215 protein-coding genes, 2 pseudogenes, 5 riboswitches and 2 other annotated features (1 of these 224 only partly in view) are annotated in these 204,719 nt (G+C 36.3%); of the genes and pseudogenes, 46 read left to right on the plus strand and 171 right to left on the minus strand.

Annotated features, from left to right (window positions below):
* The 5 genes from ACFSUL_RS06635 to ACFSUL_RS06655 all read right to left on the minus strand — a co-directional run.
* A protein-coding gene (locus ACFSUL_RS06635) for an alanyl-tRNA editing protein (protein WP_377933819.1) crosses the window boundary here: on the minus strand, positions 1-32 show its 5' end (the start). Its footprint begins 1,153 nt before the window's first position; 32 of the gene's 1,185 nt are visible here — the first part of the coding sequence; it begins with the start codon at positions 30-32; its stop codon lies beyond the left edge, outside the window.
* A gap of 616 nt (positions 33-648) precedes the next feature.
* A complete protein-coding gene (locus tag ACFSUL_RS06640; protein WP_377933821.1) occupies positions 649-1,185 on the minus strand; it encodes a small multi-drug export protein in 537 nt (178 codons plus the stop codon).
* A 193-nt stretch (positions 1,186-1,378) separates the two neighbouring features.
* On the minus strand, positions 1,379-3,469 hold the full coding sequence (locus tag ACFSUL_RS06645) for a peptidoglycan D,D-transpeptidase FtsI family protein (protein WP_377934203.1): 2,091 nt from the start codon (positions 3,467-3,469) through the stop codon (positions 1,379-1,381).
* A 420-nt stretch (positions 3,470-3,889) separates the two neighbouring features.
* On the minus strand, positions 3,890-4,090 hold the full coding sequence (locus ACFSUL_RS06650; protein ID WP_071411719.1) for a cold-shock protein: 201 nt from the start codon (positions 4,088-4,090) through the stop codon (positions 3,890-3,892).
* A 411-nt stretch (positions 4,091-4,501) separates the two neighbouring features.
* Entirely contained in the window at positions 4,502-4,717 is a 216-nt protein-coding gene (locus ACFSUL_RS06655) for a helix-turn-helix domain-containing protein (protein WP_071411718.1), read from the minus strand.
* Positions 4,718-4,982: 265 nt separating this feature from the next.
* Here ACFSUL_RS06655 and ACFSUL_RS06660 point away from each other — a divergent pair, with 265 nt between their 5' ends.
* Complete coding sequence (locus ACFSUL_RS06660; protein ID WP_377933824.1) at positions 4,983-5,156, plus strand: hypothetical protein; 174 nt, start codon at positions 4,983-4,985, stop codon at positions 5,154-5,156.
* A gap of 222 nt (positions 5,157-5,378) precedes the next feature.
* Here ACFSUL_RS06660 and ACFSUL_RS06665 read toward each other — a convergent pair whose 3' ends face one another.
* The 3 genes from ACFSUL_RS06665 to ACFSUL_RS06675 all read right to left on the minus strand — a co-directional run bounded on the left by ACFSUL_RS06665 (position 5,379) and on the right by ACFSUL_RS06675 (position 7,485).
* A complete protein-coding gene (locus ACFSUL_RS06665; RefSeq protein ID WP_377933826.1) occupies positions 5,379-6,023 on the minus strand; it encodes a hypothetical protein in 645 nt (214 codons plus the stop codon).
* A gap of 170 nt (positions 6,024-6,193) precedes the next feature.
* The gene (locus tag ACFSUL_RS06670; protein ID WP_377933828.1) at positions 6,194-6,532 is read right to left on the minus strand and encodes a hypothetical protein; all 339 of its coding nucleotides are present in this window, start codon (positions 6,530-6,532) and stop codon (positions 6,194-6,196) included.
* A 173-nt stretch (positions 6,533-6,705) separates the two neighbouring features.
* Positions 6,706-7,485 carry a nucleotidyltransferase domain-containing protein gene (locus tag ACFSUL_RS06675; protein ID WP_377933830.1) on the minus strand — a complete coding sequence of 260 codons (780 nt, stop codon included), beginning with the start codon at positions 7,483-7,485 and terminating at the stop codon, positions 6,706-6,708.
* A gap of 294 nt (positions 7,486-7,779) precedes the next feature.
* Between ACFSUL_RS06675 and ACFSUL_RS06680 the strand changes: the two genes are divergently transcribed.
* Complete coding sequence (locus tag ACFSUL_RS06680) at positions 7,780-8,880, plus strand: AI-2E family transporter (RefSeq protein ID WP_377933832.1); 1,101 nt, start codon at positions 7,780-7,782, stop codon at positions 8,878-8,880.
* A gap of 102 nt (positions 8,881-8,982) precedes the next feature.
* Complete coding sequence (locus ACFSUL_RS06685; RefSeq protein ID WP_377933834.1) at positions 8,983-9,852, plus strand: manganese catalase family protein; 870 nt, start codon at positions 8,983-8,985, stop codon at positions 9,850-9,852.
* A 39-nt stretch (positions 9,853-9,891) separates the two neighbouring features.
* Here the strand turns inward: ACFSUL_RS06685 and ACFSUL_RS06690 are convergent, their stop codons facing one another.
* From ACFSUL_RS06690 to ACFSUL_RS06745, 12 genes are all read right to left on the minus strand, one after another.
* The gene (locus ACFSUL_RS06690; RefSeq protein ID WP_377933836.1) at positions 9,892-10,335 is read right to left on the minus strand and encodes an SRPBCC family protein; all 444 of its coding nucleotides are present in this window, start codon (positions 10,333-10,335) and stop codon (positions 9,892-9,894) included.
* A 244-nt stretch (positions 10,336-10,579) separates the two neighbouring features.
* Positions 10,580-12,430, minus strand: a complete 1,851-nt coding sequence (locus ACFSUL_RS06695) for an LTA synthase family protein (RefSeq protein ID WP_377933838.1) — start codon at positions 12,428-12,430, stop codon at positions 10,580-10,582.
* Between the two features lie 4 nt (positions 12,431-12,434).
* Positions 12,435-14,036 carry an aminotransferase class V-fold PLP-dependent enzyme gene (locus ACFSUL_RS06700; protein WP_377933840.1) on the minus strand — a complete coding sequence of 534 codons (1,602 nt, stop codon included), beginning with the start codon at positions 14,034-14,036 and terminating at the stop codon, positions 12,435-12,437.
* 44 nt (positions 14,037-14,080) lie between these two features.
* Positions 14,081-14,632 (minus strand): glycerol-3-phosphate acyltransferase, encoded by a 552-nt coding sequence (locus tag ACFSUL_RS06705; RefSeq protein WP_377933842.1) that lies wholly within the window; start codon positions 14,630-14,632, stop codon positions 14,081-14,083.
* A gap of 375 nt (positions 14,633-15,007) precedes the next feature.
* Complete coding sequence (locus ACFSUL_RS06710) at positions 15,008-15,844, minus strand: alpha/beta fold hydrolase (RefSeq protein WP_377933844.1); 837 nt, start codon at positions 15,842-15,844, stop codon at positions 15,008-15,010.
* A 142-nt stretch (positions 15,845-15,986) separates the two neighbouring features.
* Entirely contained in the window at positions 15,987-17,624 is a 1,638-nt protein-coding gene (locus tag ACFSUL_RS06715) for a BCCT family transporter (protein WP_377933846.1), read from the minus strand.
* 285 nt (positions 17,625-17,909) lie between these two features.
* On the minus strand, positions 17,910-18,188 hold the full coding sequence (locus ACFSUL_RS06720) for a hypothetical protein (protein WP_377933848.1): 279 nt from the start codon (positions 18,186-18,188) through the stop codon (positions 17,910-17,912).
* A 110-nt stretch (positions 18,189-18,298) separates the two neighbouring features.
* A complete protein-coding gene (locus tag ACFSUL_RS06725; RefSeq protein WP_377933850.1) occupies positions 18,299-18,589 on the minus strand; it encodes a DUF5316 domain-containing protein in 291 nt (96 codons plus the stop codon).
* 156 nt (positions 18,590-18,745) lie between these two features.
* Complete coding sequence (locus ACFSUL_RS06730; RefSeq protein ID WP_377933852.1) at positions 18,746-19,009, minus strand: hypothetical protein; 264 nt, start codon at positions 19,007-19,009, stop codon at positions 18,746-18,748.
* 448 nt (positions 19,010-19,457) lie between these two features.
* A complete protein-coding gene (locus tag ACFSUL_RS06735) occupies positions 19,458-19,694 on the minus strand; it encodes a hypothetical protein (protein ID WP_377933854.1) in 237 nt (78 codons plus the stop codon).
* A gap of 142 nt (positions 19,695-19,836) precedes the next feature.
* Entirely contained in the window at positions 19,837-20,475 is a 639-nt protein-coding gene (locus ACFSUL_RS06740) for a FusB/FusC family EF-G-binding protein (RefSeq protein WP_377933856.1), read from the minus strand.
* Positions 20,476-20,677: 202 nt separating this feature from the next.
* Positions 20,678-20,941 (minus strand): CD3324 family protein, encoded by a 264-nt coding sequence (locus ACFSUL_RS06745; RefSeq protein WP_377933858.1) that lies wholly within the window; start codon positions 20,939-20,941, stop codon positions 20,678-20,680.
* Between the two features lie 865 nt (positions 20,942-21,806).
* Between ACFSUL_RS06745 and ACFSUL_RS06750 the strand changes: the two genes are divergently transcribed.
* The gene (locus tag ACFSUL_RS06750) at positions 21,807-22,052 is read left to right on the plus strand and encodes a hypothetical protein (protein ID WP_377933860.1); all 246 of its coding nucleotides are present in this window, start codon (positions 21,807-21,809) and stop codon (positions 22,050-22,052) included.
* 481 nt (positions 22,053-22,533) lie between these two features.
* Here ACFSUL_RS06750 and ACFSUL_RS06755 read toward each other — a convergent pair whose 3' ends face one another.
* Positions 22,534-22,869 carry a hypothetical protein gene (locus ACFSUL_RS06755; RefSeq protein WP_377933862.1) on the minus strand — a complete coding sequence of 112 codons (336 nt, stop codon included), beginning with the start codon at positions 22,867-22,869 and terminating at the stop codon, positions 22,534-22,536.
* Between the two features lie 140 nt (positions 22,870-23,009).
* Positions 23,010-23,115: riboswitch (SAM riboswitch) on the minus strand.
* 140 nt (positions 23,116-23,255) lie between these two features.
* On the opposite strand from ACFSUL_RS06755, the gene ACFSUL_RS06760 reads away from it, so the two are divergent.
* Positions 23,256-24,107 (plus strand): metallophosphoesterase, encoded by an 852-nt coding sequence (locus tag ACFSUL_RS06760; protein WP_377934205.1) that lies wholly within the window; start codon positions 23,256-23,258, stop codon positions 24,105-24,107.
* A gap of 61 nt (positions 24,108-24,168) precedes the next feature.
* On the opposite strand, the gene cspD (ACFSUL_RS06765) is transcribed toward ACFSUL_RS06760, so the two are convergent.
* The 3 genes from cspD (ACFSUL_RS06765) to ACFSUL_RS06775 form a co-directional block, all read right to left on the minus strand.
* A complete protein-coding gene (gene cspD / locus ACFSUL_RS06765) occupies positions 24,169-24,366 on the minus strand; it encodes a cold-shock protein CspD (RefSeq protein ID WP_071411700.1) in 198 nt (65 codons plus the stop codon).
* Positions 24,367-24,577: 211 nt separating this feature from the next.
* Positions 24,578-25,114: a GNAT family N-acetyltransferase gene (locus ACFSUL_RS06770; RefSeq protein WP_377933865.1), complete on the minus strand. Its 537-nt coding sequence runs from the start codon at positions 25,112-25,114 to the stop codon at positions 24,578-24,580.
* Positions 25,111-26,421 (minus strand): histidine--tRNA ligase, encoded by a 1,311-nt coding sequence (locus ACFSUL_RS06775; protein WP_377933867.1) that lies wholly within the window; start codon positions 26,419-26,421, stop codon positions 25,111-25,113. The genes ACFSUL_RS06770 and ACFSUL_RS06775 overlap by 4 nt, the downstream gene beginning before the upstream one ends.
* Positions 26,422-26,820: 399 nt before the next feature.
* On the opposite strand from ACFSUL_RS06775, the gene ACFSUL_RS06780 reads away from it, so the two are divergent.
* Positions 26,821-27,075 (plus strand): DUF2164 domain-containing protein, encoded by a 255-nt coding sequence (locus tag ACFSUL_RS06780; RefSeq protein ID WP_377933868.1) that lies wholly within the window; start codon positions 26,821-26,823, stop codon positions 27,073-27,075.
* Positions 27,076-27,149: 74 nt separating this feature from the next.
* On the opposite strand, the gene ACFSUL_RS06785 is transcribed toward ACFSUL_RS06780, so the two are convergent.
* Together ACFSUL_RS06785 and ACFSUL_RS06790 are read right to left on the minus strand one after the other, a co-directional pair.
* A complete protein-coding gene (locus ACFSUL_RS06785; RefSeq protein ID WP_377933870.1) occupies positions 27,150-27,593 on the minus strand; it encodes a hypothetical protein in 444 nt (147 codons plus the stop codon).
* Between the two features lie 206 nt (positions 27,594-27,799).
* Positions 27,800-27,937 carry a YjcZ family sporulation protein gene (locus ACFSUL_RS06790; RefSeq protein WP_377933872.1) on the minus strand — a complete coding sequence of 46 codons (138 nt, stop codon included), beginning with the start codon at positions 27,935-27,937 and terminating at the stop codon, positions 27,800-27,802.
* A 208-nt stretch (positions 27,938-28,145) separates the two neighbouring features.
* On the opposite strand from ACFSUL_RS06790, the gene ACFSUL_RS06795 reads away from it, so the two are divergent.
* Positions 28,146-28,412 (plus strand): hypothetical protein, encoded by a 267-nt coding sequence (locus ACFSUL_RS06795; RefSeq protein WP_377933874.1) that lies wholly within the window; start codon positions 28,146-28,148, stop codon positions 28,410-28,412.
* Between the two features lie 234 nt (positions 28,413-28,646).
* On the opposite strand, the gene ACFSUL_RS06800 is transcribed toward ACFSUL_RS06795, so the two are convergent.
* The 3 genes from ACFSUL_RS06800 to ACFSUL_RS06810 form a co-directional block, all read right to left on the minus strand.
* Positions 28,647-29,444 carry a class II aldolase/adducin family protein gene (locus ACFSUL_RS06800; protein WP_377933876.1) on the minus strand — a complete coding sequence of 266 codons (798 nt, stop codon included), beginning with the start codon at positions 29,442-29,444 and terminating at the stop codon, positions 28,647-28,649.
* 462 nt (positions 29,445-29,906) lie between these two features.
* Positions 29,907-30,542: an FMN-dependent NADH-azoreductase gene (locus ACFSUL_RS06805; RefSeq protein ID WP_377933878.1), complete on the minus strand. Its 636-nt coding sequence runs from the start codon at positions 30,540-30,542 to the stop codon at positions 29,907-29,909.
* A 227-nt stretch (positions 30,543-30,769) separates the two neighbouring features.
* Positions 30,770-30,919, minus strand: a complete 150-nt coding sequence (locus ACFSUL_RS06810) for a hypothetical protein (RefSeq protein WP_377933880.1) — start codon at positions 30,917-30,919, stop codon at positions 30,770-30,772.
* Positions 30,920-31,272: 353 nt separating this feature from the next.
* On the opposite strand from ACFSUL_RS06810, the gene ACFSUL_RS06815 reads away from it, so the two are divergent.
* Positions 31,273-32,280, plus strand: a complete 1,008-nt coding sequence (locus ACFSUL_RS06815) for an IS1595 family transposase (RefSeq protein WP_377933882.1) — start codon at positions 31,273-31,275, stop codon at positions 32,278-32,280.
* 811 nt (positions 32,281-33,091) lie between these two features.
* Here ACFSUL_RS06815 and ACFSUL_RS06820 read toward each other — a convergent pair.
* Entirely contained in the window at positions 33,092-33,673 is a 582-nt protein-coding gene (locus tag ACFSUL_RS06820; protein WP_377933884.1) for a hypothetical protein, read from the minus strand.
* Positions 33,674-34,077: 404 nt separating this feature from the next.
* Positions 34,078-34,353, minus strand: a complete 276-nt coding sequence (locus ACFSUL_RS06825) for a hypothetical protein (RefSeq protein WP_377933886.1) — start codon at positions 34,351-34,353, stop codon at positions 34,078-34,080.
* Positions 34,354-34,848: 495 nt separating this feature from the next.
* On the opposite strand from ACFSUL_RS06825, the gene ACFSUL_RS06830 reads away from it, so the two are divergent.
* The gene (locus ACFSUL_RS06830; RefSeq protein ID WP_377933888.1) at positions 34,849-36,348 is read left to right on the plus strand and encodes a glycosyltransferase family 2 protein; all 1,500 of its coding nucleotides are present in this window, start codon (positions 34,849-34,851) and stop codon (positions 36,346-36,348) included.
* 19 nt (positions 36,349-36,367) lie between these two features.
* Positions 36,368-37,264 (plus strand): UTP--glucose-1-phosphate uridylyltransferase GalU, encoded by an 897-nt coding sequence (gene galU, locus ACFSUL_RS06835; protein ID WP_377934207.1) that lies wholly within the window; start codon positions 36,368-36,370, stop codon positions 37,262-37,264.
* Positions 37,265-37,897: 633 nt separating this feature from the next.
* Here galU and ACFSUL_RS06840 read toward each other — a convergent pair.
* A complete protein-coding gene (locus ACFSUL_RS06840; RefSeq protein WP_377933890.1) occupies positions 37,898-38,875 on the minus strand; it encodes an NAD(P)H-quinone oxidoreductase in 978 nt (325 codons plus the stop codon).
* Positions 38,876-39,284: 409 nt separating this feature from the next.
* Between ACFSUL_RS06840 and ACFSUL_RS06845 the strand changes: the two genes are divergently transcribed.
* The gene (locus tag ACFSUL_RS06845) at positions 39,285-40,496 is read left to right on the plus strand and encodes an MFS transporter (protein WP_377933892.1); all 1,212 of its coding nucleotides are present in this window, start codon (positions 39,285-39,287) and stop codon (positions 40,494-40,496) included.
* 98 nt (positions 40,497-40,594) lie between these two features.
* Here ACFSUL_RS06845 and ACFSUL_RS06850 read toward each other — a convergent pair whose 3' ends face one another.
* The 4 genes from ACFSUL_RS06850 to ACFSUL_RS06865 form a co-directional block, all read right to left on the minus strand.
* Positions 40,595-41,623 carry a DUF916 domain-containing protein gene (locus ACFSUL_RS06850; protein ID WP_377933894.1) on the minus strand — a complete coding sequence of 343 codons (1,029 nt, stop codon included), beginning with the start codon at positions 41,621-41,623 and terminating at the stop codon, positions 40,595-40,597.
* A 229-nt stretch (positions 41,624-41,852) separates the two neighbouring features.
* Entirely contained in the window at positions 41,853-42,494 is a 642-nt protein-coding gene (locus tag ACFSUL_RS06855) for a WxL domain-containing protein (RefSeq protein WP_377933896.1), read from the minus strand.
* 81 nt (positions 42,495-42,575) lie between these two features.
* A riboswitch (cyclic di-GMP riboswitch) is annotated at positions 42,576-42,660 on the minus strand.
* Between the two features lie 610 nt (positions 42,661-43,270).
* The gene (locus tag ACFSUL_RS06860; RefSeq protein WP_377933898.1) at positions 43,271-43,906 is read right to left on the minus strand and encodes an NUDIX hydrolase; all 636 of its coding nucleotides are present in this window, start codon (positions 43,904-43,906) and stop codon (positions 43,271-43,273) included.
* Positions 43,907-44,014: 108 nt separating this feature from the next.
* Positions 44,015-45,349: an FAD-dependent oxidoreductase gene (locus tag ACFSUL_RS06865; RefSeq protein WP_377933900.1), complete on the minus strand. Its 1,335-nt coding sequence runs from the start codon at positions 45,347-45,349 to the stop codon at positions 44,015-44,017.
* A gap of 242 nt (positions 45,350-45,591) precedes the next feature.
* Here ACFSUL_RS06865 and ACFSUL_RS06870 point away from each other — a divergent pair, with 242 nt between their 5' ends.
* Entirely contained in the window at positions 45,592-46,206 is a 615-nt protein-coding gene (locus tag ACFSUL_RS06870; RefSeq protein ID WP_377933902.1) for a PH domain-containing protein, read from the plus strand.
* Positions 46,207-46,536: 330 nt separating this feature from the next.
* Here ACFSUL_RS06870 and ACFSUL_RS06875 read toward each other — a convergent pair whose 3' ends face one another.
* On the minus strand, positions 46,537-47,520 hold the full coding sequence (locus ACFSUL_RS06875) for a cation diffusion facilitator family transporter (RefSeq protein WP_377933904.1): 984 nt from the start codon (positions 47,518-47,520) through the stop codon (positions 46,537-46,539).
* A 317-nt stretch (positions 47,521-47,837) separates the two neighbouring features.
* On the opposite strand from ACFSUL_RS06875, the gene ACFSUL_RS06880 reads away from it, so the two are divergent.
* Positions 47,838-48,659 (plus strand): GNAT family N-acetyltransferase, encoded by an 822-nt coding sequence (locus tag ACFSUL_RS06880; protein ID WP_377933906.1) that lies wholly within the window; start codon positions 47,838-47,840, stop codon positions 48,657-48,659.
* A 29-nt stretch (positions 48,660-48,688) separates the two neighbouring features.
* Here the strand turns inward: ACFSUL_RS06880 and ACFSUL_RS06885 are convergent, their stop codons facing one another.
* The 12 genes from ACFSUL_RS06885 to ACFSUL_RS06940 form a co-directional block, all read right to left on the minus strand.
* Complete coding sequence (locus ACFSUL_RS06885; protein ID WP_377933908.1) at positions 48,689-49,180, minus strand: metallophosphoesterase family protein; 492 nt, start codon at positions 49,178-49,180, stop codon at positions 48,689-48,691.
* A 231-nt stretch (positions 49,181-49,411) separates the two neighbouring features.
* Complete coding sequence (gene trpA, locus ACFSUL_RS06890; RefSeq protein WP_377933910.1) at positions 49,412-50,203, minus strand: tryptophan synthase subunit alpha; 792 nt, start codon at positions 50,201-50,203, stop codon at positions 49,412-49,414.
* Positions 50,196-51,398, minus strand: coding sequence for a tryptophan synthase subunit beta (gene trpB, locus ACFSUL_RS06895; protein WP_377933912.1), 1,203 nt, complete (start codon positions 51,396-51,398; stop codon positions 50,196-50,198). Before trpB ends, trpA begins: the two co-directional genes overlap by 8 nt.
* Positions 51,395-52,036, minus strand: coding sequence for a phosphoribosylanthranilate isomerase (locus ACFSUL_RS06900; RefSeq protein ID WP_377933914.1), 642 nt, complete (start codon positions 52,034-52,036; stop codon positions 51,395-51,397). The genes trpB and ACFSUL_RS06900 overlap by 4 nt, the downstream gene beginning before the upstream one ends.
* Positions 52,037-52,040: 4 nt before the next feature.
* Positions 52,041-52,823: an indole-3-glycerol phosphate synthase TrpC gene (gene trpC / locus ACFSUL_RS06905; protein ID WP_377933915.1), complete on the minus strand. Its 783-nt coding sequence runs from the start codon at positions 52,821-52,823 to the stop codon at positions 52,041-52,043.
* Complete coding sequence (gene trpD, locus ACFSUL_RS06910; RefSeq protein ID WP_377933917.1) at positions 52,824-53,849, minus strand: anthranilate phosphoribosyltransferase; 1,026 nt, start codon at positions 53,847-53,849, stop codon at positions 52,824-52,826.
* 101 nt (positions 53,850-53,950) lie between these two features.
* The gene (locus ACFSUL_RS06915) at positions 53,951-54,565 is read right to left on the minus strand and encodes an anthranilate synthase component II (RefSeq protein WP_377933919.1); all 615 of its coding nucleotides are present in this window, start codon (positions 54,563-54,565) and stop codon (positions 53,951-53,953) included.
* Positions 54,562-55,965, minus strand: a complete 1,404-nt coding sequence (gene trpE, locus ACFSUL_RS06920; protein ID WP_377933921.1) for an anthranilate synthase component I — start codon at positions 55,963-55,965, stop codon at positions 54,562-54,564. Before trpE ends, ACFSUL_RS06915 begins: the two co-directional genes overlap by 4 nt.
* Before the next feature lie 68 nt (positions 55,966-56,033).
* Positions 56,034-56,322, minus strand: a binding site (T-box leader).
* A gap of 43 nt (positions 56,323-56,365) precedes the next feature.
* Positions 56,366-56,615: a binding site (T-box leader), on the minus strand.
* 472 nt (positions 56,616-57,087) lie between these two features.
* A complete protein-coding gene (locus tag ACFSUL_RS06925) occupies positions 57,088-57,936 on the minus strand; it encodes a GNAT family N-acetyltransferase (protein WP_377933923.1) in 849 nt (282 codons plus the stop codon).
* Between the two features lie 97 nt (positions 57,937-58,033).
* Entirely contained in the window at positions 58,034-59,473 is a 1,440-nt protein-coding gene (gene panF, locus ACFSUL_RS06930) for a sodium/pantothenate symporter (protein WP_377933925.1), read from the minus strand.
* Positions 59,470-59,745, minus strand: a complete 276-nt coding sequence (locus tag ACFSUL_RS06935) for a YhdT family protein (RefSeq protein WP_377933927.1) — start codon at positions 59,743-59,745, stop codon at positions 59,470-59,472. The genes panF and ACFSUL_RS06935 overlap by 4 nt, the downstream gene beginning before the upstream one ends.
* 396 nt (positions 59,746-60,141) lie before the next feature.
* Entirely contained in the window at positions 60,142-60,270 is a 129-nt protein-coding gene (locus tag ACFSUL_RS06940; RefSeq protein ID WP_377933929.1) for a hypothetical protein, read from the minus strand.
* 644 nt (positions 60,271-60,914) lie between these two features.
* Here ACFSUL_RS06940 and ACFSUL_RS06945 point away from each other — a divergent pair.
* Positions 60,915-61,676, plus strand: a complete 762-nt coding sequence (locus ACFSUL_RS06945) for a class I SAM-dependent methyltransferase (protein ID WP_377933931.1) — start codon at positions 60,915-60,917, stop codon at positions 61,674-61,676.
* Here ACFSUL_RS06945 and ACFSUL_RS06950 read toward each other — a convergent pair.
* Positions 61,673-62,419 (minus strand): YwaF family protein, encoded by a 747-nt coding sequence (locus ACFSUL_RS06950; RefSeq protein WP_377933933.1) that lies wholly within the window; start codon positions 62,417-62,419, stop codon positions 61,673-61,675. The two genes, ACFSUL_RS06945 and ACFSUL_RS06950, sit on opposite strands and share 4 nt — an antisense overlap.
* Positions 62,420-62,595: 176 nt before the next feature.
* Here ACFSUL_RS06950 and ACFSUL_RS06955 point away from each other — a divergent pair, with 176 nt between their 5' ends.
* Positions 62,596-64,146, plus strand: coding sequence for a hypothetical protein (locus tag ACFSUL_RS06955; protein ID WP_377933935.1), 1,551 nt, complete (start codon positions 62,596-62,598; stop codon positions 64,144-64,146).
* A 110-nt stretch (positions 64,147-64,256) separates the two neighbouring features.
* Here ACFSUL_RS06955 and thiE read toward each other — a convergent pair whose 3' ends face one another.
* From thiE to ACFSUL_RS07100, 29 genes are all read right to left on the minus strand, one after another.
* Positions 64,257-64,889, minus strand: a complete 633-nt coding sequence (gene thiE, locus ACFSUL_RS06960) for a thiamine phosphate synthase (protein ID WP_377933937.1) — start codon at positions 64,887-64,889, stop codon at positions 64,257-64,259.
* Positions 64,876-65,685 carry a hydroxyethylthiazole kinase gene (gene thiM / locus ACFSUL_RS06965; protein WP_377933939.1) on the minus strand — a complete coding sequence of 270 codons (810 nt, stop codon included), beginning with the start codon at positions 65,683-65,685 and terminating at the stop codon, positions 64,876-64,878. The genes thiE and thiM overlap by 14 nt, the downstream gene beginning before the upstream one ends.
* The gene (gene thiD / locus ACFSUL_RS06970) at positions 65,682-66,509 is read right to left on the minus strand and encodes a bifunctional hydroxymethylpyrimidine kinase/phosphomethylpyrimidine kinase (RefSeq protein ID WP_377933941.1); all 828 of its coding nucleotides are present in this window, start codon (positions 66,507-66,509) and stop codon (positions 65,682-65,684) included. Before thiD ends, thiM begins: the two co-directional genes overlap by 4 nt.
* Positions 66,478-66,999 (minus strand): energy coupling factor transporter S component ThiW, encoded by a 522-nt coding sequence (thiW, locus tag ACFSUL_RS06975; RefSeq protein ID WP_377933943.1) that lies wholly within the window; start codon positions 66,997-66,999, stop codon positions 66,478-66,480. Before thiW ends, thiD begins: the two co-directional genes overlap by 32 nt.
* A gap of 114 nt (positions 67,000-67,113) precedes the next feature.
* Positions 67,114-67,227: riboswitch (TPP riboswitch) on the minus strand.
* Between the two features lie 65 nt (positions 67,228-67,292).
* Positions 67,293-67,958, minus strand: a complete 666-nt coding sequence (locus ACFSUL_RS06980; protein WP_377933945.1) for a phosphatase PAP2 family protein — start codon at positions 67,956-67,958, stop codon at positions 67,293-67,295.
* A 61-nt stretch (positions 67,959-68,019) separates the two neighbouring features.
* Positions 68,020-68,859, minus strand: coding sequence for a non-homologous end joining protein Ku (gene ku / locus ACFSUL_RS06985; RefSeq protein ID WP_377933947.1), 840 nt, complete (start codon positions 68,857-68,859; stop codon positions 68,020-68,022).
* Positions 68,860-69,478: 619 nt separating this feature from the next.
* Complete coding sequence (dapF, locus tag ACFSUL_RS06990; RefSeq protein WP_377933949.1) at positions 69,479-70,474, minus strand: diaminopimelate epimerase; 996 nt, start codon at positions 70,472-70,474, stop codon at positions 69,479-69,481.
* Positions 70,475-70,635: 161 nt separating this feature from the next.
* Positions 70,636-71,883, minus strand: coding sequence for an EAL and HDOD domain-containing protein (locus ACFSUL_RS06995; protein ID WP_377933952.1), 1,248 nt, complete (start codon positions 71,881-71,883; stop codon positions 70,636-70,638).
* A gap of 234 nt (positions 71,884-72,117) precedes the next feature.
* Positions 72,118-73,410: an NCS2 family permease gene (locus ACFSUL_RS07000; protein WP_377933954.1), complete on the minus strand. Its 1,293-nt coding sequence runs from the start codon at positions 73,408-73,410 to the stop codon at positions 72,118-72,120.
* Between the two features lie 296 nt (positions 73,411-73,706).
* Positions 73,707-74,177: a 6,7-dimethyl-8-ribityllumazine synthase gene (gene ribH, locus ACFSUL_RS07005; protein ID WP_071411660.1), complete on the minus strand. Its 471-nt coding sequence runs from the start codon at positions 74,175-74,177 to the stop codon at positions 73,707-73,709.
* Between the two features lie 21 nt (positions 74,178-74,198).
* A complete protein-coding gene (locus ACFSUL_RS07010) occupies positions 74,199-75,392 on the minus strand; it encodes a bifunctional 3,4-dihydroxy-2-butanone-4-phosphate synthase/GTP cyclohydrolase II (protein ID WP_377933956.1) in 1,194 nt (397 codons plus the stop codon).
* Between the two features lie 406 nt (positions 75,393-75,798).
* Positions 75,799-76,455, minus strand: coding sequence for a riboflavin synthase (gene ribE / locus ACFSUL_RS07015; protein ID WP_377933958.1), 657 nt, complete (start codon positions 76,453-76,455; stop codon positions 75,799-75,801).
* 26 nt (positions 76,456-76,481) lie between these two features.
* On the minus strand, positions 76,482-77,576 hold the full coding sequence (gene ribD / locus ACFSUL_RS07020) for a bifunctional diaminohydroxyphosphoribosylaminopyrimidine deaminase/5-amino-6-(5-phosphoribosylamino)uracil reductase RibD (protein WP_377933960.1): 1,095 nt from the start codon (positions 77,574-77,576) through the stop codon (positions 76,482-76,484).
* A gap of 104 nt (positions 77,577-77,680) precedes the next feature.
* Positions 77,681-77,826, minus strand: a riboswitch (FMN riboswitch).
* A gap of 188 nt (positions 77,827-78,014) precedes the next feature.
* Positions 78,015-79,337: a 2-hydroxycarboxylate transporter family protein gene (locus ACFSUL_RS07025; protein WP_377933962.1), complete on the minus strand. Its 1,323-nt coding sequence runs from the start codon at positions 79,335-79,337 to the stop codon at positions 78,015-78,017.
* A 45-nt stretch (positions 79,338-79,382) separates the two neighbouring features.
* Positions 79,383-80,573 (minus strand): NAD(P)-dependent malic enzyme, encoded by a 1,191-nt coding sequence (locus ACFSUL_RS07030; protein WP_377933964.1) that lies wholly within the window; start codon positions 80,571-80,573, stop codon positions 79,383-79,385.
* Between the two features lie 156 nt (positions 80,574-80,729).
* A complete protein-coding gene (locus tag ACFSUL_RS07035) occupies positions 80,730-81,464 on the minus strand; it encodes a response regulator (protein ID WP_377933966.1) in 735 nt (244 codons plus the stop codon).
* Positions 81,457-83,058, minus strand: a complete 1,602-nt coding sequence (gene dcuS, locus ACFSUL_RS07040) for a DcuS/MalK family sensor histidine kinase (protein ID WP_377933968.1) — start codon at positions 83,056-83,058, stop codon at positions 81,457-81,459. The genes ACFSUL_RS07035 and dcuS overlap by 8 nt, the downstream gene beginning before the upstream one ends.
* A gap of 132 nt (positions 83,059-83,190) precedes the next feature.
* Entirely contained in the window at positions 83,191-83,511 is a 321-nt protein-coding gene (locus ACFSUL_RS07045) for a four-helix bundle copper-binding protein (RefSeq protein ID WP_377933970.1), read from the minus strand.
* 106 nt (positions 83,512-83,617) lie between these two features.
* A complete protein-coding gene (locus ACFSUL_RS07050) occupies positions 83,618-84,319 on the minus strand; it encodes a hypothetical protein (RefSeq protein ID WP_377933972.1) in 702 nt (233 codons plus the stop codon).
* A 240-nt stretch (positions 84,320-84,559) separates the two neighbouring features.
* Positions 84,560-85,177 (minus strand): 3-hexulose-6-phosphate synthase, encoded by a 618-nt coding sequence (gene hxlA / locus ACFSUL_RS07055; protein WP_071411651.1) that lies wholly within the window; start codon positions 85,175-85,177, stop codon positions 84,560-84,562.
* Positions 85,178-85,192: 15 nt separating this feature from the next.
* Positions 85,193-86,143, minus strand: a complete 951-nt coding sequence (locus tag ACFSUL_RS07060) for a sugar kinase (protein WP_377933974.1) — start codon at positions 86,141-86,143, stop codon at positions 85,193-85,195.
* A gap of 34 nt (positions 86,144-86,177) precedes the next feature.
* Complete coding sequence (gene rpiA / locus ACFSUL_RS07065) at positions 86,178-86,855, minus strand: ribose-5-phosphate isomerase RpiA (RefSeq protein ID WP_377933976.1); 678 nt, start codon at positions 86,853-86,855, stop codon at positions 86,178-86,180.
* Between the two features lie 43 nt (positions 86,856-86,898).
* Complete coding sequence (locus tag ACFSUL_RS07070) at positions 86,899-88,185, minus strand: TRAP transporter large permease (RefSeq protein ID WP_071411648.1); 1,287 nt, start codon at positions 88,183-88,185, stop codon at positions 86,899-86,901.
* Positions 88,185-88,664 carry a TRAP transporter small permease gene (locus tag ACFSUL_RS07075; RefSeq protein WP_071411647.1) on the minus strand — a complete coding sequence of 160 codons (480 nt, stop codon included), beginning with the start codon at positions 88,662-88,664 and terminating at the stop codon, positions 88,185-88,187. Before ACFSUL_RS07075 ends, ACFSUL_RS07070 begins: the two co-directional genes overlap by 1 nt.
* A gap of 23 nt (positions 88,665-88,687) precedes the next feature.
* Positions 88,688-89,707 (minus strand): TRAP transporter substrate-binding protein, encoded by a 1,020-nt coding sequence (locus ACFSUL_RS07080; protein ID WP_377933979.1) that lies wholly within the window; start codon positions 89,705-89,707, stop codon positions 88,688-88,690.
* A 28-nt stretch (positions 89,708-89,735) separates the two neighbouring features.
* Positions 89,736-90,374, minus strand: coding sequence for a bifunctional 4-hydroxy-2-oxoglutarate aldolase/2-dehydro-3-deoxy-phosphogluconate aldolase (locus ACFSUL_RS07085; protein ID WP_377933981.1), 639 nt, complete (start codon positions 90,372-90,374; stop codon positions 89,736-89,738).
* A gap of 16 nt (positions 90,375-90,390) precedes the next feature.
* Positions 90,391-90,945: a 6-phospho-3-hexuloisomerase gene (gene hxlB / locus ACFSUL_RS07090; RefSeq protein ID WP_377933983.1), complete on the minus strand. Its 555-nt coding sequence runs from the start codon at positions 90,943-90,945 to the stop codon at positions 90,391-90,393.
* 25 nt (positions 90,946-90,970) lie between these two features.
* Positions 90,971-91,960, minus strand: a complete 990-nt coding sequence (locus tag ACFSUL_RS07095) for a LacI family DNA-binding transcriptional regulator (protein ID WP_071413874.1) — start codon at positions 91,958-91,960, stop codon at positions 90,971-90,973.
* 476 nt (positions 91,961-92,436) lie between these two features.
* On the minus strand, positions 92,437-93,330 hold the full coding sequence (locus tag ACFSUL_RS07100; RefSeq protein WP_377933985.1) for a patatin-like phospholipase family protein: 894 nt from the start codon (positions 93,328-93,330) through the stop codon (positions 92,437-92,439).
* A 282-nt stretch (positions 93,331-93,612) separates the two neighbouring features.
* Here ACFSUL_RS07100 and spoVB point away from each other — a divergent pair, with 282 nt between their 5' ends.
* Positions 93,613-95,142 carry a stage V sporulation protein B gene (gene spoVB / locus ACFSUL_RS07105; RefSeq protein WP_377933987.1) on the plus strand — a complete coding sequence of 510 codons (1,530 nt, stop codon included), beginning with the start codon at positions 93,613-93,615 and terminating at the stop codon, positions 95,140-95,142.
* A 329-nt stretch (positions 95,143-95,471) separates the two neighbouring features.
* On the opposite strand, the gene ACFSUL_RS07110 is transcribed toward spoVB, so the two are convergent.
* Positions 95,472-96,239 (minus strand): AAA family ATPase, encoded by a 768-nt coding sequence (locus tag ACFSUL_RS07110; RefSeq protein ID WP_377933989.1) that lies wholly within the window; start codon positions 96,237-96,239, stop codon positions 95,472-95,474.
* 370 nt (positions 96,240-96,609) lie between these two features.
* Here ACFSUL_RS07110 and ACFSUL_RS07115 point away from each other — a divergent pair, with 370 nt between their 5' ends.
* Together ACFSUL_RS07115 and ACFSUL_RS07120 are read left to right on the plus strand one after the other, a co-directional pair.
* Positions 96,610-97,518 (plus strand): ABC transporter permease subunit, encoded by a 909-nt coding sequence (locus ACFSUL_RS07115; protein WP_377933991.1) that lies wholly within the window; start codon positions 96,610-96,612, stop codon positions 97,516-97,518.
* Positions 97,511-98,539, plus strand: a complete 1,029-nt coding sequence (locus ACFSUL_RS07120; RefSeq protein ID WP_377933993.1) for an ABC transporter permease subunit — start codon at positions 97,511-97,513, stop codon at positions 98,537-98,539. Before ACFSUL_RS07115 ends, ACFSUL_RS07120 begins: the two co-directional genes overlap by 8 nt.
* Positions 98,540-98,945: 406 nt before the next feature.
* Here the strand turns inward: ACFSUL_RS07120 and ACFSUL_RS07125 are convergent, their stop codons facing one another.
* The 5 genes from ACFSUL_RS07125 to ACFSUL_RS07145 form a co-directional block, all read right to left on the minus strand.
* On the minus strand, positions 98,946-99,146 hold the full coding sequence (locus ACFSUL_RS07125) for a cold-shock protein (protein WP_071411639.1): 201 nt from the start codon (positions 99,144-99,146) through the stop codon (positions 98,946-98,948).
* 413 nt (positions 99,147-99,559) lie between these two features.
* On the minus strand, positions 99,560-100,336 hold the full coding sequence (locus ACFSUL_RS07130) for an ABC transporter permease (RefSeq protein ID WP_377933996.1): 777 nt from the start codon (positions 100,334-100,336) through the stop codon (positions 99,560-99,562).
* Complete coding sequence (locus ACFSUL_RS07135; protein ID WP_377933998.1) at positions 100,337-101,239, minus strand: ABC transporter ATP-binding protein; 903 nt, start codon at positions 101,237-101,239, stop codon at positions 100,337-100,339. It lies immediately after the preceding gene.
* Entirely contained in the window at positions 101,236-101,451 is a 216-nt protein-coding gene (locus ACFSUL_RS07140) for a PLD nuclease N-terminal domain-containing protein (protein ID WP_071411636.1), read from the minus strand. Before ACFSUL_RS07140 ends, ACFSUL_RS07135 begins: the two co-directional genes overlap by 4 nt.
* A 132-nt stretch (positions 101,452-101,583) precedes the next feature.
* Positions 101,584-102,576, minus strand: a complete 993-nt coding sequence (locus ACFSUL_RS07145) for a helix-turn-helix transcriptional regulator (RefSeq protein WP_377934000.1) — start codon at positions 102,574-102,576, stop codon at positions 101,584-101,586.
* Between the two features lie 201 nt (positions 102,577-102,777).
* Here ACFSUL_RS07145 and ACFSUL_RS07150 point away from each other — a divergent pair, with 201 nt between their 5' ends.
* Complete coding sequence (locus tag ACFSUL_RS07150) at positions 102,778-103,962, plus strand: glycoside hydrolase domain-containing protein (protein WP_377934002.1); 1,185 nt, start codon at positions 102,778-102,780, stop codon at positions 103,960-103,962.
* Positions 103,963-104,089: 127 nt separating this feature from the next.
* Here the strand turns inward: ACFSUL_RS07150 and ACFSUL_RS07155 are convergent, their stop codons facing one another.
* Positions 104,090-104,413: a DUF4870 domain-containing protein gene (locus ACFSUL_RS07155; RefSeq protein ID WP_071413873.1), complete on the minus strand. Its 324-nt coding sequence runs from the start codon at positions 104,411-104,413 to the stop codon at positions 104,090-104,092.
* A gap of 322 nt (positions 104,414-104,735) precedes the next feature.
* Between ACFSUL_RS07155 and ACFSUL_RS07160 the strand changes: the two genes are divergently transcribed.
* A complete protein-coding gene (locus tag ACFSUL_RS07160; protein WP_377934005.1) occupies positions 104,736-105,515 on the plus strand; it encodes an undecaprenyl-diphosphate phosphatase in 780 nt (259 codons plus the stop codon).
* A gap of 9 nt (positions 105,516-105,524) precedes the next feature.
* Positions 105,525-106,124: a DedA family protein gene (locus ACFSUL_RS07165; protein WP_377934007.1), complete on the plus strand. Its 600-nt coding sequence runs from the start codon at positions 105,525-105,527 to the stop codon at positions 106,122-106,124.
* 71 nt (positions 106,125-106,195) lie between these two features.
* Here ACFSUL_RS07165 and ACFSUL_RS07170 read toward each other — a convergent pair whose 3' ends face one another.
* Together ACFSUL_RS07170 and ACFSUL_RS07175 are read right to left on the minus strand one after the other, a co-directional pair.
* Entirely contained in the window at positions 106,196-109,402 is a 3,207-nt protein-coding gene (locus tag ACFSUL_RS07170; protein ID WP_377934009.1) for a bifunctional cytochrome P450/NADPH--P450 reductase, read from the minus strand.
* Positions 109,403-109,706: 304 nt separating this feature from the next.
* The gene (locus ACFSUL_RS07175; RefSeq protein WP_377934011.1) at positions 109,707-110,327 is read right to left on the minus strand and encodes a TetR/AcrR family transcriptional regulator; all 621 of its coding nucleotides are present in this window, start codon (positions 110,325-110,327) and stop codon (positions 109,707-109,709) included.
* Positions 110,328-110,699: 372 nt separating this feature from the next.
* Between ACFSUL_RS07175 and ACFSUL_RS07180 the strand changes: the two genes are divergently transcribed.
* The 3 genes from ACFSUL_RS07180 to ACFSUL_RS07190 all read left to right on the plus strand — a co-directional run bounded on the left by ACFSUL_RS07180 (position 110,700) and on the right by ACFSUL_RS07190 (position 113,309).
* Positions 110,700-111,830 carry an amidohydrolase gene (locus ACFSUL_RS07180; protein ID WP_377934013.1) on the plus strand — a complete coding sequence of 377 codons (1,131 nt, stop codon included), beginning with the start codon at positions 110,700-110,702 and terminating at the stop codon, positions 111,828-111,830.
* A gap of 285 nt (positions 111,831-112,115) precedes the next feature.
* Positions 112,116-112,670, plus strand: coding sequence for a GNAT family N-acetyltransferase (locus ACFSUL_RS07185; RefSeq protein WP_377934015.1), 555 nt, complete (start codon positions 112,116-112,118; stop codon positions 112,668-112,670).
* Between the two features lie 162 nt (positions 112,671-112,832).
* Positions 112,833-113,309 carry a hypothetical protein gene (locus tag ACFSUL_RS07190; RefSeq protein WP_377934017.1) on the plus strand — a complete coding sequence of 159 codons (477 nt, stop codon included), beginning with the start codon at positions 112,833-112,835 and terminating at the stop codon, positions 113,307-113,309.
* Between the two features lie 90 nt (positions 113,310-113,399).
* On the opposite strand, the gene ACFSUL_RS07195 is transcribed toward ACFSUL_RS07190, so the two are convergent.
* Positions 113,400-114,470: an undecaprenyldiphospho-muramoylpentapeptide beta-N-acetylglucosaminyltransferase gene (locus ACFSUL_RS07195; protein ID WP_377934019.1), complete on the minus strand. Its 1,071-nt coding sequence runs from the start codon at positions 114,468-114,470 to the stop codon at positions 113,400-113,402.
* A 314-nt stretch (positions 114,471-114,784) separates the two neighbouring features.
* On the opposite strand from ACFSUL_RS07195, the gene ACFSUL_RS07200 reads away from it, so the two are divergent.
* Positions 114,785-116,140 carry an MATE family efflux transporter gene (locus ACFSUL_RS07200; RefSeq protein ID WP_377934021.1) on the plus strand — a complete coding sequence of 452 codons (1,356 nt, stop codon included), beginning with the start codon at positions 114,785-114,787 and terminating at the stop codon, positions 116,138-116,140.
* Between the two features lie 143 nt (positions 116,141-116,283).
* On the opposite strand, the gene ACFSUL_RS07205 is transcribed toward ACFSUL_RS07200, so the two are convergent.
* The 4 genes from ACFSUL_RS07205 to ACFSUL_RS07220 form a co-directional block, all read right to left on the minus strand.
* The gene (locus tag ACFSUL_RS07205) at positions 116,284-117,063 is read right to left on the minus strand and encodes an SDR family oxidoreductase (protein ID WP_377934210.1); all 780 of its coding nucleotides are present in this window, start codon (positions 117,061-117,063) and stop codon (positions 116,284-116,286) included.
* Positions 117,064-117,171: 108 nt separating this feature from the next.
* Entirely contained in the window at positions 117,172-117,693 is a 522-nt protein-coding gene (locus tag ACFSUL_RS07210) for a GNAT family N-acetyltransferase (protein WP_377934023.1), read from the minus strand.
* A gap of 126 nt (positions 117,694-117,819) precedes the next feature.
* A complete protein-coding gene (locus ACFSUL_RS07215; protein ID WP_377934025.1) occupies positions 117,820-118,587 on the minus strand; it encodes a CAP domain-containing protein in 768 nt (255 codons plus the stop codon).
* A 365-nt stretch (positions 118,588-118,952) separates the two neighbouring features.
* Positions 118,953-119,225, minus strand: a complete 273-nt coding sequence (locus ACFSUL_RS07220; protein ID WP_377934027.1) for a hypothetical protein — start codon at positions 119,223-119,225, stop codon at positions 118,953-118,955.
* 71 nt (positions 119,226-119,296) lie between these two features.
* On the opposite strand from ACFSUL_RS07220, the gene ACFSUL_RS07225 reads away from it, so the two are divergent.
* Positions 119,297-119,542, plus strand: coding sequence for a DNA alkylation repair protein (locus ACFSUL_RS07225; protein WP_377934029.1), 246 nt, complete (start codon positions 119,297-119,299; stop codon positions 119,540-119,542).
* Between the two features lie 82 nt (positions 119,543-119,624).
* On the opposite strand, the gene ACFSUL_RS07230 is transcribed toward ACFSUL_RS07225, so the two are convergent.
* The 8 genes from ACFSUL_RS07230 to deoD form a co-directional block, all read right to left on the minus strand.
* A complete protein-coding gene (locus ACFSUL_RS07230) occupies positions 119,625-120,065 on the minus strand; it encodes a MarR family winged helix-turn-helix transcriptional regulator (RefSeq protein WP_377934031.1) in 441 nt (146 codons plus the stop codon).
* A 71-nt stretch (positions 120,066-120,136) separates the two neighbouring features.
* Complete coding sequence (locus ACFSUL_RS07235; protein WP_377934212.1) at positions 120,137-120,466, minus strand: DUF2085 domain-containing protein; 330 nt, start codon at positions 120,464-120,466, stop codon at positions 120,137-120,139.
* Between the two features lie 94 nt (positions 120,467-120,560).
* On the minus strand, positions 120,561-120,857 hold the full coding sequence (locus ACFSUL_RS07240; RefSeq protein ID WP_377934033.1) for a hypothetical protein: 297 nt from the start codon (positions 120,855-120,857) through the stop codon (positions 120,561-120,563).
* 48 nt (positions 120,858-120,905) lie between these two features.
* On the minus strand, positions 120,906-121,823 hold the full coding sequence (locus tag ACFSUL_RS07245; RefSeq protein WP_377934214.1) for a CobW family GTP-binding protein: 918 nt from the start codon (positions 121,821-121,823) through the stop codon (positions 120,906-120,908).
* A 298-nt stretch (positions 121,824-122,121) separates the two neighbouring features.
* Positions 122,122-123,597, minus strand: a complete 1,476-nt coding sequence (locus ACFSUL_RS07250; RefSeq protein WP_377934035.1) for a lmo1851 family serine protease — start codon at positions 123,595-123,597, stop codon at positions 122,122-122,124.
* 103 nt (positions 123,598-123,700) lie between these two features.
* Positions 123,701-124,306 carry a YitT family protein gene (locus tag ACFSUL_RS07255; RefSeq protein ID WP_377934037.1) on the minus strand — a complete coding sequence of 202 codons (606 nt, stop codon included), beginning with the start codon at positions 124,304-124,306 and terminating at the stop codon, positions 123,701-123,703.
* A gap of 162 nt (positions 124,307-124,468) precedes the next feature.
* Positions 124,469-125,338, minus strand: a complete 870-nt coding sequence (locus ACFSUL_RS07260) for a M15 family metallopeptidase (protein ID WP_377934039.1) — start codon at positions 125,336-125,338, stop codon at positions 124,469-124,471.
* A gap of 464 nt (positions 125,339-125,802) precedes the next feature.
* Positions 125,803-126,507, minus strand: coding sequence for a purine-nucleoside phosphorylase (gene deoD / locus ACFSUL_RS07265; RefSeq protein WP_377934041.1), 705 nt, complete (start codon positions 126,505-126,507; stop codon positions 125,803-125,805).
* Between the two features lie 135 nt (positions 126,508-126,642).
* Here deoD and ACFSUL_RS07270 point away from each other — a divergent pair, with 135 nt between their 5' ends.
* Together ACFSUL_RS07270 and ACFSUL_RS07275 are read left to right on the plus strand one after the other, a co-directional pair.
* Positions 126,643-126,765: a hypothetical protein gene (locus ACFSUL_RS07270; protein ID WP_377934043.1), complete on the plus strand. Its 123-nt coding sequence runs from the start codon at positions 126,643-126,645 to the stop codon at positions 126,763-126,765.
* 15 nt (positions 126,766-126,780) lie between these two features.
* Positions 126,781-126,924: a hypothetical protein gene (locus ACFSUL_RS07275; protein ID WP_377934045.1), complete on the plus strand. Its 144-nt coding sequence runs from the start codon at positions 126,781-126,783 to the stop codon at positions 126,922-126,924.
* Between the two features lie 139 nt (positions 126,925-127,063).
* On the opposite strand, the gene ACFSUL_RS07280 is transcribed toward ACFSUL_RS07275, so the two are convergent.
* From ACFSUL_RS07280 to ACFSUL_RS07300, 5 genes are all read right to left on the minus strand, one after another.
* Positions 127,064-127,384 (minus strand): YodL domain-containing protein, encoded by a 321-nt coding sequence (locus ACFSUL_RS07280; protein WP_071411615.1) that lies wholly within the window; start codon positions 127,382-127,384, stop codon positions 127,064-127,066.
* A gap of 93 nt (positions 127,385-127,477) precedes the next feature.
* A complete protein-coding gene (locus tag ACFSUL_RS07285; RefSeq protein ID WP_377934048.1) occupies positions 127,478-128,248 on the minus strand; it encodes a sporulation protein in 771 nt (256 codons plus the stop codon).
* Positions 128,249-128,271: 23 nt separating this feature from the next.
* The gene (locus tag ACFSUL_RS07290) at positions 128,272-129,069 is read right to left on the minus strand and encodes a serine/threonine protein kinase (RefSeq protein ID WP_377934050.1); all 798 of its coding nucleotides are present in this window, start codon (positions 129,067-129,069) and stop codon (positions 128,272-128,274) included.
* A gap of 67 nt (positions 129,070-129,136) precedes the next feature.
* On the minus strand, positions 129,137-129,274 hold the full coding sequence (locus tag ACFSUL_RS07295; RefSeq protein WP_377934052.1) for a hypothetical protein: 138 nt from the start codon (positions 129,272-129,274) through the stop codon (positions 129,137-129,139).
* Between the two features lie 615 nt (positions 129,275-129,889).
* Complete coding sequence (locus tag ACFSUL_RS07300; protein WP_071411613.1) at positions 129,890-130,072, minus strand: YozD family protein; 183 nt, start codon at positions 130,070-130,072, stop codon at positions 129,890-129,892.
* 128 nt (positions 130,073-130,200) lie between these two features.
* Between ACFSUL_RS07300 and ACFSUL_RS07305 the strand changes: the two genes are divergently transcribed.
* Positions 130,201-130,371, plus strand: a complete 171-nt coding sequence (locus ACFSUL_RS07305) for a hypothetical protein (RefSeq protein WP_377934054.1) — start codon at positions 130,201-130,203, stop codon at positions 130,369-130,371.
* On the opposite strand, the gene ACFSUL_RS07310 is transcribed toward ACFSUL_RS07305, so the two are convergent.
* Positions 130,355-131,008, minus strand: coding sequence for a hypothetical protein (locus ACFSUL_RS07310; RefSeq protein WP_071411612.1), 654 nt, complete (start codon positions 131,006-131,008; stop codon positions 130,355-130,357). The two genes, ACFSUL_RS07305 and ACFSUL_RS07310, sit on opposite strands and share 17 nt — an antisense overlap.
* A gap of 322 nt (positions 131,009-131,330) precedes the next feature.
* On the opposite strand from ACFSUL_RS07310, the gene ACFSUL_RS07315 reads away from it, so the two are divergent.
* Complete coding sequence (locus ACFSUL_RS07315; protein WP_377934056.1) at positions 131,331-134,552, plus strand: DEAD/DEAH box helicase; 3,222 nt, start codon at positions 131,331-131,333, stop codon at positions 134,550-134,552.
* Between the two features lie 95 nt (positions 134,553-134,647).
* Here the strand turns inward: ACFSUL_RS07315 and ACFSUL_RS07320 are convergent, their stop codons facing one another.
* The 8 genes from ACFSUL_RS07320 to ACFSUL_RS07355 form a co-directional block, all read right to left on the minus strand.
* Positions 134,648-134,872: a YozE family protein gene (locus ACFSUL_RS07320; protein ID WP_377934058.1), complete on the minus strand. Its 225-nt coding sequence runs from the start codon at positions 134,870-134,872 to the stop codon at positions 134,648-134,650.
* A 79-nt stretch (positions 134,873-134,951) separates the two neighbouring features.
* Positions 134,952-135,242, minus strand: coding sequence for a YokU family protein (locus tag ACFSUL_RS07325; RefSeq protein WP_377934060.1), 291 nt, complete (start codon positions 135,240-135,242; stop codon positions 134,952-134,954).
* Positions 135,235-136,653 carry a lysine 2,3-aminomutase gene (gene kamA / locus ACFSUL_RS07330; protein WP_377934063.1) on the minus strand — a complete coding sequence of 473 codons (1,419 nt, stop codon included), beginning with the start codon at positions 136,651-136,653 and terminating at the stop codon, positions 135,235-135,237. The genes ACFSUL_RS07325 and kamA overlap by 8 nt, the downstream gene beginning before the upstream one ends.
* A 119-nt stretch (positions 136,654-136,772) precedes the next feature.
* Entirely contained in the window at positions 136,773-137,618 is an 846-nt protein-coding gene (gene ablB / locus ACFSUL_RS07335; RefSeq protein WP_377934065.1) for a putative beta-lysine N-acetyltransferase, read from the minus strand.
* A 147-nt stretch (positions 137,619-137,765) separates the two neighbouring features.
* On the minus strand, positions 137,766-139,034 hold the full coding sequence (locus ACFSUL_RS07340) for a peptidase (protein WP_377934067.1): 1,269 nt from the start codon (positions 139,032-139,034) through the stop codon (positions 137,766-137,768).
* A 75-nt stretch (positions 139,035-139,109) separates the two neighbouring features.
* Entirely contained in the window at positions 139,110-139,772 is a 663-nt protein-coding gene (locus ACFSUL_RS07345) for a 3-oxoacid CoA-transferase subunit B (protein ID WP_377934069.1), read from the minus strand.
* The gene (locus ACFSUL_RS07350; protein ID WP_377934071.1) at positions 139,751-140,449 is read right to left on the minus strand and encodes a 3-oxoacid CoA-transferase subunit A; all 699 of its coding nucleotides are present in this window, start codon (positions 140,447-140,449) and stop codon (positions 139,751-139,753) included. The genes ACFSUL_RS07345 and ACFSUL_RS07350 overlap by 22 nt, the downstream gene beginning before the upstream one ends.
* The gene (locus ACFSUL_RS07355; RefSeq protein WP_377934073.1) at positions 140,442-141,773 is read right to left on the minus strand and encodes an aspartate aminotransferase family protein; all 1,332 of its coding nucleotides are present in this window, start codon (positions 141,771-141,773) and stop codon (positions 140,442-140,444) included. The genes ACFSUL_RS07350 and ACFSUL_RS07355 overlap by 8 nt, the downstream gene beginning before the upstream one ends.
* A 408-nt stretch (positions 141,774-142,181) precedes the next feature.
* On the opposite strand from ACFSUL_RS07355, the gene ACFSUL_RS07360 reads away from it, so the two are divergent.
* The gene (locus tag ACFSUL_RS07360; protein WP_377934075.1) at positions 142,182-143,972 is read left to right on the plus strand and encodes a methyl-accepting chemotaxis protein; all 1,791 of its coding nucleotides are present in this window, start codon (positions 142,182-142,184) and stop codon (positions 143,970-143,972) included.
* Positions 143,973-144,318: 346 nt separating this feature from the next.
* Here the strand turns inward: ACFSUL_RS07360 and ACFSUL_RS07365 are convergent, their stop codons facing one another.
* From ACFSUL_RS07365 to rsgA, 5 genes are all read right to left on the minus strand, one after another.
* Entirely contained in the window at positions 144,319-144,462 is a 144-nt protein-coding gene (locus ACFSUL_RS07365) for a YjcZ family sporulation protein (RefSeq protein WP_377934077.1), read from the minus strand.
* A gap of 212 nt (positions 144,463-144,674) precedes the next feature.
* The gene (locus tag ACFSUL_RS07370; RefSeq protein WP_377934079.1) at positions 144,675-145,175 is read right to left on the minus strand and encodes a PTS sugar transporter subunit IIA; all 501 of its coding nucleotides are present in this window, start codon (positions 145,173-145,175) and stop codon (positions 144,675-144,677) included.
* Between the two features lie 100 nt (positions 145,176-145,275).
* Positions 145,276-145,713, minus strand: a complete 438-nt coding sequence (msrB, locus tag ACFSUL_RS07375; protein WP_377934081.1) for a peptide-methionine (R)-S-oxide reductase MsrB — start codon at positions 145,711-145,713, stop codon at positions 145,276-145,278.
* Complete coding sequence (gene msrA, locus ACFSUL_RS07380; RefSeq protein WP_377934216.1) at positions 145,703-146,194, minus strand: peptide-methionine (S)-S-oxide reductase MsrA; 492 nt, start codon at positions 146,192-146,194, stop codon at positions 145,703-145,705. Before msrA ends, msrB begins: the two co-directional genes overlap by 11 nt.
* Positions 146,195-146,591: 397 nt before the next feature.
* Positions 146,592-147,671 (minus strand): ribosome small subunit-dependent GTPase A, encoded by a 1,080-nt coding sequence (gene rsgA, locus ACFSUL_RS07385; protein ID WP_377934083.1) that lies wholly within the window; start codon positions 147,669-147,671, stop codon positions 146,592-146,594.
* A gap of 299 nt (positions 147,672-147,970) precedes the next feature.
* On the opposite strand from rsgA, the gene ACFSUL_RS07390 reads away from it, so the two are divergent.
* Positions 147,971-148,714 carry a DUF4397 domain-containing protein gene (locus ACFSUL_RS07390; RefSeq protein ID WP_377934085.1) on the plus strand — a complete coding sequence of 248 codons (744 nt, stop codon included), beginning with the start codon at positions 147,971-147,973 and terminating at the stop codon, positions 148,712-148,714.
* A 59-nt stretch (positions 148,715-148,773) separates the two neighbouring features.
* Here the strand turns inward: ACFSUL_RS07390 and ACFSUL_RS07395 are convergent, their stop codons facing one another.
* The 3 genes from ACFSUL_RS07395 to ACFSUL_RS07405 all read right to left on the minus strand — a co-directional run bounded on the left by ACFSUL_RS07395 (position 148,774) and on the right by ACFSUL_RS07405 (position 151,314).
* A complete protein-coding gene (locus ACFSUL_RS07395; RefSeq protein ID WP_377934087.1) occupies positions 148,774-149,364 on the minus strand; it encodes a YpmS family protein in 591 nt (196 codons plus the stop codon).
* A gap of 1 nt (position 149,365) precedes the next feature.
* On the minus strand, positions 149,366-150,190 hold the full coding sequence (locus ACFSUL_RS07400) for an SGNH/GDSL hydrolase family protein (protein ID WP_377934089.1): 825 nt from the start codon (positions 150,188-150,190) through the stop codon (positions 149,366-149,368).
* A 155-nt stretch (positions 150,191-150,345) separates the two neighbouring features.
* Positions 150,346-151,314 carry a nucleoside hydrolase gene (locus ACFSUL_RS07405; RefSeq protein WP_377934091.1) on the minus strand — a complete coding sequence of 323 codons (969 nt, stop codon included), beginning with the start codon at positions 151,312-151,314 and terminating at the stop codon, positions 150,346-150,348.
* Positions 151,315-151,484: 170 nt separating this feature from the next.
* Here ACFSUL_RS07405 and ACFSUL_RS07410 point away from each other — a divergent pair, with 170 nt between their 5' ends.
* On the plus strand, positions 151,485-151,991 hold the full coding sequence (locus ACFSUL_RS07410; protein WP_377934093.1) for a PCYCGC motif-containing (lipo)protein: 507 nt from the start codon (positions 151,485-151,487) through the stop codon (positions 151,989-151,991).
* A 155-nt stretch (positions 151,992-152,146) separates the two neighbouring features.
* Here the strand turns inward: ACFSUL_RS07410 and ACFSUL_RS07415 are convergent, their stop codons facing one another.
* Entirely contained in the window at positions 152,147-152,989 is an 843-nt protein-coding gene (locus ACFSUL_RS07415; RefSeq protein WP_377934094.1) for a DegV family protein, read from the minus strand.
* Between the two features lie 177 nt (positions 152,990-153,166).
* Entirely contained in the window at positions 153,167-153,418 is a 252-nt protein-coding gene (locus ACFSUL_RS07420; RefSeq protein ID WP_377934095.1) for a DUF2535 family protein, read from the minus strand.
* Positions 153,419-153,671: 253 nt separating this feature from the next.
* On the opposite strand from ACFSUL_RS07420, the gene trhA reads away from it, so the two are divergent.
* The gene (gene trhA, locus ACFSUL_RS07425) at positions 153,672-154,310 is read left to right on the plus strand and encodes a PAQR family membrane homeostasis protein TrhA (protein ID WP_377934096.1); all 639 of its coding nucleotides are present in this window, start codon (positions 153,672-153,674) and stop codon (positions 154,308-154,310) included.
* 234 nt (positions 154,311-154,544) lie between these two features.
* Here the strand turns inward: trhA and ACFSUL_RS07430 are convergent, their stop codons facing one another.
* The 7 genes from ACFSUL_RS07430 to ACFSUL_RS07460 all read right to left on the minus strand — a co-directional run bounded on the left by ACFSUL_RS07430 (position 154,545) and on the right by ACFSUL_RS07460 (position 160,319).
* Positions 154,545-155,036, minus strand: a complete 492-nt coding sequence (locus tag ACFSUL_RS07430) for a dihydrofolate reductase (RefSeq protein WP_377934218.1) — start codon at positions 155,034-155,036, stop codon at positions 154,545-154,547.
* 69 nt (positions 155,037-155,105) lie between these two features.
* Positions 155,106-156,062 carry a thymidylate synthase gene (locus ACFSUL_RS07435; RefSeq protein WP_377934097.1) on the minus strand — a complete coding sequence of 319 codons (957 nt, stop codon included), beginning with the start codon at positions 156,060-156,062 and terminating at the stop codon, positions 155,106-155,108.
* Between the two features lie 165 nt (positions 156,063-156,227).
* Entirely contained in the window at positions 156,228-156,932 is a 705-nt protein-coding gene (locus tag ACFSUL_RS07440) for an anthrax toxin lethal factor-related metalloendopeptidase (RefSeq protein ID WP_377934099.1), read from the minus strand.
* A 277-nt stretch (positions 156,933-157,209) separates the two neighbouring features.
* A complete protein-coding gene (locus ACFSUL_RS07445) occupies positions 157,210-157,983 on the minus strand; it encodes a TerC family protein (protein ID WP_377934101.1) in 774 nt (257 codons plus the stop codon).
* 151 nt (positions 157,984-158,134) lie between these two features.
* The gene (locus tag ACFSUL_RS07450; RefSeq protein ID WP_377934103.1) at positions 158,135-158,722 is read right to left on the minus strand and encodes a YpjP family protein; all 588 of its coding nucleotides are present in this window, start codon (positions 158,720-158,722) and stop codon (positions 158,135-158,137) included.
* Between the two features lie 314 nt (positions 158,723-159,036).
* Positions 159,037-159,822: a class I SAM-dependent methyltransferase gene (locus tag ACFSUL_RS07455; RefSeq protein WP_377934105.1), complete on the minus strand. Its 786-nt coding sequence runs from the start codon at positions 159,820-159,822 to the stop codon at positions 159,037-159,039.
* Positions 159,823-159,998: 176 nt separating this feature from the next.
* Positions 159,999-160,319: an antibiotic biosynthesis monooxygenase gene (locus ACFSUL_RS07460; RefSeq protein WP_377934107.1), complete on the minus strand. Its 321-nt coding sequence runs from the start codon at positions 160,317-160,319 to the stop codon at positions 159,999-160,001.
* Between the two features lie 147 nt (positions 160,320-160,466).
* Between ACFSUL_RS07460 and ACFSUL_RS07465 the strand changes: the two genes are divergently transcribed.
* Complete coding sequence (locus ACFSUL_RS07465; RefSeq protein ID WP_377934109.1) at positions 160,467-160,649, plus strand: hypothetical protein; 183 nt, start codon at positions 160,467-160,469, stop codon at positions 160,647-160,649.
* Between the two features lie 133 nt (positions 160,650-160,782).
* Here the strand turns inward: ACFSUL_RS07465 and ACFSUL_RS07470 are convergent, their stop codons facing one another.
* The 8 genes from ACFSUL_RS07470 to ACFSUL_RS07505 all read right to left on the minus strand — a co-directional run bounded on the left by ACFSUL_RS07470 (position 160,783) and on the right by ACFSUL_RS07505 (position 168,155).
* Complete coding sequence (locus tag ACFSUL_RS07470) at positions 160,783-161,217, minus strand: BrxA/BrxB family bacilliredoxin (RefSeq protein WP_071411581.1); 435 nt, start codon at positions 161,215-161,217, stop codon at positions 160,783-160,785.
* 15 nt (positions 161,218-161,232) lie between these two features.
* Positions 161,233-162,357: a conserved virulence factor C family protein gene (locus tag ACFSUL_RS07475; protein WP_377934112.1), complete on the minus strand. Its 1,125-nt coding sequence runs from the start codon at positions 162,355-162,357 to the stop codon at positions 161,233-161,235.
* Positions 162,358-162,488: 131 nt separating this feature from the next.
* A complete protein-coding gene (locus ACFSUL_RS07480) occupies positions 162,489-164,375 on the minus strand; it encodes an ABC-F family ATP-binding cassette domain-containing protein (protein WP_377934114.1) in 1,887 nt (628 codons plus the stop codon).
* The gene (locus tag ACFSUL_RS07485; protein ID WP_377934116.1) at positions 164,372-165,019 is read right to left on the minus strand and encodes an HD domain-containing protein; all 648 of its coding nucleotides are present in this window, start codon (positions 165,017-165,019) and stop codon (positions 164,372-164,374) included. The genes ACFSUL_RS07480 and ACFSUL_RS07485 overlap by 4 nt, the downstream gene beginning before the upstream one ends.
* A 142-nt stretch (positions 165,020-165,161) precedes the next feature.
* Entirely contained in the window at positions 165,162-166,019 is an 858-nt protein-coding gene (locus ACFSUL_RS07490; protein WP_377934118.1) for a DegV family protein, read from the minus strand.
* A gap of 89 nt (positions 166,020-166,108) precedes the next feature.
* Positions 166,109-166,600: a hypothetical protein gene (locus ACFSUL_RS07495; RefSeq protein WP_377934120.1), complete on the minus strand. Its 492-nt coding sequence runs from the start codon at positions 166,598-166,600 to the stop codon at positions 166,109-166,111.
* 161 nt (positions 166,601-166,761) lie between these two features.
* Complete coding sequence (locus ACFSUL_RS07500; RefSeq protein ID WP_377934220.1) at positions 166,762-167,457, minus strand: AIM24 family protein; 696 nt, start codon at positions 167,455-167,457, stop codon at positions 166,762-166,764.
* 20 nt (positions 167,458-167,477) lie between these two features.
* Positions 167,478-168,155: a class I SAM-dependent methyltransferase gene (locus tag ACFSUL_RS07505; protein WP_377934122.1), complete on the minus strand. Its 678-nt coding sequence runs from the start codon at positions 168,153-168,155 to the stop codon at positions 167,478-167,480.
* Between the two features lie 318 nt (positions 168,156-168,473).
* Between ACFSUL_RS07505 and ACFSUL_RS07510 the strand changes: the two genes are divergently transcribed.
* The gene (locus tag ACFSUL_RS07510; protein ID WP_377934126.1) at positions 168,474-168,692 is read left to right on the plus strand and encodes a DUF3892 domain-containing protein; all 219 of its coding nucleotides are present in this window, start codon (positions 168,474-168,476) and stop codon (positions 168,690-168,692) included.
* A gap of 96 nt (positions 168,693-168,788) precedes the next feature.
* Here the strand turns inward: ACFSUL_RS07510 and mntR are convergent, their stop codons facing one another.
* The 5 genes from mntR to ACFSUL_RS07535 all read right to left on the minus strand — a co-directional run bounded on the left by mntR (position 168,789) and on the right by ACFSUL_RS07535 (position 173,129).
* Positions 168,789-169,205, minus strand: coding sequence for a transcriptional regulator MntR (gene mntR / locus ACFSUL_RS07515; protein WP_377934127.1), 417 nt, complete (start codon positions 169,203-169,205; stop codon positions 168,789-168,791).
* A 68-nt stretch (positions 169,206-169,273) separates the two neighbouring features.
* Positions 169,274-170,146, minus strand: coding sequence for a metal ABC transporter permease (locus ACFSUL_RS07520; protein ID WP_377934128.1), 873 nt, complete (start codon positions 170,144-170,146; stop codon positions 169,274-169,276).
* Complete coding sequence (locus ACFSUL_RS07525; protein ID WP_377934130.1) at positions 170,136-171,431, minus strand: metal ABC transporter permease; 1,296 nt, start codon at positions 171,429-171,431, stop codon at positions 170,136-170,138. The genes ACFSUL_RS07520 and ACFSUL_RS07525 overlap by 11 nt, the downstream gene beginning before the upstream one ends.
* A gap of 13 nt (positions 171,432-171,444) precedes the next feature.
* Complete coding sequence (locus ACFSUL_RS07530) at positions 171,445-172,191, minus strand: metal ABC transporter ATP-binding protein (protein ID WP_377934132.1); 747 nt, start codon at positions 172,189-172,191, stop codon at positions 171,445-171,447.
* Positions 172,192-172,235: 44 nt separating this feature from the next.
* A complete protein-coding gene (locus tag ACFSUL_RS07535; protein WP_377934222.1) occupies positions 172,236-173,129 on the minus strand; it encodes a metal ABC transporter solute-binding protein, Zn/Mn family in 894 nt (297 codons plus the stop codon).
* 402 nt (positions 173,130-173,531) lie between these two features.
* Between ACFSUL_RS07535 and cspD (ACFSUL_RS07540) the strand changes: the two genes are divergently transcribed.
* The gene (gene cspD / locus ACFSUL_RS07540; RefSeq protein ID WP_071411568.1) at positions 173,532-173,732 is read left to right on the plus strand and encodes a cold-shock protein CspD; all 201 of its coding nucleotides are present in this window, start codon (positions 173,532-173,534) and stop codon (positions 173,730-173,732) included.
* Positions 173,733-173,806: 74 nt separating this feature from the next.
* Here cspD (ACFSUL_RS07540) and ACFSUL_RS07545 read toward each other — a convergent pair whose 3' ends face one another.
* Together ACFSUL_RS07545 and ACFSUL_RS07550 are read right to left on the minus strand one after the other, a co-directional pair.
* Positions 173,807-173,983 (minus strand): zinc-finger domain-containing protein, encoded by a 177-nt coding sequence (locus ACFSUL_RS07545; protein WP_377934224.1) that lies wholly within the window; start codon positions 173,981-173,983, stop codon positions 173,807-173,809.
* A gap of 43 nt (positions 173,984-174,026) precedes the next feature.
* Positions 174,027-174,683: a reverse transcriptase-like protein gene (locus ACFSUL_RS07550; RefSeq protein ID WP_377934135.1), complete on the minus strand. Its 657-nt coding sequence runs from the start codon at positions 174,681-174,683 to the stop codon at positions 174,027-174,029.
* Positions 174,684-175,065: 382 nt separating this feature from the next.
* Between ACFSUL_RS07550 and ACFSUL_RS07555 the strand changes: the two genes are divergently transcribed.
* The 3 genes from ACFSUL_RS07555 (at position 175,066) to ACFSUL_RS07565 (ending at position 177,170) form a co-directional block, all read left to right on the plus strand.
* Entirely contained in the window at positions 175,066-175,746 is a 681-nt protein-coding gene (locus ACFSUL_RS07555; RefSeq protein WP_377934137.1) for a queuosine precursor transporter, read from the plus strand.
* Between the two features lie 115 nt (positions 175,747-175,861).
* The gene (locus ACFSUL_RS07560; RefSeq protein WP_377934139.1) at positions 175,862-176,272 is read left to right on the plus strand and encodes a reverse transcriptase-like protein; all 411 of its coding nucleotides are present in this window, start codon (positions 175,862-175,864) and stop codon (positions 176,270-176,272) included.
* Positions 176,265-177,170, plus strand: coding sequence for a DMT family transporter (locus tag ACFSUL_RS07565; protein WP_377934141.1), 906 nt, complete (start codon positions 176,265-176,267; stop codon positions 177,168-177,170). The genes ACFSUL_RS07560 and ACFSUL_RS07565 overlap by 8 nt, the downstream gene beginning before the upstream one ends.
* Before the next feature lie 42 nt (positions 177,171-177,212).
* Here ACFSUL_RS07565 and ACFSUL_RS07570 read toward each other — a convergent pair whose 3' ends face one another.
* Entirely contained in the window at positions 177,213-177,476 is a 264-nt protein-coding gene (locus ACFSUL_RS07570; protein ID WP_377934143.1) for a DUF6123 family protein, read from the minus strand.
* A 56-nt stretch (positions 177,477-177,532) separates the two neighbouring features.
* On the minus strand, positions 177,533-177,994 hold the full coding sequence (locus ACFSUL_RS07575) for a divergent PAP2 family protein (protein ID WP_377934145.1): 462 nt from the start codon (positions 177,992-177,994) through the stop codon (positions 177,533-177,535).
* Positions 177,995-178,109: 115 nt separating this feature from the next.
* Here ACFSUL_RS07575 and sspL point away from each other — a divergent pair, with 115 nt between their 5' ends.
* Complete coding sequence (gene sspL, locus ACFSUL_RS07580; RefSeq protein WP_071411562.1) at positions 178,110-178,250, plus strand: small, acid-soluble spore protein L; 141 nt, start codon at positions 178,110-178,112, stop codon at positions 178,248-178,250.
* A 121-nt stretch (positions 178,251-178,371) separates the two neighbouring features.
* Here the strand turns inward: sspL and ACFSUL_RS07585 are convergent, their stop codons facing one another.
* From ACFSUL_RS07585 to ACFSUL_RS07615, 7 genes are all read right to left on the minus strand, one after another.
* Entirely contained in the window at positions 178,372-179,274 is a 903-nt protein-coding gene (locus tag ACFSUL_RS07585) for a 5'-3' exonuclease (RefSeq protein WP_377934147.1), read from the minus strand.
* Positions 179,275-179,461: 187 nt separating this feature from the next.
* The gene (locus tag ACFSUL_RS07590; RefSeq protein ID WP_377934149.1) at positions 179,462-180,295 is read right to left on the minus strand and encodes a sulfurtransferase; all 834 of its coding nucleotides are present in this window, start codon (positions 180,293-180,295) and stop codon (positions 179,462-179,464) included.
* Positions 180,292-180,492 (minus strand): hypothetical protein, encoded by a 201-nt coding sequence (locus tag ACFSUL_RS07595; protein WP_071411560.1) that lies wholly within the window; start codon positions 180,490-180,492, stop codon positions 180,292-180,294. The genes ACFSUL_RS07590 and ACFSUL_RS07595 overlap by 4 nt, the downstream gene beginning before the upstream one ends.
* A complete protein-coding gene (locus tag ACFSUL_RS07600) occupies positions 180,485-184,144 on the minus strand; it encodes a dynamin family protein (protein WP_377934152.1) in 3,660 nt (1,219 codons plus the stop codon). The genes ACFSUL_RS07595 and ACFSUL_RS07600 overlap by 8 nt, the downstream gene beginning before the upstream one ends.
* A gap of 263 nt (positions 184,145-184,407) precedes the next feature.
* Positions 184,408-184,569 (minus strand): hypothetical protein, encoded by a 162-nt coding sequence (locus tag ACFSUL_RS07605; RefSeq protein WP_377934154.1) that lies wholly within the window; start codon positions 184,567-184,569, stop codon positions 184,408-184,410.
* A gap of 93 nt (positions 184,570-184,662) precedes the next feature.
* Positions 184,663-185,229, minus strand: a complete 567-nt coding sequence (locus ACFSUL_RS07610; protein WP_377934156.1) for an isoprenylcysteine carboxyl methyltransferase family protein — start codon at positions 185,227-185,229, stop codon at positions 184,663-184,665.
* Positions 185,229-186,302, minus strand: coding sequence for a type III polyketide synthase (locus tag ACFSUL_RS07615; protein WP_377934158.1), 1,074 nt, complete (start codon positions 186,300-186,302; stop codon positions 185,229-185,231). Before ACFSUL_RS07615 ends, ACFSUL_RS07610 begins: the two co-directional genes overlap by 1 nt.
* Before the next feature lie 272 nt (positions 186,303-186,574).
* On the opposite strand from ACFSUL_RS07615, the gene ACFSUL_RS07620 reads away from it, so the two are divergent.
* Positions 186,575-187,027, plus strand: coding sequence for a chemotaxis protein CheX (locus ACFSUL_RS07620; RefSeq protein ID WP_377934160.1), 453 nt, complete (start codon positions 186,575-186,577; stop codon positions 187,025-187,027).
* 204 nt (positions 187,028-187,231) lie between these two features.
* Here the strand turns inward: ACFSUL_RS07620 and ACFSUL_RS07625 are convergent, their stop codons facing one another.
* From ACFSUL_RS07625 to ACFSUL_RS07645, 5 genes are all read right to left on the minus strand, one after another.
* Complete coding sequence (locus ACFSUL_RS07625; protein WP_377934162.1) at positions 187,232-188,002, minus strand: SDR family NAD(P)-dependent oxidoreductase; 771 nt, start codon at positions 188,000-188,002, stop codon at positions 187,232-187,234.
* Between the two features lie 339 nt (positions 188,003-188,341).
* A complete protein-coding gene (locus ACFSUL_RS07630; RefSeq protein WP_377934164.1) occupies positions 188,342-188,773 on the minus strand; it encodes a hypothetical protein in 432 nt (143 codons plus the stop codon).
* A gap of 211 nt (positions 188,774-188,984) precedes the next feature.
* Positions 188,985-189,680, minus strand: a complete 696-nt coding sequence (locus ACFSUL_RS07635; protein ID WP_377934166.1) for a hypothetical protein — start codon at positions 189,678-189,680, stop codon at positions 188,985-188,987.
* A gap of 281 nt (positions 189,681-189,961) precedes the next feature.
* Positions 189,962-191,263 (minus strand): nucleobase:cation symporter-2 family protein, encoded by a 1,302-nt coding sequence (locus ACFSUL_RS07640; protein ID WP_377934168.1) that lies wholly within the window; start codon positions 191,261-191,263, stop codon positions 189,962-189,964.
* Positions 191,260-191,847, minus strand: a complete 588-nt coding sequence (locus ACFSUL_RS07645) for a xanthine phosphoribosyltransferase (protein ID WP_377934171.1) — start codon at positions 191,845-191,847, stop codon at positions 191,260-191,262. The genes ACFSUL_RS07640 and ACFSUL_RS07645 overlap by 4 nt, the downstream gene beginning before the upstream one ends.
* 106 nt (positions 191,848-191,953) lie before the next feature.
* Positions 191,954-192,055, minus strand: a riboswitch (purine riboswitch).
* A 293-nt stretch (positions 192,056-192,348) separates the two neighbouring features.
* On the opposite strand from ACFSUL_RS07645, the gene ACFSUL_RS07650 reads away from it, so the two are divergent.
* Genes ACFSUL_RS07650 through ACFSUL_RS07660 form a run of 3 tightly spaced genes read left to right on the plus strand, consistent with a single transcriptional unit; the run spans position 192,349 to position 194,644 of the window.
* Positions 192,349-192,495, plus strand: coding sequence for a cytochrome c oxidase subunit 2A (locus ACFSUL_RS07650; protein ID WP_377934173.1), 147 nt, complete (start codon positions 192,349-192,351; stop codon positions 192,493-192,495).
* Positions 192,496-192,515: 20 nt separating this feature from the next.
* Positions 192,516-192,995: a cytochrome c oxidase subunit II gene (locus tag ACFSUL_RS07655; protein WP_377934175.1), complete on the plus strand. Its 480-nt coding sequence runs from the start codon at positions 192,516-192,518 to the stop codon at positions 192,993-192,995.
* Positions 192,995-194,644, plus strand: coding sequence for a b(o/a)3-type cytochrome-c oxidase subunit 1 (locus tag ACFSUL_RS07660; RefSeq protein ID WP_377934177.1), 1,650 nt, complete (start codon positions 192,995-192,997; stop codon positions 194,642-194,644). Before ACFSUL_RS07655 ends, ACFSUL_RS07660 begins: the two co-directional genes overlap by 1 nt.
* Before the next feature lie 59 nt (positions 194,645-194,703).
* On the opposite strand, the gene ACFSUL_RS07665 is transcribed toward ACFSUL_RS07660, so the two are convergent.
* The 7 genes and pseudogenes from ACFSUL_RS07665 to ACFSUL_RS07695 form a co-directional block, all read right to left on the minus strand.
* Positions 194,704-196,221: a carboxypeptidase M32 gene (locus ACFSUL_RS07665; RefSeq protein WP_377934179.1), complete on the minus strand. Its 1,518-nt coding sequence runs from the start codon at positions 196,219-196,221 to the stop codon at positions 194,704-194,706.
* A gap of 204 nt (positions 196,222-196,425) precedes the next feature.
* A complete protein-coding gene (locus ACFSUL_RS07670; RefSeq protein ID WP_377934181.1) occupies positions 196,426-198,342 on the minus strand; it encodes an ATP-dependent DNA helicase in 1,917 nt (638 codons plus the stop codon).
* Between the two features lie 149 nt (positions 198,343-198,491).
* Positions 198,492-198,674 (minus strand): hypothetical protein, encoded by a 183-nt coding sequence (locus tag ACFSUL_RS07675; protein WP_071411545.1) that lies wholly within the window; start codon positions 198,672-198,674, stop codon positions 198,492-198,494.
* Positions 198,675-198,829: 155 nt separating this feature from the next.
* Positions 198,830-198,943, minus strand: a pseudogene (locus ACFSUL_RS07680) (hypothetical protein); the annotation flags it as partial.
* 282 nt (positions 198,944-199,225) lie between these two features.
* Positions 199,226-199,687 carry a hypothetical protein gene (locus tag ACFSUL_RS07685; RefSeq protein ID WP_377934184.1) on the minus strand — a complete coding sequence of 154 codons (462 nt, stop codon included), beginning with the start codon at positions 199,685-199,687 and terminating at the stop codon, positions 199,226-199,228.
* Between the two features lie 16 nt (positions 199,688-199,703).
* Positions 199,704-200,213 carry a replication-relaxation family protein gene (locus tag ACFSUL_RS07690; RefSeq protein ID WP_377934226.1) on the minus strand — a complete coding sequence of 170 codons (510 nt, stop codon included), beginning with the start codon at positions 200,211-200,213 and terminating at the stop codon, positions 199,704-199,706.
* A 13-nt stretch (positions 200,214-200,226) separates the two neighbouring features.
* Positions 200,227-201,537, minus strand: coding sequence for an FtsK/SpoIIIE domain-containing protein (locus tag ACFSUL_RS07695; RefSeq protein ID WP_377934186.1), 1,311 nt, complete (start codon positions 201,535-201,537; stop codon positions 200,227-200,229).
* Between the two features lie 277 nt (positions 201,538-201,814).
* Here ACFSUL_RS07695 and ACFSUL_RS07700 point away from each other — a divergent pair, with 277 nt between their 5' ends.
* A complete protein-coding gene (locus ACFSUL_RS07700) occupies positions 201,815-202,027 on the plus strand; it encodes a helix-turn-helix domain-containing protein (RefSeq protein ID WP_377934188.1) in 213 nt (70 codons plus the stop codon).
* A 192-nt stretch (positions 202,028-202,219) separates the two neighbouring features.
* Here the strand turns inward: ACFSUL_RS07700 and ACFSUL_RS07705 are convergent, their stop codons facing one another.
* The 3 genes and pseudogenes from ACFSUL_RS07705 to ACFSUL_RS07715 all read right to left on the minus strand — a co-directional run.
* The gene (locus ACFSUL_RS07705) at positions 202,220-203,155 is read right to left on the minus strand and encodes a lipase family protein (protein WP_377934190.1); all 936 of its coding nucleotides are present in this window, start codon (positions 203,153-203,155) and stop codon (positions 202,220-202,222) included.
* 287 nt (positions 203,156-203,442) lie between these two features.
* Entirely contained in the window at positions 203,443-203,820 is a 378-nt protein-coding gene (locus ACFSUL_RS07710) for a hypothetical protein (RefSeq protein WP_377934192.1), read from the minus strand.
* A 51-nt stretch (positions 203,821-203,871) separates the two neighbouring features.
* A pseudogene (locus ACFSUL_RS07715) lies at positions 203,872-204,719 on the minus strand (hypothetical protein); the annotation flags it as partial.

Genomic DNA, 204,719 nt, shown 5'->3' on the forward strand with positions numbered 1-204,719 from the left:
TAAGCATCTTGATAAAATAATTTAATACTCAAAACAAATCACTCCTTCTTATCATTTCACTTTAACTTTAACTATAAAGTAAAAAAAAGTGGAATTACAGAAGATACATATTTTTCACACTAGAAAATATGTTTTTTCACTAAATTTCATGTTATTTGTTAATTTTTTTTTAGTTTACGGATGTTTGTCCAATCAAAATAAAAAAATAATTGTATATTATTATTAACAGGCACAATAGTAGCAAATTATCTAAACATTAATCATCGAATACGGGCTACTTTTCTAGTAAATATTTTTTGTGTCTTATGGCATTTCATGCGTAACGTCCAGTATTCCTCTCTTTTCTAAAACTAGAGAGAACTGTTCGCTACCGCCAAATTTGTGAACTCATCCATGAATTGGTCCTCCTAATCCATGGGCGATTCACACTATCACTTTCGCCGCACCCAAAGTGATATCCCTCCATCATATATTTTGACGACTGTTCTCGAAATTGGAACAGTTTTTTTTTGCACTTTAAAAGAAAATTGTTGAGTAATACGAATGAACGAAAAAACGTAAATTCTAGAGACAGTGACCACTTCATTATCTGAACAAAAAACTTCTATTTACAAGTAGGAAGCCTTGTAAATAGAAGCATGTTAGCTTTTATTGGAACAAACGAATAAGAAATCCGTTTTCCTCTACATCTGGAACAAAAAATGAAACACCGGAATTTGCCGCGACAGCAGAGACAATTGTCCAAATTATTAAACTGACAATCATCCAACCAGTTACCAAACTCCTTTTAGAACCGAAGCTCATCCCCATAAACGCGGAAATATGGGAACCGACAAGAAGCGGTCCAAAAATCGTTAACCCCGGCAACCCATATTTATCAAAGAGAGCTTTTGCCCGTTTTTGCTTTTTCGTATCTTGTTCAGTGGTTTCCTCTTCACCGACATGTGCTTCTCCACCAGCTGTCGCTTGCATTCCAACACGTTTCTGCTTTCTTGCACTCATCCAGCCCTTTACTTTATCAACAAAAATAATCAAAAGCAGTACTGTCAACAAGTTACCTAAAAAACCTAGAATTGCTACTGGTACTGGTGACAATCCCCCGATAATTGCTAATGGTACAACAGCAATCAACTCAAACAAAGGAACAGCCGCTAATAAAAACACTAATAAATAGGATACAAACACTTCATCGCCTCTTCTCGTTATACTATTTATAAATCATACATATTCACCAAACACATCGAATCATGAAGGTTATTCATTTCCGACCAATACGTATATATTGACCACGTTCTAGTCCCACTAATAATAGGGCAAGCCCACTCCACCTCTAGAAAAAGCAACAACCCCCTATTATATTGAGCTGTTGCTTTTATTGCTAGTTTTCCTCTGTTTGCGTTTCTAACGATTCATCTGCATTTTCTACGGTAAAGTCAACACCAGAAGTATTTTTACCTTCTGCTGCTCTTTGTTTCTTGAGCTCAAAATATTTATCCATAACTCTTCGGGCGATTTCTTTATTTGTATATGGATCTGTGTTCTGGTGTTGCCAAGGAACTAATACCGAAAATGCCACTTCCGGATTATCGTATGGAGCGTAACCTATTATACTTGTATTATAGGTTGGTGTACCATTATAGTATGCTTCGGCAGTCCCGGTTTTACCTGCTGCGTTGTATGGTGCATCATGAAACTCTTTATAACCAGTTCCATTAGAGCGATGATACACTTGATAGAATCCTTGTTGGACCTGATTAATTTGATTCTCTGTTGCACTTACTCTATTTAAAACCTTTGTAGTGTGCTCATAGCTAATAGGACCTAACTTGCCTCGTTCATTTATTGGCTCACGGACTTCCTTTAAAATATGTGGCTGTATTCGGTAGCCGTCATTCGCAATCGTAGATACGTATTGAGCTAGTTGCAGTGGCGTATACGTGTCAAACTGACCAATAGCCAAATCAAGTAGTTTACCACCTACATTATTAGGTCCCTGAAACCCTGGGGATTCACCTGGTAGATCTAAACCAGTCTTGACGCCAAGTCCAAATTGAGCAAAGTGATTTCTGATTACGGTAAAATCTTCTGAATCAACATTTAAAGGTTGACCTGGAGCATATCGAGTCCCAGCAATTCTCATCGCTACTTTCCACATATAGGAGTTAGACGATTTCTCTAAAGCAAAAGCGTCAGAAATAGCCGCTGTCTGTGCCCCATTAACATTAAACCACGAAGATTTTTTAGGCGTGTCTTTAATATAAAGTGGTTCATCCACAATATATTCTCCTGGTGTCAAGACCCCTGTCATATATCCAGTCATTATGGTCGCGCCTTTAGCTGCAGAACCTACTTCATAAGAGGAAGTAAAGGTCCCAAGTGCATCATCTTGGAATCCATCACTTGTATACTTTTTCCCTGCCAGCGTCAGCAACTCACCTGTGTTGGGATTTATCACTACAACATAGGCACGGTCAAGAAATCGTGAATTATACGTTCCTAATACTTTGGACATCTCTTCTTGAATAATTTTCTCTACCTCTTGCTGCAGTTTTGTATCAATAGTTAATAGTACATCTTTCCCTTGCTGCCCTTCCTTAACTAATAAAGACTCTAGTACACTGCCATTCTTCGTTACATTATGAATCGCTTCTTTGTGACCTTGTAAGACATTTTCATATTGAAACTCTACATAACTTTTCCCGACTCTGTCATTTCTTGTGTAGTCTTTAGCGAGATAACTTTCTGCTGTTTCTTTCGGTAAGCCTTCTTTTGCCGAAGAAACATTTCCAAGAATACTGCGGAGTGTCGGACCGAAAACGTATGACCGCTCCCAGTCTGTTGTTATATTCACTCCTGGAAGGCGATAAAGGTTTTCACTAACAACGGCCATTTCCTTCTGTGTAACACCTTTATTTTTTATAATTTGTGGTGTAAGTGCATAGCCACTGCTGAATTCTCGATAAATAGCTAAAACTTCTAAATCCTTTTTAGAAAGTGAGTTTATCTCTTTATCTGTAATTCTCTTAATCTGAAGTTGATATATTTTACTGTTCGCTTCATCCTCTGTAAGCTCTTCGTCATTTAAATACTTATTTCTTTCTTTTTTCGGGACTTTTTCTAGTGCTTTTTCAGGATTTTTTACTATCCAATAGTCTTTCTTATCCCTGTCTGTAACTTCACTCGCATCCTTCTCAATAAGCTGCGCCAGTTTTTCAGCAACTTCTAGCATATCCGTTGTTTTTGTCGACTGTGCTCTAGTGTAAGTTATCGCATTCAAGGAGATATTATCCACCATCACATTGCCGTAGCGATCATATATTTTCCCTCTTGGCACACCATTTTTGACGATAACATCTTCCGTCCGATTTACTTCTTTCACATATTTTTCTCCGTTAACAATTTGTACGACTCCCAGCCGGACAATCAGTAAAGAAAACATAATAAAAACGGCAAAAAAGAGTAAATTCATCCGTAATGGTATATGCGTCTTTTTCCTCTTTTCTTCTTTTCTTTTCAAATTCATCCCATCCTACGAAAATAGTCTTATCGCTATTGTAAAGGAAAAGTCCCTTTCCTTCTACCTCATTATCCCAATTTTTAATAAAATTTCTATTTTTAAGTGGTGATATAAAAAAATTGAAAGTCGCACTTTAAATAGGGATAGATTTTTTCTAAAAAGAACAGAATTGGGTGCCTTTTGATCTAATGCCTTTAGTAAAGCAACCTCAAGTCTTTCGAAGCACGGAACTAGATCCTACTCGCGGCAACATTCGATCTCAAGAATAGCTAGGGGGCGGGGAGAGGAGTGGAACATCTCTAAAAGTATATTATTAAAAACAGTAAAAAACAGGTCCTATAAAAGGACCTGTTCGTATGGTTTTTTTCACTATTATGCTTTAGTTACGTTAGCAGCTTGAGGTCCACGAGCACCTTGTTCTACTTCAAAAGATACGTCTTGACCTTCTTCAAGTGTTTTGAAACCTTCACCTTGGATAGCTGAGAAATGTACGAATACATCTTCTCCACCTTCGCGTTCGATGAAACCAAAGCCTTTTTCTGCGTTAAACCATTTTACTTTACCATTTTCCATTTTATGTTGCCTCCTAGTGTGCTTTCCACACAATTGTATTACTATTCTTGCTCATATTGATATCCAGGTGAAAATTGTTTTTCTTCCTAATATATCGAACAAAAATAATTCCCCTTTAGAATAGCAGTAATAGGTTAAAAAGGCAAGGAAGCCTTGGAAAAAACATTCATTTAATGAAAAAATACCTATTTTTGAACTATATTGACTTAACTAACCTTCAGAATAAATGTGCAAACACCTTAATCCGCCCCGGTAAGCTCTTCTAGGAAAACAGAAAAAGTCACTCGTTGCCCCAACTGTTTTATCGAAAAAACTATAGAGGAGCTAGATATAAACTATCCCACTTAAAAAGTTATCCACGTCCGAATATTTTGGTGGTTTTCTAACAAAGAAAAAACAGAAGAGTGACATTCACTCCTCTGTTTTCCATTCATACAAGTCTTCAATTTGACAATTTAATTCTTTAGAAATCGTCATAGCATTACTCAAGTTCATTATTTTCTTGTTTGTATACTGATCAAGCTGGTCCATTGGAATATTCGTCTTTTCCTCCAAAGCCTCAAGGCTGGAGTTATTTTGTTGCATCAATTTGTTGAGGTTACTCTTTTTCGCTTTATAATTAGTCAAAATGCCACCTCGCTTTTTCTATAGTATAGCACAATAAAAATAGAATAGATAGCTAATGAAACTTCACAACTAATTATTTGCAAAGTAAAACTTCAATCAGTTGGGTTTTACACCCGTTAATACGGGATAAATCATTAATGTATTCTATACAAAAATAAGAGTAAGTAATGATAGCTTGTTTTTGTGTTATACTTAATAGTATAGACCATCTTTTTTCCGATGGACTTTTTCTTTACCAGATTAAAATAAGTAGGAGCGTGTCTTTTTGAAAAATTCTAAAAACATATATAATAATGGAGATACAGTAGTTATTAAAGAGACAGGTGAAACAGTCACGATTATGAAATGGCAATATGTAAAAAATATGAAACGCTATTCTTACATAATCGAAGAGCATCCAGAAACATTTTATTTTGAAGAAGAGTTGCAGGGTAAATAAAGCAAAGACAACCGTCCAGGAGAGACAAGTAAATAATCTCACCTTGGCATGATGCTTTTTGCCACGGCAAGGCTCTTTATTTGACCTCGAGCCGCGGCTAACTCAGGGCAGTTTCCCCTCACCTTAAGCCTCTTGGTCTTGAAGTAGAGGTCTTACTGCCCATTAATGCGGGGTAGGATAAAAGGCTTTTAGATAATTAATCCCTACACCCCCGTTCTTAATTTATTGTTCCGTTACTTTCTTTGTGGTCTTCTCCTTATTTTCTTCCGACTCTAATAGCCCATGTTTACTAAAGTCCTTCAAAATTTTATCTAATACTTCTCTATTGCTTATAACAATATAAGCGGGTTTAGTAAACTTCCCTTTTACTTTAATGCTGAGTTTATATCCATTGTTTACTTTGTCATGATAGCCATACAAGTCATGCCACTTAATTATTTTCTCAACCTTATAATATTCAATACTTCTCCATGGATAAAAGAAACCTTGGAAGACAATTCCCTTTTGGAGCAGAAAGAAACTCCCGTTATGTTTAATAAGACTCATTATCGGAATAAACATATAGGCAATATTTAGAAAAGCAGCGTCAAACCGATCGGTAAAAATAATAATAGTTACTATACTAGACATAAAAATAATAGCAAGAAAGGTTAACAAACGAACTTGACGATACCCTTTCGCCTCTTCGGTCAACGGTTCCATCCCTTTCCAATCCGGGACAGTTCGAATCGCATCATATTCATCTTCTGTTATAGGAAAATGTGCGTTTCTCGACAAATGAATTGCCAGTTTCAACCTCTTATGCTGCCTAATAATATAACTCATACAAAACACGAATAAAACGATAAAAAATAAAGAAATCCACATCCCATTACCTCCGCTGTTACTATGTATAAAGAAAGCTGTAAGTCCTTCTCCTATACATACGCATCAGCACTCAAAAAGTTCCCGAAAAATGTTAACTTCATTCAGGGATTATTCAGGGGGGACCGACTTTTTTCACAGAAATAAAAAACTGTCTTTAATTCCGTTCACTATTATTTTCTTCTAATTTTAATAAGTTCGTTATCTGCATAAGTAATTTTTACCTCTTCCCCTACTTTATATTTCACATAGCGGTCGCATTCAATATCGAATGTTTTTCCGTTATCAAATTTCATTGCACAGTCTTTCTTCGCTTCTTTATCATTCAAGGAAAGTTTTTGTTTAGATTTGATTCCAATAGGCTCCCCATCTTTTTGTTGTGGATAGTACTTTTCTGTTATTTTTACCCGATCTACTTTATGTCCAGATGATTGTCGCCCGAATGCGACCAATACAACAAGTGACACACATAATACAGCTAATATAATCGCCTTTATCCATATTTTTTTCATGCTATCCCCTTACCTACACTAGAATTAACATAAGCATTATATGGTGGAAGGCTTTTCGATATGACAATTAAAAAAATTTATTTCAACTTAGTCATAGCGTGTAACTTTATTTAGTACGCTTACTAATTTCCTTATCCAAAACAACTTACGCACACCAATTAAACTATCACTAATTAGGGAATCCTACCTCCCCATACTTCCTTTACGGTTTCAAAAAAAATCTCATTTAATAGTGGTGTAACATCCTTCTCTTGCCTGCTTAATTCACCACCCAACTCTCTCAGGCGCTCTAGTTCTCTTTCGAAAAAAAACAACAAATCTTCTAACGATACCTGGCTATACTCATAACCACGTTGCTTATCTTTAATAAGCTTATTAATATCTCTTATTACTAGTGGTTTTGCTACGAGTTTTTCTGTTAGAAAAGTAATTCTGTTAGGAGGTATACTTTCAAATTTTTCGATCCATAAACATGCAAGAAGCGGGCGAAGCACATTGATGTACTTTTTTAACTTTATTTCCTTACCTGTACCTAACGATTTAAAATTCCGCCTTGCCATACTAAAATAGTGATGAAAACAAGTCACTGGTGAAAAAACAACTTCCCTAACTAACCGTAATTGCTCTAGTGTTTTAAATGCTTCGACATAAACTAAATCAGAATTTAACCACTCTAAAAATTGCGGATTTGATTTCCGGTACAGTCTTAATGCCTTCTGTAAATCCCAACCGCTCATATCTAAACTTTTATCAACCGGAAGTTCTATAACATCTCTTTTTTCATCAATAGCAAGATACCATTCAATTTTATGTATATAAACAAAACGAACATCGTAGTCACTGTTTTCCGAAGAAACACCCCATGTTCTGCTTCCCGCTTCCACTGCAAATAACACGCTAACTTCATTCTCTTTTTCGAGCCTCTTCATTTCCTTTATTATTTTGTCTTTCATATCACACTTCTCCTTTTATCTAATTCCAGCGGCTCGAGTTTTTTCAGAAGGCTGTTTTCTTAAAGCTTATTGTTTGTGGGTAACGGACCGTTCCGTTCCGCTCCGCTCCAATCCACTCTATGTTTCCAACTGCTGTTAAAAGCAACCATTTTTCGGAAGTCAGCCTTTCAGAAAAACTTCTCGACTCTAGGCAACCTGCTCCCGCTTTCTTTTTTCATGTTATTATTACCATTTTTTCATCAATTTCTGGTATACTCAAAACATCGAAAGCTTTTGGTGGAGTGAGGTTATTTAGTGAAAAAACAAAAGTTATATCATTGGACTTTACAAATCTTAGTCATTTTAACAATCCTGTACATATCAACAAAAATTACTTTTTTATTTGAGCCCATTGGTGTTTTTGTAACAACATTGTTTTTCCCCATTATTATTTCTGGTTTCTTGTATTTCTTGCTTAATCCAATCGTTAATCAACTAGTGAAGCTTAAGTTTCCTAGGGCACTAGCGATTATAACCATTTATTTGGCTATTATTGGTGCTGTCGTCATCATTGCAGTGAATGTTGCGCCGATTATTTCCAAACAGGTAACATCTCTTTTTGAGGAAATACCACAGTACGCCAAACAGACTATGATATTTGCGGATGATTTGTCTGATACGGAACAATTTAAATGGGTGATGAACCAAGACTATGTGCCGATTGAAGACATCGAAAGAAGACTCATTGAATTTGCAAACACGCTACCTGATAATATAACAAATGGGTTTATGAACCTTTTGGGAGTATTAACAAATATTACAATTACTATTATCACTGTTCCATTTTTGTTATTTTATATGTTTAAAGATGGTCATAAACTTCCTGTAGCTCTTTCTAAATTTATTCCTTCCGCCTATCGCAAAGAGGGAATAGAAACAATTAAAGAAACGAGTGATACGCTCGCAGCGTATATTCAAGGGCAAATTCTTGTAGCATTATTTGTGGGAACACTTACATTTATTGGTTATCTAATTATAGATCTTCCATTTGCATTAGTTATGGCCTTAATTGGTGCGATAACGAACATCATTCCTTATGTTGGACCATTTATTGGTGGTGCACCCGCTGTAGTTGTTGCACTATTTGATTCTCCAACAAAAGCGTTTCTCGCCATTGGTGTTATTACCATTGCACAACAGCTAGAAGGAAATGTCATCTCCCCATTAATTTTAGGGAAAAGACTTGATACTCACCCAGCAACGATTATTATCCTATTACTCGTTGCCGGAAACCTAGCAGGGATTCTGGGAATGGTTCTTGCAATTCCTACCTATGCTGCTGTGAAAACAATCGTATTAAATTTTGTGAAATTCATCAGAATCAGAAAAAGTAAAATAGATCAGCAGGAAGCTTGAATTCATTCAAGCTTCTTTTTTTGGAACTATTTACTCTTTACTAAAAAGAATTTCTCCCCCTTTTTTGCAAACCCTAAGCATGTACAAAAAGGAGGAAGTGAAATGTTTTATCATATAAAAGAATTACAATATAATGCAAAACCCGAAAAGCCGGATCCTGTTTACGCAAAAAAATTGCAAGAAATATTAGGCGGACAGTTTGGTGAAATGAGTGTCATGATACAGTATTTGTTTCAAGGCTGGAATTGCCGTGGGGAACAAAAATATCGCGACATGCTTTTAGATATTGGAACAGAAGAAATAGCCCACGTAGAAATGATTGCAACCATGATTGCCCAATTACTAGACGGTGCACCTGTACAAGATCAAGAAGAAGCAGCAAAAAATCCTATCATCCATTCCGTGTTGGGAGGAATGAATCCCCAACATGTAATTGTTTCAGGACTTGGAGCAACACCAACAGATAGTACAGGATATCCGTGGAATTCACGTTATACAATTGCTAGTGGTAATATGCTTGCTGACTTTAGAGCAAATTTAAATGCAGAGTCACAAGGCCGCTTACAAGTTGTACGTTTATATGAATCAACAACAGACCCTGGCGTTAGAGATATGCTGTCCTTCCTTATCGCAAGAGACACAATGCACCAAAATCAGTGGATGGCAGCAATTGAAGAACTAGAACAAAACCAGAAAGCGATTGTCCCAAGTACTTTCCCGCAAGACTTAGAAAAACAAGAAGTATCCTACTCGTTCATGAATTTTTCAAGAGGGGAAGAAAGTTCTCAAGGAAGATGGGCAAGCGGACCTAGTATGGATGGACAAGCTAATTTTGAATATGATGGTTCTCCTAAAGCAATGGGACAAATTCCGTCACTCAGTCAAGCACCTGCCTACATTCACGATTCACCGATACCAGGCACACCACCACCTTCAGTAGATAAAGCAAATTTCTCTCAACCGAATCAATAGTAAAGAAAAGCCACTACCTCCATCAGTAGTGGCTTTTCTCTATACAGATACTTTTTCCATTTCTCTTTTCAAATTCTCCAAATGATTTCCGTCTTCTTTTTGAAGAATTTTTATAAACATCGGTTTAGTAAGCTTCATCATAAATGTGTATACCTCTACATCGCAAATAAACTGCACAATTGTCCCTATTTTCGATTCCGTAAAGTAATAATGGTAAATCAATTCGAGTCCTTTCATTTCACTTTTTACTGAATATCTTTTATTTGGTTCATATGCAATGACTTCTATAATTGATTCCGCTTTCTTTCCTCTTATTTCACGGACCTCTTTAAATTTAGCCCCCACCATTACTGGACCGGCTGTAATCCAGTTAGACTCAATTACATTTCGCATAATTTTTGAAGCCTTCGATACATCTGTTATATACTGAAACACTTCTTCTATCGGTTTACTAATTTCAATTTCTCTAGTAAAAGCAGCCATTTCATTTTCCTCCACAAAATTACTTATACTGTACATTTTCTATTCTCGGTTTGAAAAATCCTGCTACATTCCCCATGAACCGTAAGCACAAACATTAATAACGGATAACAAGCTACATTTAAAACTATGCACCTTTCCAACTCATCATTGGAGTATAGATGCTGATTGCCATTTCCTACCGGCCGCTTTGTGAAATAAGATAAAAATAAGAGTGGTATCTCTATGAAACACCACCCTTTTACCCTTACTCCTCTACCATAAACCTTAATAAATCTCCAAATATAATATTATCCGATAACTTCAGCTCTTGTCTTACCACATCAAAATACGGTTCACAATGCTGAACATTTACGGTTTTCCCGTCTTCTTTATCATAACAACCATTGTCTTTATAAACATAGTCCTTTGAAACAAAGCTGCCATCACGGAATACAACGGGATGGTCGCTGTCTCTCGTAAAAAGATTATGTCCAAATGAATAACTACTTTCTGTCTTTATACCTAGAAGATGGAGGAGTGTTGCACGAATATCAATTTCTCCACCTTGTGTAGTAATCGTCTCTCCCTCTTGACCAGGAACATGGATGATCAATGGTATTTGTTGATGTTTCGTTTGATTCGCTATATTAACTTCTTCCCCCAATAACTCACTTAGTCCCTTTTCATATTTTTCCGAAATACCATAGTGATCACCATACAGAACAAATACGGTGTCTTTGTAGATGCCTTCTTCTTTGAGTTCTTTAAAAAATTTCTCAATTGATTTGTCTAAATAGCGCACGGTCGTAACGTAACGATTGACTACTTCCTCATCTGTCTCAGCCTGATCAATAAATGTATCTTCCTCTTCTAAAAGAAATGGAAAGTGGTTTGTCAGTGTAAGGAATTTAGCGTAATACGGTTCAGGTAGGTTCTCTAAATACTTAACTGATTGCTGGAAAAATGGAATGTCTTTTATTCCATAGTTAATAGAGTTTTCCTCTGTCACCTTGTAATCCTTTTTGGAGAAAAATTTATCGTATCCGAGTGAGTCGTACATAACATCTCGGTTCCAAAATGTGCGCACATTCCCATGAAATGCTGCTGCATAATAATTTTTATGTTCCTTTAAAATATGTGGGAGACTATAATACGTATTTTCTGGTCTTCGTACAAAAACGGAACCACTTGCTAATGGATATAGTCCTGTATCAATCATTAATTCAGCATCAGATGTTTTCCCCTGTGCTGTTTGGTCATAAACTTGACTGAAGTAGAAGCTGTCTTTAATTAGATCATTCAAAAATGGTGTCACTTCTTTTCCATTTACTTTTTGGTTAATAACAAAATTTTGAGTAGATTCCATGCTAATTAAGACGACATTTTTCCCTTTCGCCACCCCAAATAAATCCGTTCGTTCAGAATCTTTCTGTTGTAAGTACTTTTGTGATGCTACAGCATCTGACTCTGTAACAAATAATCGTTGAAGCGGGGCATTGATTCCTAAAGCGATATCATATAAATGATAATTCAACGGACCTAATGACTTCACCATCTGCTCCCGATCGTATGACTCGGAAAAAAGATGAATCGATTTAATAAGACCTAAACAAATCGTCAAAACGATAAGTAGCGAACTGACTGCTAAATATTTCCGTTTTGTTTGTTTTTTTACTGTAAAAATGGTTGATTTCATTTTAAAAAGAAACCAACCAACGATAAATAAATCCAAAAACAAAAAGGCATCCCAAGGACTCATCAATTCGACGGTGCTAGCACTCAAGCCACCAACATTATCAAACTGAAAAAGAATTGGTGCCGTAACAAAATCAATATAAAATCGATAATAAAGTAAATCTCCATAAAGTATACCTGTTCCAATAAATAGGAGTGCAAACAATATAGATTTATTTACCTTTTTACCAAAGTAAAAACTTAAGCCTGTTACGAATAATAAAGAACCTACCGAACTTGTAAGTATAAGTACAATATCGAGAAATGATTGAATGCTAAGATCAAAGCCAACAAGGGATATGACCACTGTCTTCAGCCATAATATGCCAGCAATCATTAACGTAAGTTTCACACCAGTTGTATTTTTTAATTTGTCTATCATCGTATTAAACCTGCTCGACTTTTACAGCAATCGTTTGTTGAAGAATGGTACATGCAGTCTCGACCTCATGGCTGGTGATATTTCCCATTAGCGCAAACTGAACCCAATTTCGTTTCACCAAGTAGTCACTTTCATAGCTAATGATTATTCCTTTTTCCTTCAATTTATTCCCCATATCTTTTGAAGAAATAAACGGTGGAAGCGAAATTGTAATAATACCTGGTGAGTATTCCTCATCTCCAAATACAACAAAGCCGGCACTTGTCAGCATTTGCTTAAAAGCATTTGCTAGTGTATACCTGTGCTCTAGGTCCACCCGTTTTACTGCTTCATGCAGTGCAGAAATTAGGTTTGACGAATGTGTATATGGAGTGCTGTCGGCTAGAGCATACTGCCCTAAATCTAAATATCTTGGTATCTGTCTATCTGGCACAATTGGTTCTTGATGAAAAACTATTGCCAACCCTGGATAAGAACCTAGTCCTTTACCACTCACTGTACTCGCTAAATAGACATCTTTAAAATCAACTGAAACGACACCCACAGAACTACATGCATCCACACATAACTTCACATTGTGCCTTTTCGTTAATGCTTGTGTTTTTTCCAAATCAAAAAGATAACCCGTTGATGTCTCGCAATGCACAATCCAAACCCAGCTCACATCATTATGCATTTCAAGAAAACGTTCCATCTCTTCCATTGAAACTTTCTCGTTCCATTGTTTTTCTATTGTATAAAAATCCAATTTAAACCTTGTTGCATGATCAATTAATCGATAGCCGAACTCACCATTCGCAACAACAAGCCCTTTTCCAGGAAGTTTTTTTATTTGAGCAGCAACTAAATCATTTGCAAGTGTTCCGGTTCCAACTACTATTTGTGCCTCTTTTGCATTTACAAGACTGCAAAGCTTTGTGCGTACTTCTTTCATCTCATCAACAAAATCACTTGAGCGATGAGAAATCGCTACTTGTTTAAATGCTTGCTCTACATCTTCATGTAATGGTACAGGGCCAGGCAAGAAGTTTAGTCGTTTGGCTACCCCTTTTTTTTGCATCATCATTTTTTCAAAAGCCTTTGATGTTGTTTCAAACTTTTCCTTTGTCAAATACATCGGCTGAAACATCGCTTCCTCTGAGCCAACCATTGGACCAAAGGGCTCAAAACCGATTCTTTTATACAATCTAATTTGACGATCGGTACCTGAAATGAGCGCCATATTGTAGTTATTTTCCAAGCAATAGCTAACAAGCGAGTTCACTAATCGGAAAAACACACGAGTTTTCCGATATTCTTTTTTCACAGAAAGCAATCGGACCTCACAAGGTTTCGCACCTTTTGGCAAATACTGATCAATGTTTTTCAACTTATAATCAAGGGAGAATGGGCGATTAGCACGCACTGCAATCATACCTATTACCTCTCCTGCTTCCTTCGCAACGATATATGTATTTTCCTTATCAAATTTATCAATTAAACTACGATTTCTATTCTGTTTGTGCTGTGGAATTTCTTCTACAAACGTTTCATAATTTAATTTATATATTTGGTCCATTTCCTCCGGTTCTGTTGCTATTTTAATAGTTAATTTAGTTTGTTCCATTTTCTTTTCCTCCTATACGCCAAAAATGGAATGGGAGAAGTATGTTATTTTCTCTTAATATGTGGAATTACAACAATAATAAATAAAATAAGAAGTCCAATAGCATAATAGTTTTCCTTTAATACCCACGCAGTAACTGGAATCGTTGCCATTGAAATCAACCCAGCAATCGTAAAGTTCCGAACAAGTAAGTAACTAATTCCCATACAAATTGCTAATACTGCTATTGCTTGTGGGACCATAAACAATGTCGATGCTAAAAAAACAACAACGCCCATTCCACCTTTAAAACCTAGATAAGCAGGCCAGTTATGCCCAACTAATAAGAAAAAAGCACTGATTAATAGTATTATTTCATTTTTTGGAAAAACGATTGTTGTTATAGAAAGAGCCAGCATAACTTTAGCTATATCGATAAGAAGGGTATAGATAAATCCTTTTTTCCCTAGCTGTCTCCCAGCATTTCTTGCTCCAGCGTTACCGCTCCCAAGCTTTCGAATATCTTTTCCAATCATCCATTTTGTTGTGTAATACGCCCCCGATATACTCCCAAGGCAATACGATAGCAAAATGATTGTCGCAATCTTTATTATCATACATACCCTCCAATGGTTGGCAGCCACTATTTTTCAAACAAATCTTACTATATCTGTCTCTTATTATATGAATTTATGTTTCCTATAATAACAAGACGAATGGAAGAGTAAAAAGTTTCAAGACTGAACTACCCTTCACTACTTTACCACTAGTCCCCTTTACACATATTAATCCAATGAAGTGCTTTTTGTATCTTTTTTCATCTACTAAACAGTATACCATTGGTCACTCGAAAGATATCCTATTTTATCAAATTTTTCCCAAAAAGCAACAAGTAAAACCAACTTTAAAATAATTATTCAATAACAGGTATTTCCATCATAAAACACTTTTTCACTTTAAAGCGGTCGGGGACGCACCTTAAAAGACAACTATTAGCCATTAAAAAAGCTTTTCATTCCCCTTATAAATAGTTCTCTTTCTTCTAAAAATGGATAATGATTACTCTTTTCAAAAATAAGCAAACTAGCCTGAGGGATTGCTTCCTCCATTTCAATAGAAAAAGAAACGGGACACTGAACATCGTGCCTTCCACAAATAATAAGTGTTCGCACAGAAATACGCTCTAATTTTCTAGTCAAATCAAATACAGCTAGCTCCGTGGAAAAATAATTCAACCGCAATGAACTCATTTTTTTCTTAACAGAAGTCGGAAAGTATTCATCATGAAGCTCTGGTGCATACAAAGAAAGCTTTGTCCGATCCTTTTTTAATTGTAATCGTTCATTACTTTGAAGACCTGGTCTTTTTAATTCTTCCAGCAACCATTGCATTTTATTATACAGTGGGTGCTCTCTGTTATAAATGGATTGTCGTGAAACAGTATAATCTCTTGCTGCCGCACCAACGATTAGTAAATCATTTAATCTCTCTGAAAAATAGACTCCATACAATACTCCAAGCATCCCACCTGTGGAATGTCCTGCAAAACTCCACCTTTTAATCATTAGTGCTTCTCGTATCGCCTCTAAATCCAGAACAGCGTGAATCATGCTATATTCAAAAGGTGAATGGGCTTTTTCTGAATTGCCGCAACCTCTTAAATTTATTAAGATAACCATATGCTCATCTGTAAAACAGTCAGCAAAAAGATCTCCAGTCTCATTGAATTCGGAATAGAGATGGGTGATACATATTGGCTTCCCTTTCCCTTTTATAAAAATCTCAAAGGAACCTCTTGATGTTTTTACTTGTTTACAATCCCAGCTCATCTTTGATTTCCTCCATTACTCTGACAATTAGTTATATGGAGAGATTCTATCTTTTTCATACTAATCCCTGCTTTTCATAATGTGCATATACAAAAAGACTCCTAAGGAATTCACCTTTAAGAGTCTTTTTGCTTTAACGATTTCATTCATCCTCAAAATGTGCATCAACAGGCCCTTTTTTTTCCTTCTCCTTTTTCCTTCTCCGCAGCCTATCTAATATTTTTCGATAATTTAAATTAATTGTTTTTGGCTCGTAGAATTCTGATGCTCTTATATCCTCAGTAGAAGCCTTCATAAACGACCATCCGAGCATAATCATTATAAAGAGGAGTGGAAAACCTCCGACAATGCTGGCCGTCTGCAACGTACCTAGCCCGCCAATAAACATCAAGACAAGTGGCAACAAACAAAGGGCAAATGCCCAGAATAATCGGTTCCATCTTACTGGCTCATCCTCCACTTCTTTTTGAACAACAGAAGCGAGAATATAAGAACTTGAATCAAATGTCGTCGCGAGAAAAATGATAGCAAGAATGGTAAAAACAAAAATCATAAACCAAGACAAAGGCAAACTGCCTATTACATTAACGATAGCCTTCGGTGCTCCATCTGTGTTCAAAATGTTTATAATATCCATTTCACCAGTCAACTGCAGATGCAATCCATAATTTCCGAGTACTCCGAAGAATAATAAACTTCCTATTGTTCCATAAATCATGGTTCCTAGTACCATTTGTTTTATCGTACGACCTCGGGAAATTTTCGCAACAAACAAGCCGACAAATGGTGCGTACACTAACCACCATGCCCAATAGAATACAGTCCAGCTTTCCGGGAACTCCGTTTTGTTAAAAGGTCCGAGTGCATTAAACGGTTCCGTCCACGTACTCATGTGAAAAAAGTTATCCAATAATAAACCGATACTATTTGTTGTTGATTCTAAAATAAATCTTGTCGGACCAAAAATAAACACAAAAATCAATAGAAATAAAGAAAGCCATAAGTTTACATCTGAGAGAACTTTGATCCCTTTTCTTAATCCAGTGTAGGCACTAACGGCAAAAATTAATGTAACAAATAATAGTATAAGGGTTTTTAAAATCATATTAACTTCAATACCCGTTAAGCGATTTATTCCCTCGGCAATCATCGGAGTGCCAAGTGCCAATGTTGTTCCTGCTCCACCGATCAGTCCAAACATAAATAGTATATCAATAACGGTCCCTATTGGTCCGTCAGCAAACTTGCCGATCAGTGGACGCGTCGCTTCACTTATTTTCAAAACAGGCTTTTTTCTTACATAGTAAAAGTATGCGATAGGGAGTGCGGGAAGCGTGTAAATCGCCCATGCAATAGGCCCCCAATGAAAAATACCATATGTACTTGCCCATGCAATTGATTCTTTTGTTCCTGGTTTAATCCCAAAAGGTGGACCTTGTAGATAATACGCCCACTCAATCGTCGCCCAATATAAAATACTAGACCCGATTCCGGCACAAAAAAGCATTCCAGCCCAAGAAAAATTATTGAACTCTGGCTTCTCCCCCTTATCCCCTAACTTAATTTGTCCATTATCACTAAATGCCACATATATGAGGAAAAAGAAGATCGCAATTCCTACAATTAGATATAACACACCAAAATTCGTCGTCATGTACTCGTTTGCTCTGTTTACAAATTCCTGACCTTTTTCTGGAAATATAATAAGCGGAACCGTAACGAGTAATAAAAGGAAAAATGCTCCTAAAAACGTCGGCCAATCGATTAATCGATTCTTCATTTCAACTACCACCCTTGATAACCTTTGATAAGTGGTAGTTTTTGCAACTATTAGAGAAATATTCTTAGGCGCTTATAAATAGGTGTTACGACTTTTGTGCTCAATCGATTAGCCTTCATCACATTTTTAGCTTATAAATTATAAAGGTTCTTTTCTCATAGATTGTTGTTTTTACTTATACATTCTGCCTATTGCTTAAACTTAATGTGTAGTTTAAAAGCAACAAACTTTACGAAAACAGCCTAAAAAAACACCAGTTATCTAACTGATGTTTCATTGCACAACTTATTTTAGTTTTAAATACTCATCAATAAAAGCTTTAGGAGATTCTTTTACCATAAACGTAAACACGCCTTGATTAGTGTGAAGATAAAGAAATCCATAGCTGTCAGACAATGGTTTATAGGAGATATCTGAAACATTTTTTAAGGGAAATTGCTTTGAAGCAGTCGCTATCAGACTGTCATATAGATCGATGGTTTCCTTTACCTCCGTGGAATTCTGCTCATTATTTTTAATTTCTCGTACAACTTTATAGTATGGATGCGAATGGATTAACTTCACTGAATTCCTCCAAGATTGATTTCTATTCTCCTATAGTACATCATGCAACATTAGTTTATATAGTTCAAGTGCGCTGCACCTACTTCCGCCATAAACTCCTTTTTACTTTTTCATATTAAAATAAAAGCTAAAATGCCTCCTATTAAATTAGGTAAACTAAAACTTATTAAAATGTAAGCATATTTAGTGCGTTTTGCATGATCTATTTTGTCTTCAGTATTATAATTTGCCCTTAATTGTTCACCACCTACATAAGCACCTAGGAATAGTCCACTAAACAGGAACGACGCAATCCCAATTGTTCCTGAGATTTTATAAATGAGTTCCCAATCATTTAATAAAAGGGAAGTAACAAAAGAGATAACTAGAAGAAGTAATCCAGATAAAAATGGTTTCTTCAACTTTCCACCTCCTTATTTTTTCCTATCGCTAATTTTACTATATACTTTCAAGAAATTAATAACATGACCAATTAAAAACCAGTGGTTATGCAATTCCTGACTTAGATATGGTTAAACAATTATTTAAGTTCTTTTCTCATAAATTGTTGTTTTTACTTATACATTCTGCCCGTTGACTTTCCGTAAAAAAACAACACCCTTTGTAAGAACAGTTAAAGCAGGCAGTAAATTTTGAATAGTAGACATTGATTGCGTTATATACTCGCAAACGTCTTCCTTATATCCATCGTATGAAAAAGAGTTAAATTTCTCTACTGTTAACCATCTGTTATTTGCAAAAATTATATTAAATCCTTGAACAACACGTATATCCAACCATTTCTTGTCAGAGAATACTTCTTTAACATCCGGGTACCACATACTCGACTAGAGTATATATATAAAACTTGGACAAATTATACACAAAGGAGGTGGACATCCATGAAATACAGCCAACAAAATGCAGAGCAAAAACGCAAAAGCGATACAGAATTTGCAAAAGAGCCAAGAACTAACCAAAAAAACATGAATGTCTCCAACAAACCTAAAAACCCAAAATAAAATAAGGTCCGTCCCTCAGTGCTTTAAAGCGATGAGGGACGGACCTCTAAAATTATCTTCGAAAGCCACCTTCTTAATGGAGGATCTGACCTGTGACCCATTACCTTTGTTCCGAGACAAGAAAACAAATTAAATTTGCTACATCTTTCGGTTGACCAATTTTTTCCGAGTGGGAATTGTCTAAGTTATAATTGTCATATTGTAAGTAGAAGAAAATAACAACCACCTTCTGAGGTCCGTCCCTCAGCCCACTAAATCGGTAAAGCAGCTAGCTTTTGGATTGTTTTTTGAATGGTTTGTAAGCAAATAATATGGCTGTTATAGCGGATAGAGTGGCTATTAAAGCGGATACGCCTCTGTATACCACGCTCGTTTCATTGAAGGATGGTTTATTAAAACTGGGTTCATAAAAATAAGTCATAACGATCCCTGAAATAATAGTAAAAACTATATTACTTACAATAAATATACCAACAAAAGCAAAGAATTTTTTCCAAGATTTCATTCATCTAACCCCTCAAGTAAAAATAACTTATCCAAGTATAATACCAGCCAAAGAGTGACATTGCTACTAAACACTCTTTTCCCCATTCTTTTACATGTAGAAAAAACGCTTCGTTTAAAACGAAACGTCTTTACCGGCCATCCTATTTTTTTAGTAACGTAATAAAATCATTTAATTTATCTAACTCTGTTATATTCTGGTTACATGTCTGACTATCCTGACATATATAATTCCCTCTTTTAATAAATGTTCCTTGTGCTGTTGCCCTTGTTTCAGAAATAAACATTTCGACCTCTTCATGTCTATTACATAGTGTACAAATCCCTTTTTTATTTGCACTTTTCACTGTACCTTGTAGACCGATAAGCTTATTATCGCGCTCCGCTACAATATATTTTTTATTAGAACCCTTATCCTTCCAACCTAAATAGGAAGTCTCTTTCAGATCGATGTTCTCTAGTGAAGGAACTTTTAACTTCTTTACTTTTGGAAATAACTTTTTTATTGTTTGTTCTGTAATGTTTCTAAAGGGTATAACATACGGCTTTAGTTGTATGAGAAATTCCCCAGCATCTTCTTTATCTTTAATTTTCACAATCGGATTTAGTAATTGTTTCTGCTCATCACTAATATCCGAAAACAAATTTAACACTTTTTCTATTGAAAGAGACCTTAGTGCATTAAGAACATCAACATCGTTTGCAGTCGAATGCCCACTTACTAAAATCTTTGTTTGCATTTTAATGAAATTGTATTGATCACTTCTAATGAAGGGTTCCATTTTCATCATTCCTTGTAAATTATTATTTTTTCACCCTATGAAGGGTTTCCGAAGACAAGCAGTTTTAACTCTTATCCCGTTTTTACTTTAAAATATTCACCCATTTTATTCAATGTAAAAGATGATTATAAAACAAACTCTACATACACAAAGCACTGATAATCTATTCTCTAGATCACCAGTGCCACAGTCTCGTACCTATTTATTTAGAGTACACAATTTTTTTAATTGTTTCCGTTGAAAGGAAATAATCGTCTGCTAATTGACTAATAGAAATGCCACTTTTAAACGCATTTTTAATAGAGGCATTTCTGTCATCAATATTCTTTCTTGTACCAGAACGAGTACCCCATTTCTGATAAGTCGTTTTTGGTTTAGGAATATATATTGTTTCCCCTTGAACATATTTTTGAATTTCTATTATTAGCTTCTCGGGTAATATTGTGGTTGCTTTTACGTATTTCATTTCTGCCAGCTCCTTATTTTTATAAAATATAAATAAGGTGCAAAGCCGAATATTAGAAATATACACTCACAAAGGCGATGTTATGTTAAACAAGCGTCCACCCCATGCAAAGTATCGCCTTTCCAATACCAGGCTTTGCATGAGACGCTGCAGACTTTGGTAAACGAAGAATATTTACCATTTGTACACCTCCCCAATTATTGACTTAACCATTGTGAACCTCTCTTAAAACTCAATAATATTTTGGGTTCTCCACTCAATAGTATAAAATAAAGTAACTTCCATTGCACCTACCACTTTTTCACGACACCCTAATATAGGAATAACCTTTATAAATTCTTGTACTATAAAAAAGCTAGTTTTACCTAGCTTTTTTAATTATGTGCGTTTAGTTAAGGTAAACTATGGTTTTTACACTATAAAATCTTCCGGTTGATCAAGTAATTTATCAATATCAACATAATATATTGGAGGATTGCATTCTTCTCTTGCAATATCGACGGTCATTTCTAAAATTTGATCAATATCCACACTTATTACCTCCATAATATAGATTAATTAGTTCTTTTGTTCACTACACTATTCGTGATAAGTAAAAGATCTTTGAGGGTATAATGACTTTCTTTTTATATTATACACATCAACTGGGCGATAAGTCCTATATCAAGACTTAGAGGAACCAATAAAGTATCGTTACATACATTCATTCCACATTGTAAGCTAATTAAACTACTTTCTAATTTTTATATAAAACGGAACTATTACCTCCTTACACTCTTACTATTCGCTAGAAATATAGTAGTTTCTTAGAAAAGAATTTCCTATTCTGATATACTCGTAAAAGACGGCGACAGGGGGGATTCCTATGGGGAAAAAGAGGACAGAGGAAGAATTTAATGTGGGACAATCGCGAGTTTTATTTTTCTTCGGGGTGTTTTTTATTGCTTTTCAACCACCTAAACTAGTTACCGTTGCAGCACTACTATTATTTTCAAGTTTTTTTATTCTCAAATGGTTTTATCTATATAAAAACCTTGACGTTAAACCTAAAATAGGCGAAATAATCCAACTAGCACTCTTTATAACATTAATTATGCTCGTTCGCATGTAAATCATAAAAAGAGGTTGGGACATAACTAAAATACTATCCCCTAAAGACGAATAATATCAGATTAAATTATTTCGTAATCGCTGTTACACACCGCTGTTGATTTCCGTGTCAAGACTTCGCTTTCCGCGAGCGGTCGGTGAGCCTCCGGGAAAAGCGGAAGTGGCTTGGTCAGCTCGTGAAGAAAATAGGGAAATACCCAAAAGGCGCTTTTTGCCTTTAGGGGATTTCATCTTTTTCACAGCGAGTTAGCCGCTGGAGCTAAACATGCGCTGCGCTCTTGCGGGGTCTCACCTGTTCCGCTTTTCCCGCAGGAGTCTTCGTCTTGCACTCCAATCAACAGCTAGAACAAGTTAAAAAGAACAACAAGTTTTATTAAGACTTATAAAAAAATCCGAACTAATTTCCCTTCAAATGAAAGAATTAGTTCGAATTTTTATTCACCTAGAGCACATTTGTCCCAGCCTCTTTTTATTAGATCCGGTTATTTTAATGATTTTAAAATAAGTTTTATATAATTTGACTTACTTTCTATTTCTAACCCTTTGCGGATCAATTCACTCCAAATGTATCTGTCTAGCGAATATGGATCCAGTCCTTTTTTCTGCTTTACTATCCAATCGGGTATATCAATATGAAATACAGATTCTCTCTGCGACACGAATAATTCGTTCGTGTTTTTTCCAAGAATTAAAAGAAGTGAATTTTCTTCACTCCAATATTTAAGTTGTTTTTCTACACATGCAGCAACATGGTATAAGAACTTTTCTTCCGGTAGACTTTTTGCCATGTACCCTCGAGCTAATCCGTTATGGTTCATGTTTTCCTCTCCTTTTCTTGCAGTAATTTATTAAAGGTATCAAGAGGAATCGATGTATAATAAGTTAACAGGAAATCATCTGTCACTCTTTACAAAATGCTTCTTATTCACTGAATCAACACAAAAAGCACCTATTCCGTCTGTCATCATTCAAAGCAAAAGCCTCGCTGGTAGTAGCACCTTTTCCTAAAAGGCTGGTTGCTGTGGAGTCAAAGAGCCAGTTCTCTCGTCCACTCTTGATAACCTTTGTTTCTCTTATTATATTACAATTTATTTACGTTGAAAAGCAAAATCATAGTAATCCAATCGGAATTATATATAATTAATATCCTGAAACGTCAAACTGGTATTTTCAAGTGAGCTTTATAAGGGGGTGTGTGGTGGAAATGAAACGAAGAAGAAATATACTTATTACAGTAATTACTATTTTTCTGTTTGGATGTGGATTTTTATACTATCAAAATAATGCAATAACAACGACGCACATTCATATAGCATCTAAAAAGATACCTAGAAGTTTTAATGAATATGTGATTGTCCAATTGTCTGACCTACACAGTAAATCTTTCGGTGACAACCAAAAAAATTTAGTTCAAAAAATAAAAAAGCAAAATCCCGATATTATCGTGTTTACTGGCGATCTAATAGATCAAAAAAAATACGATAAAAAGGCGAGTCTTACTCTAATGGAGGAACTTCTCAAATTGGCACCCGTTTATTATGTAAGTGGTAATCATGAATGGTGGTCAGGAAAATATTCTGAACTAAAAGCAAGTTTAAAAACACTTGGTGTGACTCTACTAGATAATAAATATAAAAAAATAACAAAAGGTCAAGATAGTATTCATATTATAGGCATCGATGACCCTGCAAATGTAGCGGAAGCTGATGAGAAAAAGATTGTGCGTGAGGAGCTCGATACTGTTCTACAGCATATTGAAAAACAAGATAATTTCCAAATTCTCTTATCTCATCGACCAGAAATGTTCCATTTATATAGTGAATATACTATTGACCTCATACTAACTGGTCACGCTCATGGTGGACAAATTAGGATCCCTTTTGTTGGTGGAATAGTAGCACCCAATCAAGGGATTCTCCCTAAATATACAACAGGAAAATATACTATCAAAAACTCCACAATGATTGTTAATAGGGGTTTAGGAAATAGCATCATCCCTCAAAGGATATTCAACAAACCAGAAATCATTGTTCTAAAACTTTTTTCCACTAAATAGGCCCTAATAAAAAAATAGAGTACGCCAAGTGGCGTACTCTATTTAGATAGTTTGGTTTAGATTACTTTTGAACGTTAGCTGCTTGAGGTCCACGATCACCTTCGACGATTTCGAAAGTAACTTCTTGACCTTCGTCTAATGATTTGTAGCCTTCACCTTGAATTGCTGAGAAATGAACGAATACATCGTCTTGACCTTCAACTTCGATAAAACCGAAACCTTTTTCTGCGTTAAACCATTTAACTTTACCTTGTAACATTTAGCTAGTACCTCCTAGTGCTGTTTGCACATGTCTTTATTTTGCTATTCTTGCTCACAGTTAATCAAAACAAGTTATATTTATAATTATCCAATTAAACGGAACAAAAATATTATCTATACTATAACAGATTGAATTTTCAAAAACAAGTAGATAACAGATTGTTTCTTCATAGAAGTTCCATTTTTGTTACCAATTATCTGGATTAACACTATCCACCTATTTTTTCCCAATCACGTTTTAAAATACGCATTTCTACTAAATTCCAATACTCCCTCCCTACCTTTCTATATTCTGGTAGTACTTCTGTTTTTACAAATCCACATTTCTCATAACAGCGAATAGCGCTACTGTTAAAATCAAAAACACCTAAACAGATACTGTAAAGATTTAATTGTTTAAAACCGAATTTCACCACTTCGTTTACCATCATTTCACCATAGCCATTTCCTCTTGCATTTTTTTCTCCAACTAACACTCTTCCAATTCTTGCAGAATGTTTTTGGTGATCAATTTTCCCCAGAGAAATATGACCAATGGCATTATTATTTTCATTCAATGCTTTAAAAATATACATGTATGATTCACTTTTTGAGCTGTCGATAAGGTAACGATTTAACCTTTCTATCGTTACCGGGTATTCTAATGAAGGTCCCGCCCATTGCATAACAAATTCAGGTGTAGCGTTTGAAACCCAAGAACACAGCTGCTCGATATCACTTTTTTTAAACTCCTTCAGTTTAATCATTTTCGGCATTCTCCCTTTACTAAGGCATAGATTTCATCTAACTTGTTTAAGTCAATCGAAATCTCCTTTCCAGAATCCATTTCTTTTATATTTGCGATAGAAGTTTCTACCTCATTTGATCCTACTACCATTACATATGGGATTTTCTCCTTATTTGCATAAGAAAAGGCTTTTGCAAGCTTTTTACCCATCATTTCGATTTCAACCTTTACTCCCGTTTTTCTTAATCCCTGAGCAATTGTCAACACTTCTTTTTCCATCCCAATAGGAATAATTAATAATTCTGTACTATTAGTTGTTAAACTAATTCCATTTTCTTTCAACGCATAATATACAACATCTAGACCAATGGAAATTCCGACTGTTGGATATTCCCTTTCACTATTTAGTAATTTCCCAATAATTTTATCGTATCTTCCCCCACTGCCAATCGATGATGTAATAGTGGAGTTCTTTAAAAATATTTCATAAATCGTTCCCGTGTAAATATCTAAACCTCTTGCTAAAAATGGGGTAAACCGACAGAATTCTTTTATGTTGAATGCTTCTAAATACGCTTCTAGTTCTGCTATTTCGTTAAGTCCTTCATTATAAAGACTATTTTGAAACATTGCTTTCCGTTTATCTAGTGCCAACAAATCTTTATCTTTTAATAACTCAACAATCCGTGTGATTTGTAAAGTATTTATCCCTTTTTCATTTAGTTCTTCGGTGACACCATCTACTCCTATTTTTTCTACCTTATCTAGCGTTAATATAACAGCGTTCGTTTTTCCCTCTGGAATTTCTAATGACCTTAACATTCCTACAAGCAGTTTTCGATTGTTGTACTGAATTTCTATTTCTAATCCGAGTTTATTAAAAACATCAACCGCCATTGTCATTAACTCTGCTTCCGCAAGCATATTTTTCACGCCAACAATATCAACATCACATTGCGTGAACTCACGAAGTCTCCCCGTCTTAACGGGGCCATCTCGAAACACTTTACCTATTTCATATCGCTTGAACGGCATTCTTAATTCGGGATTCTGAGCGATTACTTTTGCAAATGGAATCGTTAAATCATATCGAAGGCTTATATCTCTTTCCCCTTGATCTGTTAGCCGATATACCTCTTTCAAAATTTCAGCACCTCCTCCGTATTTAGACGCCATTAATTCAAACGGATTTAATATGGACGTTTCTAACGGCTTACACCCATATTTCCTAAAGACCGACTCAGAAATCTCCTTAATTTCATTACGAACAGCTTGCTCCTCTGGCAAAAAGTCTTTCGTACCTTTTAATAATTGAATTTCTTTCATGACTTAGTCCTCCTTGAATTTTTATAAAAACAAAAAAAACGCTTTGTGGGTATAAAAATACCCACAAAGCGTTTTCGAAAATACTTAAATAGAAAACGATGTGCGGGTAACAGAAATAGCCCTGCATTGACCCACAACATCGGGAATGCAGAGCTACGTGTGATGATGAAGTTGTTGAGATAAATTTGCGAATTGGCAAAACATTTCAAACACCTCGACTTTTTTGTCATTATATCCATACGCTCCCTTTTCGTCAAGGGAAGGATGGCAATTCTAGACTACCAGTTCCTTGTTTAACTATCTGGACCGCTCCCCGCACGATTAATGGATATCCATCCCTACCTTCTCCTTTCTTATGTTAAGATGAAAAAAACGGGAGAAAGGAGGATTTTTTCAAAAATGACAATCAAAATACCAAAGGAACAGAAAGATGAAATTGTTAGTCGAATTCAAACTTTCTATTATGAACAAACTGGGGATGAAATTGGTCAACTTGCTGCAGAAAACTGGTTTGAATTTTTTTATAAAGAAGTAGGACCTGTTTTTTATAATCAGGGAATTATGGATTCGAAAGATGTCTTAATGGATAAAATGCTTTTATTAGAAGAAGATTTATATGCATTAAAGAGACCCGATCATGAACGAAGAAGATAAAGTGAAACTTTACATCGGTGAAAGTTTCACTGCCCACTAATGCAGGAGAAGTAAGGAGAAGCGGCAAAAAACTGCTACTCCTTTTCTACTTTATGGACAACCAGGTCATCAAGTAGCCCATCATTATTAATTACTTCTAGAGTGACGACTTCCTCGTCTTTATTTTTAATTTCTTTTATTATTTTTTCAAGGTCGCTTCCTTCTTGAAGAGTCATTGTCTTCTTTACTTCAACCGTACCTTCTTTAGCATCTTTCACTTTAAACTCTTTGTCCGTGAAGACTAAATCGGTTCCGACTGCATTACGCATTGTTTCACCTTGAAGGAAAAATCGGGCTTGGAATGTCGTTTTCGGTTCAAGATTTTCATCTGTCATTTCAGCAAAAAAAGTTATTTGCTGAGTGTCTTCGTTTATTATTACTTTTCCCTTCTCAATCACTTCTGCTGCATTTTGATTACATGCACTAAGAATGCCGACTGAAAGGAGTAACATAAATAAGATAATTTTCGATTGTTTCAATGGTTTTCCCCCTATGTCTAGCTCTAGCCACTAAAATGTAAAATCCCTTTTTATTTTATCGAAAATTGTCCTTTATGCAAAATAATAATCAAACTCGAAACGTGAAAACGAGCTGGTATTTTCATGAAAAGTGTTAAAATCTCTTTTTTACTAGGTTATTTTTTGTATGTAAAAGGACTGCCTGTACGGCAGTCCCTTTCCTTTCATTATACAAACGCTGTACCAACAATAATGAGGAGGATAAATAATACTACAATTAGAGCAAATCCTCCTGCTCCATATCCTCCACCGCCGTATCCGTAGCCACCGTAACCGCAGCCACCGTATCCAAATCCAAATCCCATAAAAATTCTCCTTTCATGTTGATCTACTACCATCTTATGATTCTTAAATGAATTTGTTTGTATAGTTGTCTAGATGAAAGGAAATTTATATTTTGCCGACCTTTACTATCCTTGCTATTTTCAACACCTGTTTTATTTTTCTGTCCAAACTTATTTACTTATTAAAACATAGATTATTAAAGAACATGACTAGAAAGGAGGAAGGTGAGTGATGCAAGGAGAAAGAGAGGAAAACCTACAGGAAATTCAGGAAGAAAAAAAAGACGTTTTTTCTCAAATTATGTTCGGTGATCGTAAGCCAGCACGAAATAACTTAAGATTGACTACCTCACCTGAACAAGAAAAAACCGATTCAGATTATAGTATTATCCTGGAACAGCTTTTTGATATATATTCCTCAATCCAGGAGCTAAAACCAATAGTAGATGAACTCTCTCCGGTTGTTCAATTTATAAAGAAAAAGTTCAAATCATAAATTTCTGTTTAAAGCCTAGAAACTAGCTCTTTTACTGTCCTCGCCTATACCATATTTCCTCAATCGTCAATATGGTATAACGCAACAAACTACGGAAGTAATTAAAAATCGGATAACTAATCTAATAAAATTAGAAGTAAATCCTACCGAAATTCGGTAGGATTTACTTCACCATACGTTGTGTACCCTCTACATTATGAAGTTGGAAGGCTGAATAATTATCTTTTTTTATTTTTAATCCAATAAATCCGGCTGTTCTTTTACAATTCGATCCCATAACGGTTGGAATTGGAACCACCCTGCAGGAGATGTTCCCACCTCAGAAGCAGCTTTCTTTGCACCTTCATCCGAAATAAGACGAGGTGTTCCAGCGGCCTCTGCCATTAGTTGGGCCTGACAAGAGCGTTCCATCGTAATAAACCACCAGGCAGCTTCATCGACCGTTTTCCCTACAGTTAACAACCCATGATTCATTAATATAGCAGCCTTACGTTGCCCAAGGGCATCCGCAATTCTTTTACCTTCTTCTGTATCTAATACGAGACCAGTATAATCATCAAATAAACTATGGTCCTCATAAAAAGCACAAGCATCTTGCGTCAGCGGATCCAATGTGCGGCCTAGCGCAGACCAAGTTTTCCCATAAATTGAGTGCGTGTGTGCTGCTGCGATCACATCGGGACGGGCTGCATGAATTTGGGAATGAATTGCAAAGGCAGCCCGATTTACCGGACGCTCCCCTTCAACCACTTTTCCTTCGTGGTTAACTAGAATTAGATCAGAAGACCTAATTTGTCCAAAATGCATACCAAATGGATTCACCCAAAAGTGATCTTTTCTTTCAGGGTCTCTTGCAGTAATGTGTCCGGCAACCCCTTCATCAAAACCAAATTTGGAAAACAAACGAAAAGCCGCTGCCAAACGCTGCTTTATATGTTGACGTTCCTCTGCCACTGACTCAAACGTTGGCGGCTGAAACAACCTTTTCGGTTTCGAATGAGATTGCTGTACAGAATCTTTTTGACCTTGCATTTTACTTCCTCCCCGTATGATAAGTTTTATTTAGCACCTCTTTCATTAGTACAGTGATATTTAATGAAGTAAATTCATGAACTCCACTACATAGACGCAGACCTGTACAACATCAAAGCCCGAGAGCAACCAATCTTTAGCGGACTACTAGCACTTCTCTTTTACATCAAAAACTAGTTTTAGTTTGTATTCTACTTTTTAATAACCAACATTGACAGACAACATAAACACACTGGATGCATTGTTGTACTATGAATTAGTATATATTTTCGCTATATCACTAGTCAATATATTAACCGAATATTTTAAATATTCATTAAAAACATCGTTATACCATCACATTAATACGATGAGGAAATTTAGAAAGAAAAAGTGCTATGATTTTGAAAATCATAGCACTTTTTCTTTCCTATTTTTTATTTAAGTTTTACTAGCCTAATTCGTTAGTAGCTTTCCTTCTTATTAAAATGTTTGTGCCAAATCCTTTGCTCGTGCAATTGCATTTTCTTTGATTTCTTGTGCTTTATCAGGCAATGCAGCATGCCCTTCTACGAAAAGACCCTCAAAAGAAGGAACTCCAAAGAATTGCATCATGATATCTAAATAACGGTGTCCCATTTCCATTTGAGCTGCTGGACCTTCTGAATAAATACCTCCACGAGCTTGAATATGTAAGGCTTTCTTATCGGTTAATAGTCCTATTGGTCCATGTTCCGTGTATTTAAATGTTTTGCCTGCAACGGCAACAGAATCAATATACGCTTTCATAACTGGTGGGAATGAAAAATTCCATAAAGGTGTTACGAATATATATTTATCTGCCGAAATAAATTGTTCACACAGCTCCGATAAACGTTCAACTTTTGTTTTCTCTTCGGAAGAAAGTTCCTCAAACCCCTTACCAGATTGTAGCTTCCCCCAGCCACTAAAAACATCCACATCTATTGGAGGAATATTTTCTTTATAAAGATCAACATTTACAATATCATGATCTGGATTGGCTTCTTTATAGGATTCAATAAACGCCTTTCCTACTGCCATGCTGTACGATTGAGTATCATCATGAGGATGAGCGGTGATGTACAGTACTTTTGTCATTTTATACCTCTCCTTTCCTTTACTAAGTTTTAGTCATTTTAGTTTGTATCAAAAACTAAAATATATACCATTACTCTGAATTAAATAGTTCTCCAAGGTAATTGCAAAAGATTATTTTGTTTTTTTTATAATTTGTTTTCTAAATCAAATAAAAAAAAGGATTTGTCTTTTAAAGTGTCCTTTACAAGCAGGACACTTTACTTTAACAAATCCTTTTTTATTCGAAATTAGCTAATACGGTCAATCGTGTAAGGATTACCGCTAATATTAAGCCTCATTTCATCAGTCATTTTAACTTGTTCCTTCACTGTTGATTCGCCCTCTAAAATACCATTATTTTGAACACTACCATCATAATGAATCGGTTTTCCATCCATATATATCACCTCCATATTTCTCAGTTATAGTATATACATTATTTTACTATTTATTTTAGTCTAGTGGTAGATATTTTTAGAATATTAAAAATATTTACCATACCATAATTGTAACAACAGTGTCATTATGGATTTAGAAGCAATAGAATGAATTTGTACAAACTATGAAGAATTTCCCCTCATTTCATTCTAAAATTTTGTCTATTAAAACTAATTCTATGAAATTATGTTAAAGTACAATAGATATCTTTATAAAAGCCTGTTTTCTAAAGGCTGTTTTCGCATAGATTGTTGCTTTCTTGACCATATTAATAGAATGTTGATATAATACGGCTTTCGGGAGGCGTTCAACTATGTGGTTAGACATCTATGAAGATTTCAGCGAACTATCAAAATCAGAACAAATGGCGTTGTTTAACGCAATGAAGGAAGACCTTTTTCCAGATGAACCAGACAAAATTACAGAGCTATTGAAATCAATAAGGGAAGCACGTTTTTCCTCTGGTATGGGATGTGTTCATTGTGGAAGCACGTCTGTTAAACGAAACGGAAAATATCGAACAAGACAACGCTATTTATGTAACGATTGTGGGAAGTCTTTCAACGATATGACGAACACTCCATTTTCAGGCTCTCGATACCCTGAAAAATGGGTAAAGTACATTGAAATGATGGTCGAAGGCTATACCCTGCCAAAAATCGCTGAACGTTTAAAAATTCATATTTCCACTGCATTTTATTGGAGACATAAAATCCTGAATGCATTAGGCAGTCAAGGTTTTAAACAATTACAAGGTATCGTTGAGAGTGACGAAACATTCTTTCGTGAGTCGATGAAGGGTCGAGAAATTACTCATAGAGAAGCTAAGAAGCGTGGGGAAAAAGACGAAAAGAGAGGGATTTCCAAACTTAAAATCGCTGTTGTGGTAGCTCAAGACCGAAACGGGAGTGTAATCGCTCGTAAAGCTGGAATAGGGCGAGTAAAAGCCGAAGAAATTGACGCTGTGATTGGTGATTATATTCACCCGTCTGCTTTGCTATGCACAGATACAGCTACGAACTACAAGAAGTTTGCTAAAAATAAGAAACTGCAACACGAAACTGTTAATGAACGTCAAAAACAACGTGTCAAGAAAGGGATTTTTCATATCCAACACGTTAATAACTTTCACCATCGTTTAAAAGACTGGCTTGAACGGTTCCAAGGCGTGGCGACTAAATATTTGGATAACTACCTTTACTGGTTTCGTTGGCTTCAAATAGGGAAAAACTTAGCATTTGAAAAACAAGTAGAACAAATGCTTATTTCAGCGTGTCAAAAATCAAATTATAACACTATTGAAATGTTAAGGATGGCATAAAAATAAACCTCGTTGATTGAGGCTTATTTAGGCTGATTTTTTTTATCTTTTCTCATTTTAATAGCTACCGTTATACAAACAAACGCCCCCATAAAACTTGTAAAAATAGCAATAAAAGCTCCATTACTCACTTAGAACACACCTCCTATTGTTTAAAATCTTTTAATTATAGGTTAATTTTAACATAAATATTAATCTATACAATTATTTTGAAAAAACAACAAAGTTTACGAAAACAGCCTTTCTAAAAGACTGTTGTTTTTAATAACGGTTGAAAACATAGAGTGGAGTGGATTGGGGCGGAAAGGAACGGTCCATTGCCAACAAACTTTACGAAAACAGCCTTATAAAAAAGGATGTGACACAGTGAAACTTTTCAAAATAGTAATACCCACTATGATAATAGTTGCCATTTTAGCAAGTTGGATACTTGCTAAGGATCATTCAGACTTATCACTTCAAGTTAGAATAATGATTACTGCAGGAGGAGCACTCTTATCTGGTATACTTTCCTATTTTCTTTCTAAAGGTGATGTTGAATCCGATAATTGAGTAGAAATGCTAATCCCCCACCGCATACTATGATGAGATGGGGGATTTCAGTAAGGATCCTACCTTCAAAAATTTATTATGATGCTCTATTACTCCTTTTGTAATGTCGATTTCCAAAGAGACTTCCTTAATCAGTTACCACCTTTTTTGTAAATCTTTCTTTAGTGTGGGCTAGGCTTTTCTTGTATTACGATCGTAAATAGAGGTTAATAACATTTTTTAAAGTAGATACTACATTTACGAGATTTGCTGATCCCTCTTAAACTAGTAAGTTATCTTGCTGTAAAACAACTGATTTTAACCCTTCTGTCAAATCTTGATGATAAACCCAAGAATCTTGTTTTGGTGTAGTAGCACCTATACAAATGAAACCTGGCACTGGTCCATTCAGTCCGTTGTATGTAACTATAAGATGCTTATAGACTCCCTCTTTATAAGGTGCTTCATCTTTAAAAAAAGATAATTGTTGATTGTAAATGTGATTACCTTCAGCAAACTCATTTCTGTATTCGCTATATTCAGGCAAATCTTCTCTGTGTTTCACTTGACTAACTGTCAGCATGATATTTCTGTCTTTGAAAACTAGTAACAAATATTCATATGACAATCCTGCGTTTCGTATCTCAGCAATTACATTTAATTCTGGATGTTGGTTCGTGAGGTGGTATAAGGAGTCAAATACATAGGATGAACGTTGACGAGATAAATAATTTCTTTCTGTCAAAAGCTCAGATTTTCCGTCTCTTTCTTTATAGAATCGATGTAAACCTCGTCTAATCCCATTTACTATTAGTAGCTTTTCTTGATCACTTAAATAAAATTCTTTACTTAACTGATTCAATAGATACTCACCCCTTTTAAAATTTATAACTGTATGTAAAGTGTTTTTACATTCACGATTAAAAAAATCAAGCGAATGACAAAACCTCTTAATCTATATATATTCTATGGGGAGTTTAATAGAATCTATTTTTTCAAAAAACAATATTCATCTCCATTAATTCCAGTACTACTTACTAAATTCTCACCAGATCAAAAATAGACTTCTATATCGCCTACTTCATCTATGACTAAACATAGAATGAGCAATAGCTGTATCGATAGTAACATTACTCAATAATCCACCTTGATTTTCCACAACCTGATAATAATTTGTGAAATACATTTTACAAATGTTAAATATAAAGTGGAACTTTCAATCAGTGGGATTTTTACTGCCCGTTAATGCGCAATAAAAATTACCCATTAAGATGACTTAACTCTTGCGTATGCTTTCAACCTTGGAAGAACAGGTTCCAACACTTCTTTAGCAATGTATTCTGTATCTAAACCAGTGCAGTGTCGCCCATCAAATTCTACAGATCTAGCTTTCTCAGGATCATTACAAAAAACAAAAGATAAAATACCGTTTTCCTCCATCATGTTGGTATATTTAAATGATATGTCATGGTCTAAAAGGAAGCTGTCAAATGCTATACATAACTCATCAATATTCGTTGTATTAATCGATGTAAATTTCAAGTGAATCATCTCCTATGTATATAAGATAGCAAAAGATAAGATTTATGACAAAATTGAATATCGCAGAATTTGACTTTCTTTATTTACCTGTTTTCTACAAAACGGCTATGATCGAACGACCTCCCTACTTTTTGACTATTATCGTTTGAATCATTTAGCAACTGTTCACAGTAAATGTGTCAAAACACGTCCATTAGTAATCCTTTTTTCATATTAAAAGGTAAAGAAACGGGGACTTTGGTCTATTATTGTGGTTATGGAATATATTTTTATATGTTCCATATTAAGAAATTAAAATAATTGATTTTTCTTGATTCAGCGTGCAGTTCATGGAATATACCCCTTTTAAAAATGTTGAAATTTGGACATTAAACCGGAGATTGTTTAGTTAAGTTATGAAGGGGCGTCTTTTTAATGATAGTTGAATATACCTTCACTGTTCTGTATAAAAAACAAAAAGGTAAGTGATTTCTCATTACTTTGGAGGGGCGTTTAATGGAAGATATGATCAATGTTTCAGGTGTTAAGAAAACGTACATGAAACCAAGAATTGTTGTTTTTATCCCGGCGCATAATGAAGAGAAATCAATTCGTGATTGTTTAGCAGGTTTGGGGGATCAATCTTTACCTAAAGACGTAGAGCTTGATGTTTTTGTTATTGCTGATAACTGTACGGATCGAACAGCTGAAAAAGCAGAAGAGGCAGGAGCAGAGTTTAATTTAAGACTGTTAGTTTTAACAACACAAAATAATAAACAACGTAAGGTAGGAGCATTAAATGCAGCTTGGAAAAGTATTTATGGGGATACGTTAGATTTATATAATAAGCAATTAACCCCCTATCAAGAAATGTATAAGCAATCCGTTAAAGGGATACTTGGGATGGACGCAGATAGTCGACTCGCACCAAATGCATTAATTCATCTGTGGGATGGACTGATGAGCGCACGGAATATCGGCGGGGTTATGGCCAAGTACACGATGAGAATGCCGAAAAAGAAGGGCCTAATTTCAAAAAACGATCCGCATTATGAAGAGAAAATTGCAAGTGGTGAGTATGGAGGCCCCATTTCACGGTGGTGGACACATCAACAAAAACAAGATATGGCAAGTTGGTTATTAGATCTTCAATATCATGGCGGTAGTACTTATGTACTTGGAGGTCAGGCGACATTGTTTCGACCAGAAGCACTGCAAGACATTGTAGATAAAAACAAATTAGATGGCCCTTGGCAAAATGATAGTGATGTAGAGGATATGTTGCTTACTTGGCAACTACAAAAAGCAAACTGGAAAACGCTAATTAGTCCAAAAGCCCGGTGTTTTGTTGATGCTATGAGAACCTATCACACCTACCGGCAACAGCGAAATAAATGGAGATCAGGAACGGTCGAGCTATTAACAAACAGTGATATAGATGTAAAAACAAAACATAAAGGAAAACTATGGCGTTCTCAAATAAAAACCTTTATGGACCTTGCTGTTCGCGTTTTATTCGTTTTGTTATTAACGATATCAATAGCTACAGATCAGTTTTATTGGTCTTGGATTTGGATTATCCCTATTGCCTTAGCATCCTTATTAAATATTATTCTCGCTATTAAAACTCCTATGCACAGACCAATAGATGTTATATTAGCTGGTCTACTCATTAGTCCCGAAATATACTTATGGGTCAACTTAATTACCTTTTCTCAAGTATGGTTAGAGAAATTATCCGCAAACAAAAAAGATGGTTGGGCTAATCAATATGAAGCTGAAAGTGGAAAGACGCGTAGTAAACTCATTGAAGGGATTTTAGCCGGGACTATTTTTATCATGACAATCATTTTCTTATGTTATAAATATCGAGAGTATTTAACGAGTACTTCTGTTCAAACGGCTATTCAACCTTATTTACTTACTGGCTGGGTTATACTAACCTATTTAACTATTTTTGCTTCCTTAGCTATGCTATATCAAATTTGGACACTAAGAGGAAGATCCAAAGCATAGAATTTTGTTATAGGGAGGGATACCATTGAAAATAAAAAAAGCGATTATTCCTGCAGCAGGATTAGGAACTAGATTTTTGCCGGCAACAAAAGCTCAACCGAAGGAAATGTTGCCAATTGTTGACAAACCAGCCATTCAATATATTGTAGAAGAAGCTGTTCAATCTGGAATTGAAAGTATTATTATTGTAACAGGAAGAAACAAACGGTCAATTGAAGACCATTTTGATAAATCAATTGAGTTAGAATACGCTCTTGAAGAAAAAGGAAAAATCACTATGCTACAAGAATTACGAGGAATTTCCAATATGGCAAAAATCCATTATATTAGGCAAAAAGAACCTTTAGGACTAGGTCATGCAATTTTATGCGCTCAACAATTTATTGGTGATGAACCTTTTGCCGTCCTTCTAGGTGATGATATTATGGTTTCCGAAAAACCAGCACTAAAACAGCTTATCGACATTTTTGAAGAATATCATTCCAATGTGATAGGTGTTCAAACCGTTCAACCGGCAGACGTAAGTAAATATGGAATTATCGCTCCTGGGGAACAAAAAGGAAATTTGCATGCGGTTCAGGATTTAATTGAAAAACCATCCTATAATGAAGCTCCCTCACAAATTGCTATTATGGGTAGGTACATTTTACAGCCTTCTATATTCCCCATACTACAGAAAATTGAAAAAGGTGTAGGAAATGAGATTCAATTAACCGATGCCCTACGCAAAATTTGCAGGAAAGAATTAACCCATGCCCTCCAATTAAATGGAAGTCGCTACGATATTGGAGATAAACTTGGATATATCAAAGCCATCACGGAAATCGGTTTGCAAAGAGCGGAGATGAGGGAAGAAATTTTAACATACTTAGAAATGGTTTTAAAACGGGAAACAGAGATAAGAACGATACTCTAAAAATAAGTCTCGGCTGAAGCAACCGAAAATTCACTTATTTTTCGTCTCTCCCCCACCGTATTCCTTTAATCTTATGGTAGTTTAGAAACTTTTGACAACACTTCTAAATCTAGATTATACACGTGTGAAGTAGTTAGACAGAAATACTATCCCCTAAAGAAGAACAGTGTCAGGTTCAATCATTTAGTAATCGCTGTTACACACCGCTGTTGATTTCCGTGTCAAGACTTCGCTTTCCGCGGGCGGTCGGTGAGCCTCCTCATCGCTGCGCTCTTGCGGGGTCTCACCTGTTCCGCTTTTCCCGCAGGAGTCTTCGTCTTGCACTCCAATCAACAGCTAGAACAAGTTAAAAAGAAGAACAACTTTTATAAAGACTTATAAAAAAATCCGAACTAATTCACCTTCAAATGAAAGAATTAGTTCGGATTTTTCTTCACCCAGAACACATTTGTCCCAGCCTCAAGTATGCAAATTTTAACTCTTTATTAACCACAAAAACTCTCTAAAGCTAATTGATTTTTCGTAAAACGCTTTAAACTCTTCTTTTGGAAAAAATTAAAAAAAATACTATTCTTGAGCTTCTTTGCAAGTTAATTCAGTTCTTTAAAAAACTACTGAAAAGTAATCCATTACTTAGTTTACATGTATGATTATTTTACCTAAATTCTTATTTGCTTCCATATGTTTATGTGCATTTTGTATATTTTCAAATGGGAATACTTGATCAACAATCGCTCTAATTTTATTTTGATTAAATAATGGCATCGCTTTGCCTACAAACTCTTCTGTTAATTCTTTCTTATACTCATCACTTCGAGGTGTTAATAGAGTACCCTTTAATTGAACTCTTTTTAAAAGAAGTTCCATTAGGTTCACTTTTTCAACTTGGGTTCCACCTAAAATACCAATTAATACCCAGCGTCCATCTGTTTTTATGCTCTTTAGGTTTTTCTCCCAGTAGGATGCACCGATGAAATCGAGAATAACGTCTACACCTTGGTTATTTGTAGCTTTAAGAACTTCTTCCTCGAATGATTGTTCTTTATAATTAATGCAAATATCTGCTCCCAGTGAGCGGCAGAAATCTAACTTATCTTGTGAACCGGCTGTAGTAATGATTTTGGCTTCCGTCATTTGTTTGGCTAGTTGGATAGCTGCAGTACCTACACCACTCCCCCCAGCATGAATTAGTACAGTATCTTGATCAGTTAATTCTCCTAACCAAAACAAAGTTTGATATGCTGTTAAGAATACTTCTGGAATAGCCGCAGCCTCTTCAAATGAAAGTTTATCTGGAACCTTTATTGCCCTGTCAGCTGGCATTACAACGTATTCAGCATACCCTCCTCCATTAACAAGTCCCATTACACGTGTTCCTACTTCGATATTCGCCCCTAGTCCCACTTCCACTACTTCGCCAGACACTTCAATCCCTAATATAGGATTGCTTAAATAGCCAGATTTCCCTTCTCTTGTAACAATATCTGACCTATTGATCGCAGAGGCTTTCACCTTTATTAATAATTCTCCTTCTTGCAACGTCGGTTTAGGAAAATCCTGAAACTGTAACTGTTCTGCTCCCCCAGGTTGTTTTACTACGACTGCTTTCATTTTCCTATCTCCTTTAAAACTTAGTTTTATTAAATTTAGTTACTGTACAACACCACTTTTTCCCGTCTTGAGCATGAGATAAATATTACTCCAATGTAAATTCACAAGCAAATTATTAGATTTAGCTATAATTATTGACTTTTTAACAATCTATTCCTATTGACGTACGGACTAACCGTGAGGGGAATCGGCATACTCTTATCTATTTTTACTTTAACAAATACATCGAAGCCAAAATTCTCGTTACATTGCCATTATAGGAAATCCCTACTTAAATTCCCACTTATTATGAAGATTCATGCATGACCATTGTATTTTGTCACTTACGTACGCTAAACTTTACTATATAAAATTAGGTTCCGTTAACGATGATTTTTATTGAACTTTACCCATGAAAGGTCGAATGGTAATGGATTTTATTGCACCAAACGGAAAGCAATTTAAACAAACATTAATTGCTTTATTTTTAGGTAGTTTTGTTACGTTTGCGGACCTTTATAGTACGCAACCAGTTATCCCTGTAATCGCTGATCAATTTCAAGTATCTCCAGCGACTGCCAGTCTAAGTTTGTCAGTCGCTACTGGTGCATTAGCAATATTTCTATTTTTCATCTCGTTTTTATCTAATAGTCTAGACCGTAAACGAATCATGTTGTTTGCTCTTTTCTTCTCATCTTTACTTTCCATCGCAGTTACTTTTTGCGACAATTTAGTTATCCTTATCATCATCCGAGCATTTCAAGGTGCTATGTTAGCAGGATTTCCTTCTATTGCTATGGCCTATATTAATGAAGAGTTTCATCCAAAAAGTATTGGATATGTTATTGGAATTTATGTTAGTGGGTCAAGCTTAGGAGGATTATCAGGGCGGGTTATTGTTGGTGCGTTATCTGACTATTTCACCTGGAACACAGCCATTGGTTATTTAGGGATACTGAGCTTAATTATTAGCATCTTGTTTTGGGTTATGCTCCCAAAATCAAAACATTTTACAAAAAGCACCTTGCGTATTAAAGGAACACTTTCACCTGTAGTAAGGAGTTTACAAAATCCTTCTCTTTTTCTACTATATTCGAATGGGTTTCTTTTAATGGGAGCATTCGTTACAATATACAACTATGTAGCTATTCCGCTAATGAAGCCGCCATATAACCTAAGTCAAACGCTTGTTGGGTTTCTTTTTATTATTTATTTAACAGGTACTTTTAGTTCTGCGTGGATGGGAAGGCTGGCGGATAAAAATCGTCGCTCTAGTGTCATCTTATCCGGCATTCTGTTGATGATAGCTGGAGCACTTTTCACTCTATTCACGCCATTAGTAATAAAGGTTCTCGGTCTTGCTTTATTCACTTTCGGATTTTTTGGCGCTCACTCTGTTACAAGTGGCTGGGTTGGAATATTAGCTGATAAAAGCGAAAAAGCACAGGCTTCCTCCCTATATCTACTATTTTATTATGCAGGGTCTAGTGTCGTTGGTTCTCTCGGAGGCGTATTTCTGGGATTATATGGTTGGAAAGGTGTCATTAGTGTTGTAGCCGTCTTATTAATCGTTGCTATTACTTCTACCATCAAAGTGAACAAGTTAATTACTAATATTTTAGATCAAAGAAAAGTTTCATAGTTTGGATATATAAAGAATCGCCTTTCATTTAAATATATGGAGACTCCATATATTTGAATGAAAGGCGATTCTTTTTCTTAACTATCTCTAAACTTTTTTTACTTTTTCCTCCTACCAATAAAGAACATTATTAATCCAAATAGGATTGCTCCTCCGACCCAAACCCAAGTAGGTACTGTTGATTCTGTTGCAGCAGTTGGAAGCTTTGTTTCATTTTTTTCTACATATTGTTCTACATCTTTATTAGCTATTTTGAAGGTTTTCGAAGTTGTAACCTTACTATCTCCAGCGGTTCCGTCCATCGTCAAAGTGTAAGTACCATCATCTAATGTATCATGCCCCCATTGCATAGGGAATCTTATCCATGAATTGGGAGCCATTTTAAATGGACCATATCGACCACTAAACAATTCTTCACCAGATTGATTGGTTACGGTATAATTACCACTAACATTCTCCTCGATTTTATTCGCATCATTAAGCATTTCTATATACACTTGTGCGGTGTCTGCATGAAATCCACTCTCGCCAAATAAATAATTGGATGGCACCTCTTCTAGAAAATTTAATTGAAGTGCAATTGCATATACAGTTTCAGTTTTAAGAATAAAATTTGCTGTTCCTTTTTCGACCTCTTGCGCCTTTTCTGTTTTCTCCCCTTGCATAGTAAATAATAGTCCACCGAGAGCATTTTCCCCTTTCACTTTTGGAGTGTTTACCGCTATAGGAACTTCTATAGCAGAATGAGGGGAAACCGTTACACTGCCTTTTACATCAATATATTCCGCCAATCGCACAGCATCATCCAATAGCCTCGTATTCTCGGAGCCAGCCTCCTGCTCATACATCATTCCACCAGTAGGACTCGTAAATGCATTAGCTGGAGTGATTGTCACCGTTACATCCTTATCCTCATTATTTATAATTTTCACTTTCAAGTTCAACTTCTCTCCCGGATTAACGGATAAATCAAAGTATCCTTTTGTTGCTTTATGTTGATTGTCAGGATAAATTGGTTCAATTGTTAGGGGAGGTTCTTGTGCACGAATATTAGAATAATCGAAACAACTGAGTAAAATGATAGTAATGAGATAAATAAATGTTTTTACGAAAGAAGCTTTTTTCATTATTTAACACCTCATCGTTATAGTGCCCGAAAAAGTGCAAAATAAAAGGGTAAAAGCTCACGTATCTTGGATCAAGCCTCTGAACAACTAATACCGCCACACTACTACAGTTTCCCTGCTCTTGACGTTAACTTCCATAGAACATTTTCTCACATACGAATACTTTACAAATTTCCATATAAAAAAGCCCCGACTAATTTTAGTCAGGGGAAATAGCAATTATTTATTATTAAGGTCCAGAAGTAATCGAAACTGTGATTGTTGACTCATAAGTTCCAGCCTTCACATGCTTAGGAAGAAGTGTTAATTTCAGTGATTCCTCCGCAAACGACACATCATAAGTTCCCATTCCTTCGTCAACAGGTGCCGAAAGAATTTCTACACCATCGCTGCTATCAATAAATCCACTTAATTTGTTTATATTTCCTGCAGGATCCATACTCTCCGTATCTTGTGCAGTTACGGTCGCTAGAGATTCAAGAGATAAAGAATGGAGTGGGAGTTTATTCGAATCTATATCTGTACCACCAACTAGTTTAAATTGGTCTGCTTTTACCTTTACATGCCAACCTAAGCCTGAACCAGTTGAATCTGAAACGGTAAAGTTATTTATTTTTGAATAGGAATATTTTGTTGCTCCATCAAGAGTCACTGCTGAAAATGCTTCAACTCCAACTGTTGATGGTGTCATTGATAGTGATCCACCAGTAATTGTTGGTCCAGCTGCTTCTACATAGTTAGTAGCTCCAAAAGCACTAACAACCAATCCTAACGTTGCAACACTTACTGCTGCTTTCTTAAAAATGTTCTTCATTTTATTTTCCCCTCTTTTTTTCACTCGATCTATTGCAACATTACTGTTTTTGTGCATAAAAAAATCCCTCCAAAACAAAATTAATTGCATCGGAAGAATCTTGAATTCGACTCATAATAGAGTTTTCATTCTCCATTCTTCAGCAACCCAGCCACCATAGTAAAAAACCTTAGGTCTGTTGACTTTGCGTCATCGTCTTTCAACGACTTTGCCTTTTTTAAAAACAGGAGCGAAAGTAATGACTCTATTTATCTATGTCGTATATTTTCGTTCGCCGCTCTCTGAAACTTATATTACATTGTTATGTAATGAAAAGATAGAACTAAAATTTTTCCATATTACCGTAAGAATGGAAAAGCAACAAATACGTCGATATATTCAAGGACTTTCTACAAAATAATTATTTTCTATGACTATTGTAAACATGTAAAAGCAAAAAAAGAGACAGCACTCCGCCACCTCTTTGATTATTATATTGGATTGGAGGGGTTATTTTACCGACACGTTAAAAGATTTGTTACAAATTGCTTTTAGAATAAACAGTTTTTCATCTAACGACAACATTTTCCAGCATTTCGCACGGATTTTCATTTTCTTTTCTCCTTTCAAATATTTTTATTAGCTATCTATTATAGTAGTTAGTAGTAAATTCGACTTTCTTCTATCTCGTTCTATTTATTATTTTATACCTCCATTACAAGAAAACAAACAAGATAACTTCTACAAAACCCCATAAAAAAATGCTTTATCCGCCAGTATTCCCTAGCGAAAAAAGCATTTTTTACGGAAAATCCTCAAGCTTTCACTGTTTTTGTCAAAAATTATTTCTCTATCTAGTCATTCCGTTCAAACTTTTGTAATAATTGCAAAAAGTGATGAAGAATTCTTGCCGTTAACCCCCAAATGACTTTATCTCCGTAATAATAGAAGTGTTCTTCCATGTTACGGGCTTGCCACTCGTAATCGACCCCTCCAGGAATAACGTGAAATGGAAAGTTCTGTTCTGGTTCCATTTTGCACTTAATGCTATATATATCCGGCTCAACCTTTTGAAGATATGATAGCGGTGTAGTAAACAATTCTCCCACCTCTGCATCATTAGGTTTCAAATTGTCTAGCTCTGTTGTAATTGTTCCAAAGTATGGATAGATGATTGTTCCGAATGGAGAAACGACATAATCAAGCGGAGTTACATCCTGAATTTCTTGTTCAGTAATTCCCAGTTCTTCCATTGTCTCCCGAATAGCCGCAGCCTTTTCATTCTTATCGGTTTTGTCTACTTTTCCACCTGGAAAACAGATTTCACCCGGTTGCCTTCTTAATTCCATTGCCCTTACTTCAAATAAAACATGAAGTTCATTTTCCACTTTGATAAGCGGTAAAAGAACAGCAAATTTGGCATAGCTTTCACTGTCAATAATTTGAGGTTTTCTATCTTTTAGTTGATTTGTGACTTTGTTCCAATCCAACTCATCACCACCAATTCATTGCTATACTACTATTTTAGCGTTTTTTTACTTTTATGTAAAAAAGCTTTCTAATAAGGTCCACCTTATTAGAAAGCTTTTCTGAAGAATTTAGAGAGTTAACGCAGCAAGTCCTGCTTCATTTAAGATGTTCCATGGTTTGTTAAAGTGTGGTTGAAAGAAGAAGTCCACAAAACCTAATTCTTCTACTGTCATTTCTTTTTGAATACAAACAGATAAAGTATTAATTGTTTGCGTCATATCTGCTTTTGAAATGATTTGTGCTCCTAGTATTCTTCTAGTAGATTCCTCAAAAACAAGCTTTAACTTTACTTGTTCAAAAGTAGGCATAAATTCTGGACGGTTATTTTCGATAATATCAACCGTTTTATAGTCAAGTCCTGCTTGTTTTGCTGTGACTTCCGTTAATCCTGTGGAAGCCATATTGTAATCATATATGTGAAGACCTGAGGTTCCTTGTGTTCCCATATATCTTACTTTCGGTTCAATAATATTATGAGCAACGATTGTCCCCATTCTAACTGCATTTGTTGCTAATGGAATATACATATGCTTTCCAGTTGGATTATATGAAACAGCACAACTATCTCCAGCAGCATATATATCCTTATCACTTGTTTGCAAGTATTCATTTACTAAAATAGCACCGTTATCTAGCATATCGACTTTCCCTTTTAGAAGTCCTGTATTAGGTTTAAAACCTACGCAAAGAATAACGAGATCTGTTTCAAGCTCCCCCTTCGTTGTCATTACTCTTGAGACATTACCATTTTCCCCTTCAAATTTTGTAACTGTCTGATTGAGGGCAAGTTGTATATTACGGCGTGTAAATTCCTCCTCGACTATATCTGTAAACTCTTTATCAAGGTATTTGTTTAAAATTCGATCTTCGCCATCTATCAACGTCACATTCTTGCCATCTAATTCAAATGCTTCAACAAGTTCCACGCCAATATATCCTGCACCTATAACCGTGATGTTTGTTGCGTTCTTTGCCTTTTCGATAATCGTATTTGCTTGATGAAAGTTTTTACATAAAAGGATGTTTTCCAAATTAATTCCTTCTATTGGAGGAATTACAGGCCATGAACCAGTAGACATGACAAGTTTATCATAATGATCCTCTTTTACTTCTCCTGTTGTCATATCTCTTGCAATAACCTTTTTTTGTTCCGTGTCTATTTCTAATACTTCATGCTTCATATTCATCGTAACTCCGAGAGATTCTAGCTCTTCTGGTGAAGAATAAAATAATTCATTTGGGTTTTGTGCTACTCCACCAACATATAGGGCAATACCACAAGATAAAAATGATACATTATCATTTTTTTCATAAACAGTAATAGATGCATCTTTATATAAACTAGCCATATTTTTAACTGCAGCTGTTCCTGCATGTGTACATCCGACAACGATAATTTTCATAAGAGAAAACCCCTTTTTTAATTGTGAATTACTTCACATTAACATGTGAAATTGTTCACAAATTATTTTATGTGTTAAGTATATAACAAGCTTTTATAGAATACAAGAGTTTTTTGTGAAATCATTCACATTCATTTCCGTTCTTATAAAACCATTCATAAATAGTAATATATGTTATAATTTTACTGACGCTACCATAGAGTAAAAAGTGATTAATTTACTTTAAGAGAGGATTTGAAAATATGTTTGGAAAAGTAGCAGCAGATGTACTTGGTTTAAGTGATATTGGATCGGTTATTAAGCCGCAAGATTATGACAAGGTTGATTCTGATGATTACATTATGCACGAAGATGGCGAAAAAATTTATTTTCTTATTAAATCAAAATCCGACGAATACTGTTTTACAAACAAAGCATTGATTCATCTGGATGGGACAAGTGCTACTAGTAAAAAGAGAACACTTCGCCGTTTTGATTACCATCTCTACCGCATCTCTAACGTACTTCTAGAAACAGCTGGAACTGTTGATTTAGATGTCGAAATTAAATTTAAGATTGGGTCTGAAGTTTATTCCATTGATGTACATAAAAAACATCTAGAAGAAGTGAAAGATCTGTATAAATCTCTCATTAAAATTGCTGAAATTACACATGATAACGAAATTTATACAAACTATGCAAAAGACAGTCTTCACCATGCGTCTTCTACTCTTAGTCAGGTAAGAACGGAAAATGTAGATGTCGTTAATCAATTTAAAGAAATTAACAAACTGGCTTTTGATTGGCTATCCGATACGAAAAAACAATATAGTTTAAAAGATTATGGTTTTGTGTTTGAAAAATATATTCATAATTAAGAAGAAAAGCGGAAGCGGCTTGACCAGCCCCGACAAGCATAAGCCGAGCATCCCGGAAAGGCGCGCTTTTTGCCTTTTTGGGATGCTTGACTTATGACCTCGAGGGGCTAGCCGCTGGAGCTGGACAAAGAAAAGCGGAAGCGGCTTGACCAGCCCCGACAAGCATAAGCCAAGCATCCCGGAAAGGTGCGCTTTTTGCCTTTTTGGGATGCTTGGCTTATGACCTCGAGGGGCTAGCCGCTGGAGCTGGACAAAGAAAAGCGGAAGCGGCTCGAACAACTCCGATAGAAAAAATATTCATAAGAAGGAAGCCAACCTAATAACACTAGGTCAGCTTCCTTTTTCGTTTTCCGCATTCCAACTTTTGATATCATCATCTTCAATTATTCCTAATGTAACATCCGCGATATTAGGATTATCTCTTAGCATATCTTGGACCCGGAACTTAATGTCATCTGCTTCCGATAAAGCCAACCCTTTACGCAATTCAATATATGCTTCGACATGGTAATTCCTTCCTTCCTGGAGAATTCGAAGCTTATTAATATCTGTTACATCCTCGTCTCCTAGAATAATCTCCGCAACTTTATCTTCAATTTCTTTCGGTGCTGCTACTCCAATTAAGCCAACCATATTATCGTAACCAACACGAAAGGCCACTCCAACCATTAAAAATCCGATAATAATTGTTACAACCCCATCCAACAAATCAAAATTCGAAAAATACGTAACAAGTACTGCTATTAATGCCAATACTGCCCCTGTTACAGCTACCATATCTTCATAAAAAACAAGTCTTGTCGGTGGAGATGCTCGTTTAAGATTTCGAAACGTTCCCATGAAAAAGCCCTCTGATCCTACTGCTTCCCCTGCTTCTTTGTTAATTTCTTTCATCACTTTTACTAAAATTGTACCATCAATTACAATATTTAATCCGAGAACAACAAGGTTAAGCCAAATCCCCTCCACCTCTGCAGGGTGCTGAATAAGATGCCATCCCTCTAAAACAGTCTCATAAGCCATAATGGAAACAATAATAACAGCTACCATACAAAATAAATTGATAACCCGACCAAATCCAGTCGGAAAACGGGCAGTCGGTTTCTTTTCCGAGAGTACACTTCCTGTAAAAACAAAACCTTGGTTTAATGCATCTGCCAAAGAATGCATGGCTGTTGCAAACATCGCTCCGCTTCCACTGAAAACATACGCTACTGCTTTTGCAATAGCCAGAAAAGCATTTCCTATCATTGCATAGAGGGATGATTTATTTCCTTTTTTTATTAATTCCCATAGTGATTCCGATGAATCCAAAGTAAACGACCTCCTATCCTTTATTTATCGATTTTGATTAGTTTACCCTGCATTAACAATTAGTATTATCAACGAATACGCTTCCCTTTTCTATATGAAAGCAACGGTGTAAAGAAGGTGATGAAGGTGGAATGTAATATAGATTTCCTTTCTTTTATCTCATTCAAGTGGAGAAATCAGGAGAACACGCTGATAAAAGGTTTAAGCACTACTATACACCCCAAATCAGAAGGCACATCAACAAAAGGATTGATAACATTTAGAATTTTTAATATTATTAACTCAACATTACTACTTTACAACTAAAGGAGAAGTTCATGCTGAATCAAAAACAAGTAGAAGAAATAAAAAGTCTTCAACAACAATGTGAAACATTTGAAAATATTGAACTGAAATTGAATTGGGATATGCTACGTAATCGAGAAAATGATGACGATGATTTTCTTCATTATGAAGAAGGAAAACTCGTTGGTTTTTTAGGATTATACGGTTTTGGGGAGTCGTATGAATTATGTGGAATGATACATCCACAGGTTAGAAGAAAAGGAGTATTTACCTTGCTATTTAATAAGGCAATTACCTCTTTAAAGCAAAGGAATGTAACAAAACTTTTAGTCAATGCTCCTGCATCATCTCTATCAGCACAAAGGTTTTTGTCGTCCATTCCTGCAAAATACGACTTTTCTGAATACCAAATGAAATGGAATGAACAATCTTTAGAAACAGGAAATCAAGAAGTGATCCTACGAAGTGCGAAGTCGGAGGATGATTCCTATATAGTAAACCTAGATGTAATTTGTTTTAATGTACCAGAGAAGGACGCAAAAGCATTTGTAGAAATAGGAGAAAAAGAAGAACAAATCCGTTACATTATCGAAAGGAACGGAAAACAAGTAGGAAAAATACAAGTCCAGCGTGAAAATGGTGAAAGCTATCTATTCGGTTTTGCCGTTCACCCTGATTTTCAAGGAAAAGGTATTGGAAGAGTAGCGTTAGCACAAACAGTAAAAATAGAGGCAGAGCATACAAGAAAAATATACCTAGAGGTTGCAGTAAAAAATGCGAACGCACTCAAGCTTTACGAATCTACTGGTTTTGTGACGTATCAAACACAGGATTATTATCAATATCCACTATAGGAGCCTGTCTGTCTAAACCAGACGGCTTTTTATTTTTTGTAAAAAACATGTCGAACTTCCAAGTCGTCATTTATTTCGATAATACCATGAGAAAAATACGGCATCTTCCGCTTGTCTGTCGGTGACCCTGGGTTAAATAGTAAAATTCCATTCATATAACGTAGAAATGGGATGTGAGAATGCCCAAATACAATTATGTCTACATTTTCTCCTTCAAATGCTTCTAATGCTCTTCTTTCTGTCGTTTTTCCTTTTCCGTGCCCATGTACTACACCGATACGTAAGTCATTTACCTCTATCGTTGTTTTTAACGGAAAAAGCTCTTTGAGATCTTCTCCATCCACATTACCTATTACCCCAATGACTTCTCCATACTTTTTAATACTTTCGTAGACATCAACAGTTTTCCAATCTCCGGCATGAATTATTAAGTTACACTCTTTCAAGTCACTTATTAATTTTTCTGGAAAGTCTTTACCTTTCTTCGGCATATGTGTATCAGATAAAACAACAATCTTCACTAATACTCTCTCTCCCTTCTATTCCTTCTCCCTTTCATTTTCCCCAACTTCTCCAATGAAATCTCGATTCGATGCTAAAAATACGTATTATTTATATTTTACATTATCGATTATGTATTATTTTTCTATAATTCAACCCAATAAAAAACAGTCAAACCGTATTTAGGCTGACTGTTTTTTGTATCCTTTTTGTTTTTTCATCACGAATCAACTATTATTTATTTTGTAGTATTAGTATTCTAATTTAGTCATTTTTGCTGATTGAATCAATGATAATAACGCGTTATTATCATTTTTTTGCAGAAGGTCAATAACTCTACTTCCGACAACGACGCCATCACACACACTCGAAAGTTCCCGAACGTGCTCTGGTTGTGATATACCGAAACCTGCTAAAACCGGAACAGGACTAATTGCTTTTAATTTTTTCAAATGGTCCTCGATTGTCGTATCGAACCCTTCCCTCGCTCCAGTAGTTCCATTTATTGTAACTGCATATAAAAAGCCTTCGGAAAGTTTGGCTATTGCTTCTAAGCGAGAAAGTGGACTTGTTAATGTTGCTAGTTGAATAAGTGCGACACCGGCTTCTTTCAATTGTGGTCCAATAAGGTCGTAATGTTCCATTGGAAGGTCCGGAATAATAAGAGCATCTACTCCCGCTTCTACACAATCACTTACAAACCGTTCTATACTATAATGGAAGATAGGGTTCATATACGTCATGAAAATGATCGGAATCTTTACTTCCCTTCTTCGCAGTTTAAGATGGTCGAAAATCGAGCTTAATGTTGCACCTGATTGAAGCGCTCTTTTTCCTGCTTCCTGGATAGTTGGACCATCAGCAACAGGGTCAGAAAAAGGGATACCAATTTCAATTGCTGTTGCTCCATAATTTTCTAGTTTTAACAACTGATCTGTTAAATTCTCGACTCCCCCATCACCGGCCATAATGTAAGGAACGAATACCTTATCACCATTTTCTAAAACTTTTATGAATGTGTTTTCTAAAAATGCTCTACCCATTAATTTCTCCCCCCATCAATGACTTTACTGTTTCTACGTCCTTATCCCCACGACCAGATAAACAAATGACGATACTTTCTTCTTTGCTTTTCGTTTCTGCTAGCTTTACTGCATATGCGACAGCATGCGAACTTTCTAGTGCCGGGATGATCCCTTCTGTTTGGGATAATAATTTAAATGCAGCTAATGCCTCTTCGTCCGTAATTGAGTGATACTGCACTCTTTCTATTTCTTTCAAGTAACTATGTTCAGGTCCAACACCTGGATAATCCAAACCAGCTGATATGGAATGCGCTTCTTGTATTTGCCCATGATCGTCCTGTAGTAAATACATCATCGAGCCGTGCAGAATACCAACAGACCCTTTTGTTAATGTTGCTGCATGTTTATCCGTATCTACTCCGGAACCAGCAGCCTCCACTCCATACAATTCCACTTCTTCATCCTCTACAAATGGATAAAACATTCCCATCGCATTGCTTCCGCCCCCAACACAGGCAACAATGGCATCTGGAAGACGGTTTTCTTTTTCAAAAAATTGCTGTTTTGTCTCGGTTCCGATAACACTTTGAAAATCGCGGACCATTTTGGGAAAAGGATGTGGTCCGAGAACAGACCCCATAATATAGTGGGTATCTTCTACATTGGAAACCCAATAACGCAAGGCTTCATTAACTGCATCTTTTAGTGTTGCACTACCTTGTGATACACCAACAACTTTTGCCCCGAGTAGCTCCATGCGAAATACATTTAGCTTTTGGCGTTTAATATCTTCTTCCCCCATAAAAACGACACATTCTAAATCAAGTAGTGCACAAACGGTTGCTGTTGCAACACCATGCTGCCCAGCACCTGTCTCTGCTACGACTTTCTTTTTTCCCATCCGTACAGCTAAGAGTGCCTGCCCAATCGTATTATTAATTTTATGTGCACCTGTGTGATTCAAATCTTCCCGTTTCAAATAAATTTTTGCACCATTGACCTTTTCTGTAAGATTACTAGCAAAATAGAGTGGATTTTCCCGTCCAATATAGTCTTTCAAATAGTAACGAAATTTCTCTAAAAATGTTTCGTCTTGTATTGCTTCATCGTAAGCCTCTTCTAATTCCAAAACAGCATTCATTAAAGTCTCTGGAACGAAACGACCTCCAAATTGTCCAAAAAGCCCTTTTACATCAGGTTGTGCATAACTCATATTATTTCCTCCTTCTCGACATTTTCCTTTTTCACCGCTTTTACTTTTGAGATAAAACGTTTGATTTTATTAGGATCCTTCTCCCCATTTGTTTCAACACCGCTTGATACATCGACCATATAAGGAGAGCTAATATCTATTGCTTCTTCCACATTTTCTTCATTTAATCCGCCTGCTAAAATTAATGATTGTCTTTTATTTTGTATACTTTTCGTAAGCTTCCATTCAAAACTTGTGCCATTGCCACCATGATACTTACCAATGCCGCTATCTAAAAGGAAGTATTTCCCTTTATAATTCTCTACCTTTAGTAAATCTGCTTCCTCTTTTACACGGAAAGCCTTGATATAAGGAACTTTTAGCGACTCACAAAATTCTGCACTTTCCTCACCATGAAGCTGAACAAAATCTAGGCCTGCTATTTTCGCTGTCTCTTCTAGCTCTTGTTTGGAACTGTTCACGAAAACTCCTATTGTCAATATGCTTTTAGGAAGCTTTTCCGTTATTAATCTCGCCTGTTCTACTGTCACTTGACGACTACTTTTTGCAAAAACAAACCCTAGCGCATCAGCCCCTGCTTCTATAGCTGCCTTGGCATCTTCCAACTTTTGAATACCACAAATTTTTACTTTGGTCACTCTCTTACTCTCCTTTCTTCACATGAAAGGATTGAAAAGTTTTTGAAAGATTTTCACTTCTCATTAGTGTTTCACCAACTAGTATCGCTCCCGCACCAGTAGCTGCTGCCCGCTCTGCATTCTCCCTTGATTGAAAGCCACTTTCGCTAATAATAACAACATCATGTTCTCGTGCAAGTGCCGCAAGTTTTTCGGTTGTACCAAGATCTACTTCAAATGTTTTTAGATTTCGGTTATTTATGCCAATAATCTTTGCACCAATAGAGAGTGCTAGTTCCATTTCTTCTTCATCATGAATCTCTAACAGTACTTCAAGACCCAGTTCTACTGCCTTTTTATATAATTCTCTCAATCTACCTTCATCGAGCGCTGCCGCTATAAGCAACACTACGTTCGCCCCTGCATCTTTCGCCCGTTCGATTTGTATTTCATCGATAATAAAATCTTTACAAAGAATTGGAAGTGATACCGCTTCTCTTACAGATGCTAGATCTTCCATTGTTCCTTTGAAAAACGGGGTATCTGTTAATACAGAAATAGCACATGCACCATGCTTTTCATATAACTTTGCTTGTTCTGCTGGAATTACCTCTGTTTTAATATCACCTTTTGATGGCGAAGCTCGTTTGATTTCGGCAATAACCCGTAGATGTTCAGATGATTTTACCGTTTCAAACAAACCTTTTTCTGGTGTAAAAGCTCTATTTAAAGAAGAGAACCCACTTTCTTGTAGTTGTATTATTTCCTTCTTTTTCTCATCAATAATTTTATCTAGTATTGTTGGCATTTAAATCACCTGCTTTTGTTTATTTTTACTGTATAAGACTAATTGCTCGAGTCTTTTATAAGCTTCACCTGATTCAATCGTCTCTCTTGCAAGTTTGACACCTTCTGCTATTGTCGTCACTTTTCCATTTGCAAATAAGGCAATCCCTGTATTAAAGAGCACTGTATCTAAATGTGGACCGTTCTTTCCTTTCAATACTTCCAATAGAATTTTTGCATTTTCCTCTGCATCGCCACCGCGTATTTCACTGTTTTCATAATGCGGTAATCCAACTTCTTCTCCTGTTAATGTAAAAGCTGTTATATTCCCTTTATCAAGCAGTACAAGGTGATTTTCACCTGCTAAGGATGCTTCATCCATGTAACCTGCACCGTTTAAGACAATCGCTCGTTTTGTTCCTAGTTCATGAAGAACATTTGCCATCTTCTCGAGCATATCTCTGCGGTAAACACCGACCAATTGTGTTTCTAGTTTTACTGGATTTGTTAGAGGCCCAATAAGATTAAAAATAGTTGGTATCTTCAAATCCCTTCTTACCTTCATCACTTTTTTCATACCAGCATGAATATGTGGAGCAAATAAAAATGCAATTCCGTTATCTTCTATTAACTCTTCTACCTCTTGTTGACCAAAATCCAACCCTACACCTAATTTTTCTAATACATCGGCACTTCCAGTTTTACTCGACACACTTCTATTTCCATGTTTCGCCATTTTCACTCCAGCTCCAGCAAGTACAAATGCTGAAGTAGTACTTATATTAAAGCTTTGCGAACCGTCTCCACCTGTTCCGCAATTATCCATTACGTTCGTTAAACGGGAAGACATCGGTAATGCTTTTTCTCTTAACACTTCTACTAAGGAAGCCATTTCCTCTACTGATTCGCCTTTTATTTTTAACGCTGTAAGGAATGACGCAATCTCACTGTCTGATGTTTCTGGTACAAACATTTCTGTTACTGCTCTTCTCATCTCTTCTCGACTCAATGAATTACCGTTAGATAGCATTTGTAAATAAGCTTTCATGGTTATTCTCCTCTCTCAACTTAAGCTTAGTGAAATTTCCTTTCGGTAGGTGGTTTTCCTCATGGATAGATTCGTTCAACCTACCAGCAGTTACCTCTTATTTACTTCCTCAGTTTCTCTAATTTTTGAGGTGAAGAAGTATTTCCCGTTAAATGTGGGAGAAAATTTTTCAAAAGTTTTTTTCCTGACACTGTTCCAATTGATTCCGGGTGAAATTGCAATCCATAAAGGGGAGCTTCCTGATGTTTAATTGCCATAATCTCTCCGTCATCCATTGCAATCGCTGCCTTTGTCAATATCGGTGGCAATGTACCTTTTTCAATTACAAGGGAATGGTACCTCATCACTTCCAATGGCTGTGGTAGATATTGAAATAACCCTCCGCCATTATGTTGGATATTCGACGTTTTTCCGTGTCGGATTTCCTTTGCCTTTGAAATCGTTGCCCCAAATGCTGCTCCAATTGCCTGATGCCCTAAGCAAATTCCGAGAATAGGGATTTGTTCATAGAATTTTTGAATTACATCTATACAAATTCCTGCATCTTTTGGAGTACCAGGCCCCGGTGATAGAACAATTCCATTTGGATCTAATGCAGCGATCTCTTCTATCGTTATTTCATCATTTCTTTTTACAATGACAGATTCACCAAGTTCCTCTAAATATTGATAAAGGTTATAAGTAAAAGAATCATAATTGTCTATAAGCAGAATCATTTTCTCACCTCCAACAATGCTTTCGCTTTATTTAATGTTTCTTCATATTCCTGTTCTGGAACTGAATCGTGAACAATGCCAGCCCCCGCTTGAACATATGCTTTCTCATCTTTTAAAATCATCGTTCGAATTGCTAGAGCAAAATCCAAATTCCCATTAATTCCGATGTACCCGACTGCTCCAGAGTAAGCTCCTCGCTTTACTTGTTCTAATTCATTAATAATTTGCATCGCTCTAATTTTCGGTGCCCCACTTACCGTTCCTGCTGGTAGGCAACTTATTAGCGCATCTAATGCTGTTTTCCCTTGTTTCAATTGCCCTTTCACTTCTGAAACGATATGCATAACATGTTTATATTTTTCAATCAACATGTATTTCGAGAGGTAGATAGAACCAATTTCACTCACTCTCCCTAAATCATTTCTGCCTAAATCGACGAGCATCCGATGTTCCGCTATTTCCTTTTCATCAGAAAGCAATTCTTTTTCAAGTGCCGCATCCTCTTCTGCTGTCACACCTCGTTTTCTCGTCCCAGCGATTGGATTGGTTGTTACGGTCCTCCCCTCTACTTTCACAAGGCTTTCTGGTGAAGTACCGAGGACAATATAGTCTTCAAAATCTATATAAAACATATAGGGAGATGGGTTACTTTTTCTAAGTTCTCGATAAAAAGAAAATGGTTTTCCTTTAAAATCTGCTATCAACCGTTGCGAGAGAACAACTTGGAAGATATCCCCTTCTTCAATATACCTTTTCGCTTTTTCCACCTTGCTCATAAACGCTTGTTTCGTTGTTTGTGATTGAAATTGTAATTTCTCCACTTGTTCCTCTTCTAGATGAACAAGATTTTTTTGAATAGCTGCTTCCATTTCATCTAACACATGCCCTAGATTCTGGCTATTGTTTTGTGCTTTCGTCCATGGATCAACCGCAATTAATGTCACCTTCTGTTCAAGGTGATCAAATACAATCACTTTTTCATAAAACAATAGATCGATATCCGGCATTGCTAATTGGTCTTCGTTTTCTACACCAATTTCTTCATATTGGCAGATGACATCGTACCCGATAAAACCAATTGCTCCTCCGGTAAATGGAAGGTTTGGAACGAAATCGTTTTCCTTTGGAAAGAGCTCCTCTAACACTTCTAAAGGTTTTCCTCTCCTTTCCGTTTTTTCTCCGTCCTGTAAATCTTCAAGGACAATTCTATCTCCATATGCTCTACATTCTAGAAAAGGATCGGAACCTATAAAAGAATATCTACCGGACTGTTCATGTTTCAAGGAACTTTCTAAAAGAAACTTTTTCGTACCTGTTAAGCTTTGAAAAAGGGATATTGGCGTATATATATCACCATTTAGCTCTTTCGTTTCATACCTTATGGCTGTTACAGTCTTCATGCTTCTGTTCCTCCTGCAAAAAAATTTTAAAAACAAAAAAGTCCTCTGCAAACACAAATACTTTGTCTGCAGAGGACGATGCTTATCGCGGTGCCACCTCTTATTGAAATATAGTTTTCCTATACTTCCTCTCTTTTAAGTACTGATAATTAAGTGAAGATTCCAATAATTACGAATGGAAACTATCCCTTACTCCGATACTCTATCCTTTTAACGGCGGAACCCGGACTGCTCTACTTTCCCTTTCAAACAGTCTCTCGTAAGTCCATTCGATATATTCTATCTTGCTAGGTCTCACCACCCCTAACTCTCTGTAAAGAATCAAATATATGTACTCCTCTTACTCAACGATTTAACTTATTCACTTTTTAGGTAACAAAAAAGGGTTTCCTGTCCTTAGAATAAGGACGGGAAACCCGTGGTGCCACCTCGATTGACTACTAATGCAGTCCGCTTTTCTGTATCGGAGCATCTTCGCTCTAATACATGTCTCTTGTAACGATGAGACTTTTCGCTGAAGCCTACTCTCTAAACTGATTTCGGTTCAGAAGCTCAGAAGTCCATTCCCTAAAACATCCACACTAGTTTCCACCAACCACTAGCTCTCTTAAGTGTTTGTAAAAGGTACTCCTCTTCGTCAATGCTAATATCGTTCGTTTATTTGTTATTTATCTTAAAACATATGAATACGTTTGTCAAACATAAATTTTTATAATCTTTGAAATAGTATATGAGTAAGGATCTTTTTTGTTGCATCCAGCTCCAGCGGCTAGCTCGCTATGAAAAAGATAAATTCCCCCTAAAAGCAAAAAGCCTCAAAAAGTGGAAGCGGCTTGGTCAGACCCGACAAGCATAAGACGAGCATTCCAGAAAGGTGCTTTTACCTTTCTGGAATGCTTGGCTTATGACCTCGAGGGTTTAGCCGCTGGAACTAGACAAGCCTTTTGGGCGAATTTCCTATTTTCTTCGCGAGCTGATCGAGCCGCTTCCGCTTTTGTTGCATCCAGCTCCAGCGGCTAGCTCGCTGTGAAAAAGATAAATTCCCCCTAAAGGCAAAAAACGCCTTTTGGGCGAATTTCCTATTTTCTTCGCGAGCTGATCGAGCCGCTTCCGCTTTTGTTCTTAGACGTTTATCATGATGGAATCAATGATTGGTTTGTACCCGATATCCATATAAATTTTATTTGAAGTTGGGTTATCTAGGTCGGTATACAGTGTACAAAAGTCGAAGTCCTGTAAGAGAAGTCTACTTAACTCTGCAACTACAGATGATGCATATCCCTTTTTCCTGTGCTCTTTTGGTGTATAAACAAGATTGACGGTAATCCCCTTGTCCGTTCTTCTTGCACTTCTTGCCATAGAGACGGGTTCTCCATCTACTTCCCAAAGATAAATGGAATTCTCATTAAGCATTTCATTCGCCCGCTTTTTGGCATCTTCTAAGGGAATTGATCGCTCAGGAGTATCCTCAATAAAACCAAGTAGCCAATTTGCTATTAAATCCTGGTGCTTATCTTCCGCTTGCACAAATTTACCGTTGCTTATTGGTATGTCCTTTACTTCAGCAAGCCGATAAATCCTTTGTCTCATATGAACAACGAGACTGCTGTTGTCCCCACTCGTCCAAATTCCAGCAAATCTTTTAGCTGCATTCTTTTCTCCAATAAATCCTGGAATCTCAATAGAACGCTGCTCTGTAATTTCCTTCAACTGCCTGCTAGTTTCAACAAAATCCTCAAATCCATCTCTAAAAGAAACAATTAAATGATGAGGCGGAGTCATAAGAAGAACTCCTTCTAATTCGGAACCGTTCTCAACAAGAATAAACAATGGATTTTCATATTTGTTTGATTCCGCTATTTGATTCAATAAACCAAGTGCTAGGTTATTCTCTGCTTCCTTTTGCATTAAAAACGAATAAGCCTTGTTGTAAAATGCTTTGAACTCCTCATAAACTGTTAATTTTGTCATTTTCATCACCTAAATGATTTATTCTCTACTTAGGAAAGCTATCCCTTCTCTATTCGAAAAAATTCTTTAATAAGCACCAGTTTCAGTTTTTAGCCACTCACATTTCTAAAGTTCTATCTTTAGAAGCCGTTACAAGAGACCCAATGATATAAACAATGAGCGCTAGTAATATCGGAAACACAACTGTATGCACCCCTAGAAAATCTGGTTTAAAAGAGTAGAAAAGAATATAAGAAATCATACCAGTAAGCATCGAAGCTAATGCTCCTTGTCCAGTCCCTTTACTCCAATACAATCCAAGAACAATTGGCCAAATGAATACTGCTTCCAATCCACCGAATGAAAATAAGTTTAGCCAAATAATTAAGTCGGGTGGGCTTAATGCAAACAAAAATACGGCAATTCCAGTAATTGCGGTTACGGTAAAACTAATTGATTTAATTTGCCGCTCTTCTGCATTTTTATTAATAAAATTCATATAAATATCTTTTATGATGGCAGAAGCAACTAAAATTAATAATGAATCAACGGTTGACATAATTGCGGCCATAGGTGCAGCGAGTACAATTCCTGCAAGCCATGGCGGTAGCACTTCTAATGCAAGTGTCGGCATCACTTTATCGGCAATTTCCACTCCTGGAACAACTACTCTTGCCAAAACACCTATTAAGTGCATACCAAGCATGATTGCTCCGACAACAATTGTGCCAATGATTAACGCACGGTGCATCGAACGCGCATTTTTATAGCTCATTGCCCTTACTGCAACTTGCGGAAGCCCAACTACACCAACACCAACCAATATCCAAAACGACGAAACATAAGTAGCGGTTAAGTCTTGATTTGCTCCATACGGAGATAATAAATTAGGGTTCTCCGCTTTTAAATCTGTCATGATTGATTCCATTCCGCCCCCAGCATAAATCGTAGCAATAAGCAGAATTATTGTCCCTCCAAGCATAATTACCCCTTGGATAGAATCAGTAATCGCAACAGCCCGGAACCCCCCTATAATGACATACACAAGAACGGAAACAGCAAAAATAAATAATGCAGTTGTGTAACTCATTCCCGTCAATGACTCTATTAATCTTGCACCACCGACCCATTGCGCGATCATCGCTGAAAATAAGAAAACAATAATACTAATAGCAGCCAGCATTGTTACATAATTATTTTTATATCTTCCTTGTAGGAAGTCTATTAGTGTAACCGCATTATATCGTCTTGACATAATCGCAAATTTCTTCCCGAGAACAAGAAGAACGAAATAGCCAGTTGCTACTTGCGACATAGAAAGAAGTACCCATGATAGCCCATATGTATAAGCTGCACCTGGTCCTCCAATAAAACTACTCGCACTTCCGTATGTAGCGATCATGGTCATCGCAAGAATAAATCCACCAAGCTGTCTACTTCCCAGGAAATACTCCTGTACAAATGAGGAAGACTTCTGGATATGCCGAGCAGAGTAAAATCCTATAATAAAAATAAGAACTAGAAAAACAAGTAATGGCGTAATAACAGCCCAGTTCATTTAACATCACCTTCTTCCTCATCAAACGGGATTTCTTTTAACATCGTTTTCACCACGATGATGACAAGAAGTACCATTAATAAGAACCCGACAACACAACTGTAAAAAAACCATGCAGGTAAACCCCATATGTACTTATACTCGCTAACAGACTTACCTCCAAGCCCATAAGCAAAGCCATACCACCATAAAAAGTTCACCACTGCCAAACTAACCCCTATCCATGCTTCTCGATGGGCTATCCGAAAGCGGTAATCTTTTTTCTCTTTCATCAAGCTTTCCCCCTCCACAAATCACTTTTCTTTTACACCTTACGACAGGTGATGAGGAATTGCAATAAAGTGAAACGTCAATCATTGGGGTTTTTTCTATTCCCACTGATTATTAACCCCGTTCTACTGTCACGAAGCTTCACTTCACAGTGGATACTTACTTAAACTTAACCGACAGTACGAACCCAATTAGTTCAACTAAACCTCGCTATCACATCGGTAAATTTCACTGTATCTCACCAATCGGTCATTTACGGACAGTTAACCTTTATGACCAGTACTATTTCAATTCATTTAAGGTTTTGATGATGAAGAGGTTACTGTCCGTTAATGCGGGATAAAATGACAGCCACTCAAAAATGCCCGAACATCCAAAAATGTCCGGGTTTCATACATTCACGTACGAGGTTTTGTTTTTTCTACTTTCTTATTTTTATCTTGCGTTAGTTCAGAAGAAAACTCGCTATCTGTTAAGGATTTAACACTTTGCTTGCCTGCTTTTGTTTTTCTATTTCTTTTTGTCATGGTAATCTCTCCTTTCATATCTTATTTTTTGAAAGAAGTAGTGCAGTTATTCTCTTCATGTAGGAATATTTTTTCGTGTGGTTACAGTGGGTGTCATCTTTTTCATAGGAAAAGATATTAGTGAGGAAACTACTTTCATACATATTTTTCATTGTAAGATGGACAAATACTTTATGTACTGTATGCAAAAATAACAATTAGCAAAAAGATAAATAACAATAAAAAACCATAACTACGAATCCAATTAATCATTTAAGCATCCCTTTCCGTAAAGAAATATAGTGAAAAAGACGACACTGGCTGGGTATCGTCTTTTCCTAAGGGCAAAAGGGTTTTTCATGAATCATTCTCCAAGATAGAGGGGGAATCTCTATTTATTGTTAATGAGAATGATTTTCAATATCATTTTAATCGTTTCAAAATAATCTGTCAACATATTCTACAACAATACTAGTAAATTTTTTATACTCTGTGCTAAAATTAAAAATATTCGATATACTTTGTTCGGTTTAGTTACCATTTTTTTCAAAATAATTCATTCTTTTGAAGTATATTGATGAACAGCAATTACCATTATCTGCTAGCAAAAAAAGGAGCAGGTCAATCAAATACAACAAGGTTTTCAGGAAAATGGAGGAAATACTATGGAAACGTTTGTGCAAAACCTTTTAAAAGAATCTGAGAAGTCTTTCTCGGGTTGGGATTTTAACTACATTTCAGAGACTGGAAGAATGGACAATGAGCCATTATCTTGGAGTTATACAAGTATTATTCTATCTTATCTTTCTACATCAAATGCTTTACTTGATATGGGTACTGGCGGCGGAGAATATTTATCGCTATTGTCTCCCCTTCCCTCTAAAACAATAGCAACAGAAGGATACAAACCGAATGTGCCGATAGCAAAACAGCGACTTGAGCCACTTGGTATAGATGTATTTGAAGTAACAGATGATGAAAACCTTCCATTTGCAGACGAAAGTTTCGACCTCATTATTAACCGACACGAGTCTTATTCACCTAATGAGGTATACAGGATTTTAAAGAATAATGGCGTATTTATCACACAGCAGGTGGGCGGAAAAGATTTAATTGACTTGAACTTTGCTTTAGGTGCGTCAGAAGATACTGAATTTGCTCATTGGAATCTATCCTATGCGAAAAAGCAGTTAGAGGATGCCCATTTTACAGTACGAAAAAGTCATGAGGAATTTCCATATAGCCGTTTCTATGATATTGGGGCACTTGTGTACTATTTAAAAGCAATTCCTTGGCAAATTGAGGATTTTTCAGTAAAAAGGTATGAAAATTCACTCCTAAAGCTTCATGAGAAAATAAAACGAAATGGATACATTCAATTTGACTCCCATCGTTTCTTCCTCTCCTGTATTAAAAAGCAAGGCTAACTATCTGTGTCTAGCCTTGCTTTTTTCCTTCTTCTATTAGTAGTAATATCGGCATATCTAAAAAAGAAGTAAGTCAGAGTGAAAATCGCGATAGCAGCTAATTCTAAATTTAGATAGTATTGAAGGCCTTCTCCGAACAAAGAAAGTGCCGTATTCGCCTCCGGTGGACCTGAAAGAAAAAAGTAATTCGAACCTAGCCATTGATTGATAAAAAAAATGGGAACAGCCATCACGTTTAACGTGATGATCCCATAAAGAACAGACCTTAGTTGCAGAGTGTAACGGCGGCTGTAAAATAAATACACGACCATTAACGGAATGGCCATATGGTGAAGAAAAAATTTAAAGTATCGATAATGAGGAAATTCAAAAAGTAAGTCAGGTGTTACTAAAGCTAAAATTGGTGGAAAAAATCCTATATACAAATAAAAATAAAATATCCATTCACTTCGTTTCCAAAATAAGAAGATTCCTAAGAAAGTACTAAAAGAACATAAGTGCAGTGGAATATAAGACCTTGCATCCCATACTCCGTAAGAAATGGACCAAACTTGATAGGAAACCTCAGAAACGAGAAGGACGACTACTAACATATGTCCCGTTATTTTCTCGAATCTCCCTTCTCTTCTTAACCGTTCTTTATTTAGGAACAAGATAAAGAAAAGAACAAAAAATACGGCCAGTGCTCCAAAATGAGAAGAAGAGAATAATGTAAAGGTCATCATATTTTCAGGTGTAAACATACGACTCCTCCTTTACAAATAATGTTAAGCTTCGAATAGGAGACTCCTCCTATTTATATTCCATAGAAACTCCACTTTTCCTAGTCCATTCTATATCTAAAAAATATTGATGTAAAAATACGGAAATTATGTTAAAATTCAAAATTAGATAAATAATTTAAATTCGGAGGATCCTTATGAGACAGAAATTAAAAGCTTTTGTCCTCCCAATTTTCATCATGATCATTGGGATTTCAGCACTATTTATACATCAATTATTCGAAGTGAAAAAGACACCACAAGAAAACTGGAGCCGCTCTCTACCGCTTGATTACGCTTCAGATGAAAAACCGCTTTTTTTCCTTCAAGATAAAAATTTATTCATTTCTAATAAAAATAAAATAGAACATTTTAGTGTTCAGGATGGATTAACAATAGAAAAGGTTAAAGATATTCCTACAAAGGTAACAAGAGGCTATCCATTTTGGACGGACGGTTCACAAACTATTATGATCAAAGATAGCAACTTAGTAAGTACAAAGAATAATAAAGATACGGTACTTGATAATAACGTCACTGGAATAGCTATTCATCACTCTCATATTATTTATTGGAAAAACGAAAAAGCTTATACACTTAATCTTGAAAACCAAACATCTAAGGAGATTCACCAATTCGAAAGTGAGATTCATAATGTATACATAGCAGACGATGGCAGTGCAATTTTTGCGGTTATGAAAGATGATGTGCATGCATCCTTATACTATTTAGATGAAACAGGGAGTGTTCTAAAGGACCCATTTTTTACTATTAGTCAATCACCAAATGACCGTGTAGAGGGACTAGTTTTCTCTAAACAAAATGACACTCTTCATCTTTTATACAACCACCAATCAAGAACGCAGGGAACAATAGCTTATAAGATTAACAAATTGTCTGTCTCCCTTAATGACGATAAGGATAGTAATATAAAACCACAAGAGGTAAGCTTTTTAAATGAAGAATCTAATGCAAAATTAGAAGCTCCTAGATCAGCTAAAATTGTGGAAATTGACGGCAAAAAGAATATTTTGTTTACTGCAGAGAGTCACAGAATTGACGCCAAAAATGCAATAAGCCTATACCTTGCACCATACACTAAAGGCACAGACATTACCGCAAAACCTATAAGTACAACAAAAAACTTTGGCTTTGCTCCAATACGAGTTGCCGGTGATAGCCTAGTCTGGTTTGACTATGATGGTGATAGCTATGAATTATTCGGTGCTTCCCAAGATAAAAATGTCGTTGCTGCTAGTAAGGAATGGACAGATCGGTCAGTGAAAGAAGGCATTAACAATGCCGTTTTAATGCTGTTTAGTAGTCTGATAACTGTATTAACTTCCTTTTATTGGGTGCTACCTTCCTTATTTTTATTAATACTTTTATATATATTCAAACCAAATGCATTTGAGAAAGACGATATTAATTGGGTTGAGTACGCATCAATCATTATCTTTTTAGTAATGCCAATAACGTTTATCAGTCGTGCACAAAGTGAATACTTTCACTCCGTTGCTCCTAATTATTTTTCATTCACCGGAAGTAGCTGGGTTTGGTTGCTAATAATCTCCGTTATCTCAGGACTTATTTGGAAATATGGACGCAATCCTGAATGGGGTACATTTGCTGGAGCTTTCTACTTTATGGGGGCGTATATTCTAATTTTCATTACCTCTATAGGACCTTATTTATTTAATCTCTATTAATCTAACAAAGGGCAGCCGGATGTGGCTGCCCTTTTCCATTGTTTTACTATAAAATTACTTTCTATTTAGATTGTCTAATGTCCGACTCAATGCATTCGATACTTTTGTTCTTACATTGAATTCTCTCTAAATATCCGTAAAAGACTTTTACTCTGTTGATAAGGATTTTTCGATTTTGAAATTGCCGATATTACCGCAATACCGTCAAAGTAGTATTTTTTTATTTCACTAATATTATCTTCCTTAATCCCGCCAATTGCTACTTTCGGGATCTTGATTTCATTCGCAATCCTCATTAGTTCAAGCTCCAAGGCAATTTCACTATCTGCTTTCGTTTTGGTCGGAAACATCGCACCTACTCCAATATAATCAGCACCATCTTTTTCCGCTCTTTTAGCCTCTGCAAATGTTTTAGCTGATACTCCAATAATCATTGTAGAGGGTACGATTCTTTTTACTGTATCTAATGGAATATCTTCTTGCCCTATATGTATCCCGTCTGCCTCCACACTAAGAGCGATATCGACTCGATCATTGATAATCAATGGAATATTATACGGGCTTAATAATTCCTTAAGTGCCTTTGCTTTTTTATAAAAACCCAACCCATTTAGTTGTTTTTCACGTAATTGAACAACCCCAACTCCACCTTTTACTGCTTCTTCTGTAACATGGAGCAGTTGTGGAAGTGATAGCGAAGAATCTGTTACAAAATATAACGAAAGTTGATTAATAAGATTCATAGATTTTCGCCCTTTCTTTCCAAGTTTCAGGGGTTAATAAGGAGATAGCATCCATTAAATGAACCTTAAACGTACCAAGTCCCTTTTTTTCACCTGTACCTTCTGCGATTTCACCAGCAATCCCCATCATCGATGTCCCGACAATGGCAGCGAGAAGTAAGTCATTACCAGCCCCTGCCATACAACCGATGAGTGATGCTGACATACAACCTGTTCCCGTAACAGATTGCAACAATGAAGAGCCATTTTCAACATGAAAAACACTAGTACCATCTGAAATAACATCTTGTTTTCCGGATATGACGACAATCGATTTCCACTGTTTTGCTGCCTGTTTTGCTAGCTCACTAGGGAAGATGGAAACCGTCCCTGCATCAACTCCTTTTGTTTTTGCTTTTACATCTAAAAGGGAAGCAATCTCCGAAATATTACCTCTTACAATGGAAATGTTTATGAGCTGAAGGAGGCTTTTTGCCTTTTCTGTTCGAAAAGCAGTAGCCCCTACACCTACCGGATCAAGGATAACAGGTATCCCTTTGTCGTTCGCTGCCCTCCCAGCTTTAATCATTGCAGAGAAAATATTCTCGTTTAACGTACCGATATTTAACACAAGTGCATCGGCAAGCAATGTCATATTCCCCGATTCCTCCGGAGCACTTGCCATTACAGGCGAAGCGCCCGCTGCTAGCGTTACATTCGCACAATCATTTATCGTTACGGTATTCGTAATATGGTGTATTAACGATTTCTTTTCGCGGGTAGTTTTTAATAAATCCATCGCACGCTCTTTCATCATTTGGCTTCTTTCTCCCTTCGCTCCATAGTGACTCCTGCATCCTTATATAATGAATGAAAATGATGTGTCGGGCCATGGCCTTTTCCAATTTCAAGGCTTTCTTTAATTGCACCTGTTATATACTGTTTTGCAAGTTTGATAGAGTCTAGCAACTCTTCTTCTCTCGCTAAATTAGCGGCAATTGCTGACGACAACGTACAACCAGTACCGTGTGTGTTTTTCGTTATTATTCTCTCGCCTTTTAACCATGTAAATTCCCTTCCATTGTAGAACACATCATCTGGATTTCCGTTGAAATGGCCACCTTTCAGAAGAACGGACTCGCTGCCTCTAGCCTGTAATTGTTCACATAGCAATTCCATATCTTCGTGGCTTTCCACTATATTTCCTGTAAGTGTTTCAGCTTCAGGAATATTCGGAGTTAAAACAGTTGCAAGTGGCAGCAGCCTTTCTGTCAAAAGAGAAATTGCCCTTTCTTCAAGTAGGGAGTGACCTCCTTTTGAAATCATAACTGGATCCATTACAATATTTTTTGGACGATAATATTCTAGTCGGTTTGCAACAACTTTGATGATATCTGGATTGGAGAGCATTCCTATTTTCACAGCATGTATTGGCATATCTTCAAAGAGTACATCGATTTGAGCTCCGACGATTCCTGGGTCTATTGACTGGACGGATCTCACCTCTTGTGTATTTTGAGCAGTAACAGCCGTTATAACAGACATTCCATAAACTCCGAGAGCTGAAAATGTTTTCAAATCCGCTTGAATTCCTGCACCACCTCCTGAATCAGAACCTGCGATCGTTAGAGCTGTTCTCATATAAAACCCCTCCTAAATAATTTGTTTTTATAAATGCTTTCAATAAAAACCAACCTAAAATCGAACCTACGATAGAACTAACAAGAAAGCTCGGAATAAAACCGAATAGAGCGGCATCTTGACCAAGAAACAAACGGACTACCGGGTAGCACGCCATCGCTCCAATAATGCCTGTTCCCATTACTTCCCCTATCACAGCACCGACAAGCTTTTTGGTTTTCATATACAAAACACCGGCAAGGAATGCACCTATGATGCTTCCAGGAAATGCAAGTAGAGAACCCGTTCCAAGCAGATTTCGAATCGTCGAAGTTAATAATGCTTGCACAACTGCATAATAAGGACCAAGCAGAGCGACAGATAATACATTCAAAAAATGCTGTATTGGGAAAACCTTTGCGAAACCGGTCGGAATATACACAAGGTGGCTTGTAATCACCCCAACACTTACTAAAAGGGCAGTCGTTGTCATCTTTTTAGTTTTATTCAATAAAAAAATCCCCCTTAAGCTTCTACACTAAGGGGGAAAACATTCAATCCACTATCAGGTTTGCGAATATATAAAAAGGTGCAAACCTGATAGAAGTTTGCGCCAAAATTTATTTTCCGATAAACGCCACTTCCCTACGCTGGTACTATCCAGATCAGGTTATGAGGGTTCAAGACATATCGGGTCTTTCTCTCAGTCGGCCATTTTCCGACACCCCTAGTGCAGATTGCATATGTAATTTTCATTGTGAGTATACCATAATGAAGATAATTTAAAAAGCCCCTATTAGAATATTACGAATGTTTTTTCCACCTTCTTTTATTGTAAAAATGAATATAAAAAGCAATGCAAAAAGTTAACCACGCTCCTCCAGCTGTAAACCCACCAATAATATCACTTGCATAGTGAACATGTAGGTAGACCCTGCTTAATCCAATAAAAAGAACGAGAAGTCCTCCAGTAATAGCACTAATCCATTTTAAATACCGATAATCAAAAGCCCTAAATAAAATAAATGCAATCGAACCGTATAAAATGAAGGAACCCATTGAATGTCCACTAGGGAAACTATAACCACTCTGTTCAATTAATGCTTCCATATCCGGACGCTCCCGCTTAAAAAGCCATTTTAAAACCCAGTTAAAACCACCTCCAACACTGGTAGTTAGGGCAAGAAAAAGCGCTAATGAATACTTTTTATATAAAAGTAATAAAATGATGACTAACAGTGTAAATAACACTATCCACTGTACACCACCAAGATAGGTTATTACTTTCATTACCGCTGTCAACCGATCTGATACGAGTGATTGAATAAATGTAAAGACCGCATCATCAAAATGCTTTATTTCATCTTCCTGCAATTCATCTACTATATTCACAAATGCTAGTATAAATAGTACAAACACAACAAGGGATATAAATAAAAATATCCCATGTTTAAATTTTTGCTCTTTCATTATTTCTTCCCTTTCTTTAATCTCCCATTTATGACACATTCCGCTTTTTGAACTACTACATCTATTGGGCTTTTTTGGTTTTGGCAGTTGTTTTCCTCTTTTTTGTTGCCGTTTTCTTTGGCTTTTTTGGTTTTATGGAATCAATAGAGGCTTGCAATGCAGCCATAAGGTCCGTAACATTTTCTTGCGGTACATTTTCCCTAGCATTCACTACTTCTTCTCCCGTCTGTTTTGCTTGAATCAGTTCTTCAAGTCTTTCACGGTATTCATCATAGTAATTGTCTGGTTCAAATTTCGCAGTAAGTTGATCAATAAGGAGCATTGCTGTATCCAATTCCTCTTTAGGTACTTCATCTTCTCTAGGTACATTCGGCACATCACGAGTTCCCCGTACTTCATCAGGAAAATGAATTGTTTCCATTATTAATGTGTTTTCATACACTCTTATTACCGCAAGCTGTTCTTTTGAGCGTATAATAATTTTAGCAATCCCTATTTTCCCTGAATTAAGCAATGCTTTGCGAAGTAAACTGTATGCTTTTTCCCCACCGCCATTTGGTGAAATAAAATAACTACGGTTATAAAAGATAGGGTCAATCTCTTCTATTTGTATAAAATTTAAAATCTCAACAGCCTTTTCTTCATTTACCTCTTTTAATTCATTTAACTCCTCATCTTCAAGGATAACAAACTTATCCTTTGTTACTTCATACCCTTTTACAATCTCCTCATGCTCTACCTCAATCTCACAATGAGGACATACTTTTTCGTATTTAATTGGCGTATGACACTCCCTGTGCAAATTGTGAAGCTTTATATCTCTGTCCTCTGTCGCAGCATGTAATTTTATCGGAATGTTTACTAGTCCAAAGCTTATACTTCCTTTCCAAAGCGTGTGCATATGCTCTACCCCCTTTTTTCATCTTTAGTACTAGTGAAGATTTGACTTCCTATTACTAGCATGAGTTAAAAGGTATATAATTCATTCCCTAAAACTTCTGGAAATATTCTAATCAAAAAAGAGCACAATACATAATGGAGCACTACTATCTAATAAAAAAGAGGCTGGGACATAACTAAAGTACTATACCCTAAAGACGAACAATGTCAGGTTAAATTATTTAGTAATCGCTGTTAAACACCGCTGTTGATTTCCGTGTCAAGACTTCGCTTTCCGCGGGCGGTCGGTGAGCCTCCGGGAAAAGCGGAAGCGGCTTGATCAGCTCGTGAAGAAAATAGGAAAATCCCCTAAAGGCGTCCTTTGCCTTTTGGGGATTTTGTCTTTTTCACAGCGAGCTAGCCGCTGGAGCTAGACATGCGCTGCGCTCTTGCGAGGTCTCACCTGTTCCGCTTTTCCCGCAGGAGTCTTCGTCTTGCACTCCAATCAACAGCTAGAACAAGTTTAAAAGAACAACACGTTTTATGAAGACTTTAAAAAAATCCGAACTAATTCAAATGAAAGAATTAGTTCGGATTTTTTATTCACCTAGAACACATTTGTCCAGCCTCTTGTGCGTTATCTATGCACTTAAAAACACTTTTCTTTCCACCACTTTTTGAGCATGATCTTTTAGTAGTTCATACTGTTCTTGTTCTGTGTAGTCAGAAGTTGATAGAACTTTGTAGGATTCAGGTTCGTTAATCGCTAGTTCTAATTCTACATCGTACAAATAGGTGGCATTACCGATTAAGTCCATATTATACTTATCCGCACCTAACTTGTTCACTACAACACGCACTTTACCGCCATTATTGTATACTTCAATTTCTTTATTAAAAGAGTTCAAATCAAGTAGGCAGGAGACAAGACTTGAAGCAGACATTGCTGTACCGCAAGCATTCGTAAATCCAACGCCTCTTTCAAAAGTACGAACATAAATTGCTCCATCATCTATTGGATGAACGAAACTTACATTGACACCATCTGGGAAAAGGTTGTTTGGACCATTTACAGATTCTGAAATACATTTTTGCTCATTCGACACAATATTTTCAACCTTTACGATACTAATAAGATGCGGATTTGGAACCGCAACCGCTGTAAAATGAAGGCGGTCTGAAATTTCCGGGACCTTTTTATCAATTAATGTTGAGCGATCTAAATTCATTGGCAGTTCTTTAAGATCAAAAAGGACTGGAGAAATTTCCACTTTATAAGTAGGAAGCCCTTCATAGATAGATGCGGCTTCCGAAACGTTTAAGTTGGCTTTCATTGTTTCAATAACAATATTCTTTTTATTTAAAAGCTCACAAACATATCTGCCAACACAACGCAAACCATTTCCACACATCGATGCTTCAGATCCATCGGCATTAAAAACGCGCATTTTTGCATCACATGTTTCACTATTCAAGACGAATAGAATGCCATCAGCACCTAAACCATCATGACGATCACAAAGCGATATTGTTAAATTTTGTCTATCTTCTTCCGTGAAATTGTACGTATCTTTTAACTCATCAATTAATAAGAAGTCATTACCTGATCCGTGACATTTTGTTAGTTTCAAATTCATTGCGAAACCCCTCCAGCAATTTTACCTAGTTATCTATATTCTTAATATCCCTAGCTTGCCACAACCAAGCCCATTTGGCAATATGGTTGACGATCTGTATGAATTTACAAAATAAAGAGGACTGCTTGTAGAAAAGCAGCCCCTTTATTTTTCTAACTTTCCTATTCAGCAAACTCCTCTTCTTGAATAAGCAATTGCTCAGACCACTGACAAGCATTTTGATAGAAATGACTTATTTCCTTTTGAGTAAAACCTAACTTATTTGTTAATTCTTCTACAGTTTTCCAATTCGCTTGTTCTATTGCGATAACCAAATCTAAAACTTCTTTCATGCGGTTTGGAATACCTCTTAGAGCATCACCAATATCATCCAATAACGGAAGTTCTTTTAATATTGTTTCCATTGGAACTCCTAATATCGTTTCCATCAATGAAAATAATCCTGTAAGAAAATAACTTGATCTACTCTCATTGGGAATACTATGTGAGGCGATTAGTTCACACATTTTCGCTCTTGTTAAACACAATTTTATCACTTCATTTTCTAGTTGCTCTTTCTTGCCGGTCTGCTCTCTCACCGCTAATACGTATATCCACCTTTGAATCTCAAAGAGCCCTAATAACACAATAGCCTGCCTAATCGAACTGATTTTATGTTTTGGTCTGTAAGCTGGGGAATTAATTAGTTTTAACAGTTTATAAGATAGCGACAAATCTTGCTCTATTAACTGTGCAATGAGATCAATGCTTGGCTCTTTCATCTCCAAACTTTGAATTACAGAATAATGGGAATGAAAATAAGCTGGTACATCATGTGTTGAAAGTATTTTTGGCTTGCTAAAAAAGTATCCTTGAAAATAATGATATCCCTTTTCTTTCGCTTCCATAAAATCTTCTTGCGTCTCTACTTTTTCTGCTAACAACTTGAATCCTAAGAGAGTAGCTAATACTTCTATTTTATTTCTTTTTACCCCATTTGTTGCTAAGAAGTCTACTTTAACATAATCCGCTAGCTTCATTAATTCATTACAATAAGGATTATTTTCTTGAAGAACAAAATCATCCAATGCTAATTTATAGCCAAGTCTTCTTAGTTCTTTGCAAATCCCCACTATTTCCGCATTAGGTTCAATTGTTTCCAATATTTCTACTACTATCTCTCGAGGATTAAAGAAGGTCGGAACCTTTAATTTTAATAAATTGGCTGTAAAATTTATAAAGCAGGGCTTACCTGCCGAAAGAGAATCGATTCCAATGTTTAAAAAACTATTTATAATTACGTCCGCTGTCGCTTGGTCCCCATCAATATTTGGAAAAGAATTGATATCATTATTACGATAAAGTAATTCATATGCTACCGTTTGCTCACTTCTATCAAAGATTGGCTGCCTTGCAACAAAAACTTCCATGGCTATTCACTCCTGCTTCATCCCCGTTTATTCGATATTTCTAACTTTTATAGTAATAAATTCACTTTACTTAATATTATGTATATTATCAGAATAACAAGAAATATGTGGAAAGTCCACGAAAAGTTCCATGCAATAGCGTTTATCACTTTCTATATACACTCTGTCTTTTTTCCATAAAACTAGAAAAAAATATCCCATTAGCAACAATCGCTAATGGGACATTTATATATATTAATGAAAAGAATGAACAATAAAGTTCATCAAAAATAAACAAGCAATAATATACAGTGGAACTGAAACTTCCTTCGCTTTACCTGTTGCTAATTTTAAAACAGGGTACATAATAAAACCAATCGCAATTCCATCTGCAATGCTATAAGTAAATGGAATCATTGCAATAATAAATATTGCCGGAAATGCTTCTGTTATATCACTTAAGTCCATATGACGGATATTTTGAATCATTAATCCCCCAATAATAATTAAAATTGGAGCGATGGAATGATCCGGAATCCATTTTAAGTATGGAATAAAAAGAAGTGATCCCAGGAACAAGACACCTGTTGTTAACGAAGTAAGACCTGTTCGTCCACCAGCAGATATTGCTGCTGCACTTTCTACCGTAGATACAGTAGGACTTGTGCCAAACAACCCAGATGTTAAGGCAGAGAATGCATTAGCTTGAAATGCTTTCTTATATTTATGCGGGTGCCCCGCCATGTTTACATGACCTTGTACAAGACCAATGTTTTCAAAAACGAGAACCATCGTGACAGAAAACACGGCAACCCAAAACGGTATCTTCATAATGGGCGCAAACGAAAGCTGACCAAATACACTTCCGTACTCTTGCCATCCAAAGCCGCTTCCAGAATTAAGCGTAGGCTCTATACCGAAAAGAAAACCGAGTAGTGTTCCGAATCCAATACTCCACAAAAAATGCCCTTTTACATTGCGTATGAACAGAAAAATGGTTACGAGAAATGTAATAATCGTAGCCAGAACTTTTAGTTCACTAAAATCACCAATTGTAATGATGGCATTTTCTCCTCTTTGGATTAAACCGCCCTTTTCTAAACCGATAAACATTAGAAACATACCTAATCCAACAGTAATTGCTTCTTTTAATATTTGAGGAATAGCTTTGGAAATTACCGGCGTAAGCTTTGTAAATGCAATAACCATAAATACCACTCCGGAAACAAATACAACGGCCAAAGCTTCTTGCCACGAGAGCCCACCTGAGTTTACTAATGTATACGTAAACATTGCGTTGATTCCCATTCCGGGAACAAGCAAAATTGGTGCATTCGCCCAAAAAGCCATAACGACACAACCTAAGAAGGACGTGAGAATCGTTGCGATTACTGCCCCCTCAAATGGAATACCTGCCTCTGATAAAATTAATGCATTTACTGCGATAATATAGACAATTGTAAAATACCCAATTGTCCCTGCCATCATTTCCTGCTTTACACTCGTTTGGTGGTCCTTTAATTGAAAAAGATCCTTAAATGGCTTCATACTATCTTCCTAAAAATGCTGCCCTCTCCCTACCCGCTCCATCCAAAAAGGGGAGCCACAAAATTATATTTTAACAAATAGATTTTGGTTTGCCAATATATAATTACCTCGGATCAACGGTTAAATATAGTGGTTTATTTAACTGTTGATTTTAAATTGAACTTCAACTGTTGAAAATATGTAGATTTTCAACAGTTGAATTCATGTAAATTTGCACAAAAAAAGACAAATCTAAAGGAACAGTCACTTTTCCCTTTAGATCCGTCTCTTTTTATAAATCCCGTGAAATTGTGCTATTATCCTTCAATATCACGAAGTAAATTTGCCATTTCTATTGCTGACACCGCAGCATCCCAGCCTTTGTTCCCCGCTTTTGTTCCTGCTCGTTCAATTGCTTGCTCGATTGTATCTGTTGTTAATACACCAAATATTACTGGAACGTCTTCCTGTAATCCTACATTAGCTACCCCTTTTGCAACTTCTCCACTTACATAATCAAAATGTGCCGTAGCACCTTTTATTACAGTTCCTAGGGTAATAACAGCATCATACTTTTTGGATCTTGCTAATTTTTTTGCAACAACTGGAATTTCAAATGCTCCTGGTACCCACGCAACACTAACATCTTCTTCATGAACACCATGGCGTTTTAATGCATCTTCTGCACCGCCTAATAATTTTGACGTAATAAATTCATTAAAACGTCCTACTACGATTGCTATTTTCAAACCTGATCCAACTAAATTTCCTTCATATACTCTCTTCATTTTCAATTCCTCCTAATTGTATTAAAGTTTTAATAAATGTCCTAGTTTAGCTTGCTTTGTTTTTAAATATTTTTCATTTTCTTTTTTCGTTGGCATTTGGATCGGAACTCTGTCGACTATCTCTAATCCATATCCTTTAATTCCGGCAATTTTCCGAGGGTTATTTGTTAACAACCGAATGTTTTCTATTTTTAAATCCCTTAAAATTTGTGCTCCAATTCCATAATCACGAAGATCTGCACCAAAACCTAACTTATGGTTCGCTTCTACCGTATCAAAGCCTTCTTCTTGTAGTTTATATGCCTTCATCTTGTTCACAAGACCGATTCCTCGACCCTCTTGTCTCATATAAAGGAGAACCCCTCTACCTTCTTCCTCAATTTGCGAAAGTGCAGCTGCTAGTTGCGGTCCACAATCACAGCGATTTGATCCGAAAACATCCCCTGTCAGACACTCTGAATGGACACGAACAAGGACGTCTTCTCCTTCGCTCCATGTTCCTTTTACGAGTGCTACATGTTCTTTCCCGGTTAAATTCTCTGTGTAGGCTACTGCTTTAAATTCGCCAAATTCTGTTGGTAACTCTATTTCTACCTCCCGAGTAATCAATTTTTCTTTATTTCGGCGGTACGCAATTAAATCTTGGATAGTGATTAATTTTAAATCCCATTTTTCTGCAATTTCACTTAACTCTGGAACTCTTGCCATTGATCCATCTTCATTCATTATTTCACAAATAACCCCAGCTGGTTCCGAACCGGATAATAGTGCAAGATCAACAGCCGCTTCGGTATGACCGGCTCTTTTTAGCACTCCACCCTTTTTAGCAACAAGCGGGAAAATATGCCCTGGTCGATTAAAATCTGTTGGTTTTGATTCCTCTTTTAAGATTTCAAGAATTGTCGTGGATCGCTCAAACGCACTAATCCCTGTTGAAGTTGAAACATGGTCAACACTGACAGTAAAGGCAGTCCCGTGTGAATCTGTATTCACATTCGCCATCGGAACAAATTCTAATTTGTTAGCCTTTTCTTCTGTAATCGGTGTACAAATAAGGCCTCTTCCCTCTTTTGCCATAAAATTAATGACTTCCGGTGTTGCCTTCTCTGCTAAAGCGATAAAATCTCCTTCGTTCTCTCGATTTTCATCATCAACAACGATAACTACTTTACCTGCTTTTAAATCTTCTATTGCTTCCTCAATAGTATGAAACATAGGAAAGCCTCCCTAATATTAGAGTTGAACAATTTTTGTCTAGTTCCAGCGGCTAGCCCCTCGAGGTCATAAGCCAACCATCCCATAAAGGCAAAAACGCCTTTCTGGGAGCTCGTCTTATGCTTGTCGGGGCTGGACGAGCCGCTTCCACTTTTCTTTGTCCAGTTCCAGCGGCTAGCCCCTCGAGGTCATAAGCCAACCATCCCGTAAAGGCAAAAAACGCCTTTCTGGGATGCTCGTCTTATGCTTGTCGGGGCTGGACGAGCCGCTTCCACTTTTCTTTGTCCAGTTCCAGCGGCTAGCCCCTCGAGGTCATAAGCCAACCATCCCGTAAAGGCAAAAAACGCCTTTTCGGGATGCTCGTCTTATGCTTGTCGGGGCTGGACGAGCCGCTTCCACTTTTCTTTTAATCTAAAAATCCATTTTTGGACAGCATTTCAGTTGTAATTGAGCTTTTCTTTTCAGGTGGATTGTTCTTCAATTCATAAAATCGGTGAAAGTATTTTGCCATTACGTCACATTCTATATTGACATTGCTTCCAACTCTTTTGCTACCTAAAATAGTATCGTGCCTTGTTTGTGGAATAAGCGAGATTGTAATCTTATTATCCTCTACACCAAATACTGTAAGAGATGTTCCGTCCACTGTGACAGATCCTTTATGTATAAAAAGGTGTTGAAGCTCAGAAGGTATCTCGATTCCGATATAAAGGGCATTCTCTTTTTCACCTATATCTTTAATAATTCCCACTCCATCAACATGACCTGTAACGAAGTGGCCTCCAAACCGACCATTTGCACTCATCGCTCTTTCAAGGTTGACAGGTGAACCGTTTGTCAACTCCTTAAGAGTCGTTGACATAAACGTTTCAGGCATCACATCCATTGTGAATGCACGGGAAGTAAAAGAAGTAATGGTTAAACAAACCCCATTTACACTAATACTGTCCCCTATATGAGCATCCTCTAAAATCCCTTGAGCACTGACGGTCAAACTCATGGATGTAGCGGAACGTTTTATACTTTCAATTTTGCCTATTTCTTCGACAATCCCTGTAAACATATTGTGCTCCCTTTCTGCCTAAGAAATTATTGATTGCATTTTTTAGGAACTGCAATAATCTTTATATCATTTTCGAGCTTTTCGATGGAGAGTATTTCTACTTCTTGTCCTTCTGCAATGGACGAAAATCCTCTGCCTCCAAAGCTCGTAAACGCATCCTTACCTCCAACTAATTTAGGGGCTAGATAAACGACAAGTTCCTGAAAAGCTGCTTCTTCTAAAAAGGAATAATGTATGGAGGACCCACCTTCCACATAAAGTGAGGTTATACTACGTTTCCCTAGTTCCTCTAACACTTCCTCTATAGTCAGTTTTGAACTACCTAACGGAACGATTTCACAATAGGCACTTTCATAACGTTCTATTTCTTCTTTACTGACATTTTTCCCTGTAATAATAATTGTTTTACTTTCGTTATCTTGTACAACATTAGACTCAATTGGTGTTTTTAAATGTGTATCTAATATAATTCGAATGGGATTTATTCCACCTTGGGGCAATCGGGTGGTGAGATGCGGGTTATCACGTATCACAGTGTTGACTCCTACTAATATCGCGTCATGCCGGTGACGATCATAGTGGACATTTTGCCTTGAAGATTCTGATGTTATCCATTTACTATCCCCATTTGCTGTAGCTGTTTTACCATCTAGTGTGCTAGCTGTTTTTAATGTGACGTATGGGGTTTTATGTTGAATAAAATGAAAAAAGTGTTTATTTATTTCTAATGCTTCTTGTTCACAAATACCAGTATGTACCTCGATACCAGCTTCCTTAAGCCGCTTAGTTCCCTGTCCAGCTACAAGCGGGTTAGGATCTGTGCAAGCAATAAAAACTCTTTTTATTTTTCTATCAATAATAAGGTTCGAACAAGGTGGAGTTTTTCCAAAGTGAGAGCAAGGTTCCAATGTTACATATATATCTGCACCTTCTGCTTTAGCACCTGCTTGGTTTAAAGCATGTACTTCTGCATGTCCCTCACCAGGCTTTAAATGCGCCCCCATTCCAACGACCTCGCCATCTTTCACGACAACTGCTCCAACCGCAGGATTCGGTGATGTTTGGCCTCTAGTCGACTCTGCCATTGATAGAGCTAACTTCATATAATGTTCCGATTGCACTAATGAACCTCCTTTTTATAAAAATAAAACCCCAAGCATAGATACTTGGGGAGAATTGGCATGACTTAATAAACATTTGTAGAAAATGACATTTTACAAACGCTGCACTCCTTCTCCCATCCAGACTTTCACTGTCGGTTTTGGAATTTCACCAAATCAGCCATCACATTACGATATGACGGGTCACGGACTAAGAGCCTGTAAGCTCATCACCGTCGGTAGGGATTTTCACCCTGCCCCGAAGGATTAAACTATTCGATTAACATTATATTATCATAGTTTTCTCACTTTTTACATTAAAAATGCTTAGATTTTTTTCTTTTTTCTTTTTTTGATATTTGACCATATATGGCACTAGCTAGAGCTACTTTTTCATTAAATTAGAAGAGGGAAAGAGATTGTTCAATCAATCTCTTTCCCTCTTCTGCTTATTTTGTTTTACAACAGCGGTATAATCAGTCCTGCCAATAATAGAATGAGAGCTCCGCCTAGACGTGAAGAAATCTGTGCAAAAGGCATTAGTTCCATTCTTTTCGATGCAGATAATACAGCAACGTCGCCAGTACCACCCATATTTGCCATACATAGTCCAGCCGTAATAGCTGATTCAATTGGATAGAAACCAACTAGTTTCCCAAGAATTGCTGCCCCGATAACGGCACCAAGTACTACACCAAATACGGTTAAAATATACTGAAGAGTTAACGCTTCAATAACTGTATTTAAATCTGTATACGCCACACCGATTCCAAATAGTAGCGCGAATGTCCAATTGCTTGCTACAAATTGATACCACTGGCTTGCGCCATCAAGAACTGTTGGAGGAATAATGTTTGTAATCTTTGCGAGTGCAACTAATACAATCATAATTGCATAAGGATGTAACGGAATAAAGGAGCCAAGTAGCGTTCCAACGGTAAAGAAAGTTAATGCTGCTAATAAACCCGCTCCCATTTTCCCAATGTCATACTTTTGCTCTGTTTTCTCATATTTAAATCCTTTCATTAATTGTCCATTCCCCGTTAAGGAAGGAATTTTTTTACCGATAATATCAAGAATAGATGCTAGAATAATCGCAAAAACATTCCCAAGTGCCAAAGCGGGAACGAGCATGGAAATATAGTAGCTTGGCTCATTTCCAAGTAACTCGGAATAGATTTGACTCATTGGAACGGCTCCAGCCCCCATTCCACCACCCATGATAGGCATAGTAATAACTAATATTGCCTCTTGTAGGGAAAAGCCGACAAGCGACCCGAATAGTCCAGCAATTACTATCGCGCCTGCTACTGCCCCAAAAATTGGTAGAAAATACCGCAATCCAACTTTAATTAAAACTTTCGAATTCATTCCTAAAATACTGCCTGTAATTAGAGCGGCAATATAGAAATTTAAAAATCCACCCGTTTTCATAAAATCAGTAATGGATGTTGTTACCGTTTCTGGAAGTAGGCCTGCATATACCATGAAAGCGGAACCAAAAATAGCTATAATTGCTCCTCCACCTAAAAATGTTTTTACAATGGGGGTACGATCACCTACCCACCCAAACAATTCTCCTAGCACAATCATTACTAACAAACTACCAATCATTCCACCTGGAAGATTTCCTGTGTATAAACTTACTAATGTAATGGCAGAAAAGATAAGAAACCATACTATTGGTATATTAAATATTTTTAACCCATTAGTTTGTTCAAGCGTATACACTTTGTCTTGTTTTTTTGATTCATAAGAAAGTGTTTTTGCTGTTTGTTCCATAAAATTCATCTCCCTCTCGTAAACTTGCTAGAAAGAAGCTCCCCATTAAGAAACGGAGCTTCTTGTTTTCTTTTCTTTTATCGCAATCTTCCTGACAGAGTTTGCAACGATTTCAGCTACTCTTTGATCTAATGCTTTTGGAATGACATAATCGGCTTTTAATTCTTGTTCACTAACTGCATCAGCAATCGCATAAGATGCTGCAAGTTTCATTTCCATTGTGATGTCCCTTGCCTTTGCTTCTAATGCACCTTTGAAGATCCCCGGAAAGGCAAGTAAGTTATTCACTTGGTTCGGGTAATCCGACCTACCGGTACCAACTACTGCTGCACCCGCTTCTAACGCCTCTTCTGGATATATTTCCGGAATTGGATTAGCCATTGCGAATACAATTGCTTTTTCATTCATTTTCTTTATGTGATGAGGTTTTAGGGCACCAGGTCCTGAAACTCCAATGAAAACATCTGCACCGGCAACCGCTTCTTCTAATGATCCCTTAACTCCCCGGAGATTTGTTTTCTCTGCCATTTTCTCTTGCATAGGATTTAACCATTTCTCTCCTTTAGTCACGATGCCTTCTAGACTAACAAGTGTAATATCCTTGAAACCCGCATATAGTAACAATTCGGAAATCGCAATACCTGCTGCACCTGCCCCATTTACAACAATCTTTATTTTTTTATAAGATTTCTTCACTACCTTTAAGGCATTTAGTAAACCAGCTAGCACAACAATTGCTGTTCCATGCTGATCATCATGAAAAACAGGAATATCAAGTTCTTGCTTCAGTCGTTTTTCGATTTCAAAACATCGGGGAGCGGCTATATCTTCTAGGTTTATCCCTCCAAATGTCGGAGCTAGCGCTTTTATGATATTGATGATTTCCTCGACATCCTTCGTATCTAAGCAAATCGGAAATGCATCAATTCCAGCAAACTTTTTAAATAGTAAACTCTTTCCTTCCATCACAGGTAAAGCTGCTTTTGGACCAATATCTCCAAGCCCCAAAACTGCTGTACCATCCGTTACAACAGCAACCATATTCCCTCTTGAAGTTAGCTTGTCTACTTCTACTGGATTATCAGCAATTGCCTTGCAAACGTCGGCAACACCTGGTGTATAAACTAAGCTAAGGTCTTCTTCGGATGTAATCTCCATTTTACTAACTACTTCTATTTTTCCTGAATAGGAGCGGTGTAATTCTATCGCTTCATCTTTCAGATTTTTTTTAGACATGTCGTTCTCCCCTATCGTAATCGTTTTCAAACTATGCACTCATTTTATGAAAACGCTTTACCTTTTCCTAGCTTTTGAAAGTATTGAAGTTTTTTTGTAATTAAAAAAAGCAACCAAGATACGGCTGCTTAATAAAAGCGGAATTCTATTTACTGTTTAGCTTTCTTTATTGCTTGATAGGTATCTTTCAAGCAATGGTATTTTCATTTTATTTAAAGAATAATGATAAACAGGCCTACCTATCCCATAAGTCAATGTTTCTTCTAAAATATCGTTATCCTTAAGAAACTTTAAATATTTTCTTATAGATACCCTTGAAATATTAGAAGCCTCTGCGATGTCATCCGTTGAAAACGACTTCGTTTTAAAGTGTTTAATATGATCATAAATAATCTCCAATGTACTTTGTGTTAACCCTTTAGGCAAGAGCGGCGTTTCCTCTACAGCAGTTCTTTCACCACCTCCCATTAAATACCGATCTAATTCGTTTTGGTCTATCTTTCTATTCATTTTAAGCAAATCCTGTTTTTCTTTATATAGAGTTAATGCTTTGTAAAAACGCTCAAACTCAAATGGCTTTATTAAATAATCTACTGCTCCCTGTCTTAAAGCCGCTTGGATTTTATCAACTTCAGATGCAGCAGTAATAAGAATAACATCTACTTCTCTTCTTTCCCTTCTGATGCTACTAAGTAAGTCAAGTCCTGTTTTTCCGCCTGGCATATACACATCTAGTAAAATTAAATCGACTTTGTTTTCCTCTATTTTCTTCCTTGCATCATCTACAGAATGCGCTAATCCTATTAGCTGAAAACCTTCTATTTCTTGTAAATATTGTTGATTGAACTTCGCTACCATTGGATCGTCTTCCACAATTAGAACATTAATCATTTTTTTCCTTCCCTCTATACGGAATTTCTACTCTAAAGGTTGTGCCTAAGTTTCGTTTCGATTCAACATGCAAATTTCCACCTAGCTTTTTAATACTCTGATTCACTAAGTAAAGTCCATACCCTCTTTTCTGCCCTTTAGAAGAATACCCTTTCATAAAAATATCGTCCAATTTCTCTCTTGAAATGCCAACTCCTGTATCTGTTATTATCACTTCGAGCAGTTCTTCTTGATAGGAAAGCTCTACTAACAACTCTTTTTCTGCTGACGATGCCATTGAATCAACAGCGTTATCAATAAAGTTCCCTAAAATTGTTATGATGTCATGCGTTATAGATGTGTCCTTTGGTTCCGGAATGATCGTATGGCACTCCATTGTCATTTCTACATTGGCTTCGCGTGCAAAACTTAATTTCCCCATGACAAAACCAGCAAGCACTGGGTCTTTTATTCTTTTGGTTACACTTGTTACTTCATCTTCCTGATGTGAGACAAGGTCTTTTATGTATTCCTTTAATTTTGTATAATAGCCCATTTTCACTAAACCAAGAATAACATGCAGGTTATTCTTAAACTCATGTGATTGTGCACGAAGAGCATCTGCATATGTTTTTACACCTGTCAGTTGCTCAGCTAACAGATTTACCTCTGTTTTGTCACGGAAGGTAGAAATGGCCCCTACTACCTCATTATTTACTATTAAAGGGACTCTATTTACTAAAATGGAGACGCCATTAATAACTTGTTCGTCATCTAGTTCTGCTTCACCCGACTCGAGCACACGCTCTAGCCTAGTTTGTGGCAAATAATCTTGCACTTGCTTTCCTATCATATTAGAAGGAAGTCCTGCTTTATTGAAAATTTTCACAGCTGATTTATTAACTAATGCAATTGTTGAATCTTTGTTTACTGCTATAATTCCTTCATGCACCGATTGTAACATCGTATTACGCTCTTCTAATATTTTCGCAATTGTGATTGGCTCGAGGCCAAATAATGTTTTTTTTATATATTTTGCCATAATAAAAGCACCAATAATTCCAACGAGTATACCAATAATTGACCCTATTAAAATATTTTCATGTCCCTGATCCAAAGCCGTTTCTACACTATTAAGCGAAATTCCAACGGCAACCGCTCCTATCTGATTACCTTTTTCATTAAAAATTGGCGAAAACGCTCGAAGAGATTTCCCCAAGGTGCCTTCCGATACGGAGATACTTTCCTTACCACTTAAAACTTTTTCTTCATCTCCTCCAATAAAAGGCTTGCCTATTTGCTCCGGGTTAGGATGAGACTTTCGAATTCCCTGCATGTCCATTACAACAATAAACGACACATCGGCTGCATGTTGAATATCTTTTGAATAATCTTGAATCTCCGCAGCTCTTTCTCGGTCTAATAGTCCTTTTTGTACAATAGTTGAGTGTGCAACAGTTCTCGAAATTATTTTTGCTTTTTCCTCTAAGTTCCCTCTTATATTTTCATTGATTGTTCTACTAATTAGCAAGTCCGTAATAAGTAATGATAAAATAACCACAATACAAACAAAAAATATAATAATTGTACTTAGTTTAAATTCTCTCTTTTTCAAAAAATCAACTCCATATTTACAACCTCCATTTATTTTACAATATTTCTGACTGCAAAAGAGTAGCTTAGTGCTCTTAAATAGAAAAGAAGACCCACAATCAAGTGAGTCTTCTTTTCTAAAAACTAATATTGACTATGCAATTAGCTTACGACACTCTTCTGCACAATAAAAACATGCTTGTGCGCAATCCTGACAATGTTGATAATCATGTGATTTACACTCTGTTCCACACGCATCACAAATCTCAGCACAAAGGGATAAGATTTGCTTTACGAACGAACTGCTTCTTTGCATCGAGGAAACAGCTAAACTGCAAACCTCTGCACATTCTCTATCAAGTTCTAGGCAACGCGCCATCTTGTTTTCCTCTTTTAAACAAGCATGATAACAAATATTGCAAGCTTCCATGCATCGATTAGCTGCCTCTATACATGTTTTATATCCAGCGTTCATGATACATCCTCCTCGTTTTGTCGGATATATTTTTCATTCTAATAATCTTGAGTTAAATGACTGTTTCTACCTCGTTACTTTTTCCCTTTTTCTCAAAATTATAACCTTAAGAAGAGAAAAAATAGTCTTTTTGAAGAATCCATACAAAGATCAGTAGCCATTCAAGGGAAGAATCGTAGGCCTCATGGAAGGTTATTACTGTATGCTGATAATCAAACACTTTTTGAAAGCTGAGGGGCATCTGTCCATTGGTGAAGGTTATTCTATCTACATCATTATAAGTCACGGTCCATTTCCCATTGTTTTTATTTAATGAAACCGTTCCTTCTAAAGTTTCGTCTGCATTCCATTTCATTGAGTTTACGTTTTTGCTCGTTAATATAAATCGATAATTAGACTTCCCTTTTCTAATAGAAATAGTGGAAGCCGTTTTTTTGAAGAAAATACAAGACTGTTTCATCGGATTTAAGCTGTAAAGTTCATATTTATTTGTGAATGATGCTCTTTTTATCTTTCTAGTAACCCAGCCATCTGTACCAACGAAATAATAATTTCCTGCTGTTTTAATTCCAATAAGACGATAATGAGATTGTCTCATCTTTTCGAATAACACTTGCCTAGCTCTTTCTACTTCACTATTTATCATGTAACTATAAGTAATGAAAGAAAGACCTAAGAAAAAAACCAGTAACGGAATTTGATAATAACCTTCACTTACTATCAAAACACTGACACCAACAATAAAAAGTAATACACTCTTATATAAAAGACGATATCGCTCATTTAAATAAATTTGATAGAGACTCATAAGCAGAACTTCCTTTCGAACAGCCAACTCTCTTTTCTATTAATCTATGCTTATGCACTCAAAATATTCAAAGATTCTTATTGTTCAAGAGTGTGGCGAGATTCGAGATAGATCAATCGTCGAAACGCATTAAAAATTTAAAAATCCCACCATTGGAGTGGGATTACTAAATGATTTTTATCTCTATTCTATTTTATTGCTATTATGACTAATCAGAAATAACGGTACCTACAATCCAATTTAAGCTAGCAACTTTCTCATTTCAGCAGCGACTTCTTGCGGATTTTCCGCCTTTGTTATCGCGCTTCCAACAATAATTGTGTTAGGCCTTTCTTTGATAATGTCAGGTAGCGTATCTAAGTTAATTCCCCCAGCAACCGTAACCTCGACTTCGAGACCTTTTATTAAAGAAAATAAACTCGTATTAAAATTCCCTTCATGTTGCTTGTCTTTTCCAACATGAAGGCTCACGAGGTTGACGCCTAGTTCCTTTAGCTCCTCTACTCGTTCCCTTGATTCAACTTCAAGTAAATCTATCATTACCTGATTACCAGTTTTATTCGCAACATCTAACGTATCTTTAATAGTTAGATTGGATGAAAACGCCATTACAGTAGTAATATCAGCTCCAGCTTCAAATGCCTGGAGTGCTTCATGCTTCCCTGCATCACAAGTTTTCATATCAGCGACGATTTGTTTCTCTGGAAAAAGGTCCTTCATTTCACGGACAATAGCCATTCCATATTCTTTAATGACACCCGTTCCTACTTCAATAATATCAATGTCGCTCTCCGTTTCCTTTACTATCTGAATACATTCTTCTCTTGTTAACCGATCTAATGCTAGTTGTAACTTCACAGTATCACCTCATTTTTATCTTTCAATGCGCTCTTTTTCGCCTAATTTTTCTTGGACATCTTCATAGTATGGCAACCCTTCATTGTCACCACGTACACTAACTACCATAGAACCAATAGTATTAGCAAATTTCAGCGTCCTTTCCAGTTGCCATCCTTGTAATACCCCATAAATAAATCCAGCATTAAATCCATCACCTGCACCTACTGTATCAACAACCTTTGTAACTTTTATGGAAGGTGATTCGATTATCTCTCCGTTATAATATCCTACAGAGCCTTTATCCCCTTGTTTTATCGCTATAAAAGAAATACCCCATTCTTTTATTCTTTCCATGATAGCTATTGGATCTCTTTCTCCAATAATTATCTCCATTTCCTCATCGCCTGCAAGCAAGATATCTACATGGGGCAGGATTTTAGATAACACTTCGCGTGCTTCCTCCTTACTCCACATGCGTAATCGAATATTGGGATCAAAAGAGATTTTCACCCCATACTTTTTTGCTAATTCAATAGATCGTTCAATAATCGCGATGTTCTTCTCATCAATCGCAGGGAAAATTCCCGTTAAATGCAGAATTTTAGCCTGTTGAAAATAAGCTTCATCTAAATCATCTGGTGTCATCGTTAATGTAGGAGATTTATCACGGTAATAAAAAGTTCGTACATTACCATCCTCCATCATTTCTTTAAAATTTAAAGAAGTGGGGTACCCTTCGACAAGGTCTAGTTTCGAAACATCAATCCCTTCTCCGCGTGCAAAAGTTTTTATATATTTTCCAAACTCATCATTTCCCAGTCTGCTAACATAACCAGCTTTTAACCCAAGACGCGCGCAGCCAATAGCAAGGTTTAGCTCGGCCCCACCAATTTTCTTTTCAAATGTATTTACAAATTTCATCGGTCCCGTAGAAGCGGGATTAAACGTTACCATCGCTTCGCCAATTGTAATCACATCATTCACTTTCATCCCTCCAAGCACTTATCAAACGCTCATTCTATTTAGATAAAATTTCAATCTCTTTGTGTTTTGCCACAATAACTTTTGAAGCAATATTTATAAATAAACCTGTTTCTACGACCCCTACCACCTGCTTCAATTTCTCATGCAAGTTTTGTGGCTGCTTCATTGCATTAAATTGACAATCTAGAATGTAATTACCGTTATCTGACACAAATACCTCTTTATCTATTTTCCTAAGTTTCGGAACACAGCCTAGTTTTGAAATGGTTGTTGCTGTTATTTCCCACCCAAAGGGAAGTACTTCAACCGGTAGCGGAAAAGCTCCTAACTGGGGAACGATTTTAGATCCATCTACAATGATAATTAGCTCATCAGCTGCAGTATCAATAATTTTTTCCCTTACCAGTGATCCTCCTCCACCTTTGAGAAGATTAAAATAATCATCGACTTCATCCGCTCCATCAATAGCAAGATCTATCTTCGCTACTTTCGAAAAGTCTGTTAATGGAATACCGAGTTCTTTGGCCAGGCGCTCTGTTTTTCGTGAGGAAGGGATCCCTTTAATCTGCAACCCTTCTTTTACAAGCTCTCCCAATTTTTGAAGCATCCAATTAACAGTCGAACCAGAACCTAAACCAATCGTCATGCCATCTTTTATAAAATTCACTGCCTCTTCACCAGCTATTTTTTTATCAAGGTTTCTTTGTTCCAAAATGAATACCGCCCCTTTCTTAACGACTTATCAAACTACTCGACTAAAACAGATCCGGATTGAGCCACTTTGGAATAGAAAATGCAAGATCCGGTAAGAAGGCCACAAATAAGAGTACTACTAAAATAATAGCTAGGTACGGAAGCACAGCAACGAAGGACCTTTCAATGGAGAGTTCTCCAATCTTGGCAGAAAGCAATAATACTAGTCCATACGGCGGTGTCGCAAGCCCAACTGCTAATGTTATTACAACCATTAACCCTAGATGTACTGGATCAATACCAAACTCTATTGCCGTTGGTAAAACAATAGGAACAAATAAAATCATTGCAGGAATAGCATCCATAAATGTTCCGACGAAAAGGAAGAATGCAATAACAATGAGAATGAATAACCATTCTGATCCTACATTATTTGCAAAAAACTCTTGAGCTTTTGCTCCTAATTGATAATAACTTAACAACTCTCCCAATGCGCTTGCAGTAGCTAGTGCAAATAAAGAAAGCGAACTTAACGCGAGAGTATCCATTAGTATCTTCGGTAAGTCAGCCCACTTTAATGTTTTGTAAAAGAACATACTAATTAAAAAAGTGTATAACGATGCTACTGCAGCTGCTTCCGTCGCAGTGAAAAATCCAGAAATAATCCCGCCAATAATAATAATTGGTGTTAATAAAGCAGGGATCGATTCAAAGAACAACCTTGCTAGCTTTTTAAATTCTGGACGTGCAACTTTGGGATAATTTCGTTTAACAGCAATAAAATAAACGAAAATCATCATACCTAGACCAATTAAAATTCCTGGTACTATCCCTCCAAGAAATAATGCACCGATAGACGCATTTGTTAAACCAGCAAAGATGATCATTGGGATACTTGGCGGAATAACAACCCCGATAGTAGAAGATGCCGCCGTCACTCCTACTGCCGTTTCTTTGTCATATCCTTGTTTCCGCATGCTTGGGATAAGAATTTTCCCAACTCCAGCTGCATCTGCCTGAGAAGCTCCTGATACACCTGCAAACATCATCGATACAAGGATATTTGCATGTGCCAATCCCCCACGAACTGGACCAACAATTGCTAAGGCAAGGTTAATTAGCTTTTCAGAGATTTTTCCAGAGTTCATCAAGTTAGCAGCTAAAATAAATAGTGGTACAGCTAAAAGAACAAAGGAATCTAAACCATTTACCATTTTCATTGCGACGGTTGCCTCAGGAGTATACGGAATACCAAAAATACCTATTAATGCTACAATTCCAATAACAAATGCGATCGGAACCCCGGTCAACATTAAGACGATAAACAGTCCAAGTAAAAGAAATCCCATTATTCACTTACCTCCTTTGCATTCCGTAATTTCGTGTGCTCAATCAAGTGCGATAAGGAATAGACGATCATAGAACCTGCCATAATAGGGATTGCTATCCATATATATCCCATTTTCATTTCTGGTATTGTCGCCCATGTATAGTTCCAAAATTCCTTTACAATTTGAATACCTAATAAGAAAATAAAAATATTGAATACAATCAGGACTAAATCATTAAATATATTAAGTAATAATTTAGCTTTAACCTTTCTTAGTAGAAAATCAAAATTAAAGTGCTCACGTCGATTCACCATTACAGCAGCTCCCATGAAGATTGCCCATATAAACGAATAGTTCGCAACCTCCTCTGTCCAAATAACCGAAACTCCCATATACCTTGTAACAATCTGCACCAAGATGACAGAAAAGAAAAGACACAGAAACACTAACCCTACTGCAATCTGTATTTTTTCAAGTATTTGTACAAAACGTTTCACGGCTATCCCTCCCCCAAATAGACTTATTTTAATTCTCGTATGTTCTGTATCATATCTTCTACTCCAATTTCTTTCGCAAACTCATCCTGAATTGGTTTAGCCACTTCAATAAAAGGTTCTCTATTAATTTCATTCACAATTGCACCATCTTCAATTGCTTTTTCCTTGTATTCCACGTCCTGTTTATTCGTAGCCTCACGTTCAGCCTTCACCGACTCTTCAGCAGCATGTAAAATCATTTCCTGGTGTTCCTTAGAATAGCTATCAAATTTCTCCCCATTGATTAATAGAAACCTGGTAGTAAAGTCATGTGCTGTCTCCGTAATATATTTTCCATTTGGAGTAGTATGGTGAGCCTGTTGTACGAAAAATGGGTAAGCGTTTTCAGAAGAGTCTACAACGTCCTGCTGTAGGCCCTGGTAAAGCTCTCCCCACGATATCGAGGATGGAATAGCCCCTGTTTTCTCCCAAAAATCAGCAATAACACCAGATGTTTGCGTACGTAATGATACACCTTTTAAATCGTCAATAGATTCTAATGGTTTTTTACCGTAAAAATGTCTAACTCCAGCTGTCCAATAGCCTAATAGTTTAAAAGAATTATTGGATTTTTTATTAATAATTTCTCCCATCTTTTTTCCAACTTTTCCGTCAACAACCTTCAACCAATGTTCATAGCTGTCAAATAAATAAGGTGCTGAAAATAGATCCACTTCCCTAATTCCCGTTTGTGTCATAAAACCAGGGGATACAAGTACAACATCGGCTGCACCTAATTGAAGTTTTTCCACTAATTCTGATTCTTCCGTTCCAATTGTTCCGGCATGAACTTCTACTTCAATTGATCCATTGGACACTTCTTCTGCAACCTCTTTAAATTTTAGCAACCCTACCTGATACGGGCTGTCAGGTGATGTTTGGTTATGGGCTGCGATGATTTTAATCTTGCCGTCTTCCTCTGTATTAACTTGATTCGAGCAAGAAGCAAGCAATGTTACAGATGCTATAATAAGTAAAATGAAAGCGTTTGAAATTTTTCTCATTTTAAAAGCCCCCTTTATCAAACTAAAGTTATACATGAAGTTCTGTTAGCTTAGCGACGTATTGTTGTGCCCTTTGCGTTAATTGATTATAATCTTCCTCTGTATTTAATGTTTTTGCATTTACTAGATTACTACCAATTCCAACTGCGACACTTCCTTTTGATAGGTAGTCGTTCATATTATCCAATGTAATACCACCTGTTACCATTGCTTCTACGTGCGGGAGAGGCCCTAATATGTTTTTAATATAATTCGGTCCAAATACATCTGCAGGGAATACTTTTACCATCTTTGCCCCGTGTTCATAAGCCGTTACTATTTCAGTTGGCGATAACACACCAGGAATATTTAATACACCATAGCGATTTGTTAATGTTAATGTTTCTATATTTAGTGTAGGTGACACAATGAATTCAGCACCTGCCATCATTACCGATCTTGCGGTTTCAGGGTCTAGTACCGTACCAGCACCTATACAGATGTCCCCTTTCATCTGTTTTACCGCTGCTTCCATTACACTTGCTACATTGGGAGTTTCAGCAGTTATTTCAACTGCCTTCACTCCTCCTTTTGCCAATGCCTCTAAGATTGGAACAATATTCTCCTTACCTGCCTTCCGTATAACTGCTACAATTTTATTATTTTTAATTACTTCTACAGGTGTCATGTTAACTATCCCCTCTTTATTCCAGATTTGCATGTTTTTGATTTAATGAGCCGCCTTGTCCCTCTGGCTGCTTTTCTAGTAAATAAACGACAATAGCATCCAAAAGTAAATGGGCAGATTGATCAAACTGGCTTCCTAGAGGTTGGATTGTTTCTGGTTCAGAATTAAGTCGTTTCTTTGTTGCTGCAGGGACTCGAATACAACAATCGCTTAATTGCCCAATCTGAGATTCCTTATTGGTAGTGACTAAGGCAAGTCTAGCATCTATTTCTTTTGCTTTTGTTGCAAATTGCTTCAGCGTTCCTGTGCTGCCTGACCCTGAAATAACAAGTAATAGATCACTAGATTCTATACTAGGCGTGATTGTTTCTCCAACAACATAAATAGGATATCCACTGTGCATTAGACGCATCGCAAACACTTTTCCAATTAATCCAGAACGCCCTGTTCCAGCAACAAATATTCTTTTCGCATTTTGAAGTTCTGTCGCTAACTGTTGTACTTCATTAGAATCTACATGTTCTAACACCTCTGCCACTTCATTAGAAATCGTTTTGATAATCTTTTCCATAGAATCTTCCTCCCTTATTTACTGCTTAACAAGACTCTCGCTTTATTAATGTTGCCTCGAACCTATATATTTTCGAAGTAGTATCAGTTTGTTTGTTTTTTATTCTTTCTAATAGTAGTTCAGCTGCTTTCTTTCCCATTTCAAATGCTGGTTGAGCAATTGTGGTTAACGCTGGACTATAGAAACTAGCAAACGAAACCTCATCAATTCCTATTAGTGCCAGATCCTCTGGTATTTTAATTTGTTGTTCTTTCGTATACTTCAAGATTTCAAATAAAACTAAATCATTTAATGCAATAAGCGCTTCCGGAGGATCCGTTTGCGTTAACATTTGATCCATTTTTGCCTGTATATCAGGTATTTCGCCATTTACCAAATAATTAGGATTAAGCGGAATATTATGTTTTTGTAATCCTTTTTTGTATCCATTTGTTCGTTCTAACCTTGGAGTTACATATGGACTCAGCGGTGGAGTAATCATCCCAATTTTTTCATAACCATTCTTTACAAGATGATCTACTGCTAGCAATGAAGCCTTCTCGTTATCAAGCAAAACCGTCGGAATCTGTACTTCCGATAGAACTCTATCCATAAAAACGACTGGATATTTATCTTTTAGTAACCCTTTGTACAACTCAATATTTCCACCAGTGGGGAAAGCAATAATTCCATCTACTTGTTTTGCACGAAGCATTTCGATATACCGCTTTTCCTTTACCGGGTCATCATCCGCATTACACACGATAATGTGATAATTAGATTCATTACAAAAATCTTCAATCGCCCTAATAACCTGTGTAGAGAATACATGAAGTATATTTGCAACAATCACACCGATTGTCATTGTAGATTTTTGTTTTAATCCCCTAGCAATTATATTTGGACGATAATCTAATTCTTTAATAGCTAATTCAATTCTTTTTTTTGTTTTTTCTCCCATATAATCATAGCGTTGATTTAAATACTGAGACACTGTACTCTTTGAAACGCCAGCATGTTTTGCTACATCTGCCATTGTAACCAAATTTAGTCACCCTTCTCTTACATTCACTAATGATTAAATACTATTAACCACTTTTACTAAACCGGTTTAGTAAATCGGTTTAGTAAAAGTATAAAATAAATGAAAGCGTTTTACAAGGGGTTTTTAATTTTGGCTGTTTTTATAAAGTTGTTGTTTGTAAGTAATAGACCGTTCCTTTCTGCGAACACTTCCTCTGTATCCTACAGGAGTCAAGTGCCTTCCGCTCCAATCCACTCTATATTTTCGAATGGTGTTAAAAGCAACAATCTTTTAAAAAACAGCCCTAGTTTTTCATATTTGCTTGGTGTCATGAACCTTTTCTCTCTGTTTGAATGCTATGGAGTGTTAGAAGGTAGGATTAGGCTTTCTTTTTTTATTGTTATCTATACGTAAATACTTCTAGATTATGAAAGCAAAAAACCAATTATAAGGAAAATTCCTCATAATTGGTTTTCATAACGTAACTATTAATCTGTAATAGCTGCTTTTTCCTGTGGGGAAGTAGAAGCATTACTCCACTCTAAAATATTAGCGTATTTTTGTTTCGCATCCTCATATCCTTGCCAATAGAGGTTTTCAAGTTTTTTAGGATCTTTTTCGATTCTCCCCACTTTTAATGGCTGCTGAGGTTGAATGATGATGATTTCACCTTTTGCTTCTTTTTCTTCTAACGTTTCTACTAATGAATTATACTGTTTATACCGATTCATTAATGTTTTTTGTAAATTAGGATATTGCGGATATTTTCGTTTTAATAAAAAATTAAATTTAGAAGGCTTTTTAAAATAGCCTTTATTTCTTGTCAAAACTACAACATTTTTCGCAAATCCATCCTTTTCTGCTTTTTCAATCGGAATTGAATCGCTTATCCCTCCGTCAAGAAGATGTTTTGATTGATACTCCACAACAGGTGCTAAAAAAGGAAGCGAACTAGATGCTCTAATTATCGTTAAAACATCTTTTCCATAATCTTTCCTTGACCAATAAACAGGTTTTCCTGTGTGGCAATCTGTTGTTCCGATGACAAATTCACTTTGACTAGAATAGAATGTCTCATAGTCAAAAGGGACAATTTTATTCGGAATTTCATCAAATACATAATCCATACCAAATAACTCACGACTCTTCCAATAATTTCTCCAAGACAGGTATTTCGGGTCTCTTGCAAAACCAATGTTCACCTTTTTATTTCTGCCAGCCTGTTTAGATAAATAGGAAGCAGCGATGCATGCTCCTGCAGAAACACCAATAACATAAGGAAACTCAAGTCCTTGTTCTAGGAAATACTCTAGGGCACCCGCTGTATAAACCCCTCGCATTCCTCCGCCCTCTAAAACGAGACCTGTATTATCAACTAACATGTGTTGCTCCCCCCTAAATTATCTTCATTCAATCAATTAATGCTTCACTTACTTAACTAAATACCATCCTATATTTTCCCACATTCTATTGAAAATGTGTACCACCTTGTTTGAATACCTGCCAAGGTTTTGTCGAATAAACATAATCGATTATTAGGTAGGGGGTCTAACATATCACTTACTAACCAAAACCAATTACAGTTATTTTAAAATGAAAAAGATGACACAACAACCTTTTACCCTCATATACATCAAATATGGACAAGGTAAGAGGTGAAAACAGTGACGAAACAAAGTCTCATTAAAGGAACGATTGTTCTAACAATAGCAGCTTTCATTACAAAGATACTGGGATTCGCAAATGGAATAGTAATGGCTAATATCATTGGACCAGAGGGTATCGGTCTTATTATGATGGCAATGCCTGTTGCAGGTCTTTTAATTACATTAACAACATTAGGTCTACCTGTAGCAATATCAAAACTTGTAGCTGAAGCTGAAGTAAAGAAGGACCACCAACAAGTAAAAAAAATCCTTATTGTTTCCCTAGCAACGACAAGTATTATAGGTGTTATTTTAATGATTGGAGCCTTCGCAGGTGCAAAATTATTATCTTCCATTTTTCTAACAGATCAAAGAGCTTATTATTCTTTAATTGCAGTTATACCAATAATACCTATTATTGCAATATCATCAGTGATTAAAGGGTACTTTCGCGGCAAGCAAAATATGACCCCGATTGCACTTTATCAAATTATTGAGCAAGTTGTAAGAATTGGATTGATCTTTATTTTCGTTCAGTGGCTACTTCCTTATGGAATCGAATACGCTGCTGCCGGAGCCGTTCTGAGTGGTATAATTGGCGAAGGCTTTTCCCTGCTTTATCTACTTTCGATATTTAAATGGTCAAAACAAAAACAGTTCAAGTTACGCCATTCATTTATCAAACAAATAAGCAAAGGTAAAGAGATATTACATGAGTTACTTCAAACAGGTCTCCCAACGACAGGTAACGGACTAATCCATTCCTTCATAGGCGTTTTTCAACCTGTAATTATTACTCAAAGTTTGGCTTTAGCTGGGATTGGAACAGTACTAGCAACTAAACAGTACGGGACTTTAATGGGATTTGTTTTTCCTCTATTAATGCTTCCAGGTTTTATTACAAATTCTATGTCTGTCCCTTTAATCCCCTCCATTAGTGAAGCGAAAGAGAAAAATGAACTACAACTTATTCATAAAAGAACTGGGCAAGCCGTTAGAATTTCTTTAATTGTTGGAGTGCCTTGCACGATTATTTTGTATCTTTTTGCGGATATGTTAACAACTCTTATTTATAAGTCGCCAGAAGCAGCAATACTTTTAAAAATCATGGCTCCTTTTTACTTCTTACAATATTTCCGCATACCTTTACAGTCAGTCCTTATCGGTTTAGGGAAAGCAAATATTGTCATGGTCAATGACCTAGTGGCTTCTATTGCAAAACTTGCTTTTATCTTTGTTTTAGCTTCCAAACCTGATTTTGGTATTTACGGAGTGTGTCTCGCTATAAGTGCCAGTATAGTATTGGGAACATCCCTTCATTTTTTTACAATATCAAAATTAATTGGATTTTATTTAATCGTAACAGATTTTATAAAGGTCATATTCTCAGGTGTTGTGATGGGTTTGGTCGGTGCACTTGCACTTAAATATTTAAGTAGTGAAATTCAAAATAACATACTGATATTAGGTATTTCTTTAACGATATCCATGCTTGTTTATTTGTTTTCACTAAAATGTTTCAAAGTTATCAACTTAAGAAAAAAATAATAAATAAGGGGTTATGATAAAGCTAAAAAATTTAGGCTGTTTTTCATGAAGGTTGTTGCTTTTTAACGAAAAACTAAGTTTAACCCACTGAGTTGATTGGAGCGGAGGGCACTTGACTCCTGCGGGAAGAGAGGAAAGTGGGAGACCCCACAGGCGAAGCCGAGGAGGCTCCCATTCCTCCCCGCGGAAAGCAAGTGCCCGTAGCGGAAATCAACGGGCAAAATTTATAAGTAAAACAACAATCTATGAGAAAGAGCCAAAATTTAATACGGGGCCCTTCTATTAAAAAATTGGTACCCGATTATTGAATTTGCTTATTGCTGGAGCTTTTATTTGAAAAGGTGGTATAACAAACGGTCCTTCTCTTCAAAAAATTGCTTCATTATTGTATAGTGATTCGTTTCTTCTAATTTTGATTCGCCCATGCCTTCATCGGTGAGTTCAATAATTTTAGCATTTGGATAGGCCATAATTATTGGTGAGTGTGTGGAAATAACAAACTGGGACCCCTCATGAACAAGTCGATTAATAATAGTTAACATAGACAATTGTCTTACTGGAGATAATGCCGCTTCCGGCTCATCTAATATATATAGCCCTTTACCTTGAAAGCGATTAGTAAACGTAGCAAAAAAAGACTCTCCATGAGATTGTTGATGTAAGGAATTTCCTCCAAATGAATCGATAACCTTAGGTCCTGAAGATGGGTCTTCGTCTAGTTCTTCAATATTAGTAGCTAAATTATAGAATGTTTCAGCTCTGAAAAAGAAACCATCTTTTGGCTTATACACTCCTTTAGCTAGCCGCAAATAATGATCTAAATTCGAATGAGAATTATAACTAGAAAAGTTATAATTCCTATTACCGCCTTCAGGATTAAACCCTAGTTTAATTGCAATCGCTTCTAGCAAAGTAGATTTCCCCATACCATTCTCACCAATAATATACGTAACGTTCGGATGAAAGACTAATTCCTTAAAGTATTTAACAACGGGGAGATTCAGTGGAAAAGTATCATATGAATCTATTTCTTCTGACTCTAATTTGAGACTTTTAATATATTGATCCTCTTGCGTTAATTTCACTTTTAATAACATCCTTTCCTCTTAGAAGTAGAAAACCTTCTCCTATAGTTCCAACTAACCTTTTATCGTTTTCTATAGATTAATTTTCAAATTGAATTGCTTACTAGACATACTCCACCATGGTACCCCCAATAATTCCTCTTAACCGCTCAAAGTGCTCGTAGTTTAACACTTTTAAGCCAACCATTCCATCCTTATTTCTCTTCGATTTACTTTCTAAAACCCCTTCTTAATTCATTAATTTGGTCCTAAAATCTGAAATGAGCATGATTCCTTTTGAATACACTTGATTGTGGAATAACTACATAAAAGGATTTTTTTAGATTGTAGAGAACTATTATTATATAGAAATTTACATAATGAGAGAAGTAAGGGTGAGTCAATGAAGTTCATACGAAACATTTTTATTATTTTAATCGGGATTATTTTAATTAGTATATTGCCAGTCTTATTTTACGGTGGTTCTGGATATCAATATATTACAGAAGAGCTAGTTGCAAATAACGTTACGACCATTGGATTTTATCCATTGGCGTATGGACTAGCTATTATAGAGGTAGTAAGAAATCTCTTTCAACCAGATCAATGGAGCATTGTCTATTTTGGAAAAGAATACTCCTTTTTCAACTTTTTCTCGGACAGATATTTTTATTCCTTAAAGCTCTTTTCCATTTCGCTTATGATCGCTATCGGAGCATCTATGCTTGTGACGATAATGGTTTCAATGTCACCAAGGTGGGTTAAAAAAGTTTGTACCTTTGTCATTGATATTTTGGAATCATTACCCGATGTATTTTTAATTGTCGGACTTCAATTAATTGTCGTCCTCATCTATCGTTCTACTGGTAATTTAATTGCAGAAGTGGCCATGTTAAATGAAGAAATTTATTTATTACCGGTTATTTGTTTGACAACCGTTCCCTCTGTTTTTCTCATTAAAACTACACTACTTTTGATAAGAGAAGAGCAGCCAAAGCCTTATATAGATTTGGCTCGTGCTAAAGGACTAGGCAGGCTAAGCATTCTATTTGTGCATAGTTTTCGGAATGTCATATTTAGTTTATTTTATCGATCCAAGTTAATCTTTTCCTTTATGTTGTCTAATCTTTTTATTATTGAAAGATTATTTAACATCAGAGGCGTTATGGATTTACTCCTCTACTCGAACGCTCATATCCTTGTGCTTATTATTTGCTCTATCTTTATTCCTTTTTACACTTTATTTTCGATATCTGAATTTTTCATTATGAGGAAAATTGGTGCTAGAGAGGAGGAGATTTTAAATGTTTAAAACTTTAATCAAAAAACCAAAATTTCTCCTTGGCTTTGTATTTCTAATAACCATGGTTATAACAAGCTTTCTTTATGAGCCTTTTATTGCTGAACATATTAAAAGGTATGATTTTTTCACCTATAAAGGGGAATTGGTTGGTCCTCCTTTTACACCTTTAGAACTTCCACCTCTTGGCTCTGACAGATTAGGGACCCCCTTATGGACTTATATCATCCAAGGAGCAAAGTTCACCATTCTTCTTGCAATTGTAATTAGTTTTACCCAAGTTATTTTTGGATTACTTCTTTCCGTTTTCTTTTTACACTTTCTGAAAAGAATTCAAAAGATCTTAGAAGTACTGGTAGAATCGATGATTTATGTTCCTGTTGCTGTTATCGCATTTTGGTTATTACTGCCTTTAGAGCAACTCATCCATAATCCCGAGGAACATTTCATCAAATTATTAATAAACCAAGCCTTATTAATTAGTATCATTGGAATTCCGTCCACACTAGTAGTCCTATTAAAAGAAATTCAAAAGTCCCTCCAAGAAGAGTTTGTATTAAGCTCTAGAGTTTTGGGTGGAAGAGGATGGTTTTTATATCGTAAACATGTGCTTACTATTTTATCGCCAAGACTAGTACTGCTCTTTTTCCAACGTAATGTTCAAGTACTCGTGTTATTTGCTCACTTAGGATTTATTAACATTTTTTTAGGTGGGAAATTTGAAGAAGAAATTATGGTTGGTGAATCTAGAATGTTTTCACTATCGAATGAATGGGCTGGTAATATCGGAAAGGCTTACTTAGAGTTAATGACCGCGCCATGGCTGATTTTAGCTCCGCTGTTCGCATTATCTCTGGCTGTTCTTTCGTTTAATTTCATGGCATCCTCCATACAAGAAATCATGCTAAAAGAAACTAGTTCATTTCGAAAAAGAAGCGGAAAGAGGATGCAAAAAGAAACGGAAAAAAATTCGAGTGAATTTAAAGATAATCATTTTACACTTGTCAGGAAAAACCATCATCTAAATAGTTAATCCTAAAAGATAAATTCTATAAAAAAATAGAAGCACTTTTCACTTTTCCTAATTCAACTATAATAGTATCATTACCAGCAAGAATTAATAAGACCTCCTTAAAAAAATAGCTTTAATAATGAAAGTCTTCTTTACTTTCTCTACTAGTTAAGGCTTTCAAATTTGTTTAGGTATTCTAAGAATACTGTGTTATACTTTAGCTAACCATTTAACACCTATAACATGTTTTCTTTGAGGCTGACTAAAAAGGTCAGATCCATTAATCCGAATATATATAGACTTTAGTTTAACAAAAGTCTATATATATTCGGATTTTTTAAAGGATCAGACACTAACTAGTCAGCCTCTTCTTATTCAGTACTTTTTAGTATAAAAAAAGGACCCTACTAGTAGGGTCCTTTAATCATTACGCTTTGTTTACATTAGTAGCTTGAAGTCCACGTTGACCTTGTTCAGTGTCAAAAGTAACTTTTTGGCCTTCATCTAAAGTTTTAAATCCTTCGCCTTGGATAGCTGAAAAATGTACGAATACATCTTCTCCACCTTCAATTTCGATGAAACCGAAACCTTTTTCTGCGTTAAACCATTTTACTGTACCTTCTTGCATGTTTGTTTCCTCCTGTGTGGATATATTCCACAATTTATTACTATAATTGCTCAATTAGATATCAAAGGCGAAAAGTTTAAATACTTACTCTTTCCCTACATACCGAACAAAAATAATTCTTATTCAGAATAACAGATAAAATGTAGAAAAGCAAATAGTATTTAACTATTCTTAGAAAGTATAGTTGATAGGTTAAAACGAAAATATCAATCATGCTTTCTAAACAAAACTGGTTGAACAGATAAAAAAGACAAAAGCTATACTTCAGAGTGACACCGCTTGCCAAATAGTACCTCGCCTCCCCCGGAATCTCCGGGGATATTGTTTTTCCAAGTATGTGCTGAAGTTCGTTTCTAATGGCAACATCTCCAACGATAGTAAACTAGTTCTTAACTAAAGGTGTTCCCTATATCTCAGTTTAATTCCTTTGCTTTTAACATTGTTGGAGTGATGCTGATGAGAATGACGGCGATGATTAGTGTAAGTACAACGGTGATGGTCATGTCATTAGTCCAGTTGTTCGTTTGCATAATGGTGTAAGCATAATTTGCTAGTTGGGATGGAGACCATTTTAATGTTTCCTGAAATGACCCGGCTAGAAAAGAGAGGACGACGGAAACCGTAATTCCAGCAAAAGCAGCAATTCCCGAGGTTTTTACTAAACTGCTAAAGAATACAACTACTGTAAGAATAAATGTCAACCATAATCCATAGATAATAAATGATTGAAAAAATACTCCAGCATCTATCCCCTTAAATAAAAGATTAATGTAATACCAGCTGCTAAGCATCCCGATTCCATATGACCCCCAAACAAGTACTAGCGCCGCAAACCATTTGGACAGAACATAGGCAGCATAGGAGACCGGTTTAACTAGCACCATTACAGCACTTCTACTCTTTCGTTCTCCCGCAATGGTTGCCATAAACCCCAAAACGATAATTAGAATTCCAAGTGTATTGAATTGGTTAATAGTAGAGAATAATACTTCTTCTGAAGACGGCGTTGGAATTTCGATAACAGCCCCTTCTGGTAAATCCCCTAATGTATCTAGAATATCTGGTAAATAATAAGCGATTAATGGCTCTTGTATACCCAACAAAATGAAAACCAATGGCATCCATAACACCTTATAATTTCTTGTCGATTCTACTATTTCTTTTTTAAATAAAACCCAGCAAATTTTCACTTACTTCACCACTTTCATAAACACTTCTTCTAAACTATCATTACTCGTTTCCAGTTTAACTACTGGCCATGCTTCTTCAGCAATGATTTGGAATAGTTTATCCCTTGACGACTGTATATTTTCCACATTAATAAATAATGTGTTTTCTTCAAAATTAGCTAATTTTACCCAGTCCCTCTTTTGAATAGAATTCAGGTATTTCTTTGAACCTCTCTCTAAACAAACAATAAGTTGCGGTGTTTGGTGTCGATGTTTCACTTCCTCCAAACTGCCCTGTTCAACAAGGTTTCCACTATGCAAAAATAATACGTCATCACAAACTTGCTCAGCATCATTTAAAATGTGTGTGGAAAAAAGTATTGTTGTTTCCTTTTTAAGCTTTTTTAACAACTCTAAAACTTCCTTTCGCCCAAAAGGATCCAAGGCAGAAACTGGTTCATCTAAAATCAATAATTTTGGCTGATGAATCATCGCCTGCGCTATTCCTAGACGCTGCTTCATCCCACCTGAGTACTGACCAATTTTTCTCTTCTTCCCTTCCGTTAAACCAACTAATTCTAAGAGCTTATTCCCTCTTTTCATTACATCTTTTTTTGAGATACCAGCAATTTCACCTTGAAAAATAAGATACTCTTCTCCACTCATCCATTCAAAAAACGAAGGATACTGTGGTAAATAACCGATAATAGTTCGGATATCTTTCTCTTTTGATAATGGTGACCTTATTTCCCCGGAAGTCGGCTTTATCAAACCTGCAAGCATATTAAGAGTCGTGGTTTTCCCTGCACCATTTGGTCCTAATAATGCGGTACACTTTCCTTTTGTTAATGAAAAGGAAATATCTTTTACAGCTAACTTTTCCTTATATTTCTTTTCTAGCGAGCATACTTCGAGAACATTCATCCATTTTGTCTCCTTCCAAACACAAAGTAAATGATTGGACCAATAATATTAACAAATAAGATAACAAGCACCCATAACCATTTAGGGCCATTAGTAGCCCGTATTCTAATCAAATCAACTAAAGCAACAATAAGTAAAATAAATTGTATCCCGATGAGTGGTGCAACTAACCCCCAATTTATACTATTAAATGCCTCTTGAATCTCTGTCATGATGATTCCTCCTTGCTGGATATTTCACTTATAAGACGATTAAGTTCAAATTTCGTTCAACATTTTTATAAATAATTTTTGAATGAAGAAAAAGCAGTGGAATTTTTATCGATTCCACTGCTTTTTCTATACTTAAATTTTATAAATTTCTTGCATTCGTTTAATCTCTTCCTTTATCGTGTCGACTAGTGAGGCAGGCGATAATACCTCAGCTTGTCCACCCCAATTCAAAAGCCAACTTACTAAACCGCTACTAAGCCTAGCTTTTGTAGTAAGGACAAAATGATCATTATCGACTTTTTGTATACTTACATCTTTTCCAAACTTATCTATCATGACGTTTATTAAATGGTTTTGAAATTTCACTTTAATCCATTCTTCCGACCCAGCAAACATATGAAAGGTCGATTGGACATATTTTGTCACATCAAATGGGTCATACGGAAACGTCTCTTCTGTTAGTTGAACATTTCGTAAACGGTCAATTCGATAATGCCTAATTTCTTCTGCTTTAAAAAAGTATGCAATCAAATAATAAAAGTCATTTGTCCACGTTAATGCAAGTGGTTTAACCCGATAATCATCTCCACCGTGACTTAAAACAAATTCTTTATCTAAATCGTATCTCCCATATTGAAACGTCACAATCCTTCTCTCCGCTATCGCATGATGTAAATCATTAATGGCAACACGGACTAAGTGACTCTCACTTTTAACAGAAGAATCAATTAATATTTCATTTTGAAGCATTTTTGCCTGAGGTTTACTTGTAAGTTTCTTGATTTTACGAATAAGCTGTTTCGTTTCTTCTTTCGTTATGAATCTTGCCGATACGACCGCATCTATTAACATTCTAAGTTCATATAACTCAAATAATCGATATTGATGACTGTAATATTTCGGCAGCCCCTCTTTCACTTGGTTAATTGTTACATCAAAATTGTTTTCAATTAAGTGATCGATATCATCCTTCAGTGAATTTTTATTCAGTTTGATTTCAGAACCATATATCGCCTTAAACTTTTCTATAATGTCATCAATGGATAGCTCATTCTCCTCATCCGTCTCCGCTTCAAAAATATCCCGCAACATTAACAAACGATCCTTATTATCAATTCGCTCCACATAAATCCCCCACTAACACCCTTTTTCCACCATTCTACCAAAAACCCCCTACCACCGAAACATGAGCGGTATAACTTTAATTCATTAAAGCACCGAGGGACGGACCTTTATTTGACCACCAAATCGTTAAATAAGCCCACACCATATCTAGTTATTAGCCATACACTGCAATTAGTATGAGGAAAGGTGTGAAGAGATTGTATGTGGCAAGGAAAGTACATTACAGTTATCGTAACTGCTAGTCTGTTATTACTTGCGCTTTTTTCAGGACTTTTCATCTATAAGACTGGATTCCATGAAGGGAAAGTATGGACGACATTAGAATCAGATGATGACAAAAAAGCTTCTTCAGGCAATATGAACGGGAACAATAATATTCAAAATAATATAGATAACAATGGAAGCAATTCAGCCGAAAATAATGTTGACAACACGATTGATAATAATGGTGGAAAAGATATCAAGAATAATGTAACCAATAATATAACGAACAACGTTGAAGTAAACGTAGATGTTGATGCAGAGGGAAATGTCGTTAATAACGTTAGTAATAATATTAGTAATAATGCTACCAATGGGACCTCAAATGATACGAATAATGGGAATAACAGTGATAATGGCAATGGTGATAGCGAGAATGGAAAAGAGGGTAGTAAGAACAGCAATAATGGAGATGAAAAGAAAGACGACAAGAGCAGCAATAATGGAAAGAATGATAAGGAGCAGGATAGCAAAAAATCGGGTTTTACATGGGGAATTGATACAGCAAGCTTAACTTCCGAAAATTTCAATATGTGTGTAAAAGATAATTTTGGTGATCCTGGAGTCGTCGGGAGATATTTAGGAAATAATGAGGGTGCTTCTGTTGGATTAACGAAAGAAGAAGTTGATTTAATTAAATCAAATAAAGATAAAATACTTCTTATCCATAACAAACTTTCTGATGCGACAGGTTACGATAATGGGGTACAAGAAGGGAAAGAAGCTATCAACCTAGCTAAGGAACTTGGTGCACCAGAAGGAACAGCAATTTTTGTTGACATTGAACCAACTTTTCCTGTAAATGCTGCATTTATTCAAGGCTGGTATGATACACTTTCCTCTTCATCATATGCTCCTGGAATTTATGGAATATTTGACAAGAACACGGACCTAACTGCTTCTTTTAATGCCGCCTCTAAAGAAAATGCGGATATTAAAGAAAACACATATATTTGGACGGCAGCTCCTAATGCTGGAATCACAACCAAAAATAAAGCACCTGAATATAAACCGCAAGCTCCAGAAGGCTCTCTTGTCATAGGCTGGCAATATGGAATTGACGCACAAACATGTAATATTGATACAAACCTCTTTAACAATAAATATACAGACATTTTATGGTAATTATGTCATAAAGTAAAAAACGCAATCTCTTTGGTGTCAAAGAGATTGCGTTTTTTGAGGTCCGTCCCTCACTGCTTTAATTCGTTAAACAAGTGAAGGACAGACTTCAAACAAAGACTTCAAAATCCTATTTAATTATACGAATAACTGTCGGAATGTGGTACCTCTCTCCCTCGTATGCTCTAATTGCAGCTAGAATTGTAAATATTAATGCAAGGACACCGACGATTGGAGCGAGAATGAATCCAATCAGTACAAACATTAAGAGTGAACTTACAATCCCGTAAATAGTATAAGAGATAAGAAAGTTTAAATATTCTTTTCCGTGAAAATCAACGAATTCAGATTCATCTCTTTTTAATAACCAAATTAAGAGTGGTCCAATGAATACAGTGAAAAAACTGGTGAGATAAATTAACATAGCAAATAACTTTTCTTCCTTTTCCGCCATCACGAATCTCCCCCTAAAATTGTTCTTCTTCTATACCTACGCTTCCCTCATGCCAAAGTTTCTAATTAAATTATCTTCTTCTCTTTATCTAGTACAAACAAAAAGGAGAAAACCATTTTTTAAGGTCCGTCCCCAAACGCATTAACATATTAAAGGATACACACTTCAATACAATGTTTTCATTTATTTGATTTTCCTGAATATATGTTAGTAAGAGAAGAGTTGTCCGCTTCTATATAAGTTCATATATGAATGACCTTCTCCGGTATACCAACTCATACATAATGCAATGAATTATTTGCGTAAAGAAAGGATGAAATAAATGAGCAAATTAGAGGCATTTATTCTCGGTATTATTCAGGGGCTTACAGAATTTCTGCCAATTTCTAGTACAGGCCATTTATATATTGGACGTCTTGCCTTTGGGCTTGAGGATGCTGGGCTATTTCTTGACACAATGCTGCATATCGGAACATTGATTGCTGTTCTCGTCGTTTACCAAAAAGAATTACTTTTTATGGTGAAGAATCCGTTCAGCAAACTATCACTAATTCTTGTCATCGGCACAATCCCAGCAGTCATTGTCGGGTTTTTATTCGAAGATTATTTCGATGCTATTTCTAAAACAGGAAATACACTCGGTTGGGAGTTTCTTATTACCGGAGCCATCATGTATGTTGCTGACGGAGTTAAAGATGGACATAAAAAGCTAGAAAATCTAAATTATACAGACGCTTTCGTAATCGGGAGTTTTCAGGCAGCTGCAATCTTCCCTGCTCTCTCTCGTTCGGGGTTAACCATTGCTGCAGGACTCTTTAGAAAATTGGATCGAGGAACAGCTGCCTATTTCTCTTTTCTTTTATCAACCCCAGCCATCCTTGGTGGTATCGTACTACAAAGCAAGGATGTTTTCACAGGACATGTAGAGTCTGTCACCTTCACTTCTCTTGCGATTGGAACAGTGACAGCTGCCGTTTTTGGCTACTTTGCGATTGTCGGAATGATAAATTTTCTGAAAAATCGTTCCCTCAAACTTTTCTCTTATTACGTATGGGCACTAGGTCTTCTTATTCTATTTCTCCAATATTCCGGGATCTTTTAGGAGGTTATAATGAATCACGAATTAATTCTGCAGCTTTTAAATCAATTGACTGAATGGGGTTATGTAGGGATTGCACTTGCGTTAATGATTGAAGTAATTCCTAGTGAACTTGTCCTAAGTTATGCTGGATTTATGGTTAATGCCGGAAAACTTTCCTTTGTTGGGGCATTAATTTCTGGGGTTGTCGGAGGTACGATTGCACAATTGTTTTTATATTGGCTAGGTAGATACGGGGGAAGGCCGTTTTTCGAGAAATATGGGAAATTCCTTTTCATTCAGCCTAAACATATAAATGCTTCCGAGAAATGGTTTCAGAAATATGGTAACATCGTTATTTTCACTGCTCGATTTATCCCTATCATTAGACATGCTATTAGTATTCCAGCTGGCATCAGCAAAATGCCTCTTTCCTTATTTACACTATATACTTTTGCAGCCATGCTTCCTTGGACATTTTTGTTCATACTCATTGGTATGGAGCTCGGAACACATTGGCAGCTTATTGAAGTAGTGGCCATTCGTTATATTAAACCCCTTGCCATTATCGCTGGATGTGTCACAATGCTCTACATCTTTTACGCATATAAACGATCAAAACCGAAATCCTAGGTGAATTAAGAAAACTCCCTTCTATTTATTGTAGAAGGGAGTCAAGAAAAAGCATTAATTTGTAAAAATCATTAACCGCTCCATACATCCTTCGCGTAGCGACCCGCACGTTGAAGGTTTTCGAGCCATTCTTTAGCGTCTTGCATACTAACATCGTAGGTATTACAATACTCCGCCTTAAGTGTTGCCTCTACATCCGGAGCCATATTTGCCCCATCGCCACATACGTAGAGTCGACCACCTTGGTCAAGTAAACTAATTAACTCACTTGCATTTTCCTCCATAAGGTGCTGCACGTATGTCTTCGGCTTTCCTTCGATACGAGAGAATGCCGTGTGGAGTGTCACAAGATCCTCCTTTTGATAACTTTCTAACTCTTCACGGTAAAGATAATCGTACTCTGGGTTACGACACCCAAAGTAAAGATGCGCTTCCCCGAGTTTATGTTCCTTTTGTTTTTGGATACGGCGGGCTTGCAAAAAACCTCGAAATGGAGCGACACCTGTTCCTGGTCCAACCATGATAATTGGTGTTGCTGGATCGTCTGGCAATTGAAACCTTGAATCTGGTGTACGAACGAATATTGTTATCTCGTCACCAGGCTGACGCTCAGCAAGATAATTTGAAGCAACCCCCCGGTACTCACCACTTCCGCTCCAAGCCGGTCCTCGTACGACGCTTACAGTAAGGCTTACGCGATCCGAAAGGACGCTAGGAGAGCTAGAAATAGAGTAATAACGAGCTTTTAATGGCGAAAGCAATCCTAAAAATCTCTCAAACGGCAATTCGCAAGCAAGATACTTTTCCAGTAAATTAAGTATGGAAACTCGTTTACGAAGTACATTCATTTTATATGTGTCATCTTGAAGGAGTGCCTCTAATTCAACCTTATGAGGTGGGCAAACTGTGAATGCCGCAAGCTCTCGTATCTGTGCTCTAGTTGCTGGCTCCTGTAACTCAACACAATGAGTAAGTAGATCAGAAACACTTATTGGGCGGTCCATTGGTAAATGGGAAAGGCTATTACCAGTACTACTTAGGATCAGTTGGTCCTCCTTATTTAATCTAAAGCGATGCAAAACACGTTCCACAAGCTTAGTAGAATTCTGGGGTAGAACACCCAAATGATCACCTTCACGATATGTCAATCCCTCTGGAAGGGCAATCTCAATATGACGAGTGCTACGATCACTACTGTCTCTATGAAGCTCTCGGTTCTCGACAACGGTTGAGGCAATTGCATCGTATGTATCAGCTAGTGGAGTGCTACCGATTCCATTTACGAACTGTACAGTAAGAGAATTTTTCTCTTGTTTAAGGTTCTCGTTAACTTTCAAACTCAATGCACTTATCACATCCGGCCAAAGCTGCGTTTCCCACTTTTCAAATTGTAATTCAAAATCATCACTTGCATCGCCTTCACCATGTTTAGTTAGACGAATTGCTCCTTTTGCAGCAAGTTGGTCTTCAATGAATCGTGGGACTTGTTGAAACGTACTCGCCCAGCTTCGATCCCCACAGCCAAAAACAGCATAGCGGACACCTTCAAATGCTCCTGGTTCCGCCTCCTCTAACCATTTTACAAAAGCCTTAGCGTTGTCAGGAGGATTCCCGTTATAAGAAGCAGTTATAATAAATACCGCTCCTTCTTTTGGTAGATTTCCGACATGATCATCTAGCGGTGCTACCTGGCTTTGAAACCCTTGGCCTCGAGCAACGTCCGCTAACTCCCGGGCAATCCCTTCTGCTGTACCAAGATTAGAACCGTAAAGTACGAGTAAAGGCGTATCGTGTGCTTCAATATTAGAAGGAAGTTCTTGCCTAGCAGGTGGCTCTTCTATTGATGCAGCCTGTTCTCTAAGTGCTATCGTTGCAATTTGACTGTTGTTGCGAGGACGAATTTGCATTGTAAATCCATCTGGTTTAAGCGTTAGTGTTTCCTTAATCTTCAACTGATAATTGGTGTGATCTACAATCTCAAATTGTTTTAATATCATACCAAGCACTAGTGTAGCCTCATGAAGTGCAAATTGCTGTCCGATGCAAGCACGCTGGCCATTTCCGAATGGTTTATAAGCATCATGTGGAATTTGACTCGGGTCTTCGAAACGCTCGGGTCTAAACTCCTCAACATCGTCTCCCCACACACTTGTGTCACGGTGGAGTTTCGGAATTAGCACATTGACACTATACCCCTTTTTCATTGGGTATTTCCCTCCAAGTAACGTATCCTTTTTCGCACAAAGTGTGAACATTGGAGCTGTTGGCCAGAGCCGTAATGCTTCATTTAAAACCATTCGAGTATATTTGAGACCTCGAACTTGCTTATAAGTCGGAACAGAATCTGTAAGAACCTGATCTACCTCCGCATATGCCTTTTGAAGTTTTTCAGGGTTTTTCAAAAGGAAGTACAAGGCAAAAGACAACATCCCACTAGTCGTCTCATGACCAGCAATTAAAAATGTGATAATCTGATAACGGATGTTTTTATCATCTAATTTCTCACCAGTCTGTGGATCCTTACTGTTCAACATATGTGAGAGTAAATCATCTCCGTCTAATGTTTCCTGCTTCTTTTTCTCAGCAATAATTTTGTCAACTAAACTGAACATCGACTCAATGTCCTGCTTATACTGGCGTTTTTTTCCTACCATGAACTTATCCTGTAAAGGAATTCGATTAACCTTAGCCATTGCCTCTTGAAGGGACCTAGCCATGCTTGAGATAAAAGGGTGTGGCTGTTCATTATAAAAGCTATGGAATCGATAGTTAAATCCGCACAAACCAATTGTATCCAACGTAAGACGAGTCATGTCATCCGCTACATCAATGCTTTCTTCCGAATTAAGACGCGCCCATTTTTGAACGAGTTGCACAGCAATATCTACCATCATATCGTGATACCCTTTCATAGCCCTTTGGCTAAAGCTTGCTAGCAGTATATTATGAGCCTTTTGCCAATTAGGCTCATCCGTTTTACTTGTGAACAATCCATCTCCCGCGAAATCCCGAACTATCTGTAAGGGGGCTGAAACTTTTTTATCAAATCGAGATTCATCACAAGCATCTGCCACCAGTTTGGGGCTTGATATAAAAACATTGTTACTTGCTCCTGGCAAAGCTACTTTAAAGATTCCCCCATACTCATGGGCAAGTTTTAAAAACGATTGAGAAGGTGCCTCCACATCTATTTGTGGAAGATTCCCGAGTGGTCCAAATGTTTTCGGTTGTGGGATTGTTACAGCCTCTTTCCTAGGAAGTTCTACAGCTTGTGTCATGAAAATAATCCTCACTTTCGTGTAAGTAATAGATAGTTGGCAATATTTAAAAAACAAAAGCGGCAATTAGTCATAGAATCGAAAGACTTTGCCTGCATTATATTTATCTATGTATCTCTATATTTTCTACTATTTTTTGTACATTTCTTATTCATCTATGAAGTTTAATTCCGTCTCTCTACCATCCACCAACTGTTTTCTCGTTATTTTAAGAAATAATAATTAGTACGAACTAGTCGGTTTCTCTAATGGGTAGAGTTGTTCACAATTTAGCATTTGACTGCATCCTTACACCGCCCCGCACTTAACTTGATAACAATTTATTAGATTCATATTTCACTCTATTTTCTTCAGATAAGATAGACTGTAAAATAAAATCATTATAAATATCAGCAATCTCTTTAAGTGAGTAATTTCCTTTTTCCTTGTACCATTTGTAAATCCAGTTAACCATTCCAAAAATAGCCATTCTAATTATTGGTATGACTAGGTCTTGTCGAAATTCACCGATTTTAACCCCGTCCTCAACAACCTGATAAAGCAAATCTTTGTAACGATCACGTTTTTCCTCTATCTCCTTAAAATATTCAGACGACAAGTATAAACTCTCTTCATTGATTACCGTTAAATGCGGACGATAAGAATCAAAAAGTAAAATGAAAGACTGGACAATTTCACAGAGCCTCTCTGTTGGGCTACTGTAGTTTTGACACGCTTCTTGACCTTTCTCTAAACATAAGGAAATGCAAAAATCATGGATTGTATATAGGAGTTCATCTTTTGATTTGAAATGATGATAAAATCCGCCCTTAGATGTTCCACTTTCCTTTACAATTTGATCGACAGTTACCTTAGAATATCCATAAATTTCAAAGAGCCTTACAGAAGTGTTAATAATTTTTTCTTTTGTAGTTTGCCTTACCATTATTTATCTCCTCATTCAAAATTTAAAGAAATCTCTAGTCCATCACTCCTTATTTCGCAACAACAGACCAATTAGTCTACTTCTTTATTAGCCTAAATTATAAAAGATAAAAATTTATAAATCTACGGTGAAAAATGACTTGTTTTGTATATCTTTGTCGACGTTTCCTCATTTTTAACGAACGTATACTGTTTATGAATTGTCCTTATCAACCTCCACCATAATTAAACTCAATCATAGCTTCTCTTTTTAACTACATTTGGATAATATAAGAGTAATAGAAGCCACTTGAATAATGTTTAATACCCTAAATCTAAAGACTTACTTATCCTTAAGTTTAAAATTTTATTTTAAAATACGAAAGGAACTACTATGAATAGCTTTATTTTAGTCAACGCAAAAATTTATACGATTACAGCTGGAATTATTTCAAGCGGTACCGTTTATATTGAAAATGGAAAAATTAAACATATTGTAAAGGGTCGTGAAGACGTTTCTTCAACCCTCCCCGTTATTGATTGTAAGGGATGTCCTTTGCTTCCTGGTTTTATTGACTCCCATACACATCTTGGTCTTTATGACGAAGGAACTGGGTGGGCCGGGAACGATGCTAACGAAACAACCGAACCAATGACCCCGCATATTCGTGCATTCGATGGTGTCTATCCTCTTGACCCAGGTTTTCAAGATGCTCTTAAATATGGTGTAACAACGGTTAATGTTATGCCAGGAAGTGCGAATGTTATTGGTGGCACGACGGCCGTTATAAAAACTTTTGGAAAAACGATACGCTCGATGATGATCAAAGAAATTTCTGGTTTAAAAATTGCACTCGGTGAAAATCCAAAACGTATTCATAGTAACGGTAACAATGACTCGATTACAAGAATGGGCATAATGGGCATGCTGCGCGAAGCATTTTTTTCAGCAAAATATTGCGATCAACCAGAAAAATTGCGTGTTGCTCCAATCGTTGCGGCACTAAAAAAAGAAATCCCCGTTAGAATACATGCCCACCGTGCCGACGATATTCTTTCTGCGATGAGATTTGCTGAAGAATTTGAGCTCGACCTTCGCATCGAGCATTGTACAGAAGGGCATTTAATAGCTGAAGAATTACAGGGTAAAGACTTGAAAGTATCCGTCGGTCCTACTTTTACAAGAAGATCGAAAGTAGAGTTAAAAAACAAAAGCTGGGTAACATATCAAAAATTGTCCGAAGCTGGTGTCGAGGTCTCTATCACAACAGATCACCCGTACACTCCTATCCAATACTTGAATATGTGTGCAGCAATAGCTGTAAGAGAAGGATTAGCTCCCGAAAAAGCTCTCGAAGGCATCACGATTCTACCAGCAAGAAACCTTGGTGTTAATGATCGAATCGGTAGTATTGAAGTAGGAAAAGATGCTGATTTAGTGCTTTGGAGTGAGCATCCATTCCACTTTATGGCTAAGCCGATACTTACGATTGTCAACGGGAATATCGCGTATCAAAATATGTAGTTTTTTGTAAAAAATTAGCTGAAAAAATTCACATTTTACCTATTTCCTTTTCGCGCCTTTTCGAGTAATATACTTATGGATAATATATATTCCGATTACATTGTTCTGAACATGGTCTATTTTAATATAGAGCTATTGTAATGGAGGGAAGGCAAATGGTGCGCCACCAGTTTCTTGACTGGTCTTAGTGGGTTCGATTCCCACCCCGAAATTTTTTATGCAACATTTAAAAAATTTCGAGGGTAGGATCGTACGCTGTAAGACTGCCCTCAAGGAGGGTAATTTATGATCAAGAAACGAGATTTGCAAGAGTGTCATGAATTATATGACCTGTTGTTGCACCCTGATGTCTTCCCTTTTGTTCGTCAAAAAGCAGCTGCTTATGAGGAATTTTTATTCTTAACGAAGCAGACGATTGAAGCGGAAGAGCGTGGAGAATTAATATCACGAACGATTGTCGATGAATGGGGAAATCCAATCGGAACGATTAACTTGTTCGATATTCAAGACAATGCCGGATTTCTAGGGACATGGCTTGGCAAACCTTATCATGGAAAAGGCTACAATAAACCAGCAAAAGACGTATTTTTCCAAGAACTCTTTTATGAACTTGGGATGGAAACAGTTTTCATGAAAATTAGGAAAGCCAATGTGCGTTCGCAAAAAGCAGCTGAAAAACTTCCGTATGTTGTAAAAGCAAACGATACAAGAAAAGCGATTTACGATCAACTCAACGCCGTGGAAGACATTTACGATCTATATGAAATTCCAAAAGATTTATATACACTTCATCTATACCAATCACAACAAGAGCAAGACGAACATGTACTTGAAGCATAATAGCTTGAAAAAGATTATTCCGTAACCGGGATAATCTTTTTTTGTTACATAAAAGATGACGAGTAAGGGGAAGTTTATAAAAAAGAGATAGGGAGTAGTGAGGAAATGGAACTTATTATCCGCATATTTATGATCCTTTTATCGTGGACAAGTTTAACGTTTTTGAATAAAAAAGAAATAGCCCGCTTTTCCCCATCAGCAATCTTGGTGAGTTTATTCCTTTGCATTGCCACATTAATTAATTCTGTTTTTGGGCTATGGGAAGTAAAAGGAAGTAAGAAAAAACAACTTTTGGATGATTTTTCATTTATTTTTGGCCCTTTTATTTGTGCAACCATTTGGGTGTTAAAACTAACATTCGGAAGATTATCCCTTTATTTTCTGTTGAATACTGTAATTAATTTTATTTTAGCTTATCCTGTTACAACTTTTTTTGAAAACCAAAGCCTCTATAAGCTAAAAAAAATGAAGCGACACTATCTATTCTTACTTTGTATTTTCTATTCAGCAATGCTTTACAGTTATCAAGTTATTATTGAAAAAACATTTTCTAATTTATTTTCATCAAGAGATTTAGATTCACACCGGTTTGGTGACCAATCCACGGAAATTTTAAAAGAAAAATATGTTTCTGAGTGAAATGTTTAAGGTTATAAAAATGACTCCATAATCCGCCAATTATAAACGCAGCGGTATGGAGTCGGTCTAAAAATGAAAAACCCTTCATTATTACTTCGCCATAGAGGTCAATTCTTCGTACATATCTTGAATTGTATAAGCTTTTGGTGCTTTTTCCATATTTTTAATAAATGCCGCTTTATTTGATTGAAGCTCCTTCACCTTTTCCATAAATGATTGTGGTGTCAGTTCTTCTTCTTCTAACTTTAAGGCAAATCCTTGTTTTACAAATGAATTAGCATTCAAGATTTGGTCTCCTCTACTCGCTTCTCTTGAAAGCGGAATAAGGAGCATCGGTTTTTTTAGAGCAAGGAACTCAAATATAGAATTTGAACCTGCACGAGAAATAACAAAATCCGTCATCGCCAAATAATGTGGCAATTCCCCTTTAATAAATTCAAACTGTTTATAGCCTTGTTCTTTAAAACTAGGTTCGATATTTCCTTTACCACAAATATGGACAATCTGAAAAGACTTCAAAAGCTCCTTCAGATTTTCTCTAACACTTTCATTAATTTTTTTTGCGCCTAAACTTCCTCCCATAATCATCAAAATAGGTTTCTGGTCGAAATAACCTGTCAGACGCTTTCCTTCTTTATCGTCGCCTGTGAATAATTCTTCTCTAATAATCGAGCCCGCACACAATGTTTTATTTTCCGGCAATGCTTTTACTGTCTCAGGAAATGTCGTAAAAATCTTGGTTGCAAAAGGAACAGCCAACTTATTTGCAAGACCTGGAGTAACATCTGATTCATGGATTGCTACGGGGATACCTGCAATCTTTGCTGCCATAACAACTGGTACAGACACAAACCCCCCTTTAGAGAAAATAATATCCGGTTTTGTTTTCCTTATAACGGATAATGCATCCATAACACCTTTCATTACTAAAAATGGATCTGTGAAGTTTTTCCAAGAAAAATAACGACGGAGTTTCCCGCTTGAAATTCCATAGAAAGGAATATGTGGAAATTGATCTGTAATTATTTCATTTTCAATACCCGCTCTTGACCCAATATAGGAAATGTCCCATCCCTTTTTTTCAAAAAACGGAATTAATGCCGTATTTACCGTCACATGACCTGCGGAACCTCCGCCAGTAAATAAAATATGCTTGCTCATTTATGTAAACTCCAATCTCTTTAATTTTCCAAAGTAAACATTTATTTTATCAAATTTAGATTAATTATGGAATCATTTAAAAGAAGTACTTAAAAATGTTAGGTTTAGTACGGACATACCATATTATGAGCCTTTTCTCTCGATTATTCCCGTTTGTATCATTTGAAGAATAACTCCTACTGAATACAATGTTGCTATTAATCTATTCCTTACATGTATTATACCGAAAGTTAAAAGTAAATGGCATTTTTACACTTCTTCTTAGATTCCGTGTGATATAATATTTCTTTATTCATAATTAAGGAGTCTATTTCATGAAAGAGACAAATACAGTAAAAGAAAAATTAAAGCAATTTTTAGTAATTTTAATTCCGATTCTTGTAACACAGCTCGGAATGTTCGCCATGAACTTCTTTGACACAATTATGTCTGGGAGGTATTCACCTGTTGATTTAGCAGGGGTGGCTATTGGCTCGTCTCTATGGGTACCTGTCTTTACAGGCTTAAGCGGCATTTTATTATCCATTACTCCTATCGTCGCTCAACATATTGGGGGAAATAGTAAAAAAGAAGTTCCAAACACAATCCTTCAAGGTGTTTATGCCTCTATATTTCTTTCTGTTGTTGTCATGATCACGGGGGCATTCCTGTTAGACCCTATTTTAAACGGAATGAATATCGAATCAGAGGTTAGAAGCATCGCAAAAGAGTATTTGATTGCTCTCTCGTTCGGAATAATACCGCTATTTATTTACAATGCTCTCCGTTCATTTATCGATGCACTTGGAATGACTAGAGTATCTATGTTCATCACGCTAACTTCTTTACCGATTAATGTTGTTTTCAATTATTTACTGATTTACGGAAAACTTGGTTTCCCTACATTAGGAGGTGTCGGCGCAGGCTATGCTTCTGCTATAACGTATTGGCTTATAGCGCTAATTGCCTTTTGGGTTATTTATTCAAAACGTCCCTTTAATGAGTATAGAGTTTTCAGTAAACTTTACGGTATATCCTTAGATAAATGGAAAGAACTTTTTAAAATTGGCGTACCGATTGGACTATCTATTTTTTTTGAAGTGAGTATTTTCTCTGCCGTCACGCTATTGATGAGTGATTACAGTACAAATGTTATCGCGGCACATCAGGCGGCAATTAATTTTGCATCCTTTCTATATATGATCCCACTTAGTATTTCAATGGCGTTAACAATTGTTGTTGGATTCGAGGTAGGTGCTAAGAGACTAAAGGATGCTAGAACCTACAGCTGGATGGGAGTCCTGATTGCACTTATTTTAGCCGTAATATATGGAATACTTTTGTTATTGTTCAAAAATGAACTGGCCATTATTTACACAAGTGATGAGGAAGTGTTAAAACTAATTAGTCATTTCCTTCTTTACGCAGTTCTCTTCCAGCTTTCTGATGCCATACAAGCTCCTGTGCAAGGAGCATTGCGAGGATATAAAGATGTAAATGTCACTTTTATAATGGCACTTGTCTCTTATTGGGTAATCGGTTTGCCCTTAGGATATATTTTGAGTCACTACACATCATTCGGTCCTTATGGGTATTGGATTGGGCTTACTTCTGGATTAACAGCAGGAGCCATTACATTATCGATACGATTACTTCTTATTCAAAAACAATTCAGAAAACAATATAGTTAAGAAAAGCAGATGCAGCTTAATCGGCTCCAACAAGCATAAGCCAAGCACCTCGAAAAAGACGCTCTTTTCCTTTTGGGGATGCTTGGCTTATGACCTCAAGGAGCTAGACATATCAAAAAGCAGATGCAGCTAGGTCAGTCTTTTTACTTGCTAGATTGGTGAAACACTTTACCTAACACATCTTTCCCCCCTGTTACTGGGATAACTGCTCCTGTGATAAAATCTGATTCTTCTGAGGCTAAAAATGTTATAACCCGTGCAAGGTCTTCTCCTGTACCAGGCCGCCCCACAGGATTGGAGTTGTCTCTCTCTTTTTGTGCAGTCTCTATGCTGTTTTCTTTCCAATCACCAACAATGTCCCCAGGACAAACCATGTTTGCAGTAATACCATTCGAAGCTTCCTCTAATGCCAAAGTTTTTGTAAAAGAAGCAAGTCCCGATTTCGCTGCTGCAAAGGCGGAACGGTAAATCCATCCTGGTGCAGTTTCGACACGATCAAACCCCGTAGTAATTATTCTTCCCCACTGTTTTTCCCTCATATAAGGAACAAGCAATCTTGATAAGTAAAAAACACTGTTGAGGTTTCCGTTGATCATATAATTCCATTCACTTGGTAAATAGTCATCAAATTTCTTTCTGTCCTTCACATAAGGTCCCGCATTATGTACTAGCACATCTACTTTCCCGAACAGTTGTATACTTTTTTCAACTAATTCAGTACATTCGTCTGGTAAAGAAATATCCGCTTTAATAGCAGATACCTGAATGTCATATTGATGTTTTAATGTTGCTACAAATAGTTCGGCTTCTTGTTTGTTGCTGCGATAGTTAATAATAATATTAAAGTTCTTTTTTGCAAACGCTATAGCAGTCCTTTTACCAATCCCTTTTGATCCGCCAGTAATAAGTACTGTTTTTGTCAGATTCAAAGTGTATCCTCTCCATATTCAAACGTTTCTATCTCCATAGTAAGAAGCTATCTAAAAAATTGCAAACTTAAATACTTTTCACAAGGGAAAACCATTCAATACTTAGAATAAAATCTTGTCATATGCATGGAATGGGCGAGATTTTCCTAGATAACTTGCTTCGGCTGAAATCATACCAACCTCTACATAGCCATTTTTCACAAATAATTTTTGTGCTTTTTCATTTAAAGAGTAAGTATCTGTCCGTAAATAGTATATATTTTGCTCCTTTGCAAATTGATCAGAAAATGAAAGTAACTTGCTAGCAATTCCTTGTCCTCTGACATGTATATCCACTGCTATCCGATGAATATAAAAAGCTTCTTCATCCTTTCTCCAGTCTATTTCTTTGTACGCAGCGGGAGCCTTTTTATCTATCGTTACTGTTCCTACTGGGATATCCTTTTCATTAACCGCTACAAAGAGGGTATTATCTTTAATATCGGAAAGAAAATGTTCTTCACTTGGATATTCATCCGTCCATTGGTCATTTCCATTTTCACTCATTACTTGAATTGTATCCTTAATAATTCCCATTAATTGATGTAAATCTTTTTCCATACCTTTGCGAAAAGCAATGTCCATATCGCTTCCTCCCGAAAACCTTATAAATAATCTACTTTAGGTTGTCCATTATGTATAGAATAATATGTAATTCTAAAAAATAAAAACAGCCTTCCCAAAGGAAAGACTGTTTTTTCAATTATTATATTATTTACCAATAAACTGTTGAGTCCAGTAATTACCATTTTCTACATGCCCCACACCGATATGAGTGAACTTAGAACTCATGATATTTTTACGGTGACCATCACTATTCATCCATGCGTTAACAACTTCTTGTGGAGTACGTTGACCCATTGCGATATTCTCACCAGCTGATTTATATTGGATACCGAATTGCTTCATCATATCAAATGGAGATCCGTATGTCGGGCTTGTGTGAGAAAAATAGTTGTTAGCTGACATATCACGAGACTTTTCACGCGCTACTTTACTTAGTTCTGCATCAATTTTTAATGCTGGAAGACCCTGTTTTGCACGTTCTTGGTTTGTTAACTCTACTACTTGTTGCTCAAACTGGCTTAATTGACTGTTTGTTTGTTTTGCAGGTTGCTCTTGTTTAGCTTGTTGTTCTTTTACTGGCGTTGGTGCTGCTTCTTGTTTAGGTGCCTCTGCTTTTGGTGCTTCTTTCTCAGCCGGTGCAGGAGTTTCAGCTTTTGGCTGTTCCTTTACTGGTGCAGGTGCTTCTGCTTTTGCTGGTGCTTTATTCATATCTTTCCATTGAATTTGATATTTTGATAGAATGTTTTGAACCCATTTATTTAAATCTTCTTGATTACCATTATAGTTATAAGTGTAAACTTGTTTGTATGTTTTAACTTGTGTTTGTTCTGCTGCATCAGCTTTACCCGCTGCAAATGGTGCTGCCAATAATGTTAATGCAGTTGCTGTTGAAATAATCATTTTTTTATTCATAAGAAGAATTCCTCCCAAAGAAAATATGTTGTCTTGCTGACAAACTCATCATACCATCGAGTTTTTGTTATATTTACGGGAGAACTTGGAAAATTCATGTTTGTAGCAAAAAATGAAAATGAAAAACATACTTAATCTACTATAAATCTAGTAATTATCTACGCTTAATCAGAGAGTTAAATAGTTTACTTTCATTTCCTTTTTTAACATAATCCAACTTCTAACACTAAAATTTGGCAGTACCACTGGGTTGACAACTTTTTTAAACAGGGAATTCTGTAACAATTGTTGCAAAGGAGTTTCTAATGAAACGTGAAAATAACTGTTGTAGCAGAAATCTATACAATTTAAATCGTAAAAAAACCTTACCTAAATTCGGTAAGGCTTTCTGTATATAGCTGAATTAATTGCAACTTGTCTTTTTCATGTAAAGACGATTCTATAATTCGTTTTATTGCTAGATAATATTTTTCCTCTTTATTTTTTCTAATTCGTGGGTGACTGTTCTCATCTAACAGGTCTCGTTTTATCGCCTCTTTAAGGACAGCTTCTGCTGAGGAATCTGTATAACCCAATTGGCGATTATTCCATAAACTGCGATACGAATTTAATAAATACAAAAATGTTTTTTCTTTCATTCCTTGCGTCCTTTACATATATTTTTGTTTATCAGCACATACTAACAAAAACTATATAGAAGGGTGATAGTATGACTGCACCATATCGTTGTCCAAATTGTAAAACAAACCGATCTCGTTTCAATATTATTCCACAAGTTGCTCAGAGCGTGAAATTAGATCCAAATTCAGGCGAGGTTATAGAGCAGTATGATAGTGGGCAACTAGATCCATTTCATTTACCTTATAAAGGGCCGGAAAATAAAATTCAATGTGCTGCTTGCGGGCTTGTGGAAGATGAGCAAACGTTTAAAAAGTTTGGTGAAAGTGGCCGTTAAAGTTGGGAAAACACATTCGGGGGGATGATCATGTAAATGTCATCCCTTTTATCAGTGAAAAATTATCGATTGAAATAAAAAGTTAGGAAAAGTCTTGTTTCGCTTTGTCTTTATGTGTCAACATTTTTTCAATCAACTTCATAAAATTAAGAATTTCCTCTTCTGAAAAGGACTGAAAAAGTTGTTGAAAATATAATGATTTTTTCTTTTTAAAATGAATAAGCCTCGCCTTTCCGTCATCCGTTAGTGCTAACTCGATTACTCGGCGGTCCTCTGATGAACGCTGTCTTGTAATAAACCCTTTTTCTACAAGTGAATCAGTGACAGAAGTAATATGACTTGCGGAAACTTCCATTAACTTAGAAACTTCCGAAGCCTTGAGTGCTCCTTGGTCTTCTATAAGACGAATGACCATGAACTCACTACTAGTCATGCCGTCACCTAGCAATTCGCGAATGTCCGCTTTCATCATTCTAGAAGCGGATCGTAATAACCCTTCAAGATTAAACAACTCTTCCTTCACAACGATCGACCTTTCTTAGATTGATTAGTATTTAATCAACTTCATTATTTTATTTTAAGATAGTGATTGTATTATGTCATTCCCACAATAATAGTTACTAGTAACTTTGCAGAATGGACTATACTTAAAGCCAAGCCTCCACCACTCATTATCCCTGTCACGAATCTTAGAAAATTATTGCTTTGCCTGTGTTTTGCTGCTTGTGTCACACCATCTAGAATAAGTGGAATATTTAACAGAATAGAAATAGGAAAAACAAGCAAACTCGATGGAAGCTGGAGAAACCATATTATAGGAGATATTACTATGATTCCTAAAAGAATAGCCATGCACCGATAACATAACGGAAACTGACGTCCTTTTATAACTAGCGAACGTTCCCTATGCCGATGACAAGGCATAAATTCTAAAAGAAACAAGTAAACCCTCTCCTTCCAACAAGCTACTTTATCTCACATTAACAGGTAATAAAATCTCACCTATTAAAGTTGCACTTTATGGTATAGAACAATCACAGTCCGTACCATCACAATCAAAACCCTTTTTCCCTTTGGGCATATTCGGCATGCAGTCCGGTCCATATAGTAAACAATCCCCACAATCGAGCAAACTATCATTTGTTTTTTTATTTGAACGTTTTCGATAATAAACTACCATTACGATAAACAAAATGACGCTTAGCAATGTTAAACTCGAAAAAATAATATACTGTGTCGTTGTTTCACTAATGGTAAGACCATATATTCCACTCACTAATAAAAATAAATTAAAACTAATGAAAAGAAAAACCATACAGCCTCGCCTCCATATTATATTTACGGAGGGTCAATTGCTTTGGTTTCATTTTTCATCAATTTGTTCTAACGATTGCAACAAATCTTGTTTCGCCATACCTTCTCCTATTATGACTAAATTTTTTGGCATATTCATTTGTTCTGGCATAAATAACGGCATACCGTAAGAATATTGAAACATTGTCGGATATTTTCTTCCCTTAAGTGGTACGTATCCTTTAATTCTGTAGATGGACGATGGTAAAGCCCTTAGCCACTTTTCAAATGCTTCTCCCGTAACGACCCCTTCAAATGTATAAACAATTGCTTGTAATGCAAGTTCCTTTCCAATGTCTGCTTTTTGATGCTGTAGCCTATCCATTTTGACATTGCTATTTACTATATCTTGAAGTGGAATAGTAGAGTAATTAGTTAAATACAATTTTCCATTTGAATTGAGTTGTTGTATTTCAAACACTACTGTCCCTTTTTCCATTTCTGTTAGTAAGTCTTCCTTATTAACAATTATGTAGTTAGCATGACGAATTTGTTCCCTCATCAGATGTAGAATCGCTGGACTAAGTTCACTTCTTGCTTTCCATTGAAATGCATCTACAACTGTCAGGATTCCTTTAAATTGTAACCGGTCAGCAAACAAAGGCGATAAAATAGAATCAACTACTTCCACAGGATGTGCAGCTCCAGTTGTTTCAATTATCAGTACATCAAACTCTTCATTCCATAATAATTCTTGAAGCTGTGACTCTAATTTTTCCTGAATAGTACAACAAATACAGCCATCGAGTAATTCTTTTAACGGAGTGTCCTCTTCAACAACATCACTATCGATGGAAACATTTCCAAGTTCATTCATTAATACTGCTGGCTTTTTCCCTTGATTCTTAAATGACTTTAATATTTTTTTTAGTAGAGTTGTTTTCCCACTCCCTAAAAATCCGGATAATACATAAACGTCTTTTTTCATCTTCAATCCCTTTCTCTTCCTACCTTCACCTTCCTATTTTAAAGAAAGAATTCCACAAATACAATGAAAGCGAAATAGTTTGCTCTATTTTTAGAATTCAACGTATTCCTTCATAATATGACCGTAAGTAGGTCTAGGTGCTTAAGTATGACTGTGAAAACTTTTTATTTAAATCCCTAGTAATCAAAAAGCAGCGCTCCCTTTAACATAGAGAACACTGCTTTTTTATCCTTCAGGAAATTATAAACTATTCGTACTTGGGCAACTCTGAAATCAAGACGCTTCCGCTTTTGTTCTATTAATCCTTTTGTTGTTGAAGGATTTCAACAGCCTTTTTAACCTGCGGATCGTTTTCTTGTAATTTATCTCTAAGTTCTTCCATTAACTTGATGGTCGTATCACCTTTTAAAGAACCTGTTACTTCGAGCTTCATCTGTTCTTGGAACTTAGAAACTGCTTTTTTCGTGTCTTCGTCGTAAAAGCCATCTACGTTCCCTGGATTAAACCCTAATGCATTCAGCATCTCTTCCGCTGTTTTCACTTGTTCCGATAGAGCAGATTCTGTTAACTCTTTTTCAGGGTTCAAATAAGGCAGCTCAGCATAGTCAGGCATCTCCACCTCGTAGTCAGGTTTAATTCCTTTTTCATGAATCCAATTGCCTTTCGGTGTTAACCATTTTGCTGTCGTAAATTTCATATTAGATCCGTCTGTAAAGTTTTCCGCTGTTTGTACAGTACCTTTACCAAAAGTCTTTGTCCCAATAAGTGGTATGTCATTTGATTCGCTTACAGCAGCAGCTAAAATCTCAGATGCACTTGCACTTCCGCCATCAATAAGGACAGCTACAGGCACTTCTATTTTGTCCCCATCTTCTGCAACGAATTTCTCGACCTTACCATTATGGTCCTCTACTTGAAAGAGGACTTCCCCTTTAGGAACAAAAAGATTAGAAATCTTAATTGCTTGATCCAATAAACCACCTGGGTTTTGCCTTAAATCAAGCACTAAACGTTTCATTCCTTTATCTTTCATGTCTTTTAAAGCTTTTTGTAGTTCGTTATATGTGTCATCAGAAAAACTAGTTATTTGAACCTTGGCGACTCCATTGCCTACCATTTCTGCATACACAGTCTCAATTGGAATTTCATCGCGGGTAATTGTAACTTCGCGTGGGTCTGATTGTTCAGATCGTTGTATAGTAAGCGTAACTTTTGTTCCCTTTTTACCGCGAATCAGCAAGACCGCGTCTGTAACTGACATTCCTTGAATACTTTCCCCATTTACCTTAAGGACTTTATCGTTAGGCTGCAAACCTGCCTTCTCTGCTGGCGAACCTTTAATAGGGGAAACGATAGAAATAAACCCATTTTGCTCTTGAATTTCTGCTCCTATCCCTTCGAAAGACGAGGAGATGCTTTCTTGAAACTTCTTAGCCTCTTCTTCATCCATATAGTCAGAATACGGATCCCCAATAGCATCAAGCATCCCATTAATTGCTCCGTTGACAAGGTCAGCATCTTTTAAATCTTTATAATAGTTTTCATTTAATTTATCATAGGCCTCATATAACTTTTGAAATTCCGTTCTCTCCGTAACACCCACATTGACCGCTTTTTCATCTCCAAAAGCTAAAGCAAATGTTGTAATTCCTGCTGTAGCGAATACGAGCAAAAACATGAGCATCACAAATTGAAACTTTTTTATTTTTATAAAACTTCCGCTACTTTCTTCTCCATTAGGATTTGGGTTTTGTCCCGTTTTATCCTGTTCCAAAGCTTTCACCACTTTCGTTGCTATGTATCTTGAATGAGTAATCTTGTCTTGTTTAAAGCAAACTTTACTAAAGTAACTTCTTCATTCTATCAGCTTTTTTATATTAGTGAAAGGAAAATCCATCGTTACTACTATCATGTGTTAAAATCGTCGTAAAAAAACCTACCGTACTAACAGCAAGCAAAGAATAAAGCAGTGCTTCTAAGCCAATGATTGGCCAACCTATTGTGAGTACTATTGCATCGAACACAAAAATCAGTTTTCCCACATTCCATCCAGTTTTTTTCCCAACAAGCTGCGCTAACAGATCACTGCCTCCCGTTGCAGCATTCGCCCTCAACATTAATCCTATCCCCACTCCTACAAAGGTTCCGCCAATAAAAGCGCTAAACATCGGTGGAATATCTACTAACCATTTTAATCCACCTAACACATCAATCATTAAAGACGATAGCCACATTCCATGAATACTATTATAAAAGAGATTCCGGTTTATAAAAAAGGCAATACCAAATAGGGGGATACTTAAAATAATAATGGTTAGTCCTGGAGCAACATCAAACCAATAATGTGCGATTAACCCAATACCAATCATTCCCCCATCCAAAAAATGATGTGGAACAAAGAACCCATTTATTCCAATACCCACTAACAGACTTCCAATAATAATTTTCATTAACGTCCAGAACAGTTCAACCACCCCTGTCATCTAAAAAGTAGACAACCTCTCTTATTGTTGTATGATAAAAAAGGTGGAAAAAGTAGTTTTGAAAGAGAAATTTTTAAATTAGTTGGGGGAAATGGATTTTTATAGATATATGTTATATTAAAAAAGGGCAGCATGCCATTAAAAGCATGCTGCCCACTAATTTTAGATTTCTTTTACATTTTGAAAATACTCTTCAAGTGTCCACTCATTTTCATAAATAACTTTCGCTGCTTCTTTCCCTACATAGCGAAAATGCCATGGCTCATACTGGTACAGTGTTATATCCACCTTGTCTTCCGGATAGCGGAGAATAAATCCGAACTTGTGAGCATTGGCACTGAGCCATTTTCCTTCCACTGTTTGACCAAACGCTATATCTATTTGAAAATCATTGCTTTCACTAGATATGTCCATTGCGAGCCCTGATTGGTGCTCACTCTGACCTGGAGGAGCAACGGCTTTCACTGCCTTTTCTTTTCCGAATTGCTGAATCTCTCTTTCTAGTAGCATTTCTTGATAATCATAAGATCGGTAACCTGATACCGCCACTAGTTCAATATTTTGTTTCTTAGCTTCAGCAAACATATTTTCTAGGGCAGTCGCTGCATCTTGCCGAATGTATGCTTTTTCTAAATCCTGATTTCCAAATAGGAACGGTACATTTGGTCGAACTAAATCGTCTGGCTTATATTCACCTAAAGCGAATTCTTTGTTAACAAGAGCTAAAATATTGGCTGGATTTTGAATAACCTTTTTTCCATCCACAACCTCAACTTTGTTAAAAAACTTACCTTCAAGTAGGAGCTCTGGTGGGATTTCCTCTTGATTTTCATTTGTTGAATCGTCCTGCCCAGTTCCTTTTTCATTTTCTTCAGGTTCAGAAGTTTTCTTTTGGTCTTTTGCTAGATCCTGGTCTTCTTTCACTTTTTCTGTTTCTTGTTTTTGGCCAAAAAGATCTCCAGACCAATCTTGAACTTGCTGACAGCCAGATAATAAAACTACAGCAGCGCCAGAAAGCAAGATCTTTTTCATAATTTCACCTTATTTCTTTATATTTAATCCATTCACTATCATAACACGATTGTTCTATTCTGTAAGCAAGAACATAGTGAGTCTTTTTTAGTAAGATTTTGGATGTAACCTCACAGCCTAGACAGAAAAAAAACTTGGAATTAGTAGCGTTCCAAGTTTTTTAATATTGAAGTGTTTGTAGGAAAAAAATAGTTTTAAGCATTGCAAAATTAACCAAAATAAATTGATTCTACACTATTTTGGCACTAAATTTGCTTTTTTATAGTAGATGGTGGCGGCTTTGTTTCAGCCGCCATGTGAGTTTTTCGTAAAGTTTGCTGTTTGTGGGTAATGGACCGTTCCTTCTGCTGCAATCCACTCTATGTTTTCAACTGTTGTTAAAAAGCAACAACCTTTTAGACAATAGCCAGATACTAAAAAAAGAGTGATAACCAATCAATGGATTATCACCTTTTTTTAGTATGTTATTCTTTAATAGCTGCTTCTAAAGCAACCTCAATCATTTCATTAAATGTTGTTTGACGTTCTTCCGCACTTGTTTCTTCACCCGTTAAAATGTGGTCGCTTACTGTTAATACTGATAATGCTTTTCGTCCGAATTTCGCCGCTAATGTATAAAGTGCTGCCGTTTCCATTTCGATAGCCAAAATTCCATATTGAGCCCACTTTTCATGTTCTGCGTTGTCGTTATAGAACATATCCGCTGTAAATACGTTACCTACTTTTAAGTTAAGACCCTTGGCCTCCCCTGCATCATACGCGCGTTTTAAAAGATCAAAGTCAGCAGTTGGTGCATAATCAATTCCATTAAAAGTTTGTCGGTTAATAGTTGAATCCGTTGAAGCTGTCATTCCAAGAATAACGTCACGTACTTTTACATCTTTTTGAATAGCTCCGCAAGTACCAACACGAATAAGATTTTGGACGTTATAGCTTTGCATCAATTCATTAATATAAATAGAGATGGACGGAACACCCATCCCAGTTCCTTGGACACTTATTCGTTTTCCTTTATATGTACCAGTGTATCCAAACATATTTCTAACTTCATTGTAGCAAACTGGATTTTCTAAAAACGTCTCAGCAATGTATTTGGCACGTAACGGATCACCAGGAAGTAGTACCGTTTCCGCTATTTCATTTTCTTTTGCATTAATATGTATACTCAAAACTTTTCCTCCTTGATTTGCTTAATCCTTCTTGCATGACCATTGTAAGCTTTTTTGGCAATACATGCAATTATCGAATCCAACTCATGAAAACGCTACATTTGGAAAATATAAATGTGAAGGAGGGAAAACAAAATGACTGAAAAGAAAATGAGTAAAAAACTTCAACAAGCAGTACAACACGCAAATGAAACAAACCCTACCTCACGCGCACGCCATGCACCAAATACATCAAAAACGAAAAGACTAAAGGGATGACAGGAGGGACACTAATTGGGTAAAAAACACCGAAATAGAATAAATTCACCTAAAAAGAATAACCATATTCCAGATGAAGCTATCATTGCAGAACAGGAAGCACATGGCAAAGAATACTCTGCTAAAAAAAGAAAAAACGGTCCTGGGGATAATTTATAAATCATAAAGCGAATCTTCAATCAGTGGGTATGCTTCTTCAAGTACTCGAAGTTGGGGGCTTACTGCCCATTAATGCGGATAAATAAAAGACTGTGGCTACTTCAAAGTGACGTGCACTTATGAATTAGCCACAGTCTTTTCATTTAATATGAATTCTGTTTACCTCTTTCCATCCATCTGGCTCTAGTCGATAATAATAATGGCCGCCTCTTCCTTCATCAATAAAAACAATATCTCCTGTTGCAACATATCTCGCATTGTAATCGCCTGGCATTAAATCGGGTACATTGAACATTCGAAATATTTGATAGAGAGCATCATCATGCCCATTTCCTTCTACTGATGTGCGATATACTTCTTCATACCCTTTATAGACTCTAAACCTAGGCGTCTGAAATAAAGTCACATCGTATACTTTATTGTATGATCTTGGGCGTATAATTCTTTCAAGTAAAGCCATGAGCACCCCTCCAACTTTATGGTACTCATATATTTATCCTTTTTCCTTGTCGAATCCTTCAAAGAAAAAGGACTACTTTTGTCGAATTACTAATTAGGAAAAACGATGAATAACTTCTTGTAATTTTTGGGATAAAGATGGGATATCTGATTTAGTTACCGTAACTCTGACCATGGACTCATCCATTTCTAGTGCTTCAGCAAGAAAACCACCTAAACCTCTAGCTCTTCTATCTACTTCTATTAGTAGGTCAACGCTAGTTTCTGATTGGTTAAAGAAAACTACTTCTAATTCATCTAGGTTTCGCTTATACGTGCTATTAGTAGGGACAAACTCAAATTCCTGAACAAAAGGATATTTACCACGATAGCGACGAGGAGCTTGTTCACAGTCCACTTTGCGGATACGGAATCCTAAATCCTGAATCGTTTTTAATACTTTATCAGGCAGTTCTGCTGGTGCAATTTCAATATAATCTTTATCTTTTGGATCCATAGCATTTTTAATATCAAGGCCAGTAGCTATCCACACTCTTGTATTGCCGTAAGTAACTGGTGTTTCTAACGGAATCCGGAAAGAAAACGGCAGTTGTTTTACTTCTTTTTCTTTTATGGAAAATGGTTCTGAAATTCTCACCTTTTGTATTGGAGCATAGTCTGTATACTTTTTGTCATCGGATTCCCGAATATATGTCGTGAATAGGGTCAGGTAAATGGAATCGATTTTCTGCTCTACATTACCGCCTGTTACTTCTACAATTCCGTTAACCGTCTCCCCTGCTTGAAAATTTGATTTTTCTAATTTAGTGTCTACTGATGCGGCTCCAATCCCAATAGAAGCAAACACTTTGTTAAACATAGACATAAAAATTCCTCCTCAGTTTTCCACTATTTTAAAAATTCTATTGCTGCATACAGATCATTTAACACTTCGTTATCATCCTCATAAGGACGCTCGATTTGTAACAGCCTTCTTAAAATTCGTTTTGTCTTATTTGATAAGGAAAGCTCTTCCTCCCAGCTCTTTTCCTTTTTGGTAGAAGGTTCAAAGGAAGAATAAAGTAAAAATAATAAAAAATGACCTACAGCATAAAAATCACTTTTAACTGTTTTTTCTCTCATATAATCTTTATGAATTTTATGCTTTCCACTCCCTATTCCTTCTTGTAAACAAGCTAGACCGAAATCCACAACGGAAATTTCGTTTTTATAAAAAAGTATGTTTGGAATTCGCAGATCGCGATGAATATACCCTTTACGATGAATCCATTGAACTAAATTCATCAATTTAGCTGTTATTTGAAGAGACTCAAGTTCGGAATAACTTTGTTCTTCACCAAAAATAAGCTGTTCAAAGTTTTTTCCATTTTTCCATTCCATAACAAAATAGGGGGTTCCCTTATATTCCCCTTTTGCGTATAGTGCCGGAATTTGTGGATGTGATAAGTCATTTAATGCGTTCATTTCGTTTTCCAAATAATTCATGGAGTTTCCAACTAATTTCTTATATGGGCGAATTCTTTTTAATACAGCAGGTTTACCATTCTCCTGGTGATTCACTAGATAAGCAGTTCCATAGCTTCCTTTTCCAATGAGTTGCTTTACATCATAATTATCGATTTTGAGACCATTTTTCCAAGTTCGTTCCATACTGTCTATTAGCTTTCGAAAGATGCCTACAAACATTCTGTCACCTGCTATTTATATCTAATTCGATTCAACTTTAGCGGCTAGCTCGCTATGAAAAAGATGATTATCCTCTAAAGGCAAAAAACGCCTTTTGAGGATAATCCCTATTTTCTTCGCGAGCTGAACGAGCCGCTTCCGCTTTTCTATGTCCAGCTTCAGCGGCTAGCTCGCTATGAAAAAGATGATTATCCTCTAAAGGCAAAAAGCGCCTTTTGAGGATAATCCCTATTTTCTTCGCGAGCTGAACGAGCCGCTTCCGCTTTTCTTATCAACTACTAAAGAAGCTTGAGAAGAAGCTTTTGCTTTTGTATTTTCGTTTGTAGTGGTGGTGGCCATAGTGTTTATGTTTTTTTGAGTAGTATTTGCGATCACTGGAACTGTAAGAACGATAACGTCTACTTGAGCTAGATCCAAGTACGCTTTTTAATATTTTTTTTAACAATGTGTACCCTCCTTTGGGTTCTTAAGAATAACGCTTATTACTATATACGATTATAAAGTGATTTAGTTTCATTATGAAGTGATTTAATTTGTTTTTCCTAAATTAACATATCATATTGTTTATTCTCATTATAATTTCAGCAAAAAAAGACTGAAGTCAAAAGGCCAACTACAGTTTTGTCCTTTTTTCAGTCTTTTTCAATGTTCCGCAATAACTGGCAGTAATTGCTTTTTAGGTTTTTAGGCTGCACTGCCTTTTATTCCGGTAAATATTCTGTACTTAGTATCTGGCAGTAATTGCCCGATTAGTTCAACTAACAATCAATAGAAAAGCGTCACTGATTGGAGTTTCACTGTATGTAGAAGAACAAGGGAATTACTTTGTGTCCTCTTCTTCCGGTTCTTCATCGATTATGCATTTTGCAATAAGGTATTCAAAAGTAATATCGGCGATTTCATCTAACTCTTCTTCAGTTGGAACATAACCTCTTTGAACAAGCTCTTGGAAAAAGAATTCAGCAATTTCCTCTGTGTCGATGAAAACTTCTATTTCTCGCACAATTATCGCCCCCTTTGTTCTTCAATCTATGATGTTTGTCTTTTCGTTATGACCATACATAAAAACTTTTCATAAAAGGTGTTGGACAAGCATAGGATAAAACATCAAAACGAAAAGGACGTGTACTAATGGAAAACCTTTCTACAGAAAAAAGATCAACACTAACAGATTTAGAAAATGGAGAAGGAATCATCGCCCAAGCAATGGAAAAAATACTGAAGGGAATTTCTTTATCTTTTTGGCTACTTTCTATTCCCGTCTTCTTGTACATCCTTATGGAATTCATTCCTTCTCTTTAACTATTTGAACGGATTGTTGTCGCAGTTGTTCTAGAATATATTCCATTTTCTTTAAATACTTTTCATCGGAGAAAAGTTGATATAATAATTTATTATCATTATAGTAGTCTAACAATTGATCTATCCAAACCATTTTGTCCTCACCCGAATTTTGCAGAAGGAGTGGCTGTTCTTCATTTTTCCCTGGAAATACAAGCCCATATTTACGAATAAACGCCTCCGCTTGTTCTACATCGGCAATGAGTGTCAACTCTTCCTCATTAGCTTCAAGCCATTCCCCATCCGACACTCTCATCAATTCATATATAACCTCTTCCCAAGCATCTTCTTTATATCTCCAAATTTCTGTCCGGAATCCGACTATCTTAAACAAGTCATTTTCATACCCTCTTACAATGACCAGATCCCCAAACAAAAATTTATACTCTATATCAATTTGCTCTTGTTCGAAAATATACCCTTCGTACGTATCGAGCAATTCAAGTGTCTTTTCTTTAAATAGTCCTTCACTATCATTCACTTCGTAAAAGAACTCTCCATCAATAGTCTTTATCTCTGTTATTTTGCCAACTGTTCCATAAATCGTCACTACTACCGTATCTCCAATTCGAAACTTCGGTTTATTGTGTTTATTCATTCTCCCCTCTCCCTTAGGTCGCAGTTTATTTATCCCGCATTAACGAGTAGTAAAACTCCCACTAATTGAAGTTTCACTTATATTATATGCAGGAAAAAGTAGAGTGCTATCCCTTCAAATAGCCCGATTCACCTCCTCTTTCTTAGAACAATCACAAAAATATTCCGCCGTTATTTATGATACAATTGCGGTAGTTACATTAATATAATAGTGAAGTTAATGTCCGAGCGTTAAATCCCATACAACGTACCATCATTTAGTCAGAACACATATACAAACCTTAATAACAGAAGCACACTATCCTCAGGAAGGAGCAAAGCATTTGAATATAAAATTAAACCAAAAAATAATTAAAGAAATGTGTGGTACAGTCTCCTTCAAAAGAGGGGACTCTTTTTATCGTGCTAATAAAGTAATATTTGAGCATTACAGTACCGAGAGTTGTAAAGCAACAGTTATAGGAACGGAAGATTTTCATGTCACCATTGAAAAGGATGTGAGCGGAGATCTTTATACGAAGTGTAGTTGCCCTACGCTCGCTTCCTTCCAAAAGGATTGTCAGCATATTGCGGCCGTTTTACTATCGATCTACGAGCATCAACGTCAAGGATCAGTCTCTATTGGTTCAAGTGAACGTCCATCTAATTCTTCAACAAACCAAGCACTGGCAGAAGATTTTCTGACTCTTTTCCATGATCACCCTATACGGTCAAGTGGCCATCAACTCCACTTTGAAAACAGGCAAGTGCTTGATACAGCGTTTACGTGTAAACCTGTCACTATAGACAAAGGACGGCATATATTTGGAATTGAAGTTAAGATCGGTTCAATTATCGTACAAAATATCCGCGATTTTCTAGAGCATGTAAAAGACAAGCTTCCTAGTTTGCTTTCTAGTTCATTTACGTACGACCCAAACCTTCATTGCTTTCAAAAAGAAACAGATGCTGTAATCCAGCAGCTTATCCAAGTAATCCATGATGAAAAGGTGTATGTTAATACATTACCGAACAAATCGGACTATACTATCAGCAATCACCTATTACTCATTCCACCATCTTCTTGGGAACACCTTATCCCTTTACTTATAAAAGCACCACTGGTGAAAGTTACGTATGGTGGAAATACGTTTAATGGTCTTTATGTATCAGACGAACCCCTTCCTTTACAATTTGAATTTGCAGAAACACAAGACAAGGGCTATCAACTCAAAATCAAAGGGTTAAACCAAATGATTGTTCTAGATTCATATAATTCTGTCCTATCTGAAGGAAAACTAATACAGCTAAAAAGTGAGGATAGCAAAAGACTTTCAGAACTTAAACAAATGCTAGATGTTTCAAGAACGAATCAAATACCTATCTCTCATAAGCAAGTTAATCTATTCCTAGAAAAAATTGTTCCAGGCTTAAAAAAACTAGGTACTGTTCAACTATCTGGAACAGTTTCTAAGCAGTTGATGAAGTCACCATTGATTGCCAAACTATACTTAGATCGTGTGAGAAATCGCTTGCTTGCCGGATTAGAATTTCACTATGAAAACATTGTCATTAATCCATTGGAAGACGAGGAACTCCAGAGAGGCTATATGCTTATAAGAGATATAGAAAAAGAAAATGCAATCCTACAACTGATGGAAGACAGCTCGTTTGCTAAAACAGATGGCGGCTATTTTTTGCATAATGAAGAGTTGGAATATGAGTTTTTATACAATATCATTCCGAAACTTCAAAAACTTGTACAACTGTATGCAACGACAGCTGTGAAAAATCGAATTTTCAGAGGAAACACTCGTCCGCAAATTAAGGTTAAGATTAAAAAACAACGGACCAATTGGCTAGAATTCAAGTTTGAAATGGATGGCATTCCTGAAAATCATATACGTGAGATTTTATTGGCTTTAGAGGAAAAACGGAAATATTATCGGTTGCCAAACGGATCACTACTCTCGCTGGAGACAAGAGAATTTGAAGAAGTTAACCGTTTTCTGAATACAGTCCCAGTCGAGAATGAGGATCTCGAAAGTGGCTTGAATATGCCACTCGTCCAGGGGCTCCCCCTTCTTGATTCTGTTAATGATAACAATGTATTCATGTTAGAGGAATCATTTCGTAAGTTCTTAAAAAATATCCGCAATCCAGACGGCTTAGAGTTTGAAGTACCAAAGAATTTAGGGTCAATATTGCGAGACTATCAAAAATATGGCTTCAAATGGATGAAAACACTTGCTAGCTACGGATTCGGAGGGATTCTCGCGGATGATATGGGACTAGGTAAAACGCTGCAAAGCATCACGTTCATTCAATCAGAGCTTCCTGACATCCGTAAAAAGAAGCTCCCAGTCTTGATTGTTTGCCCATCCTCTTTGACGTATAACTGGCTTAGTGAAATTATGAAATTCACCCCAGATGTACAAGCAATTGTTGTCGATGGCAATAAAACAGAGAGGGACAAAATACAGAAAGAATTAGTAGATATAGATGTTATCATTACCTCCTATCCTCTGTTACGTAGAGACATAATGTGGTACGAAAAGCAGACCTATCATACTGTGTTGTTTGATGAAGCACAAGCATTTAAAAATCCTGTGACACAAACAGCAAAAGCGGTCAAGAAGATACAGGCAAATTACCGGTTCGCCCTTACTGGTACACCTGTGGAAAATTCACCAGAAGAGCTATGGTCCATTTTTCACGTTATCTTTCCTGAACTATTCCTAGGATTGAAGGAATACAGTAATCTTTCCAGGAAAACAATCGCCCGAAGAATCCGTCCATTTTTACTTCGTAGGCTAAAAGAGGATGTAGTTTCGGAACTTCCGAAAAAAATGGAGTCGATGGAATCAGTAGAATTACTTCCTGATCAGAAGAAGCTGTATACTGCCTATTTGGCGAAGCTCCGACACGACACGTTGAAGCATCTAGACAAAGACACACTTCGGAAAAATCGTATTAAAATCCTTGCTGGGTTGACTCGGTTACGACAGATTTGTTGCCACCCAGCCTTATTTGTAGACGGCTATAAAGGAAACTCCGCAAAATTTGAACACCTAATGCAAATTTTAGAGGAATCAAGGCTTTCTGGAAGAAGGGTATTGATCTTCTCGCAATTCACGAAAATGCTGGATCTCATAGGTAGAAAGTTAGCAATTCAAGGCTTACCTTTTTTCTACCTTGATGGACAAACTCCATCAGAAGATCGAGTAGAAACATGCAATCGATTCAATGCGGGTGAACGGGATATCTTCCTCATTTCCTTGAAAGCAGGTGGTACAGGTCTCAATCTGACAGGTGCCGATACTGTGATACTTTATGATACTTGGTGGAACCCTGCCGTTGAGGAACAAGCCGCTGATCGTGCCCATCGTATTGGGCAGACAAATGTTGTACAGGTCATCAAGCTTGTAGCACGCGGTACAATCGAAGAAAAAATGAATGAGCTGCAAGAGAAAAAGAGACATCTGATTGAAGAAATCATTGATTCTAAAGAAAAAGCGCCGTCTTCCCTCACAGAAGAGGATATTCGAGAAATATTGATGATATAAAAGAAGTAAAGACCCTTTTAAACGAGTACATTACTTCAGCGAATATTAAAGTCAAAAGGTGCTAGGAGAATTTCTCTCCTAGCACCTTTTGATTTTTACTCTTTCTCTTCTACTAAATATTTCTCCCACGCTTCATCAAAAATAGTCATACTTTCAAGATAATGTCCGTTTAATTCAAGATAGGAGCTTAGTTCATCGTACTGGTGCAATTGTTTTGGAAAGCCATGGTCTTCATACACAGCATTAGCAAACGCTGTTAACGAATCAGTTACCTTTGGCTGCCGATATTTCATTAAAAAGTGATAAAAGGATTTTCTCATATTTTTACCCTGCCTATAATCTAAAGTTCTTTTTAAAAGGATAACGAATGTTTCCCCATTCGTAAAGGTGAAATTCCTTTTAATATCTAAAATAGTTCCGCTTCAATTTACGGGGGACCTTCATTAAATCATCATATGTTACTTCATCAGCGAGAACATTCGTATCGATTAATAATAGCTGATCCTCTATTTCGTTAACCGTTTCTTCTTGCTGATATAGCATGTCACACCCCTGACATTCTATACTCGGTGTATTCGTTATTTCAATAGCCCGATTCCCATCAGGTAATTCCCAAAATACAGAGGTCTTTATGACTTTAGCCTGAGTTTCTTGACACCACTCACATACTACAATGCTGCTGTTACTCATCTTTTTTAGTCTCCTCTCTATTCTTTTCTATTTTCGCTAACATCGCTTTATGTTTTTTCTCTTTCAGTTCATCACGTTTTTCGCGGAAATCTTTCAAAGACGTATGTTCAGGATTTTCTTCATACTCCTTCCTTCTTTCCAAGCGTTTCAGGTTCTGCGGTACTAATGTGGAGTGTGTATCATTCATTAATCCAGCTATTCCAATGGTGGAGTCTTTTACTTCTTCGGTAGCATAAATTTCATTAAAATAATCATCTGCACGTCCTGGAGTATACTTTTCTGGCTCTGGGTAGGACGTAATCACTCCTTCAAAGTTACGGAGTACTACTTTTTCAGCACTTTGAGAAATAATATAATTTGGCTGCAGTGATATTTTACCTCCACCTCCTGGGGCATCCACAACAAATGTCGGTACAGCATACCCTGATGTATGTCCTCTAAGCCCTTCCATAATTTCGAGGCCTTTTGCTACTGGTGCACGGAAATGACCAATTCCTTCTGAGAGGTCGCATTGATAAATATAATAAGGCCTTACTCTTATTTTTACTAAATCATGCATCAACTTTTTCATGATTGGAACACTGTCATTTATTCCTGCTAAAATAACCGCTTGGTTTCCTACAGGAACTCCCGCATCTACTAACATTTCACATGCTTTTTTTGCTTCTTCTGTAATTTCTATTGATGTATTAAAATGGGTATTTAACCAAACAGGGTGATATTTTTTCAGGATATTACAGAGATTTTCTGTTATTCGTTGTGGAAATACAACAGGCGCTCTCGTTCCGATTCTAATGATCTCTACATGAGGAATTTCTCGTAGGTTTTTCAGGATATATTCTAAAATTTTGTCATTTATTAGTAAACCATCTCCACCAGAGAGCAGTACATCTCGTACTTCCGGAGTTTCTCTTATATAGTTAATTGCATCATCGAGCTGTTTTTTTGGAACACCCATACCGATTTGTCCGGAAAATCTCCTTCTTGTGCAATATCTGCAGTACATGGAGCATTGATTGGTGACAAGGAATAATACACGATCGGGGTAACGATGAGTTAAACCAGGAACTGGAGAATCATCGTCTTCTTGCAAAGGATCTTCTAAGTCGTATTTTGTTTTATACATCTCTTCACTAATTGGGACAGATTGCATACGGATTGGACAACGAGGATCATTTTCATTCATTAACCAAGCATAATATGGAGTAATATTTAACGGGATTGTTTTCGTCGAAATTTTGACACCCTCTTCTTCTTCCGGTGTCAAATTTACAACTTTCTTCAAGTCATCTAACGTTCTAATTGTATTTGTCAGCTGCCATAACCAGTTATTCCACTTCTCTTCGGGCACATCTTTCCATAATTCAATATCCTTCCAATGCCGTTTAGGCTTATACAAGTTCATTTCCATTTTTTCCACCATCCTTTTCATTCTGTTAGAAGAAATTTTTCTTCTTGGAATGTATAAAGGGGGACTTTTTCCCTCATTACTTCCTTTGTCATAGGCTATGAAGGGGACTGTTAAATGGTTTATTGTTTTTTACTTAAATCTTTCACCCAAACATTCATATCCTCCATTTTGTCAAAAATATAGCAGTTGTTTGCTAATCTGCCTTGATACTCATATCCAAGCTGATAAAATGCAGCATTCATCCCATAAGAAAGAGCCCTCGCAATTGTATAGGCACAATAGATATGCTCTGCTTTTAGTTGTGCTTCCAATCCAGAAAGTAGATGCTTCATATAACCTCCCTTCCGATGTTGTGGCAGTGTGGCACAATCAGTAAGCTCTGCGTTATGGTAATGAATGTTAATTTCTGCTGAGGCACTACTTATAATTTCTCCATTATCTTCTATATACAAAAAAATCGTTCCATCATCTATTGCTTTTTTTATATATTCTGCTTTATGCAATGGAACCGGGTAGACACTGAATACTTGCTGATATAATTTAGCTAAAGAATTCGCATCACTTTTATCAGCCCTTTTTATTCTCTTCTCACATTTGTGCTCTACATTTTTCTTATTCAAATGAAGTATACTTCCTAAAACTTCGTCTTCCTTTTTCCAAAACAAACTATTTCTTCTCTCATTTGTGAAAAACTTGCTAACAAGATATGCTGGGTCTCCAGTAAAGTAACCGCTTACAATAGCTTCTAATACATAACCATTTTTTAAAAACTCTTCTACATGTTCCCCTCTTGACTTAATAATCATTTTTTCAATTTTCTTATGGTTGCTACTTAACTCATTAAGAAAAGAGATAATCTTGGCTATATTTCCTCTATAATCATCCACTCGCATTCTATGATTATATTCATCTTTGTATAAAAGTAAAGAAGCATTATCTAATTGGTGGTCCTCATAAACTTGCATATCATCACATCCTTTGATTTCGAAACCTTCTTCCTTAGAGCAGACTCTAATATCTGATTGTTTTATACACCCTATGAAAAAGAAAGGATTTATATGAAATTAGGTAAAAAAGACGCAAGAGGCCTATGCGTCTTTTATCATACTTTTCTACTCTTTTTCCTGATTGCACCAGTTATAAATCATTAATGCAATTACCTCCGCTGCCTCATATATTTTCTGCAATTCAATATACTCATTCGCATCATGGGCAACTTCTGTTGTACCTGGACCGAATATAAGTACAGGTATATTTCCCGCTTTTGAAAGTATTCCTCCATCTGTACCCCAAGGAGAAGCTTCTACAACTGGGACCTTTCCGAAAACCTCTTGATAACAATCTGAAAGTGTTGTCATCAATGGGTGATCGATAGTTAAATCTCCCGGTTGCCACCTACCACCAAACCATTCAATTTCTACAGGGTTTTCTTTAAACCAACTATCCGTTTTAGCTGTCTCTACTAGCCATTGTTCCATTTCCTGCTCGACATCCTTTAATGCTTCATTAGGAGCGACACCTATTCTTCCTTCAATAACGGCAATATCTGGTACAGAGGAAGGCCATTTCCCACTTTGAATTTTTCCAACATTAATTGGTACCGGAATCGGAATGCTCTCAAATAACGCATCCGTTATACGTGCATTTCTAATTTGCTCTAACTCATGTAGCCTGTTGACGATTGTAATTGCTTTATCAATGCTGCTTACACCTTCATATCTTGTACCCCCGTGAGCAGCTTTTCCTTTCACGGTAATTCTAAACCACATGCTTCCCTGCTGCTTTGGAAACACCTTTAAATTCGTAGGTTCTGGGATAATTGCTCCATCTGCTGTATAACCTCTAAGTAAGGCGGCTAACGTCCCTGTCCCTCCACTCTCTTCTTCTATCACACTTTGAAATAGGACATCTCCTTTTAAAGGTATCTCTAATTCTTTCATAACTTCTATTGCTAAAAGAAGTGCAACTGTCCCACCTTTCATATCTGTTGCACCTCTTCCATATAACCTTCCATTCTCTACTTTTCCGCTATATGGATCAACTTTCCAATCCTTTCTATCGCCTTCAGGTACAACATCAATGTGACCGTTCAAGATGAGTGATTTACCTCCACCACTCCCTTTTAATACACCAACGACATTTGGGTTTTCATCAAAATTCCCACGGTCACAACGATAAAAAGGATGCTTTTTCACTTGTTTTTCCTCAATATCCCATATATCCAATTGAAGTCCTAATTCGCGACATTTTTCAATAATAATGGCTTGGGCTTTATATTCATTTCCTCTTGTACTGTCTTCTTGAACAAGTCTTTGAAGCAGCTTATTTGCTGATAATTGTTTTTTTTGGATACATTCACGTATCAATTTATTAATAGTCAAGATACTCCCACCTTTGTACCTGTTTCTTTACTGAATAGTGAATTTCACCTTAACTTTTTCGTCAAAAGAAATATATTAGCTAATGAAAGACAGGTTGGAATTAATAGAAAACCGGGCTTCTGTTGCTTCTTTTATATTTTGTAACGTCCATGGATGGAAAATTTCCTCTAAGATTAAATGATTATTATGAAAAGAAAACACTGCCCTATCCGTAATAATTTTTGAAACACATTTTTCCGCGGTTAATGGAAATGTACAATCTTTGACAAGCTTGCTATTTCCCTTTTTATCAACATGTGTCATTACAATTAGTACTTTTTTTGCTTTAGCAGCAAGCTCTGTTGCACCACCAATGCCGGGAACCTTTTTCCCTGGAATAATCCAATTTGCAAGATCACCTTGTTCACTGACTTGCAAAGCTCCCAAAACAGTAAGGTCAATCTTCCCCCTTCTAATCATGGCAAAGGCGGTGGAACTATCACAATAACTTCCACCAACATCTAATGTGACTGGATAGCCACCTGCATTACATAGATTCTCATCTTCGCAACCTGCTTTTGGTGCGGCTCCCACACCGATAATACCGTTCTCCGCATGAAAGGTAACAGAGAAATTAGATGGAATGTAATTTGGGACAAGCGAAGGTATCCCAATTCCTAAATTCACAATCATTCCTTCTTTCACTTCTTTTGCTGCCCTTTTTGCCATTTTACCTTTTACGTCGCTTCCCAAACCCATTTCCAGTCAACTCCTTTCGAAAGAACAAGATAGTCAACAAAAACACCTGAAGTAATAATTTCTTCTGGATTTAATTCACCACATGGTACAATTTCATCGACTTCCGCTATCGTTATATCTGCTGCCATCGCTACTAAAGGGTTTGTATTTCGGGCACTCTTGTCATAAACTAGATTTCCAATTGAATCCGCTTTTTTCGCATAAATAATCCCTACTTCAGCAGTTAAAGCTGTTTCAAGTAGTGTTTTCTTTCCATTATGCTCGATTACATGCTTTCCTTTATTAAGGAACGGATCTTCTGCTCCAATATCTGTTACAATTCCCTCTAAGCCTACACCACCTGCCCGTATTCTTTCCGCAAGAATTCCTTGAGGAGAAAATTCAACCTCTAACTCTCCCTCGCCCATTAACTTTCCAGCGATTGGATTAGAACCGATATGGGAAGCAATCAGTTTCTTTACTCGCTTTTGTGCAACTAACTGACCTATACCGATGTGTGGGAATCCAGTATCATTTCCAATTAGTGCAATATCTTTAATTCCCCAATGTAAAATGTGATTAATAAGTGTTGGTGGTGAACCCACTCCCCCAAATCCACCGAACATTAGCGTCATACCATGATGAAAATAACGTTTGATATCTTCATAGGATACTAATTTACTTATAGTATTAGCCATCTTCTTTTTCCTCCTGTTGTTTTTTCAGAAGGGTAAAGACCATTTTCAGCTTCGAATGAATTTCTTCCATTTCTGATTTTGAAATAGTTAGCGGAGGTGCAACGATGATAGCAGCCCCTTTTCTTCCGTCAATACCTGCTCCTGCAGGATAAAGAAGCAGCCCATTTTGTTGTGCTTTCTTCACAATAGTGGCAGTAAAAGCAGCATCCACTTCCATACTTTCATTACTAGTAAACTCCACCCCTATAAGAAGTCCTCTCCCCCTTATATCTCCGACAAATGAAAACTGGTCTTGTAGCTTTTTCAAAAGATTAGTTAAATAGTCCCCTTTTTCTTTTACCGCGTCAATAATCCCTTCTGAATCAATAAGTTTTAATACAGAAAGAGCTGCAGCACTAGACAAAGGATTCCCACTAAATGTATGACCGCTCATGATGACTTTGCTCCCGTTAACAATAGGCTCTAACACAGCATCAGAAGCAAGCGTTGCGGCAATTGGACTATAACCGGCACTCAATCCTTTTCCGATTGCGACAATATCGGCTTCCACTCCCCATTGCTCTAGTGCAAGGAATGTACCTGTTCTCCCACATCCTGTCATTACTTCATCAGAAATAAATAATATATCGTACTTTACACATATATCTTTGATTACTTTGTAATACTCATCAGGAGGTGCAATCGCCCCGGCTGCAGCACCAACAATAGGTTCCGCAATAAAAGCGGCAATATTATCACTCCCTATCCTATTAATCATCGTTTCTAGCTGGGTTGCACATTTCAAACCACATCCGGGGTAAGTTTCTTGAAACGGGCACTCATAACAATATGGTGGTTCAATGACCGGCCAATCTCCAATGTGCGCATCAAAGCGTTCCCTTCTAAGAGGATGACCGGAAGCAGATAATGCTCCAAACGTGATGCCATGATAGCTTAACCATCTAGATAGTATTCTTCTTTTTGATGATTGCCCCTTTTCTTGCCAGTGCTGAATAGCAATTTTAATCGCTGTCTCCACAGCCTCTGAACCACTGTTCACGAAAAAACTCCAGGGATATCCCGTTTTCTTATCCAACCACTCTGCAAGTTCTTCCGCTGGCTCACTACTAAATTGTGAACGGTAGACAAACGAAATCTTTTTTGCTTGATACACCATTGCCTGCAAAATCTCTTCCATACCATGACCGATATTTGCTGTGACAGCACCGGAGGAAGCATCTAAGTATTTCTTGCCTTCTTTGTCGTAAACATACACACCTTTCCCATAATCAACTATTGGATAACTACCATCCAAAGAAGGCTTAATCAAATGTGAACGAGGCATAAGATCCCCCCCTAAAACAATTCCCTTACTTTATAACCCTTATTACTAGTTCTTCTTTAATCTTATGTTTTGAAAAAAGAATCTTTCTTCGTTATAGAGAAAAAAGATGTGGACAAATGTGGAAAGATGTATGGATTTAATTATTCCCTGCATCAATCTCCTTTTAGATACCTAGGAATACTAAGGCATAATCTAACTAATTTAGGCCTGACTCGACGTACCGACACATACCAGATTGAACTTTAACTACATTCATCAATCCGATGTTTACACATCTGACTTTTATTAAAATTCTTAAAAATTCGACATAAATTCCTATATTTACTGGAAAATTTATCACAAAATGTTAGAATAATGTGAAGATACTACAAAAGTGCTAGTTTTTTCATCAATTCGGAGGGGAATTATATGTTAAACAAAGGGAAGAAAAGAAGTATTACAGGAAAAAAAGATAGAAAGGTAAAGAATAATAGTGAAAGAGATTCAGGTCCTTTTTCTTACTTTAGGACAATTCGTGGAAAAGTTGTCTTCTCATTTGGACTTATAACAATTGTTTTATTGTCGCTAGCTTCCACATCTTATTTTAATATGATGAAGTTAGAAAATGAGATTAATAATCTCATTGAAAGAGAAATGGTCGTCGACAGTAAGATAAAGAATTTATCTAATTTACTTCTAGAAATAGAGAGCGGGCAACAAGCTTTCGTTATTACAGGCGCTACAGGATTTCTCGCACCGTATACGAATGGTAAAAGTGAAATTGAAGCTAATTTGGAAGATTTAAAAACCTACTTTAAAAAAAGCGAAGAGCAAATGGATAAAATTAATAAAATAGAGCAAAATTATGGGTTTTGGATTAAATTTGTCGATCGAGTAATTGAAACGAGAAAAGACGATGGTCTCGAAAAAGCCTCCCTCCTTGTAGAGTCCGGTACTGGAGAAAAATACATGGATGGGGTTCGCTCCTACGTAGATATGATTGTTGAAGAACAGCAACAACAAATAGGTACTCGCATAGATAGTTTAAACCAACAAGTCTTTATCTCTAAAATTGCAACAATTAGTTTATCTATACTAGCAGTTGGCTTAGCGGTATTCTTTGGTTTCATTCTTTCAAGAAACATTCGTACTAGCGTTAGGAAAATTAGTCAGTCGATACTTGAAATCGCAAATGCCGGCGGAGATTTAACAAAGCGTATCCATGTTAAATCAAGAGACGAGTTGGCAGGACTTGCACAAGATACGAACCAACTTATTGATGGAATCGCTATTTTAGTCCGACAAGTTTCAGAAATGGCCGAAAATGTATCAGCAAGCAGTCAAGAATTACTTGCTTCTGCTGAAGAAACATCCAAAACAATAAATTCTATTGCTGAAACATCAAGCGAAATCGCTGCAGGCAGCGAGCAAACAACGACTCAAATGTCAAACTCACTACATAAAATGAACAGCCTAGAAGAAGCGGCTACATTTCTTTTTAATCAAGCAGAATTAGTAAAACAAACAACTGAGCAAATGAAGTCTGTCGCTGAGAAAGGCGGAAAGTCTGTACAAGCATCATCTAAGAAAATGATGCATATTGAAGAAACGATGTCTAATACAACCCAAACTGTTGAAGCACTCGGAAAGAAATCATCAGAAATTACAACCATAATTGGAACGATTACAGAAATCGCCGAACAAACCAATCTCCTTGCACTAAATGCAGCAATTGAAGCTGCTCGAGCAGGAGAGCACGGCCGTGGATTTGCCGTTGTCGCAGATGAAGTAAGAAAGCTGGCAGAACAATCTCAACAAGCTGCCAAAGGAGTTACGAATATTGTTCATTCGATTCAAAATGAGGTTAATATTATTATTAAGCAAAATTCAGAAGGGGTACAAGAAGTTATCTCGGGCGTAGAAATTACCAATGAAACGAATAGCTCGCTCGCTGATATTTTAACTCAAACAGAGAAAACAACTGTTGTCGTAAATGAAATGGTTGATCATATTCAGCAAACACAACAATTAAGTCAAGATGTTGCTTCTGCATTTGCTCACGTAAATGAAATTGCCGAAAACACAGCACATAACACGGAATCAACTGCAGCCGCATCCGAAGAAGGATCCGCAGCAATGGAACAAGTAACAGCATCAGCCTCCGAGCTATCCCAACAATCAGAAAAACTACGTGCATTAGTATCTAATTTTAAAATGTAGCAAGGAAAGCGGAAACGGCTTGATTAACTCGTGAAAAAAATAGGGCTTTCCCTCAAAAGGCGTTCTTTGCCTTTAGGGGGAAAGCATCTTTTTCACAGCGAGCTAGCCGTTGGAGCTAGACAGGGAAAGCGGAAACGGCTTGGTTAGCTCGTGAAGAAAATAGGGATTCCCCTAAAAGGCGTTTTTTCCTTTAGGGGGGAAGCATCTTTTTCACAGCGAGGCTAGATGCTGAGGCTAGAAAAAAGTGGTATCTAGCCTAGTCAGGGGCTAAAACTATATCGCAAAAAATTAAAAAAACCAGTGAGGATTACATTCTCCTCACTGATTGAAGTTTTACTTCTCATTATTATTTGCCGCTATAGCACACTGCACCAATAATTATTAAAAGAATAAACAGCACAACGATTAACGCAAAGCTATTGTTAGTTGATACACCAGCTACTGGGTAACCATATCCCCCTTGATAGCAACATTGGTCATATCCATACATACATATTCCTCCTCGAAATTATTTCCTCTACACTGTTACGGTATGTCAATCACCTATAAAGTGTTTGTGTATTCGCCCATTTCTTACAGCATCCACTTTTCAAATTGTTTTGAGTTGAACATATGTAGATGAATTTATTCCGATTAGAAAAATATTAGATGTAAGTTTATATAAAAAAAACGCATGAAATTTTATATTCATGCGTTTTACCTTTATTTTGAAGAAATTTCTAACACTTCTTCTTGTCCAGCTGTAACAGCTGAGGCATCTTTTTTCACTAACTCTCCCATGTTATCACCATTTGTTATAAGAATAGGAGTAATCGTACTTTTGGCTTTTTCTTTAACAAGATCTAAATCATACGTTATAAGTGTTTCTCCGACATTAACTTTTTTGCCTTCCGAAACATGTGCTTCAAACCCTCCCCCTTCCATCGATACAGTTTCAAGACCAATATGAATAAGAATTTCCGCACCATTTTTTGCTTTTATTCCGACTGCATGCTTGGTTGGGAATACTTGCATGACTTCCCCTTCCACAGGTGATACCACTTTACCTACAGTCGGTTCAATCGCAACCCCATCCCCCATCATTTTTTGGGAAAAGACTGGATCTGGAACTTCCTCTAAAGATTTTAGCGTACCTGTAAGAGGTGCATGAATAGCAATTGTTTTGGGAGCTTTTTCTTTTTTTCCAAATAGTTTTTTTAACATTTCTCTTCACCTTCCTATTAACTATATACACAGATGTAGTTTTCTTTAAACATTCAAGTAGTCATTCTAGCATATATGTACAGGAATTCACACTCAATTGTTACTTTTGAAATAACTGTGTATATTTTCCATAACCTTCCTCTTCTAACTTTTCTTTCGGGATAAATCGAAGGGCAGCAGAATTAATACAATAACGAAGTTTGGAAGGGCCAGGTCCATCATCAAATACATGTCCTAAATGAGAATCAGCTGTTTTGCTCCGTACCTCTGTTCGCACCATAAAATGACTTCTATCTTCTTTTTCCTGTATTTCATCATCTTCATCAATTGGCTTCGTAAAACTAGGCCAACCGCATCCAGCATCATACTTGTCTGTACTGCTGAATAACGGTTTCCCCGATACGATGTCTACATATATTCCATCTTCAAATGTATCCCAATATTCATTGCGAAATGGCGGCTCTGTTCCATTATTTTGCGTCACTTCATATTGAGCGGGCGTTAATCTATTCTTTAACTCTTCCTTATTATTTTTCACGTTTATTCCCCCAATTATTATTGATAAAAGCTTTTCTTCCTGAACCAATACTATAACGTTCATAGTGAACAGGATTTTTTTTATAATAATCTTGATGATATTCTTCAGCAGGATAAAATTCCTTCGCAGGTAAGATCTTCGTTACAATCGGCTTTGAAAACTTCCCACTTTCTTCTAATTCCTGTTTTGATCTCTCTGCTTTATCTTTTTGCTCTTCATTGTGATAAAAAATTACTGTTTGATAGGACTGTCCCCTATCAAAAAATTGTCCTCCTGCATCTGTGGGATCAATTTGCTGCCAGAAGATTTCAAGTAATTTTTCATATGGGTAAATCTCAGGATTGTATGTAATTTGCACAGCTTCATAATGACCCGTTGTTTCGGAACAAACTTGCTGATAAGTAGGGTTTTTCACTGTTCCGCCTGTATAGCCTGATACAACACTTTCTATTCCTTTTTGTTCATCGAACGGTTTCACCATACACCAGAAACAACCTCCCGCAAAGGTCGCATTTTGTAAGTTAGATGATTTAGCCAAACCTTTCACTCCTTTACATTCGACTAGTACCTCTGTAAAACTCTTTTCAAAAGTAAACAACATTAAAAAAAAGCATTATTCACAAACAAAATTCACTTAAACTTATACTTCCATAACAATATCCCCTTTATGGCAGATTTTAACGCATACGACCCAATTTGGTAAACTAAACTGTCTCGGGATTTGTCCTTAAGTTCAAATTAGACGATAGCAAGAAATTTTTATTAGTTATTAAAATTCAAATGTTCAAATATAAAAAGAGAAAAGCAAGGCAAGGTGGCCAAGCTCCTCTTCTTAATGGTTACTGTTATTTTGTAGGTTGCTCCAATGCAACATGGTTTTATTCCTGTTTTACTTTCCTGCTTTGAGCACGCTTCTTCCATTTTTTTCGTTCCAAAGACTGCAACCGCTTATCGCCTTTCCTTTCCATATAGGCTACTTCTCTTTGAAGTTTTCGGTAATTTTCTAATCGGGATTCTGTAACTATCTCCTCCCTTATTGCTTCTTGTACCTTACAGCCTGGTTCAGAATAATGTTCACAATCTGTAAACCTACACCCTAATGCCAATTCCTCAATGTCTTCAAATTGAGTAGAAAGCCCATCTTCTCCTTGCCATAGTTGGATTTCTCTCATTCCAGGTGTGTCAATGACAGCACATCCATTTTCAAGATAAAACAACTGTCTGTAAGTCGTTGTATGTTTACCTTTTGCATCAGAATCTCTTACGTCATTTGTCTTCTGCATATCACTACCAAGTAAATGATTGATAAAGGTCGATTTACCTACTCCAGAGGAGCCAACAAGTGCAATTGTTTTTCCTTCTCCTAAGTATGGTTCTAGTTCATCAATCCCGTCTCTCTCAACCGTACTTATACAAAAAACCTTTACGCCCATTAACATGTTTTCCACTTCCGCTTTTTTCTTCTCAACATTTAAGCATAAGTCAGCCTTCGTTAGAACAACAATGGGAGTAGCTCCACTTTCCCAGCAAAGTAATAAATATCGTTCTATCCTATTCACATTTAGATCATCATTAAGCGAAGTTAAAATAAATACATAGTCAATATTTGAAGCAATAATTTGTTCTTCTGCTTCTAATCCGGCTTTTTTCCTTGAAAATTTACTTGTTCGTGGCAATACCGATTCGATAATACCGCCATCTTCTTTAAAAAACACCCAATCCCCAACAGCAGGAAGATCTTCCCTAGCCATCGTTTCATATCGTAGTTTCCCTGAAATTTTAGCGATAACTTCCTCTTCTTCTGCCCTCACTAAATAGGATCCTTTTTGTTCCGTTATAACCCTTCCGATTTTAGAGTTAGTTGAAACCTTTTGATCTTTAAAACTTTCTTCTATTGCTTGAAATATTTTTTTATTATTACTAGTCAATTGTTTTCCTCCTAAAAATAAAAAATCCATTGGCTGTATTTCTACACGACCAATGGATTTAAGATTTTTAAAAAGGACACTTTTAAAAACTTACTTCCGAATAAAGTTGGTGATCGTGTAAAAATAAGAAACATCGACATTTACTGAAGATACAATACTTAATTTTTTTCATAGTGACCACCTACTTTCTGTTTTAATAATATTATTATCTCCTAAAACGGAAGAATTATCAACAATAAAATGGGAATTTTTCAAAAATTAGGTTCTTCACCTATTTTTGTCCTAAAGCATAAAGTATTATGTTCAAAAAATATTTAGGAGAGAAGATAATGAAAAACCAAGAGGCTTATTTAAATAAAGCAGCTATGTATGATTTACTTGGAAACTATTATAAATATTCTCACCCTGACTTACACGTTCTGTATTATAGGAAACACTTAAAATACATGAGAAAAGCGATGGAAGTAGGTAGAGCTGATAGAGAGAGAGAAAATCAACCTTCCTATATCCGCTTTTTACATGCCGTACCTGACGTCTCTAATGTTGATATTTATATCAATGCAAATAGAGTATTAAAAAATGTGGCTTTCAAAGACATAAGTGATTACTTAACACTTCCTGCTGGCAAGTATCATATTGATATTTACCCCGCTGCGAGTAGCGTCACAACTATTATTAGCAAGAAAATCACGGTAGAGCCTGGTAAAGTTTATACTTTTGCCGCTGTCGGATCTCGAAATAAACTTCAATTATTATCATATCCTCATGATCCCGTTGTACCGAATGGAGAAACAAAAATAAAGTTTATTCATCTCTCTCCTGATGCTCCTGCTGTAGATATTGCCGTAAAAAAAGGAGATGTCATTTTTCCAAATACATCTTACAAAGAAGCAACTGATTATTTAGCCCTAACACCTATGACCGTTAATTTAGAGGCACGGGTTGCAGGTAGCAGCAATATCGTGTTGAATCTTCCTAATATGAAACTCCAACCAAATAAGACCTATACGATTATTGCTCTAGGAATGGCAAGCGGTAAGCCTGAATTAGATGCTTTATTACTGGAAGGATAAAATGAATCCACTTAGAAAGATGAAAAGGCAATCGGTGCTTATAACCGATTGCCTTTGTCCTATTCCGCATTATCTGTTACAGGTACAAGAAGATCGAACGAAATTCTATCCTCTTGTAAGTTAAACTCATTTGCCCTAACTTTAAAATCACTTTTTAATTCCATCTCTTGTAATGATACGTAAATTTGTTCTTTTTTAGGCTGAATTTTCACCCATTCAGGAAAATTGTACGAGTCCCTTACTACTTTTAACACATATGTTACGGGAAGATCCAACGCTCCGACGGAAATAGATTTTTGTTTTAACAATACATCCCCATTTTCAAGTGCCTGCGGTTCAAATGTTAATTTAAAATCTAAGTTACTCGTAAATACCGGTACAGATCCATCTAATTCCACTTCATCATTTAAATGAACACTATAATCTATTGGCCCCGCCAATCCTTCTTCTTGAATATAATGTTGGATAATTCGATTTAGGTCCTTTTTATTTGTATTGATTTCAAAACCAACCTCCTCCCCTATTTTCGGTTTATCAGTAGGTAGGTTGTCATCTTCTACAGGTGCCATAATCATCACAACCAGAATAATTACGACAAACAACACGCTACCTAATAGAACAAAAAAACCCGCTTTCCATTTATTCTTCATACTATTGCCCCTCTTCTTCTATCAAAAACTCTCCTTTTGTTAACGTAGCTAATGTTTCCCCATTTGTCAGCACTTCAAACATTCTATCCGCCATTTTTTCATAGCCTTTATCATTGGGATGAAAGTAATCTTCGTATAATAATGAATTCCCGCTATCTGCAAAAATATCATCTACTGGGACAAAAACAGACCTTTCATAAGCAGAAAGAATTCTAGAACTTGCATTATTCCAAGACTTTATTATTTCGTTGACTTCCTGGATGTCCGAAAACCACGTATTGAAAGGATTGTAGAGTCCAACCAACACAATTCCTGCTTCATTATTATAGTCCCTAATAGTTTCGATAATTTCCTTCATTTTACTTTCATAATCAAGCATCTCATCTTGAAAAACAGCAACATTCAGATTAGACAAATTTTCACGAAAAACCTTCATAACATCATTTCCACCGATAGTAATCATAACGATATCAGATTGTTGTATAGACTTTTTCACTTCTTCTGCCTTTAAGCGTTTAAGGAGTTGTTCTGTACGATTACCTCGGACACCATAATTTTCAAACTCAGCATCTTTTATTCCTTTTAGAGTTTCTAATTGCTCCTCTAAATATGGAACATAGCCACCGCTTTTCGTACTATCTCCTACACCTTGCGTTAAGGAATCACCAACCGAAACCACCTTTAGTGTTTTCGGAATAAATGTAGTAACAGGCTCTGCTTTATCCTCTGTTGTTATTTCTCTCGTAACATGCTCTGCCGGTTTATCAATGGAACACCCTGACAATAGAAAAACAAAAGCGAAGAGGGAAATAATTAATTTTTTCATTCTAACCACCTCGCTTGAACATTTCCTCTATTATAGCACGCACAGACTTTTATAGAACATATGTAAATACTGCAATTTATATTTAAAAAAGATAAAGATCCGTTCTAATGGAGAAGGTTAGACATCATTTGTGAAGGATTCTTTAAAAAACTAATTTAATCGGTACCCGAACGTAAAGTAGCAAAAACTTCCTTAATAAATTGCTGGTAGTTAAATCTCATGGCGACTTTATGGATTGGCCAATCAGCCTTTTCAGGGGATTTACGAAAATCTCCTGCACTCTGACCAAAAGTACTCCCTGGACTTATGGAAATCTTAATCGGGACTTCTTCATACTCCACTTTTTGTCCGTCTGCTAAAGCCCAAAGTGCAAATAAATCATGCAACGGACCTCCTGAAATTGCAGGATACGTCGTTTTATAAAACTTATAATAATAGTCGGCCATCGGCTTGATTATTTGACCAATTTTATCATTACTTTCTTGAAAATGTTTATCAAGAATATTTATCATTTCTGGAGTTAGGATAGCAGACTGCGTGACATCAAGGGGAATAATATGGACTTTTTTGGGTGCAAGTTGAACTAGCAAATTTACAGCATAAGGATCACTATAAAAGTTCGCTTCTGCTAAAGGTGTAATGTTTCCTGGTACGTTAAATGCACCACCCATAACAAAAAATTCTTTTACCTTTTTCATTGTATCTGGATACAATATAAATGCCGTGGCTAGAGAAGATAAACGGCCAGCGGAAAAAACGGATATTTCACCTTCGTATTTATTAATTATTTCATTTACTTCATAAAAATTCTCACTGATTGTACCGTTACTATATGAATTATCCGGTACTAAAGGGCCTAAGCCTACCTCTCCATGAACTTCAGGATAATACACTGGCTTTTGTCCAGTTAAAGCAGACGTTGCCCCTCCAATAATTGGGATATCGGTGATTCCCGTTACTTGCTGAAGATATCTCACATTTCGTAATGCATTCTCTTTTGAAACATTACCGTAATCGGAAACAAAACCAACAATTTCAATTTCTTCGTGATAGTACCCGTATATTACTGCGATTGCATCATCAATACCGAAATCCGATATAAACAGCACTTTCTTTTTCGGCATTTTATCCCCCCTCTATTCTAATATATGAAACATCAGACTATAAATCCCAATACCTTGAAATATTTGCATATTTTTACTTGTTACAAAATCCGTACTTTTTCTAAAATACGCTGACTTTTAATTTAATTATGATAGGCTAGTATAAAAAAAGATAAAGGTACGGTGACAGAATGAAAAGGAATAAATTCGTATATTTTTCAGCTATTTTAAGCTTATTAGTATTGACAACGGGCTGTTCGACTGAACAAGAAAATTCACATACAACAGAGCAGGAATCATCACATAACCATCAAACGACTGCCCATGGAGATATTCGTGAAGAAACAAAATCGATAGAAACATTACCATCTTTTTTGAATGATAAAGATGAAAATATCAACCTAGTTTATTCTCAGGCAGCAGAACATGAAGAATTGTTAGAATTTATCCCATGTTATTGCGGATGTGGTGACTCCGTAGGGCATAAAAATAATTTCGATTGCTTTGTCCACAAAAAAACAGATGAAGAAATTATATGGGACGATCACGGAACAAAATGTCAGGCTTGTTTAGAAATAGCCGCTGAATCTATTATTATGTATGAGAAAGGAGAATCAATAAAAAATATTCGAAATTATATTGATAAAAATTATAGTGAAGGCTATGCAAAACCAACGCCCACTCCTATGCCTGCATAATGAAGAATAAATGCGCAAGTCTCTAGCCATTGGAGCTAGACGACAAAAAAAGATGGTGGAAGCTTAAATGCTTCTGCCATCTTTTTTTGCGTGTTCGGAAATATTTATATTTGTGAAACTAGTCGTCTTTGTTTCAACATTTCCTCTTATGTCTTCTACTCAGCGTAGTACATAAACCCTATAGCACCTATCCCCGTATGTGTACTAATAATTGGTGTTGTTACTTGAATATCTATATCACTATATCCTGTCAGTTCAATTATTCTTTTCTTTAATTTAGATGCGAGTTCATGACCGTCAGCGTGTACTAAGCCAACGCCTCGAATCGTTTTCCCTTTTACATCCTCTATAAATTGGGCTGTAAGATATTTAACAACTTGAGAATGATTTCGAGCTTTCGATACCGGTGTATACTCCCCATTTGCTAACGAAGCGATTGGTTTAATATTTAAAAGGGAACCGATAAGTGCTTTTCCCTTTCCAATCCTTCCGCCTTTTACTAGATTGTCCAATGTATCCACAACAACAAACAATTTAGTAGCCTGACGAATCTCATCTAAACGGCTGACAATGTCTTCTAGACCCTTTCCCTCTTTAGCAAACTTTGCCGCTTCTATTACTTGGAATGCCAACCCCTTAGAAATATATCTAGAATCAACAACCGTAACATCTGCTGATGACATTTCTGCTGCTGATTCAGCTGAACGTACTGTCCCACTCATACTTCCCGTCATATGTATCGATACTACTTGTGCACCGTCCTGCCCTAACTCATCGTACACCTCTAAAAACGTACCAGCAGAAGGTTGAGAACTTTTCGGTAATTGGTTAGATACCTTCATCTTTTCTAGGAAGCTCTTTGGTGAAAGATCCACTCTATCTAAAAAAGTTTCTCCATCAATTGAAATAGATAGAGGAACTACCGTAATTCCATATTCATTCAATACCTCTTCAGATAAGTCAACTGTTGAGTCTGTTACAATTTTAACATTTGTCATTAAGCCACATCCTATCTACCATTTCAATAGTATTATATCGTTTATTGGAAGCGATTTAAATAGCTAAGGTACTATTCACAAAAACAAATAGGAAAGAGATTCAATCATCTTAACGTTCAAGACTAGTTAAATTCCACTATAAAAAAAAGAGCCTATTTATGGCTCTTTCCATACATACTATGCATTACTTTTTAACTCTTTTGGAAAGTAAATTTTTTCGAACTCTTTCCATTTTAGTGTTCGTTTTAGATAATCTCTAAAACAATAATTCGTTTTGTTCTCTTTTGATTTTACTACTTGGGATAAGAAAAGTTGAAGATGAGTATTTACATTAAAATAGAGCGGACTATCTTCCTCCAATACTGGAACCTCTGAGATTTTAATCTTTCTTCCATACTTTGATTTGAACTCAATCGTTTTTGTCAACAAAGTATCAATCCTCTTTTTCACCCGTTTGTATCTATTATACCTTACCGTCCATACCAAGGATGTTATTTTATAAAAAATATTTATTTCTATCTTGATTCTTAAACACATTTAACAAACTTACTTCCAGGTGAATTTCTGCATATTCTTTAGTACTTTACCCCACTAATGTTTGCACATTTAACAGGAAAGAATTATGATGAAAACAGAAAGTATCGTAATATGAAAAACGGTTAGATAAAAGAGGTGAAAAATATTGACATATGATTTTGATTATTCAAACTGGAAAGAGGAAATTGCCAATGCGATTACACATGGGATTGGCTTTCTCCTTAGTATCCCTGCTTTAGTTATGTTGATTATTTTTGCTGTAGAAAGAGGAACGGCTTGGCATATAGTCAGTTTCACGGTTTTTGGGGTTTCTATGACCCTTCTCTACTTATTTTCAACAATGCTTCACAGCTTTAAGCCTTCAAAAGCGAAAAATATATTTGCGATTCTAGATCATTCCGCCATTTACGTGTTAATTGCAGGAACGTATACACCGCTTATGCTTGTATCCTTACGAAACACGCTTGGGTGGACATTATTCGGTATCATTTGGGGGCTAGCCATTATCGGTATTGTCTTTAAGTGCTATTTTGTTCAACGTTATCAAATTGTATCTACGCTATTTTACGTAATAATGGGCTGGCTTGTCATTATCGCTATTAAGCCTCTCTACTTAAGCCTATCTGGAGCAGGATTTGGATTGCTGCTAACAGGGGGAATTTTATATAGCATCGGAGCAATTTTTTATGTGTGGAATAAGCTTCCATACAATCATGCAATTTGGCATCTCTTTGTCCTTGCTGGTAGTGGGTTTATGTATTTTTGCGTTTTATTTTATGTGTAATAATAAAAGCGCAAGCGGCTCGGTCAGCTTGTGAAGAAAATAGGGATTCCCTCACAAGGCGTTCTTTGCCTTTTGAGGGAATTCTCTTTTTCACAGCAAGCTAGGCGCTGGAACTAGACAACACCGCTCCAATGCTTCAATATATGAATAATCCATACATCAATAAGTTATTCTATTCTTACCAGTTACACGAAGAGACTGAACAGGAAACTCGAACCTGTTCAGTCTCTTTTTTTAATTATTTTTTTCATATACTTCAAATTTATAATTATAACGGTTTTTTTCATCTTGAATACCTTGTTCAGATGACACTAAAGTGAAATCATCCCAATTTAATGAAGGGAAAAAAGTATCCCCCTCAAATTCATGATCAATTTTAGTCACATAAAGCTTATCCACAGACGGAATAAAAAGCTTAAAGACTTCCTCTCCACCTGTGATGAATGTTTCCACATTTTTATCTTCCGCATAATGAAGAATATCCTCTACGCTATGGAAAACAATGCAACCATCCGCTTTATAAGAATAATCTCTTGTTAAAATGATATTCTCGCGACCCGGCAACGGTTTTCCAATTGATTCATATGTTTTTCTTCCCATTACAATTCCATGACCCATTGTTGTATTTTTAAAAAACTTTAAATCTGCAGGCAAATGCCAAGGTAGTTTATTGTCTTTTCCGATTACACCGTTTTTATCCATTGCTACGATAAAAGAGATCACTATTATATAACACCCTTCCTATAATTGATGCCCAAGATAATAATCGTCCTGATCACTAATCTAAATATTCTACTATACAGCCACTGGGGCTTTAATAGTTGGATGAGGATCATATCCCTTGATTTCAAGGTCCTTCATTTCAAAATCAAAAATGGACTCAACCTCAGGATTAAGTTTCAGTGTTGGTAAAGATTTCGGATCCCGACTAAGCTGCGTTTTAATTTGGTCAAGATGATTTAAATAAATATGTGCATCGCCCAATGTATGCACAAACTCTCCAACCTCTAGACCACATTCATGAGCAATTAAATGTGTTAAAAGTGCATAACTTGCAATGTTAAACGGAATTCCGAGGAAAATATCTCCGCTACGCTGATATAATTGACAACTTAATTTCCCGTCTGAGACATAAAATTGAAAGAATGTATGACAAGGCGGTAAGGACATAGTTGGGACAAACTCAGGATCCCATGACGACACAATTAAACGCCTCGAATCTGGGTTAACTTTAATTTGTTCAATGACATCTTTTAATTGATCAATCGTTTCCCCTTGTGTCGTTTGCCAAGCTCTCCATTGTTTCCCATAAACCGGCCCTAGCTCTCCATACTTTTTGGCGAACTCTTCATCCGTTACTATACGTTCTTTAAACTTTACCATTTCTTCTTGAAATAACTTATTAAACTCTTCATCTTGTTGGCTACGGAGGCCAAATTCACTCATATCAGGTCCTTCATATTCATCACTTTCGACCCAATTTTTAAACGCCCATTCATTCCATATATTATTATTGTGCTGTAATAAATAGCGAATATTTGTATCTCCTTTAATAAACCATAACAACTCACTCGCTATTAAGCGAAACGGAACACGCTTCGTCGTTAATAAAGGAAAACCTTTATTTAAATCAAATCTCATTTGATAGCCAAATGTAGACTTTGTTCCCGTTCCTGTTCTATCACTTTTTTCAAAACCATTTTCTAGCACATGACGACACAGGTTTAAATAAGCGAATTCTGGATGATTCAAACTAAACACTCCTTATATATTAACTTTTTGCATGATAAGTAAAATGTCTGTTTTTCTCAACATACCATTTAGAAAATTTAGTATAAAATCCTAAATAATTTTATCATTTCTTAAAAGATACCATTGTCGTCAGAAGGATTAAAGCTTTTTTTACCAACTAGTGTTTTACATCGATTTGACTTCTTCAAAATAGTTGTACGTTGCAGGTGCTTTTTCCTTCAAAAGTTTTTTTGTTTTCAAATTAAGAAAATACATCGCAAAGGTTTCAGCAAAATATTCTTCTTTATATTGAATAAAATAGTCTTCACCAGGAAAAAGTAACGGTGCCTCTTGCTTCCATATTGGTAAAAAAGACATCTCATAATAGATATCATTCCATACATATCGATCGACACTGTGTGCCAGTTCATGCAGCTCCAAATTAACGGATCCGTGTCCCATTCCTTTTTCACTATGGCCAATCTTAACAAGCACTAGCTTAGACCCACCGATTCCAGGTACGTCATCCCACGTTATACTTGTATTAGTGTATCCTCTAGGGGTGACTCCTTTTAGATGGCTAGTAGAAGAAAAATCAGTTAAATTTTCAGTGAATAGTCTTACTTTTATTTCTTGACTATTAATTTTATCTAGCAACCTATTTGAAAGATGATCAAGACGGTAAATTATTGCTCTCGCTTCATCTTCATCGAAGGGTGTCTCAGGAAGAATAATAATCTCTTCCAGCTGTCCAGATGACTTAAGGTTCACATCATGTCGTAGTGGAGATTTTTTTAGTGGAATTCCATTATAACTGGCCTCTGTCTGTTGCCAGATGAAGAAAGTGATAGTAGTAGCAATTAAAACGAAGAGAATGCGACGGCTATTCATGCTAATTGTACCTCCCCACTCTAGTAGTACAATTTATATTAATAATTGTTAGTTTTGTATAAGAATCAATATACAGTAATCTATAAAAATACAAAAGTATCTAACTATTATTCTAACATAATTTACATGGCCGTCTTTTTCGTAATTTTTACCAATAAGAAAAATAAAATAGACGTGGTTTTAACAGCCCCATCAAACATTTTTTAGAAAGAAGTAGAGTGCTCTTTGTTTATCCACTACCTTTTTTCCGCAAAAAAAAACTGCAGCTGCAGTTTTTTTAATTAGACCCTTGTTCTTTTTGATGTTTTTCTTTGCGTATAAAGTGGACGAAAAACGTAATAAGGAACGATACTAAAATGATAATGAAAAATGTACTATGTGCCAGGTGAATATTAAACACACTTAACAGCATTTTAATGGAAATGAACGCAATTATTATATAGGCAGTAGTTTCTAATTCGGGAATACGGTCAATCAACTTAATAAATAAACCGGCAATTCCGCGCATCATTAAAACACCTAACATGCCTCCTAAAAGCAGAATCCATACTTTCTCGCTTATACCAAGTGCAGCAAGAACACTGTCAACAGAAAAAGCGACGTCCATTAATTCAACTGCTACCACTGTTCCCCAGAACGTTCCGAATAACTTAATGAAGATGCTCTCGTTATTTAACCCTTCTGATTCGTCTTCTTCCTTTCCTTTACGCTTATCGATAAAATATTTAATAGCAAGCCATGCCAAGTAAATAGCACCTAGTACTTTTACCCACCAAAGCTTAATTAAATACACTCCAATCCCTATAGCAATAAAACGGAACAGGTAAGCCCCAAATAAACCGTAAAACAATGCTTTTTTTCTTTGTCTTTCAGGCAAATGTCGAACCATTACCGCTAGCACTAAAGCGTTATCCGCGGATAATAAACCTTCTAAAACAACTAATGTTCCGATTAATCCCCAACTTACAGGATCTATTAGAACCTTTCCCCACATTTGCCAATCAAAAAACTGAGAATAGGTTTCCATAATTCCCTGTAATATTCCCTGCATGATGTTTACCCCCTAAAGTAACATAAGTGTATACAAGTCACCTAATCTTTTTTGCAGACATAAAAAAACAAGTACGCTTTAAATACGCACTTGCACATTTATTACATTTATTATTTTCACCATAGTTTTAAATGAAAATACAAGATTTATTCTATGATACAGACATCCATTGCGGCGGTGTATTCTTATCCCAATAAATTGTTCCTAATTCCCTATGGGATTGAAAGGAATCGTGATACGTATGATAATGAAAATTAAAATAGTACCCGTCTAATGGTGGATGGTCCCTTCTGACATGAAAACGAATGACATCTTTCCCCGAACGATTATCGTAAATGTGAAATATTTTTTCTGTTTTAGCATAGTTTGGGACTTCCGAAATAGTTAGCGCAGATAAATCTTCCTCTGGAAACTGCTGAGCTGTTTCGGTAATGGCCTTTTCTATATTAGGCAATATAATTGTTTTAAACTCATCTTGAATAACAGGCTTGATTTTGTCCCCAAATTTCACATAAGCGTTTTCCTCTGCTTTTTCTACCATTGATTCAATAAAAGAATCAAGACTTATAGACTTTTCCTCGACTACCTTGTCTTCCGTCTGCTGAACAGAAGATTCTTTCGAGTTTTGTTTATTTAAACTAGCAGTATTTTCGTTAAAAAACGCATGGGAGGGTGTAACAAGGCCAAAGGTGAGTATTGAGACTACTACAACTAACGATTTTCTAAGCCACTTTGACATACGTAACGTCCTTTCCTATGTAGTACATCTATTATTATACTATTTTTTACGAAAGAAAAGAGTAAAAGGATTCAAATTTTCTATAGGATATTAAAATATTTCTGTGGTAGTATAATAATGAAGATATTTTGTAAGGAGGCATATTCTGATGGGTGTAGATGTAATGATTGGTATTGGATTCATACTGCTTTTAGGATATTTTGTGACATTAGCAATAACAGACTAATAAAAACAAATAGAAAACAGCTAGACAGACCGAAAAGCACAAGTGGCTTATACCCCTCGAGGGGGTTGTCTGCTTGAGCTAGACAGGCTTAATCTTGCCTGTCTATTTTTATTATTCCATAGTGAAATTTGGATGACCGTCTCTTCATTACATCAAAACCGAAGCGTTCAAATAATGGCGTACGAAAATGTTCTTTCAAAACGACTCTTTCCTTAGCCACTCTTTTGGCGTGAAAAATGACCTCTTCCGTTATTGGTGTATATTCCGCCCATTTTCTTAACGGTTGAATTCCATCCGAGCTGTTAATTGCCTCCTCAAACATTGGATCAAGATATACACAATCAAAACTATCCGAAGCGATCGAAGCAAGAAAAGTTTTAAAGTTTGTATTCACTACTTCTATCCTTTTCATAGCTGCATTCATTTCCATTACTGGCGAATTCCATGTAGTTAAGCCTTCCTTTACCAAATATGCCACGTACTCATTTGCTTCTAATCCAATAACCTTCCCAGATCCACCAACAGCATGACTTGCCACAATACTATCGGAAGCCATTCCTAACGTACAATCGAGGATACTCATCCCTTTTTCAAGATTTGCAGCTTCTAGAAAAGGATCTGATTCCCCACCAATAATTCGCTTTATACGAAAAGAAGCAGAATTGGGATGAAAGAAAAAAGGAGAACGCTCGTTTTTGGCGTGTAGTTCCAGCCGTTCATGACCAACAACAATACAGTCTTGGTGATGTAAATTAGTCAAATAGGAAATGGATTTTTTCTTCCGATTAACATAGTCACACTTTAAAAATTTTGCTACTTCCTTTGCGCGACTTATCATCTCTTCATTGGTTCTTCCAGCTGTTGTCACGAACATGATTGTCTCCTTTATTATAAGTGATACTTTTACTTCTCTTATTTTATGAAGGCTCTTTTCTCATAGATTGTTGTTTTTACTTATAAATTCAGCCCGTTGATTAAACTTAGTTTTTCGTTAAAAAGCAACAAACTTTATGAAAAAGCGAGCATTCTACATGCTCGCTATCCAAAGGCTCATTTTGCTGGTTGTTTAACCGCCTTCACTTCGTATAATCCACCTGCTGATTCGACTATGTAATCTGGCTTTGTTTTTCCCAGATTCGCTTTATGTCCTGCGATATGTGCTTCGCTTTTTTCCCACTTTTTCCAATACTCTTCCGACTCCCAACGGATTAAAACAATAACCTCTTCATTACCGCGTCGGACTTTTTTCACCATCACACTTAAATCTGTAAATCCTTCTTGCTTTTCTATTAATCCTTCTTTACTAAATTTACTTACAACTTGCTCTGCATTTCCTTCGGTTACAATCGTCTTTTTCATTTGTACGAACATATCCTCAACTCCAGTAAATAATATTACTACTAGTATAAATGAAATTGATTATCAATTGCAATAAATATTACTTATGTATGGTCTTATAGTAAAAGGTTCACTGATAATTACGATTGCATATAGTGTTAGTAAAAAGGAGGATTCTTGATGGGATGGTTTCTTGTTCTTATTTTTGGAATTCTAGTATTTTCTGCTCTAATCGACTGGAAACGCAAGAAAAACAATAATAACCCTCATATACCAACCGATCCGAACGCTAAACCAGGGGATAGTTCCAACTATACAATGGGAGATAATAGAGACACTGGAGGAGGTGGCGATGGTCTATAGTATCTAGTTTTGCCTTTTTATCTTATTTTAATTTTAAAATAGTCAAGCATCCCAAAAAGGCAAAAAACGCCTTCCCGAGATGCTTGACTCATGTTATGCCTTAAGATGTGCAAGACAATTTCAACTTTTATTCTTAGCAATGTTCATTAAATGCTGTTGTCAAGTTTTCAATAATGTCACTGATTTCATGGTCCTCAATACTCTCTCTTGGAATAAAATGTACTACTTTATTCCCTTGTAAGAGCGCCATTGAAGGAGAAGAAGGTTCATAGCCTTCAAAGTATTCTCTCATTTTAGCCGTTGCCTCTTTGTCTTGACCTGCAAAAACAGTAACTAAGTGATCTGGTGCTTTCTCCGCATTTAATGCTGCTTGTGTTGCTGCTGGGCGTGCAAGTCCTGCCGCACAACCACAGACAGAATTAACAACGACTAGTGTTGTTCCTTCTGCATTTTCCATATAGTTAACTACATCTTCTTCTGTTCCTAATTCCGTAAAACCTGCTTGAACTAGCTCCTGCCTCATCGGTGTAACTAATTGTCTCATGTATTCCTCATATGCCATTGACACGAGTCATCATCCTCCTTATTTTTGTCTAGCTTCGGTCATTTGTTTCCAAACAGAACCTTTTGCTTGTTCTCCACCTTCAATTCTTTCAATTGCCATTTTAATTTGAAGCTTTACTTCAAATTCTGCGTCGTCCTCTGCCTCCTTCAATGCAGGTAAACTAGATTTATCCCCAACTTCATAAAGGAACATCGCAGCACGCCAGCGAACGAGCTTACTTTTATCCTTTAAAGCTTCAGCCATAGAAGGAGCAGCTTCTTTAAATCCAAGGTCTGACAGACAATCACCAGCTGTACGTCTTACTGTTACAATTTTATCTTTCAACCCTTTATATAGTAAAGGTAGAACAGCTTTATCTTCAATCATTCCTAGATAAACGACCGCTAGCCGGCGAATCGATGGCTTTTCATCTTGAAGAGCCTTTTCCAAAACAGGCAGATCTTCAAGTGTAGGATCGTCCATTGAATCTAAATGCTTATATCTCGTTTGCCAATCCGGAGCATCCAACATTTCTACTGTAACTTTTTTCTTTTCTTTACGCTGAACAGGCACTTCTTCCACTAGTGATTGAGCTTGCTTTACAAGTCCATCCAATCTTTCCTGAGGGTATGCTGCAACAAGCTCTTCTACAACTTCTTTTCCGATTGTCTCTAATTCCCCATACCGGACACCATGGTCTTTCCATTTGCGTAAAAGAACATAATTATCCCCCTCTTGTTGCGCCTTTCCAAGTGCTTCTACATAATTATCGGGTAACGCAAACCTCTCTTCCCGCTCTCCATCTGTTAGCTTTACCTGAGTTGGAATTCCTTTAAACATTTGAACAGCGACGTTTACTTCTCCAAAATGTTCATCAATTTTTTCCTCGGCATTTTCAATTTCAGCACTTTCTCCAAATGCTCTTCTCACTTGCGGAAGCAGCTCTTGCCAGTCAAATTTGGCATTTCGTTCAACAGCTAAAAAGTCCGCAACATGATAAACACCTTTAATTCCTTCAATAGTTAGAATCTCTTTAATAACAGAAGGAGCACCTTCCGCTTGATCCTTTTTATAATTATTACTTTTTCCCGCTTTCAATTCCTCATCAAGCAATACTTTCATCGTATTCGGACTTGGAGTCGGTTCAATCGATAAAATCCTCAAAATAACAACCTCCTTAACACTCAAACACTTTACCACATTAACGCAATCGGGGACGGACCTTTAAAAAGTAAGGAACGTACCTCTTTTTACCTATCTTAACATATAGTGACTTTAGCTGATAACCGATGTGCTTATTCTGCCAATTCGGAGAGATATGTCCATCTTTCAATTAATGTTTCCAACTGTTCATTTAAGTCCTGACTTTCTTCCATCAGTTTTTGCGCTTTTTCGAAGTCGCTGCCTACTATAGCGAGCTCTCCTTCTATTTCTTCAATCCGGTTTTCAACGGAAGCAATTTTATCTTCAATCCCTTCCCATTCCCTTTTCTCCATATACGACATTCGCTTCTTTTTCGTCTCTTTCTTTACAGGTTTTGCCTCTGCTGATTTCGGTTTAACCTTTGTGGCTGCTGCACGAGCTTGTTCTTGCTGTTGTAGGTACTCCGTATATTCCCCATAGTATGTATCAATTTCCGCATTACCATTGAAAACGAGAAGCTGTGATGCAGTTTTATCTAAAAAGTATCGATCATGCGAAACAGTGACGACAACACCGGAAAAGTCAGAAATATAATCTTCTAAAACAGTAAGTGTCTCAGTATCTAAATCATTTGTAGGCTCATCTAGTAGTAAAACATTCGGTTTTTCCATTAGTAATTTCAAAAGAAACAGACGCCGCTTCTCTCCACCAGATAATTTACGAATGATGGTTCCATGAGCATGCATAGGGAATAAAAATCTTTCCAGCATGTTCGCAACAGAAATTTGCTCTCCCTTTTCTGTTGTTACGTATTCACCAGCCTCTCGTAAATACTCTATCATTCGCTGATTCTCATCCATTTCCTCATGCCCTTGTGTATAATAAGCAATCTTTACCGTCTGACCTTTTATTATTTCTCCTTCATCAAGGTCTTCTTTTCCTGCAAGAATATTTAGAAACGTAGACTTCCCGCTTCCATTAATTCCGACAATGCCTATTCTATCTTTTGGCTTCAGCAGAAAATTAAAATGATCTAAAATCTTTTTGTCTTCAAATGATTTTGTTGCTTCCACCAATTCAAATACCTGTTTTCCTAGTCTGCTACCACCTAAAGACATCTCCACCCCTTGACTACTAGGACCGTTCGACAGATTATCTTCCAAGTTTTCAAATCGTTGAATTCTTGCTTTTTGTTTTGTTGATCTTGCTTTCGCTCCCCTTCGCATCCAAGCTAATTCTCGTGCGTAAAGGTTCCGCTGTTTTTCTGCCATTTGCCGCTCATTTTCTTCACGGTTTGCTTTTGCCTCGATAAAATCTGCATAATTTCCTTTGTATGCATACAGATTTCCACCATCTAATTCAAAAATTCGATTCGTTACTTCATCAAGAAAATAACGATCATGTGTCACGATTAAAACAGATCCATTATATTTACCAAGATAATCTTCGAGCCATTTTATCGATTGAAAATCTAAATGGTTTGTTGGTTCATCTAAAATGAGTAAGTCCGGTGTTTCAATCAACACTTGAGCTAACGCCACTCTTTTTTTCTGACCACCAGACAACTCCTCCATTTTTTTCGAGTATTCTTTCAATCCAAGTTTTGACAGAATCGATTTTGCATTGGCGTTTGCATCCCACGCTTGATGAATGTCCATTTGTTTTTGGGCTTCAAATAGTTTCTCTTGCGCCGTGCTACTTGTTGGATTTTTCTCCAATTCTAGCAATGCAGCCTCATAGTTTCTCATAACTGTTATAACCGGTGCAACACTTTTAAAAACCTGTTGAAGAACAGTTAAATTACCGTTGACTTCAGGTTCTTGTGGCAAATATGCGATTCGATAATCATTCGGCATTTGTATGTCGCCGCTATCATAATCCTCTATACCTGCGATTAATTTAAGTAGACTTGATTTTCCTGTTCCATTAACACCTATCAACCCAACCCGTTCTTTTTCCCCAATCGAAAAAGTGATATTTTGAAATAATGTTTTTTCTCCATATGATTTTGAAATTTGCTCTGCTGAAAGTATTCTCATCCTTGACCATTCCATTCTTTAAAAAATTGCTGGAGGAAACCCTCCATAAATGCATGTCTTTCTTCTGCGAGTTTTCTACCTGTTTCGGTACACATTAAATTTTTTAGTTTTAATAGTTTTTCATAAAAATGATGAATGGTGGAAGTTTCCCCATTTCTATATTCTTCAATTGTCATATTTTCACGAACCCTTAATTCTGGATTAAAGAGCGGATTCCCTTTGCTTCCACCGTAGGCGAATGTTCGGGCAATACCTATTGCGCCAATCGCATCCAACCGATCTGCATCCCTCACGACTTTTGCTTCTATCTCTGTTATAGCAGTTTCATTGCCCCCTTTGAAGGACACACTCGCAATAACCGCCTGAATCTTCTCTCTTTCTTTATCCGTCAAATCCAATAAAAGCAAGATATTTTCTAGCTTTTTCTGTCCACTTTCTCTATTATCATTCAATTTTTCATCTGACACATCATGAAGCAATGCAGCTAATTCTATACTATGTAAATCGGTTAACCCTTCCTGTTTTGCAATATATAAGCTTAACCTTCTCACTCTTTCAAGATGATGCCAATCATGACCACTCGCATCATCGGAAAATTTGGGCTTCAAATAATCTGTAACTTTTTCTACATTAGACAATGGCATGTTTTCATCATCTCCTTCTATTATTGTAACAAAAAAGAGGACAAGACACTCTTTTCACCGTAACTAATCATTAGCAAACCCTTTTTCCAGCAAAGAAAGATACCTACGAAATTTCTCGTAGGTATCTTTCTTTGCTATCTAGTTAACTATCCGAATCAAACCAGCTTATCCCAATAGTATTTTCTCCTGCATGAACCCCTATAACCGCACCTAATGGGTAAGCATTAAAAGCTATCCCTTTATATCTCAATTTTAATTGCTGAATCCATTCATTGGCTTCCTTTTTATTTAATCCATGTAAAACTGAAACATGCTGAACTGTTTTAGAAGCTACTGCACCATCCAAATACTCCAGCATTTTCAAGAATCCTTTGTTCGTATTCCGCACCTTTTCCTTCACATTTAATTGACCGTCATTAATCGAAAGAATCGGTTTTATATTTAAGACACTTCCGATAAAAAAAGAAAGACCGTTCATTCTTCCACTTCTATGCAGCTGTTCTAAACTTCCAACCATCACATATGCCTCTGAAGTAGCAATTCTTTTTTCTACTAACCTTTTTACCTCATCAGGTTTTTTCCCCTGCTTCACTAACTGATTACCATATCGAATCAGTTCTGTTAATGGATAGGAAATAATTTTAGAATCTACTACTGTTACCTGTGGAAAATTCGCTTTTAATAATTGTGCCGCTTGAAACGCAGAGGAAAATGTACCACTGAAATGCGAAGACACATGTATAGAAAAAATATGATCAAATTCTTCCGAAAGCTTCGTATATAGCGATTGAAACGTACCGATAGCAGGCTGTGATGTTTTAACATCTACTTTCTTATCTCTTAGTTTTTCAAACAACGCTTCTGGCGACAAATCTTCTCCATCTTTATATTCCACACCATCTATTAAAATAGTCATAGGTATAATATAGAGATGGGCAATTTCTACTTTTACCGTTTCATCCACAAATGCCGTGCTATCTGTAACCCAAGCTACCTTCATACCTCATCCCCCTTGGTTTGTCCAAATATGCCGCTTCTGCTTCTCTTTTTTATTATGTATATGCACAGTAAATGGATTACTTGCTCTGCTTATGACTTTTTAATGGTCCTTAATGAATCTATCGTAAATGAAACAATATCAAGTAAATCATCTACCATAGTTTCTGTAATTAATCGTTGAAACGTAAGGATGCCTAAAACAGATACTCCCGTAACGGAAGAATGAATCGATTTCCATTCCCATTGCTTATCACTTCCCCATAAGGACATTAAATCCTCTTTATTTTCCAAAAGTTCTTCAGCCCCTGTATAACGGATTTCAAGTTCCGCTCCTGCTTCAATTCTATTTGTACCCTTTTGCCTTTCTGCTAAAAAATTCTTCATATCTGCACTTAATTCTATAACTGCTGTAAAACTCTCTTCTCCCGAGACTGTAAATTCTATTTCATAAAAACGTTCATAGCTTGCAAAATTAAATAAATCTCTCCGACCTGTAATAGAAATTTCGCCTGTTAGGTCAAGATCATAGACAGCTCCTTCTAATACAACTTTTAAATTATCAAATGCAGTTGGATCAAACATTTCTAAATCCCTCTCTCTACGAAAGAAGGAACTGATCACAATACTCAGTTCCTTTTCTTCCTAATATTTTCACTTCTCCAATGGAATAAAATACTCCTTCTGCTTTTAGTTAGCTAGTACCATCTTCCATTTCTACTAGTTCCTCATACTCCCCCTCTTAACTACGATTTTTCCGAATAATATACTTCCTCAAAAGGCTGAACGACAACAAAGCCTTCCCCTTCAAATTTCATTTGTACACTCTCGCCGCTTCCCCTGCCGATAAATGTTTTTAAAGATACATCTGTAACAAACTCTGGTTGTAAATCTCCTGACCAAGCGACCGTTGCATTTGGGTCTGTGTAAACTGGCATACCGTTTTTCACAAGAAGCGTCAATGGCTCATAATGGGACGTAATTGCTACCATCCCGCTTCCTTCAATTTTGACATTAAACAAACCGCCAGACATAATCCCTGCTATTTTTCTCATTAACTTAATATCCCATTGCAAAGATGGTTCGAAAGCTAATAAGTCATTTCCATTTACATAGATAGAGTCATTCTCCAAATTTAAAATAGAAATCTTCTTTCCTTGATCAGCCAAATAAAGCTTACCATTTCCTCTAGCTTTCATTAGCGAGCTTCCTTCACCTGTAAATGCTTTTTTAAACATCTTTCCTAAACCGTGTTCTAACACGCCTTCTCTTTCAAACTTAATATTTCCTCGATAAGAAACCATGCTTCCCATTTTTGCCCATATTTCTTTTTCTAGATTGATCTCAAGCATTCTTGGTGTTTCTAATTCAAACAGGCCTTGTCCTTTATCTTCTTGCTGTGTTTCTTTAATAAATTCACTAATAGAGTATTTTTCTTCCATCATAAATACCTCCGTTTCTATTACTTTTTCTTAAAACAAAATAACGTCATAAACGTTAACGATTGCTTTAATTCATTAGAAAGATTTTCGGTTAGCGCTTGTTTAACACCATTTTTGTAAACCCAAGTCTCATCTACTTTATCTAATCCCATCTCTCTTGCTAGCTGCTCCAACTCCCACGGCATCATGGTATTGCAAATTATCTTTTCCCCGAGAAGCCTTGGATAAGAATTAGACCTCGGATGTGCGGTTGGCCCGAGTAATCCAATACAAATACATCCATCATTCCGTACAATTCTGGTTAATTCTTGAAGTGTATAATACGGAGTCTCTGTCCATTCAATCGAATTAATTGCAAAACAAGAGTCAAAACTATTATCCTCGAACGGAAGATTAGCCAAGTCACCTTGAACGAATCTGAGACCGGGTTGTTCTTGTTTCTTTGCCAATTCTACCATTTTCTCCGATAAATCCATTCCCGTCACATCATATCCACTTTTATGTAATAAATAAGAACCGAAGCCGTCTCCGCATCCTAAATCAGCTACAGAGCTTCCACTTTCTACATTTTTCTTAAAAAAAGGAAGGATATCTTTGCGGCTTCCATTCATCCACATGTCTACACTTCGGCTATGCCAATTCGATGCATTCTCGTCCCAACGCTCTTTCGCATTAGAATGCCAATTAATATTTTCCACAGTATTCACCTATCCCTTTGATTTAAAATCATTCTACTCTTATATGTTCGAAAAATAAGAAAAAAATCCTTCTTTTTACAATAAAACAAAATTGGCAATACTGATAATGTGAAACTTCAATCAGAGGGGGCTTCCCCACTGATTGTTAATTGAACAAATCAGGCATTTACACGCAGTTTTCCCCCGCCCTACGCTTCTCTGATTTTCTCAAGCCTTGAAATGGGGTATTACTGCCCGTTAATGCGGGATAAGTAAAAAATAAAATTCAAGATTACAATTTAAACAATTGTAGCTGCTTAATGAAAGGGTGTCGTTACTATGGAAGAAATCATAAAGGTTCAACGTAATTATGATGGTGAAATTATTAATTTTCAAACAAATTCTGGGAGAATCATTTCTTATCGAAAAGCTTTGCTTGAAGCGGAGGAAGGCATTATTCAGGGTGTATCGATAGTGGAAAACAACGTTGGCGAATCAGAGTTGACTAGCAATATAATGGAAGATCCAACTTTTTCGAGTTATCCACCTATATTCTAAGTAAAATTTTCACGTCACTTCCCAGAAATTTTTAAACTTTACTAATTAGCCATTCAAACTAGAAAAAAATAGAACCATGCAATGAAAGGCATGGTTCTAATCATTCCGTCCTTGTACGTTTCGTAAGTCGTTCAGACGGGACTCTTCCTCTTCGAAATACTGTACCAAATCGACAATTCTATCAATAGCATCCCAGCTTAAATGGTGCTCGATTCCTTCGACATCCTCATAAATATGTTCTTCTTTTACGCCTATCGTACGTAAAAATTGTTCTAATAATTTATGTCTGTCAACTAATCTTTTTCCAATCTTTTTTCCTTTTGGAGTAAGAATAAGCCCACGATATTTTTCGTAGACGAGATAATCGTCTTTATCTAATTTTTGTACCATTTTCGTTACAGAGGAGGGATGAACGGAAAGAGACTCTGCAATATCTGACACTCTCGCATACCCTTTATTTTCTATCAATAAATATATTTGTTCAATATAATCTTCCATACTTGGTGTAGGCATTCTGTACCCTCCAACTCCCTGTCAATAATCATTAAAATTCTACTATAAGTACAGAATGAATACAACCTCTACTCAATTGCTTTTTGCTTAAACCACTTAGATACTAATCCATAATGAGGGGAGAATATCCATACGAGTAGAAAAACCACACCTGCTGCTGTCGCCATGCTTCCAGAGATAGAAACATCCACCCACTTTGCAAAATAGTACCCTACTGTCGCATCGAAGATACCAATAACACCACTCATTACGAGCATAACTGGAAAACGATCTGTTAGTAGATATGCTGTTGCACCTGGAGCAATCAACAGTGCGACAACAAGAATTGCTCCAACACTATCAAAAGCAGATACGGTTGTAACAGATACTAGCCCCATTAAAATATAGTGAATAAGTAAAACTGGAATGCCGATTGCAGCTGCCATACTTGGGTCAAAGGAAGTTAGTTTAAATTCTTTAAATAGTAAAAAGATAACCATTATATCAATAAAAAGAATCACCCCCAACATTACAATTGATTTCGGAATTGCACCGATAAAAGGTATATCAACTGTATCCCAAGGAGTGAAAGCAATCTCCCCCATTAATACATGTTCCACATCAAGATGCACATCACTTGCAAATAGCGAAATCAACATAACACCTAGTGCAAACAGCGAAGTAAAAACAACACCGATCGCTGCATCCTCTTGAATACCTCCTGAATTTAGCAGTTGCACAATAAAAGTTGTTACAATCCCTGCTACCGCTGCACCTATTAGCATATATATACCGTTCATGCTTTGGCTTATAAGAAAGGCAACAACAATTCCAAGGAGAACAGTGTGACTTATCGCATCCGCTAACATCGACATTTTCCTAAGAATCAGAAAACATCCGATCATCCCACACGAGAGACCTACTAAACTACCTATTATCAGTATCCAAAGTTCATAGCTCATAGCCTTGACCACCTCTTCCTGATAAATGGATGTTTAAGAAAGGATATTGTTTATGGATTTGTGTCATTTTGCTATGAAGTTCTTTGTATTGTTCTTTCGATAAATCATAGAGCTGTTGTTTTTCCATTTCCGAAACATCCAGGAAAGGAAGTTCAGCAGGATACATTTCTTTCAACTCAAGAAGACCATCCACCAATATATACTCTTCTGCTTTTCTCCTTCCGATTGGTGTTAGGGAAATTGCCTCGCCCCGTATTAGGATAAATTCCTCTTTTATAAGTTTATCCACTACTCTTTTCCTTCTTATTGGTGCTATGGAACAAATTTCCGATAGTACTGCTTTCGATATCCAAGTTTGCTTCGATTCATAAAGGCTTTTCACCAAGATCTTCTGTGCTAATCGATCATCATTTTTAAACCGTCTAAACCATATAGAAACCAATCCTCTCTTGGGTGAAAATAGCATAGAGAATAGGAAAATTACTGTCGCAGTCAATACGATGAATGGTCCGGTAGATAACCCCTTGCCAAGGGTACTCCCTAACGTCCCTACCGTTCCAGAAATCCCTCCAATCAGTCCAGAAAGAACCACCATTACTTTTAGAGAATTCGTCCAAAACCTTGCCGCTATTGCAGGTGTGATAAGCAGTGCCGCCATTAGAATAACACCAACCGCTTGAATTCCTACTACAACGGTTATGACTAGCAATGATGCAAAAGTAAAGTTTAAAAACCCAAGTGGTATCCCAATCCCCTTCGCAAACTGAGGATCAAATGTACTTACTTTTAATTCTTTAAATAATAGTACGGTAATGATTATTAAAGACGTCGCCATGATTCCCATCAACTGGACATCCCTCCCAACAAGTGATGCTGCCTGACCGAAAATAAAATCATCTAATCCACTTTTGTTTCCCGTCGACATTTGCGCTACCTTCGTTAATAAAACAATACCTAAACCAAAGAAAACGGAAAGAACTAAACAAATAGCGGTATCTTCTTTTATTCGTGTTGTACTTGTAATAAATTGAATCGTATACGCTGCTAGGAGACCTGTTGCAGCTGCACCGATAAGTAATACTAGAAAATTTTTCTCTCCCATAAACATGAAAGCAAAACAAATTCCCGGCAATGCAGCGTGTGCAACAGCATCTCCGATTAAGCTTTGTTTTCTTAACAGCGCAAAGCTTCCAAGGACTCCACTGGCAATTCCAAGTAGCAGCGTGCTTACTAGTACCCATTGCGTATTTCCATCATTTATTATTGAATGCCATATATGATTCAACCTTCTCACTCCTCTAAGGATGGACCACCATCTGATCTTTTTCTAAAAAAGCTAATTTTCCTCCATATGTTAATTGCAAATTATCGATTGTAAACACTTTCTCTGTCGGACCACATTGAATCATTCTTCTATTGAGAAGAATAGTCCAATCAAAATACTCTTTCACTGTTTGTAAATCGTGATGCACAACGAGAACTGTTTTTCCTTGTTCTTTTAATTCATTTAAAAGAGCAATGATTGCTTTTTCTGTTGCAGCGTCGACACCAGCAAACGGTTCATCCATAAAATATACTTCTGCATCTTGTGCTAATGCGCGAGCAAGAAAAATCCGCTGCTGCTGACCTCCCGAGAGTTGACTTATTTGTCGATTTGCAAAAGGTTCCATCCCAACTTTCTTTAAACATTCATTTGCTAATCGGATATCCTTTTTAGAAGGACGTTTAAACCATCCAATATGACCGTATCTTCCCATTAACACGACATCAAGTGAATTAGTTGGGAAATCCCAATCGACAGATCCCCGCTGTGGAACATACCCAACCTTTTTCGACTTTGGTGAGTACGGTTTATTAAATATCGTTATCTCACCTGCTGAACGTGGAATTAATCCTAATATCGCTTTTATTAATGTCGACTTTCCCGCTCCATTCGGCCCGATAATTCCAATTAATTTTCCTTTTGGTACGGAAAAATCAATATTATTTAAGACAGGTTTCTTATGGTACGCTACCGTCAAACCTCTCACTTCCACTGCATTCATGTTTCTCCCTCCACATCTTTTTCTCCCATAGTTAAATTCCGTGTTTATTTAAGTGCCTCCACAATCGTGTCTACATTATGTTTATACATTCCAATATAGGTGCCTTCTTCGGTCCCTTCTTCCCCCATTGCATCCGAGTATAATTCCCCACCGATTTCTACTTGATGATTTTTATCTTTTGCCCCTTCAATAACTGCGTTAATTGATTTCTCTGATATGCTTGATTCAACAAATACTGCTTTAATGTTTCGATCAACTAGCGTATCTACTAAATTTTGTACGTCTCTGAGGCCATATTCTGAATCGGTACTCAAACCTTGCAACCCCATCACTTCTAGGTGGTACTTTGCTCCAAAATAGTTAAACGCATCATGTGCTGTCACCAATACTTTTTGTCTCTCTGGAATTTTAGCCATTTCCGCTTCAGCATACTCTTTTAACTCATCTAACTTTGTAAAATATTGTTCCGCATTTTTTTCATACGCCTCTTTATTATTTGGATCAATTTCTATCAGACCTTCCGTCACTTGAACTAATGCTGTTTTCCATAAATCAATATCAAACCACACATGAGGATCCATCGCTGTTTCATCAGCTGCATCTTTTCGTAATTGCTGTTTTGGAATACTGTCAGCTATTGCATATGTTGGCTTTTCAGCATCCATTTTTTCAAAGATCTCAAGCATTTTTCCTTCTAGATGGAGACCATTGTAAAAAATAATATCCGCAGCTTGCAGCTTACCAATATCCGATTGTTTTGCTTTGTATAGATGCGGGTCTATACCAGGTCCCATTAAACTTTGTACTTCAACATGTTCCCCACCTATATTCTCTACAGCATCAGCAATTTGGGAGATTGTCGTTGTTACCACCACTTTTTCATTATTGCTTTCTGTTGTTTTCTCCGTGTTACATCCAGCAATTATTACAGACCCCATAATAAGTAAAGCAATTAACAAATTGCCCAGCGATTTCTTCCTCACTCTCTTCCTCTCCCCACATTTTAAAATTTTGTTTATTTTCACTCCTAACGTATTCGATAAAAGTTACATTAGTGCATATATTTTTATATAATGCATTAATTTTTATCATAACCATAAAAGTTTACCATGTGCAAATTTTATTCTCCCACACAAGTAGTTGTCAAGATTATAATGAGAAAATTTAGAGAAAAATCACTCAAATTCGATTATCCTTTCTTGACTCTAAAACATGCATATTGTATAGTTAAGACATCATTAAACGTATATATATTTGCTATTAATGCGTACAATATATATTGTTGGTGATAATATTTTCCATAGCACTCGTTGCTTGAAAGATTTAGGAGGATTTAGAATATGCAAAATGGTAAAGTAAAATGGTTTAACAATGAAAAAGGTTTTGGATTTATCGAAGTTGAAGGTGGAGATGATGTATTCGTACATTTCACTGCAATCGAAGGTGAAGGCTTCAAATCTTTAGAAGAAGGTCAAGAAGTTTCTTTTGAAATCGTTGAAGGAAACCGCGGACCTCAAGCTGCTAACGTAGTTAAATTATAATAAAAGTTACAAACCATATAAAAAAAGCTGACGAATTAATTCGTCAGCTTTTTTCTGTATCATAGCGAACAAAGTTATTTAAGCTGCTCACCAAATTGTTTCAATTGTTCCCCCACTGTACATTTTTCAATACAAAAGCGATGTGCCTTTCTTTTCCCATGCTCTTTGCGAAAATGTGCTTTTAAAAGACACTCATTACAATATGTGTCCAATAATTCATTTACTTTAACGACTATACCTTTTCGATCTATTTCATTACTTTTATTCATTCTACAAACCACCTAACAACTTTCTTTAATCTATTCGATTATGACTGTGAATCATCGTATTTTGAAGTGCTTGACTCGCTAATTTATCTGCTTCTTTATTTTCATTTCGATTCAATACTTCTAATTTTGTCTTTATCCCAAGCTTTTTAATTTGATTTTCAATTCGATCAAGCCAACGATTAAGCTCTTCTTCATAACACGGCCATTCCCCTTCTAATTGTTTCAAGACCACTTGAGAATCTCCCTTTATTACACATGGTGTTTGCTTAACACCTATTTCTTCAAGTAATAAAAGTGCATTAAAGAGCGCTGCATATTCTGCTTCATTATTATTTTCGAGTTCCTCTAGGCGTTCATTTTTTCTAATTCTAAATGATTCCCCGCCTTTATCATAGTATATGACCATTCCTAAGCCTGATAACGATGAATGTAGATCAAATCCTCCATCAAAATAAACCGTTATATTTTCTGGTTCCTTTTCAAGCTCTTGATTAAGACGAAGGTATTCCTTCCTTGTCCAAGTATTTCCCATTTCGTCTTCAATCAGTAAATCAATGACACGTCCTGTCTTTTCTAAATCATCAACATGAATTATTGTCTCTTTTCGCGGAAACCAGTCCGACTCAAACCATATTTCCGTTGAGGTTTTACTTTTGTATCGAAAGCGTATTTTCATTTGCATTACAAACCATCCTTCCAACATTCGTTAATTGTTCTTTTCTTCTATCCTATGTATAATGGTTTCTGTTCAATATATATCGTGCATATCCAAATGAATATTTTGGGGAAAGGCTGTTTTCGCATAGTTTGTTGCTTATGCCACCGCAGTTGATCTACACTCCGCTTTCCGCGGGCGAACCACGAGCCTCCTCACTCGTATCTCGCTCTGGGGTCTCGCAATGCTCGCTATTCCCGCAGGAGTCTTCGTGTAGATCAACTGCTGATGAAGCTTTACTCATATAAGTTTCTTTGTGAAAAACAACAATCCTTTAGAAAACAGCCTTGGGAAAAGTATTAATTAGCGGTTCGTGAACTCCCGCTTTATCAAAACTAGGAGGTTTTACATGTTTAATGAGTGGTTTGGACTATTATTTGTCCTTATTAATTTTATTTTAGTTTTAATAATGTACCGATTATTTGGAAGAAATGGTTTGTTTGCCTGGATAGGTATTTCCACCATTTTAGCCAATCTACAAGTTATTAAAACGATCGAGATTTTTGGCTTGACAGCAACTTTAGGGAACGCCATGTACGGAACAGCATTTTTGGTAACCGACATTTTAAATGAAAAGTACGGAAAAAAAGACGCACAAAAAGCTGTTTGGTTAGGTTTCTTTTCTTTATTGATAATGACTATTATTATGCAATTAGCTCTACTTTTTCAACCGCATCCCGATGACATTGCACAAGAATCATTAGCAACTATTTTTGGCTTTATTCCGAGAATCGCACTTGGAAGTTTAGCTGCCTATTTGGTCAGCCAGTTTACCGATGTTTATATTTTTACCTATTTAAAGAAAAAATTCCCGAAAGACTCACAATTTTGGATTCGAAATAATGGAAGCACGATGATTAGCCAATTACTTGATACACTTGTGTTTACGAGTATCGCATTTATCGGACAATTTCCTTTTTCTATTTGGATTGAGATCTTCCTAACTACGTATATTTTAAAGTGGATTGTATCCTTGCTTGATACACCATTTGGATATATAGCAAAAAGATTTCCAACGAACCAATCATAGAATTTGAAAGAGCATTTAATCAGCTAAATACTGATTAGTGTTCTTTTTTATTATATTCCCACTAATTTATGCTACTATTACTTTGGAACATAAAGACTTCTTTCGAGGTGAAAACATGATAACTGTATACATAGACGGTGCTAGTGCGGGTGATCCCGGTTGGAGCGGTGCTGGCATTTTTATAAAAAAGAATAATGAAGTGGAAAGATATTCCTTGCCACTAGGTATGATGAATAATCACAAAGCAGAATTTACTGCTTGCCTAAAAGCTTTAAAGCACTGCATTGATAATGAATATGAAATTGTGTCATTTCGAAGTGATTCACAAGCAGTTGTCCATGCTATTGAAAAAGAGTATGTACGAAGCCCTGAATATAAACCACTTTTAGAGGAAATCCTCCAGCTAACGAAAAGAATAAATTTATTTTTTATTAAATGGGTACCAAGTAAAGAAAATAAGGCTGCAGATGAACTTGCAAGAAAAGCAATTCATTTAAATGAAGGGATGCATGACAAAATTGAGTAGAAAATGGATTGCTGATTTTTCTTTATTACTGGTCGCCTTTATTTGGGGAAGCACATTTGTAGTCGTTCAGTCTGCAATTGAGACATTACCCCCTTTTACATTTAATGGACTTCGTTTTTTACTTGCAGGGATTGTACTTTTCATTTGTTTGGCATTGTTCGAGAAAAATAAACAGTGGAAAAAAGATATTAGTAAAGGTATCATTCTAGGCATCTTTTTGTTTATTGCCTACGCCTTTCAAACATTCGGCCTTTTGTTCACAACACCAGCAAAGTCAGGATTTCTAACAGGGCTAAGTGTTGTGATGGTTCCATTCTTAATTTACTTTTTTTCTAAACAAAAACCTTCATTATCAGCTGTGTTTGGATCGATACTGGCCGGTTTGGGATTATTTTTCCTAACGTCTGGTCATGCGCAAAACTTCAATATTGGAGATGTATTAACAATAGTATGTGCATTTGGGTTCGCTTTTCACATCGTATATACAGATCGTTTTACCCACCAGTCTTCCATACTAATATTAACAACGATTCAATTACTAACTGTATCCAGTTTATCTTTTATCGGTGCATTACTTTTTGAAGATTGGATGGCTCCCTTTCAAACGAATGAATTTTGGTCGCTAAATGTTATTGCAGGTCTATTAGTAACAGCTTTACTTGCTACATCTGCTGCATTTTATATCCAAACTTTTTCGCAAAGGTATACCTCACCTTCAAGAGTAGCAATTATTTTAACAATGGAACCAGTCTTTGCTGCTCTATGCTCCTATTTGTGGATAGGAGAGCAATTAACCTTCTATGCTGTAATGGGAGGAATTTTTATTCTTATTGGAATGCTTTGTGCTGAGATTCCAATTCCTATTGTAAAAAAGCCCAGAAAGAAAAGGACTGCCTAAATACGTGATTTTGGGCAGCCTTTTCCTTATTAATACATTTTGTTAGCTCAATCCGTACTCCTTCATAAAATTTGCTACTTCAAGTTTTGTACGAATATTTTTAGAATGAAGGGTTTCTAATATTGACATATAGAAGCTACTATCAAAATATTTTTGTGCCTTTAATGTAATCTCAATTGCATTGTTAACTAGCTGATCCGATGCGTTAGTATAATTTTTTCCAAAATAAATAAAACCTATCGCATCTTCCTGTAATTTAAATCCTTTATTTTCTAAATGAATGAGAAATTCTTCTGTTGTTTTCATGTTTCTCCTCACAAAACGTTCTTTTCTTCACTATTTTCACAAATTATCTGTTAGTCCTATCTCTTTTTTGACAGCAAGTAACCGATTAAACCTGTCACAACGCCAAAGACAGCTCCACCGACAACTTCTTCAGGTTTATGTCCAAGCATTTCTTTTAACCTTTCCGGTTGTTTTTCTTCAAACTCCATTGACTCGTGACGATGGGCTTTATTCACTAGTTCATCAAGGCTGTTAACCTTCAACGTAAGCTCCCCTGTCTGTCTTCTTATTCCTTGAGCGTCATACATGACAATTAATCCAAAAATAAAAGACAAAGCAAAGTCAATTGTAGATAACCCACGCTTGAGTGCAACAAATGTTGTGAGTGATGCAACACCTGCGGAATGTGAACTAGGCATCCCCCCTGTTTGAAAAAATAATGCTGGTTTAACTTTTCTTGTTTTCAAATAATGAAGGGGAATTTTTAATCCTTGAGCAAAAAAAATACTTAAAAGCGCGATAAAAATTCCTCTATTCACCACTAGCACCTCCCTTAGAAGTTAGTTTATCCAACTTCATTCTTTCTACAGGGATAAGAGTTGTTATGTAAGACAAAATAAGAAGGAAATAACATCACGAAAAGGAGGTATAATTATGACAAAAAAATATGGAAAGAATAGAGGTAAAAAAGCTCCAGGCGTTACTCCACAGGGGATTGGCCAGGACGCCGAATTTGCTACAGAACCAAAAAGTGATTTAGAAAACAGAGCGAAAAAATCCAATACTAAAATATAATAACACTCCACCAAACAGAACGTATGTTTGTGTAATGATTTTAACAAATTTCCTCGTTAATGTCTATTGCAAGAAGCGAATCTCCTGCAAATACAGCAGGATGATTCGCTTCTTTGCAGTCTTAAGAACTAGTTGCGATCAATTTGTCGTTTCCAACAAGATATCTTCTTAAAGCCTTTAACTCTAGCTCGTCTATCATTGAAAATGCCTCGTCCGCAATCTTTCTCCATAAGCAATTCTCAATGGAGATTGTCAATGGAACTTCACAATGAATTTCTGCAAGTTTTCTTGATAAATGCAACATGTCAAGATCTGTCTCAATTTTCTTTTGCTGCGATGGTGTTAACTTTGACAAGTTTTCCAATATGCCATCAATGGAATCGTATTGCTGAATTAGTTTGATTGCCGTTTTTTCACCAATCCCTTTAACACCAGGATAGCCATCACTTGAATCTCCCATCAACGCTTTTACATCAATAAATTGGGTCGGTGTTATCCCCTTTTCTTCAATAAATAATTCCTTCGTAAACGTTTTATAATTTCCGAACCCTTTTTTCAGCAGAATGATTTCAATATTGTCATCAAGTAATTGGAGAAGATCTTGATCTCCGCTTAATACTGATACCTTTCTTTCACTAGCATGTGCCTTTGCAATTGTACCAATACAATCATCGGCTTCAAATCCAACAACTCCCACATTTGAAAGATTAAAACCTTCTGCCACCTGCTTGGCTAAATCAAATTGGGGAATTAATTCCACTGGAGGTGCATCACGGTTTGCTTTATACCCTTCGTACATATCGTTTCGAAATGTGGAACTCCCCATATCCCAACATACTAAAACATGAGTCGGGTTTACGTGTTCTACTGCCATTAATAAATGCTTCATGAACCCTTGAACGCCATTCGTAGGCATTCCTTTTGAATTTATCATAAACTGACCAGTCATCGCTGTGGCAAAAAAAGAACGAAATAGTAATGCCATTCCATCTATTAATAAAAGATGTTCATTTTTTTTCAACATTGCTCACTCCTTTGAACTAACTCCGGCTAAAAATTCGATGGGCGTTTCAGATAAAACAGCTGAGGAAAAAAATCCTCAGCTGTTTTATTAAAGTGAATCTTGCCGTCCCAACTTTCAACATAAAACTATTATAACATAACTCCGGAATCGACTTAGATTGAAAAGTTATCCAACATTTCAACTAAAGTTATGTTTCTGTTTTGACAGGAAGCTCTTCGTAGGAAACCCAATCACTGTAGCTTCCTACATATAATTTTACATATTGGAAATCCGCTTCAAGTAAGGTCAGTACGTTCGGTGCTGCTGTTACGCCTGATCCACAATAAACAATTAAGGGAGTCTCCTCTTTTAAATGTTGAAACCGGTGTTTTTGTTCCTGTTTATTTTTATAAAGCCCCTTTTCCAAACCTTCTGTCCAAACGAAATTTTGCGCTGTGGGAATATGACCTGGAATCCTATCTATCGGTTCTTCCTGTCCCAAATATCTTTTTTCCGCTCGTGAATCAATTAAAACTCCTAATGTATCTCCGGTCACAACTTGCTTCACTTCTTCTATATCAGCTAGAAGCTCTTCTCGAAAATGGGGAGCATAACTGCTTCTTTGCATCTTCATTTTTTCAGAAGTTACCGGAAAGCCACTTTCCATCCATTTAGCAAAACCTCCATCAAGAACATATACCTTTTCGTGGCCAATATAGGTAAAAAGCCACCAACACCGTGCAGCAAAAGCTCCGTCTCCACTGTCATACACGACAACGATTGACTTTTCATCAATGCCCGCTTCCTCTACTTTACGTAGAAAATTTTTCATATTAGGTAGAGGGTGCCTCCCTCCATGTTTCTTTACCACACCAGATAAATCTTTCTCAAGATCAAAATATACAGCACCCGGAATATGACTTTTCCCATATTGTTCTTTTCCAAACGAAGGGTTTTGTAAAGAAAACGTACAGTCAATCACTCTTATATTTCGATTTGTGAGATTTCCCCTTAACCAATCTACACTTTTTACGAATTTCATTGATTTCCCGCCTCTTTTCTCTTCCTTTTTTCCATCAATTTTAAAACCTTTTCTGTTGGATCCCAACAGTTAAATTGATAGGTTGGCTGTGTGTCGTATTGAAGCCGATGGCAATAATAAACTAGCTTTCTATTATTTCCTTGTCTTTCACTTCGAAAATGGCGACATGTTGCACAACAATGAAAAGAATTAGCCAATCGATTCCTCTCCTTTATCAAGAGATAATAGGTAATCGTATTCTTCCTTAAGTTTATCAATATCCTCTATTGACTGAAGTGCTTCGATACTCGCATCAACTTGCTCTATTGCTTGCTGATGTAACTCTTGTACCATTTTATCGTGTTGACTAGAAATATATTCTTCACTCCATGAAACAACTCGTTGCTTTTGTACGTCGAGATAATTATCCGTAGGAGATTGAAGCAGCTTTTCAAATTTTTCTTGAACGATTTTCTTTCCGTCTTTCTCAAAGAAATTTTTTGCACCTTTATAATAAGAAAGGGCTTCTTGGAAATAGGAAGACTCTAATTGCGCAAACGCTGTCTCAAATTCAATCACGGATGGTGAAGTAAATTCCATCGGTGAAAGTAGTAAATCATCGTTTATTCTTATCATCTTTGCGGCATACTCTGACCAACTTTGAGATAAGCTCTTTTGAGAAAATTGTTCCATTCGGAGTGATGTTGCCCTCATTTCTTGAGCTAAGTCAAATCCCATGGAAGAGACAAATTCTTCTGTGGCTTCTTGCAAAGCTTTTTTCTTATTCGTTTCTCTTACAAATAACCCCGGATGAAATGCTTCTTTGAAAAAGTCCGATAGTCGGAAAAATACTCTTTGCTTTACATAGAGCAAAAGTTCACTCAACTCTTGATTGTTTTCACTTTGAATAGAGCGAAGAGACGTTTTTTCAAGCAATCTCGTTAGCTCTTCTCGATCTGACACAAGCGCTTCTTGCTTTCTAATTCGTTCCTCTTCATCCCCAGATGCCATTTCGATGTACTGCTGGAGTCTTTTCAGTCCTCTATTCCATTCGGTTAGTCCCGATTGAACACTTATCGCTACGAGTTCATGCTCAATAAAGTCATGAAAACCATTAAGAAAACTATCAATTTTTGAGTTTTCTCTCATTTCTTTTTGAAGCGCTTGAATGGAAGATACTCCATATAATCTTGGAAAACGAATACCATACAAGCGAAGCTGATTTTCTACATAGTCTAGAACTTCCTTAGACTCCTCTTCGTCCTTAGCTAAATCAATTGCATTTACAACGAAAAACATTTTATCTAATTCGAAGCTGTCTTTTACACGCCCCAACTGTATTAGAAACTCCCTATCGGCTTTTGCAAACGCATGATTATAATAAGTTACAAAGATAATTGCATCAGAGTTTCGTATATATTCAAATGCCACCCCTGTATGCCTTGCATTAATAGAATCCGCTCCAGGAGTATCAACTAAAGTAATACCTTGTCTAGTAATAAAACAGTCATAGTATAAATCAATCGCTTCCACAAAACATGATTTCTTTTCTTCTGCCACAAACCCTCTGTATTCCTCCATATCGACGGTAATTCTACTTCCAAGCATATCGTGAAAGTTTTTATACCCCTCATGAAAAGCTTTTAAAAAGGATAAATGGATTTTTTCTTTGCCATTATCAGTTTCATAGTTATTAAGAGAAGGAATTTTTTTATATGCTTCCTCTAAAGATTTTACAGTAATATCGAAACGCGAAAGAGATTGGCTGATATCCTCTAACATTTGGATTGATGTTTTAAGCTGAACATCTGCTGTTTCGTGTTTATTCTCTTCCCCTACAGGACGAATTCGGTTTATGGCAGCTGTGGTTGGATTCGGACTAACAGGCAATACCTTTTTTCCAAGCAACGCGTTTGCAAAAGAAGATTTCCCTGCGCTAAAGGCGCCAAATAACGCGATCGTAAAGGATTGATTCACAAGGCGTGTCCTTTTCCCTTTTAACACATTCGCCATTTGTGTAAAGGCCAGTCTTGGCTCCATTACGTTAATCATTGTTTGCAGCTTTTCACTAACTTCTTCGACAGATGGAGAGTTCATATGTTGCATTTGGCTTTCAACAGGCGTTGTTTGTTGCGTATCTTTAGGGATTTCTTTGACAGAATTCCCCGTATCAATTAGACCCGTTCTTACATTTGCTCTTTCCTGCTTCCATCTTTCCTCCCATTGCCTTACCCATTCCGTATAATTCTCAGAGTCATTTGTTGTTGCATTTTCTAAAGCAGCAAGTACTGTCACCTTTTCTTCTTCTAGCTTCATGCCTTTTCGCAGTACGTCTGCTTTGGTTTTGACAGATTCTAGTTCCTTTACTGCTATTTTTTTTTCTTGTTCATTTTGTTTTTCTAGATTATCTAAAGGTTCTGTAAGCAATTCATCGGTAATTTTTTTCGCTTTCGTTTTTACCTTATTTGCTAATTCGTCGCAATAATTCAGAACAGCCTCTCCATTCACCCCTGCTCCTCGGCGAACTAACCCAATCAGTAATTCTTCATCGATAGGTATCGTCAGTTTATCCCACATTAAGGAATATTCAGACGAAGCAACAGCAGAATCTTTCAAAAAACTTTTCCCCATTGTTTTTAAGTGCCATTCTAACTGTGACTCTACCTTTTGTTTCACTTCAGTTAAAAACGCATTGAGACGCCGACTCTTTTCTTCTTCCGTTTTTCCTTTTGAAAATAAAAATCCAACTTTAAAATCAGACTGCATGCTTTCTAAAAATAGCTTAGCCCTTTCTCTTGTTTCAAACGGCATTAAATACGCATTGTTTAATATTTTTTCTCTTTCTTCTTTTACCTTTTTTTCTTGCATATTACTATCTAAGCTCTTAATTTTTGTTAGTAGCTCTTGCTCTTTTTCTAAAATAGTATCGGAATTAGACCAATCATTCTCCGTCAACACTTCACTTGTTTCTTCTTTTAATTGTACAAGTTGATTATCAAGCCAATTCTGATGTTCCTTTTTCAACTGAGATAAAGAAGAGTGAAAAGAATGGTCCATCAACTCTTCCTTATTTTTTATTTTTGTATCAAGTAAACCTTTTACCTTTTTTATTTCATTATTAGGGTGTTCTAAATCCCTTAAACTTGTAAAAAAGAAGCCCTTTGGCTTTACTCCCCATGATGCGAACGCCTTTTGTACACCGTCTTTGTAATTTTCAAAGCTTAATTCTTCTTCTTTATGTTTGTCGATTTGATTAACGATTAAATAAAGTTCGACTCCGTGCTTAAGTAGTTCTTTGGTAAATTCAAAATTCAATTGTGATTGAACATGGTTATAATCCATCACATAAAACACAATATCAGCGAGATGAATCGCTGACTCTGTTGAAAGTCGATGGGCATCATCTGTACTGTCCACACCTGGAGTATCAAGTACTGTTACTCCTTCTGGAAGTGAGGACCGCGAATGGCCCATTTCTATAGAATAAACTTCTTCCCCATTTTTGCAGTAGCTTTTTACTTCGTCGAAATCAAACGGTGTATTAAACAATAATGGTGTATCGTGATGATAATGAATTTTTGCAAAATCTTCTTCTGCCCGATGAATTTTAACTAAATTAGCACTTGTTGGTATCGGACTTGAGGGCAAGATCTCCTCTCCCATCAAAAAGTTAATCATCGATGATTTCCCTGCTGAAAAGTGCCCACAAAAGGCAAGGAGAAAGTCGCCGTCATATATTTTTTCTGCTAGTCTTTCCGCCTTTAATGAGCTGTTCGTGTCACCTTTCTCGATAAAGAGCTGTTGAAAGCGAGCTAATTTATGTAAGGAATTTTCTTTTGTTAAGTAGCTTGTTGAATTACTTTGGCTCATCTAGAATACCCTCTCTGCAAAAGCTTTATTTTGATTATCACAAAAAAATAAGAATAGTAAGATATTATCTTTATTTTATCGTATTCTAGATGATTTTCATATAATTTATTGTCACCGCGGAGCTTCCTAAACATTCCCCTTTGTTCGAGGTTTACTAGACATACCGCCTTTTTGTCAAACATCCAGTCACTTGAATTCCACAAAAAAGGCTAACTAGCCCATGCACTAAGCAATGGTTAGTTAGCCTCTTAATTTTCCGGCGACTATTTATAAGTATGTATTGCAGTAAATTTTGATTCTGATAATGCTTTTGTTCTATTTTTATGAGCAGTATTTTCACTTCCAGAAAGCATTACATTGCTTAGTACATATTTCAAAACGAAGCTAAACGTTACAATTGTAGTGATAATAAACAACCAAACCATTCCGTTCACTTCCTTTATTATCAATTCTGTCCTGAGAATCATTTTCATCTTAATTTAATAATAGCAAAAATGATAATCAATATCAATTGAAAATTATGATTTTTCTTTTTTCTGCAATGGGATAAAATTTTGCTTACTTAAGTTTACTTTCTGATAGTCTGTCTCATTCATTAATGCTTTTTCTTCAAGTGGAATCCTAATTGCTAAAATGAATTGATTTAATATGGCAAATAAAAATAAGGTCCAGTATGCATTGAATATGAGAGGAATAATGATGAGCTCTAATGTAACTATTAAATAATTAGGGTGTTTAATGTATTTGTACGGACCTTTAGCTATTACATTTGCATCTCGTAACACAATAATTTTCGTGTTCCAAAACCTTCCTAATGATGTAATCACCCATACCCTTCCCATTTGAGTCAATACAAATGCGGCCATTAACCATGGCCAATATTCATTTAGTCTCTCACCAAACAACCCTGCTTCAAGCAATAACGTAAGAAAAAAGGCGGAATGAATGCCGACCATTAATCGATAATGACTCGTTCCATACTCCACTGCTCCCTTCTCTTTCATCCATTTTTCGTTTCGGTTTGCAATGATTAGTTCAACCATTCTTTGGGTTACTAAAATGACAAAAAACACATAAAAAAACATTACTCCCACCTCATCAATAGTAATTCTGAACTAAACCCTGGACCCAGAGCAGCACCCAATCCGATTTCCCCTTCTGAAATAGATTTATTCATAAAATTTTTTAATACATATAGGATTGTTGCAGAAGACATATTTCCGAACTGTTTTAAGACATTCATTGGTTCTTCAATCATCTCTTTTCCAAAACCTAGTGCTTGTTGATAAGCCTCTACCACCTTTTTCCCTCCAGGATGAGCTACAAAATGATGGATATTATCCATTCCTATATTATTTTCAAATAGAAAACGCTCGACGTTCGGACTCAGCCAATTCATTACTATAGACGGAATATCCTTCGAAAACACAACATACAGCCCCTCATTCCTAATATCCCAACCCATTACGTCCAAGGAATCCTTCATAAGCGTCGATTGAGTGGCAAAAATATTAGGAAGTGGTGTAACTTGATTCAAAAGTAATTTGCTTTGATTTCCACATACAAGGGCACAAGCTACACCATCAGCAAACAACGATGTTCCGACAAGGTTACTTTTTGAGCGATCCCCATGTTGAAAAGTTAAAGAGCAAAGTTCGACAGATAAAACTAAAACATTCGCTTCTGGAAATGCTAAACAATACTCATATGCTCTTGCCAGTCCACTTGCTCCACCTGCACACCCGAGTCCCCATATTGGGATTCTTTTTACATGTGGAGAAAAAGGGAGTTTATTCATGATTCTTGCTTCGATACTCGGTGTTGCCAAACCTGTTGTACAGATTGTAAATATCGCATCGATGTCACTATACTCTGCTTTCATATTGTGCTGTAGACATTGTTCAATTGCTCTCGCTCCAAGCTTCACGGCATATTCTATAAATAAATCATTTTTTTCTTGAAAAGTATGGGGTCTTGAAAACCACTCAAGGTCATTGACAAAGTATCTTGTCTCAATTTCTCCATTTTGAAAAACCTTTAATAATCGCCCGATATCATGAAAGTCCTGTTTAAATAAACTTTCGGCAAATGCTGTTGTTTTATCTTGTGTGATGCGGTGCGGAGGCAAAGCTGTCTCCACAGAAACGATTTTCGGCATAGCTATCTCTCCATTCCGATGGCGCTCGTATCTATTTTCCCTATGTTTTCAGACGTTTTTCATTTTTGTAGAAGCATAACGTATTTACAAGGATATGTTTACCAGTTATTTCAAAAATATGTACCGCTTAATCGGTAAGTCTTTAGAATCATTCCTTTTTACATGATTTTTTGTCTATTAAATAGAAAGTTTGTGTAAAAAATAGTATTTTATCATTCTTTTATCCTAGTAAATATGCTATGATTAATCTACAAAAATATGGAGGATTCGACATGACCTTAACAAAAAACGTCACGGATACTTTAAATGGAATTATTCAATCTATTAAAAATGTAATTCCTCTTTCTGTAACTACTTCTTCCCCCACTCTTTTAAATCAGCCAGTAAACCAGCATAGTATCGGAGTATTAATTGGAGTAACCGGAGATTTCGGAGGTAGAATCATTATTGATGGTGAAGAAGATGCTTTTCAAGCACTCGGCACTACTATGTTTGGCATGCCGCTTGAAGGAGAAATGCTTGAATCGTTTGCTGGTGAACTAGGGAATATGCTTGCTGGAAATCTTGCAACACAAGTTTCTCAGGCAGGACATATTATTGATATCACTCCTCCTACAGTCATTGTTGGAGCTACTAAAATGTATGGGTTTGATAAAGCTCTTCAATTACCTATCCAGATTGATCAAGTAGGGGAAATGACGATTACGTTGATGATTCAGGAATAAGATAAAACTTCAATCAGTCGAGGGTTCTTTCCCCCTCACTAATTGTTGAACCAATCGAGCGCTTACAGGCAGTTTATTCTCCACCTATGATGCTTGTACGATTTCTCAAGCGTCTCACTCCCCGTTAATGCGGAATAAATACAGAGTACAAACTAAAAAAAGACCTTTCCACTTAATAGTCCAGGAAAGATCTTTTTTACTTTATTAAAATCCTTGTATCGTCATCCCACCGTCTACAAACAACGTCTGCCCTGTTACATAATTCCCCGCATCCGAAGCTAGAAATACTGCCGGACCAACTAATTCTTCTAGCTCTCCAATACGTTTCAATGGCGTCACTGCTAGAATATCATTTACATACTCTTCATCTTGCAATAATTTTTCCGTTAGAGGCGTTTTAAAATACCATGGACCAATACTGTTAACGTTAATATTATATTTTCCCCATTCAAACGCTAATACTTTCGTCATTTGAATGATTGCTGCCTTCGTTGCTGCATATACAACTCCAGTTCTTAAAGCAACCTGTCCAGCAACCGAAGCAATTGTAATGATTTTACCTACATTTTGATCTTTCATCACTTTTCCAACTTCTTGACTCATCATAAATGCTGACTTAAGATTCGTATCCATAATTTTCTGCCATTCTTCATCCGTTACTTCCAATGCTTTCGAACGAATATTCATTCCAGCATTATTAATAAGTATATCAATCTTTCCGGCCTTTTCCTTTACATATGTAATAGCTTCTCTAATTTCCTCTCGTTTTGAAACATCTGTCGGGACAATATACGCTTTTCGACCAAGCTTTTCAATATGTGCTGCGGTTTCACTTAAATCCTCCCTCGTACGTGATAGAAGTGCCACATCTGCACCTGCTTCTGCAAGACCAATACTGATTGCCCTACCTATTCCCCTACCTGCCCCGGTAACAATTGCCGTTTTGTTTTCTACTGAAAATGAAGGTAAATACAACCTTACCCCTCCTCTAATGTTAGAATATTTCTATTTTAACATAAAGGGAAATTAGTAGAGGACTTACCTTCGTTTTGGCAGAATAAAAAGAATAATAAGACCCCCTTGGATCTTAATTATTCTTTTGATTTTTATGGACAACAATGTGAATTTCTTGTTTTACATCTAAAAGGCACTTTGGACAAATACCTTTAGATTCAAACAGTTGATAGCACTGACTACAATAATATTTCTCCATAGAACAGGAACCTCCATTGCAGCGTTTATTTATTATATGCATGTAATTAGAGGACGGTGAAATGTACACTTCTATACTAGTAGTTCTAAAAAACTTTTCTATTATACGTCCATGTTCCTAGATTTTGTATTTCTGTACTTGCTAAAAAGCTTTTTACCTAGTAAAAATAAAAGAATGATGCCGATGTACACAAGAAAAAACGCAATAAATCCCCATAATCCTATAACCGCGTCGAAAAATTCCATATTCCCTCTATTAGTAATAGCTTGTTGAATTTCAATGGCAAAGACGAGAACAAGCATAAACGTGAGTGTGTAAAAAAATGCTAACAGAGTAATCCCAAATGGTAACTTAGAAATCCATTTAGATAGTAGATATATACCTAAAAACACACTGATACCTATAAAACCCATTACCCAAAAGTGCATATCTTTATCAGTCAATCCCCATCCAAAAATATCATTAATAATCATAATTAATACATCATGTAAATTGTTTACAAGCTCAGCAAGTAGTTTAATCCCTTCTTTCACGTGTATTCACTACTTTCTTTTTTAATAATGAATTTATTATAGCAGGAGGATTAAATTTTCGTTAGTTTAATATTTTCGGATAAAAAAGCCATCGAACTAAATAACCCCTGTTACGATGGCTTTTTCTACTATTGATAAATTTGCACATTAGCAATTCATCTTCCCTTTTCCGCTTTTCGTTAACATAAATTTATCATTTTAAGCTAAAATATCACCATGAAATAACTATTCTTCCACTTTTCATATAAATGGCATATCCAATATATTCCTCAAACTCAACCGTAACCTTTGCTCCAGTTTCCATTACTAAATGGATGTTCTCGTTTATACCTTTGTATTCTTGAAAACCTTCTTGATTAAATAATTCTTTCAGCATATCAGAATGCTCTACTGGTGTACTAGCTATTCCTGTACTCATATCAAATATCTGTTTTCCATCCTTTACAATCGTAAATACATCGCTATTTGGTACTGCATAAAGGATCGCATTATTTTTTTTAGCTATATTTGCTAAATAAGCAAACTTTTCTCTATCCATTATATTGACGAATTCTTGATCACCAATTTTCACTTTATCTTTGGCTTCTTCCGCCTTTTCTGGTTGTGATGTATCACTTGAAGAACCGCTACTATCAGATTTTTGACCTTTCGAAGTATCTTCTGCTTTAGCTTCTGACCCATTATTTTCATTTTTAATTATTTCTTCTGTCTGTTTATTCTTTCCTTGTTCAACCTTTTTCGAACTCTCTTCTCCACTTACATTACTAATAATTTGTTGATTTTCATTTGATGGGGTAACTTTATCCTGTGTTGCAGCGACTCTACTTTGCGTACCTTCATGGTGGAAAGCACAAACCGATAAAAGAAAGACAGACATAAAAACGATAAAACCAAGCTTTTTCTTCACTTCTTCTCCCCCTATTTCGTTGGATATTTCATTTTACTAATTAGACGTTTAAGTCGTGCTGGAAGTTTCATAATAATTCCAAAATTGTTTCAAATTTTACAAATTTGCATTATAACACTACCCATATTGTCTATATACCTTCTTTTAAACGAGTTAAACTAGTAAAATAATATCTGTAAAGGTCTAAAGTGCACCCTTTTCTGTTCGCTTATCGCAAAAAATACGCCACCAAACTTCCTGTATTACTAGGAAATGTTGGTGACGTATAATCCACAAATCTTTTATGAAGCTTGCTGCTCTACCATAGAAATGCTTTTAGATTGTTTTTTCGGTACGACATTAAAGATTAAGTTCAACACAATTGCCGTTACACTTCCGGCTACAATTCCATTACTCGTTAAAATTTGAATGCTTGCTGGAAGTTGACTAAAAATATCAGGAACAACCGTAACACCAAGCCCCATTCCAACAGAACAAGCCACAATAAACAGATTTTCTTGTGATGTAAAGTCGACACGGCTTAACATTTTAATACCATAAGCAATAACCATTCCAAACATTGCTATCATCGCACCGCCAAGTACAGCTGATGGAATAATCGTCGTCAATGCACCAATTTTAGGAACTAAGCCTAACACAATAAGCATTGCCCCCATAAGATAAATAACCTTCTTGGATTTAACTCCAGACATTTGTAGTAAACCGACATTTTGTGAGTAAGTTGTATACGGAAATGCATTAAATAACGATCCTAGTACAATAGCAAACCCTTCTGCACGATACCCTTTCGCAATTTTTTTCTCCGACAGTTTTTGATTACATATATCACTAAGTGCAAAATAAACTCCAGTAGATTCTACTAAACTTACTAAAGCAACGAGTGTCATCGTAATAATCGCAGACCATTCAAATGTTGGTGTTCCAAAATAAAACGGTTTAATCATGTGGAACCATGATGCTTCCATAACTGGTGTGAAATCTACTTTACCGAGAATAGCTGCAACAATTGTTCCAGCAGCTAAGCCTATTAAAATCGCAATTGAACGTACAAAACCCGTAAAGAATCGATATAACAAAATAATGACTAATAATGTTCCAAACGCTAGACTTATATTTTCAATAGAGCCAAAATCACTAGCTCCCTGCCCACCAGCCATATCATTCATTGCTACTGGTATTAGCGTAATCCCAATAATGGTTACAACAGAACCTGTTACAACAGGTGGAAAAAATTTTATAAGCTTACTGAAAACGGTAGCAATAGCTATTACAAAGATTCCAGAAATCAAAATAGAACCATAAATCGCGGAAACACCAAGCTCTCCGCCGATTGCAATCATCGGTCCTACGGCAGTAAAACTACAGCCAAGTACTACTGGAAGCCCTATTCCGAAAAATTTATTGCTCCAGACTTGCAGAACGGTTGCGATACCACACATAAAAATATCAATCGAAACGAGATAGGTAAGTTCTTCGCCAGTTAAACCAATGGCACCACCGACGATTAGTGGTACAATTACTGCTCCTGCATACATCGCAAGGACATGTTGAATACTTAGAGAAGTTAATTTCCACGTTTTCATACCGTCACTTCCTCCTCAAGAAAAGATACCGTACTATTTTCTAATGATGAGATTCGTGCAAGTGATTCTACTTGATAGCCTGTATCTCGTAGCAGTTCTCCGCCATTTTGAAAAGCTTTTTCAATAACGATACCGATACCGGATATACTGGCTTTTGCCTTAGTAACAACTTCGATTAATCCTAATCCCGCTTGCCCATTGGCAAGGAAATCATCAATAATTAACACATGATCATCTTGATTAAGGAATTTTTTTGAAACACTGATTGTACTTGTTTCTTGTTTCGTAAAGGAATACACTTCTGCTGTTAAAATATCCTCATTCAATGTCAATGATTTTCGTTTACGAGCAAAAATAAGTGGTACTCCAAGATTTAAAGCTGTAAATAATGCTGGAGCTATGCCCGATGACTCTAATGTTAGTACCTTCGTGATCTTTTTATCTTGGAACCTTCTACAAAATTCCTCTCCCATTTCCTTCATTAATTCAGGATCTACCTGATGGTTTAAGAAGGAATCTACTTTTAATACCTCATCGGATAAAACGATACCATCTTGTTGAATTCTTGTTTTTAAACTGTGCAATGTTCTGCCTCCTTCAATTCTAATCAAATAAAAAAAGAACATTCTGCCCACTACATGAGTGAGCCAATGTTCTTTACAATTTCAGAAACCTTATGTAAAAAGGCAGAAACAAACACCGCTCACTCATAGTCGAACAATTTACGGTCGTCCGGTAGAAACTTGCAGGCCCTATCCCTGCGATTATATGAGTGAATGTTTATAAAATTATTGTTTTAGTATACCATCTCCTATACAAATTTCAATAGTTTTTTCAAATTTAACGAATTTCTATCGTTAAATTTGAAAAATCGTTCGTGTTTTTAACCTCCATATATCCAAATCAATTAAAATTCCATCCCCTTTTATTCCATTTACTTCCCCGTCAATACCTTCACAGTTTCTTCACATTCCCTATTATAAGGCGTGACATACATCACAGATACGATTCATTGTCCACCATTATGATATGAGTATCAAATTACTTTCAAGCTATCACTTTAACGTAAATGCGTATCGGAAGGAGTGAGGACATTGGCACAACCAAAAAAGAAAGCAAAAGAAGAGGAACCATCTTCCTTAAAAGGGACGTTGGCATCCGTCACTTTTTTAGGTTTATTTTTGGTCTTAACATGGCTTGGCGTGTTTTTACTTTTTATTGAGCGTTCTTAAATTTAAAGGAGTTGGTTACAATGCATATGCATCGATATGAAAAATGGTGGTTAGTTGTAGGAACAGGGTCTCTTATTGTCTTTTTAATTATTCTTGGTATAAGCGCATTTCATCAAGGGCATCAGCCACCGAGTGCCAAAGCATATGTCAATCCCGAGCAAGTTGATCAAATCAGTCCTTTTAATGAGCCAGGCCTGAAAAAGGTTGAAGGAAAAGCTTGGGATTATGAACTTGTTTTTGTTGCATCAGCATTTTTCTATAACCCAGGAGAAATAGAAATTCCTAAAGGGGCAAAAGTAAAAGTTATTGCAACGACGAAAGATGTTGTACACGGTTTTGAAATAGCTGGGACTAACATCAATATGACACTTGAACCTGGATATGTAAGCGAATATGTCGCAACGTTTGATGACGTTGGCGAATTTCTTATCTTGTGCAACGAATACTGTGGCACAGGACATCACACAATGAAGTCAATGATTAAGGTGGTGGAACAATAATGAAAAAGGATCTTTTAAAAGTAAATCGCAAAGATGCAAAATTGGCGATGGCCCATCTTTATGTTGCTTTTACAGCCCTTGCACTTGGCGGTCTTGCAGGGTTGCTACAAGTATTAGTTCGTTCTGGAAGGTTCACTCTTCCTGCTGGTATCGGTTATTATCAAGTGTTAACAGTTCATGGTGTACTGCTTGGTCTTGTTCTTACCACTTTCTTTATAATCGGCTTCCAGCATGCTGCAGTTTCTAGAACTTCTGGTACTTATTCTAATAAATCACGATTTTTAGGATGGATCGGTTTTTGGGTAATGCTAATTGGTACTGTAATGTCGGCTTTAATGATTTTATTAAATGAAGCAACTGTGCTTTATACGTTCTACGCACCATTACAAGCACATTGGATTTTTTATCTAGGATTAGTATTTGTTGTAGTAGGAAGTTGGATTGGCGGTTCAGCGATGATTATAGAATACATCAAGTGGAGAAAGAATCATCCTGGTCAACCTAGTCCCCTTTTAACATTCATGGTTATTATTAATACCGTGTTATGGATTGTCGCAACTTTAGGTGTTGCTGGTACTGTCATCTTCCAATTACTTCCTTGGTCACTTGGCTTCGTCGAGAGAGTAGATGTTCTTGTCAGCAGAACGTTATTTTGGTACTTTGGTCATCCACTTGTATATTTCTGGTTGCTTCCTGCTTATATGGCCTGGTATGTTATCATTCCGAAAATTATTGGCGGAAAAATATTCTCTGACTCATTAGCTCGTTTATCGTTTATTTTGTTCCTACTGTTTTCCATACCAGTCGGATTTCACCACCAGTTAGTAGAGCCAGGAATTGATGCATTTTGGAAATTCCTCCAAGTAGTGTTGACATTTATGGTTGTCATCCCATCACTAATGACAGCATTCTCCCTATTCGCAACATTTGAAATGCATGGTCGTTCAAAAGGATCAAAAGGAGTATTCGGTTGGTTTAGGAAACTTCCATGGGGAGATGCGAGGTTTACTGTCCCGTTTATTGGAATGGTCGCATTCATTCCAGCGGGGGCAGGAGGAATTATTAATGCCTCTAACCAAATGAACCAGGTTATTCATAATACTATTTGGGTAACTGGACATTTTCATTTAACCTTAGCTACTTCTGTTGTTCTGACGTTTTTCGGTATTGCTTATTGGTTAGTTCCGCATTTAACTGGCAGAATCTTAACAAAAGCAATGAATAAGCTTGCGATTGTCCAAGCAATTGTTTGGGCAGTTGGAATGAGTATTATGTCAGGAGCAATGCATGCAGTTGGATTATTAGGAGCTCCACGTAGATCATCCTACTCTACTTATGGAGATGCATCTCAAGCCTTAGAGTGGATCCCTTATCAAATTGCCCAAGCCGTTGGCGGAACGATTCTTTTTATCGGTATCTTTTTAATTCTTTACATCTTTATCAATTTAGCATTTTTCGCACCAAAGGGAGAGCAGGAATTTCCTGTTGGTGAAACAGTAGAGGCAGCAGAAAAGACTCCAATGGTATTAGAAAACTGGAAAATTTGGATGACCGTTTTAGTCGCTCTTATTTTAGTTGCTTATTCGGTTCCATTTATCGATATGATTCAAAATGCACCACCTGCATCCAAAGGCTATCGGTTGTGGTAATGTAGATAAAAAAGAAAAAACAGAGTGAAACTCCTAGTTTCACTCTGTTTTTTCTTTTTTTACCTACTCAAGTTATAAACCTTACTATATTTTTCCGTTAGATAATCCGCTAAATACTTAGCATTTAACCCTTCACCTGTTACCTCTTGTAAAATTTCAAGCGGCTTTTTCAACTTTCCATATTGGTGTACATTTTTGGTTAACCACTGCTTAATTGGCTCTAGGTCACCTGATTCAAGTAGTTGGTCAAATTGTGGAATGTCCTTCAGCATCGCTGTTTTGAATTGAGCAGCATACATGTATCCAAGGGCATAGGAAGGAAAATAACCGAAGCTGCCACCTGCCCAGTGGACATCCTGCAACACCCCTTCTCCATTGTTCTCTGGGCGAATCCCAAGGTACTCTTCATACTTCTGATTCCAAATTTCAGGTAAATTCTTTACTTCTATTTCGCCATTGAATAAACCTTTTTCAATTTCATAGCGAATAATGATATGCAATGCATACGTTAATTCATCTGCTTCAATCCGAATTAGTGACGGTTTGGCTTCATTAATTGCTTGATAAAATTCCTCAAGGGAAACGTCATCAAATTGACCGTTTGCGTATTGTTTTAATAAGCTATAGTTATTTTCCCAGAATGAATAGTTTCTCCCAACAAAGTTTTCATAAAATAATGATTGAGATTCATGTATCCCCATAGATGTACCTGTACAAAGCGATGTACCGATTAGTTCTTTGGAGATATTTTGCTCATAAAGTGCATGTCCGCCTTCATGAATTGTACCGAAAATAGCTGTTCTCCAGTCGTTTTCATCATATCTAGTCGTCACGCGGACATCTCCGGGATTTAAGCCAATCGCAAAAGGATGTACTGTCTCATCTAAACGGCCGGATTGAAAATCATAACCCATTTGTTCTAAAATTTCTAAGCTAAATTGTTTTTGTTTTTCTTTCGGAAATTTTGTATACAGAAAGTCCGTTTTTGGTTTGTCACTCGCTTTACTAATTTTATGTACTAATGGAACTATTTGTTCTCTTAATTCGCCAAATACACGGTCTAGAACCTCTACCGTAACACCTGGTTCATACATATCAAGTAATGTATTATATGGATTAGTTTCGTATCCCCAATATTCAATAAAACGTTTATTAAATTGTACCAATTGCTCTAAGTATGGTTGGAACATGGCAAAGTCTGCTTTTTCTTTCGCTTCTTCCCACATTGATTCTGCTTTTGATTGAAGAATGACATATTCTTTATATTCTTCTGCAGGTATCTTTTTATTACGGTCATACTCCTTTTGACACTCTTCTAATAGTTTTTGCGTTATGGTGTCTAATTGTTGCATTTGAGGTGTAAGCTTGGCAAGATACGCTGCCATTTCACTTGATGTCGACATTTCAAACACATCAGAAGAAAGCATGCCGATTACCTCTGATCGCTGCTCCACTCCATTTTTCGGTGCTCCTGTTCGTAAATCCCAAAATATTAGACTTAATGCTTCGTTATATGCGGTCATTTTTTTTACATAACTTAAAAATTGTTCCTTTGTTTCTTGCCATTCTGCGTCCATTCTTCTGTGTCCCCCTTGTAGACCAAGCATTTAGATAGCTTGATGATTAAGTAAATGAAAACCTAGTAATTACTTTAAAAAGTACGATTTTTATCAACCTATATTTTTATTTCGAATTACTAGCACAATTTATTTTATCATATTTTTCTGAAAAAAATAATTAAAAAGCTGCGAGGTAACACACACATTACCTCACAGCTTTTCTTAGGATAACTTTACTGGTAGTACACTTTTAATTGTATCAATATATTTTTCGTCATGTTTATTAAGCAAGATGTGAATTTTTCCGTAATCACCTGCTGCTCTAATCAATCGTCCAATACCTTGTCGCAAACGCAGAACCATATAAGGAGTATCCACTGTCTCCTCTGGGTTTTTACTATGATTACGCTTTGCATCAAATACAGGATCTTTTGGAGGGAATGGAAGAGAAAAGAGAATGACCTGCGTCAATGATTCACCAGGAATGTCAAGCCCCTCCCATAAATGGTAGGAGCAAAGTACGGTAGAATTATTTTGCTGAAATTCTTCTACTGTATCACTTATCTCTCTATCCCCTTCATAAATATAACTCCAGTGTATATTCTCTTTCGACCTTTGAAAAGCTTTAAATGCTACCATCTCTTTTTTACTAGCAAACAAGATAAGCGTTCTTCCTTCATTCTGGTCAACAGTATTTAGCACATACTCGTATTTAGAAACAATGTCGTCAGTAAACTGCGGAGCAAAAGCTGTCATTACTTCTTCATACTCATATGGAGAATCTACTGTAAACTTTTCGTAATCATGTATTCCTAAAGAATTTGCAACATAGCTAAAATCACCATTATAGGCTAATGTAGCAGACGAAAAGACAAATGGAATGTTTTGCGAAAATACTTTTGTTTTTAATACCTCTTCAACCAATCGAGGCATGACAACAAACGTGTGATTATCTTCTGCTTCCTCAAGCCAAAAAATCCCTTTCTCTTCTTCAACAAATAATTTTAACGAGTATTGGATTTGTTCTAAATACTCTTCGACTACTTTTAACAAGTAGTCATCCATTACGTACATTTCTGCTTCAAAAACAAGCTCATCTAACAGTTTTGCAATGCTTTCAATTAATTGTTTTCCTTGCGTGATTAAATCGCTTCCTCTGTGTAAATATTGCCTATTCGAGCCTTGAGAATGTAAGGAATTTTTTTCGAGAAGCTCAAACCACCGCTCATTATTCATCATAATATCTTCAATAAGGTAGAGTGTTTCTTCCCGCATATCAGATGCAGATAAACGTTCTAATAATCCATGGAGGGTTTCAAGCCTCATTTTATACGTAAGTGCTTTTTGAGATGCGAATTCTAACAGATGACCTTCATCAAATACTACTGAACTCGGTTCTGGCAGAAGAGGAAGTTGTCCTTCGCGCTTACGTGCATCTTTTGTCCATATATGTTCCATGTAGAAGTCATGGGAACAAACAATAAGGTCGACTGCCTCCCGATAATGTTCTCGGTGCAAGGTTTGTCCACAACGATGACGATATTGGCAAGAGAAACAATCTTGCAAGGAATCCCAGCCAATACTATTCCACTTTTCATCCGAAAGGTTTGAATATTCTTTTCGGTCTCCATAGTGATAGAAACGCTTCATGGATGTATTTTCATGAACAAATTCAGGAAGGTCTTCCCATATTTGTTTATATTCTTCATCATCAAACATATTGCTTTCAAGCTTATTTAGACATAAATACTGCTCTCGTGACTTAGCTAAGCGAACATCTATATTTAAATTCAAAGCTTTTTCTAACTTCTCAATGTCACCTTGTTTTTTTACTATCTGTTCTATTAATGTTTCATCGGCACAAGCAATGATTCCTGGTTTTCCTGTATATCTTGCAAACGCAAGTGCATAGAGCAAATAAACGATCGTTTTCCCCGTTCCTACACCCGCTTCTGCAAAAATTACATCCTTATCTTTATAGGCCTTGTTTAATTGAAAGGCCATAAAAATTTGTTCATCTCGTAAATCAAAACCCTTTTCGGGTAAAATATCGTAAAATACATCACCGATCCAATCAGATAATGCTTCATAAAATGATTGATCCTTTGTAAGCTCAAAGGGCAGCTTTTTTTTCATCATAAGGAGCCTCCTAGACATGCAATATTTCTAATTTACTAGAAATCCGTTGTAAAGAAAAGACTCTTTTATAAATACAGTAGAAATAATCTATACAATAGGAAAGGGACGGACCTAAAACTCTTTAGAGTACGGTCGTCCCTTCCTTTTTACTAGTCATATTCTCTGTTCTCTCTTAACAACTGAAATTCATAAGCTTGTGTTAATTCTCTTTTTGCATCCATCAAATTCGAAAAAGCTAGTAAGTCCGCTCCTTCCTCTGAATAGGAAAGAGTCGTCATAGTAGATTGAAGAGCTTGTGATATCTTCATAAAATCAATTGTCGTTCGTTCCAACCTGTTCCACTCCTCATAAAATGATAAAAATATTATACGCATGAGAAGTGAAACTTATACCACCTCGGAGTAAAGATTAAAAAGCGAACCCGCGCTCTGAATCATCATGTCCTTATCGGGATTGACAGCCGCTTCCACTGTTCTTTCCTACTTTATTATCTTTCCTTTTTAGGCGGCCTAGGTCCCCAGTATTGATAATAATCCGTTTTAATAAAGCCATTGAACAGCTTTCTTTTTTTCGTTGCTTGTTTCCCGTAAAATTGTTGATATATTAGGTTTTTATTGGAATTAAATTTGAGAGGAATTTATGTATAGACCAAATTCTTTTCTGAGGTTATGTAATCATAATACTATGGTTGAATATACCTGTAAAGAATTATTTATTATTAGTTGTCATAATAGAAAGGACTCCCACATAAAAGGGGAATCCTATAACGATAGTTCATGAACCATTCACAATATCCCAAATCAAATATATTTCAATATTCCGTATATTTTGCTATTATTCTACATAAGGAGTCGTTCCAACTCCTTAATACAATCATAAAATCTCAGAAGAAGTGAGTGTGTGGACTACACTCGCTTTTTTCATTTATATAGAGTTTCCAATCTGTTTTAATACATTTAATATCAATGGTGACACTTGAATTAATATATCCTAATCCTGCATTTTGAATCATTCCCCAAGCCTTTGCTGCATTACCGAACATAAAGAAGAATAACGAACCTACAATCACAACAGAAGCCACTGGTAAACTTAGAGCGACTAATATACCTATAACTGGATCTAATACATGTGCAAGTGCTGATAAGGTTTGCTCTCCCATCCATTCACTAGCATTAACAGGTATTGCTTCATTAGTTGCTGCAAATGTAGGTTTAGCTAATATTAAGGGTGCTGTTATTGATGTAACAACTTTACCTAATACTTTTTTCCCTTTTCTATTTGGCTTAGAGTCCTTATATTGTCTACTCATGAAGTCGTTAAATGATATGCTTTGTGTCTTCACCATTACACTCAGCTCCCCTTTATTTAATGTCCGTAAGCGTATAGACAACAGAAGGAATATCTTTACATAACTCTTCTAACTGCTTTCTTCTATATTCGGTAGTCGTTACCCATATCAATTGTGGAAAATAACCTAGACTTTCCTTAACTGATTCATTCTTATATAAGCCTATATACTGCTTCATTTTCTTTCTGTTTTCAATCATTTTTTGAGACAGGTCTACTTCTAAAAAGTGGTATCTTCCTCTACTTTTAAAATAGGTGTCACATACAACAGAAAATTCATTATCATAAACTTTGATTTCATTTTGCCAATCCATAGGCATACCAGCGAAAATGTAAAAGTAATTACGCATAAGCACATGGTTGATAAAGTTTGTTTTCTTTCGTACCTTTTTAGAGTTAACATACTCCCTGCCTTCACTGTTGAGATAATAAATAGTGGAATAGTCTTCACGAAATGATGATAGGTAAGGTGATAAGTCTTTCAGGATTCGATTAGTGTTTCTAACTTTACCTAATCTGTGTATTCTTTATAATTGATCACGATTGAGATAGTCCAGTCGTTTCAAAGACAGCAATATTCTTTCTTGTCTCTCGCTTAACTGTTTCACTAATTAACCCCTCCTTCACCTTTTTTATGTGAGGTTTTATAGTTTGTTGGATAGTTTCTGGAGTTATTAATGGTGTTTGAACAATAATTCGTTTATCTGCTGATTGATATATAGCTCTCCCTTTAATTTCAGGTAAATTTTCAGCACCGTCCTCATCTAACACAACTCTTGATGCAGTACCCGATTGGACTCTAAAACACAACTTGCCGTCACTATTTTGTTTACACTGACGAGGGATAACATCACCAGTAGGATATTGTGTGGCTAGAATTAATCTAAATCCCAAACCAGCACCAAGTCTTGATATTTGACTCATGTATCTTTGACATAACTGTTTTAATTCTCTTTCTTCTTTATCAATTGCTTCAGATGGGTTCAATTCTCCAACTTCATCAATAATAATAAAGTGACGATCTTTAATATCTGCTTCTTGAACATTCTTCTTTCCCATTTCCCTTAGCTTCTTTTGCATATCTCTCATAGATTTATAAGCATTTATTAACGTTGTAAGGGCTTCCTCTGGCTCATATGCGATTGATACAGTTTGATTAATATTTTCATAATCACATAGTTCAACACCGCCTTTAAGGTCAATCAGATGAAGTTTAACATTATCAGACTGCTGCTTAATCAATGAGACAATTATAGAGTTAATTAGATTGGATTTTCCGTATTTTGTAGCTCCTCCTAGTGCTAAATGCGGAATCTTTTCAAAGTCATGAAATACGGATTGATTCTTTTCTCTAGCTATACCAAATGAAACTTTCCACTCTTTCCCTTGTTGATAGTCAACTAATTTAGGTAATGAATTATTGTAGGCACGAACAATTAACATTCCATCATAGGACAATTCAATTTCCTTGTTGTGAGTTAATTTCTTTTGATAAAGTGTTTTAATATTGTCGATGATATTCTTATCAATTTTAAGTTCCCTCAAATCCTTCAATTGAATAGTTACATTTCTTCTGTTTATACCTGCTTCAATGGTCTTTAATTTGTTCTTATAATCTTCAAATGAGCGACCAAGAGGGATTCTGTATCTGTATTCTATACCCCATTCAAAATCACGTTTCTTGATTAACTGAGTTGTTAAAGTTTCCTTTCCATCTTTCACATTTAAATCACTCAGAGCAAATATTTTATTTAACTTTTTAGAGTCATTCCCTACCCCATTTTTAGCTAAGTGTGCTTTCAGGGCAAGACCACCCATCAATGAACTTGTGAGAATTTCAAATATCATTCAATACTCCTCTCTTCAACGCCACCTCTTGATAATTACGTAGTAATACTCCCTTTCATCTAGCATTTTAATTTAACACCTCAAACACTTGATATCATAGTATCTGGCATATGCTAAGACGAGTTACTAGGGCAGAATTTCATTTGGTAGTTAATAAAGCATATGGGTTGGTAGGCAAAATATATCTTGTCCACTCAAAAAAATCGGTGACTAGCCTGTCTTTTTTTATAGAGGAAAAACCGATTCATTGTCGAATTAACATCTTGAGGTGAGTCTATTGAGATATAAATGTCGATTGAAAACAATCTTAGCAGATCTAGACATAAGACATGGTGAGTTTGCCGATATTTTAGGAATTGATAAAAGTACAATAAGTGCAATCATAAATAATAAATCATTACCTTCATTTGATACTTTATATGCCATTATTGAAGAACTAACAAAGATTGATCCAAGTATTAAATTAAGTGATATATGGAAAAAGGTTTAATGCCTACAAAACGTATACAAACTGTACACATGTATACAACAATATTCAAATGAAAAAAGGGCTGCTCCGATAGCCAAATAATTGACTAGTAGAGCAGCCCTTATGTATTTCTATACCTCTTCATTTATGTGACTATTATAAATAATCCCCGTTCTACAGTAACAATTAAAACGAAAAATTAGCCTAGTTTTATTAATATCCCACATATGGTTTTATTCTTGATAAACTATGGGTATATAAGATTTCTTTTTGTGCAGTAAGTGCCTGTCTTGCGTAATCAACAATATCAATATATGCACCCTTACTCCTATAATCAAGGTAACTGTGGTGAAGGACATGCTCATTAGTGATACTACCCTGTGTGCCGATATAATCCATCACGTCAGTATTCATGTCATAAACTCCATTTAACCATTCATTATTAATGTATAGATTCTTTACATCTGAATTATATACTCCTCTTTTATTTGCATTCCATTGAATAGAAGGAATTTGATTTTTATGAATAGGAAGAGGATTAAAAGTATATACCCCACTAATAGACTTATTAATTGGACCTCCATATTCAAACGTTGATTCATTTGGAATTAACCAATTGGCAGAACGTATATCCAAGTATGTCTTTGTTGCTAGCCATCCGCCTAGTGAATGACCTGTGAAATACCATTTATAATCTTGGTATCTCGGAAATGCTTCATAAATATAGTTAGTAAATAATTGCGCTTGATAATTTTGACCAGGTGCTTTGCTTGAAAGGGTAACTCTCGCTGCATTTGCATCATACAAATCAGGAATAAAATCCCAATAAGTGTCTGTTCCAGAAAAAGCAATGAATAATTTCTTACTCCCTTCAGCTACAACAGCCATCGCTTTAAAACCTGTCGAATCAAGCCTTAGTAGATCTCCTGTACTAGATGAAGTACTCATTGGATGATAATAGTCATCATTAACATCAACTGCTGAAATAACTTTATATTTATTAGCTCCATGTAAGTTATTTAATTTAGTTTTAATTGAATAATAACTATCAATATAGTCCGCTGAATAAACCAGCCTAGATAAATCATAATATAGTCTATTATAATTGTCTGAATAACCTGCTTTTGATTCGGTAGGTCGTACTACCAAGGTTGGAATTACCAAGAAAAAAGCTAAAATTGAAAATAATACTACTTTACTAGTTTTACTCAAATACATTACCCCTCTTCTATTAAAAATCCCTTCTAATTATAGGGATATCTTGTAATATTTTCAATAGAATACCAGATAACAATTTTTAACAATCGGTTTGTGTTATTAGGATAAACGATACCTAATAAAGTATCCCAATACTATAACACATCGTTAAAAAAGATAAGCCCTAACCAATCAAGGCTAGGGCTTTTTTGTTTAAGATAAAATTTCTTCACGTTTTATTATTTTTCACCAATTTTTAGGTATAAGCGACCTTCTGTTTCGTTCCATTCTGTTTCAAGAGTCCTACCATTTGCAGTGAACTTATCTGGAATGTTATTAGTGTTAAAATAGTTAAATACTCTATTAGCATCACCAGCAAAATAGAATTTAAATAACTCTTTTGCTACTACTGGAATTCTATAAGAAGATTTTACTGTAGTATTTTCCCATCCAGCAAATTTAATATAGGCTTCGTAACCACTAATATCACTTGCTACAACAATAGCGTTAGGTTTTCCAAGAATATTAAATGTATAACCACCATTTCCAAATCCAAGCTCTTCAGCAAAGATTTTGATGTTGTGGTTATAATTAGGTGTAGTCCAAGAAGACTTCAACACTGGTGCAACCCATCCATCAGGATATACTTTTCCACCTGTACTCGTCTGTCATTTTTTACCAATTTCAAGGTATAGACGACCTTCAGTATCGCTCCATTCTGTTTCAACGGTTCTACCATTTGCAGTGAACTTATCTGGAATGTTATTAGTGTTGAAATAGTTAAATACTTTATCAGCGTCTCCTTCAAAATAGAATTTAAATAATTCTTTTGCAACAATCGGAACTCGATAAGATGCTTTAATATCACTATTTTCCCACATTGAAAACTTAATATAAGCCTCATAACCTGGAATATCATTACCAACAATAATAGTACTTGGCTGACCAGGAACACTAAATACATATCCACCACGTTCAAAACCAAGTTCATTAGCAAAGATTTTAAGGTTTTGCGAATGGTTTGGAGTCCAAGAAGACTTCAACACTGGTGCAACCCATCCATCAGGATATACTTTTCCACCTGTACTTGGCTGATATTTTTCACCAATTTTAAGGTATAGGCGACCTTGTGTGTCTTCCCACTCCGTTTCAACAGTTCTACCATTTGCAGTGAACTTATCTGGAATGTCATTAGTGTTGAAATAATTAAACACTCTATTAGCATCTTCTTCAAAATAGAATTTAAATAATTCCTTTGCTACAATCGGAATACGATAAGATGCTTCAATGGAATTGCTTTCCCACATAGAAAATTTAATATAAGCTTCATAACCTGGGATATCCTGTCCAATTACAATAGCTTTTGATTGTCCAGGAACACCCCAAACATACCCTCCATCTCTAAACTTAAGTTCATTAGCAAAGATTTTAAGGTTTTGCGAATGGTTTGGAGTCCAAGAAGACTTCAACACTGGTGCAACCCATCCATCAGGATATGTTTTGTGAGTCTGATCAC

The sequence above is a fragment of the Bacillus seohaeanensis genome (assembly GCF_042684945.1).
Taxonomy (GTDB): domain Bacteria; phylum Bacillota; class Bacilli; order Bacillales; family Bacillaceae_B; genus Rossellomorea; species Rossellomorea seohaeanensis.

What these genes read in the sequence shown, in the direction of transcription:
- ACFSUL_RS06840 (WP_377933890.1), bottom strand. Translation starts at nt 38,875, where the DNA reads ATGAAAGCAGTCGTAGTAAAACAACCTGGGGGAGCAGAACAGTTACAG.
- ACFSUL_RS07170 (WP_377934009.1), bottom strand. Translation starts at nt 109,402, where the DNA reads ATGACACAAGCTGTAGAACTTCCTAGGAAAGAGGCTGTAACAATCCCA.
- ACFSUL_RS06950 (WP_377933933.1), bottom strand. Translation starts at nt 62,419, where the DNA reads ATGTTTACACCTGAAAATATGATGACCTTTACATTATTCTCTTCTTCT.
- ACFSUL_RS07050 (WP_377933972.1), bottom strand. Translation starts at nt 84,319, where the DNA reads ATGAGTCTCTATCAAATTTATTTAAATGAGCGATATCGTCTTTTATAT.
- ACFSUL_RS07695 (WP_377934186.1), bottom strand. Translation starts at nt 201,537, where the DNA reads ATGATATTTGAAATTCTCACAAGTTCATTGATGGGTGGTCTTGCCCTG.
- ACFSUL_RS06845 (WP_377933892.1), top strand. Translation starts at nt 39,285, where the DNA reads ATGGATTTTATTGCACCAAACGGAAAGCAATTTAAACAAACATTAATT.
- ACFSUL_RS07255 (WP_377934037.1), bottom strand. Translation starts at nt 124,306, where the DNA reads ATGACAGGGGTGGTTGAACTGTTCTGGACGTTAATGAAAATTATTATT.
- ACFSUL_RS06695 (WP_377933838.1), bottom strand. Translation starts at nt 12,430, where the DNA reads ATGATAGACAAATTAAAAAATACAACTGGTGTGAAACTTACGTTAATG.
- ACFSUL_RS07370 (WP_377934079.1), bottom strand. Translation starts at nt 145,175, where the DNA reads ATGTTAAAAAAACTATTTGGAAAAAAAGAAAAAGCTCCCAAAACAATT.
- ACFSUL_RS07025 (WP_377933962.1), bottom strand. Translation starts at nt 79,337, where the DNA reads ATGGAACAAACAGCAAAAACACTTTCTTATGAATCAAAAAAACAAGAC.
- ACFSUL_RS06675 (WP_377933830.1), bottom strand. Translation starts at nt 7,485, where the DNA reads ATGAAAGACAAAATAATAAAGGAAATGAAGAGGCTCGAAAAAGAGAAT.
- trpC (WP_377933915.1), bottom strand. Translation starts at nt 52,823, where the DNA reads ATGCCAACAATACTAGATAAAATTATTGATGAGAAAAAGAAGGAAATA.
- panF (WP_377933925.1), bottom strand. Translation starts at nt 59,473, where the DNA reads ATGAACTGGGCTGTTATTACGCCATTACTTGTTTTTCTAGTTCTTATT.
- trpB (WP_377933912.1), bottom strand. Translation starts at nt 51,398, where the DNA reads ATGAGTTATGCACAACCTGATGTAAAAGGGCTTTTTGGACAATTTGGA.
- ACFSUL_RS07215 (WP_377934025.1), bottom strand. Translation starts at nt 118,587, where the DNA reads ATGAATAAAAAAATGATTATTTCAACAGCAACTGCATTAACATTATTG.
- ACFSUL_RS07135 (WP_377933998.1), bottom strand. Translation starts at nt 101,239, where the DNA reads ATGAATGTTCTCGAAGTATGCTCGCTAGAAAAGAAATATAAGGAAAAG.
- ACFSUL_RS07305 (WP_377934054.1), top strand. Translation starts at nt 130,201, where the DNA reads ATGGAAAACCTTTCTACAGAAAAAAGATCAACACTAACAGATTTAGAA.
- ACFSUL_RS07165 (WP_377934007.1), top strand. Translation starts at nt 105,525, where the DNA reads ATGAATCACGAATTAATTCTGCAGCTTTTAAATCAATTGACTGAATGG.
- ACFSUL_RS07120 (WP_377933993.1), top strand. Translation starts at nt 97,511, where the DNA reads ATGTTTAAAACTTTAATCAAAAAACCAAAATTTCTCCTTGGCTTTGTA.
- ACFSUL_RS07465 (WP_377934109.1), top strand. Translation starts at nt 160,467, where the DNA reads ATGGGATGGTTTCTTGTTCTTATTTTTGGAATTCTAGTATTTTCTGCT.
- ACFSUL_RS06940 (WP_377933929.1), bottom strand. Translation starts at nt 60,270, where the DNA reads ATGACAAAAAGAAATAGAAAAACAAAAGCAGGCAAGCAAAGTGTTAAA.
- ACFSUL_RS06855 (WP_377933896.1), bottom strand. Translation starts at nt 42,494, where the DNA reads ATGCACAAAAACAGTAATGTTGCAATAGATCGAGTGAAAAAAAGAGGG.
- ACFSUL_RS07155 (WP_071413873.1), bottom strand. Translation starts at nt 104,413, where the DNA reads ATGGCGGAAAAGGAAGAAAAGTTATTTGCTATGTTAATTTATCTCACC.
- ACFSUL_RS06995 (WP_377933952.1), bottom strand. Translation starts at nt 71,883, where the DNA reads ATGGAAGTTTTTGTTGCAAGGCAGCCAATCTTTGATAGAAGTGAGCAA.
- ACFSUL_RS07685 (WP_377934184.1), bottom strand. Translation starts at nt 199,687, where the DNA reads ATGGTGAAGACACAAAGCATATCATTTAACGACTTCATGAGTAGACAA.
- ACFSUL_RS07325 (WP_377934060.1), bottom strand. Translation starts at nt 135,242, where the DNA reads ATGAGTAACAGCAGCATTGTAGTATGTGAGTGGTGTCAAGAAACTCAG.
- ACFSUL_RS06775 (WP_377933867.1), bottom strand. Translation starts at nt 26,421, where the DNA reads ATGAAAGAAATTCAATTATTAAAAGGTACGAAAGACTTTTTGCCAGAG.
- ACFSUL_RS06700 (WP_377933840.1), bottom strand. Translation starts at nt 14,036, where the DNA reads ATGGAACAAACTAAATTAACTATTAAAATAGCAACAGAACCGGAGGAA.
- ACFSUL_RS06750 (WP_377933860.1), top strand. Translation starts at nt 21,807, where the DNA reads ATGGGGAAAAAGAGGACAGAGGAAGAATTTAATGTGGGACAATCGCGA.
- ACFSUL_RS06810 (WP_377933880.1), bottom strand. Translation starts at nt 30,919, where the DNA reads ATGGATGGAAAACCGATTCATTATGATGGTAGTGTTCAAAATAATGGT.
- ACFSUL_RS07665 (WP_377934179.1), bottom strand. Translation starts at nt 196,221, where the DNA reads ATGGACGCAGAATGGCAAGAAACAAAGGAACAATTTTTAAGTTATGTA.
- ACFSUL_RS07490 (WP_377934118.1), bottom strand. Translation starts at nt 166,019, where the DNA reads ATGAAGGTAGCTTGGGTTACAGATAGCACGGCATTTGTGGATGAAACG.
- ACFSUL_RS06790 (WP_377933872.1), bottom strand. Translation starts at nt 27,937, where the DNA reads ATGGGATTTGGATTTGGATACGGTGGCTGCGGTTACGGTGGCTACGGA.
- ACFSUL_RS07290 (WP_377934050.1), bottom strand. Translation starts at nt 129,069, where the DNA reads ATGTTTGTAGGCATCTTTCGAAAGCTAATAGACAGTATGGAACGAACT.
- ACFSUL_RS06880 (WP_377933906.1), top strand. Translation starts at nt 47,838, where the DNA reads ATGCTGAATCAAAAACAAGTAGAAGAAATAAAAAGTCTTCAACAACAA.
- ACFSUL_RS06650 (WP_071411719.1), bottom strand. Translation starts at nt 4,090, where the DNA reads ATGGAAAATGGTAAAGTAAAATGGTTTAACGCAGAAAAAGGCTTTGGT.
- ACFSUL_RS07550 (WP_377934135.1), bottom strand. Translation starts at nt 174,683, where the DNA reads ATGCAAATGAAAATACGCTTTCGATACAAAAGTAAAACCTCAACGGAA.
- ACFSUL_RS06770 (WP_377933865.1), bottom strand. Translation starts at nt 25,114, where the DNA reads ATGATTAAACTGAAGGAGTTTAAAAAAAGTGATATCGAGCAGCTGTGT.
- ACFSUL_RS07185 (WP_377934015.1), top strand. Translation starts at nt 112,116, where the DNA reads ATGATCAAGAAACGAGATTTGCAAGAGTGTCATGAATTATATGACCTG.
- ACFSUL_RS07110 (WP_377933989.1), bottom strand. Translation starts at nt 96,239, where the DNA reads ATGTTATTAAAAGTGAAATTAACGCAAGAGGATCAATATATTAAAAGT.
- ACFSUL_RS07405 (WP_377934091.1), bottom strand. Translation starts at nt 151,314, where the DNA reads ATGCCGAAAAAGAAAGTGCTGTTTATATCGGATTTCGGTATTGATGAT.
- ACFSUL_RS06800 (WP_377933876.1), bottom strand. Translation starts at nt 29,444, where the DNA reads ATGCAAGGTCAAAAAGATTCTGTACAGCAATCTCATTCGAAACCGAAA.
- ACFSUL_RS06710 (WP_377933844.1), bottom strand. Translation starts at nt 15,844, where the DNA reads ATGAGCTGGGATTGTAAACAAGTAAAAACATCAAGAGGTTCCTTTGAG.
- ACFSUL_RS07590 (WP_377934149.1), bottom strand. Translation starts at nt 180,295, where the DNA reads ATGAAATTCGTAAAAAGTGTAGATTGGTTAAGGGGAAATCTCACAAAT.
- ACFSUL_RS07175 (WP_377934011.1), bottom strand. Translation starts at nt 110,327, where the DNA reads ATGGTAAGGCAAACTACAAAAGAAAAAATTATTAACACTTCTGTAAGG.
- ACFSUL_RS07320 (WP_377934058.1), bottom strand. Translation starts at nt 134,872, where the DNA reads ATGAGAAAATCCTTTTATCACTTTTTAATGAAATATCGGCAGCCAAAG.
- ACFSUL_RS07000 (WP_377933954.1), bottom strand. Translation starts at nt 73,410, where the DNA reads ATGAAGCCATTTAAGGATCTTTTTCAATTAAAGGACCACCAAACGAGT.
- ACFSUL_RS07400 (WP_377934089.1), bottom strand. Translation starts at nt 150,190, where the DNA reads ATGAAAAAATTAATTATTTCCCTCTTCGCTTTTGTTTTTCTATTGTCA.
- ACFSUL_RS07080 (WP_377933979.1), bottom strand. Translation starts at nt 89,707, where the DNA reads ATGAGAAAAATTTCAAACGCTTTCATTTTACTTATTATAGCATCTGTA.
- trpD (WP_377933917.1), bottom strand. Translation starts at nt 53,849, where the DNA reads ATGAAAGCTTATTTACAAATGCTATCTAACGGTAATTCATTGAGTCGA.
- ACFSUL_RS07585 (WP_377934147.1), bottom strand. Translation starts at nt 179,274, where the DNA reads ATGTTGAAAAAAAATGAACATCTTTTATTAATAGATGGAATGGCATTA.
- ACFSUL_RS07035 (WP_377933966.1), bottom strand. Translation starts at nt 81,464, where the DNA reads ATGATTAATGTTCTAATTGTGGAAGACGATCCAATGGTAGCGAAGTTC.
- ACFSUL_RS07010 (WP_377933956.1), bottom strand. Translation starts at nt 75,392, where the DNA reads ATGTTTCATACTATTGAGGAAGCAATAGAAGATTTAAAAGCAGGTAAA.
- ACFSUL_RS07085 (WP_377933981.1), bottom strand. Translation starts at nt 90,374, where the DNA reads ATGACACCTGTAGAAGTAATTAAAAATAATAAAATTGTAGCAGTTATA.
- ACFSUL_RS07395 (WP_377934087.1), bottom strand. Translation starts at nt 149,364, where the DNA reads ATGAAGAATAAATGGAAAGCGGGTTTTTTTGTTCTATTAGGTAGCGTG.
- cspD (WP_071411568.1), top strand. Translation starts at nt 173,532, where the DNA reads ATGCAAAATGGTAAAGTAAAATGGTTTAACAATGAAAAAGGTTTTGGA.
- ACFSUL_RS06735 (WP_377933854.1), bottom strand. Translation starts at nt 19,694, where the DNA reads ATGAAATCTTGGAAAAAATTCTTTGCTTTTGTTGGTATATTTATTGTA.
- ACFSUL_RS06715 (WP_377933846.1), bottom strand. Translation starts at nt 17,624, where the DNA reads ATGAAGAATCGATTAATCGATTGGCCGACGTTTTTAGGAGCATTTTTC.
- ACFSUL_RS06925 (WP_377933923.1), bottom strand. Translation starts at nt 57,936, where the DNA reads ATGACAAAATTAACAGTTTATGAGGAGTTCAAAGCATTTTACAACAAG.
- ACFSUL_RS06755 (WP_377933862.1), bottom strand. Translation starts at nt 22,869, where the DNA reads ATGAACCATAACGGATTAGCTCGAGGGTACATGGCAAAAAGTCTACCG.
- trpA (WP_377933910.1), bottom strand. Translation starts at nt 50,203, where the DNA reads ATGGGTAGAGCATTTTTAGAAAACACATTCATAAAAGTTTTAGAAAAT.
- ACFSUL_RS06935 (WP_377933927.1), bottom strand. Translation starts at nt 59,745, where the DNA reads ATGAAAGAGAAAAAAGATTACCGCTTTCGGATAGCCCATCGAGAAGCA.
- ACFSUL_RS07140 (WP_071411636.1), bottom strand. Translation starts at nt 101,451, where the DNA reads ATGACAGAGATTCAAGAGGCATTTAATAGTATAAATTGGGGGTTAGTT.
- ACFSUL_RS07180 (WP_377934013.1), top strand. Translation starts at nt 110,700, where the DNA reads ATGAATAGCTTTATTTTAGTCAACGCAAAAATTTATACGATTACAGCT.
- ACFSUL_RS07620 (WP_377934160.1), top strand. Translation starts at nt 186,575, where the DNA reads ATGACCTTAACAAAAAACGTCACGGATACTTTAAATGGAATTATTCAA.
- ribH (WP_071411660.1), bottom strand. Translation starts at nt 74,177, where the DNA reads ATGAAGAGAGTATATGAAGGAAATTTAGTTGGATCAGGTTTGAAAATA.
- dapF (WP_377933949.1), bottom strand. Translation starts at nt 70,474, where the DNA reads ATGAATTTGAAACTAACAAAATGTCACGGATCAGGTAATGACTTCTTA.
- ACFSUL_RS06805 (WP_377933878.1), bottom strand. Translation starts at nt 30,542, where the DNA reads ATGACAAAAGTACTGTACATCACCGCTCATCCTCATGATGATACTCAA.
- ACFSUL_RS06865 (WP_377933900.1), bottom strand. Translation starts at nt 45,349, where the DNA reads ATGAAAATTATCGTTGTCGGATGTACACATGCAGGAACAGCTGCAGTT.
- ACFSUL_RS07415 (WP_377934094.1), bottom strand. Translation starts at nt 152,989, where the DNA reads ATGACAAATGTTAAAATTGTAACAGACTCAACAGTTGACTTATCTGAA.
- ACFSUL_RS07610 (WP_377934156.1), bottom strand. Translation starts at nt 185,229, where the DNA reads ATGTTTTTTTATGTGTTTTTTGTCATTTTAGTAACCCAAAGAATGGTT.
- sspL (WP_071411562.1), top strand. Translation starts at nt 178,110, where the DNA reads ATGACAAAAAAATATGGAAAGAATAGAGGTAAAAAAGCTCCAGGCGTT.
- kamA (WP_377934063.1), bottom strand. Translation starts at nt 136,653, where the DNA reads ATGGAAATGAACTTGTATAAGCCTAAACGGCATTGGAAGGATATTGAA.
- ACFSUL_RS06690 (WP_377933836.1), bottom strand. Translation starts at nt 10,335, where the DNA reads ATGGCTGCTTTTACTAGAGAAATTGAAATTAGTAAACCGATAGAAGAA.
- cspD (WP_071411700.1), bottom strand. Translation starts at nt 24,366, where the DNA reads ATGTTACAAGGTAAAGTTAAATGGTTTAACGCAGAAAAAGGTTTCGGT.
- ACFSUL_RS07260 (WP_377934039.1), bottom strand. Translation starts at nt 125,338, where the DNA reads ATGAAAAAGATCTTGCTTTCTGGCGCTGCTGTAGTTTTATTATCTGGC.
- ACFSUL_RS07460 (WP_377934107.1), bottom strand. Translation starts at nt 160,319, where the DNA reads ATGTTCGTACAAATGAAAAAGACGATTGTAACCGAAGGAAATGCAGAG.
- rsgA (WP_377934083.1), bottom strand. Translation starts at nt 147,671, where the DNA reads ATGGATTTTTTATTTTTAGGAGGAAAACAATTGACTAGTAATAATAAA.
- ACFSUL_RS07660 (WP_377934177.1), top strand. Translation starts at nt 192,995, where the DNA reads ATGAAAAAGGATCTTTTAAAAGTAAATCGCAAAGATGCAAAATTGGCG.
- ACFSUL_RS07285 (WP_377934048.1), bottom strand. Translation starts at nt 128,248, where the DNA reads ATGTCTATGTTTAACAAAGTGTTTGCTTCTATTGGGATTGGAGCCGCA.
- ACFSUL_RS07150 (WP_377934002.1), top strand. Translation starts at nt 102,778, where the DNA reads ATGTGGCAAGGAAAGTACATTACAGTTATCGTAACTGCTAGTCTGTTA.
- msrA (WP_377934216.1), bottom strand. Translation starts at nt 146,194, where the DNA reads ATGGTGAAACCGTTCGATGAACAAAAAGGAATAGAAAGTGTTGTATCA.
- thiD (WP_377933941.1), bottom strand. Translation starts at nt 66,509, where the DNA reads ATGAGAACAGCTCTAACGATCGCAGGTTCTGATTCAGGAGGTGGTGCA.
- ribE (WP_377933958.1), bottom strand. Translation starts at nt 76,455, where the DNA reads ATGTTTACAGGGATTGTCGAAGAAATAGGCAAAATTGAAAGTATAAAA.
- ACFSUL_RS07450 (WP_377934103.1), bottom strand. Translation starts at nt 158,722, where the DNA reads ATGTCAAAGTGGCTTAGAAAATCGTTAGTTGTAGTAGTCTCAATACTC.
- mntR (WP_377934127.1), bottom strand. Translation starts at nt 169,205, where the DNA reads ATGCCTACACCAAGTATGGAAGATTATATTGAACAAATATATTTATTG.
- ACFSUL_RS07235 (WP_377934212.1), bottom strand. Translation starts at nt 120,466, where the DNA reads ATGCCTTGTCATCGGCATAGGGAACGTTCGCTAGTTATAAAAGGACGT.
- ACFSUL_RS07640 (WP_377934168.1), bottom strand. Translation starts at nt 191,263, where the DNA reads ATGAAAACGTGGAAATTAACTTCTCTAAGTATTCAACATGTCCTTGCG.
- ACFSUL_RS07245 (WP_377934214.1), bottom strand. Translation starts at nt 121,823, where the DNA reads ATGAAAAAAGACGTTTATGTATTATCCGGATTTTTAGGGAGTGGGAAA.
- ACFSUL_RS06980 (WP_377933945.1), bottom strand. Translation starts at nt 67,958, where the DNA reads ATGAAAGAGCAAAAATTTAAACATGGGATATTTTTATTTATATCCCTT.
- ACFSUL_RS07225 (WP_377934029.1), top strand. Translation starts at nt 119,297, where the DNA reads ATGACTGCACCATATCGTTGTCCAAATTGTAAAACAAACCGATCTCGT.
- ACFSUL_RS07030 (WP_377933964.1), bottom strand. Translation starts at nt 80,573, where the DNA reads ATGTCTAAAAAAAATCTGAAAGATGAAGCGATAGAATTACACCGCTCC.
- ACFSUL_RS07535 (WP_377934222.1), bottom strand. Translation starts at nt 173,129, where the DNA reads ATGGGGTCTGTAATAATTGCTGGATGTAACACGGAGAAAACAACAGAA.
- ACFSUL_RS07560 (WP_377934139.1), top strand. Translation starts at nt 175,862, where the DNA reads ATGATAACTGTATACATAGACGGTGCTAGTGCGGGTGATCCCGGTTGG.
- ACFSUL_RS07355 (WP_377934073.1), bottom strand. Translation starts at nt 141,773, where the DNA reads ATGCCTCGTTCACATTTGATTAAGCCTTCTTTGGATGGTAGTTATCCA.
- ACFSUL_RS07280 (WP_071411615.1), bottom strand. Translation starts at nt 127,384, where the DNA reads ATGGCTTTACTTGAAAGAATTATACGCCCAAGATCATACAATAAAGTA.
- ACFSUL_RS06670 (WP_377933828.1), bottom strand. Translation starts at nt 6,532, where the DNA reads ATGAAAAAAATATGGATAAAGGCGATTATATTAGCTGTATTATGTGTG.
- ACFSUL_RS06685 (WP_377933834.1), top strand. Translation starts at nt 8,983, where the DNA reads ATGTTTTATCATATAAAAGAATTACAATATAATGCAAAACCCGAAAAG.
- ACFSUL_RS07605 (WP_377934154.1), bottom strand. Translation starts at nt 184,569, where the DNA reads ATGGTTTGGTTGTTTATTATCACTACAATTGTAACGTTTAGCTTCGTT.
- ACFSUL_RS07485 (WP_377934116.1), bottom strand. Translation starts at nt 165,019, where the DNA reads ATGCCATTGTCTAATGTAGAAAAAGTTACAGATTATTTGAAGCCCAAA.
- ACFSUL_RS07615 (WP_377934158.1), bottom strand. Translation starts at nt 186,302, where the DNA reads ATGCCGAAAATCGTTTCTGTGGAGACAGCTTTGCCTCCGCACCGCATC.
- ACFSUL_RS07500 (WP_377934220.1), bottom strand. Translation starts at nt 167,457, where the DNA reads ATGGAAGAAAAATACTCTATTAGTGAATTTATTAAAGAAACACAGCAA.
- ACFSUL_RS06945 (WP_377933931.1), top strand. Translation starts at nt 60,915, where the DNA reads ATGGAAACGTTTGTGCAAAACCTTTTAAAAGAATCTGAGAAGTCTTTC.
- ACFSUL_RS06740 (WP_377933856.1), bottom strand. Translation starts at nt 20,475, where the DNA reads ATGGAACCCTTCATTAGAAGTGATCAATACAATTTCATTAAAATGCAA.
- ACFSUL_RS07200 (WP_377934021.1), top strand. Translation starts at nt 114,785, where the DNA reads ATGAAAGAGACAAATACAGTAAAAGAAAAATTAAAGCAATTTTTAGTA.
- ACFSUL_RS07655 (WP_377934175.1), top strand. Translation starts at nt 192,516, where the DNA reads ATGCATATGCATCGATATGAAAAATGGTGGTTAGTTGTAGGAACAGGG.
- ACFSUL_RS07530 (WP_377934132.1), bottom strand. Translation starts at nt 172,191, where the DNA reads ATGAATGCAGTGGAAGTGAGAGGTTTGACGGTAGCGTACCATAAGAAA.
- ACFSUL_RS07115 (WP_377933991.1), top strand. Translation starts at nt 96,610, where the DNA reads ATGAAGTTCATACGAAACATTTTTATTATTTTAATCGGGATTATTTTA.
- ACFSUL_RS07240 (WP_377934033.1), bottom strand. Translation starts at nt 120,857, where the DNA reads ATGGTTTTTCTTTTCATTAGTTTTAATTTATTTTTATTAGTGAGTGGA.
- ACFSUL_RS07480 (WP_377934114.1), bottom strand. Translation starts at nt 164,375, where the DNA reads ATGAGAATACTTTCAGCAGAGCAAATTTCAAAATCATATGGAGAAAAA.
- ablB (WP_377934065.1), bottom strand. Translation starts at nt 137,618, where the DNA reads ATGCAAGTTTATGAGGACCACCAATTAGATAATGCTTCTTTACTTTTA.
- ACFSUL_RS07410 (WP_377934093.1), top strand. Translation starts at nt 151,485, where the DNA reads ATGAAAAGGAATAAATTCGTATATTTTTCAGCTATTTTAAGCTTATTA.
- ACFSUL_RS06760 (WP_377934205.1), top strand. Translation starts at nt 23,256, where the DNA reads ATGAAACGAAGAAGAAATATACTTATTACAGTAATTACTATTTTTCTG.
- ACFSUL_RS06645 (WP_377934203.1), bottom strand. Translation starts at nt 3,469, where the DNA reads ATGAATTTACTCTTTTTTGCCGTTTTTATTATGTTTTCTTTACTGATT.
- ACFSUL_RS07440 (WP_377934099.1), bottom strand. Translation starts at nt 156,932, where the DNA reads ATGAATAGCCGTCGCATTCTCTTCGTTTTAATTGCTACTACTATCACT.
- hxlB (WP_377933983.1), bottom strand. Translation starts at nt 90,945, where the DNA reads ATGGAAAAGATTATCAAAACGATTTCTAATGAAGTGGCAGAGGTGTTA.
- ACFSUL_RS07095 (WP_071413874.1), bottom strand. Translation starts at nt 91,960, where the DNA reads ATGGCAGATGTAGCAAAACATGCTGGCGTTTCAAAGAGTACAGTGTCT.
- ACFSUL_RS06745 (WP_377933858.1), bottom strand. Translation starts at nt 20,941, where the DNA reads ATGAAATACGTAAAAGCAACCACAATATTACCCGAGAAGCTAATAATA.
- ACFSUL_RS07520 (WP_377934128.1), bottom strand. Translation starts at nt 170,146, where the DNA reads ATGAGCTATGAACTTTGGATACTGATAATAGGTAGTTTAGTAGGTCTC.
- ACFSUL_RS07360 (WP_377934075.1), top strand. Translation starts at nt 142,182, where the DNA reads ATGTTAAACAAAGGGAAGAAAAGAAGTATTACAGGAAAAAAAGATAGA.
- ACFSUL_RS07210 (WP_377934023.1), bottom strand. Translation starts at nt 117,693, where the DNA reads ATGGACATTGCTTTTCGCAAAGGTATGGAAAAAGATTTACATCAATTA.
- ACFSUL_RS07600 (WP_377934152.1), bottom strand. Translation starts at nt 184,144, where the DNA reads ATGAGCCAAAGTAATTCAACAAGCTACTTAACAAAAGAAAATTCCTTA.
- ACFSUL_RS06850 (WP_377933894.1), bottom strand. Translation starts at nt 41,623, where the DNA reads ATGAAAAAAGCTTCTTTCGTAAAAACATTTATTTATCTCATTACTATC.
- ACFSUL_RS07125 (WP_071411639.1), bottom strand. Translation starts at nt 99,146, where the DNA reads ATGCAAGAAGGTACAGTAAAATGGTTTAACGCAGAAAAAGGTTTCGGT.
- thiM (WP_377933939.1), bottom strand. Translation starts at nt 65,685, where the DNA reads ATGATGAAAGAGCGTGCGATGGATTTATTAAAAACTACCCGCGAAAAG.
- ACFSUL_RS07390 (WP_377934085.1), top strand. Translation starts at nt 147,971, where the DNA reads ATGAAAAACCAAGAGGCTTATTTAAATAAAGCAGCTATGTATGATTTA.
- ACFSUL_RS07510 (WP_377934126.1), top strand. Translation starts at nt 168,474, where the DNA reads ATGGAAGAAATCATAAAGGTTCAACGTAATTATGATGGTGAAATTATT.
- ACFSUL_RS07570 (WP_377934143.1), bottom strand. Translation starts at nt 177,476, where the DNA reads ATGAAAACAACAGAAGAATTTCTCATTCATTTAGAAAATAAAGGATTT.
- ACFSUL_RS07220 (WP_377934027.1), bottom strand. Translation starts at nt 119,225, where the DNA reads ATGAAAGAAAAAACATTTTTGTATTTATTAAATTCGTATCGCAGTTTA.
- ACFSUL_RS07345 (WP_377934069.1), bottom strand. Translation starts at nt 139,772, where the DNA reads ATGGGTTTGGGAAGCGACGTAAAAGGTAAAATGGCAAAAAGGGCAGCA.
- ACFSUL_RS07445 (WP_377934101.1), bottom strand. Translation starts at nt 157,983, where the DNA reads ATGCAGGGAATATTACAGGGAATTATGGAAACCTATTCTCAGTTTTTT.
- ACFSUL_RS07070 (WP_071411648.1), bottom strand. Translation starts at nt 88,185, where the DNA reads ATGGGATTTCTTTTACTTGGACTGTTTATCGTCTTAATGTTGACCGGG.
- ku (WP_377933947.1), bottom strand. Translation starts at nt 68,859, where the DNA reads ATGCACACGCTTTGGAAAGGAAGTATAAGCTTTGGACTAGTAAACATT.
- ACFSUL_RS07455 (WP_377934105.1), bottom strand. Translation starts at nt 159,822, where the DNA reads ATGTTCGTGACAACAGCTGGAAGAACCAATGAAGAGATGATAAGTCGC.
- ACFSUL_RS06955 (WP_377933935.1), top strand. Translation starts at nt 62,596, where the DNA reads ATGAGACAGAAATTAAAAGCTTTTGTCCTCCCAATTTTCATCATGATC.
- ACFSUL_RS06780 (WP_377933868.1), top strand. Translation starts at nt 26,821, where the DNA reads ATGACAATCAAAATACCAAAGGAACAGAAAGATGAAATTGTTAGTCGA.
- ACFSUL_RS06830 (WP_377933888.1), top strand. Translation starts at nt 34,849, where the DNA reads ATGGAAGATATGATCAATGTTTCAGGTGTTAAGAAAACGTACATGAAA.
- ACFSUL_RS07350 (WP_377934071.1), bottom strand. Translation starts at nt 140,449, where the DNA reads ATGGCTAATACTATAAGTAAATTAGTATCCTATGAAGATATCAAACGT.
- thiE (WP_377933937.1), bottom strand. Translation starts at nt 64,889, where the DNA reads ATGAATCTTATTAATCAACTTTCGTTATATTTTGTAACAGATTCTTCG.
- ACFSUL_RS07310 (WP_071411612.1), bottom strand. Translation starts at nt 131,008, where the DNA reads ATGAATAAACACAATAAACCGAAGTTTCGAATTGGAGATACGGTAGTA.
- ACFSUL_RS07495 (WP_377934120.1), bottom strand. Translation starts at nt 166,600, where the DNA reads ATGTTTGATCCAACTGCATTTGATAATTTAAAAGTTGTATTAGAAGGA.
- ACFSUL_RS06915 (WP_377933919.1), bottom strand. Translation starts at nt 54,565, where the DNA reads ATGATTCTGCTTATAGACAATTATGATTCTTTTACTTATAACCTTTAT.
- ACFSUL_RS06730 (WP_377933852.1), bottom strand. Translation starts at nt 19,009, where the DNA reads ATGTGGTACCCGGATGTTAAAGAAGTATTCTCTGACAAGAAATGGTTG.
- ACFSUL_RS07670 (WP_377934181.1), bottom strand. Translation starts at nt 198,342, where the DNA reads ATGATGAAAAAAAAGCTGCCCTTTGAGCTTACAAAGGATCAATCATTT.
- ACFSUL_RS06870 (WP_377933902.1), top strand. Translation starts at nt 45,592, where the DNA reads ATGTTTGGAAAAGTAGCAGCAGATGTACTTGGTTTAAGTGATATTGGA.
- ACFSUL_RS07160 (WP_377934005.1), top strand. Translation starts at nt 104,736, where the DNA reads ATGAGCAAATTAGAGGCATTTATTCTCGGTATTATTCAGGGGCTTACA.
- ACFSUL_RS06705 (WP_377933842.1), bottom strand. Translation starts at nt 14,632, where the DNA reads ATGATAATAAAGATTGCGACAATCATTTTGCTATCGTATTGCCTTGGG.
- trpE (WP_377933921.1), bottom strand. Translation starts at nt 55,965, where the DNA reads ATGAAGACTGTAACAGCCATAAGGTATGAAACGAAAGAGCTAAATGGT.
- ACFSUL_RS06665 (WP_377933826.1), bottom strand. Translation starts at nt 6,023, where the DNA reads ATGTGGATTTCTTTATTTTTTATCGTTTTATTCGTGTTTTGTATGAGT.
- ACFSUL_RS07195 (WP_377934019.1), bottom strand. Translation starts at nt 114,470, where the DNA reads ATGAGCAAGCATATTTTATTTACTGGCGGAGGTTCCGCAGGTCATGTG.
- ACFSUL_RS06815 (WP_377933882.1), top strand. Translation starts at nt 31,273, where the DNA reads ATGTGGTTAGACATCTATGAAGATTTCAGCGAACTATCAAAATCAGAA.
- ACFSUL_RS07100 (WP_377933985.1), bottom strand. Translation starts at nt 93,330, where the DNA reads ATGTTAGTTGATAATACAGGTCTCGTTTTAGAGGGCGGAGGAATGCGA.
- ACFSUL_RS07045 (WP_377933970.1), bottom strand. Translation starts at nt 83,511, where the DNA reads ATGAACGCTGGATATAAAACATGTATAGAGGCAGCTAATCGATGCATG.
- ACFSUL_RS07365 (WP_377934077.1), bottom strand. Translation starts at nt 144,462, where the DNA reads ATGTATGGATATGACCAATGTTGCTATCAAGGGGGATATGGTTACCCA.
- ACFSUL_RS07270 (WP_377934043.1), top strand. Translation starts at nt 126,643, where the DNA reads ATGACTGAAAAGAAAATGAGTAAAAAACTTCAACAAGCAGTACAACAC.
- ACFSUL_RS07555 (WP_377934137.1), top strand. Translation starts at nt 175,066, where the DNA reads ATGTTTAATGAGTGGTTTGGACTATTATTTGTCCTTATTAATTTTATT.